Raw genomic sequence first — 230,686 nt, forward strand, 5'->3', positions numbered from 1 at the left:
CTTTTGATGTATACGACATCTACACGATGCATGATGGATCCGACAATAGGGCCAGCAATGAGTGCTGCAACGGGTATAGATAAGGTGAAAAGTCCCGCTTGAAGCGGTGACATGCCCTCCACAAGTTGAAGGCGTTGTGTGACCAGATATTGCACACCCATTTGCGCAAACAACCCGACCAGTGCGGTGATAAAGCCAGTGCTGAATCTTGGGATATTGAATAAGGACAGATCCAAAAGCGGGTTGGTGCTGTTATTTTGACGGCGAATAAAGATCATAAGGGACAGCAGACCTATTAATGCTGCGCTAATGGCTAATGTCAGAGATCCTTCTCGCCTTGTGAATTCCTTGATGGAATAGATGATTCCAACCATGGCGATCATGATCTGAAAGGAACTGGTGAAATCCCACTTTTTCGACGAATCACCTTGATGTTTAGGAATCATTTTTAAGGCGAAAACAAACGCAAGAATGGCAATGGGAAGATTAATCAAAAACACAGAACCCCACCAGAAGTGTTGAAGCAGTAGCCCGCCGACAATCGGACCCAGTCCCGCACCACCTGATGCAATAGAGCCCCAAATACCAATCGCGAGTGCAAGTTCTCGTTCATTTGTAAAGGTAACCCTGATGATCGACAATGTCGCTGGCATCATCATGGATGCGCCAACTGCAAGAAGAATTCTACTCATGACAAGTACAGCCGGTACTGGAGAAAAGGCAGCAGTAAGAGAAGCGACAGAAAATACGAGCAATCCCAGGGTGAATATTTTTTTATGACCAAGACGGTCCCCAAGCGTTCCCATTGCAGGCAGAAGCCCCGCCATGACGAGGGAGTAACCGTTCAGAATCCATAATTTTTCTGAGGCTGATGCACCTAAATCATGGGTTAAGCTAGGTAAAGCGGTGTACAGGATGGTCATGTCCATCACGATTAGTAATAGTGCACTTGATACGATAACAAGAATCATCCAACGTTTTAACTTTGACATATTTCCCTCCAACAATATAAATAGATAACTTGCATTTTTAAACCATAAACTATAGGGTAACCCTATAGTCAAATTAATTTTGAACTATAGATTCTAGCGGAGGCCTGGTACAATGTCGGGAAACCATACACAACAATTTACTACCAGTGAATTTGCAAAAATCTGCGGAGTCACTAAACATACTTTATTTCATTATGATGAGATTGGACTGTTAAAGCCGGAGTTTACGAATTCCAACGGTTACCGTTATTACGGTATTCAGCAAACCTATGTACTTGATGTAATCCATGTGCTGAAAAAGGCGGGAAGCTCTCTAGAGGAAATTAAGTCTTTTATTCAAAATCAAAATACGCCTTTATTAATCGAGCTTTTTGAACAGAAAATGAAGGAACTGGAGCTAGAACAACTCCGAATCAAACGTATGCAAAAGCTCTTGAATGGTGCCATTGTCATGACACAACAAGCTATGAGTGCTTCACAGGAAGGTCTGGCTTTTGAAGAATGCGAGAAAGAATATTTTATTGCCGTTCGACTGGAACGAGGAGATGGAGACAAGGAGTTTACCCGCAAGTTTGTCGAATATCGAAACCATTGTGAAGAGCGAATGATCGAATATGAGTTTCCGGTATGGACTGTAGTTTGTCAGGAGAGTTTTGAGACAGGACACTTCTATCCGGACTACTTTTGCAACCAAATAAAAGCACCGATTCCTGGCGAATCGATGTTAGTCAAGCCCAAAGGACTGTATGCTGTCATGAACCATCGAGGATCATATGAAAGCATGCCAAAAACGTATTTAATCATTAAAGAGCATATAGAACGAGAGGGATTTGAAATCTGTGGAAACGTGTATGCCATGGATCTGCTCAGTTATTTTGCGGAAAATAATCCGGATGAGTATATCATCAAGATATACGTAGAAGTGTGTAAGGTTGCTGAGACAAAATAAAGAATAGAAATCGATTTAATTCAGGAGGGTATTTTTTGAAATTAGTTAAAGCTTATGATATGGATTTGAACGAAGAATGGTCAACGCATCTTCAGGAATTGCTTATTGCCAGTTTTCCAGAGGTCTACCCGGAGGACCGTTTGTTTTTCAAGCAAATTCCACATGGCAGAATATTAGCATTCACCTCAGATAATCAACTGATTGGGCATGTAGGATTAGATTACAGAATGATGAATTTGAATGGAAAAGCAATAAGAGTTCTAGGGATCATTGATCTATGTGTTTCCACTTCACATCGCTCTCAAGGAATTGGTTCCTTTTTGCTAGCGGAAGTGGAGAAGCTGTCCAAAGGGCATATTGATTTTGTGCTATTATTTGCTGATCATGAGGACTTGTATAGCAAAAATGGGTTCAAAACGGTTAACAACACATGTAAGTGGTTGAAAATTGACCATGAAACTTTAACTACAATTGGAGTTGGAATTCAGAAGGTCGAAGGCTTGATGGTTAGAGAAGTCGGAACTATGCCATGGGGCGAAGGAGAACTCGATTTTTTAGGCTATTTGTATTGAGCACTATGAGCACTCACCCAAAAATTGAGCCCATAAAAAAGGTGATAGAGCCACGCAGTTTCGTGGCTTTTTTGTATTCCAAGAGAATTTGTTTATAAAATGAATTTGTTGAAAAATAACAAAGTGATAAATTTTATTTATCGAAATGAAATTGAATTTCATTCATGAACGTTTCATGAGTTCGTTTACATGCCATAGAAAATATTTTATAATTGTCATCGGAAGAACTATAACTAACTAAAAGTTATTAAGTGTTAAAATTAAATTAAATAGACGTTAAAACGTCAAGAGACATCATGAAAGAAGGCAATCAGTAAATGAACTCATTTTTTGTAGATTCCAATGGAAACTTGAAAACCTCTTTGAAAGGCAAGGATGTTCTGTCCAATCCCATGTTGAACAAGGGTACTGCCTTTAACGAAGAAGAAAGAAGAGAGCTTAACCTGAATGGCATCTTGCCACCGATGGTTTTAAATATTGAAGAACAAGTGAGTCGAGTATATCAGCAATTGCAGAATGAATCGGATAATTTGCGAAAAAGCATCATGCTTAGTGATTTGTTCAACCGTAATATTGTACTCTTTTACCGTTTAATGAAGGATCATCTTAGCGAAATGTTGCCGATTGTGTATACACCTACGGTCGGACAAGCTATTCAGGAATATAGCCATCAGTACCACAGACCAGGTGGTCTATATTTATCCATTAATGATATGGATGGGCTGGAGGAAGCTTTCCGCAACAGTGGTTTACATGCTGGAGATGTGGATTTGATTGTGGTGACCGACTCGGAAAGTATTCTGGGCATCGGAGACTGGGGCGTTGGCGGCATTAAAATTGCCATTGGTAAACTCGCGGTATATACAGCAGCCGTAGGCGTTGATCCAAGCCGTGTATTGCCTGTTGTGCTGGATGTGGGAACCAATAATCCCAAACTGCTGAATGATCCATTGTATGTGGGCAACCGTCATGAACGGATTCGCGGGGAAAAGTATGAGCAATTTATCGAAGCCTTTGTGAAAGAAACAACAAAGTGGTTTCCGGATATCCTGCTTCATTGGGAAGACCTGGGCAGCGTGAATGCCAGAAATATTATACAGAAATATGGGGAAGAACTCCTTACATTTAATGATGATATTCAGGGGACGGGTGCGGTTACACTTGCGGCGATTATGTCCGGGGTTCAAGTGACGGGTGTACCTCTTCGTGAGCATCGTGTTCTTGTATTTGGACCAGGAGCAGCTGGTATTGGTAACGCGGATCAGATTCGTGACGCTATGATGGAAGAAGGGCTTGAGCAAGAGGAAGCGGAGAGCCGTTTCTGGGCGTTCGATTACCGTGGAATCCTTACGGATGAAACGGAAGGTCTATTTGAATTCCAGAAACCATATGTACGTAAAGCTGCGGAAGTGAAAAATTGGGCTTTGAATGAGCAAGGGCAGGTTAGTTTGCTGGAAGCTGTGAAACAGATCAAACCAACGATCCTGATCGGCACTTCCGGTGTGACAGGTGCCTTTAATGAAAAAGTTATCAAAGAGATGGCGAAGCATGTGGAACGTCCAATCATTATGCCAATGTCCAATCCGACCTCGCTTGCCGAAGCAGCACCAAGAAGTTTGATTGAATGGACGGATGGCAAAGCACTGATTGCAACAGGCAGCCCCTTTGAACCTGTCATGTTTAATGACACATTGTATGAAATTGGTCAATCCAATAATGCTTTTGTGTTCCCTGGTTTGGGTCTAGGAGCGATTGTAGCGAAAGCATCGAAATTCACCAAAAACATGTTCACCGCAGCTGCAGTGGCCGTAGCTAATTCGGTAGACTCCTCTGCACCAGGTGCTCCACTTCTGCCCAGAGTGAAAGAGCTACATGCTGTTTCGTACAAAGTTGCAGTGGCGGTCGCCAAGGCGGCAGTGGAAGATGGCGTTGCGCGTGTAGAATTGAAAGACGTTGAAGAGGCTGTAAAAGCTGCCATGTGGCATCCGGTGTACAAACCGCTGTATGCGGCAGTTTAATAATTGAATACAGCGCGTGGTAACTATAAATTCTTGTGGGTCGATAAGGTGGATTTGGATTCAAAAAGGTGCACAACTTGATTTCTCGCCTTGACCCGTGGCTGTATTCCATGTTAAGTTTCTGATATTAAATTGTTGAGCTTTTAAAGGGGGATAGAGCGATGACTGAATTAGAGGTTGTAGATGTTTATGTGAACCTGTCAACGAACATGAACACTGACATGGTTCACAACATAACTAATCAGAATCCGGCACTTTATCCTCCTATGCATAGATTATCTTGGTGTTAATTTTTTGAACGCCAAGTCTCTTTATCATAGTCAGGTTGATGTAACGCAAAAAAGCACCGGTGAATGGGGCTTTTTTGCGTTTTTTCATTTGAGGATATTCTAATCACTCTGACACGAGGGATATGTCATTACGCAAGAACGGATTGAAATTCTGATTATGTTCAAATATAAAGTGAGGGACCATGTCGTGGTAAATTTCACGTCGGTTAACTTTTATATTTCACATAAAAAGGATGATCTTTATGTCTTTAATTAACGTTAGCAACCTAACCTTTGCCTATGATGGCAGTTACGATAATATATTTGAAAATGTGAGTTTTCAGCTGGACTCCGATTGGAAATTGGGCTTTACCGGAAGGAACGGCAGAGGCAAAACGACATTCCTCAATCTGCTGCTTGGTAAATATGAATACAGCGGAACTATTTCTGCGAATGTTAGCTTTGAGTACTTTCCTTTTCAGGTTCAGAATAAAGGAGCTATGACCCTCGATGTCATTGAAGAGGTCTATCCTGAATATTTACACTGGCAGCTTGTTCGAGAGCTTAACCTGTTAAAAGTTTCGGAAGATATTCTGTATCGGCCTTTTGATTCCTTGTCTAACGGAGAACAAACGAAGGTGATGCTGGCTGCCTTGTTCCTGAAGGATAATCGGTTTTTGCTCATCGATGAACCTACCAATCATCTCGACATTCATGCCAGAAAACTCGTCAGTAATTATCTTCGCAGCAAAAGTGGATTTATTCTGGTGTCACATGATCGATCTTTTTTGGATAACAGCGTAGACCACATCCTGTCCATCAATAAAAATAACATTGAGATTCAGAGAGGGAACTTCTCCGCTTGGTGGGAAAATAAACAAAGGCAAGATCAGTTTGAACTTGCAAGTAATGAAAAGTTAATAAAGGACATCAAACGTTTGTCCGATTCTGCCAAACGGACGGGTGGATGGTCGCATGAAGTGGAAAGAACCAAAAATGGTACGAGAAATTCCGGTTCAAAGGTGGATAAAGGCTATATTGGACACAAGGCTGCCAAAATGATGAAACGTTCCAAAAATATTGAGCAGAGGCATCAATCCGCCATCCAAGAAAAGTCCAAACTTCTGAAAAATATTGAGAGTGCAGAACGTCTACAGATTCATCAACTGGATTTTCACAAAAAAGAACTTGTTGAATTGGAACATGTGTCGATTGCATACGGATCCAATACGGTATGTAAGGACGTGAGTTTCACAGTTGAAAAAGGGGATCGTATTGCACTTTATGGTAAAAACGGATCGGGAAAATCAAGCATCCTTAAACTGATCTGTGATGAGGATATCCCTTATACAGGTCATTTTCGAAAGGATCCCCAGCTTAAGATCTCGTATGTGTCGCAAGACACGTCTGATCTCGGCGGCCAATTATCGGATTATGCTGTCACGCAGGGAATCGATGAAAGCCTGTTTAAATCGATACTAAGAAAGCTGGATTTTTCCAGGCTGCAATTGGAGAAGGATATCTCAACGTATAGCGCTGGCCAAAAAAAGAAGGTGCTGGTTGCTAAAAGTCTCAGTGAGCAAGCTCATTTGCACATTTGGGATGAACCCCTCAACTTTGTGGATGTCATCTCTCGTATGCAAATTGAAGACTTGCTGCTGGAGTACTCCCCAACCCTTCTGTTTGTAGAGCATGACAGTGAATTTTGCGCCAATATTGCAACAAGAATTATCGAGCTATAAGCAAAAGGGAAAGATAAAAGATATACATTCTAAGAGCCGCCGCTTGGCGGCTTTTAATCATTACATCTATCTTTGCAATACATAACCAATCATAGGTGATGCTTGTTACGTGTTCAGACATCGGAATTGTGAGCAACTATGCTATAATTTTATAGTCAAAGCCAATCAAATGATGGTTCATTGAATCAATTTATTGAATATATTCCCCAAGAGGTGTAAACCCGTTGAAAAAAGAAATGACATCGATGAAGCAAATGAGACTTAATTCCATTCTGGACGAAGCAACCAAACTGCTGATTGAAAAGCCCAACGCATCCATGAATGATATCGCAGAATCTGCGAAAATTGGTATTGCAACCCTGCATCGATACGTGGAGAGTCGCGAACAATTAATGGTTTATCTGGGCTTGCGTGCGATCGAGGTGGTCAGTGAGGCCATGCAAAACATTCATTTGGATGAGGAAAACTGTGAAACGTATATTCCGGAACTGATTGAAGTGCTCATTCCGTTAGGGGATAAAATATTTTTCCTTACTCATGACGCAGCTATACACTATAATCCTGAGATTGAGGGAGCAGATTTGAAGCTGAGAGAACCTATACTGCATGCGGTCAGCATGTTGCAGCAAAAGAATTACTTTCGTCAGGATGTCAATAAAAACTGGATTGTAGATGTGCTTTATTCTATCTTGTTTCTGACGTGGCAGCAGGTTGTAAGTGGTGACATTGCTCGTAAATCAGCAGCTTCGCTAGTTGTAGATACGTTCTATCACGGCTTTAGGGCCAGATAAGAACAACATATAATAAATGCAATATTACACCCCATTGTGGAGTCGGTCGTGTCATTGGATACGGACTCACTTTGGAGGTGTTTTTTTTGCGTGGAGAGCTATCAGCGATTCTCGAAAGGCGCATATTTTCTTTTGAGTACATATTCAAATTTTAACAGAGTTCAGAATTTAAGATTTCAAACTTACAAAAAATGATATAAATTTCTAGTAGATTCAAATCATTACCAAATTAAGACAGTGAATTTGCGACAAGGAGGTCGATAATCTGCACTGAACGCGATACCGTTTCAACTCGCTTTTGCACGCATTCCATCATATCCACAGGAGGGATTCCATGCTTTACACCATTATTGTGCCAGTTAACCAGGACTATAACATTTTGAACCTGTTCACGGACTCATTGTTACGGACCGTAAGCCCGTCCACTCAAATCATTTTTATCAACGATGGTTCCGGTTCTGCTGTCTTACAGCATTTGGAGAAACTGAAACAAGAGGTTAGAGAAGGTGTAACGATTGAAATTCTTCAGCATGATTTTCCACTTGGTTGTGCCGTATCAATCAATAGCGCGCTTCGGCGAGCAGAGGGAGATTATATTTTCTTCCTGGATTCCGATACGATCCTTCAACCAAACTGGCAATCCATGATGAAAGAGACGATGGACAGCGACATTACGATTGGTATGATTGGCGGTGTTCTGCTCTATCCGCAAACGGGAGGTGTGCAGCATTGTGGTATTGCATTTGCCGATACAATTGGTCGCCACTTATTTCTGAACGCTTCGCCTGAAGACATTCCGAAGGAGACATTTTCAGTTCAGCTTGTCGTATTCGCCATGTTCGGCATGAAGAGGGAAGTGTATGAAACGGTAGGCGAGCTGGATGAGAAGTTCTTTAACGGATATGAGGATTTTGATTATCAGATGCGAGCACGGGCAGCCGGATATGATACGGTCATTAATCCGAATATTCTCGCCTATCACTGGGAACGGAGCAGTGGCATTCATCGCAACTTCAACCGTAAAAACAATCTGGCACGTTTCTGGAAAAAGTGGGGAGGGGAAATTGAGGCCGATGTTTGGCCATTCGTATTCGGTCATCTGAAAGAACAGCTGGATACTCAGAGTGAATATAAGCATCTGCCGATCGTTGGTATTGATCTTGCAGAAGTTCGCAGTGACGCGGATACGTTCTGGACCAAGCTGGAGGAAGCTGACATTGCACCTGTTGCTGAGGTACGTGACTATTCCAACCGCTTTAACTCTAATGGAGCTATTTGGCTGCCGCAGGTTCTGGGCAAGGAGCTGATTCATAGCGAGAACCGATTGTTGTTTCTGGTGGATAATTTCGCCCGGTTGTTGGAAAACCGTTACTGGATCGAGATGAGACATGCTCATCGGGCTAAAGATCTGATTATTGATCTGTATGGCAATGTCATCACCATGGATCGCATATATGATGGCTGCTGGCCAGGCTCCAAAGTTCGCTAACTCACAAACCAAGTAAACAGGGAGGAACCAAAGGTGAAATCAAAAGAGAGCACGCTTGATCGTGCCGTAAGGTTTACACGGAATCTGGAGTGGTTGGAACATGTCGAAAAGGTTATTCCGAGCGGATGCAGTACGTTAGCGAAAGCACCAGAACGATTATTTCCGGGATATACACCCGTATGCTGCGCAGAGGCACGCAATTCCCGTTTTATAGATATCGATGGAAATGAATGGTTGGATTGTGAGATGGCCATGGGTACGGCGCCATGGGGACATGCGCGGCATGAAGTTCAACTGACCATCATCCATCAGCTGAAAAAAGGGACAAGTTATTCGATTCCTGCTGACATTGAACTTGAATGCGCTGAATTGATTTTGGAACGGTTTGAGGGCCGCTACCCCTCATTGCGATTCACCAAAAGTGGGGCCGATGCAGTCAGTGGAGCCGTACGTCTGGCTCGTGCTGGAAGTGGCAAAAGCAGGGTCATCGCGACGGCCTATCATGGGTGGCATGACTGGTCTGCCTATGGGTACTATGGCCGCGAAACGAAAGAACGAGGCATCCCCGTGGATATCGAACGCACAACAATCTGGATAGATAAGCCCTCACCAGAGCGTATCGAGGCCCAAATCCAATCCTCTCCCGAGGATATCGCCTGCATTGTTCTTTGTCCAAATGAATGGAAACGTGAGCCGTTGGCGCAAGTTGTATCCCTATGTCGGTCATTGGATATCATTGTCATATTTGATGAAGTCACCTCCGGTATTCGAATGGGCAAGCAAGCTACAGCTGGGGAGTATGATATCTGGCCGGATCTGCTCTGCATTTCCAAAGGCATGGCGAATGGACTGCCACTCGCAGCCGTAATGGGACCAGAACATCTGATGTCATTATCAGGACAGGTCAGATTCAGCAACGCCCATTCCAGCGAGACTACTGCACTCGCGGCAGCGATTGCATGTGAGAGATTGATGAAAAGCGCTAAAGTATGGCCTAGCTGGCGCGAGGCTACTATTCGGATTATGGATCTGATTGAAGCTGAACTCGTACTTCTTGGATTAACCGATCAATTGGTGCTGAAGGGTACCTATGCGAGTTTCTCCATTAGCTCTATTTCGGAGGAAAACTTTCATACCGATCCTTTCCGTGAGTTTATGGTCAAACGAATGGCCCACTTCGGAATATTCACCAAAGGGTACTTTATTTTCTCTGATGCTCATACCCGGGAAGAATTATTGTGGGTGGAAGAAGCTCTTTTGCAGACACTATCCGACTGGAAAGAAGTTCTGAAACAGGAACACTTTTCGAATTGAGATTTACGAAAACGTTTAAAATTTTATTCAAATTATATTAGTTGAACTATTCATTTACACGTGAACGGAGAGGACAGAATAAACCTGAAAAAGCGGAGCGGTCGCCTTTATACCCGGATTTCCCCCTTTAAAAAAAGGAATTAAAAAATCTGGGGATAACAGCGATTGGAAGCTTGTTCTGTCATCGGAGTGGATTGTGTAAAATCTTTATTTCAACTTATATAAAACATCGACTAGGAGGAATATTCAATGAAAGCACTCGTATATCAGGATCTTAAACAGGTGACTTACCAGGATATTGAGGAGCCAACCATACAAAAGCCAAACCAGGTAAAAATTAAAATCTATGGTTCAGGCATCTGCGGTACAGACCTGAATATTGTCAAAGGCAAAGTGCCGGCGAATAAAGGAACGATTATTGGTCATGAAGGTGTAGGTACAGTGATTGAGATTGGCGACGAAGTTCGCGGTTTCAAGGTAGGTGATCGGGTAGTGGTTGATCCCACGCAATCTTGCGGTACCTGCTCCTATTGCCGCGAAGGACTGTTCATCTACTGCGAGAATTTTGATGACTATCAAGTAGGGATGACGACACACGGAACCTTTGCTGAATATTTTGTTGGGGACGAAAAGTATATCTATGCCATCCCGGATTCCATGAGCTGGGAAACGGCCATGATGATCGAACCACTGGGATGTGTACTTCAGACGTTCATGAAAGCAGGGACTAAGCCAAGTGACTCTGTACTGGTCCTCGGTTCTGGTGCAATCGGTTCTCTGTGTCAGCTTGTGAGCAAACGATTGGCAAGGCTTACTGTAGGCACGGAAGTTGATCCATTCCGCAAAGAGTTCGCTTCAGAGATCGCGGATCATGTGTTCTATCCTCAGGAACTGACGCTCGATAAAGTATACGAGATCAATAATAACAAGAAGTTTGATATTGTAGTGGACGCGGTTGGTAACCAGCTTCATGTGGGATTTGAGATGATTGCCAAAGGCGGCAAGATCATTCCTATGGGTTATGACGACAGCTATGAGGTGACGTTCAAATCAACTGCCGTAATTAATGATGGTATTAGTATCATTGGTGCGGTAGCTAATCACTCGATGATCAGTACAGCATTGAAATTTGCACAAAGTATTCCGGAACTGGAGCAAATGGTTACCTCTACGGAACTGCTGAGTGATTATGAACAGGCATTCAATGGGACAATCGGGTATCATCTGCGTACCGGAGAGAAATTGCCCATGAATTCGGTTAAAACAGCTCTGATCTTGTAAGCATGTAGAATCAGCGGTTTTGCCGCTGCGAAAAGCAGGAATTCGCAGCGGTGAAACACCGCAGAAAAGGGGGAGATATCGATTGAAGCTGCTACAGGATTTGCCGAGAAATCCGCGGTACTCCATCTTACTTGAACCGGTATGGGCCATTCCGGGCACGATTGTTCTTTTTTATGCTCCCTTATATATGAAGGAAGCCGGACTTTCGGATATTGAAATTGGTTTGATCAATTCGGTGAATCTTTATTTTGCCTTTATATTTCAGTTATTTGCGGGTTCAATCACGAATAAGCTGGGTCGCAAGCGAACAACACTGATTTTTGATTTGATTGCCTGGAGTGTTCCCATGTTCATCTGGGCTTTCTCCCAGAACTTTTGGTTGTTTCTGATCGCTTACTTGCTGAATGCAACCTCCAAATTTGTGACGGTTTCCTTCAACTGTCTAATTATTGAGGATGTTGAGGAACACAAGCGATCCAAGGTATTCGCCATTCTCAACATGATCATTACTGGTGCTGGAGTACTGACACCGATCGCCGGGGTAGTGATTGCCGATTTTGGCATTGTGCCAACACTAGCCAGTATTTATTTTGTCGGTGGTATTCTCATGACCGTAATGTTCTTCATTCGCAACCGGTATACGGATGAGACCACAGTAGGGAAGGAACTTATGGGAATGCATAGCCAAACCCGGGTGATTCAGAGTCTAGCTTCCAGTCTGCGACTTTTCGGCAAATCGTTCTACAAACGGAGGCTTTTACCGATTATTCTCATCACGGTGCTTTCCAATTTGATCCTGCAGTTGAACTTTTTTCAGGTGATTTTTTTCAAGGAACAGTTAAAATTCAATGATCAGATTATTTCATTTATCCCGGTTGTCACTGCTGTAACCGTCATGCTCTTGTATTTAGTCATTATCCCGCGTCTGACACGGCGTTCAGAAGAAAAGTATGTCAGTTTCTCGATCATTTTAAGTACAGTGGGGGCTATACTTTTTCTGTTAATACCTGTGGGGAATATAGCCATGTTATTTCTGACTCTAATTGTACTGGCGGCAGGCAATTTCATCTTGCAAACGTATCGGGACTCACTGCTTATGAACCGATTGGGTACACATGAAAAAGCGGATATGTTCTCGGCAGTGCAGACCGTCATGACGTTAACAGCGATTCCATCAGGTTACCTGACAGGGCTGCTGTATCACTATAACCCCATGCTGTTATTCAGTGTCATTCTTGTACTTTATATCGTACTCATGGTCATCATGTTATTCCTCCCTGATCCCCAGAAACACTCCCAGGCAATCAGTACTTACAAAAATATGTAGGAGAAGGGGTTTTCTGTATATGAAACGAATATATAATACAGAAAATGAACCTGGGAGGCATAGAAATGACAAACGTATTTGCAACAGAAACAAGAAACCAAATGAACTGGATTAATGAGCCGAAGACCTGGTCTTATACCGATCAAGGAGTTCTAATTGTAGAAGCTCAGGCTGATACGGACTTTTTCCAGGATCCAGCGGGTAAACACATCCGTGCAACCGCGCCATTTCTTTCGATGCCGGTGCCTAACGATTTTGAAATGACGACCCAGCTAACCGTGGACATGAAACATCAGTATGATTCCGGATGTTTGATGGTGATGGTAGATGAGCGAAACTGGTGCAAGCTTTGTTTTGAGTATGATGGAAAAGCAGCTACCATTGTGTCGGTAGTAACGAAGGAAGGTTCATCCGATGATTGCAATTCGGTTGAAGTTCCCGTAACCAATCCTTATCTGCGCATACGCAAAGTGGAAGACTGCATTTCATTCTTTTATTCACCCGATGGGGTGGAGTGGAAATTAATTAGATATTTCGGCATGCCGATAGAGGGGGAGATTCGGGCTGGAGTTGTTGGACAGTCACCAGCCGGAACGGGATGCACCTGTCACTTTTTATCGATGAATGTTACCCGTCCGGATGTGACTGCACGCTTCTAAGCCCATCTCCCTGCCAATCGGTTGATCATTGGAGGGAGAAAAGCGGAATGGTAAAAGCTTTTATTTTGGATTTTGATGGACTGATTGTGGACACGGAGACACCTTGGTTCTATGCTTTTCGCGATATTTATAAAGAGCATGGACTTGAACTTGGGCTGGAGCTTTGGTCGAAAAATGTAGGGACATCGTTTGAAGAATTTCATCCTTTTCTATATCTGGAGCAAGCGCTGCAAAAACCGATCGATCACGATCATATCAAGCTGCTTTCTGAACAGAAATACGAAGCATACCTTGGACAGGCAGCAATTCTTCCAGGCGTGCATGAGTTGCTCCAGTCTGCCCGTAAAAAGGGAATTCAACTTGCCGTTGCTTCCAGCTCTACCCGGGATTGGGTTCATGGTTATTTACGTACACTCGGCATTTTCGAACTATTCGATGTTATTCATACAGCTGAGGACGTCAAGCGGGTCAAACCGGACCCGGAATTGTATCTGCTTGCCCTGGAGAGTCTCGGGATCGGAGCATCCGAAGCGGTTGTGTTTGAAGACTCGCCGAATGGACTGAAGGCAGCCAAAGCCGCGGGGATTCGCTGTGTCATTGTGCCTAACGAGGTAACGCGTAATCTGGAATTCTCGAAGTATGATCTGCGGTTAACCTCGCTGGCAGAGATCACGATGGAAATTCTTTAACCCTGGTATTGCTTGCGTAACTCAATAGGAGAGATTCCTTCATATTTTTTGAAAACGGATCCAAAATAACTGGCGCTGTTGAAACCGACAGCCCGAGCAATTTCGTGGGCCGTTATCCCAGCGTCATGGACGAGCATTTCCTTGGCTTTCAATAACCGATATCGTGTCAGATAATCAAGCGGAGTCATTTGGAATTCCTTTTTGAATATCCGATTTAAATGCTGTTCGGTGACGTCCATTTGCTGAGCCAACATGGAGAGCGAGATGTCCTGATCATAATTTTGCTTGATAAAAGTAACCAGTCCGCCCAGCTTTAATCGGGCATCCGAGCGTTCATAAGCGCCATAACGATCACCATCAATCGTTAACCTGACCAGAAGCATGTACAGCAATGCGGATACGTGCCAGATCTGATCCTTGTGCCGGGACTGTAGCGCCAACGTTATTTCATGCAACAGGATATGAAGCATTCCATCCGGCTTGAAGGCGCGCAGCTCCCCGATCTGCAAGGTATGCAGAAACCGGGGCAATAAATAGCCATTAAAGGACAGACAATCGAACAACAATGAATTACTCAGATTGTCGTAACGATATGTTACCTCCGGAAACATAATAAGAGCTATTCCTTCCCGAATTGAAAACTCATGATTTTGGGCTGCGATTTTCCCTGTTCCCCCGATACACTGCACAATACTGTAATCCCGTGAATGGCCGTTCCAATTCATTAATTCGTCTACGGTCAGCTGATTTTGACCTGTAATCATAAGCGGCATATCGGGATCCAGTGAATTCCCCATACTAGGTTTCGGCATCGTTGTGTTATTCCTCATTTCGTTAAAGGTCGTGTGCGTAAATGGCGTGGATACAGCGTTAAAAGAAACCTGATTTGAATTATATTACATAAATAACATTTTATCGAAAACCTTTTAGGAACACGTATCATAATGTCGATGCCTTGCCATTATCAGACCAAGCAGTATGCGTTATAATGGTTACAGTGATTTAGGAAAGGGATGCAGTCATGAAGAAAGTCATCGTCGTAGGCTCAGGAATTCTTGGGGCTTCCACAGCGTATCAATTGGCTAAACGGGGTGCGGAAGTTCTTCTTATAGACCGGAAAGATCGAGGGCAGGCTACGGATGCTGCTGCCGGGATCATCTGTCCCTGGTTATCTCAGCGCCGTAATCAGGATTGGTATCAGCTTGCCAAAGCGGGTGCACGTTTTTATCCCAGCTTGATTGAAGAACTCAAGAGTGAAGGGGAAACAGAAACGGGTTACGCTCAAGTGGGTGCTCTTAGTATTCATACGGATGTGGACAAAATCAACAAGATGCAGGAGAGGGCACACCTTCGTAAAGAAGATGCACCGGAGATTGCCGATATTACCCGTCTAGATGCAAAAGAAACTCATGAGCGTTTTCCTCTTCTGGAGGGGAGCTTTCAGTCCGTCTACATCAGTGGTGCTGCGCGTATCGATGGACGTGCACTTCGTGATGCCTTAATCCGATCGGCTCAACGAAATGGAGCGGTCCTGATTCATGGGGACGCGACACTTCAATATGAATCGGACCGAGTGACTGGAGTGGTTGTGGACGGTAAAGTCATATCGGCTGACGAGGTTATCGTGTGTGCCGGCGCTTGGGCTAATGAACTGTTGAAGCCCTTGGGCATTGATTTTAAGGTTCATTATCAGAAGGCGCAAATTATGCACTTACAGGTTCACGATCGAAAGGACACTGAGAACTGGCCTGTAGTCATGCCTCCTTCGGATCAATATCTGTTAGCCTTTGATCAACAGAAGATTGTGATCGGAGCGACTCACGAAAATGATATTGAAGGATACGATACAAGAGTAACCGCAGGCGGAATGCAGGAAATTTTGAATAAAGGATTGGAACTGGCTCCCGGTTTAGCTGATAGCACGTTTCAGGAAGTAAGAGTAGGATTTCGTCCATTTACACCAGGTTTTCTTCCGGTAATGGGTGCTGTTCCAGGTTGGAATGGCTTGATCGCAGCTAACGGGCTTGGAGCGTCTGGGCTAACGATGGGGCCTTTTATTGGCAGTCAACTGGCCAAATTGGCTTTGGGTATGGATTTGGATATCGATATTCAGCCATATGACCTTGGAAAAGCAATGGATGATCAGAATTGAGGTGAACTATGACGTATTCACAGCGCTTAACTCACGGCTACTCCTCAGACATCATCTATCTGGAGCATCAGATTGCCATCGCAGAGGAGGAATTGGCAAAAGCTGAGGAAAATCGGCGGGCATACGAATCGGATTTAGATCAGTTAAGAACGTCTCCCGGGTATCATTCAACTTCAGCAACGAACGTCTCTAATGAGGAAAAATGGGTCGATGAGTTAAACAAATTGCAAAGTATGATTAAAGATATCCGGACCCGACTTAAAGACTTGCAAGAAGATTTAGGGGAACTTGAAGATTAATAGGAATGGATTGACATTTGGAAAAACACATGTTGTAATAAGCCTGAGCTATTTGCAGGGGGACTGTTCGCAGTTGAGAAGGTTAAAACCTGACCCTTTGAACCTGTTAGTTAATACTGACGTAGGGAGCAAATAACATGTACTCATGTTATTTTGCCCTTGCCGAAAATAGGACAAGGGCTTTTTGGTCTGCATTTTGGAAGACAGAACGCGATAGCTGGATGTGAAGCGGGGACATTATAATTTTAATAAAAGGAGAAATGATCATGTCATTTTCAAGAACGTTAAAAGATAAGTCCAGAGCCGTATGGGAAGATGGATACAACCATCCTTTTTTACACGAAATGGGGAAAGGCACACTGGATCGGGAAGCGTTTAAGTTTTATCTTCTTCAGGACTATACATATCTGATTGAATATGCGAAGATTTTTGCCATGGGTGCGGTGAAGGCGACAGATGAAAAACTGATGACGAACTTTACGGTGATTCAACACGCTATTCTGTACGAAGAAATGGATTTGCATCGAAAGTATATGAATGAATTTGGGATTGCGCTGGATGAAAATCATGCTGTCAAACCCTCTCTATACAACAAGGCGTATACGTCGAATATGATGAGTGTTGCACAAACAGGTGGGGTTGCCGAAATCATCGCCGTCATTTTCCCTTGTGCGTGGACGTATTACGACTATGCTACAAGATTAAAAGAACAATATCGAGATTCATTAGAGGGCAATTTCTATCAGACCTGGATCGAAAATTATGCAAGTGATGACTTCCGCGACTCATTCGAATGGTTCTATGATACACTGGATGCATTATGTGAACATAAAACCGAGCTGGAGCTGGAGGCCTTAGAAGACATATTCAGAAGAAGTGTTGAATTTGAATATCTGTTCTGGGATATGTCGTATAAACGGCAACTCTCGTACTTCTGATGAATGCAATCTACTACAACCAGAGATAAGGATGAACATACAGATGGACAATCGTGAGGAACGTATCTATTTGCGATTTTTGAACGTGGAGGACGCGCCGACATTGCTGGATTTGCAGTTCCGTAACCGGGCTGTTTTCGAAGAGATATCGGCAAGTGAACGATCGGAGACGTTCTATACACTGGAGGGTCAAGTTGCACTTCTCGAAGGTTGGAACAAGGCCAGGGAAGAAGGGAAACGTTACTCTTTTGGAATCTTCCTGAACAATACACATGAGCTCATTGGAGAGATTTCTCTGTTCGAACTTGAACTGGATTCCATAGCCAAATGGATTGTTGGTTATGTGCTAGATCAAGTGCAGAATGGCAAGGGATACATGAGTGATGCCCTTCGGCTAGCACTGGATTTTGCTATGAATGAAGCGGGAATAAAACGAGTGGAGGCAGGTGCACTTCCCGACAATGCCGGATCAATTCGAGTGTTGCGTAAAGCGGGCTTCCAGGAAACAGACCGCCAGAATATTAAAATCAAGGGAAGTTGGAAGGAACATGTGATGTTTGCAGTGGATTTGCAGTAGATTGTTGAATACCGTAACGTGAACCACCTAAATCATCCAGGGGGAACTTATGAATAAACGGAAACAAATGTTATTGGACTCAGCACTTGTGCTCTTTGAGAAACATGGAGTAACCAACACCTCCATACAGATGATCCTAGACGAGTCAGGTGTGTCCAAAGGAACATTTTATAAATTCTTTGGTTCCAAAGATGATTGTATTCTTGCCATTCTGGAGCAGCGTGTACAGGAAGATATGATAATTCGCAAAGATTTGGAGAGCCAAAGCTATGCATCCGATTTTGACTTACTGGTAGATCAAATTATGGTGCCGATGATTTTGCCGGAAAAAAAGCTTGTTGTGGAGCTATTCTGGACAGGCTTCTACTCTGGAGAATGCAATCTAGAGAACTTGACTCGTATGCAGTTAAATTGGTTATCTGAACGACTGGTACAGGTATTTGGTGAAGAATTAAAACCCTTTGCTTATGAAGGAGCTATTTTTGGTTTTGGCATGATCCATCAAATCTCGAATATGTGGAGAAACTTCCATCTTGCCCAACCGAATTGGAACCATCTTGTGCCCAAAATCCTGAACTACATTGAAATTTTGCTTCGTTCCATGCTGGAAAGGCAAGAGCATATTGTTGATTTTCCAAGTCTGTTGGTGATCGCTCCTGATTCCAAAGAAATTGCGGTGGATAAAAACAATCTGATTGCTGGTCTTCAAAAATTCAGTCATTCTATTCTCCACTCGGAAGTATCTATTAAAGCGAAAGAACTGACCAAAGGACTGCTTGCTTTAGTCGAGCAGAAAGAGATCAATATTTCCATGTTGGAAGTAACGCTGCAGGCGTTTCAAACGGAATTTGAATCGTCTTCTATGAATTGCGAAGCTAGCAGAATTGTCAAAGACTGCGGCTTATATCTCGAACAAATCAGGCAGGTTCCGATGGAGAAAACGAAATAGAACACGTTAGCGCAGCGGTTCTCACTGAAGTGCAGAGGCTTCTGTTCATTTGTAATACACAAAAAAAGCGGCAGATTGGACGTAAAGCGTAGGGTCCTGATCTGCCGCTTTTTATATAAGATACATAGGCTCTACATGATGTAATTCATGTAAATGTTGTTCTTAATTTGTATTCATCGAGACTTTTTGTCTTACAGGCTGCTTGGAGTCTTCCTCCGTCGCTTGTTTGGTACGTTTAATGAAGAAGGAAAGCAGCAATCCGAGAACGGCAATGCCGATAATGACAACATAAGCATCATTAATTCCCTGGATCATGGATTCCATTCCCAACTGTTGCTGGGTTAAACCTTTGGCTGCACCCGTTGCCACCATGTCCTGTACATGTGCCGTTGTGCGACTAGTCATTACACTTACGAGCAATGAAGTACCCACAGCGCCAGCTACTTGTCTGACGGTGTTGGATATCGCTGTACCATGCGGCCCAAGTCTTGGAGGCAGTTGATTCAAACCTGCCGTTTGGATAGGCATCATGAGCAAGGCCATACCAATTCGGCGACCTGTTGACATTAAGACAAGGTAAGTATAACTTGTAGAATCGGTTAGATCGATGAAACCAATAGTGGTTACGATCGTGATAACCATCCCGATAATTGCCAGCCATTTTGCGCCAAACCGGTCAAACAATCTACCTGTTATTGGCATCAGGAAGCCCATGACAAGCGCCCCTGGAAGCAACAATAATCCGGACTCCAATGCCGTGTAACCCCGTGCATTTTGGAGGTATAAAGGAAGCAACATCATATCAGCATACATGATCATCGTGATCGCGATATTAATGACCGTGGTCAGTGAGAACATATTATACTTGAAAGCACGCAGATCGAGCAGCGGATTTGTAGACGCGAGCTGTCTCCATGTGAACAGTCCAAGAGCAATTACTCCTGCTGCAAGGCATATGATGACTTCTGCGCTTGACCATCCCAGACTTCCCGCCCGACTGAAACCATACAGCAATGCACCAAATCCAATTGTGGACAGCAACACGCTAAGTGTGTCGAACTTGAGTTTGATTCGTTCCGATACATTTTTAAGATATACAAACGCAAAACCAATAACAATAACGGTTAGTGGGATCATTCCGTAAAACATCGTTTGCCATGTGTAGTTCTCAAGAATATATCCAGCAAGGGTTGGCCCAATCGCTGGAGCGAAAATGATGGCAAAACCGACCATACCCATCGCTGCTCCCCTTTTCTCAGGAGAGAACAGGGTTAGAATGACATGCATCAACAATGGCATGATAATACCAGCACCAGCTGCTTGAACCATACGTCCTGTCAACAATGTACCGAAATTACTCGCAAGGGCAGATATAATCGTACCGATGAGGAAAATAAACATCGAAGCTTGAAATAATTGCCGTGTCGAAAAGCGTTGCATGAAATAGGCCGTGACAGGAATGAGTACACCATTCACCAGCATGTAGCCTGTCGTAAACCATTGGGCTGTTGCTGCTGAGATATTAAAATCCCCCATCAGCTCCGGAGTTGCCACGCTCATAACGGTTTGATTCAATGTGGCAAGAAATGCACCCAAAATCATAACAAACAGTATGGGGCCCTTTTTTACGTCATCTCTTTCTTTTAATCTAGCCTGACTCAATCCATTCCATCCTTTCAATCCACACGTGACTAAATTTACAACGTGTTGTATAGTTTACATTGTATTTATTGAATTATATACATATTCCCGGAGATTACAATTTACGATTTTGGGTATTTTCGTTGCTTATTTTACGAAAAAATAAAATATGTCGTCTAATTCGGAAATAAACGACTGATCATTTAAAATTGTAATTTTTAAAATTTGAGGAGTGATTTTGCATGAAGAACGAAAAAAAGTCTGCTACAGATCCTCGTATACTTCGTACAAGACAGTTGATTCGTGATGCTTTTGTAGATCTATTGCAGGAAATGGACATCGAGAAACTATCCGTCAATCGGATTGCAGAACGAGCGACGATCAACCGCGTGACCTTCTATCTGCATTATCGGGATATCACAGACATGATGGAGAAAATGGCGGATGAGATGATTGAGCACATTGAACGGATTGTGGACGAACATGCTCCTCAATTTGAAGATGCTGCCAAAGATGATGGTTGGCCAGTTCTAGTGAAATTGCTTGAACACTTTGCTGACCACTCCAAATTCTATCGCGTCGTTCTCGCGTCAAGAAGAACCCCCATTTTTACGGAGAGACTATTGAAATTGCTAACGAAACTTGTTTCAGCCAAGATCGAAAGTTTAGAGTTGGGAAGCACACTTGAACAAGCAGGTATTCATAAGGAGATCGCCATCTGGTACAGTTCCTCAGCCCTGATTGGGACCATTGTATCCTGGCTTCGCAATGATATGCCTTATGCACCGCATTTTCTAGCCAAACAGTTCTCTTTAATTCGTGCTTATTCTTACAATGACTTGATATAACAAAAAAACATCCAGCTAAAGTCAGAATCAACTTACGCAGATGTTTTTTAAGAATTTAACGGCCTACGCTCCTGTCGGAGTTCGTAATATCATATACAGCCCGATGAGTGCTGCCAGAGCACCAAAAATAATGCCAGACAGTCCATTGTAAAAGGTGGGATCTCCTTTGTATGAAAATGACATGATCGCAGTTTGTGTTAATGAAAGTGAGATCAATGATGAAGAGAAGTTCGTCAGTTTGATGGCTTCAATGACCGGTTCATTATTCCGTCTCGCCATAATGGCGCCCCCTAGAGAAACCGCGATTTCGGTAAAAGTGACTGCAGCTATGATGAAGGCGACATAGTGAGGATAATGTGTTCTACTGCCTGTAACAAATAATAACTTACTGCAATAAATGATGTACACCGCACTAGAAGCGAGCACAATATTGCCTATAAATCGGTATGCAGCGTATTGTTTTTTTAGGATTTCCTCCGGGCTGGAATCATCAAGATTCGAGTCCTCATGTGCTTTTGCTGCGTGATACTTGGCAACAGCAATGCCGATATTATAAAAAGCGTTAATGCATAAAAAGAAGGAGAGGGTAAAAATCCCTAAAAGTATTTTCCCAACTGCGATAAGGGCATTTAGTGGAATAGATAATTTTGCAAAGTAGATAATGCGATTATTTTTAACTTTAAAGACAGATTCTCCGCTATTCAATGGACGTATCCAATTCACTTTATCCCTCCCGAAAGAAACCCCGATGTGCAAACAATGAGTCTAGTGTTCAAGCATACCATAGTAAACCATATGGTCCACGTATTAGGTTTAGACATGTTCATGCTTACCTATCTGTAATCCTGTATTATAACCGTTAAGAACTTAATTTTCGTCATAAATGAACTATTAGTATAAAAATACACCTTAAAATATCCAAAATATGAATATAGTTCAAAAGTTTCATTCCAAATAATATACGGTTAGTATAAAATGGTTGTGCGCTGAACTGTCAATTCATGTGCCAACCAAAGGAGGAATGAAAAGGAAACGAAGAACTGGAGTGACGCCGTGGCATGATTATCAGAGACATGGAAGAAATCCCTCTTTGCACTGGATAAAAATAGTTTTAAGGCGGTGTTTGGATGTACAAAGAAGTGATTCGAGTTCACGATATAACCAATTTTCAGTCCAGATCGGAAGAGTTTTTTCCACTTCACTGGTTTCGGAAAATGTTGTCGGAAAAACCTGTTTACTATCATGAGGGTACGGATACCTGGAATGTATTCAGATATGACGATGTCAAGCAGGTACTAAGCAATCATGAATATTTTTCATCCGAAGGATCAAGAACAACCATTTCTGTTGGGGCGAAAAACAAGGAAGGCACACCGCCGGACAAAATGAATATTTCAAGCATAGATCCACCGCGTCATCAAAAAAGCCGTTCGTTGCTTTCTGCTGCTTTTACCCCCCGCAGTTTAAAAAACTGGGAGCCGCGTATTCGGAACATTGCCAAGCAACTGGTGGAGGATATCGAACTCAATACAACGGTTGACATCGTGCAAGCTCTGGCAGCACCATTGCCTTCCATGGTTATGGCTGATTTGCTGGGCATACCGCTGAAGGACAGCCACCGCTTCAAAAGCTGGGTAGATATTCTGTTTCAACCCGCCAATAGAGAAAATGCAGAGGAAATGGAACTGAAAAAGCAAGTCGCGGCACAGGAGTATTATCAGTTCCTTTATCCCATTGTCGTTCAGAAACGGTCTCAGCCTGGCGACGATATCATTACAGACCTGTTGAAAGTGGATGTGGACGGGGAGAAATTTTCCGACGATGAGGTTGTTCGAACCACGATGCTTTTGCTGGGGGCTGGTATCGAAACCACCAGTCACATGGTTTCCAGTACATTTTATTCTTTTCTCTATGATGACCCCAACTTGTATGTTCAATTACGGGAGAACCCTGAGTTGATCCCACTTGCGGTGGAAGAGATGCTTCGTTATCGCTTCCATAATGCCAAGCGACATCGGACCGTTAAGAAAGATAATAATCTCTTGGGTGTAGAATTGAAAAAAGGGGATGTCGTTATCAGCTGGATGAGTGCGGCGAATATGGATGAAACAATATTTGAAAATCCATTCGATTTGAACATTCACCGTCCCAATAACAAAAAACACCTTACCTTTGGGAATGGTCCGCATTTCTGTCTAGGTGCTCCACTGGCAAGAATGGAATTAAGCGTTGCTTTGACTGCATTTGTAGAAAAAGTACCCTTCATCGAATCAGTTGAGTCATTTGAGTTGGAAAACAACCTTACCGTCTCGGCTCCAGGCCAGTCCCTGACATACTTGCCTGTGAAGATTGTTCATTAAGAAGAAGATAACTATCATACAGTCCAAATAACAAAAGCCGTAGATTGGATGTGTACCAACATCTGATCTACGGCTTGTATATCGTTCAAGTTTTTTCTGAGATGTTTACATAACAGAGTAGAGAGGGTCATACAACAGTAACTATACAATATTATATGAGAAGAGAAGATCACATTAGAGGAGGTTGCGATGAAGACTCGAAGTGGTCTTCTTTGTGCATCATGTCTCTGTTTTCGTTAGGAAGGGAGAACTGCTGAGCTAAAAGCTGCTGTTCCTTGATGAGAAGATCAACTTTATGGTGCAGATGGTCCAATTGTTTGTTGTAGTGTTTGTACGTGTAGAATCCGATCACAGCCTTAATCGCGAAGAAAATAACAGCTGCCGTAATAATCAATATATAGTTAGAAGCAATATGCCTGATCCAGCTATTGAGTTCACTTATCACGTATAACACTTCCTTTCACAAGAAATGCAGATTACTTCTATTCATTGCCTTCGTTATAGGAAAGATTACGTGGAAAATGTTCTCAGATGTATTCCTTCGAAAGCAGGATGGAGCATAGCAACATTGTGTTTATTCCTGTTATTAAGTAGAATTATTTTAATTAATATTTTCCAAAGGAGAGCAAATACGTGCTGGAACTTAGCTTTAACGACCCGGAAAAACTGGTAACTGTAACCCACGCCTTGTCGACTCGTTCCCGGATTGACATTCTCCAGCTTCTTAATGCCAACAAATTAAACATAATCGAAATTGCCGAAGCACTTAACCTGCCCGTGTCAACGGTAGCCAACCATATTAAAGTGCTGGAGGCGGCCAATTTAATACATACGGAAATGCTCCCAGCCTCTCGTGGGGCCATGAAAGTTTGCAGCCGTAATTATGATGATATTCATATTGCCCTGGATCGAGTGAGTTCCTTTCCCACACGGGATACGAATGTCTATGAAGTTCAGATGCCGATAGGGCATTACAGCGACTGTGAAGTTGCGCCAACATGCGGCATGGCGAGCACGGAGGAGATGATTCTGAAGGAAGACGACCCGGCAAGCTTCTATCATCCTAAGCATATTGATGCTCAGATCATTTGGCTGGCAAAAGGTTATCTTGAATATTTGCTTCCAATGGATATTCCGCAAGGTGCAACGATTGAATCTTTGGAATTGTCCATGGAAATCTGTTCTGAAGTAGCAACGTATAACAATGATTGGCCCTCGGATATTTCTGTTTGGGTGAATGGCACTGAGATCGGGATGTGGACTAGTCCAGGAGATTTGGGCGACCGCCGAGGTAAACTGAATCCGGCATGGTGGTCAGATGGTTCCACACAATACGGCATTCTCAAAAAATGGCGTGTGGACGACAACATGACCATGCTAGACAAGGAGAAAATTTCGGATGTGTCCCTGTCAGATCTTCATCTTGAGGATAAACACAAGTTAAGATTACGCATTGGAATTCATCCGGATGCTAGGCATCAGGGAGGCATGAACCTGTTTGGCAATGAGTTCGGAGATCATGAACAGAACATTATTATGCAGGTAAGGTATACGATGAATGCAGGTGATAAGGATGCGAGATATGCCAAATAACGGTACTTCATTTATCGTGAGTATCGAGCGTTTTAAACCGAACTTGTTTCATCTGGAGCAACACGTTCCAATTACCTGGAGCTTATTCAGTCCACCCGATTATCTCAAATTGACGAAGGTAAACGGAAAATCATCTGGTCACCGGAGCCTGGCGGGCGTTATAGCTATCATTTGTGGGCACCAGAAATCCATTTTTTGAACGGAAAATGGTACATATACTATACGGCCAATGATGGGGGAGGGGACGATTCACGGCGGATTTGCGTGCTGGAGAATGAAAGCCCAAATCCCATGGATGGCGATTGGGTATGGAAGGGGCTCTGGACACTCCTGTCCCTGGTCTGGATGGTACCGTGCTGAAATTGAGTGCTCAATTCTATTTTCTGTACGCAGTCTACGGTCATTTTCCGGACTATGGGTCAGCGATCTATATTATGCGGATGTCTAATCCTTACACATTGACAGGTGACCATGTGCTGTTAACAGCTCCAACCTTTTCGTGGGAAAAGCAAGGCGGGATGGCGATTAATGAAGGCCCGGTTATGCTGCATCGAAATGGACGAGTCTTTCTGATTTTCTCGGCCAGCACAACCTGGACGGAAGATTATGCACTTGGCATGTTAACCATGAATGAAGAAGATGATCCAATGCTAGCTTCATCATGGACCAAATCCCCGCAGCCTGTTTTTTGGAAGAGTACGGAGAATGGTGTATATGCCACAGGGCACAACAGCTTTACTACATCACCGGATGGTCTGGAGGACTGGATCGTATTTCATGCTCTTCCGGCACCGGGTGCTGATACTGGTTTGCGGGCTACGCGCATTCAAAAATTTGAATGGAACAGGGATGGAACACCTGATTTTGGTGTGCCTTTCAGCGATGATCATGCGCTCCAAGTTCCATCGGGAGAGTAAGACATAAGACTTGAGAATAGGGGATAGGTATGCCTAAAGTTACAACTATTTTGTAATTAATAGCGAAGTAGATAAATGATTGGGTGAAAACGAATGCTTTCATTAGACAAAGAAAGTAATAATTATTTTGGCTTTAAACTGGATTTTTCCGCATTTTAACTATGTTTTAATGGTGTGACCTAGTGAATAATAGACTTTCCAATGCTGTTTGAATGAGATGTAAGCAAGAACACCAGATATATTTTGTTACAAGAAAATAAATTGAAAACGTTGACATCTAATTATTGTGTAATTATACTTTGATTCAAATACAGAACAAATATTGCACCATTGTTGTGTCCACCATTCCAATACTGATGGTATACCCTTTCCTGCAAAAGTACTTTGTAAAAGGAGTATATATCGGTTCAATCAAAGGCTAATAGGAGTGATTTACGTATGAATAAAGACAAGATGACATTGACACCACGACCGGAATATCCTCGTCCTCAGTGGGTACGTAACCATTGGATCAATCTGAACGGAACTTGGCAGTTCGAAATGGATCATGGAAAAAGTGGAAAAGAACGGGGTTATGAACAGTCCGAACATGACCTCTCTGGGACAATCACTGTTCCGTTCTGTCCAGAGAGTAAACTGTCCGGGGTGGGCTATACCGATTTTATGGCAGCAGTATGGTATAAACGCGAGTTCTCCATCCCGGATGCCTGGATGAATGGGCGCATTTTGCTTCATTTTGGCGCTGTTGATTACGAAGCCGAGATCTGGGTCAATGGAAAAGCCGTTGGTAAACATCGGGGAGGCTATTCGCCATTCCATTTTGATATCACATCCCATGTTTCGTCGGGAACGAATGTAGTCACGGTTTATGCGGAAGATGATGTGCGTTCAGGACTTCAGCCGCGAGGCAAACAGAGCGAACGCTTTCATTCACATGGCTGCGATTACACGCGGACGACCGGCATTTGGCAAACGGTGTGGCTGGAGCAAGTGCCAGAGGTGTATCTCTCCGACATGAAAGTCGCGGCTGATCCGGATAATGCATGCGTGCACCTTGAAGTGAAAATATGCGGTAACACTGCTGGAGGAGAGCTGGCTGCAACAGCCCACTTTGACGGCAAGAATGTTGGATCGGCAACGGCGGTTATTCATGGACCTGCTGTGAAGCTTACCGTCCCATTATCCGAAATCCACTTATGGGAGCCGGGGCATGCCCAATTGTATGATTTGGAGTTGAAGCTGCATGGGCAGGATCAGACCATCGATACGGTAGGCTCGTATTTCGGACTGCGGACGGTAAGGTTGGATGGTATGGCATTTCGTATTAATGAGAAGTCTGTTTTTCAGCGGCTTGTGCTGGATCAGGGCTTTTACCCGGATGGCATCTACACGGCACCTAGCGACGAAGATCTGCGCAAAGACATCGAGATTTCCATGGGGCTTGGCTTTAATGGAGCGAGATTGCACGAAAAGATGTTTGAGCCGCGTTTCCTGTATTGGGCTGATCAGCTGGGTTATCTGGTATGGGGAGAACATGCCAACTGGGGACAGGATATTACAACGACCGAAAGCCTTGCCCGGTTTTTGCCAGAATGGATGGAAGGTATGGAACGCGACTTTAATCATCCATCACTTATCGGTTGGTGTCCGTTCAACGAAACGTGGGATCGTGATGGAACCCGGCAGGATAATGATGTGCTACGCATTGTCTATGAGATGACCAAACGTATGGACCCGACACGTCCTGTCATTGATACCAGCGGTAACTATCATGTGGTGACGGATATCTTCGATTTGCATGACTATGATCAGAACCCGGAAACGTTCCGTGCCAGATATGAACCGATGAAAAGCGGTGGAGAAGTATTCAATACGTTTCCGGAGCGGCAGACGTATGAAGGGCAGCCCTATTTTATTAGCGAGTATGGCGGTATCTGGTGGAATCCGGATCAGCAAGATGAGAAAGCTTGGGGCTACGGGGACAGACCGCAATCCGAAGAAGCTTTCATTGCACGTTATGAGGGATTAACCAATGTCCTGCTGGACCATCCGAAAATGTTCGGGTTTTGTTATACCCAGCTATATGATGTGGAACAGGAAGTGAATGGACTGTACACCTATGACCGCCGTCCCAAATTCGACCCGGAAACGATTCGTCGCATTAATTCCCGCAAAGCTGCCATTGAAGATTGAACGTTGAAGGTCAGGTACACGCATGATTCATAATCCTATAGGGAGCGTGACTGTAGATGAAAATAATGAATTACAGGAACAAATTGTTGCTGGCCTTATGTGCATTTCTTATTTTTCCAATGGGACAGACGACGCATGCTGCGACCGTTCAGAATAACTTCTACAATGTCGTGATGCAGGATGGAGCTGATCCATGGGTCTACAAGCACACAGATGGATTCTATTATTTCACCAAAACAACAGGTGGTAACGTTACCATCTGGAAGTCAGCTCAATTAACAACCGTTGATGCGGCTCCAACCACAGTGGTGAATACTGGCTGTTGCGGCATCTGGGCTCCAGAGCTTCATTACATCAATGGTGCTTGGTACATCTATTATGCGAAGGATGATGGAGACAACGTTAATCACCGCATGTATGTTATGGAAAATACGTCAGCTGATCCTACACAGGGAACCTGGCAATACAAAGGACAGATTACGGATCCCACCAACAAGTGGGCTATCGATGGGACGGTATTGCAGGCGAACGGACAGCTCTACTTCATCTGGTCGGGCTGGGAAGGAGATACGAATGTAAGGCAGAATCTGTACATTGCCCATATGAGTAATCCCTGGACGATCGATTCAAATCGCGTGGAAATTGCACGACCAACCTATAAATGGGAAACCAATCATTCCCCGAATGTAAATGAAGGGCCGCAGGTGATCGTTCGAAACGGAGTTATCAGTCTAGTCTACTCTGCAAGTGGCAGTTGGACCAACGACTATTGTCTGGGGCTTATTACCGCTAACGCCTCAAGCAATTTGCTGAATCCGGCATCCTGGAACAAGCGCAGTCAGCCTATCTTCCAATCAGGGAACGGCTTGTATGGTCCCGGTCATCATTCCTTTACGAAATCGCCTGACGGGACTGAGGACTGGATCATGTACCACACAGCGAAATCCAATAATTCCGGATGGAATCGTGAGATTCGCTTACAGAAGTTCACCTGGAATGCCGACAATACCCCGAGCTTTGGTACACCGGTGAATCCCAACGCACCTATTGCTCTACCTTCGGGAGAAAAGTCAATCGTTCGATATGAAGGAGAAGAGGGAACCTTTGGTGGGATCGCTTATGCATCCCAGAGTCCTTCTGGTTCAGGCGGCATGAAAGCTGGTCATATCGATACGGCGGACAGCTATGTAGAATTTAACGTCAATGCAGCAGCTACAGGGCAATATATTCTCCTGGCAAGGACGGCGAATGGTACAGCAGGTGGAAATTGGTCTAACCTGCTGCTGAGTGTGAATGGAGGTACAGCCAGCCCATTCTACATTACGAACAAGGGATGGGAGAACTGGGGACTGTCTACAGCAAGAGTTCAGCTAAAGGCTGGTGTGAACAAAATTCGTTTCTCCAAAGGTGAAGGATACGGAGAACTGGACTTCTTTGATATCAAACCTGTAGATTAGAGAATGATAAATCCGATTCGAACCCTGCCGGTGTCCATTTGGACCTTGGCGGGGTTTTGTGATTTGAAATTGAAAACTTTCCGATTCCATTCATATTCAGTTCATAAAAGTACGATATTCTTCCCCTATAAACGATATGGGAGGAACCACAATTGACAAACATACAGCAAAGAACAACAGGTAATGAACTTGGAGATTGGGCCATTGAAGCAGAGGGGCTTGTAAAAATCTTTGGAGATAAGCGTGCAGTGGATGGTGTGAATCTAAACGTGAAGGCAGGTACAATCTACGGTGTACTGGGCCCGAATGGAGCAGGGAAAACAACAACAATTCGGATGCTGGGTACACTGCTTCGGTCCGATGGAGGATCAGCCAAAATATTTGGGCATGATGTGGTGAAGGAGTCACATATTGTACGCCAGCTGATTGGACTTACAGGACAATACGCATCGGTTGACGAGTCACTTAGTGCCAACGAAAATTTGATGATATTTTCACGGCTCCTGGGTCTAGGCCGCGCAGAATCGAAACGCAAGACCGCTGAGCTGCTCGAAGAATTCGGCTTGACGGAGGCGGCGAAACGTCCGATCAAAGGGTTCTCGGGAGGCATGCGCCGCCGTCTGGATCTGGCAGCAAGCCTTATTGCTCAGCCGCCGCTGATCTTTTTGGATGAACCGACAACTGGACTTGACCCACGGACACGTGCACAGATGTGGAATACGATTCGCCAATTGGTCAAGACTGGTTCAACAGTGCTTCTGACCACACAATATCTTGATGAAGCGGATCAACTGGCAGACCGCGTTGCCGTAATTGATCAGGGTCATGTTGTGGCCGAAGGTACGGTAGATGATTTGAAAGCTTCCGTTGGCACTGCCTCCCTTCAACTGCGCATCCAGGAACCGACACGGATTGAACACGCCCGTCAGATTGTGGAGCAGATCCTTCGGACAGATTCCAGCGTATCAGCGGAAGCAGGGAAGATTACTGCGCCGATGGCTAATGCGAATATTGCAGCAGATCTGCTGATTGCCTTTCGTTCCGCAGGCATTGATCTGGCAGAGATGAGTGTCCAGAAACCTACACTTGATGAAGTATTTCTTACCATTACGGGCCAAGATGCGAGTGGCAATACGTCTCATACGTCTCAAGAATCAAAAGCAGTGGAGGAGTTGCAAGTATGAACAGTACAATAGCGAAACAAAACCCAAGCCGTAAGCTGAGAAAATACACAAGCTTTGGGCAAACCGTCCGGAATTCCTTAACGATGGCTTATCGCGGGATCTTGAAGGTTAGACGAACACCAGAGCAATTATTCGATGTTACCCTACAGCCGATCATTTTCACATTGATGTTTACGTACATTTTTGGCGGTGCAGTCTCGGGAAACATTCAAGCTTATTTGTTGGTCATTATTCCGGGTATACTTGTGCAGACGGTAATTACAAGCTCAGTCGTTACTGGCGTGCAATTGCGTGAGGATATGGATAAAGGGGTATTCGACCGATTCAAATCATTGCCTATAGCACGTATTGCGCCATTGGCCGGAGCATTGCTGGCGGACACGATCCGATATACCATTGCAACAATCCTTACCTTTGCGATTGGATATCTATTGGGATATAGCCCTGCGGGTGGATTGGGTCATGTCGCCTTGGCAGGATTGCTGGTTATTGTGTGCGCTTGGGCGATCAGTTGGATTTTTGCTTTTCTCGGTGTTATTGCACGTACAGCGTCCAGTGTACAAGGGATTTCCATGCTCGTATTGTTTCCGCTCACCTTTGCTTCGAACGCTTTTGTTCCGGTAGATACGATGCCAAATTGGCTTCAGTGGATTGTTAATGTCAATCCGATATCCCATTTGGTCTCAGCTGTACGGGATTTGGCGAATCAAGGGACAATGGGCACAGATTTGGTGACTAGCCTTGCTGGAGCGGCAGTTATTGTAGCCATTTTTGCACCATTAACAGTACGGGCATATATGCGCAGAACGTAATTGGAAATCATAAAATTTTCTAAAAATGTGGAGTTATCAGGAAAGAGACGTTATGCCTTGTGGTATAAGGTCTTCTTCTTGACAGAATGTGGAGTATAAGGCAAGGTTGAAAAAAATGGAGGTGGTCACGTTGACAAGCATATTGGTCGTTGATGACGACCCGCATATCCGAGAGCTGGTAGGACATTTTTTACAGCAGGAGGGTTTGCATGTAATTGAGGCTGTTGACGGTTTGGATGCACTGCGATTACTAGCTGACCATAAGGTCGACCTCGTCGTTCTCGATATTATGATGCCAGGCATGGACGGATGGGAATTGTGCCGCCAGTTGCGGCAGCAGACGGATCTGCCGCTCCTGATGTTAACAGCCAAAGGAGAAACCTCGCAGATCATCAAAGGTTTTACCCTTGGGACGGATGATTATCTGGTGAAGCCTTTTGATCCGCTGGTGCTGGTTGCACGAGTAAAGGCTTTATTGAAACGATATCGGATTATGACTTCACAAGTGATCCTGCTTGGTGAACTGGTCCTGCGGGGGGATACGTTTGAGTGCAAGAAAGGCGATCAGGATATTGTGTTGCCACGTAAGGAATTTGAACTGCTTTTCACCCTTGCGAGTTACCCTGGCAAGACCTTTACACGTGATCAGTTAATCGAAAAGATCTGGGGTTATGATTACGAAGGGGACGAGAGGACAATTGATGTGCATATCAAGAGGCTTCGTGAACGGTTTCCGGAGGAAGAGCATGCTTTTGTCATTCGTACTATGCGAGGTTTAGGCTATCGCCTGGAGGTACGGCAATGAAGCAGGAGGCTGGATTTCTTCATATTGCCAGAAACGTCATTCTGGTATCTCTGGCCCTGTTTGCCTGCTGGACAGCAGCTTTCTACCTTACGAGATATGTGTATTCCTTTGTCCCATGGGAACCGCATGAATTGCTTGCTTTTCTGATTAATGCCATGCTTGGGTTCATTTTCTTCGGGATATGCATTTCAATCATCGGTCCGCTGGTTAAAGGCAGGCAGTATGAATTTTTTAATGAGATGATTCAGGCACTGAAAAGCATTTCCCGGGGGGATTTTCGTGTGAATCTGGATGCAGAATTTGCCAATAGAAACGGGAGACAGAGAAATCCCCATCCGTTTGTGCAGTTAGTTGAAAGCATCAATGACATGGCGGCAAATCTCAAAGTGATGGAAGATTTGCGTCAGGAATTCATCTCCAATGTATCACATGAGATCGGATCGCCGCTCACGTCAATCAGCGGGTTCGCCAGAGCGCTGAAAAATAAAGATATGGACCAGGAGAAACGGGAAAAGTATCTGACGATCATTGAGACGGAATGTGTTCGTTTGTCCAGACTGAGTGATAATTTGATGAAGCTCGCTGTTCTGGATTCATCCGAGCATGCATCACATAAAACATCTTACCGATTGGATCGGCAGTTGGTAACTCTGGTTCTGGCCTGCGAACCCCAATGGGATGACAAGAAAATAGATATGAACGTAGAGCTGGAAGAAGTTGAAATCTTGGCTGATGAGGACTTGATGATTCAGTTATGGATCAACCTGATTCATAATGCAATCAAGTTCACGCCAGAAGGCGGCAAAATTGATGTTTTCCTTACGCAAGGTGAAGGCAAGGTTAGTGTGCGTATTACTGACAATGGACCCGGCATCACCAAGCAGGATCAACTTCGTATATTTGAACGCTTCTACAAAGCAGATCAATCCCGTACACGTGCCTTGGGCGGCAGTGGGTTGGGTCTGTCCATCGTGCATAAAATTGCGGAGATGCATGGGGGTATTGTCTCCGTGTTCAGTGAACCAGGAGAAGGTGCGACATTTACTGTACAGCTACCTGTCCATTCAGAATAATAAAAAGGGTAATTGATGGACGTTGTCCTCAATTACCCTTTTTATTTCAATTAATTCGGCTGTTATTGTACAAAATAAGGTATATAATCGATAAGCTACAGGGTAGCCAATACATAAGGCCGTAAGGAGTGTGCAGTCTGCTGATATCCTCCACTCACCAACAACGTCTGATTGATGTGATGAATTCATTACCGGTACAACCAAAGTACTCCAAAGCAGAGCTGCTGATTAATGATCTGAAATTAAGCTCAGCGGGAGAGGTGGAGATGTTCTACTCTCCACATAATGAATATATCAATCCTTCTGCAAAAGTCATGCTTGTGGGCATCACACCAGGCTGGCAGCAAATGGAGATTGCATATAGAACGGCTATCCAGGCTTTGAAAGCACACAAATCATATGAGCAAGCCTGTAAAGAAGCCAAAATAGCAGCAAGAATGGCCGGCTCCATGCGTAGCAATTTGATTCAGATGCTCCAGGAAATAAGCTTGCATGAATATTTAAAAGTGCCCCATGTGCAAAGGCTGTTTGAAGCAGATTGTATATTGTTACATACAACTTCTCTGGTTCGATATCCGGTCTTGGTGAATAAGCAAAATTACAATGGACATCAGCCTTCTATTACTCAAAATAAATTTTTGTATCAAGCTGTACTTGAATCATTTCTGCCTGAAGTTGAACAGTTAAAGCATCCTCTTATTATTCCATTAGGAAAGTCGGTGGAGGCTGTACTCCATCAATTGCTAGATGAACATCGGTTAGTTGAAGGGAAAATTTTATGGGGGTTCCCTCATCCATCTGGTGCCAACGGCTCTCGTGTGAAACAGTTTCTTCATAACAAAGCGGGGATGCAGAGCATTCTGAGGGGATGGCGTGATTAAATTTCTTGCGTGTTTCTTGCTTTTTACAAATTCAATAATAGTATAATGATTACGACTACATGACATGGAAACAGGAAAAGAGGAAACAAATGCCTACAATACTAGTTGCTGACGATGATCCGAACATTCGTGAACTCGTCTGTTTATTTTTGAGAAATGACGGATTTGAAACGGCTGAAGCTGCGGATGGGAAGGAGGCACTGACCGTTTACGGCTCAACACATGTCGATCTTGTTGTGCTTGATATCATGATGCCTATCATGGATGGTTGGACGTTATGTAAGGAGCTACGAAGAGCCAATCCTGATCTTCCGTTGCTCATGCTGACGGCGAGAGGGGAGACCTGGGAGAAAGTGAAGGGATTCGAACTGGGAACCGATGATTATCTGACGAAACCGTTTGATCCGTTGGAGCTCACGGCTCGTGTTCGAGCATTACTGAAACGATACAAAATCGGCTCCACGCAGACGATCCATTTCGGCAACGTCATCCTGGATCGACAAACCTACAAGGTGACGAGCGGAACAGAGTCGCTTACGTTGCCGCTGAAGGAGTTCGAATTGCTCTATAAACTCGCTGGAACACCCGGACAAGTCTATACACGTGAGCAATTGATCGATCAGATCTGGGGCATTGATTACGCCGGTGATGATCGAACAGTAGACGTACATATTAAACGCCTGCGTGAACGATTCGCAACAACAGCCGATTTTCGGATCGAAACGGTGCGAGGTCTGGGGTACCGGCTTGAGGTTTACGAATGATTAGATCGTTATATATCCGTGTGGTCCTGACATTTCTGGTCTCCGTCATCGCCGGCACGGTCATTTCTTTTTTTGTGTCCACGATGATATTCGAAGATCAATTGAATGAAAATGCTCAAATTAACATACGTAACTTCGGCCAGGATATCGTGCAGATTTACAAGACCCTTCCATTAAGTGAAGCAGAATCGTACGTTAGTGGAATGAAGCTACTGAATTCATATCATATTCGAATTTACGATGCAACGGGTCAGTTCCAGTCGTATGGAAAGCTTAACGGACATAAATCGGCCACGGTGACGAAAGAGCAACTAAAGAAAGTGCTAGATGGAGGCGTAGTTCAGGACAATCCGAATGGTATTGCAACAGTTCTTTTAGGTTTGCCGGTGAAAACGGAAATGGGAGCGAAAGCCATGTTTTTTGAGACACTCACTCCCCCATCTTCATTGTTTGTCGTCCAATGGGCTTCGATCTTTGCAACCTGTTCATTGATTGCGGGAAGTATTATCATTCTGATTGCTTCCATATTTTTGGTTAGACCGATCAAAAAACTGACAAAAGCAACGAAGCGGATCGCTGCTGGAGATTTCAACGTCAAGTTGAATATTAAGCAAACCGGAGAACTGGGCACACTGGCGCGCAGTTTTGAAGAAATGATTCATGATTTGCAGCAGTTGGAGCAGATGCGCAGGGAATTTGTAACGAATGTGTCACACGAGGTTCAATCTCCGCTGACTTCGATATCCGGTTATGCTCAAGCACTGAAACAAGTAAATCTCTCAGAGCAAGAAAGAAGCCGATATCTTGAGATTATCATCGCTGAGGCGAAGCGGATGTCCAAAATGAGTGATAATCTGCTCAAGCTAAGTATGCTTGAATCGCAGTCGCAGCAACCACGACTTAGCACACTTAGCCTGGATGAACAGATCAGGCGGGTCATTGTAACTCTCCAGCCGCAATGGTCTGCTCGCAACATTCACTTTGAGCTCGATCTCCAAGCTGTTAAAGTATTGGCTGATCACGACCAGCTGAACCAGGTATGGACAAATATTCTCAGCAACGGTATTAAATTTTCCAAAGATGGCGGCGTAATTCACGTCAGCACCAAGCAGGATATCAAGATCGTGACTATTCGAATCTCCGACACAGGTATCGGTATCCCCCTTGAAGACCAGAAGCGCATATTCGAACGATTTTTCAAGTCGGATCGTTCTCACAGTCGCAAGTATGATGGCAGTGGTATGGGACTTGCTATCGTTAAACAGATTGTATCGCTTCATCAAGGGGACATACGAGTAGAAAGTGAACCTGGTCAAGGAACGACCTTTATTGTCACGTTGCCCATCACTCCACCAACGGAATAGTTAGGCTTATAGGATAAGGTGAATGTGTAGAATATTCATCCGATTGTCTAAACCATATTTTCAGGCCACGTTTCACATGCAAGCTCCCTCGCATGTGAAACGTGGTCTTATTTTGTTAGTTCATATTCCGTTCATATTGTCGTCATGATGAGGACATCTTTGTTGGTTAGTCTTGAATTAAAGGTTTGTTACAGCCATTAAACAGATGAGACAGGAGCAGATGAGTGTGACACAAGAAACCGAGAAGAAACAGTCGGGTCGATCCAAAACAAAGAAAGTATTAAACATTTTGCTTAAAGTATTTGGTGCAATCGTTATAGTCATCCTACTTTTCGTGGCCACCGTGTATAGCGTTAACAAAATCAGCAGTCATTCGGAGCAAAAAAGAATGGAAACGTATGGACAGCGTGTATCTGTAGATGGAAAACAGATGAATATCAGCATTCAAGGAAAAGGAGAAGAAACGATCGTCCTTTTACCAGGGTTTGGAACAGCATCACCCGCACTTGATTTTAAGCCACTTATTTCAGAACTATCCCCCTATTATAAAGTCGTCGTGGTTGAACCTTTTGGTTATGGATTGAGTGATCAGACCGAAAGGGAGCGCAGTACAGCAAATATCGTAAGTGAAATCCACGAAGCGCTGCAAAGTCTTCATATTGATCGGTATATTCTCATGGGTCATTCCATTTCCGGGATCTATAGCCTGGATTATGTGAACAAATATCCAAACGAAGTAAGTGCATTTGTCGGACTGGATAGCAGTGTTCCAACGCTTAGTGAACAAAAGATTGATTCGTCAGATACACAACCGATTAAATGGTTCCGTAACTTAGGTTTCGCGCGATTACAATTAAAACTGAGTGCTGACCCTTATGATGGACTGCCTTATGATGAGCAGACTAAAGAACAATTGAACATTTTGATCCGAAAAAATATGTATAATACCACTCAATTAAATGAGGCAGAGAGTATGTATTCCAACTTTAAAGCAGCTGAACAGCTAACGTTCCCTGTTAATCTGCCGGTTCTTTTCTTTGTTCAAAAGAATCATCCGGCAGCGGAGAATTGGATTCCTGAACACGAGAAGTTAATAAAGGATTCTGTACATGGTGAAGTGGTGCTGCTGGAAGCAAATCATTATCTGTATCGTTCCCATGCCAAAGAAATTGCGGAAAACTTTATGGGATTTATGAAGGAAATCCAATAATGTGTTCACGGAAATTTATCCGACAATGACGTCTCCGTAAATTTATTAATTTATTTGCTTGTTCATATTCAGTTCATATTGATGTCACGGGGAGTACATTTTCATTGGTTAAGATTTCATTAGCAGCAAAGAAGAAAGCCGAACTAACAGTTCAAGACAGGAGAAGATGAGAGTGACACAGCCAGAGGAAAAGAAAGCGAAGAATGGATCGAGGGCCAAGAAAGTACGGAATATTATACTTAAAATACTAGGAGCAATCGTAATCGCCATTATTTTGTTTCTAGGTATTGTTTATATCACGAATGTGATCAGTAGCAATTCCGAAGCGAAAAAGATTGAGCCTTATGGTCAGCACGTATCTGTAGACGGGAAAAATATGAATGTGCTCATTCAAGGTGAAGGCAAGGAAACGATTGTGCTTCTGCCTGGTTTTGGAACAGCAACACCAGCGCTTGATTTCAAGCTGCTTATTGATGAATTATCTCCATATTACAAAGTTGTTGCAGTTGAGCCTTTCGGTTACGGATTAAGTGATGGAACAGAAAAAGAAAGAACTACAGAAAATATCGTAAGTGAAGTTCATGAAGCTCTGCAGCAACTTGATATTCATCAGTACATGCTCATGGGTCACTCTATTGCAGGCATTTACGGCATTGATTATGTGAACAAATATCCGGATGAGGTAACTGCCTTCGTCGGTATTGACAGTAGTGTTTCCACCCAACCAAGTATTACAGATGCGAAGTTCCCATTAAAAACGTTTGCTCTTCTCAGAAATACAGGTCTCTTAAGATTAATGATGAAAGTGAGTGCAGACCCCTATGAGGGACTTGCATTTAATGGTCAGACGGTTGAGCAGATGAAAATGATCTCGAATAAAAACATGTATAATCCCACGTCATTAAACGAGATGGATCATATTTATTCCAATTTTAAAGGTGCTCAAGGTTTAACCTTCCCTACAGACCTTCCACTTCTTCTCTTTGTACAAGCAAATAATGAAGGTGTAGAAGGATGGATACCGCTGCATGAAGGGCAGATCAAAGATTCGGTACATGGGAAAGTAATCACAATGGATGGTTCACATTATTTACACCATACTCAATTCAAAAAAATTGCTGAAGACGTTAGAGCTTTTATGAACGAAGCAAAATAAATATGGTGTAAACGTACACGCTTTGACTTAACAGGTGTGTATGAACGAATATGAAAACCGTCCTGCGGGGCGGTTTTTCCATAGTTAGTAAATCCAATTCGGATGATGTCCGTGATGAAAGAGAGGATTCAAATGAGATTATTTGAAATACTTTTAGTTTTATCCTGTTTCGCTTTACTGGTAGATCTATTGTTTATTAAAAGAAGTGCCAAGAAAATAGGCTTGGGTTTGGGTATAGGAAGTAGCGTTATATTATTAGTTCAATTATTTGTTGAGGGATACAGATGGCAGTTGCTTTTGGTATATATCATGACGGCGCTATTCATACTCATCGTTTTATTCAGACATTCCGAAAAGATGGTGAATCTAAAAATAGGGAAGTTCTTGAAATATAGTTTATCTTCCCTAATCGTCATTCTGCTGGTTGTTTCTACTGCCTTGTCTGTATACCTACCTGTTTTTAATTTGCCGAAGCCGGATGGTCCAGAGAAAGTGGGTACTCAAACGTTTCATTTTACAGACCAGAATAGAGCTGAAGTCTTAACTGAAGATCAAAGCGACAAGAGGGAGTTAATGGTCCAATTCTGGTATCCTACTGAGAACATGAATAACAACAAGCGTGACACGCTGTTTCCAAATGATAAAGAAATGTTCAAAACGTATATTAAGAGCTTCTCTGCTTCTTTAAAACTGCCCGAATTTTTGCTCGACTACTTGAAGTATAGTCAAACCAACTCTTATGAAAATGTAGAAATATTACCTTCCACAAGTCCTTATCCCGTGGTACTGCTATCTCATGGTATGGGAACCAGTAGAGTTCTACAAGCATCACAGGCCGAGAATCTGGCCAGTCATGGTTTTATCGTGGTCACAATCGATCATACGTACAGCACCTTTGCTACCCTTTTTCCGGATGGCCGTGTAACGGGCTATACAACAAAAATGACAACCATAGATGACCGCAGTGAAGTTGGGGATATATGGACAAAAGACGTTGAGTTTGTTATCGATCAAATCGAAAAGCTAAATTCAGGTGTAATTGAAAGCCAATTTAAAGGGAAGATCGATTTAAATAACATAGGCGCGATGGGACATTCTTTTGGGGGTGCAACGGCGTTTAATGCAACGTATTTAGATCAACGAATCAAGGCCGGGGTTAATATGGATGGGTCACTGAATGAAGTAGAAGATAGAGATGATATAAACAAGCCGTTTATGTTTATCAGATCGGGAAATTTTGAAGACTGGTTAGCCAATTTTGAAAGTGATAGAAATTCGGATGACGAAGTAACTAAGTTTCTTTCAGATGAGCTGCACATTATGAAAACGGTTATCAATCAGGGGGGGAATGTGATTTATATAGAAGGAACCCAGCACTTCAATTTCACGGATCTTCAATTCTATTCGGAGCTGATTAAACTGTCCGGAATTACAGGAGACATCAATGGTAAAAGAGGGTCGAACATCGTAAATCAATATGTACTTGATTTCTTTAATAAGCAATTGAAAGGAACGGGCGGAACTCTAATTCAGGGGCCGAGCGACTTGTATCCAGAGGTGAAATTTGTAGATCCGAAAGAACTCTAATTTAAACTCAGGAGATGATGTGAATGGGACGACAAACGGGAAAACGAACTTCAATCACCGCCTTAACTCTGGTGTTAATGATGTTAGCTCCAATGTCAGTCATGGCCGCACCAGCTACGAGTAACAACAGCGATCTGACGTATGAACCAACCAGGAAAATAGTAGCGGAGAAAGCGAAGATCCTTACTGAGACGTACGGTACGACCAGTGTGCAATATGCATTAATCGATGCTGGAGAGATTGTGGTGTCCGGTCAAACGGGCAAGAACGATATCAATAACAAGGTGCCTCTTACTTCGAACACGATCTATGGCATTGGTTCAACCAGTAAAATGGTGCTTACAGCGGCTGTAATGAAGCTGGTTGACGAAGGCAAGATTGATTTGGATAAGCCTGTTGTGAACTATATCCCTGACTTTAAAATGAAAGATAATCGCTACAAACAAATCACACCACGCATGCTGTTAAATCATTCTTCCGGTCTGTTGGGCAGCTCCGGCAGCAATGCCACCTTGTACGGAGATAATGATACCTATTCACATGACACTTTTCTGGATCAATTGGCGACACAGACTCTAAAAGCCGATCCAGGAGAATACTCCGTATATTGTAACGATGGTTTTACATTAGCGGAGATTCTAGTCGAAAGAGTTAGTGGCATGGGCTTTACTGCTTTTATACACAAGTATATTACAGAGCCTCTGGACATGAATCATACCAAAACACCACAGGATGTGGTTGAGCCAGCAGAAATGGCGGGAATCTATTCTCCTTTATATGAAGGCCAGCTTCCACAAGAGAATTATAATATCATCGCTACTGGTGGCATTTACTCTACCGCTGAAGATCTTGTGAAATTTTCACAGATCTTCACGGGCGAGGTGGAAGGCATTCTTTCCAATAAGTCTGTAGAAGCTATGGCGCAAGAAGAATACAAAAGAGGCATGTGGCCGGAGGATAGCGATACGTCTATATCTTACGGGTTAGGATGGGATAGTGTGAATTTGTTCCCATTCAGTGAATACGGCATCAAAGCAGTAACGAAAGGTGGAGATACGATATCGTATCACTCATCATTAATCGTACTGCCGGAATACAATCTGGCTGCAGCCGTTACCTCTTCAGGTGGGACAAGTGCCAAAGATCAGTTCATTGCGAGTGAATTATTACTCAGTGCACTTGAGGAAAAGGGTATCATTACAGAACGGAAGCCAGAAAAGTCATTTGGGGTACCCGTGAAGGCAGATATACCTAAAGAGATATCCACGTATGCAGGTATGTATGGCGGCAATAATTCGGTTAAGAAGATCGAAATGAATCATGCTGGACAACTGACTGTATCCACACTCGCTGCTCCGAGTGATTCAGCTCAAAAGTATACTTATACATCAGATGGTACTTTTGTTAACGATGAAGGCACAGAAAAGTTGAAATTTGTTACGGAGAAGAACGGAAGTACGTATCTGTGGTCTCGATCATATATATCCTTACCGGGTCTTGGGCAGTTGGCTTTCTCAGAATATACAGCGGAGAAGCTAGAAGCCAATACATTACCCGAAGATGTAACAGCCGCTTGGCAGAAGCGTGAAGGTAAAAGATATTACGTGGTAAATCAGAAATATACATCAACGGTTTATCTCCATTCGTCACCAATTCTCCCGATTCATGCGGATAAAGAGACCCCAGGGTATATGTCTAATATTAAGATTATTGGAGCAAACGAAGCAGTCACTGCGCTGCAAATCCCTGGCATGGCTGGTCGTGATACAAAGGAAATCTATTTCTCTAAAAAGAACGGAGTGGAGTACATTACAGCCGTAGGTAGCGTATTCGCCAGTGAGGAAATTGTACAACCACTCTATTCGGGTAAACAATCCGCAACAACCATTCAAGCAGATGGATATGCCAAATGGTTTTCGGTACCAGCAACTGTGAAAGGAAAAGTTATGACGGTTAAGATGCCTGCAAATGGAGCCTTTGCAGTATATGACCAGACGGGTATTTGCATTAACCACACCGTGGTCAGCGGTAAGAATGAGGTTGTGTTACCAGAAAACGGCCGCATTGTATTTGCAGGCGACGTTGATTCCAAATTTGAAATTTCATTGAAATAGACGAAATCTTTATCCCCTTTAAGTAGACACTTAAAGGGGATATTTTTATGACGAAAAAAGGAAGGATCAGGGATCGTATATCATTATGTACTCAAATTTTTTTGCCTGTTCATACTCGGTTCATATAGATGTCACGAGCAGTACATTTATATTGGTTAAGCTTATTTTAGCACCAAAGCAAGATACTCTAATGAAGAGACTGACAGGAGAAGATGCGGATGATACAACAAGAGAAAATGAACGTGGTCAAGAGAACAGTCAAAAAACGAACCTCAATTGCAGCTTTAACTCTAGTGTTAACCATGTTAGCCCCACTATCAACAATGGCCGCACCGGCTACCACGAATAACAACAGCACCCTAAAGTATGAGACAACGAAGAAAACCGTGATTGAAAAAGCCAAATTGCTGACTGAGACTTACGGTACGACGAGTCTGCAATATGCGCTCATCGATGGTGGAGAGATTGTGGTGTCCGGTCAAACGGGCAAGAACGATATAAACGACAAGGTACGTCTTACTTCGAACACGATCTATGGTATTGGTTCAACCAGCAAAATGATGCTTGCAGCCGCTGTAATGAAGCTGGTTGACGAAGGCAAGATCGATTTGGATGTGCCGGTTGTGAACTATATCCCCGATTTTAAAATGAAAGATAACCGATACAAACAGATCACACCCCGTATGTTGCTGAATCATTCTTCCGGTCTACTGGGCAGCTCATTCAGCAATGCCACCTTGTACGGAGATAATGACACGTATTCACATGATACGTTTCTGGAGCAATTGGCAGGTCAAAACCTGAAAGCAGAACCCGGCGCATACTCAGTCTACAGCAACGATGGTTTTACGTTAGCCGAGATTCTGGTCGAAAGAGTTAGCGGCTTCGATTATACCGCATTCATACACAAGTTTTTCACGGAGCCTTTGGATATGAAACATACGAAAACACCACAGGATGTGGTTAACCCGGCAGAAATGGCGGCAATCTATTCCCCATTTTATGAGGGACAACTTCCAAAAGAGAATTATAATATCATTGCTACTGGAGGTCTGTATTCCACCGCTGAAGATCTAGTCAAATTTTCACAAATCTTCACGAGACAGGTCGAAGGCATTCTTTCCAGTAAGTCTGTAGAAGCTATGGCGCAAGAAGAGTATAAAAGAGGCATGTGGCCAGAGGATAGCGATACGCTTATGTCTTACGGGTTAGGTTGGGATAGTGTGAACTTGTTCCCATTCAACGAATACGGCATTAAGGCCGTTATGAAAGGTGGAGATACGTTATCTTATCAGTCCTCATTAGTGGTACTCCCGGAATACAACATGGCTGCAGCCGTTATCTCCTCAGGCGGGTCAAGCTTAACCAATCATTTCATTGCCAATGAATTATTACTCAGCGCACTTGAGGAAAAGGGCGTTATTAAAGAACGGAAGCCGGAAAAAACATTTGGCGTACCCGTGAAGGCCGATATGCCTAAGGAAATCTCCAAGTTTGCAGGTATGTATGGTGGCAATAATTCTGTTACGAAGATCAACATCAATACGGCTGGACAAATGACGGTATCTTCACTTACAGCTCCGAGTAATCCGGCTCAAGAATACACATATACAGCAGATGGTACTTTTGTTAACAACGAAGGTACAGATAAGTTGAAATTCGTTGTCGAGAAAAATGGGAATACCTACTTGTGGTCACGGTCTTATATAACCGTTCCAGGACTCGGACAGCTGGCTTTCTCAGAATATAATGCGGAGAAGCTGGAAGCCAATAAATTATCAAAGGAGATTAACGCCGCATGGGCAAAGCGCGATGGTAAAAAATATTATCTGGTGAATGAGAAATACACATCAATGGTCTATCTCAATGCTTCATCGATCCTGCCTATTCATATGAATAAAGAGAATCCAGGGTATATGTCCAATAATAAGATTATTGGAGCTAACGAAGCAGCCAATCCTTTGCAAATTCCGGGTACTGCCGGACGTGATACGATGGACATTCATTTCTCCCAAAAGAACGGAGGAGAGTATCTTACAGCTTCGGGTTATGTATACGCCAGTGAGGAACTTGTAAAACCCATCTATCCGGGTAAACAATCCGCAACAACCATTCAAGCAGATGGATATGCTAAATGGTTCTCTGTACCAGCGACTGCGAAAGGAAAAGTCATGACGGTGAAAATACCCGCAAATAGCGCCTTTGCCGTATACGACCAGACGGGAATTTGTATTAATTACACCGGGGTCAGCGGTAAGAATGAAGTTGTCTTACCAGAAAACGGTCGTATTGTATTTGCAGGTGAGGTTGGCTCCCGATTTGAAATTTCATTAAAGAAGTAAAATGAATGGAGTTTCAAATGGCTGTACAATAAACGAACTCAACAGGAGAGAACCATCATGATGAAAAAAATATTTATCATTTTGCTCAAAATATTCGGTGCCATAGTTATCGCTTTTGCATTATTTATTGCCACTGTTTTTATTGTAAATGTAATTAGCAACAAATCGGAGGAAGGGAAAATAAAAGCCTATGGTCAGTCCGTAGCGGTTGACGGGAAAAACATGAATGTGTTGATCAAAGGAAAAGGTGAAGAAACCGTGGTATTGCTTCCGGGGTACGGAACACCTGCCCCAGCTCTCGATTTTAAACCGCTCATCGATGAGTTATCCCCATTTTACAAAGTCGTTGTCATTGAGCCTTTCGGATATGGATTAAGTGACATAACTGAAAAAGAGCGTACCACGGAAAATATGGTTAGTGAAATTCATGAAGCGTTACAGCAGCTTAATATTCATCGTTACACGCTCATGGGTCACTCTATTTCAGGAATTTATGGACTGGACTATGTGAACAAATATGCAAACGAAGTAACTGCCTTCGTCGGGATTGAAAGCAGCGTTCCAACACAGGGAGGTAACGATGATCCATTTCCAACCGAAACGTACAAACTGCTTAAAAAATCAGGATTCTACCGATTGTTAATGAAACTGGCCCCTGATCAACTGATTGCACCCGATGTTGATGATGAAACCAGAGAACAGATTAGAATGCTCTCACTCAAAAATACGTTTAATCCGAATAATTTAAATGAAGGCGAAAATTTTGGTCCCAATTTCAAAGCTGCTGAAAACTTGAGCTTCCCTAGAGATCTGCCTGTCATTTTCTTTTTACAAGCGAATGATACCGAAACGGAAGGTTGGATACCTTTGCATGAAGAGCAAGTCAAAAATTCAGTACATGGTAAAGTGATGACATTCGAAGGTGGACATTATTTACACCATACCCGGTCCAAAGAAATAACCGAAAACTTCAGGAAGTTTATGAACGAAGTAAAATAAACTTAGAATAAACGTAGTACCTTTCAGAATTGATTTCAGAAAGAATGAAACGCCCGTTCCCCAGTAGAACACCGGGGAACGGGCGTATTTTCCATGCTCATTATTATTGATTTGTTAACGAAATTTCGAACCTTGAACCAGCTTCACCAGCAAATACAATCGTACCGTTTTCAGGTAAGGTAACTTCATTCTCGCCACTAACTACGGTATGATTCGTACTGATACCTGTCTGGTCATATACAGTGAAAGCGCCTTTCGAAGGCATCTTCACTGTCATCACTTTACCTGCGGCTGCTGCCGGTATCGAGTACCATGTCGCATAACCGTTTGTTTGAATCGTTGTCTTCGATTGTTTCCCTGAATAGAGTGGTCTCACAAGTTCTTGACTGACGTAGACCTTTCCTCCTGCTGAGACGTATTCCACGCCGTCTTTCTCAAAGAACTTATACTCCATCGTATCACGCCCAGCCAAGCCTGGAATTTGCAGTTGGTTCACAGCCGAATTTGCATCAATAATTTTATTGGTATACACATACCCTGGTGCTTCATCGAACATATGAATAGGGATAATCGGCGTTGCACTGTCATATACCGTTGAGGTGTATTTTTCATTCACCAGGTAATAAATGTTGCCTTCACGCTTCTGCCAAGCGGCTGTTACATCTTCGGGTAATGTATTGGTTTCGAGCTTTTCTGCCTTGTATTCCGAGGAGGCGATCTGTCCAAGCCCTGGCACAGACTGATACGAACGGGACCACAAGTATGTATTCCCGTTATCTCCTTGGGCGAATTTCAACTTTTCTGTACCTTGCTCGTTCACGAAAGAGCCATCTTCAGTATACGTATACTTTTGTTCGGTACTGTTCGGCGACAATAGCTGGGACATCGTCAGCTGTCCTTCATCATTCACTTCCAACTTCAATAACGAGCTGCCAACAGCCCCATAAATGCCAGCATACTGCGTTAGTTCCTTCGGCATGGTTGTTTTTACAGGGGCGCCAAATGATTTTTCCGGCTTCCGTCCTTCAATAATATCCTTTTCCTCAAGTGCGCTAAGCAACAGTTCGCTCGCAATCAATTGGTCGGTCGTGCTTGACCCACCTGAGGAAGTAACGGCTGCAGCCATATTGTATTCCGGAAGCACAATTAATGACGAATGATAGGCAATCGTATTCCCGCCTTTGGTAACTGCCTTGATGCCGTATTCGCTAAATGGGAACAAGTTCACACTATCCCAACCTAACCCGTACGAAATAGATGAATCGCTGTCCTCTGGCCACAGGCCACTTTTGTATTCTTCCTGCGTCATGGCTTCTGCTGACTCACTGGAAAGAATACCTGTGACCTCTCCCGTAAAGATTTGCGAAAATTTGACCAGGTCTTCTGCAGTAGAGTAAATGCCTCCAGAGCCAATCATATTCGTGTTCTCTAGTGGAAGTTGTTCCTTATTCAGCTGCGAATAAGTTACCGCCATTTGGTCAGGATCAACCAGATCCTGCGGTGTTTTGGTATGGCTCATACCCAAGGGTTCGGTGAAATTCTGTTGGATGAAATGGCTAAAGCTCATGCCACTAACCTTTTCGACCAGAATTTCAGCTAACGTAAAGCTATCGTTACTATACACCGAGTAGGCTCCCGGATCTGCCTTCAAATTTTGCTCGGCCAATTGATCCAAAAATGTATCATGTGCATAGGTATCATTGTCCCCATACAGTATGGCACTACCGCTTGAGGTTCCAAGAATCCCGGATGAATGATTCAGCAACATACGAGGTGTGATCTGTTTGTAACGGTTATCTTTCATATTAAAGTCAGGGATATAGTTCACAACCGGCACATCCAGATCGATCTTGTCTTCGTCAACCAGCTTCATCACAGCGCCTGTGAGCACCATTTTACTGGTTGAACCGATGCCGTACATTGTATTAGAAGAAAGGGGGATACGGCCCTCTGGGTCGTTTTTGCCTACCTGTCCGGAGATCACGATCTCTCCCTCATCCATGAGTGCGTACTGCACACTTGTTGTACCATATGTTTCGGTAAGGAGCTTGGCCTTCTCCATCACCGCTTTTTGGGTCATATCATACGTAAGGTTACTACTGTTACTGGTTGCCGGTGTGGCGAGAGCAGTCATTGGGGCTAACATGGTTAACACCAGGGTTACGGCGGCGAATGAAGTTCGTTTTTTCAGTGTCAATCTCATCTTCTCCTGTCTTATCTGTGGATTGGGGATCTCTGTGGTGGTACGTAAGCTAGTGTACTCTAGGACGGTGAACTGAATATGAATTGGCCCAGAATAAAATGGAAAAATACGGGTTGACAGAAAAATCCCTTGCGTATACAATCGTATACATAAACAATTCGTATACAAATGTATACGAAAATGGAGGTGCTTCACAAATGAGAGAAAGACATATAAATGTGAACGAACAACCTGATCGCCATGGAGAGCGGTCCAGACGCGGTCGTGGGGAAGATGAGCAACAAGGTGAACGTTCAAGACGTGGGAGAGGGCATGGAGAACATCACGGAAAACGGGGTAATGGGGCACAAACGTTTCGTCGTGGAAGAATTCTAGTCTTTTTGGAACAAATGCAGAATCGAAGAGCTACGTTGGCTAGACAGCTTGGTCAGGAGGAGTTCCGTAATATACATCAGATGATCAGTGGTGAGTTGAAAGCGATTGATCAGGTCATTGATGAATACATCCAACTTTTTGAATTACAAAATGAAGAAGAAAGCCCTAATCAGGATCTGGAGAGTGAATAAGAATGGTTCGTCGTTTTTTCTCGTATTATCGTCCTTACAAAAAACTGTTTTTAATTGATTTTGGTTGTGCCGTAATAGCTGGTTTACTAGAGCTGGCATTTCCACTTGCTGTAAGCAAGTTCATTAATGAGTTGCTGCCTGGTCAAGATTGGCCACTCATTATCCTCGCATGTATTGTATTGCTGTCGATCTATGCGCTGAATACCGTCTTGAATTATGTCGTGACCTACTGGGGACATATGCTTGGCATTAACATTGAGACCAACATGCGTTCGAAGATGTTTGCTCATTTGCAAAAGTTATCCTTCCGGTTTTTCGATAATCGTAAAACGGGTCATCTGATCGGTCATCTTACGAATGACCTTAACGATATTGGCGAGGTGGCTCACCATGGACCAGAGGATGTTTTCATCGCAGTGATGACATTAATCGGATCTTTCTGGCTCATGGCGAACATTAATTTAGAGCTTGCACTGATCACCTTTGTCATTATTCCTATCATGGCCTGGGTCATTATCGTGTTCGGTGGGCGTATGACGAAGACCTATCGGCGCCTCTTCGGCGATGTGGGGAATTTCAATTCCCGTATTGAAGACAACGTAGGCGGAATTCGTGTCGTTCAATCATTCGCTAACGAAGAGCATGAGAAAAAACTATTTTCCGTAGACAACGAGAACTTCCGTAAAACAAAGCTGCTTGCTTACAAAACGATGGCGAAGAGTATATCGGTCAGCTACATGATGATGCGTCTGGTTACTGTGTTCGTTATGATTAGCGGTGCCTGGTTCTTTATCGATGGCAGAATTGATATGGGTGATTTCATGGCATTCCTGTTGTTATCCAACATCTTCTTCCGTCCGATTGAGAAAATTAACGCCGTAATCGAAAGTTATCCTAAGGGCATTGCAGGATTCAAGCGTTATCTGGAAATCATTGATACTGAGCCGGAAATCGCCGATGCGAAAAATGCCGTTGAGCTAAAAAGCGTCCGTGGAGATATTCGCTTCGAAAATGTCTCATTCGGTTATGAGGAAAATCGACGTATTCTGAATAATATCAGTTTGTCCATCAATCCAGGGGAAACCGTTGCATTTGTGGGTCCTTCGGGTGCAGGTAAAACGACCATTTGCAGTCTGCTTCCACGATTCTATGAAGTAGAGGAAGGTCGGATCACCGTTGATGGAGTTGATATTCGTGAGGTTCAGCTGGAATCATTGCGCAGACATATCGGTATTGTTCAACAGGATGTATTTCTTTTCTCAGGCACAATTAAGGAAAATATCGCTTATGGCGATTTAACGGCTACAGACGAACAAATCTGGGATGCAGCCCGTCGTGCCTCTTTGGAAGAGTTGCTTCTTACTTTGCCAGAAGGGATTGATACGATCATTGGTGAACGTGGTGTCAAACTTTCCGGAGGTCAAAAACAGCGTTTGTCCATTGCTCGTATGTTCCTGAAAAATCCACCGATTCTCATCCTGGACGAAGCAACGTCCGCTCTGGATACCGAAACTGAAGCATTAATCCAGAAGTCCTTGGCGGAACTGTCAGTGGGTAGAACAACACTTGTTATTGCACACCGACTGACAACCATCAAGAATGCAGATCGCATCCTTGTAGTCAACGCGGATGGCATCGCTGAGCAGGGGAACCATGAGGAACTGGTCGCTGCCGGAGGCATATACAGCAGACTTCATCAGGTGCAATACAGCCATTCCTAATAGCCAAAAAACAAACCGTGCATTTGCTCGGTTTGTTTTTTTGTTTTTCAATAAAGTGGCATTCATTTGAACTATAAAGCTCATCGATATTATATTGTTGACAACGTCCACTAAACTGATTAATATAATGTTGACAATGTCCACTAAAAGGGAGGGTTTCACATCGACTCTCAGCAAATAAATGCAGATATGTTGACTGAAATGCGGCGTTTTAACCGTTTTTATACCAATATACTCGGTGTACTCGATAAGCATATCCTGGGAACGGGATACTCCTTCGCTGAAGCAAGGGTCATTATTGAAATTGGCATTCAAGGGGAGAGCATTGCGAACAATCTGGTGGATACACTGACCATTGATCGCAGCTACATGAGCCGAATTGTAAGTAAACTGACCAGAGAAGGGCTGCTGATGAAAGTGGATTCAGCTGCTGACAGCCGGGTTAGTTTGATTCGCCTGACTGAAAAAGGGCAGGAGCTTTACGGTGAGTTGAATGAACGTTCAGATCAGCAGATTGTGAAGTTAATGCAAGGTTTGGATGAGGAAGAGATCAGAGAAGTTTACGCTTCAATGATGAATATTCAGGATAAGTTGAACAAAAGAGCAGGAGAGACAAGACGATGATACGATTCGAATGTGATTACAACGAAGGCGCGCATGAGCGCATTTTGCAAAGACTGATTTCAACGAACATGGAACAAACGAGCGGTTACGGTAAAGATGCCCATTGTGATCGGGCGAGAAGCCTTATTCGACAAGCTTGTGAAAATGAAAAGGCAGATGTGCATTTTTTGGTTGGGGGTACACAGACCAATACAACGGTTATCGCCTCCATTTTGCGTCCGTACCAAGGCGTGATTGCAGCGACTTCGGGCCACATCGCGGTCCATGAGACGGGAGCGATTGAAGCCACAGGTCACAAAGTGATCACGGTACCGAGCGAAGATGGGAAGATCACGTCAGATCAGGTCAAAGCCGTCTATGATGCCCATTGGAATGATGCAGCACCTGAACATTGTGTCCAGCCCGGAATGGTTTACATATCCCAGCCTACTGAGAACGGTACAATGTACAGCAAGGCAGAGCTGCAAGCATTGTTTGATGTGAGCCGGCAGTGTGGTCTCCCGTTCTTTATTGATGGGGCACGTCTTGGGTATGCTCTTGCTTCCCGAAATTGTGATATGACTCTCGCTGATCTCGCCCGCCTATGTGATGTATTCTATATTGGCGGAACCAAGATCGGAGCATTGATGGGAGAAGCGGTAGTCATCCTGAATGACAAGCTTAAGCCAGATTTTCGTTATATGATCAAACAAAAAGGCGGCCTGCTTGCCAAAGGAAGATTGCTGGGCATTCAGTTTGAAACGCTGTTTGAAGATGGTCTGTATCTTGAAATTTCCCAGCATGCGGTGGACATGGCCATGTTGATTCATGATTCGCTTGTGGAGCAAGGTATTACTTTCCTATATGATTCACCAACCAATCAGCAATTTCCGATTCTGCCAGATGATCTGCTTCAGGATTTACGCAGCCGTTACTCGTTCACATTCTGGGAAAAGGTGTCCGATACACACAGCGTCGTTCGTTTTTGTACCAGTTGGGCAACCCAGCGGGAAAATGTGGACTCACTGATTCGTGATATTTCCCATGCTCTGAACAAATTGAAAGCTTGTGTGTAATCACTAATCCCTAAAGATAGTACATCGGCGGAGTAAAACGCCAAAGAAGAAGTCGCCATGTTAATGGCGACTTCTTTTTTTGTTTACTGCTAAATGTTCCATGAATGTACTTCTAAAATTGAATCACGACCATTTGATGACAGGACCACTCCGGTATCGTGTAGGTCACAAGGCCATTCACCTGACTGAATGAGAGACTAAGGTTCTGTGGCGCCAGATACACATCTTGTACTTGTTCGGCAGCCGCAACCGTCACCTCTGTATTGATAAGTGGAGGGATATCCTCGATAACTTCCACACCTTGTCCTCTACGTACTGGAGAGGCATACAGTAGATGATTCACCCAACGGTTCGAGTTCTTCTGAATCTGCAGCGTGGTAACCCCTTGGGCAGGTAGGTTGGTTATCAGCGACTTGTTGTTACTCAGTAAACGGTCCAACGCGTAACAGATGATTTCCTTGACAGCCAAACTCCCCTTCGTCGCATAATCTTCAAAAACATTCCACGCGATATAGATTCCATCCTGACCTTCAGCCATGCCAGTTCCCGATTCCTGCAGATCAGAAGGGGTATGCTGGTGAGAGCAGAACGTGAACAAGTCACGGTTAAAATATGAATTTTCCTTACTGCCAAGTACGATGCCGTCTGTCGTGGGCACTGTGTTCTGTCCTTCGGTGTACATGACGAAAGAGGCTGTACGCAGCGAAGGAAGCTCGAAATTCGGACGGAAATAGGAGGGACGGAATGGGGAAACATCCTGATATTCTACACCCAAATCGAATTCAAAGCCCGTACCATCCGGTGAGAGTCCGGAACGGCCAGTGGCGAGAATTTTGCCGCCCCCGGCAAGAAATGCTGTCAGTTTGGTTTTGATTGACTCTGTAATGCTAATGGCATCCGGCAAAATAACAACTTTATATTTGGATAGATCAGCCTGCAGATCTACTACATCGAAGAGATAGTGGCCTTCCAGCAAAACTCTTACAGCGCCGGTATCGTGGTGGTGCATGTGCTGGTTATGAGGATCGACTCCGGTTTCCCATAAGGCTGCCTCCACTGACAGCAATGCGATATCAGCCATAGCGGTAGTATCTCGACACCATTCTTCCTTCGCTTCTACCTCACGGTAAGCTTCCCCGATCAACGAATACGTGGCATGATCCATCTGACCGCCCGGATGCAGCTGATCTCCAATGGAGCAGCGTGCCCCGTTCGCAATGCTCAGTGCAGTTTCATAGCGCAGCGCGTTGGGGTGCTTGTATCCGCCGAATTCGCCCCAGGAGGTATGGAATTTTCCGGTCATGCCGAGGAAATCCATGCCCAATGTCTGCGCATAACGTGCAGAGAGCGGGAAGTGGTCGTACCCCCAGCCACCCGTTGGTAGCGATTCCAATTCCAAATGGGTATTCACATGAGCGAGATCCCGCCGCCCACGGTCGACGTGACTGCTGTTGTGGAACACTGGTAGTCCGGGTTTCACTGCATGCACAGTCTCATTCATTCGATTAGCATAACGAGCATACGTCTGTTCCCACAGTTTTTTCATATCTTGAATGTTTCGTGGATCGGAGCCCTGTGAGCGAATCTCGGCAACACAATATTGACAATAACATTCCCGAACACCAACGATATCGAGGAAGATGCCGTCCACATCATATTTCTTTACGACTTCCTCTACCTGTAGGGTGAGAACGTCAAGATAAGGGGTGTTCATGCAAAATTGATGATAGCCTGGCGTCATGAAGTCGGCTGTCCAACTGATCTGCTCCTGCTGATTGCGGATGAGCCATTGTGGATGTTTGCGGGCGAGTCGCTCATCCAGGCCAGCGGAGAGATAGACCGGAGTCTTCACACCTATCTCATGAGCAGCCTCAATCTGGGCACCCAGAAGATCGAAATTCAGATGTGGATGCATTTGATTGGCGGTAGTCGGATGATAGGCCCAGCCATGATGGCACTTGGAGAATATGGTGATGGAATCGACATGCCCGGTTTTGAGCATCCCCTGAAATTGCTGCTTCGAAAAATCACGGCCAATGCCTTCAATGGCTTCTGACGTATGAAAATCGAGATGAACCTGACGAAATTTCATGCTTGCTTCCCCCTAGTCATTAAATGATAAAATCATATTATATCTACCACTCTAATCGATCATCAGCTTCGATACAGCTGACAATCACGACTATATATAGCACATTATCTACATTTTGAACAAAGGAGGGATCTTATGTTTGTACTTGAACTTCAAGTTCCGCCGTTTCCGCTATTAGCAGCCATTGGGCACACCGAATGGCAGCCGGGGATGCAGCATGCCCAGCGTAGCTTTGATGTGTTCGATCTTATTATTTGCGCCAAAGGAGCGCTGTACATGGAGGAAGATGGCCTCCGTTACGAGATTGCGGAAGGTATGATGCTGGTTCTTGAACCTGGCAAAGACCACCGTGGCTATAGACCAACGGATGTGCAGACGGAAGTATACTGGATTCATTTCCAGCTTCCCTCTGTGCAAAAGATGATTTTGAAAGAAAAGACGACTTGGGAGCAGCCTTTGCTTCAACAAACAGACCAGGATATTGAGGCTCCCCCAGGAGTCATTGAAATTCCCAAATTCGCCGCGGTGGATCTACGTAACTTGGAGCCGATACTTAAAGAAATGCTTGAGCTGCACCATGTACTCACCCGTCAGCGTTCCTTCGAGCTTCATGTTCTGTTGGGCCAATTCCTGCTGCAATTACAGAAGGGAATGAGACAGAACAGCCCGCAGGCACGCTCCTATTTTCTAAGCGAGAAGGTGGCAACTTATCTTGGTCAACACCTTGAGCAGCCGTTTGATTCCGGACAGATGGAGCGTGATCTGCTTTATCATTTTGATTACCTGGCTCGCTGCCTGAAGCAGTATACGGGGATGAGCCCGCTGCAATACAGGCATCACCTGCAAATGGAGAAGGCCAAGCGGTTATTGGCACATTCGGAGCTTCCGCTGAAGCGTATCGGCGAGTTGTGTGGACTGCAGGACCATAACTATTTTACACGGTTATTCAAGCGTCAAACTTCCCTCACGCCTGGAGAGTACCGCAAGAAGCATCAGTTGTATTTCATGGAATAGACATGATCAAACAAAAAAACCGCCCGAAAGGGCGGTGGATGATGACGTATTCAATGTCCCAGAATTTCAAATGCTTAAGCTTTAAAGTCCTCGCTTCGTACAGGACTAGCATTCGATAAGGCCTGCCGAAGACTATCCGCTCCATGCTCCTGGTAACTGGGAGTCCCCGGCTGTTGGCGCCAGGATTCGTCCAATCCGCCGGCGTCTATGGCGTCAAATCCCAGCTCCTCGACAAGTTGAAGTACAATTTTCTTTGTATCAGGATCATCACCAGCTACAGGGAGAGCAAGTCGATCGGGTGAACCGGCAGGCAGTCCACGTTCAAGCAGATTTATAGCGGAAATCCCATTAAAGGCTTTGTTAACAGGATGTTTCAAGTATTGCTCAACCCATCGGCTTTCAGGTAAGCCACCTTCGATCTCGGCAATCAAGCCGTCACGCTGACGGGGGTAATAGTTCCCGGTGTCAATAATGGCAGCACCAGGTGCAATGTGGTCTAAGATACCATCAGGGAGATCCGGAATATTCTTTTGTGGAATCGTTACAATGACCAGCTCGGCTCCATGGGCGACTTCCGTTACTTCAAGTGGTTTTGCGCCTGTCTCTTCAGCCAGTTCCGTCAAGGTATGAGGACCACGTGAGTTAGCAATCGAGACATCATGACCAAGTTTGGTGAGACGACGGGTGAGATTACCACCGATATTTCCGGTTCCAATAATTGCGATTTTCATTTATTCCGACTTCCTTTCCCGATTTAATATGGTATGACATTTTTACTGTAACAGAGAACAATGAAGCTGTAAACAACTTCTTGACTGAACGTTACAAATTACCTATACTAAGATTTATTATTTCGTTGAGAAGGGAGGGAATGCAGTGACCAAAGGTGGAAGACCACGAGAATTTAAGGATACGGCTGTGATTGACGCAGCCATGGATGCCTTTTGGTTGAACGGATACGAAGGATGCTCTACTGAGGATCTATGTAAACAGACCGGTCTCGGGAAGGGCAGTTTATATAATGCGTTTGGCAGCAAACATGATTTATACGAAAAGGTACTCCAGCGTTATCATGAGGAAGGGATACGGGAGCAAAGCGAGATTTTACAGAGCTCCTTACCGTTGAAAGAAAGATTACGCGGCCTGCTGGAGTGGGGTATACAGGAGGATTTTTCGGAATCGGGGCGAAGAGGCTGTCTCCTAATTAATGCAGCAATGGAACGGGCACGGGTTGATCCTATGGTTGAGAAAGTGGTAACACGTCATATCGGATTTTTGGAGGATGCACTTTGTGATCTGATGGAGCAGGGTGCACAGACAGGAGAGATTACTTCAGGGAGACCAGCCAAAGAACTGGCAAGCCTGTTTCTAAGCAGCTATTACGGACTCCGCGTGCTTAACAGCTCTTCACAGAACCGTGATCTGGCAAAAAGTATTGTAGAAGGTACATTGGCAGCTATTTACTAGCCGGGTAATCCGGCACTTTTTTTTGCATTAGTTTTGTACCGATCATTACAATAGTGTGATTTTATAACTCATATGAAAAGGGGAATTGAAGATGCCATTGGCAATCTATGTGCTTAGCTTGGCTATTTTTTGCATGACTACCTCAGAATTTATGGTAGCTGGAATGATGAATACACTTGCGGGAGAGTTTGGAGTATCTGTCTCGCAAGTAGGATATTTGATTACAGCCTTTTCAGCGGGGATGGTCGTAGGAGGTCCCTTACTAACCGCTGCTCTGCTGAATATGCCTAGGAAAAAAGCGTTCATTATGCTAACCGGACTGTTTCTCGCTGGACAGTTGCTTGGCGCGATCGCAGGTAGCTATGAGGTTATGATGGCCTCACGCATCATAGCAGGTGTTGCTTCCTCAGCTGCTTTTGGCGTATCAATCTCGATCTCTGCTTCGCTCGTGGAGGAAAACCAGCGGGGACGGGCGGTGTCGATAATCTTCGGGGGTCTTATGATTGCTACGGTTCTGGGTACACCTGCTGCAACGTGGGTGGCCGATGCTTATGGCTGGCGTTTCAGTTTTTGGGCGGTCGCTATTCTTGTTCTACTGTCAGGAGTAACTGCATTGCGGTTGATCCCCGTATTATCCAGACCGGAGCCCACAAGTTTGCGTCATGAAATGAAATCTTTTCGCAATCGCAAGCTCTGGGCGGCTTACCTGACAAGTTTTCTTATTATAGGAGCCACATTTGCAGCATTCAGCTACTTTGCTCCAATTTTTACAGAGCTGACGGGCTTTTCAACGTCCGCGGTGCCACTATTGTTTGTTGTGTATGGAGCTGCTACGGTTGCTGGTAATCTCATTACTGGTCGACTGGCGGACCGATACACTATGCTGATTCTAACGATAGGGCTTGTTCTCTTGACGTTTGGTCTTCTGACATTCGCCATTGGCGTACATACAGCTGCCGTGGTTATTCCTGCCGTAATCATCATCGGGTTGGCCGGGGTTCCAATGAACCCGCCTATGGTCGCGCGAGTGATACGTACGGGAGGAAGTGGTCTGATGGTGAACACCGTTCACACCGCAATCGTCACCTTTGGTGTAGTGGTAGGGTCTTCTGTTGGAGGCTTGGCTATTAGTGCCGGTTATGGTCTGGTTGCACCGATCTGGGTCGGGGTTGTGTTGGCTTTGGTGGGTGTAATTTCACTGCTTCCGTATATGCGAGGAATCTTCAAAGTTAAGGTTGTAGATATGGATATAAAACATTAAAAAGTGTTTGATTGTGGGTAGTCTTTCAAAACATCGTGTTCAACAATACGAATAAAAGCAGCCCAGATACGATAAAGTACTGGACTGCTTCTATTTTTTTGAAATGTGCCCCGTGACATTTCTTCGTATTATTTATGATCCTAATGAATTATCCTAATAGATTATTCTTCTGAGATAAATCTTTTGCCAAGCAACCACATTACGCCGCTAATGATTAGAAAATATAAAGGCATCATCAGCAATGAGCCGTTATGCAGAGCACCCATTCCCCATGTCGTAAGACTTACCAGTAAGTAGTAGCCTAAGCTGAATATAGCACCTGCTGTGCCAATTACATCTTGAAAATGAACAAGCGCAAGACTTAGACAATTGGGCAGAGCAATACCTGCGCCAATCAACAGAACAAACATGGCAGTTAACATGCAGATGATCTGCAAAAGATTGGGCAGCATAGACAAGCTGCTTCCAAGGGTCAGGAGCAGAGCACCGCTGGTCATGACCAGACAACCCAGACGAATGATCTTTTCCGGTGTGTAAACGGTCAATAATCGTTTTGAGATCATTGCTCCGACCACTGAGGCCAAGGCCACAATAATGCCCAGAAAACCATAAACGCCAGGCGACAGATCAAAGTGTTCTATGAAGATGAAGGGAGCTTCGGCATAATAACTAAATAAAACTCCGTTAATACCTCCGATCAATACGCCAAACACCATTACGCGCGGCATAGCGAGCATCTTTTTAACAACCGGAAGTATAGTGACTTTGGATCGTAAAAGAACGTTCGTTGTCTCCGGCAGTTTAAGAAAAGCATATATGAACAACAAAACGCTCATTAGTACTAACGCCAAGAATACCCATCTGAAGCCAAGGGCCTGATCAATCCAACCACCAATAAGTGGCCCAACTGCCGGCGTAAATGCAATGACAGCAGAGATTTGGGCAAACATCGCATGTCTTCGATCTCCCGATACACTTTCTCGAAGCATGGTTTGGGTGATAATCGAGCCAGTTGCGGCACCGAAAGCCTGTACGAAACGGCCAATGAGAAGCAATTGAATCGATTCCGAATAAAAGCACATCAAGCTTCCGATCCCATATACGATGAGACCGCCCAGCATTGCAGGTCTACGACCAATCAAGTCGGACAGCCAGCCCCAGCAGAAGACGCCCAAGGCAAATCCTATAAAATAGATGCTTAATGTGAATTGTACGGAACTATTAGATACACCAAGTGCTGCTGCGATATCTGGCAGCGATGGAGTGTAGATGGTCTCACTGATTTGTGGAAAAGCGATAAGAACAATCATTAACAGCAAAGATGGTACTGCATATTTCTTCATTATATATTAGCCCTCCTACAAGCTTATACTCTGTTATGACAACAAGAATATGAGCCTAGCTAGGGAAAGGGGGGCATCATGATGGCGAGACGACTATAAATCATCATTTGTTGAATTACCTTTCATCATTATAAGAGTAGGAGGGTTTGACAATCATTGCTAATACTCGGCCTAGGTTAACATGCTTGATATGGCAAGTCAACCAGCTCTGGCTAATCGTACGATTAAGCGGTTTTGTCCCAAGCTCTGAACGTACTTGATTTGGAATTATGAAATTTAATGAAGCTAGCTATTCGCCAAATGGCGATATAGGATAAGGCGACTACATTATTCAGGAATCCAAGAGTTTTGGGATCAATCCCTGAGATGAACAAGAAGTCAAAAAATCGCATCGAGAAGATAACAATAATTAAAACATAAAGAGATACGTTTCTTTTATAATACATATTGCCATCCGATTTTCGCTCGAATTGCGTCACCAGAATTAATGGGATTGAAAGAATTGCACCTATAACAATTGAACTGATCATTCTGCCAGATGTAAGCACCAACGTAGGGTCGAACAATTCAAACAAAGAAGTAGAGATATAAAGGATCGGAATTAATAATTTCCGCCCAGATTCGTGCAATGGTTTCTTGCTGCCCTGGATAACGCCCCTCAAAATAAGTACGACAATTAATAATGAGATTGTTAAAGATATTGGATTCATGGTAAGCACCTCGTCTGTTTTTTGTGTAACCTAAGTATCGAGGATATTTAAAATTTATATCAGTGTACAAAGTAATTCGTTTAAGGTGACTTTTGTCATCTTCCCAAAACAAATAGGGCGACCTCTCCCCAATTGAATTCCGGGAAAAAGTCGCCGCTTCAAAAATCTTTTTTTATTGTCTATGTGACATGGCTATGACCTCGGAAGGCATCTGTCTGCTATTGAATGATCTGCTCATATCTCTCCTGAATCATCTATACGCTGTAAAATTACTAGACCAGCTCTTGCGATGGGCAGCTCGTGCAAACCGTCCTGAAGCTCAATTTGACGAAGTAGAACAACTTGACCGCAGCAATTTTTTACAGTTAGATCGTAACGACCCTGATGGTGGCAACGCACAACTACTTGTTCGTTATAAGTGCCGTTGGCTACAATGAATCGGTCATAGGTAGCGTCCATTGGGACAACAATATTAGCGTAAACAGCGACAATTTTCGTACCTGCTCTTTGAGCACTGACAAGTGGGTAAAGTAGCTCGGGTTGTTCCGGAACTAACTTACCTTTCAGCAGAATGTCACTGTTCTCCTTACAGAAGGAGAGCCAAAAGCGGATCATTCCAGTGTACGTTTCTCCAATCTCATCGAGACGAACAGAGATTTGAGGCACGGAGAAGAGAACGTTGATCAGCTGCATGGCTGCGCTTTCGACCGATTCTTTAGGGTTAAACATAATCATGTCGGAATGGACGGCTGTATTCCCCGACAATAGTCGCAGGTCGAGCGTACGGATGCGATTTTGGATAGAGTCGTTCGGGCAATCGTTGGCCCGGAACATGTTGCCGTATTTTCGCATTAACGGGCCGATGTACGTTTGGCGGAATTCGATGAGAATATCCGGCTTAATGGCTCTCAGTCGCTCCATAACATCGGAGAGCAGTCGGTCCACCGCTTCAGGCACTGATTCATGATCCCGTCCTTTCGCTGTTCCCTCCTTCTGATCTGGGCTCAGCCTGAAGCTATCCACGAAATCCAGCTTCAGACCGTCGATATCCCATCCGAATACGGCCTGTTCATAGGTATTGATCAGGTATTCCCGTACATCCGGATACCGGGGGTCCAGCACTCCCGCATTCAGCTTCTCATCTACCCGCAATAGTTTATTCTCGAACTTGCTCCATACCTTGCTGCGCTTCCCTACAAATGGCACGGAGTACCATAACATATATTTCATACCTAGCCGATGTACGGTATCCACATGAGCTTTCATGTCCGGAATCTTGCCCGCATAGACTTCCCAGTCTCCGGTATACGCATAACCCCGGTTGTTGTCGTCCGTCTGCCAGCCATCATCAACGATAATGGTGTCACAGCCAAGCTCCTTAGCAAGTCTGCATTGTTCCTCCAATTCGGCAGCGGTTAGTTTCTGATGATAGGAATACCACGTGGAGTACATGGGTCGGAGGGCCACATCAGGAACTGCGGCGGGTTCATAGCCTGGAAGGCCTTCCCACCACGTGGTTACATCTTCAAGCGCCTTATAGAAGGGGATATCCCTACGATCGATTCGAAGCGTTGCTTCGTAATGATCGAGTTTTGGCATCGCTTCTTCAAACAGGGTAACAGAGCACAGGAAGGTGGAATCCTCTTCATGAATACCGGCTTTTATCGACACGTTGTTCAATGCATCAGTAAAAGCGAAGGTCATTCGATTTCGCCCCTCTAGATTATATAGAGAGGCCACAGGCGCGAGAGAAGTGCTTTTGGACTGAAAACCATCACCCCAATCCACTTGAAGGGCTTTATTGCGGTCTGTTCCCGGATGCCATAAAGAGTGGATGTCTATGGCGGGAGTAGACCACTCGATGCGGCAAACTGGCGGCTGTTCTTTTTTCGCAGCAGTTAGCCGGATATGGACCAGAAAAAGGTTCTCCGTAATGGTTTCGACGTGGGTAAAGCTTTCAAACAAGGTGTTGTTGCCGTTAATAATTACAGTGGGACAATCGTAGTTGATTAAAGTTTTCATAATACCTCCTGCTTGTATAAATAGATATTGGACTAACGATACCTTGTTTAGAGTATAATGTTTACAAAAAGTTTAGTAAACAAATAAAATAAATATACGTAATGAGGGATGTGATTGGCGTTTTACACTAATAAAAATAGATGTAAGCGATGACAATAAGGTATTGTCAAACAAATTGATCTCTGATATATTGAAAACACGCATTAGTTCGCTAATGTTTAGTAAACAAAACACAATGTGATTGGCAAGTGGTTAGCAAAACTATAAAATGATCGTGAGGGGTGTTTCCCAAATATGAAGTGAAAAGGTGATCAGTAGTGCCAACAATTCGTGATATTGCAAGTCTGGCCGGTGTTTCTCCATCTACAGTTTCCCGTGTACTGAACGGGGATCCTTCTTTATCGGTATTGGAGGAAACAAGAAGAAAAATTCTTTCTGCTGCAGAACAGCTGCAATATAAAGTAACCCAGCGTCGTCATACCAATCAAGCGGCGCAGTTGAAAGATTATAAAATTGGGTTGGTGACCTTCTGTTCGGAGCAATTTGAGTCGGAGGACCCGTACTACCTGACTATAAGGTTGCAAATCGAAAAGGAATTCAATCAGCTGGGCCTTCACATTACTCGGACGATTCGCTGGGTGAACCATGATTCGTATGAAAGCCTGTCAGGGCTTGATGGCCTGATCGTGATTGGCAAGTTCGAATTTGATCCATACAATTTGTACTTCAGCCGAATACATAACATTGTTTTTGTCGACTATTCGCCGGATGAGGACCGCTTTGATTCCGTCGTTGTCGATTTTGACAAGGTAACTCGGATGGCTTTGGATCATCTTACCGGACTTGGCTATACAAAAATTGGCCTGATCAGCTCGCGTGATTTCATCAATCGTTTTGGTTCCAACTCTGGTATTGATTCAGTGGATCAACGGCAAAGCAGTTTTGAATCTTATATGAAGCAGAAAAATCTGTACCTGCCTGAGCATGTCCATATCGGTAATAATTTCTCCATGTCTACCGGGTATCAGCTCATGAAGGAAGTGATTGATAAGCAGGATTTACCGGAAGCTTTCCTGATTGGTTCCGACCCCATGGCGATAGCTGCTGGTAGGGCCTTAAAAGAAGCCGGGTTAAAGGTACCGAAAGATATCGCAATAGTCGGCATCGATGATATTGAAATGGCTTCTTACGCTAATCCACCGTTAACCACGGTGAAAATCTACACTGAACAAATGGGCCAGAGCGCGGTGAAAATGCTGCTAGAACGGATCGGTGGCAGAGAAGTACCGTTAAAGATCGTGATTCCGTCGAAGCTGGTTATTAGAAGCAGCTGTGGTGCGGAAATCAGATCCGTAGGGGACGTGGAAGATTGACCTTTATTTAAATATTCAATTCAATAGGGGGAAAAATGATGAAAAAATGGTCTTTGATTATTTTATCTCTGCTTGTTGTAATTGCATTGTCGGCGTGTTCCGGAAATGGAGGGAACTCGTCGAAAAGTCAGGGCGGGACGAAGGACAAGGGTAAAATAACATTTGCCTTCTGGGGAGCTCAGTCAGAAGCTGATGCGATCAAGCAAGCCATTGATAACTTCGAGTCAAATTACCCCGACATTCAGGTTGAGAGCCAGTGGATTCAGAAGGATTACCTCACCAAACTACAGACGATGATTGCTGGAGGTACGACTCCTGATGTCATGCTGATCTCAGGAGGGGATTTGCCTGGTTTTGCAAACGCTTTCCAAGAATTGAAATTGGATGAATCGCTTTTCAGTTCACCTTCCCTCGTCGATTCCATGAGTGTGGATGGCAAAACCTATGCAGCACCATTTATTATCAAGCCTAAAGTTATGGCGATTAACGTCGATCTTTTTGAGAAAAATAACATTCCGCTTCCAAGCAAGACTGAACCGATGACGGTTGAACAATTCAATGACATCGCAAAGAAACTCACATCTGGAGAAGGGGCAACAAAGATTTTTGGTTCAGAACCGCTGTGGCTCGGTAACTGGATTTATGCGTTCGGTGGTCAATTTTACAGCGATGATCTGAGTAAGTCGGCACTAGATTCACCAGAAGTCATAGCTGCTGCTGAGTATATTGTCTCTAGCAAACAAGCTGGCATCGTGCCGAACGATAGTGAGAAGCAGGGACAAAGCATGATGAACTGGTACCTGGGTGGAAGAATCGGCATGTTCACCGACTTTGGTCCTTGGTATTTGCCGCAAATGGCTGATGTGCAGAAATTCAAATGGGATATTGTTCCTTTCCCAGGGAACGGCGGTTCCAAAGAAGTTAATGGACTGGCTCTAAGCAAGGACAGCAAGAATGCTGAAGCTGCCGAAACGTTCATTAATCACCTTACACAAAACGAAGAGGTGCAAAAGATCATCGGAGGAAACAAGAATGCCTATGGGGTTCCAGTTATTTCCAGTGCAACAAGCGCGTTTGAAACGGTTTCCCCCGACAAGAACCTAAAAGCCTTTGTACTTGCCGCCGAGAAGCAGCATACACAAGAAGCCCAGAAGGGTACGAATGAAATCAACAACGAGATGAAGGCTATCGATGATACAACACCAATCGGAATTGGAAACAAGGATGTTAAGGAAGTATTCCCGCAGGTGGCAGAGAAGATAAACAAGATTTTACAACAAAACTAACGGGAGCAAACTATGAATGGAATAATAGAAGGGATCTACAGTTTCTATGAAGGAATAGGGGCACCAGCAGCATTGTTGCCTCTTCTCCCTTTTCTGACCGTTATCGTGCTAGTATTCGCTATTATTTATACTATTACCAGAGTTCTTGTGAAAAAGAGGATTATCCATACCAAAACGGCAAGTTTTTATTTGTTCGTCTCAGTCTGGATTATTGGCTTTCTGTTATTTACGGTAGGTCCGATGATTTTCTCATTCTATATCAGCTTCAACAAATGGGAGGTTGTTAGCGACCCGAAATGGATCGGTTTGGACAACTACCGCATGTTGTTCAAGGATACTATGTTTTATAAATCGCTGTCCGTGACCTTCTATTACACACTCGTAAGTGTACCCTTGCAGGTCATTCTCTCTTTAGCGATTGCCTTGCTGATGAATTTGAAGCTGCGCGGGATCTATTTTTTCCGTACCATCTATTATTTGCCAACGCTCGTGCAGGGTGTTGCACAAATGGTACTGTTTATCTGGATTTTTAACCCGAATGTCGGTCTGGTCAATTCATTATTGCGTTTGATTGGTATCGAAGGCCCTGGCTGGTTCTCCAGTCCAGATTGGTCAATGCCGGCAGTCATTATCATGAGTCTTTGGACGGTCGGTGGCAATATGATTATCTATCTGGCCGGTCTTTCGGATATTCCACAAAGCTTGTATGAGGCGGCTGAGATTGATGGAGCAACGGCAGCAAGAAAAGCCTGGCATGTGACGCTACCACAGATTTCACCGATATTATTTTTCAACACCGTTACAAGTATGATTGGGGCATTCCAGACCTTTACCCAAGGTTTCATGGTTAACGGCGGACCTGATAATTCGTTGTTATTTTATGCCTACTATTTATATCAAAATGCCTTTATGTGGTTCAAAATGGGTTACGGTTCGGCCCTGGCTTGGGTACTCTTTGTGATTATTCTCGTGTTCACTGCGCTCGTATTCCGCAGCAGTGCATTATGGGTTTATTACGAAACAGAGCAAACCGGAAGGAGGAAGCGTCGTGTCCATAAAAAAAGAGCGTAAATCTGCTCACAAAAAGGTGCATTGGCTGGCCTATATATTGCTGCTAATCGGAGCCGTTATGTTCCTGTATCCCTTTCTGTGGATGGTTTCTGCCTCGCTAAGGAGTCTGGAAGAGGTTGCAGTTTCAGGAATGAGTATATGGCCTGATAACTGGCGCTGGGATAATTATGCGAAGGCGCTTACCGCGTTCCCGTTTGGTCGTTATCTGGTCAATACTGTAATTACAACGGTGTTCCCGATCGTGGGTACGGTTCTTTCTTCATCTATTGTGGGCTATGCCTTTGCCCGCTTGAAGGTGAGGGGAAGCGGGATCTTGTTCGTACTAGTGCTGTCAACCATGCTGCTACCGGGCGAGGTTACGATGATTCCGCAATTCATTCTGTTCAAGAATCTGGGCATGCTGGATACGCTATACCCGCTGATCGTTCCGACCTTCTTTGGATCGGCGTTCTATATCTTTTTGCTACGTCAGTTCTATTCCCGGCTACCCGTCGCATTGGAGGAAGCAGCGATCATCGACGGTTGCGGTTACTTTAAAATTTGGTGGAAGATTTTCCTGCCGCTGTCCAAACCGGCTCTAATGGCGGTTGGCGTCATGGTCTTTATGGGCTCCTGGAACAACTTCATGGGACCGCTGATTTATATCAACAGCGACAAATGGAAGACACTCACGCTCGGTTTGGCGGGTTTTCAGGGTACTTATGCCACAGATACCAACTTGTTAATGGCAGCTGCTGTCGTAATCACTTTACCGTGTATTCTATTATTCTTCACCGCGCAAAAAGCGTTTATGGAAGGTCTGACCTTCTCAGGTTCCAAGGAAAGTTAAACCGAAAAAGGACAGGAGTGACTTTGACATGCCTTATGAGAGAGAGGTAGAATCCCAAGCTGGTGCAGTAACTTTTCAATCTTCCGATAAGGAGTTGAATGAAGGTTTTGTTTGGGCCAAACGGCAGGCGCTGGAATATGCCCACTTTGGTGAAGATCCCGTCGGGCTATGGTACGAAGCCGCTCTTCCAGCCAGAGAAGCATTTTGCATCCGTGATGTCATGCACCATAGCACCGGAGCTGCTGTTCTTGGGCTTCGTCTCCATACCAAGAACATGATCATGCAATTTGCCGAAAATATTGCCGAGTCACGTGACTGGTGTACCTACTGGGAGATCAATAAGGACAATGTTCCTGCCCCAGTCGATTATGAAAGTGATGAGGATTTTTGGTATAATCTCCCCGCGAATTTCGACATTATTGATGCCAGCTTACGTCAATACTTATGGACCGGCGATACTTATTATTTAAATAATAGTAAGTTACTGGATTTCTTTAGTTTGACTTTAAATGAATATACGAACACTTGGGATAAAGACGGAGATGGAGTATTGGAATATTATCCTGAATACGGACGCAGGGGCCTGGCTACCTTCAACGAGGCTGGACATCAGCCTTTGATAGGTGGTGATATGATTGCTGCTCAAATTGCCGGTTACCGTGCATTTGTCCATCTTGCCCGTCTCAGGGGCCAAACGGAGATAGCGGAAGTGTACGCCACCAAGGCGCAAGACCTGAAACAGCGTTATGAGCAGGAATGGTGGAACGAGGAGGAGAGGCGCTTCTTCGGCGCCAAGCTGCAAGATCATTCATTCCTAACAGGCTATAATGCAGAAGGGACATTTCTCCCTCTCTATTACGGGGCAGTCAGTGACCCGGAGAAACTTCTTAAAGCGCTTGAGGATGTCAAGATCCATCGTGTTGCTAACGTTGAAGGGAAGACTTACTTGCCGGATATTTTTTATCAGTACGGTCAAAATGAAGAAGCCTTTTTTGAACTGAAAGAGCTGGTAGATCCATCATTGGAGCGACGGGATTACCCGGAGGTATCTTATTGCGTAATAGGTTCCATCGCCGCAGGATTGATGGGAATTACGGGAAACGGTGCATCCGTAATTAGCACCTTGCCAAGACTTACGCATTCACTGGAATGGGCGGAAATGGGTAATATCCCTATCCTTGATCGGAACATTATGGTTAAACATACGGGAAATACAGAGAGTGAAGTGACGCTGTTATCTGGAAAACCTTTTGTCTGGAAGGCTGCTTTCCCTGTAAATACCGAGACGTTATACCACAACGGCATAGCTGTTGCTGCCGAGCAGGAAACAACCGAAGGTGGAGAACAGATCAGCTTTATTTCTGTAAAAGTGGCTGAAGATGAGATTCACCGTGTTTCCATTGCACAGGAAGGTTAAAATTCAAGATCTCTAGTCTTCCGATGGAAGACAATGATCAGTATGATGATGGGGTTTCTGTCTGCTGCATAAGCGGATAGAGCCCTTTTTTTGATGATTGCCTCAAAAGCCTTGTCAATACACAAAGAGTTGAATACCTTATGACATAACACAAAAGAGGAGGAGATTACATGAGTGAAGTAGGATATGGAAATGTTGGAGGTCTTGGTGGATACGGTGGTTTCACATCCATCGGCGCAATCCTTGTTCTGTTCATCTTGTTGGTCATCATCTCTAAAGCTTTCCTGGTTTAATTCCTTTAGCATAATAACAACTCTGCTGGCATTACGCTGGCAGGGTCTTTTTGTCATGATCACAATTTGAAAGCGTTTGACATATTGAATTATCAATCTATACTTATGGAGTTATGCATTCAACATAGAATGGATGAAGTTAAGGAGAATAGGTTGGAATGACACTTAAAAAAAGAATCTTTTTGCTGTTTTTTCTCAGTGCGTTTATTCCCTTCATTAGTATAGTTGCGATTTCCTATTACACCATTGATTCCATTTTTGCGAACAAGATCGATGATGGCATTCGGAGCAATTTACAGCAGGTGACTTCCTCACTGGAGAATTCGATCACCAACCTGAATCATGTTACTCAGCAATTATCCTACAGTGGTACATTAGGCAAAAAGTTGGATGAGGTGTTGAAGCCATCCTCCAATATATTTGAATTGATTGAAACTCGGGATGAACTAAAGAGCGAATTAAATGTCGTAACGTTTACCAACCCGAATATAGGTTTGACATTGTATTATTTTCAGAAGGATGGCTCCACACAGTTTGGGAATTTTCCCATAAAGGATCGTTTTGCACCCGAATCTTTGCCTGTACTCTCCAAAGCATATGGGATTACCTACTATGGTCCTCATGTCAGTATGAACCGGTTTGATGATCAGCTCGTCTTATCCGCCATGCGGAAGGTAAAATTACCCCAGAGGGACGATGTGTATATTTACGTTGAATCCGGTTTTCACCTTGCACAGGATATATTGGGTTACAATCAGTACAAAGGAGATTTATCCCACTTGATCCTCGATGGAGAGGGGAATATTGTGTATAGTGAGATTCCGGAAGCGATGAAAGTCGGGGAGAATTTCTCCAGCTTATCGAATGGTGCAGCATCCGACGGAATAGCTCGCGATTATCATTGGTTCAGACAGGGGTCCACTCAGAACTGGAGCGTTGTGTCGGTGATCTCGCAGGCTAAGTATCAACAGGAAAAAAACCAGTGGTTGCTTCAAATATTGCTGGTCGCTTTATTTTTCCTGGGCTTTACGGTATTTCTGGCTTGGCTGCTGTGGAAGATGGTTTATAAACCTCTCGGTCTGTTCCACTCGGAGATCAACGGCATGTCTCAAAATCCTCAAACAACTGGTAACCAGACCCGCACGCAGATTCCGGAATTTGATTTTCTGTTAGGCGAATTCTCGAATATGCAGCATCAAATCGGTGACCTCTTTAAAGAGGTGCAGCAGAAAGAGAAAATTCGTGCAGACCTTGAAGTAGAGAAGCTGCTGTACCAGATCAATCCTCATTTTTTGATGAATACGCTGGATACGGTCCACTGGCTGGCAGTAATGAATGGACAAGGGGAGATCGACAAGCTGGTGCAGTCCCTGAATAAGCTGTTGTATTACAATTTGGGTAAATTAGGACAGGTTTCCACGATGGAAGAGGAAATTGACGCGCTTAGACAGTACTTGATCCTGCAGCAAATTCGCTATGATTTTGAATTTGATGTGCGTATTTCGGCTGATGAACAAGTGCTTCAAATACCTGTACCTCGTTTTATTCTACAGCCACTGGTAGAAAATTCACTTTACCATGGACTGAGCGACGAAGGTTTTATTCAAATTGAAGTGACACGCAAAGAAACGCTGAACATTATGATTCAGGATAATGGAGCTGGCATGACGGAGGAAGCGATTGAAAGACTTCTGAACAATCGTGTAGCAGATCATCAAAAAGTAGGGATGGGCATCGGGCTCAATTATGTTCACCGCATGTTACAAGCACAATACGGGGATCAAGCTCAACTGGTGATTGAGAGTGAACTGGGAACTGGCACAAGCATATTACTTATACTTCCGATCAAAGGAGAAGATATCTCGGCATGATTAAGGTATTGATTGTGGATGATGATAAATTGGTGCGAAAAGGAATAAGCTCCGCAATGCCATGGAACGAGTTCGGCATGGAGGTTGTTGGAGAAGCAAGTAACGGGGCTAAGGCGCTGGATTTTCTGGAATCCAACTCGGTTGATCTGATGCTAACGGATCTTGCGATGCCCGTGATGTCAGGCATTGAACTGATGCGCGCTGCAAGGCAGCTATACCCGGAACTTCATATTGTCGTGCTTACTCTTCATCAGGATTTTGATTATATCCAGGAAGCGCTTCGGCTGGGAGCGATCGACTATATAGCCAAAGTTCAGCTTGAGAAGGAACAATTCGAACATGTACTGAATCGAATACATACCCGGATTGGTGAGCTCACGAATACAAGACGAAAGCTGCCGCAGCTAGGTGAAACTAACGTCCATTATCGTAAAGTGTATGCACTTGTTTCACTGGACCGAAAATCTGGTCAGATCTGGCCCATTGGACTCGAATCCGGTACAGATGAGCTCCAATTTGAAGTGGAACGGAACAGCTGGATGTGGGCGGTACCTCAGGGTGAAGAGGATCAGCTATTTGATAGATTGAAGGGATATTTGGATCAAGTTCCTCAAGGTGCGCTACTGGTGTTGTCTGATGTACAGGAACGGACATGGTCGCAAATTCAAAACTGGATTATAAACTATACAGAATCGTCCTTATTTTATGCGTATGAACCCCAAGATCCGGTTATTGCCGTTTCCATGAATGAAGAGGATAAAGCTCCAATAGAACCTCGGGATGAGGACATGGATCGTATTAAACGAAGTTGGTTTCTATCTCCGTGGACGCATAATGATAATTATTATAACCAGCTTGTTGAAGAGTTTAGATCTCTAAGGCTGCAAAAAGGGCAGCTGATGGGATTACTGTACTCCCTGGTCATGGAGTGGAACCATCTTTTCGCACAGACTACACTGGGCAGAATCTCAATGATCCATTCCTTTCAATCCTGGTACGAGGTGGAACAGTGGATCAAGCTGACCTCTGAGAGTATTCGAAAGGCGGATGAACAGGTTTCTTATTCTCAGGAAATGATAGATGGAGTGAAAAAAGCCGTGATGATTATGCAGAATGATCTGGATCAGGCATTTACAGCTTCAGGGCTGTCCCAGCAACTCAATATTAGCAGAAGCTATTTCAGCCAATGCTTCAAGGACATCATGGGAAAAACCTTTAATGATTATTCCCGATATATACGAATGGAGAAGTCTAAAGAGTATTTATTGAACACAAACAACACGATTTTCTGGATTGCAGAGCGGGTGGGTTATACGGATGAGAAATATTTCAGCCGAATCTTTCGCGAACTGACAGGCGTGCTGCCTAGTGAATATCGACAATTAGGCAGAGCGGACAAATAGTGTACGCTCCACACAACCGACTGACAATCCGGTGAAAGAAGGGAAAGCAATGATCAAGAAGATGGCTGTGTGTGTTGTTGTCGTCAGCTTGATTGCAGGGATCGTATTTTTCAGTATTTCATACTTTCGGGAATCGCCAATTGGTCCAACGACAACCGCTCCTGACACAGCTGCCACCGAGCCATTCGGTAAATATGAACATCCCGTTTCCATCCGGTTGGGATATGTGGTTGACCCCACAGGTACGGATCTCTCCGAAGGAGAGACATTAGAAAAGAATATGTGGAAAACGATGATTAAGCAAAACCTCAACATTGATGTTGAGGTCATGTGGCAGGTATCCAAGGAGAATTTTGGACAGAAAATTGATTTGGCTATTGCCAGCAATGATTTGCCAGATGCGATGATCGTTAATCAAGTTCAGTTGAATGAGATGGTCAAAGCGGGAGAAATTGAAGATCTGACCAAGGCATATGCAAGCAGCGCTTCACCTGAGATGAAGAAAATTATCGATAGCACCAATGGATTGGCTCTGGAACAAGTGACCTTTGAAGGGAAAATGATGGCTGTTCCATCTGTGACGGCGGAGGACTTCAGTATGCTCTGGATCAGGCAGGACTGGCTGGATCGTCTTGGATTAAAACCACCGAAAACAGTGGACGAATTGGAAGCTATCGCGAAGGCCTTTGTGGAGCAGGACCCGGATGGGAACGGAAAACGGGATACGATCGGGCTTGCCTCAAGCACAAGTCTGTTTAACGATTTCAACAACAGCGCTTTTGCTTTTGATCTAACGCCAATCTTCGCAGCTTATGGAGCTTTCCCCGGATATTGGCTCGAAAAAGATGGAAAACTTGTATACGGTTCGATTCTACCAGAGACAAGGAACGCTTTGATTAGGCTTCGCGATATGTATGCCAAAGGTCTGCTTGATCCAGATCTGGGCATTCGCAAAGAGCCAGAGGAAACCGTCATTAGCGGACAGGCGGGGATGTTCTTTCAAGGTTTCTTTGCAGGCTACTGGCCGCTCCCAAGCGCTTGGCTGAATGATCCCAAGGCGAACTGGCAGGCTTACGCGCTCCCACTGGATGCAAACGGAGCATTTCGTGTGAAGGTGGATAATCCCTCAAGTTCTTTCCTGGTGGTTCGCAAAGGGTACGCTCATCCCGAAGCGATCATCAAGATAAACAATCTGTACCTCCGTGATGAGTTCAAGTATGGTACGAGTTTTATGCTCAGCCGCAATTTCTTTGCTCCAGCAGATGAAGCACGATTTGAATCCAAAGCCGTGCAGGAGATTCTGGCCGGAACTAAAACCCCAGCTGATTTTAAGGACAAGTCCGAATATAAGCTGCTGGAAAATACAGTTTCGACGATAAAACAAACCAAGCTAAAGCCTTATGATCAACTTGGCATTTCGTATTGGGATCAGCACAACGAGAACTTTATGCGTGGTTATTCACTGCTCGTGGGTGGAAGAAACTTCTTTGATCCGAATATCCATAAAGTTCGAAGCCTTACCTACAAACGCACGCCAGCGGTGGAGAAATTATGGAGCAAATTGTCCAAGCTGGAACATGATACGTTTTTGAAAATTATTTTAGGCGCTGCACCGATCGATTCATTCGATCAATTCGTACAAGAGTGGAAAGAACAGGGAGGCGACCAAGTGACTGCTGAAGTGACTCCTCCACAGAATCAACGCTGAATTGCTAACATAGCTGCAAGAATCCCCACGTTTTTTACTTAATTCGATCATTCATAGCCGGTAGACTCCTGCTTAAGGAGTTTGCCGGTTTTTCTTTGTGCCACACTAGCTATGCTACCCTCACTTATTAACGAGGATAGACAAATGTAAGTCAGTAGGTGAGATAAATGTTCACAACCTCCATGTTGTTCGTTGATCCGAGTGAAAACTGTATACATTTCTCTATCCAAACTAGCGTTTAATCCCTATCTCGATTAAGCTTCTCCAAGTTTTATAATGAAAGCGCAAACAACATGATAGAGAAATAATCAGAACGAAGGGGAGTTGAATTTGATGAGAAATAATTGGTCAATAAAAAGCAAACTGTTGACGAAACGACTGGCAGTGCTGTCCATGTCCGCATTGATGGTTTCCGTCCTTGCAGCCTGTGGGGGATCTTCGAATCCGCCGACTGCTGAGGATGCAGGCCAATATGAGGTAACACCTGGAGATCCGTTCAGTGCTTATAAAGACGAAGTGACGGTAACGATGGGGCGTGTTACGACGGCGAACCCGAAATTACCGGCTGGTGATACATATGAGAACAATGCGTATACCCGTCTGGTTAAAGAATCGTTTAACGCACAAATTAAGGACCAATTTGAGGCTAATGGTGAAGATTACAGTCGTCAGGTCTCTCTTGCAATCGCTTCCGGGGAACTGCCCGATATGATGCGTGTCGATTCCAAGGATGAACTTAAAGAACTGGTTGATAATGATCTAATTGAAGATCTAACGGAAGTATACAAACAATATGCCACCGATAATATCAAGCAAATTTATGACTCCTACGATGGCCGTGCACTGGACAATGCCACGATTGATGGCCGACTGATGGGCCTTCCAGCGACCTCTCTGGACTCCGCACCAACTATGGTTTGGGTTCGTCAGGATTGGCTGGATGTGCTGGGAATCAAACTCGATGCTGACGGAGACGGTGCCATCAAGCTGGAAGATGTAGAGAAAACAGCAGAAGAGTTCCTGAAAAAAGATCCTGGGCAAACTGGGAAACCGGTGGGCATTCCTTTTGTAAACACCTTGAATACGACGGACTATAACGGTTCTGCCTATACCATGCTGGGTGTTGCTTCAACCGAAGGCGCGTATCCTCAATATTGGATGAAGGGTGAAGACGGCAGCATCGTTTACGGTTCGACTACAGAGGAAACCAAGCAGATGCTGGGCGTTATGGCCGACTGGTTCAAGAGAGGTATCATTGACCCGCAATTTGGAACCCGTACATTTGACGATATCACTGCACTGTACACCAATGGTCAGAGCGGAATTGCTTTTGGACCGTGGCACATTCCAGACTGGGGACTTAGCAGTGTGAAACAGATGGATAAACATGCAAAATTCACGGCTTACACGCTGGAGGATGCAGACGGTAAGGTAAACGTGGCACACGCCAATCCATCCGGTCAGTTTATCGTTGTGAGAAAAGGTTATGAACACCCGGAACTCGCGATTAAAATTATTAATCTGTTCTACGATAAATTGGCAAATGACAAAGATGTCGCAACTACCATGCCAGAGGCAGCTAAGTATTTGGAAAGCGGTGTAGACGGTTCAACCAGACCTTTTAATATTGAAGTCAACTCGGCAACATCCCTGTTGGATGATTACTCCGACGTTGTTCGTGGAATTAAAGGCGAGATCGGTTTGGATCAGGTCCGTACAACGGAATCGAAGAACAATATTGGCAGTATCCAAACGTACTTGAAAGACCAGGATACGGATGATGTAACAGCTTGGTCGAAATATCACTCACGTATGAACGGAGTGGGGCTGATCGATAAGTTGACACAAGAAGGCAAATTCAACTGGATGACGCCAGCGTTCTCCGGAACTACACCAAGCATGAAACAGACGTGGGCTAACCTGACCAAAATGGAACAGGAATCCTTCATCAAAATCATAACGGGTGCGGAACCGCTGGATTACTTCGAAACATTCGTCAGCAATTGGAAGAAACAAGGCGGAGACCAAGTGATCCAGGAGATCGAAGCTGAGACCACATCCCAAAAATAATTAAGCTAACACTGCTGATAGGCTGCGCTAAGCAGCCTTTCTTCAGGAAAGGGGTTCATCCATGAAGCAGGAAAAATATAAAGCAAGAAACCGCTTGGGCACGGGTGCCATGTATCATATGATGATGCTGCCAGGCATTTTATTTTTGCTGATATTCAGCTACATTCCAATGGTTGGTGTCATTACGGCGTTTCAGGATTACGTACCAGCCAAAGGTATGTTTGGCTCCGAGTTTGTTGGGCTCAAGCATTTTATTTATATGTTCAAGCTGCCGGACATCGGCCAAGTGATCAGTAATACGTTGGTGATTGCCATCGCCAAGATTCTACTTGGAACACTGATGGCCATCATTTTTTCCATTTTATTAAACGAAATCCGCTTTAAATTTGTTAAAAAATCTGTGCAGACCATTGTATATCTGCCTCACTTTTTGTCTTGGGTTGTTCTGGCCTCCGTGGTTGTTAACATGTTCAGCCTGGATGGAAGTGTAAATCAGATTTTAGCCTTTTTCGGCTTGGAAAATATTAATTTTCTCGGAAGCAACACCTGGTTCCAGCCGTTGATTATCGGGACGGACGTATGGAAGGAATTCGGTTATAGCTCCATCGTTTATTTGGCTGCAATTACCTCGATTGATCCCGGCCTATATGAAGCGTCAGGGATAGATGGAGCGAGCTGGTGGAGAAAAGTATGGCATATTACATTACCGGGTATGCTCCCTATTATCCTGCTCATGGGGGTTATGAGTCTCACCAATATTTTGAGCGCAGGCTTCGATCAAATCTACAATCTGTACAACCCGGTTGTCTATGAGTCGGGCGATATTCTGGATACCTATGTATACCGGATCGGTCTCGTTGGCAGACAGTATAGTTTCGGTACGGCTGTTGGGTTGTTCAAGTCAGTGATTGGTATTGTTCTATTATTGTCCGCCAATGAATTGGCCAAAAAATACACCGACAGAAAAATATTCTAAGGAGGCGAAACTTGTGTCTTATTCCGCAAGCCTGAAAGACCGAATGGGCCGGTTTGTCATCTACGCCATCGTTATATTGCTGGCTTTGATCTGCCTCCTTCCATTATGGAATATCGTTGCGATTTCATTCAGCAGCAGTGAGGCCGTATCGGCCAATGCCGTAGGTCTGTTACCCGTTAAGTTTACAACAGCCGCATATTCGAAAATTATTGAGGATGCGCAGTTCTGGCGATCCTTTGGCATTTCAGTTCTACGTGTGGCTCTATCTCTAGTGCTCAACATGATTCTTATTGTTTTGATGGCTTACCCGCTGTCCAAATCGAAAAGGGAGTTTAAGGGCAGAAATATATATATGAATATCATGATTTTTGCCATGCTATTCAGTGGGGGCATGATCCCTAGTTATCTGTTGATCAAAAACTTGGATATGCTCAATACCATTTGGGCGCTTGTACTGCCGGGTGCTGTCCCAATATTCAGTGTCATCCTTGTGATGAACTTCTTCGCCGCAGTACCAAAAGCGCTTGAAGAAGCGGCATTCATTGACGGGGCAAATGCATTGCAGGTCCTGTTCAAAGTGTATGTGCCCGTGTCTATTCCTGCGCTGGCGACCGTATCCCTGTTCAGTATCGTGGGCACGTGGAATGATTTCTTCAGTGGATTGATCTATATGACCAAAGTTAGCAATTATCCGCTAATGACCTATATTCAGTCTCTTAACGTGAATATCGCGGAGCTTCTTCAATCCGGCACGAACTCTGCTCAGCTCAGCAATCTAACTGAGATTTCGAACAAAAATCTAAATGCAGCCAAAATCGTAGTGGCTGTCATTCCGCTGCTTCTGATCTACCCGCTGCTGCAAAAATACTTTGTAACCGGAATTGTTGTGGGGTCGGTAAAAGAATAATAGTGCATGAAACGGAATTTAGATGAGCAGAATCTGGATCAAGAGAAAGGTGGTGCGTGATGGGAAATAAAAATTGGTGGAAAGAAATTGTCGTATATCAAATTTATCCTCGCAGCTTTCAAGATAGCAATGGTGATGGAATCGGGGATCTGAAAGGTATTTTATCCCGACTCGATTATTTGAAGGATCTTGGCATCGGTGCGATCTGGCTGTCACCAGTGTGCAAATCGCCGCAAGATGACAACGGGTATGACATTTCAGATTATCAGGATATCGATCCGATGTTTGGTTCGCTTGAGGATATGGAATTGCTGATTCAGGAGGCAGGCAAGCGGGACATCCGAATAATCATGGATCTGGTGCTTAACCACTCATCCGACGAGCACCCCTGGTTTAAGGAAGCGCGGAAAAGTAAGGATAATCCATACCACGATTATTATGTGTGGAGAGATGGTGTGGAAGGAACACCTCCCAACGATTTAGGTTCAACGTTTGGTGGATCAGCCTGGGAATGGGTTCCCGAGCTGGGACAGTATTACCTGCATCTTTTCTCTGTTAAACAACCGGATCTTAACTGGGAGAACCCCAAGGTACGGCAGGAGATATACGATATGATTCAATGGTGGATGGATAAAGGCGTGGGCGGGTTCCGTCTTGATGTTATCGATCTGATTGGCAAGCAGCCTGACCTCAAAATTACAGGCAATGGGCCAAATTTGCACCAATATATGCGTGAACTCAGTAAAGAGACATTCCAGAAGGGTGATCTGCTAACCGTCGGAGAAACCTGGGGAGCAACGCCCGAAAGTGCCAAGCTTTATAGCAACCCGGACGGCAGTGAACTATCCATGGTCTTCCAATTTGAACATATTAGCCTGGATGAGCAGGAGGGAAAAGGCAAGTGGGATCTCCAGCCGCTGGATCTGCTTCAATTAAAGAAAGTGTTGTCCAAATGGCAGACCGAGTTGAAGGGCGAAGCCTGGAACAGCTTGTTCTGGAATAATCATGATCTTCCGCGGATCGTGTCCCGTTGGGGAAATGACGGGGAATATCGTGTGCAGTCTGCCAAAATGCTGGCTACTCTTCTTCATGGCATGCAAGGTACGCCATATGTGTACCAGGGTGAAGAGTTAGGCATGACGAATGTACGTTACCCTATTGAAGAATACCGTGATATTGAGTTGCTGAATCTGTATAAGGAACGGGTCGAGAATGGGTATGCTGAGAAAGAAGTGATGGAATCCATTTATGCAAAAGGCCGTGATAACGCACGTACGCCGATGCAATGGGATGCTTCCGAAAATGCGGGTTTTACAGATGGAAAACCATGGATTTTGGTGAATCCGAACTACACGGAGATTAATGCGGAAGAATCTATCAATGATCCGCATTCCATTTACCATTACTATAAAACTCTGATTCAGCTGCGAAAAGAGCATGAAGTGATCATCTATGGGGATTATGAACTGTTGTATCCGGAAGACACGAACCTCTTCGCTTACACACGAACACTTGGTGATACCAAATTGCTAGTCCTGTGCAACTTCTATGGCAATACAGTTACGTTTGATATTCCTGAGGAGTTTGGAGAGGATAAAACATTATTAATTAGTAACTATGCGGACGTCCACTCAGAGAATGAACTGAGGCCTTATGAAGCAAGAATGTATCTGCTTGTGTAGTTAGAAAGAGGGTTGAAGGCGAATAGCCATCAACCCTCTTTTTTGACGAAAAGAAGCTTTTGCAAGAAAACGTCAAGCGCCATGGAATGTGAATGCTCGATGAGACGAATGATGGAGAAGCTGCGTTCCAGATGCAGTTGTCTGATTCGCAGTTCTTCAACTTCCCCGATTGCCAGCTCCTTATGAACAATCCATCTGGATACCATTGCAATTCCGAGTCCCGCAGCAACTGCTTCCTTCACACCCTGACTGCTAGTGAAGACATAAGACCGCTTAGGGCGAATCGTAGTCTGTTCCATAAAATGATCACTAAACGCGCGTGTTCCCGAACCCAACTCACGAAGAACCCAGACCTGATCCTGAAGCATATTCTGCTCTACCACAACGGAACCGGAGAGGGGGTGACCGGAAGGAGCTACTACGATCATCTCATCCTTCATGTAAGGGATAACGTCAAGGTCTGCCGAGGCTCGCGCTTCACCCTCCACAAATCCGATATCCAGCTGATTTCCCCTAACCGCAGACAGAATCTCCTGGGTATTGCCAATCGTAACCTGAATGTTGACCTGAGGATACTGTGATGCGAATTCTGCCAGCTTCTTAGGCAAAATATATTCACCGATGGTGAAGCTTGCCCCGATCTGAATGCTTCCAGTCACTTCATCCCGCAGCATCTGAATCTCCTGCCGGGCTTCATCGTAGCGGGACTGAATGACTTTGGCATGTCTGTAGAGGATTGCCCCCGCTTCAGTCAGGGACACTTGCTTTGGAGAACGATGCAGTAGCTTGGCTCCCAGCTCATTCTCCAAATTTTTGATATGCAGGCTCACCCCCGGTTGGGACAGGTTCAGCAGTTCTGCAGCCTTGGAGAAATGGCTTTGTTCTACAACGGTAACGAAGACTTTTAAGGCATCAGTTATCATTAGAATTCCTCATTTAAATAGTGTGTTTTTATAGTTATAAGCCTATTGAGCTCATTTTAGCATAAGATACCTAACAAATCATAAGTTTTTATAATGGTTAGGATCGCAGATTCATATTTCACTTCCTTCCTGTCTGCTTCTATAGTGAGGATATACTTTATCCAATAAGGAAGTGTGGAGCTATGATTTTACAGACACAATTGAAATTCGTCAAAAACATAAAAGGTCTTAGGAACAGGGGATTTCTGCAGGGGATCGGACTGACTTTACTGCTCTCGTTTATCGCCAAGCTGCTGGGTTATCTGCCGCTTTTAAATATCATGGGTCAACTCGTTATTGCAATTCTGCTTGGCATCTTGTACCGGGCGGTGCGTGGCGTTCCGCTGACCGCGCAATCAGGGATATCCTTTTCGGGAAAACGATTGCTGCGGTTTGGCATCATCCTGCTGGGTTTGAAGCTGAACCTTATGGATATTGTCCATGCAGGATACAAAGTCGTTGCGCTAGCGGCAATCAATGTTGTTGTCACGATTTTTGTTGTCTACGGACTGAGCAAGTGGTTAAAGATCGACAAACGAATAGGGCTGCTTACTGCTTGTGGAACAGCCATCTGCGGTGCAGCGGCAGTGGTCGCGATTGCGCCACAGATCAAGGCCAAAGATGAAGAAACGGCAGTAGGTGCGGCCACAGTGGCGATACTCGGCACAATTTTCACTTTAGCCTATACATTGCTATACCCGGTGTTGGGTTTAAGTGTGAATGGATATGGCCTATTCACAGGCGCTACACTGCATGAAGTGGCACACGTCATCGCTGGGGCTGCACCTGGAGGGCAAACAGCACTGGATATGGCAGTCATCGTGAAGCTAACTAGGGTCGCTATGTTGGTGCCCATTGCCCTGATCATTGGCTTGTGGAGTGGACGACAAGCGCGTGGGGGAGAGCAAAAATCATCTAAAGGAATCCGGTGGCGTGAATTGCCAGTACCCTGGTTCATTTTCGGTTTTCTGGCTATGAGTGGGTTAAACACGCTGGGTATTATTCCGCAAGAGATGATCTCGGGACTTCTGGTTCTGTCCTATATGTTGCTCGCGATGGCGATGGCTGGATTGGGGTTGGGTGTGGATATTTCAACCTTCCGTCGTCTGGGCAAGAAACCTTTTATGGCAGGATTTCTGGGCTCTATTGTGTTGTCCATTCTAGGCTTTATGCTCGTTTGTGGCTTTGGCCTGAACTAGGTCGTGTGTCCAAAATTAAGTATTCCACTGCATGAATTTAATAAAAAGCACGCATTGACCCTTAGTGGATCAATCCGTGCTTTTTGTTGTTTGAAAGAAGCTGGTCATCAGATCCAGAACAAACACGAAAGGATTAGTATAAATCCATCTCTTGAAAAAATATAAATATTTCCCTCTTTTGGTTCAAAAGTCCGAAATGCACATATGAAAGTCTGGATAACGATGTATTTTCTGTTCGCAAGCCTTAAGGCTGCTCGTAAACATCCAAAAAGGAACATCAGAAGTCCGAATACCGTCTCTAGGGGTCCGATAAGGAGAATTGGAAGCGGTTTATACTTAATCTATTCCAGAGATGACAAATCCAAGCAGAAAATCAAATCAGTTTATCCAAGAAACTCCTCAAGTTAAGTAGCGACCACGCAATACTGTCGTGTAACCATGTTGTTGTATGAGTTTTCTATTTTTTTGTTTTGTACTTTGATAAGGGGGTGATGATCGGCGCAGCGAAAGAATTAGGCAGATCAACCGTCCATTTTCTTTGAAAATCCATTTTGCTAATAACCTGAGGAGGAATTGAATTTGCGCAACAAGTACATTGTGTGGTCACTCGTATTAACGATGCTGATCTCGAACGTATTCCTGACTGTCGGATTTCCATCTCCTGTATCAGCAGCCGAAAGACCGGATCTGGCACAGGGCAAACAGGTTACCGCGAGCGGGTACAACCAAACATACAGCCCGACCAATGTGATTGACAATAACCAAGCAACTTATTGGGAAAGTACCAATAGTGAGTTCCCCCAATGGATTCAAGTGGATCTTGACGCCAACACCAACATTGACCAAATTGTATTGAAGATTCCGACAGTGTGGGAAAAGAGAACCCAAACGATAACCGTGCAAGGCAGCACGAACGGTTCATCGTTCACAGATATCGTAGGTTCTGCGGATTATGTATTTAATCCATCAGTTGGGGAGAACTCGGTGACCATCGATTTTCCTGCTGTCGAGACAAGGTACGTTCGCTTAAGCGTAACGGGCAATTCCGAGTGGCCGGCAGCTCAACTGTCGACATTTGAAATTTACGGCCCAGGCAGTGAGGGACCAACGCTACCTGGCCCCGATCCTGTGGATCCCCCAATCATCCCTACAGAGGGAAGCAACATCGCCATCGGCAAGTCGATGACTGCATCGTCCAGCACTTTATCCTTCGTAGCTGCAAATGCTAACGATAACAATATCAATTCTTACTGGGAAGGGGGCAGCAATCCAAGCTCACTGACGTTGGATCTCGGCTCCAATCATAAGATTACATCCATTGTACTTAAACTGAACCCGGATCCGGTCTGGAGCACCCGAACACAGACCATTCAAGTGCTTGGACATAACCAGGATACAACCACCTTCAGCAATCTGGTTTCCGCCCAATCATATACATTCAACCCGGCTTCCGGTAACACGGTGACCATTCCCGTTACAGCAACGGTTAAACGTCTGCAACTGAACATTACCACGAACTCGGGCGCTCCTGCCGGGCAAATTGCTGAATTTCAGGTATTCGGTACACCTGCACCCAATCCTGATCTGACGATTACAGGTATGTCCTGGTCTCCATCGTCTCCAGTGGAGAACAATGCCATCACCCTTAATGCCATCGTCAAAAACATTGGTTCTGCCGCTTCTCCAGCTTCTAGCGTCAACTTCTATCTAAACAATGAACTGGCGGGTTCCTCACCTGTAGCTACTTTGCAAGCAGGGGCTTCGACTACGGTCTCGCTTAATGCTGGCAATAAATCAGCTGCATCATATACGCTCAGTGCCAAGGTAGATGAGAATAACCAGATTATCGAAGAGAATGAAGGAAACAACAGTTACACACACACCTCTTCTTTGGTGGTTGCACCGATTACAAGTTCTGATCTGGTAGGCACGGTCTCTTGGAGTCCTGGAACCCCTACAGCAAACAGTACAGTAACATTTACAGTTAATCTGAAAAATCAAGGCAACATGGCCTCCGCAGGTGGTGCACACGGAGTTACAGTGGTTCTCAAGAACGCTGCCGGAGCAACGCTTCAGACGTATAGTGGTTCCTATACCGGTACATTAGCACCTGGAGCTTCGGTCAATGTCAATGTAGGTACCTGGACTGCTGCAACTGGTAACTACAATGTGACAACTACCGTAGCAGTGGACAATAATGAAGCTCCGGTCAAACAAACGAATAACGTCGTTACAACAGGTTTGAACGTATATTCAGCCCGTGGTGCAAGCATGCCTTATACCCGGTATGATACGGATGATGCTACGCGGGGTGGCAGTGCCACACTGAAATCCGCACCGACCTTTGATCAGGCTCTGACGGCTTCGGAAGCCTCTGGCCAGCGCTATATCGCTCTTCCTTCCAACGGTTCCTATGCACAATGGACGGTTAGACAAGGGGAGGGAGGCGCAGGTGTAACCATGCGATTCACGATGCCGGATTCCACAGATGGCATGGGTCTTAACGGCGCACTTGACGTCTATGTTAACGGGACCAAGGCCAAAACGGTTCCTTTGACCTCCTACTACAATTGGCAGTACTTCTCCAGTGATCATCCGGGGGATACACCAAGTGCAGGACGTCCGTTGTTCCGTTTTGATGAAGTGCACTGGAAACTGGATACACCTCTAAAAGCTGGAGACACCATTCGTATTCAGAAAAACAATGGAGATAACCTGGAATACGGTGTGGATTTCCTCGAAATCGAACCCGTTCAAGCGGTAATCCCGCGCCCGGCTAACTCCGTCTCTGTAACCGATTTCGGTGCGATTGCAAATGATGGAAAAGATGACCTTGCCGCATTCGAAGCGGCGGTCCAATCCGCGGTATCTACAGGCAAGACTCTATATATCCCTGAGGGCACGTTCCATCTGGGCAATATGTGGAAAATTGGTACGCCGACAAATATGATTAACAACCTTACCATTGTAGGTGCAGGTATCTGGCATACGAACATTCAGTTTACGAACCCTAATGCAGCTTCAGGCGGGATTTCTTTCCGTGTGCAGGGCAAGCTGGATTTCAGCAATATTTATATGAATTCCATGCTGCGTTCGCGCTATAACGAGAATGCAGTTTACAAAGGATTTATGGACAATTTCGGTAAAAATTCAAAGGTTAGCAACGTATGGGTTGAGCACTTTGAATGTGGTTTCTGGGTAGGGGATTACGCCCACACACCTGCAATCATTGCCGATGGCCTAGTGATCGAGAACAGTCGTATTCGGAATAACCTTGCTGACGGTGTCAACTTTGCCCAAGGCACGAGCAATTCGACTGTACGGAACAGCAGTGTCCGCAACAATGGTGATGATGGTCTTGCCGTATGGACCAGCAACGTGAATGGTGCTCCTGCTGGTGTGAACAATACATTCTCGTTCAACACGATTGAGAATAACTGGCGCGCAGCAGGCATTGCATTTTTTGGTGGCAGCGGACATAAGGCAACCAACAACCTGATTGTTGATACGGTTGGTGGTTCGGCGATCCGGATGAACACTGTTTTCCCTGGATACCATTTCCAAAATAACACAGGTATTCTGTTCTCCGATACAACGATCATTAACAGTGGCACAAGTAAAGATCTGTACAATGGTGAACGCGGAGCTATTGATCTGGAAGCTTCCAATGATTCCATCAAGAACGTAACGTTTACCAATATTGACATCCTCAATACGCAGCGCAGTGCTGTTCAATTCGGGTACGGCGGCGGTTTCCAGAACATTGTGTTTAATAACATCAACATTAATGGTACTGGTCTGGACGGCATTGAGACATCTAGGTTCACAACCCCGCATAAAGGTGCAGCAATTTACACCTATACGGGTAACGGTTCTGCCACCTTCAATAATCTGACAACAAGCAACATTGCCAACCCTAATGTGAATCAGATTCAAAATGGCTTTAATTTGATCATTCAATAAAATTTATATCAAACAAAAGCAGGGAGCTCAACGAGCTTCCTGCTTTTTTGTGTGAAGCAGGAGTAGGTACGGGTGAACATTGATCCGGATCTGAAATATCGAAAAATAGCCGCGCAAGTAAGTTTTTAACATGCCCCATATTTGCTTCTGTAGTGACTTAATGTGACAAGAGGCCAAATATATGTATAGCTGTGATAATGGGAATAAAAATTCCCGGGCAGACCAGCTCCTGTTGGATAAGTGGTTCTCCAATCGTTCTCATGTATTGATGCAATAAGCCTTAGAATGCCTTTATTTATTTCGGGTGTGGGTTTGGGTTGGACTGCAATTAGTGCGTCAAGTGCCCAAGCGGTCTGAGAAGGGGTGCTTTCCCCTAATGGCACATAGTGCAGGAGTCGGTCACTCTGGCAGGATTCTCCCCAGCCACCGTCAGAGTTCTGGATGCTTAAGAGCCATTTGGCTCCTTTTTGCACGGTATCATGGCTTGCAGGTAGCCCAACTGCCGTAAGACCGGTTAATGCTGCCCAGGTACCATAGATATAACATACGCCCCATCTTCCGTACCATGAGCCATCTTTCTCCTGGTTTCGAATGAGCCATTTCGTTCCACGATTGATCCATTCATGCTTGGTGTCAAGCCCGGCAAAGTTACCGAGGTACTCCAAGGTACGTCCCGTCAGGTCAGCTTCGGAAGGGTCTGTAGCCGCAGATTTGGCACCGTCGATGGCAAGCCAGGTGAGCATCTCCTTGTTTGTATTTTTTTCGAATGCCGGCCAGCCGCCATCTTTATTTTGCATGGACAGAACCCAATTCAGTCCGCGATTCCAGGATTCCTGAAACGTTGGAAGAGTAGTGGACAAGCTTCGGATAGCCCGTAAAGCTGCTGTTGTATCATCCACGTCTGGATTGATTGTATTCGACTCCGAAAATCCCCATCCTCCAGGGGCTGTATTCGGATTATGGATGCTCCAGTCGGCTGTTTTATCTTGCTGACGGGAGAGCAAATAGGAGGCCGCGAGCTGAATAGACTTATGGTCATCGGTGACAGAAGCCTCCTGCAATACGTAGGTGATTAATGCCGTATCCCATACGGCAGATGGGGAGTTTTGAATCGTTGTTTTACCTCCTGAAGAACGGCACTGCATTGCCGTGAGTCCGGTTATGGCTTTTGTAATCAGAGGGTGCTGCTTATCGTATTTTAGGGCCAATAGGGCAAAGATCATGAGAATTGTACTACTGGCGTAGCTGTATAATGTGCCATCAGATTCAACCCGCTCTATCATGAACTGTTCCGCCTTCATTCGTGCAGTGTCGTGGATGTGGCGTGGGTTACCGAGCAGTCGGCTTCTCCCGCTTAGAATGTCGTCCTGCATTTCCTGATATCCCTGAACAGTTGGCTCATTTTCCACATTTCGTAAGTCGGTCAGATCAGACAGATCGGGGGCATGGGGGGCTGTAAGAGCGAAACGTAAGTCTGCCATAATGAGCATGGGAGTGAGGTGAACTCTGGAATATCCGGAAAATTCAAAATAGTTGATGGGAAAATAGGTAGGGAACATCAGTATCTCCAGGGGGATCATAGAGATGGATAAAGGCCATTTCATTTGTCCAGTAGCGGCAAGTATCGCTTTGGTCAAAATGCTGGTAACTTTCCCGATACCTCCTTTGGACTGAATATACTGTTTGGCCCGCTGGATTGGCTCGTCCGTACTCTGTCTGTACCCGGAGTATAGCAGGGCGTAGTAGGCTTCAACTGATGCGGATAAATTTCCACCCTCTTCATCGGCGTACAATCTCCAGCATCCATCGTGTTGCTGTTCGTTAAGGATACGGTCATGTAACTCCCGGATCAGCACTTCATTTGGGACTTCCAATATCCGAAAGAGAATGATGACATAAGCATCAATTACCGTCCCGTTCTCAAAACAGAAATGCCAGGAACCGTCTTGTCGCTGCTGTTGAAGCAAGGAAGTCGTCATCCGACTTATTTCATCATCAATTGTGTTCAGTACATGGCTCATTTCGCGGATACCTCCAGAGTACGTCATTTATGTATTATATGATGGCAGACTGGGGGAAATGAGGAGCAGAATGACCGTAGAATCCAGTCCATTTCAGGGTTTTCTACAATTTTAAATAAAAAAATAAAATTTAGTGTTGAAATTTTTTCCAATAAAGTGTATAAATATCTTTGTTAACGCTTACAAGATTTTGATCTATATCTTTCTCCGATACCCTTCAAAAAGGAGGTGTAAGTACTACGACATGCAATAACTGAAAAACAGACTTTATGCTTTTGAAAATGAAATCGATTTCATTTTGTAGTATTCAATATTTGGCAGTCCAAATTATAATAAATCAAAGGAGATATGTTGATGAAGATATGGAAAAAGAGTGCGTTAGTGTTGCTGTCCACTTTCCTGGTAACGGTAGGTTCATATGGTTCATATATGCCCAAGACTGCGCATGCCGCGGGTGAACAGGTGGAGGTATGGATTTCAACTTCAGACCCCAATTCCGAACCTGCAGTGGGACTTAGAACAGATGCGAGACTCACCAAGATTGCATCCAAAAACTTCAGCAGCAACTCAGGCAATGCCGATGTTACCATTACGGTAAATGAGAACAAAACGTATCAGCAAATGGATGGTTTTGGAGTGTCGTTAACGGATGCTTCCGCATGGCTCATGAACTACAAGCTAGATAACAGTAAGCGCGCGGAAGTGATGGAGAGGTTGTTTGGCACCACAGGTATTGGGCTTAGTTTATTGAGACAGCCGATCGGAAGTTCTGATTTTGCCTGGGCCGCCTACACTTATGCCGATACGCCAAATGATACTTCACTCAACCAATTTACGATCGACCGGGACAAGGCTTACATACTGCCCATGGTCAAAGCGGCAATCGCTAAGAATCCTAATATCAAAGTAATGGGTTCCCCATGGAGTGCGCCTGCCTGGATGAAATATTCCAACAATCTGAATGGCGGCAAACTGAAAGCAGAACATTACGGAACATATGCGAACTATTTCAAAAAATACATTGAAGCCTACCAGGCTGAAGGTGTACCCATCTATGCTGTTACGTTGCAAAACGAGCCAATGTACGAGCCATCCCATTATCCTTCGATGGGGATGAATGCACAGGATCAGACAGGCTTTATCGGCGATTATCTTGGACCAACACTCCGCAATGCCGGAATCAACACCAAGATTATTGCATTCGACCATAACTTTCTGGACTGGAACTTCCCGAACCAAGTCATTACGAATCTGAAGAACGCAGGCAAGGGTAGCTACGTATCCGGCAGCGCATTCCACCATTATGACAGTGGGGACGGATCAACAATGACCTCCATGCATAACAGTCACCCGGACAAGGAAATCTGGTTCACAGAAGGTGGTTTCGGCAACTGGAATGATCCGCAGAATGGTACGTCTTCAGGTTTCGATAATATGATGAACGAGTTCATTAATATTACGAGAAACTGGTCCAAATCAATCATTCTCTGGAATGCTGCCCTGGATCAAAAAGACGGTCCAGCATTGCTTTCACCGAACAACACGAACAAAGGCATGATTACAATCCGCAACTCGGACAACCGTAATGATGCTCCTGAGAATAATGTGACATATCACAAACAATATTATTTATTGGGTCACTTTAGTAAATTTGTAGTACCCAATGCATATCGCATTGACAGCAACACCGGATCTGAAGTCAAAAATGTGGCTTTCCGCAATCCGGACGGTTCCAAAGTGGTAGTTGCCTACAACTCTTCCAGTTCGTCGAAAAATGTGAAGATCCAATGGGGCAGCCAAAGCTTCGTTGTCACTATTCCAGGCAAGTCCGCTATGACGTATAAATGGAATGGAAATGTTTCTTAAGGGGTAGCAAGAATTCATATTCCTGCTCCCAGCAAACTAGGGGCCGCGATCAGTCGCGGCTCTTTTATTTGCTTTTATTTAAAGATCATCCACGGTATACATTTGTTGTGGTTTTTACGTATTCAAGGATTTTACAATTTTAATATTATGATTTTTTAGTTTAACTGTCCTCTTACATTGGGTTGATATACTAGCCTGAGCTTTTATATGGGAGAGGGGTTAGACAACTTGAAAGACATCAATCAACGCTGGGTAGCGACGATTCTTGTGGCAGTAATGGTAATCCAATCATTCTGGACATTTGCAGGAATCGGACAGGCTGCTGCATCAGAAAACCTTAATACCAGCAATTTAGCAAAAAACGTGGTGATCAGCCATTTTTATGGAGGCAAGAAAGACGACGTACTCGACGTGTACGGCAACGACTTTGTAGAACTATATAATCCGACAGCAGAACCTGTTTGGCTGAACGACTGGTCCATACAATTTGCGGATACCCAAAAAAAAAATTGGAAAGCAGCTCAGCTAGGTACAACGACTGCCCAGATTCCGGCATTTGGTTATTATCTGATTGCGCTTGGCAGCAATGGTAATGTCGGGGAGCAGCTTCCACAGCCAGATGCGACTGAAGCTTCATTCAAATTAGGCAACAACAGCGGAAAGCTGGTTTTGTTAAATACGACACAACTGTTGACTGCTAATGATCCAACGGCAGATGTTTTACAGGAACATGTAATTGATTTTGTTGGATATAGTGCTGACGCTTATTGGGGAAGTCCGGCGCCGGAAGCGGGCAAGCAGAGCACCATGCAGCGTTTGGTATATGATCCGCTGAATCCAGAGAATAGCACGACTGCAGCTGCGTTTCCGAATCGTGGAAACAACTGGGACACTCGGAATAACGGAAATGACTTTGAGAAGGTAAAAGGGGCGAAGGCTCGCAATTCAAGCACAACTTCCGCCTATGTCATTCTGGAAAGTAATCAAAGGTTAGAGATGCAATCGGCTTCGAGCGTAGATCCTGTACATAACAAGATTACGTTAAATGCATTTGGAGGCTTGGTTAAGCAGGGACCATGGTCATCCGATGACTTCAGTGTACTAGGCCTCCCGGCAGGATTCACTGCTGAAGCCAATGCGAACGGTGATCAGATCGAAGTGACCATATCTGGAGACGGTACTGGGAATGTAGCTTCAGACAGCATTCTGACATTTGAGATTCATCCTGGTGCGTGGGATCAAGCACACAGACCAGTCTCATCCTCAACTGTGCATCAAGGAAGCAATACCGTAACTTTGGCTCAATTCACGCCATCCAATAAGATTGTAGCAACATTGGACTCCTCATCGTCCAACATTCGTATGAGCAGTGCGAAGGACTTGAATACCACGATCCAACTCAATCTTAGTGCCGGCGTTCCCGTGGATGGGGTATTGGACTCGAATGCTTACACTGTGACGGGCCTTCCTGAGGGAGACTGGAGCATCAAGGCTGAGGGCCGAAGCAGTGATCGTACAATTACGCTATCCATTTCGGGTACATCCAATTCTGCTGTCATGAACTCCGTCATGCTGAATGTGACGTTAATGGCTAATGCTGTGCAGGATCCGGACTGGCTGGCTTCGGAAGTGATCAGCGTCCCGCTGCTTCGGTACAGTCAACCGCTTCTTGCTGATGAGAATCGCAAACGTGTCGTTGAAGACAGCATCATAGCGGACAATACAGGTTTTAATGACCCTGCCACCAAAGAATATAAATATGGAAGTGACGCCATGGGAGCGAATGAATATACATTCCTGCGTGGTACACATTCCTTATTCAAGGCTGATCTGGCAGCGGGTATTATTCCTTCTCCGAGTTTGGTCATTCCAGGCTGGAATGAGAAGGACGTCCTTACTTACACGCAAGGCGACGCCCATATTCAGAATGTGGGGACTTTTAACGATAGTACTAATCAAATGGTGTTCAGCTTAAACGATGTGGATTCTTCCGGCATCGGCAGCTTTTATGACGACCTGATTCGCTTTGTTACAAGTATTTATGTAGTCAAATACGAAAAAGACAGCTCTGCGATTACCACTCTGCAGGACGCCGATTTCCGGGATGTATCTCGTACCTTTCTAAATACCTATAAGGATACTCTGATAGAGATTAATAGCGAGATAAACCCTAAAAACACCAAGTTGACCAAAAGCAATGTAACGGCTTATACGAAAGAGGTCATGGACAAAGTCTCCAAAGTGTCTTATGAGGAGGCATTGCAAAAATTGCTCGGCAAGCGGGCACTTGATGGAAAATTAAACATTGCCGGCAACTCCGATAAGTTTGAATCCGCGACAGATGCAGAGAAATCTTCCCTGCAAGCCGCTTGGGAAGCATACAAATTACAAGTCAGAAGCAATTACCCGAACCTGAGTGATGATGAATTCGATGCCTATTTTAAGATAAAGGATATTGTACGCCGTATTCATCAGGGAATTGGCAGCATTGGGGTTGAACGCTACAATGTGTTAATCGAAGGAGCAAGTGAGGCCAATACGGATGATATTCTGCTCGACGTGAAAGAGCAGACTCGGGACGCCAATGTATCGAAAGATGCTTATCTTAAAACTTCAGTCGATCCCGATTCTTATCTGGGTGTACTTGAAGCAATGAATCGCTCGTATCTGATTAAGGAAGTATCACCTTTTAAAGGGGATTACACAGATAAGCCATTCAAGAACAAGGAAGAGCTGGAGCAGTATTTGGTCGATGCGGCCAAGGCTTACGCTTATGCAAGCTCGCGCTTGGACAAGGTATCCGATGAGTTGAACTATCGTTTTGAGGAACGTTTTGTATCGAATATCGTACCCATCTGGGATGATTTGCAGAACTTTATTCTTAATGCAGCGGAGGATTACTCCCACCAGGTCGCAGCGGATTTTGCGCTTGTAAAGGAAGATATGCGAACCGGGAAGCTGATTGACGTTTCCACATTGGATGATTTATCTGTTGATCAAGGCTCTTTAACTCCAGCATTCAATCCTACAATCACGGCGTATACTCTGAATGTTGAACAAGCAACAGACTCCATCAGCATTAAGGCAAAGGCTACGGATAGCCAGGCTACCTTGTTTGCCAAAGGTGAACCTTATGTAAACGGAATAAATCAATCTTTCGGTTTGTCTGTTGGAAAAAATGTAATTCCAATTACGGTGCAAGCACGTAATGGATCAAGCAAGACTTACAGTATAACTGTCGTCAGAGCCGGAGAATCCACCTCCGTTTCACCAACGCCTTCGAATCCTTCAAATCCTTCAACTTCAACTGGAGGAACGAATGGGGATCAAACGGGTACTACTGCCAACAGTGGAACGATTACTGTGAATGGTGGATTGTTGAGCCTGGGCGGGGTCAAAATCAATGTGCCAGCTGGAGCGACGGATAGCAGCATCGTCATTTCCGTAAATAAAGTAAGCCAAACGGCGAATCTGTTCACCGATTCCACATTGAAACTGCTCGGGGATGTCTATGAGATTACTGCAAACAAGAGCGGGAATTTCAGCAAACCGGTAACTGTTACCTTGCCATTCGACAAGAACAAGGTGGACTTTGACAAATCAATAGTGGGATTGTATTGGTTCAACGAGCAAGCCCAAAAGTGGGTTTTACTCGATAATTTGAAAGTGGATCAAATGAATGGAACGGTATCGGGAACCATTCATCATTTTACCAAGTTTGCTGTTCTGGTATCCGATAAGACCGTAACGCCAACTCCAGAAGGAACCAAGAAGTTCACGGATCTCGTAGGACATTGGGCTTCCGGCAGTATTATGGATTTGGTTGAACTTGGTGTTATCCAGGGTTACCCGGACAACAGCTTCAGACCGGATAAAAAAATTACCAGAGCCGAATTTGTTACTCTTATCATTAAGGCTTTACATCTGCAAGGCTCTGCTGACAAAGGATTTGCGGATACTACGACGCATTGGGCGCAAGACGCAATTTCCACTGCGGCAGGTCTGGGCATTGTGAATGGATATAGTGATAACACCTTTGGTCCAGACGAATTGGTGACCCGCGAGCAAATTGCGACAATGGTCGTTCGTGCAGCGCAGATCGCAGATTCAGATAGTAATATCAACTTCTCCGATGGCGCTGAAATATCTGGTTGGGCACGTTCAGCACTTGCTGCGGCCATTACTAATGGGCTCGTTAACGGCTATCCAGACGGAACATTGAAACCAAAAGGGAATACAACTCGCGCAGAAGCTACTACACTCATCGAAAGAACTATTCAATTCACAAAATAATTCACAAAATAAATTCAAAATTACAGAAAGGCTGCTCTCCAGCAAGTTTAACTTGTTGGGAAGCAGCCTTTCTGTATTCTTTGTACCTTTTTGTATCTGGTTCATTCGTTTTATTACAACGATATCCCATTTTCGATAATGACACGATTGAGTTTGGTATTTACCGGATTGGAAATCGTATCACCCACAGGACATTTACTTTCTAGAAATTGTACAAATGATTCAACTTTTTCTTCAGATGAGCTGGTTTTAATATAGAAGGTGTATCGAATATCAGAATAACCGGGACGTACATCAGATCGGTTAAAAAATCCGTCAAGATCCAGATCACCTTCAACTTCAACTCTGAAATCATCAAGGACTACATCGAATTTGGAAGCATAGACCCGGGCCACAATGGATTGACATGCGCCAAGGGAGGCAAGTAAAGCTTCTACAGGATTCATTCCCGTGTCCGTACCACCGAGATTTGTTGGCTCATCGATGATCAGTTCGAATTGTCTTGCTTTGGTGATCACTTTAACCCCATCTTGTAGATGGGCAGTAGCTTTGAAAGTCTGAACATTAGCCATCCGATACCTCTCCTTTATAAAACATTGTATGTAACTTGGTTTAGTAAGGATTATAGTTCCATATATCACAAGCTGTCAATATAAGGATGGGAATAGATTTAGATATTCATTCTTTAAATTAAGAAATGGATAGCTTATTGGCTATCCATTTCTCTAACAGTTCAATTTCTCAGCCGATGTACTTATTCACTCATAACATGATCATATTTTTCCTTCAAACGTTTGATATCTGCCCTCGGCGGTGCGCCGAACATACGGGAGTACTCCCGGCTGAATTGGGACGCACTCTCGTAACCAACCCGGAAGGCTACATCCGCAGCATCAGCTGACTCAGCCATGAGGAGTCGACGTGCTTCCTGAAGCCTAAGCTGCTTCTGAAACTGAAGTGGGCTCATGGCGGTAATTTCTTTGAAATGTCGATGGAATGAGGACACACTCATGTTGGCTGTCTCTGCAAGATCTTCGATTCGAAATGGTTGCTCCCAATGTCGAACAATATGCTCAATGGCTTCCCGAATCCGGTAGCTGCTGCTGCCTTCCATTGCAATTTGGGCGAGTTCAGTTCCATAAGGTCCCTGCAAAAGCCGATACAGTATTTCTCGCGTATAGAGTGGGGCAAGGAACGGGATTTCTCCCGGCGTATCCAGTAGCCGAATCAATCGAAGTACAGCATCTTGAATGGAGGGCTCCATCTGTCCAACAAACAGCGCGCGTCTGGCGTTTTCTTTAGAGGTGACCTTAATATTACAATCATTCAGTACTTCAAGAATCTGGTTCTGTGTAAACTCAAGCTTCAGACTTAAGTATGGCGTATCAGTGGATGCTTTTATAATCTGACCAATCACTGGAAGGTTCATGGAAGCAATTAGATAATCGGATGGTCCGTATTCGAATCTTTCCTGTGCCAGCAAGATTTCTTTCAAGCCTTGAACGATCACACAAAAGGAAGGCTTGTAAACCCGGTAAGCAGGCTCACTTATGCTGGAATGCTGATAGACATACAGGGAAGGGATTGCCGTTTCCTTAGAGCTGTTATGAAAGGAGTGACGTTTGATTAGTTCGGTGAGTTCCTGTTTCTGCTGCAATGCGTTATCGGACATACATATCCTCCTTGCGAGTTGTTCTTGCTTCATTATAAGACTTAACGACTTTAGACAAAAGTGGGCCTGAGAGAATCAGGCAATCAATTAAGACAAATGATATACCGCTTCGCTCCTTCAGTTCGTCATAATAATATTAGGCTTGCAGAATTAAGCAAGGGGACGCAATAAGGCAATCAGACAGCATAGCTGAAGTACCTCTACAAAAATAGCAACTATATCCTGAACAAAAGGAGGTATGGGAATGAGTCATGTATTAGTTTTGGGTGCAAACGGTCAAATCGCCCGTGAAGCGATAGACTTGTTTCTCAAGGAAACCGATGTCAGGCTAACACTCTATTTGCGAAAATCCAGCAGGCTTGGAAATATCGATTCGAATCGTGCGCGTGTGATCGACGGTGACGTGATGGATCAAGTCAAATTGAAAGATGCCATGAACGGCGTGGATGTTGTCTATGTCAATCTTGCAGGTGACTTGGAACAGTATGCCAGAACTATCGTGGAAACGATGAAATCTGTAGGAGTGAAACGTCTGATTTTTATCAGTTCCATGGGGATCTACGATGAAGTACCCGGACAGAAGTACAGCAGTATATTGGACCCTTATCGTAAAGCAGCTTCCATCGTTGAAGCTTCAGATCTAGACTATACAATCTTACGGCCAGCGTGGTTTACCAGATCAAACGAGATTGATTATGAAATAACCCAGAAAGGCGAGCCATTCAAAGGAAGGGAAGTATCCTGCAAAAGCGTGGCCGCTCTGGTGGTTAAGCTGGCAGAGTCACCAGAACTGGAAATACGTCGCAGTCTTGGTGTGAGTAAACCCCATTAATTCAGTGTACTCCTAAATGGAGATAATAAATTCATGTACGTTAGTTCACATTCACATCATTTGAATGAAGAAAGGAAGTTATATGATGCAAAAACGGACACTGGGAAATAGCGGCTTGGAAGTTTCGGCAATTGGGCTTGGCTGTATGGGAATGAGTTACGGGTATGGTCCAGCTTCGGATAAAACGGAGATGATCGCGGTCATACGGGAAGCTGTTGAGCGCGGTGTAACTTTCTTTGATACCGCTGAAGTCTATGGTCCATATATCAATGAAGAACTCGTCGGCGAAGCACTTTCCCCTGTACGCGATCAGGTTGTCATAGCGACAAAGTTCGGATTTGACATTCAAGGTGGCAAACAGAGCGGGATGAATAGCCGTCCTGAGCAGATCAGGAAAGTTGCCGAAGAGTCTCTTAAACGACTTAAGATCGATGCAATTGATTTGTTTTACCAGCACCGTGTTGATCCGGATGTACCGATTGAAGAGGTTGCCGGAGCCGTGCAGGATCTGATTCGAGAAGGTAAAGTGAAGCATTGGGGGCTGTCAGAAGCCGGCGTGAACACGATTCGACGTGCGCATGCCGTTCAGCCGGTCGCTGCTGTTCAGAGCGAATATTCCTTATGGTGGAGACGTCCGGAAGAAGAACTGATTCCAGCGCTTGAGGAGCTCGGTATTGGTTTTGTCCCTTTTAGTCCTTTGGGTAAAGGATATCTCACGGGAAGTTTTAATGCGAAAACAACGTTTGATCAGGGGGATTTGCGTAATATTCTGCCACGCTTTACGCCACAGGCGCTCGAGGCCAATCAAATGCTGGTTGATCTGTTGAAAGAGAAGGCGGAGAAGATCCAAGCCACCCCTGCACAGATCGCACTTGCTTGGCTGCTGGCCCAAAAACAGTGGATTGTACCGATCCCGGGAACACGCAAGTCAAGTCGTCTCAAAGAAAATATGGATGCGGCGGACATTAAACTTACAAACGAAGATGTACAGAGCATTAATGATGCAGCTGCAAAAATCACCCTGATGGGTTCTAGATATACGGAAGAATTGGAGAGAAGAACAGGTCTTTGATCCATTTTAGTATGCCAGAGAGATGGGTGGAAAGGTTGAGTAAACGCTTATCGAACCAAGTGAAGCAAATTGTAATCGAGAGATTGGAGTCCCAGATCAAATGGGAAGAAAATCCGATTTTCAAAGAAATGTATCTCAGTTATTGGATAAAATTAACTTCATAAAGGAGGGTTTGATTATGGAATATGTAAAACTGGGTCGTACCGGACTGGACGTTTCGAGATTATGTCTTGGTTGCATGAGTTATGGAGTCCCTGAACGCGGAATCGCTCCATGGTCGTTGAATGAGGGAGAGAGTCGTCCTTTTATCCAAAAAGCGCTGGACTTGGGTATTAACTTCTTTGATACAGCCAATGTCTATTCGGATGGTACAAGCGAAGAAATCGTGGGTCGTGCATTGAAGGATTTTGCTCGTCGTGATGAGGTTGTTATTGCAACAAAGGTTTACTTCCGCATGAAGCCGGGGCCAAACGGTGCAGGTTTGTCGAGAAAAGCCATTATGAATGAGATTGATAACAGCTTGAAGCGCCTAGGCACCGATTATGTGGATCTGTATCAGATCCATCGATGGGACAGCAGTACTCCAATTGAAGAAACGATGGAGGCCCTTCATGATGTCGTTAAGGCGGGGAAAGTCCGATATATAGGAGCTTCTTCCATGTACGCCTGGCAGTTTATGAAGGCTCAGCATACGGCGGAACGCAACGGCTGGACCCCGTTTGTCTCCATGCAGAATCTGTTGAATCTGATGTACCGGGAAGAAGAGCGGGAAATGCTGCCTCTCTGTCGTGAAGAGGGAGTGGGTGTAATTCCATGGAGTCCTCTTGCCAAAGGGCGTCTTACTCGGGATTGGGATGAGAAGACAGCCCGTTCATCGAACGACGAAGCAGGAGACCGACTTGCTGCGGGAATGGTTGATGCCGATCGTAAAATAGTGGAGACTGTCGCTGGTATTGCGAACAAACGAGGTGTTTCCAGAGCAACCGTTGCACTGGCATGGGTATTGCAAAAAGAAGGTGTTACCGCACCAATTGTGGGTGCAACGAAAGAACATCACTTGGAGGATGCCGTTGCAGCCTTGTCCGTCAAGCTAGGTGCCCAGGAGGTTGCAAGCTTGGAGGAATACTACGTACCACACAAAATATACGGCATGTAAGTTCCTTCTAGCCTAGTAGCGAAAAAGGGTTGCCAATCAAAAAGAATTGTGTATAATTGGAGTCACATCAAAATATTCAAATGTTTTCTAGGGTTCCGCGACAGTTATGTCGGTCTGGTCCGAGAGAAAACTCACAGCCTATTGGTTGTGTCACGGAGGGACAAAAGCCTGGGAGATGAACTGCTTAATGCAGTTTGTTTCCTGGGCTTTTTTATTTTGGCTTCATGTAACTAATAATACACGTAGCAAAAATTGATAAGGAGTGTGTAGAAATGAACAAAACCTGGTTGTCCGTCGTTATTGCAGCTTTATTTGAAGTCGGTTGGGTCATTGGATTGAAACATGCCAGTGGTTTTCTGGAGTGGGGGGCTACACTGATCGCTATTATTGTCAGTTTCACCTTGATGATCGCGGCTTCCCGCTCACTTGATGTAGGGACTGTATATGCGGTATTCGTTGGACTGGGTACAGCAGGGACTGTACTGGCAGAGATTATATTGTTTGATGCGGCCATTCAATCTGGGAAAATGCTGCTCATTGGGGTTCTTTTATTGGGCGTAATCGGTCTTAAAATGCTCAGCAAAGGAAAAACAAAGGAGGTACATGAATCATGAACTGGGTATATCTTATTTTGGCAGGTGTCTTTGAAATGATTGGGGTTCTGATGATTAATAAATTGCACAAAGATCGTAACCTGATGTCTATCATACTGCTGGTCGCGGGATTTGGACTAAGCTTTCTGTTCCTATCGCTGGCGATGAAGACTCTTCCGATGGGGACGGCATACGCTGTATGGACGGGAATCGGCGCTTCCGGGGGAGCTATTCTCGGCATGATATTTTATGGAGAACCTCGAAATGCATTAAGGATTCTGTTTATTGCCATGGTGCTTGGATCAGCAGTAGGGTTGAAACTGGTGAGTTAATGGATATTCGGGACTTGATTTTCAAAATATAATATACAGAAGTGCTTTTTAATGTTATCCTTATGTGTTACGTTTTGAAATGAGATATACGTCAAATGAATATTTGTTGCGTAAATTAAGGAGACCTAATGACATTTAAAGACTTGAATATTATACCCGCAATTTTGGAAGGCTTGAACAAAGCAAACTATACTGCCCCTACACCTATACAGGAACAGGCGATTCCAGCCGTATTGGCAGGCAGAGATTTGCTTGGCTGTGCGCAAACAGGTACAGGCAAGACGGCAGCATTTTCTGTGCCTATCATTCAGTTATTAAGCGAAAAGTCGAATGGACCCAAAGCCGCACGTCATATTCGCTCATTGATTTTAACACCAACAAGAGAACTTGCGATTCAGATTTCAGATAATATTAAGGCATATAGCCGTTTTACCGATATTCGTTGTGCAGCAATCGTGGGAGGCGTTTCACAAAAAGTCCAGGAGCGTGCCCTCAATCAAGGTGCAGATATTATTATTGCAACGCCCGGTAGACTGATTGACTTGGTTAATCAAAAGCGTATTGACCTGAAACATGTGCAAATACTGGTTCTTGATGAAGCAGACCGTATGCTGGATATGGGCTTCATTCATGATGTTAAACGGATTATCGCCAAGATGCCGAGCAAGAAACAGACGTTGTTCTTCTCAGCTACAATGCCTCCGGAAATTACAAAAATGGTAAAAACGCTGCTTGTTGATCCGGTAAAAGTAGAAATTACGCCCGTATCCTCCACAGTGGATCGAATTGAACAGTCTGTGTATTTATTGGAAAATGGCAAAAAACAGAGTCTGTTGAATCATATCTTGCAGGATAAATCTATTGTTTCGGCACTGGTATTCACTCGTACCAAGCGTGGAGCTGACCGTGTAACTCGCGATTTGTCCAAAGTGAATATTACGGCGCAGGCCATTCATGGCAACAAATCTCAAAATGAGCGTCAAAGAGCTCTAAATAATTTCAAAAGCGGAGTTACACGAGTGCTGGTGGCGACGGATATAGCGGCAAGGGGCATTGATGTTGAAGAGCTGTCACATGTAATCAACTTCAACCTTCCTAATATTCCAGAAACGTATGTCCACCGAATTGGCCGTACAGGCAGAGCAGGGCATAGCGGAATGGCCATTTCCTTTTGTGAGAAGGAAGAGCTTCCGTTCCTGAAGGATATTGAGAAAGTAATCAAGAAGACCATTCCTGAAGTGAAAAATCATCCTTATCCGATGACAAGTGTGCCTACTTTTGTAAAATCGAATCAAACATCAAAGTCTGCTCCCCATAAATCTGCAGCTGATAAACCAGCGAAGTCAAAAGCGAATCCGGCTCGCAAACCTAAATCCGAGTGGTTTAAAAAGAGCGGTAAAGCTAATCACAGTAAGCCAAACGGTAGTAAACCAAACGGTAGTAAGCCAAATAGCGGTAAACCAAACCATAATAGTACAAGTCACAGTAAACCAAAGAGCAGCAAAGTGAATAAAGCACTTTAAAATAACGAGTAAATTGCCTTCTCCATTTCGTGGAGGAGGTTTTTTTTATAATCACAAAATGGATACGATATTGATAATCATTTTCAATAAGAATAGAATAATAGAGTGGAAGTTAAAAAAATGCCCAAAGGCCATTGTATAAATGCAGTGACTTGAGGCATCAGGAGGCGTATTTCATGTTCATTCAAACTCGCGTTATGGTAGTCGAAAAGGGCCATAGTCATAAACTGGTGGAACGTTTCAGTGGCCCTAGCCCTGTAGAAGAAATGCCGGGACTGATTGATTTCAGTGTAATGGTTAATAAAAAGAGTAAAGAACACGAAGAAGTAATGGTGTTAATTCGTTGGGAATCAGAAGAAGCATGGAAGAATTGGGAGAAGAGTGATGTGCATATTAAAGGTCATCGGGAGAAAAGAGGACAGGAGAAACCCGAGTATCTGATTAGCACTACGGTAAATATGTACGAAGTGCAGAAAGTGAAGACAGCTAGAGTATCGAATGCATAATTCGAATGATGAAAACCGATCTCATGAATTATTTCATGAGATCGGTTTTTTTTGTTTGTATGTCCATAGAAGCTTTGTCGCATCATTTCTATTTAGAGGTTCATTATAAATACTATAATACGGAGTTAAGAACGCAAGTTGACAGGTTTTAAACATTGAAGTTATTATAGATATCTAAGATCTATAAAGGAGGTTGAGCCATGTCTGGTGAACCATTTAAAAACAAGCACAATTCAGTACCCTACATTTATTCAATGGATTTCTTATCTAATCTGGGAGTGGATATCCTGTCCTTATTGCAGCCGCAAACTGGGGAGCGTATTCTGGATATCGGTAGTGGCAACGGAGATTTGACAGCCAAGATCGCAGCTGCCGGAGCGATACCGACAGGTATCGATCTATCGGAGAGAATGGTGACACTTGCCCAACAGAAGTACCCTGACCTGAATGTTCAAGTGAAAGACGCTTCTAAATATCGTACAGATGAACCCTTTGACGCTGTATTCTCACATGCAGCTTTACATTGGATCAATAACCCTGCGGCAACAACCCGATCCATCTGGTTGGCCCTGCGCGAAGGTGGCCGATTCGTAGCTGAATTTGCCGGAAGCGGAAATATCGCCATCTTGATCACTGCGATGAAGCAGGCTCTGGAGGAGCATGGTTATACGTGGGCAGGACGGAATCCCTGGTATCATCCCACTCTTGGTGAATACGCCAACCTGCTGGAGCAGAACGGTTTCCGCGTCACATTCGCTCAGCATTTTGACAAGCCTGCTCCGCTCAAAGGAGAAGAAGGACTTCGGAATTGGCTAAACAGTTTCGCTGATTATTTCTTTAAGGACGTTTCCTCCGCAGACCTGGAATCAATTTATCAAGCCATCTTGACTGAGGTTAAGCCCCATTTGGAGCGGGAAGGTCAATGGTTTCTCGACACAACCCGATTACGTATCGTAGCGATTAAGGAAGCTGTCTGAGAAGATAATTCCTGTTCTACTGAAAGAATAGTTGAAATGAAATGCTTGATATTTACATGCAAACGTACATTCGGTATCATTAGATTGGGTAGGGAAAGTTGTTGTCTTCTGCGTAAAGGAGAGATACGGAATTGAAGAATAAGATTATAGAGTACTGTTTGAAGAAAAAAGGTGCAACGAAGGATTATCCCTTCGGAGCTGATCCTGTTGCTATGAAAATTGCAGGCAAAATGTTTGCGCTTATTTTTGAGGACAAGGCGGATAACGTTCGCTTGAACTTAAAATGTGATCCGATCATTGCGGAAAACCTCAGAGAGCAGCATGAAGCTGTTCAACCGGGGTATCATATGAACAAAAAGCATTGGAATACTATTGTTCTAGATGGTTCCTTGTCGGAGCAGGATATCTTTGTCATGATTGACCATTCATACGATTTGGTTGTCAAAACGCTGTCCAAGAGTCTTTTGGAATCCATATCGTAATTAGGCCACATGCAATAACAATTCAGACAGCAGATGTTCGGCGCCAATTGCAGAAAAATCAGCTTTTTCCAAAAGTAATAGCGGTAGTCTCAGGATGTTAACTTCATATCCTGAGACTACTGCTATTTTAGTTACGTGCACATTGCACGTTACCCCAAATTCATTTTGATTAGTTCTCCTAATTGTTCAGACATGACCTCGGGTGGATGGGGCATTTCGTTCTTGATCCACCACTCAACGACCCCTACATAAGACATGACCACATATTGGAGAAGGATATCCTCACTTAATCCGGACTTTCTTGCCTGAGATAAGTGTACTTCCTCTTTAAAATCCTCATTAAGAAACTCAACCAAGCGGTTGCGGAATTGTACCGCTCCCTTACTGGCCATCATCGTCGAGAAGAACAAGTAATTCTTTTCCAAATAGGTAAACCAGGGAACGATGGATTCTTTCCATTCCAGGTCGGCAACCGAATGACAAATTTCACTTAATTCTTGGATATGCCCGTCAATGAGCTTGTCCAACAGATCATACTTATCTACGTAATGAAGATAAATGGTACCTCTGCTAACGTCTGCCCTATCGGAAATATCCTGTAGAGTAATATCATCGAAATTTTTTTCTGACATCAATTCAATCACTGCTGCTTTGATGGCTTCTTGTGATTTTCGAATTCTTCGATCCACTTTGGTCATGTGATTCTCACCAAACTTTCTAAAGATAATAAACAAATTTATGTTTAATGTTCACTAATTAACGAAACGCGTCCAATTAACAATGGTAACCTTACTCATTCTGTTTATAATTATTAACAGATGTTCATTAATATATCAATATTTGTTTTTGTACAAGATCAGATCGCATCATAGATATCATAACAACAGTTGGGGGGATGAATGATGCAACGTTTATGGACAAAGTCATTTATTCTAATGACGCTGGGTTTGCTTTTTTTATTTACTGCATTTTATATGCTGTATCCCACACTGCCGCTCTTCATTAAAGAGATGGGTGGCAATGAAAAACAGGTGGGCTTGGCCATGGGAGCTTTAATGTTGTCGTCCGTCGTCCTTCGTCCTTTTGTCGGTGGGCTACTGGATCGGTTTGGCAGACGTCCGTTTATGATCGGGGGGTTGCTTTTATTTATATTGGCGTTGTACATGTACAACTGGGTTGGTGGAATTATCATGCTGATTGGACTTCGTATCGTGCATGGAATGAGCTGGGCTGTATCCACAACGTCCATGATGACAGCTGTGACTGACATGATTCCCTCCGCTCGGCGCGGGGAAGGTATGGGGTGGTTTAGCACCTCCATGACGCTGGCAATGGCGGTTGGCCCCATGATTGGTTTGGGGATTATGCAAGGCACATCATATCAGACGATGTTTCTCTTTGCTGTTGGTTTGTCCGTCGTGGCCCTGCTTTTGACGCTGGGAGCTAAAATGCCATTTCAACCACATACGGACAGAAAGAAAATCCAAATCTTCGAAAAATCAGTTTTGCCTGTGATGGCGCCAATCTTTTTTCTTTTCATTGCATATGGGGGAATTACTACATTTGTACCCTTGTTTGCGGAGCAGATCAAAGTCAATTCTGGCACATTCTTTCTGGTTTATGCTGCTACACTTGCGCTATCCCGGCCCATTGCGGGAAAGCTGTCCGATAAGAAAGGAGAGACAGCAGTCATTCTCCCGGCGCTTATCATTACGATCATTGCTTTGATTGTGCTTAGCTTTGCAACCAATTTTCTTGGCGTGCTCGCTTCTGCAGTTCTATACGGGATCGGCTTCGGTTCCGCTCAGCCAGCTCTTCAGGCCATAACGCTTCGCCTCGCTCCCGAGGACCGGAAAGGGACGGCCAATGCTTTCTTTTCAACGGCGACTGATCTCGGTATCGGACTGGGTGCCATGGCCCTGGGTCTGGTATCCGAATACATGAGCTATCACATATTGTTTCTGGTTAGTGCTTTGTCGGTCCTGGTTTCTTTTCTGCTTTTCATGATCTACGTAAGACGGTTGTTGAAAATCAAGCAGACGTTGCCTGCCAAAACGAGTGATTCCGTTTCACTGTAGTTGAATGGTAGTGTGTTAAATCAGATTTGTAGTATAATTTGTGCAGTTAAGAGCAGCAATTATTTCATGATGCGGAGGCTTACTGCATGTTTATTAGAGAGATACAGGAAAAAGATAATCAAGAAGTAGAGTCTTTAATTCGAAGTTGTTTGATCGAATTCGGGGCCAATAAGTCAGGAACAGCGTGGGCTGACCCGAATCTGGGCGATTTTTATCATCTTTATCAGCGCGAGGGCTCCAGGTATTGGGTGGTTGAGCATAACTCCACCGTTGTAGCTGGCTGCGGTATCGGACCCGTGGAGGGATTTTCACATATTTGTGAATTGCAGAAGATGTATGCCTTAAAAGAAGCACGAGGCACCGGAATCTCATATGAATTGCTTCAGATTTCCCTTGATTTTGCCAAAGAACACTATGAACAATGTTATCTTGAGACGCTTAACAACATGGTCGCAGCCAACAAGTTCTATATCAAGAACGGTTTTATTTCATTAGATGAACCGTTAAATGCAACAGAGCATTTCGCTTGTGATGCATGGTATATCAAAACATTATAATATTCACACCTCACGATGCACCAAAAGCCTAGTTCTAGCGGCAGATTGCCGACGTTGAATAGGCTTTTTTTGCATTTTATATATCCATATACGTTAAAGAAACGTCAAACAGAGCTGCTCCACAATGCGGTCGGGAGAGTTGCCGCGCACGTTTTTTTGAAACAGATATGAATCATTACTCATGGCGGTCAGGAGCATGTCCGTTTTGAACAAGCTGATGGCCTGCGATTCGCCATTCCCTGTTGCCATCTCTTCGAATAATCCGAATAGCTGTTGATGCAATTGCTCATAAAGAGGACTTGAGGTTCTGGACTCTGATCCTTGATATACCTCATTCTCGATACCCGAGAGCAGCTCCGCATTTTTTTCTCTAAACTGGATAAACAACGTCAGCAGACCCCGCAATCGCTCAGATGGTGGATGCTCTGCATTCTCCTGCAAGTATATTTCTACTTCCTCGAAGAACAGCGTTGCGTTATCTTTGATCAAGTCCATACATAACTCACTTTTATTGCGGTATCGGCGGTATAAGGTACCCGCTCCAATCTGCGCTTCGGAAGCGATCTGATTCATGCTGACCCGCTCCACGCCGTGCAGCTCGAATAATTTGCTAGCTACATCCAAGATACGTTGGCGATTCTCGGCAGCATCCCGGCGCTCCGAACGAGAGGTTGTATTGGTTTTATCCACTATCTGTCACTTCCTATCCTTAGACGTCCAAAATTTGACAAGGGGAGAACCCTCCGTTTAATATCAAGAAGAGATTAAGCGGAGAGTTCTCCCTTTAATCTTAATCAAAATGAGAGGGATGTGCAACCCATGGAGAGTCATCATAACCAAGCTGCACTTCTGGTCATGGATATGCAGAACATCATTGTTTCGCATTATGCGAAGCACGAGGATGCACTGCTCCCATTTCAGAAAGCGATAGAAGCAGCTCGCAGACATAACGTACCTGTGATTTTTGTGAAGGTTGGTCATCGCCAGGATTCCCCTCCAATCAGTGAGCGTAACAAATTGTTTGGAAAAAAGTCGAGCCGTGGTGGAGAGAACGCAGCCAATCCGGCAATGAAAGTGGCAATGGACTTTCACGAATCGGTACAGCCACTCCCAGGAGAGCTCATTGTGGACAAGTTCCGCGTCAGTGGATTCTCGGGAAGCAACCTGGAGAGCCTTCTTCAATCCCATGGCATTAATACACTTATTCTTAGCGGTATCGCAACAAGCGGAGTAGTGCTGTCTACCTTATGTGAGGCAGCGGATAAGGATTATGCGTTGACTGTACTTTCTGATGCATGTCTGGATAGGGACCCGGAAGTTCATCGAGTTCTCGTAGAGAGTGTATTCCCCCAACAAGCTGATGTGCTGGCTGTAGATGATTGGATAAATGCATTAATGTAAACCAATAAAATGGTCGAAGCGAAAGGATGGTTATGATGAGTGAGCCAGATCTTAATGTTTCACAAAAAGCAGCGCTGAGCCTGTTTAGTGGAGATAGTGGTAAAGACCCGTTTTCACTGATCAAGCAGTTGCGTGACACAGGCCCTGTTATTCCAGTATCTTTGCCAATGGGGGGTACAGATCGCGGGCAGTGGTTGGTCACACGAATGGAAGAAGCGTCACAAGTACTCAAAGATCATGCCCACTTCACGGTAGACCCACTCTCCATCGACGGAAATGAGAATATCCTGAAAGCCTATGTGGAAAACATAGATCCAGATGCTCCTCCAACGTTCTTTACCGGAAAATCCATGCTCTCTGTAGATGATCCTGATCATCGGAGATTACGTCGACTGGTCTCCAAAGCCTTTACCCCAAAATACATGGAAAGTCTTCGCCCACGTGTGCAGCAGATCGCTGATGAATTACTGGATCAGGTTCAAGCTCAGGGCGAGATGGATTTGGTCAAGGACTACGCCTATCCCTTACCGATTCATGTGATATCCGATATGCTGGGAGTACCTAAAGCGGATCGCCCGCAGATCCAGACTTGGTCCTCCGCGATTGCACACGGTCTGGGTCTCGGAGTGCGCGAACCGGGAGTGGAGGAGCATCTCAAAGCTTTCGGTGACTATACAGCACAACTGGTAGCTGAGAAACGCAAACATCCTGCAGATGATTTGATCAGCCAATTGATTGCTATAGAAGAAGAGGGCGATCGACTTAGTGAACCGGAACTGCTATCCATGATTACGTTATTGATCTTTGCTGGCCATGAGACGACATCCAATCTGATTGCTACGGGTGCAATGATGTTGTTGGATCATCCTGAACAATTGGAGAAGCTCAAGGCTGATCTTAGTCTGGCACCTTCTGCTGTAGAGGAATTACTGCGTTTTAACGGGCCTGCAACCATTGCCGGACCTCGTTTTGCAACTCAGGATTTAGAGCTGGCAGGGCAACAGATCAAAAAGGGAGATATGGTCATCCCCGTGCTGAAATCAGCCAATCGGGATGAACATCAATTTGAACAGTCAGAGGATCTGGATGTTGCCCGTCATATTAATCGTCATTTGGCTTTTGGCCATGGCATTCATTCCTGCTTGGGAGCTCCACTCGCTCGAGTGGAGGGGGATATCGCCTTTACAACCTTGTTAAAACGCATGCCTAATCTGCGACTTAATATTCCTCGGGAAAACATTGAGTGGCATTTAGCGTTAAGTTCACAGAGCTTGGCTGCCTTGCCTGTCGCATTTTAGCAGCAAGAGTAGAGCTAAGCCTGTATTGGCAAGAAAAAAATATGTACTCCAAAAAATCCGCCATGTTTGGCGGATTTCTTGTGTTAAGCTATTAGTTTCATTACGATTAGGTAAAATCAACAATTTCAGTATCTGTTTGCAGGATCTGATTGGGGAAAACACGAAATAAATTCCTCACATCATCTCGATCTTGTTGCTATAAGTTTTTTCATCGAAGGAGGTAAATGATGAAAACATTTTCCAAGATAAGCATTGGCATCGTACTACTGATCTATGCCGCGCTCATCAGTATCTGTATTTATCAAGGAAACTTAAGTATGACAACGTTAGTGTGGATAACGGCCATTTCTGCGGGGATTATTGGCATTTTAGTTGGTTTACCGATATGGTTTGCGCACATTAACCGGAAATTGTATGAAAAACTAAGAAGAATGATGAAGTAAAAAGCAATTTGATACAAAATAAATGATTTGTTACAATATTATCGACTGAATTAAACTTTACGTTTAAATTTCTTGTTTCATAAATACATAAGAGGTGGTGAACGAATGCTTGAGCTGAGTTTTGATAATCCAGATGAGCTGGTCACGGTCACGCATGCGTTATCGACTCGATCCAGAGTGGATATTCTCCGACTACTGATCTCCCAAAACCTGAATATCGTTGAAATCGCGGAAGCTCTCAAACTTCCCGTATCCACGGTAGCTAGCAACATCAAGGTTTTGGAAGCAGCAAGGTTGATTAATACAGAACTGCTGCCTGCTTCTCGCGGGGCGATGAAAGTATGCAGCCGCAATTACGATGATATTCATATTGCTCTTAATCAGGAGAAAGCAATTCCCAAAGGCGACATCCAGGTTTACGAAGTCGATATGCCTATCGGTCATTATAGTGATTGTGAAGTGTCACCCACTTGCGGTATGGCGAATGGCGAGGGCATGATCATTCGAGAGGATGAACCTGCAAGCTTTTATCATCCGAAGCATGTCGGAGCGCAGATTATGTGGTTTCGTAAGGGATATGTCGAATATTTAATGCCACTGGAGATTCCGGCTGAAGCGGTCATCGAATCGCTGGAACTGTCCATGGAGATATGTTCTGAAGCACCAAACTATGATCATAATTGGCCTTCCGATATCTCCGTATGGATTAACGGTGTGGAAATTGGCATGTGGACATGTCCTGGTGACTTTGGAGATCGGCGCGGCAAGCTCAACCCGGCATGGTGGTTTGAATGGTCAACACAGTATGGTTTATTAAAGACATTGCGGGTGGACAAAAATAAGACGACGCTGGATATGGAGAAAATTTCAGCAGTTGATCTGGCTCAGCTTAACCTTCAAAACAGCCATAAGTTAAGGGTGCGAATAGGTATTAAACCGGATGCAGTTCATCAAGGAGGCGTAAATCTCTTTGGGCGACAATTTGGAGATTATGACCAAAATATTAAGATGACTGTACATTATGCCATTCATTAGAATGAGATGAGGAAGATAGGCCTTGGTTGCAGATATTATGTAACTAAGGTCTTTTTTTATTTAATAATTACATTAAATATGTTTGAAAGCGTTGACAAGAGATAAACTCCCTTATATAATCCCCTATAGATACAGTAATAATGTAATAAAACAATTATATCGTTTGTATCTACAAATTAGAGTAAAGGGGATACTCGCATGAAAAAGAAGATCGGCAGGTTAGCACTGACATTATTGCTCTCATTCTCAACCGTTTTAAGTGCATGTAGCGGAGGCAGTAATGAGGCGGGTGAGAGTGGCTCTGGTGATGGAAAAGTGACATTGTCCTTCTGGACATTGTTTGATGGTGGTGATGGCGCAAACATGCAGACATTGGTCGATGAATTTAACAAAACCCATCCGGACATTGAAGTGAAGAATACCAAATTGGCCTGGGGCGAGTATTATACGAAGCTCGTAACTGCTGTGGGTAACGGCAATGGACCCGATATTGGGATTTCCCATTCCTCCAGACTGCCCGATCTGATCAATCAGGGGGTTGTCACAGAGCTTGATACTCCGGCTACGGATGCAGGTGTGGACTGGAGCACTTATAACCAGAATCTCTTGGATGCGGTTACTGTAGAAGGTCAACATTATGCAGTCCCCATTGACACGCATCCCTTTATCATGTTCTACAACAAAAAATTGCTAAAAGATGCAGGCTTGCTTGGTGAAGACGGAAAACCGATTCTGGAGCAATCGGCTGACGGGTTTGTGAGTTTCCTTCAAACTTTAAAGGAGAAGTTGCCTGCCAAAACGACCCCGTTTGCATTGTCCAATAATAATGATGACCCTTACCGCCTGTGGTGGTCGCTGTACTCCCAGTTGGGTGGTAACGACGTGGTGTCGGACGATCTGAAGTCCGCAGCCATTGATAAAGAGAAAGGCATCAAAGCCGCTGACTACATCCAGAAGCTTTATACCGAAGGTTATATCAAGAAAAATGATCCGGACTTCTATAAAAATTTTCAAAGTGGAACAGCCGCTATTATCATGACAGGGGTTTGGACGACAGGAACGTGGGAATCCACCAAAGGACTTGAGTTTGGAGCTATGCCAATTCCGAAATTCTACGACCAGGAAGCAACATGGGGAGATTCCCATACTATTGTTTTACCACTGACTAAGGATGAGGACCCAGCTAAGCGCAAAGCGGCGATGGTTTTTGCCGACTGGGTTGCTGACAATGGTCAGGTCTGGGCGAAAGCCGGACATATTCCATCCAAGCCATCCGTGCTGGAGAAACAGGAATTCAAGGATCTGCCATACCGCAGTGATTATTCCGAAGTGGCAAGTGTAGTTAAATTCAGCAAACATTCCACCAAAAATGCACAAATCCGCGATGAAGCTGCCTTTAAATTTCTGAATGAAGTATGGATGAACAAAATGACGCCAGCAGATGCAATGAACAACATGGAGACAGCCATTCAGAAAATAGTGAGCGAATAGAAGGAAGACGGGTCACGCAAGCCTGCGTAATCACCATCTCTAGACAAGAAATCGCCGGCTTGCGTGCCAATCAAAGGGGAGACGCATATGAAGATCAAAAAAATGAGAGCGGATATGCAAGCGTTGGTATTTCTGCTTCCATTCTTAATTATTTATGGTTTATTTACGATCTGGCCCATGATTAAAGGTGTGGAGATGACCTTCTACAAATGGACGCTGATCAAGAAAATGGATTTTGTTGGCCTGGATAACTTCCGAAAAGTTTTTCAGGACAGAGAGGTTTGGGAAGCGATCTGGCATTCAACCTTCTTTGTTTTCTTGAGTACACCGACCATGATTATACTCGCGATTCTGCTGGCTTTGATTGCCAACCGAAAATCGTCTTTACAAAAGTTCTACCGCATCATCTTCTTTATACCAAGCGTACTCTCCGTTGCCGTCGCAGCTTATCTGGGTTTATTCGTATTTCAGCCTTATACGGGATTCGTCAATTCCGTCCTGCATCTTGTTAGGTTATTGCCTCAAAATTCCGAAATATTCTGGTTGACGGAAACGGGGCTCGCCTGGGTCGTTATTACCGTAATTACCTTGTGGTGGACAGTCGGATTTAACTTTATTTTGTATCTTTCCGCCATGCAGGAAATACCGGATGAAATTTATGAAGCAGCAAGGCTGGATGGTGCAAGTGATACACAAATATTTTGGAGGATTACTCTTCCTTATCTGAAGCCACTGACCAAAACCATTACCATGTTGCAAATTATCGCTTCCTACAAGGTCTTTATGCAGATTTATGTCATTACAGGCGGGGGACCGCTGGATCAGACACGTCCGATTATCCAGTTAATCTATCAGACCGGATTCAAGAACAACAACCTGGGCTATGCCGCAACGATGTCCTACATTTTATTCGTGATCCTGCTGGTGCTGTCGGCGCTGCAGTACTGGATGACTAACCGGAAAGGGGCGGAATACTGATGAAATGGTTATATCGCACAGGTTCTGCGTTGATGGCGGTTATGTTTGCGGCCCCACTTGTGTGGATGCTGATGGTCTCCATCAAAGAAGAAGGCATGAAGATTATTACGGTCCTGGACTGGTTTAAACCGCCATACTCACTTGCCGTCTATAACGAAATTCTGACAACGACAAAGCTATCACAGTGGGTGGTTAACAGTTTGTTCGTCGCTGTAGTTGTAACAGTACTAACTGTGATTTTCGCGGCGATGGCTGGATTTGCTCTGTCCAAAGTACCGTTTCGTTTCCGTACATTTGTTTTTTTCTTCATTCTTGGCGGGCTGCTGATTCCGGGTGAAGCCACCATTATTCCACTTTATCAGGTAGCCAAGGATTTGCATTTGCTGAACTCATACAGTGGATTGATTATTCCTGCTTTGGCTTCACCTGTAGCTGTCATCGTGCTCAAAAGCTTCTTCGATGGGGTTCCGAATGATCTGCTGGAGAGTGTGCAAATTGACGGTGGAGGCTTTTGGCGAATCTTTACCAGCATCATGCTGCCTTTGACTCGTCCGGCCATGGCATCGATGGCGATTCTGACATTTATCGGTTCGTGGAACAATTTCCTTTGGCCATTCCTTTCCATAACCGATGATAATCTGTTTACGCTGCCAATGGGTATCCCAACGCTAATGGGTCAGTATTCAGAAGATTACGTTAAACCAATGGTTATCAATGCAGTGGCTTCTGTTCCCATCATTATATTGTTTATCATTTTTGAGAAACAGATTGTTAAAGGCATCAGCATGTCCGGTATTAAGGGTTAACACTTTTTCAGGCCTATGAGCCAAATACAGAGGAGATCGGAGAGAACAAGATGACAACTAAATTTTACAACAAGGATTATCCAAGGCCGCAATTTGTACGCAATGAGTGGTTGGATTTGAATGGAGAATGGGATTTTAGTTTTGATGACAATCAGGTGGGTGAAAGCGAGCAGTGGTACGACCAGAATCAGTTTCCGGAAGGGACGAAAATCAAGGTTCCCTTCACGTATGAGACCCCAGCGAGCGGTATCGGAATCGAGACATTTCATCCTCTGGTCTGGTACCGCAGAAGTGTTCAGATTCCCCAGGAAGCAAAAGGGAAACGGAGCATTCTGCATTTTCAGGGAGTGGATTATCACGCAAAATGTTGGGTGAACGGAACGGTTGTTGGTGAACATGAAGGAGGGTACGCAGCGTTTTCATTCGACATTACCCCTTATGTCACTTACGGTTCGGAGAATAACATTGTGCTTGAAGTAGAAGACAGTCAGAGCGCGATGCAGCCTCGGGGGAAACAACGCTGGGTGGATGACAATTTTGAATGTTTTTATGTGCAAAGTACCGGGATATGGAAAAGTGTCTGGCTGGAGCATGTGAGTGAAGCAAGGGTTGAAGCAGTTAAGATGACACCGGATATCGATCGTCATATGATTCGTGTGGACTTTCAATTGAATGGGATTGAAGGCAAGAACAACTTGCGTTTGGAGACACGGATTGAGCTGAAGGGTCAGCATGTGCAAACTATTAGCCTATCTCCAGACAGACCCTGGATGACCGTGGAAGCTAGTGTCAAACATGAAGCAGGCGGTCCGTGGAAACAGTCGTTATGGTCACCGGGCTCACCGAACCTGTACGATATCGAGTTTGTGATGTATGAAGATGAGAAAGAAATTGATCGGGTTCATTCCTATTTTGGTATGCGTAAAATATCGATTGAAAATGGGCAGATTCTACTGAACAATGCTCCGTTGTACCAAAGAATGATTCTGGATCAGGGCTATTGGACAGAGAGCCATTTGACCCCACCTTCAGTGGAAGCGCTGATTGAGGATATCGATAAAATTGCCGAGATGGGATATAACGGAATCCGTAAACATATGAAACTGGAAGATCCACGCTTTTTGTATTGGTGTGATGTAAAAGGCATGTTGGTCTGGTCTGAGATGGCAGCAACCTTCGAGTTTAATGATGAGGCAGTGAGCCGATTCACCAAAGAATGGCTTGAAATTGTACCTCAGCAATACAATCATCCCAGCATCATTACCTGGGTGCCATTTAATGAATCGTGGGGAATACCGACGATTGGTCACGAGGTAAGGCAGCAGCAATTCACGCAATCCATTTACCATCTCACCAAAGCCATTGATCCGTATCGTCCGGTCATTACCAACGACGGATGGGAGCATACGGTATCGGATATTTTGACAATCCATGATTATGTGGAGACGGGAGAAGCCTTTCTGGAACGGTATCAGGATAAGGACTTGATCGTAAATAACAAGATTGCTTCCAATCGATGGAAGTTTGCATTTGCTGAAGGTTACCACTATAAAGGACAACCCATTATCATCAGTGAATTCGGCGGTATTGCTTTCCAATCGGATAAAGGCTGGGGTTATGGCAATCAGGTGGACTCGGTTGAAGCCTTTATTGAACGTTTCCGTTCCATCACCGAAGCGATCAAAGCCATTCCCTATATCTCGGGCTATTGTTATACACAGGTCACCGATGTGCAGCAGGAGATTAATGGTCTGTTGACGGAAGACCGTAAACCGAAAGTGCCACTGGAAGTGATCCGTAAAATTAATCTGGGGTGACAGGAGAGCTGAACATCATGCTGCGACAGGATTATCCAAGGCCACAATTTGTACGTAAAGATTGGCTGAGTTTGAATGGGGAATGGGAATTTGAATTCGATGATGGTAACAAGGGACGTTCGGAAAAATGGAGTGAGGGCAAGCAAGCATTCAGCCGCCGAATCCAAGTGCCATTTGCTTTTCAAAGTCAACTTAGTGGCATTGCAGATCAGGAATTCCACGATAATGTATGGTACAAACGAACCTTTGACATTCCGGAGAGCTTCACTGGCAAACGTCTGCTGCTGCACTTCGGAGCCGTGGATTATGAAGCCTCTGTCTGGGTCAATGGACAGCTTGTGGTACGGCATGAAGGGGGACACACCCCTTTTCATGCCGACATTACGGATGCTCTGCTGGAAGGAAACAATACGCTGACCGTACAAGCGATAGATTATAGCAGGGATGTAACATTACCGCGCGGGAAGCAGTTCTGGCAGGAGCAATCTGCCCAAATTTTCTATACCCGAACAACTGGAATATGGCAATCGGTGTGGCTCGAAGCTGTCGCACCCGTTCATCTGCAGAAGGTGCGCCTGACTCCCGATGTTGATCGCAACGAGATCGAAGTTACTGCTCATCTTCAGAGGGAGCAAACAGAACCAAGGGATTGGCACGCACAGGATGTCAGGCTCCGTGTACAAATTGCCTATCAAGGAGAGCAGCTGTCTGAGGATGAATATCGGATTAGCGGCAGGACAGAGACCCGTACCATCGGGCTCCACACCTTTAACGAGCATGGCCTTGGCAGGCTGTGGTCACCAGAGCAGCCCAATCTGTATGACATTCATTTCACTGTATTGGTGGATGGTGTGCCTGTCGATGAGGTAGATAGCTATTTCGGCATGCGCAAAATCTCTATTGAACAAGGTAAGCTGTTTCTGAATAACCGACCTTATTATATGAAGCTTGTTCTGGATCAAGGGTATTTCCCGGATGGAAATCTGACTCCACCGAGTGACGAGGCCATCCGGCGTGATGTGGAATTAACGAAGGAACTGGGGTTTAACGGCGCCAGAAAACACCAGAAGATTGAAGATCCGAGATATCTGTACTGGTGTGATAAGCTGGGACTGCTGGTGTGGGGAGAGATGGCGAATGCGTACGATTTCTCGGATCAATACGTCGCCCAGATAACAAGGGAATGGCAGGAGGCACTGGAAAGGGACTACAACCATCCATGTGTTGTGGTCTGGGTACCTCTTAATGAAAGCTGGGGTGTTCCGAACATCCTGACCAGCAAGGAACAGCAGTATCATGCCTTGTCGATGTATTATTTGACCAAGTCACTGGATTCTACCCGTCCGGTCATTTCCAATGATGGCTGGGAGATGGTTCAGACCGACTTGTATAACATCCATGATTATGAATGGAGAAGAGAGGTTCTGGAGGAACGCTACCGCACTCGTGAAAATGCGGTAAAAGCCCTTCCGGGCAGTCGAAAGCTTAGCGTGGGTAACTATCGTTATGAAGGACAGCCCGTTTTAATTACCGAATTCGGTGGAATCGGGTATAAGAAAAGTGACTGGGAAGGCTGGGGTTACTCCGGAGCGGAAAATGACGAAGATTTTGCACAGCGATTGCATGCCGTAGTACAGCCACTATTGGATTCTCCAGTAGTAGAAGGATTTTGTTACACCCAGCTGACGGACGTGGAACAGGAAATTAACGGTCTGCTGACGTATGACCGACAGCCCAAGATGCCGATGGAACAGATTCGGGCAATTATTGAAGGACATTATCCATCGTCGGCCGGCGAATAAGGAGGGGAATACGTGTTGAATACAAAGGAGACAAGTAGATCCTGGGAAGGCGATTTTCAAGGGGAAAAGGCCATTTACCTTCGCTTTGGTTCCAGTGAGGCTGTTATGCTGCCGGAGATCGGTGGTAATCTTGTCGCTTATCGTGATCTTGAGCGGGGGCTTCGCTTCCTTCATGAACCGTCATCAGAAGAGATGGATTCATTCAAGGCAAGACCCATGATTCACGGGATCCCCGTTCTGTTTCCGCCAAATCGCTATGAGGACGGGCGGTTTGCCTGGAACGGGCAGACGCTTCAGTTTCCGGTCAATGAGGAAACCACAGGCAATCATTTGCATGGATTTTTGTATAATAGGCCCTGGGTTGTGGATGAGTATGGACATACCGAGAATGAAAGCCATGTCTCGGTGTCCATAACTGTTGATGAAACTCATCCGATATACGTATGCTTTCCTTTTCAATTCAGTATTACATTACGTTACTCGCTGAGCAGTGATGGACTCATGCAGCATGTCCGCATTCGCAATCATGGAAGCTCGAGTATGCCGTGCCTGATCGCTTTTCATACCTCAATTAACGCTCCCTTTAATCCGGGAGGATCGGCTCGTGATTACAAGCTCAAGTTGACCATTGGAGACAGATGGGAATTGAATCAACGTATGCTGCCAACGACCTGTTTTCAGCCCTTGATTCAGGAGGAAGAGCAGATGCGTGACTCCGGGGTATATCCGTTCTTTGCAGAAATGGATAATCACTACACTGCTGTACCGCAAAACGGGAGAAACCGGATGGAGCTTCAGGATACGAAGGATGGAATGACATTGGTTTACGATGTGGGAACTTCATATAAACAATGGATGATCTGGAACAATAATGCGGAAGAAGGTTTTTTCTGTCCCGAACCGCAGATCAATCTTGTGAATGCACCAAATCTGGATATGCAGGCCGAGGAAGCTGGATTATTTAGTCTGCATCCGGGAGAAATCTGGGAGGAAACGAGCAGATTGTATCTGCGTCATTCGTAAAAATAAAGATGAAGGGGAGCAGCCAGGACAGCTAATGCTGTGATCGCTGCTCCTTTTAAAAACCAATGAATGCAGTGAATTCAGTCTGTCGTCGCCACACTGAATTTAAAATAAGATAATGCCTGCTGCTCCAGCCACACTGAGAATCAGAAGGGGATGAAGCTTGTACTTGAGCAGGAGAAACAAACAAACTCCGCTAATAAGTAGTGTCGCGATCCATACCCAGCTTATACCTGCCTCTTCAGTTGGATATCCAAAATGAATGGCAGCATAGATAATGAGTCCCGTCGTTACAGGGCGCAAGCCATATAAAGAGGACTTTACCCATGAGTTGTCGTGCACCCGATAAAATAAGGCGGAGAGTAGCACAATTACGACGAGTGAAGGCAAAATCATACCTGCAGTAGAGACAGCGGCTCCGATATAACCTGCCGTCCGATAGCCAATCAACGTTGCGGCATTGGTTGCAATCGAGCCGGGCGCCATACCGGCCAGTGCTACGGTTTGTTGGAATTCAGCGCTTGTGAGCCATCCTTTTTCCGTTACCTCGTGTTGAATGATCGGAATAACGGCGTAACCGCCACCAAATGAAACGAGGCCTACACGTATAAACATCATGAACAGGTCCCAGTACATCTCAATCGCTCCGATTCGTCTTACTTAAATGTAATATTCCAGTTCCGGATAGCTGCCTGTTACAGACTTCTTCTCCATTTTCACTTGAAGGCCCAGTCGTTTTTTGATCCGAATCACGGCCATGCCGCATATCAATCCCGAAATAATAAGATAGAGGGGATGGATTCCTGCAAACAACAGCACGGCTACGGTCACAATGGCAGCTATTGCTGTTGTTGTATCTAAGATAGAATATCTGGCCGTCCGATAAGCTGCCATGCTAATTAATGCAATAATGCCACCGTTCATTCCTTTTAAAGCAGCTTCAACTTTGGGTTGGTTACGAAATAGGATGGCGAACACGCTGATCAGGATCACAATCAAAAACGTGGGACATGTCACGCCGATGACGGCAGATACAGCTCCCGCAATTCCTGCCTGGCGATGTCCGATCATCGCAGCGGCATTGACGCCAACTCCTCCGGGAGCCGAGCCGGCAAGCGATATAAGCTCACCGATCTCGTCCTCTTGCATCCATTTTTTCTTGTTCACCACTTCGCGTTCAATAATTGGCAGCATCGCATATCCGCCTCCAAAGGTGGAAGGACCGATGCAAAAGAAAGTCCAAAAAAGCTGGATCAGTAACATAAATTGTTCGTTCAGGTTCTTAATGCTACCCTTATCCTTTCCATCACGCATGATGAATTCGAGGCATCGGCATGGACTCCTTGCCAAGCTCAGCCCAGATATATTTGAGCAGAAGCTCAGACTTGAGCTCGGTGTACTCAGGTTCATTCCACAAGTTAAAACGTTCATCAGGATCCTGTTCAAGATCGAAAAGTTCACCATAGGTCTGATTGTAATAGACGGTGATTTTATACCGCTGTTCGACATATGTTTTTTGATGAATCGTCGTGGGTTCGTGTCGAAATTCGCAGAGAGCATGATTACGAACGGCTTCCTTGGCGCCCATCCACACTTTCTTCTGATCGATGCCCGTCATGGCATGCGGAATTGCAATGTTGCAAAGAGACAAGAAGGTAGGAGCCAGATCGACCAGCGATTGTATGGCATTTGATTTTTTCGCAGCAGGCACCTCACCAGGATATCTTACGATAAATGGGATTTTGATAAGATCTTCGTAATGGAATCCACCCTTGGCCTGAAGACCATGCTGTCCAAAGAAATGACCATGATCGGTTGTGAAAACGACGATCGTATCGTCTGCAATACCCAACTCATCCAGCTTATCGAGAATTTTGCCAATATATTTATCCATCATGCTGATCATTCCGTAATACACGCCGACCAGTTTTTTCTTGTCATACTTCGTTAGCCGGGATTTGTCGCCATATTCATAATAATGATGCGAACGGTAACCGTGAATGCCGAAACCGGTTTCAACCAGATGCTCAAAATTCGGATTCTCCTCCTGGGTCAGTTGAAAATGTGGTGGGTTACGATCATGCTCTCCAGGTGTTATAGAGGGAATCGTCAGATCATCGGGGTCATACATGGAATCCCAAGGTTCCGGTACCAGATATTCCGGATGCGGGTCGAAAAAGCTGGCCCACAGAAAAAATGGATCATCATCATGGGTGTATTGCTCCAAAAGTGAATTGGTTCGTTCGGCGATCCAGGTGTTGTAGTGATATTTCTCAGGGATGGGCCACGTATACGTTACGGAAGGGTCCATCGTCCCAGTTGGGGGAAGGAAGTAATCCCTCCAGTTCGTACATCCCTGTTCTTCCAGCCAGAGCGCGTAATGCTGACCGACATGCGCTTCATTCGTATGATTACGTGTTAACTCTACATGGTCAAAGCCGTAAAATGGACCGTGGAAATGTCTCCAGTACTCCAAATCCTGCAGGATGGGATACGCTTCAGACGACGGGTATTCCTCTGTAGATTTTAAAGGCTGAAAATGTGCTTTACCTACTAGGGCAGTGCGGTAACCTGCCTCCTGGAAACTTTCCCCGACGGTATGACGATCTTCAAGCAGTTTTGTGCCTAACGTCCAGGCTCCATGCTGACTGGGGTACATGCCTGTAATAATAGAAGCACGGCTAGGGGTGCAGGTAGGGTTTGGGCAATAAGCCCGATCAAACGTTGTTCCTTGCCGGGCAAGCCGGTCCAGATTGGGCGTGGAAATCTCAGACTGAAAAGCCCCGATTGTGTTCCAGTGCTGCTGGTCACTAGTGATTAGCAAAATGTTAGGTGTTCTCGACAAGTGTAATCGCCTCCTAGTAAGATGATATTGAAAAAAACGAGTTATCAAAATAGCCCGGTGTTATATTTTTATTGTCATTTTGTTATGATCGAACAAAATAGGAGAAGGAGGGAACTCTCTACGATGCAGGAATATGAGTATGAGTATGCAGAATTCATCTACTATAAGCCAGGATATTTGGATAAAGAGGAACACATCTGGCCAGTGCGAGCAGGGCGAAGTATAGCCAAATCCAATTACCGGGTTGGCCCCAAACGTATCGAGTGTTACAGTCTTCATTTTGTGCGTGAAGGTATGATTAGGCTTGAGTTTGATGGCAAGCGAGTGGACCTGCAGAAGAATGATCTGTTTTGTCTGTTTCCCGGCAGAACCTATTACTATCACATGCTTGCCTCGGAATCTCCATTGCAAATGAACTGGCTAGCATTGGATGGGCCTAAAGTCAAACCTTTATTGGAGCTGGCCGGCTTGACTCCGGAAAGTCCGTTTGGCAAACAGATGTGTTCTCCACAGGTCCAGGAAACGTCGGAACGTCTGATTCATGCATTAGCATGTGTGGAACGGTGGAAGCCAGCAGTATCGCTGGAGTTGCATGGGTTGGTATATGGATTGTTAGCCAGTATTGTTCCAGACACCAACTATGCACAGCCTACAGAATTGGCTGGCTGGATTCATGAATGCATGGATTACATGGAATTGCATGCAACAGAGGGCATTTCCGTGCAGCAGGTTGCCGACTTTGCAGGGGTTCATCGTTCATATTTCTCCAACATGTTCACCACTCAGGTTGGACTGCCTCCGTTAAAATTCATGCAGAGAATACGAATGGATAAGGCCAAACAGCTTCTAAAGGATACGGATGCTACTGTTACGGAAATTGCTTTGTCGCTGGGTTATCCGAATTTATATTCATTTACCAGAGCATTCAAAATCTATTATAAAGTACCTCCAATCATGATGCGGAGAACCTCAAGCTGATCCTGAATATACCGATGTCCAGTATGGAGAACGCTTACTTTTTTTAATGGATCATGAAAAAGGAGACTCCCACAATGAAGCTCTCTACATTGCAGAGATGGATTTCACCGAAACGCAGCATTCAAGGGAAAATTTTTATCGCTTTTATTGTCGTTACGCTAGTATCCATTATTTTGATTACGGTCATTGTTTATATGAGCATGCGTGAGACGATTACGCAAAATGCCATTACGTCGGTTTCGGACAGCATAAGGCAGGCAGATGAATCATTGAATATAATGCTGGAAGAGATCGATCGGCTGAATACGGTCGTGGTGACTAACAAAAACACGGTCATTGACACTTTGCTCAGTCCGAATGAAGAGATCAGCTATGAGTGGTTTCAGGAGCAGAAGCGGATGGATGAATTTCTATCGTCGCTGATCGATTATAAAGCTTACATTTCACGGATAGCCGTTGTGGGCCTGAGCGGGAAAGTTTTTTTCTCAGGTGGACCTTGGCTGGACAGGACCATCTTGGGTACCCCAATGATGAATTACATGCTGCAAAATGGATCAAAGCACGCATATTTCAAGCAGACAGGGGTGTCAAATGCCGTCACCATCGGTCGGGAAATCCGTTATAACCGTGCGACTATTGGGTTTGTCATGGTGGATCTTAATTATGAGTTTATCCAGAAAACATATGACGTGAGACCAACTACAGATAGCATGATCTATGTACTCGATAAGGGAAATCAATTCATCTATGAAACCCGAACTGATTCACCTCTTACTCCATCTTATCAGCAAATTAAGGAGATCAATCAGCAATTTAAAACGGATGGTGAAGCAGTCAGGCGGTACATTGATGGAAAAGAATTTATCGTTGTTTGCCGTCAATCCGACTATACTGGGTGGAGTACTATTTCTTTGGTTCCGATGGATTCTCTGCTGACCGAATCGGTGAAGCTGCGCAACCTGCTGGCAGAGGTGTCCATTATTGTGTTTGTCGTTGTTCTGATCGTTTCTCTTCAAGTCTCTTCCCGAATTACCCTGAATATCCGGAAACTAAAATCACTAATGATGTTGGTTAAGGATGGGAACCTGACACTTCCCAAAAATGAGATTAACAGTGAAGATGAGACAGGACAACTGTACCATGTCTTTAACGGCATGGTGGAAGAATTGAAAGATCTGCTCGAAGGAATCCGCGTCAGCGAGAAAGAAAAGCGGGAAGCTGAGCTAACTGCGCTCCAAGCACAAATCCATCCTCATTTTTTATACAATTCGCTCAATACGATCAAGTATCTGGCCAGGATGAACGGAGTGCCAAACATTGAAGCGGTCTCGGGATCGTTGATTGAGCTCATGCGAAGTGTCCTCGGTAATTCAAGCGAATTCCTTACGGTTCGTGAAGAATTGGCATATGTTGAGCACTACATCTCCATCATGAAGTACAGATATATGAAGCCAATTCGGATGATTACCGAAATTGAAGATGACGAATTGCTGGATTGTCGGGTGTTGAAGCTGATGCTGCAGCCCATGGTTGAAAATGCAATTATTCATGGAATCGGACCACTCGAACAGGATGGATTTATATTGATACGGGTGTATGAAGAAGGAAACAATCTCCATATTGATGTGGTGGACAACGGAAAGGGGATCACGGAGGAGCAGCGGGAGTATTTACTGAAAGGTACGGGTACAAACGGAGAAACCTCACGTTTTAGTGGAATGGGTGTACGTAATGTACACGAACGAATCGTTCGCACGTACGGCGACTCGTATGGCGTCCATTTGTGCAGTGAACCCGGGGTGTACACTAAAGCTGAAATTCGGCTCCCCAAACTGGAGAAAAGTGTGGAAAATAACAAACGAGAGGTGATATAAGCCATGTTTCAGGTGCTACTCGTCGATGATGAACCGTTAGTACGCCATAATCTATGGACCTTATTGGACTGGGCTGACTATGGATTTGAATTATGCGGTCAGGCGCATAATGGGTTAATTGCTTTAACGATGATTGAGCAGTCGCCACCGCATATTGTCATTATTGATGTAGATATGCCAGAAATGAGCGGTGTAGAGCTCAATCGGACAATCAAGGAACGTTTTCCAGGGGTTAAGACGATTATGCTTAGCAGCTATGACGATTATGATTATGTGCGGGATTGCCTGAACAATGGCTCCATTGATTATTTGCTTAAGCATCGATTGGACGAGTCAACACTACTCAACATCCTGAATAAAGCCGTATCGGAAATGCAGCAGGAGAATCGGTTGCGGGAGAAACAGGTCGCCGAGAGCATCATAGCCGAGAAAGTGAGTCCCGAGGATATGCGCGATTATTTGTTGTATTTGCTCAAAAGACAGACGAAGACAACGTACGGGTTTGAAGACGTTTCCCAGAAAGACAATCTATATCCGCATGCGTCCAGATATGCAACAGCAGCTTTACAGATTGTTCCGTTCCTGTTGCTGACAGAGTCTTACAGTGACGTGCAGACCAATGGCCTGGTTCAGCAGGTCGTCGATATGATGCAGCAGAGCCTGGGTGATATCCATGAGCGGACAGCGGTGTACGTTGAGGAAGGGCGATTTGTTATCGTGTTTTCTTTCAGAGAACGAAGCGAGCACATCATGCAGCGTGAGGTAGACGGACAACTGCGGAAGATTCAGCATGCATTGGAACTGTTCCTGAATTTACAAAGTGTAACCGCAGTAGGACCTATATGCACCAGTCTGTCACAGCTGGCATCCAGTTACTGTTCAGCCGAATACGAACTCGATGGATCTTCGTCTGTGAAAACGTTCAGTAGTCATACCCTCCAAAATGAAACTCCATGTTCGGACAAGCGTTCACATGAAAAAGATCAGAGTCAGCGAGTTTCACTGACCATTGAGGAGCAGAAGCAGCTTCTGTTATCCATAGAAAGGTTTGATAAGCAAGGCGTGCATCAATTGATTTCCTCCATTTTTGCTTCGATAGACTACCTGCCTATCCATTCACATACGGTTCAGATGGTTGTCAGCGAGCTCATGCAAACGGGTGATAAAGCATGGAGGACCTGCTTGCCTTCTACAGATCCAGCGGTAGCTAATCTGCCTTCAAGAAGCGAGCTTGGGCGCATGAAAACGATAAGAGAACTGGAGCAAGGCCTGCAGTCCTTTTTCTCCAGCCTGTTTCATTTGTTGAATCAACATCGTGTAATCGGGTCCTATTCTCGCCATGTCACGCAGACGATCCAATTCATTCTGGAGAGGTATTCCGGTTATGTCACATTGGAGCTTGCGGCAAGCGTAATCGGCCTGAATGCCTCCTACTTAAGCAGAATATTCAAGGAGGAGACGCAGCGGACTTTTTCAGAATATGTGAATCAGGTTCGAATTGATGCAGGGTGCAAGCTGTTGGACAGCGGCCGATACTCGATTAAAGAAATAAGCATGCAAGTGGGATTTACGACACACAACTACTTTTTCAAAGTATTCAAAGAAATAACGGGTTTAACACCACAAGCGTATTTGAGCAATCCAGGAAAAAGGAAGAACGAAACGAAACTCCCGACTTTGCACATGGGAAACTAGGCAGATAAGAGCAGAACTCTAAACTCGTAAAATATGTGGAGTAAAGGGTCATATTATTGTAATTACCTTCCATGCCCGGTGAATTATAATGAGCACACACCAACCGTGAACGCTTACAAATTACGTTGGTGATAAAGAATTGTGGGGGGCACAACTTTATGCGCAAACGCTGGGGAAGAAATATGATCATGATGATGATCGCTTCCAGTTTGATGCTGGCTGGATGCAATTCCGGTGGAACCAATAACGAAGCTTCACCAGAGGTTTCGAAGAACGACGTTCATACGACCGGGTTTCCGATTGTGGACGAACCGGTGAATCTCAAGATGTTTACCCGAATTGCACCCGTAAATGGCCCTTTCAAGGAGATGCCGGTTTTCCAGGATTACGAGAAATTAAGCCATGTGAAGGTGGAATTCATTGAAGCGCAGACAGATGGTTTTCAGGAGAAAAAAAACCTGTTGTTCGCTTCGAATGAACTGCCGGATGCCCTGTTCCGTTCAGGTATTTCCCCACTTGAAGCCATCCGCTATGGCTCTGCCGGCCAATTGATCCCACTAGAAGGTCTTATCGATGAATATGCTCCGAATTTGAAGAAATTAATGGAACAATATCCCGAAATTCGCTCGGGTATTACTACACCAGAGGGCCACATTTATACGATTCCGGGTATTGTTACGCTAAGTGCGGCGCGTACGGATAAGAAATGGATCAATCAGATGTGGCTGGACAAGCTGAATCTGAAAGTGCCGGAGACCACCGGAGAACTGTACAATGTGTTGCTTGCCTTCCGTGATGGTGATCCGAATGGAAACGGCAAACAGGATGAACTTCCGATGACAGCCCGTGTAGGATTGGCTGTGGTTAACGCGATGAGCGGATCATTCGGATTGGATTCACAGCTTGGCTATAACATCAATATTGAAAACGACAAAGTAAGTATCTGGATGGGCAGTGACCAGAATAAAGAAATGCTGATGTACTTAAACAAGTTGTATAAGGAAAAGCTGCTGGACCAGGAAATATTTTCACACACAGAAGCGCAATACCTGGCCAAGCAGGGATCGGGAAATACAGGTTTCTTCTTTGACCAGACAAACAATAACTTCTTGTCGATCAAAGACCAATATACCGGTATCGCCCCACTGGAAGGTCCGCAAGGTGACCGATTGCAAAGTCAGGCTCTACCAATCGCCAGAGATTTTGGAGCCTTTGCAATTACATCCGTCAATAAATATCCGGAAGTCACAATGCGTTGGATTGATTATTTCTACAGTGACGAGGGTTCTACCCTGCTCCGATTCGGAAGAGAAGGCGAGCATTACGAGATGAAGGACGGTATTCCTTACTATAAAGAGGACTTCTTGAAAGAAATCAGTAACCAGGCCAAAATTACGCCTTATGCCGGCGGAGGCGCGCCACATCTGATCAGTGAACAGGTGGCTTCCTTTATCAATCCACCTCAGGTGCAGGAGGCGCAGCAAAAGCTCGATCCGTTTATGCCAAAAGTCCGCTATGCAGCTCCGATGTTTGATGAGCAAACTGCCCAGGAAGTCAATATTCTTCGAAATGATATTGATAAATATTACGAAGAACAGAGTACAAAATTTATTGTGGGTGCAATCGGTTTTGACAAGTGGGAGCAATTCCAGACCACGCTCAAAAAGATGAGAGTTGAGGAACTGGAGAAGTTGTATCAGGATGCCTTTGACAAGATGCAGAAATAATGCTGAAACATCATGGATGAGGAGCAATTGCCTATGAAAAGCGTCAAAACCGATACAACGATGACGATGCCACGAAGCCATCCAAAAAAGAGTTCAGGCGTGTTAAGGCAAATGGGTAAAAGATTGGACCTGTACCTTATGCTGCTTCTGCCAGTCACTTGGTATGTGGTATTCCATTATGCCCCGTTGTATGGACTGCAAATTGCGTTCAAAAACTTCAATCCGGCTAAAGGGATTCTTGGCAGCAGCTGGGAAGGCTTTGGCCACTTCGAACGATTCTTTGATTCCTATTATTTCTGGAGACTTCTATGGAATACATTATCAATTAACTTGTTCTCCTTATTAATTGCTTTTCCGATTCCGATTCTGCTAGCACTAATTATTAACGAAATTCGCAATAAAACCTTCAGCAAGTGGCTGCAAAATATTACGTATATTCCCCACTTTATTTCAGTGGTCGTTATCGTTGGCATACTGAATGTGTTTCTCTCGCCTCATACGGGTCCAGTCAATCTGTTGATCGAGGCTTTCGGAGGTACACCGATCCGTTTTCTTGAGGAAGCAGGTTGGTTTAAAACCATTTTTATCAGTTCGAATATATGGCAGAACATGGGCTGGCAATCCATCATCTATATTGCAGCTTTGAGCGGAGTGAATCCGCATCTGTATGAAGCTGCCAAGATGGACGGAGCATCAAGGCTGCGGCGCATTTGGCATATTTCGCTGCCCGGCATCGCTCCAGTCGTCATCATTTTGCTCATATTGGATATCGGTCATTTCATGAACATCGGGTTTGAGAAAATTTTGTTGATGCAAAACAATCTCAATCTGGAATCGAGCGACGTCATTTCCACGTTTGTCTATACGACAGGTATTCTCAAGGGAGAATACAGTTATACAGCTGCTATCGGGCTTTTTAATTCAATCATTAATCTGCTGTTACTTTTACTGGTCAATCGGATTGCGCGCAAGACGTCTGAGACGAGCTTATGGTAAAGGAGGGCAAGATCCCATGTCCAAGCAGGCGACAATACAAACCAGTTCCAATGAACGGATTTTCGATGTAATCATCTACATCATAGCCTCAATCATTATCATCGCTGTGTTGTACCCACTGATTTTTATCGTGAGTGCTTCGTTCAGTGATCCCACAAAAGTATTAAACGGAGAAGTCTGGTTACTACCCAAAGGACTGACGTTGGATGCTTACACGAATATTCTACACAACGAGAAGATTTGGCTGGGGTACCGTAATACGATATTTTATACGGTCGTGGGCACTGTGATTAACATTATCATGACCGTATTGGCCGCATATCCTCTTTCCAGACCTGACCTTCCTGGACGTAATGTAATCATGGTTTTCATCACGCTAACAATGTTCTTCAGTGGCGGATTAATTCCAACGTATCTATTGGTCAAAAATCTGGGCATGGTGGATACGATGTGGGCTCTGATCATTCCCGGCGCAATCGCCACGTACAATCTGATCGTGATGAGAACATATTTTCAGTCAAGTATTCCTTGGGAGCTGCAAGAAGCTGCCCATATGGATGGGTGCTCCAATTGGCGGTTGCTTGTGAGCATTATCCTGCCCCTGTCCAAGCCGATTCTGGCCGTAATGGTGCTGTTCTATGCCGTAGGCCACTGGAATTCGTTTTTTAACGCGCTCATCTATATTCGTAACGAAAATCTGCATCCACTTCAGTTGGTACTGCGCGAAATTCTGCTGATCAGCCAATCCGATGCCGTAGATGGTAGCCTTGGATTGGAGGACAAAATCCTGCTCGCGGAGAGCATCAAATATGCGGTAATTATCGTCTCCAGTTTACCTGTACTGTTGATGTATCCTTTTGTGCAGCGCCATTTTGTTAAAGGGGTCATGATTGGATCGATTAAAGGTTAATCCAGATCAACCACAATGATGGAGGACTTATGTTGAAATCAAACGCCAAAATTAGTATAGATTATAGTCGCGTAAGCGAGCACACGGTCAACCCTTATTTGTTTGGGCATTTTGTGGAAGACATCCGGGACCATATGGAAGCGATGCTTGCCTTTCCATTGAAGGATATGGACTTTGAAAGCGAGGCTGAATTAAGGACTTCTGTATCAGGAAGCTGGTACGCTTATACCAACGGGAGAAATACGCAATATGCGATGGAAGCTCCAGCCCCCAGACATTCGGGCCGCGCTCAGCGTATTCGTATCTATAGTGATGATGAAGCATACTCGGGGATTGCACAAAAATCCGCCTTGAAAGGCCCCATGGATTACACCGTACGTGTAGTTGCGCGTGCCTCCATTGAACTCCAGTATTTGATGGTGGAGGCGGTCGATAGACGTACGGAAGAAGTGCTCGGTCAGTTGAAAATCGAATTGCACAGCCATAACTGGCAGGATTATGAAGGACAGATGACGATCCTACGTGCTTGTACTGATGCAGAAATTCGGGTGTATGTTCCGGAGGAGCATCCTAGATGGATCGACCATGTCTCCACGGGAATGCTCTGGCTGGACCATGTGTCTTTATTACCTGTGGATCATATTGCCCTGGTAAAACGCGAAATAGTAGAGATGACCAGAGCTCTAAACGCAGGCATGATGAGACTCGCAGGGAACTACATTAGTGCCTATCACTGGGAGCATGGCATCGGGCCGGTTCTGGAGAGACCAGTCATGTACAACGAGGCATGGGGAGGCTGGACCAGCAAGTATTTTGGAACGGATGAATTTATCCGCTTTTGCCACGAACTGCAAGTAGAACCTTTGATTTGTGTGAACGATGGATCGGGTACACCTGAAGAGGCCGCCCAATGGATTGAATATTGTAATGGAAGCGTAGATACCCCAATGGGAGCCCTTCGGGCGAAGAATGGATCGCCGGAACCATATCATGTCAAGTATTGGGAGATTGGCAACGAGGTGTGGGGGCAATGGCAGGTGGGTGCCTGCTCAGCGGAGCAATTTGCGGAGAGGACTGTACAGTTTGCCAAAAGAATGAAGGAAACAGATGCTTCCATTGTGTTGCTGGCTTGTGGACATTATGAACAGGGTTGGAATAAAAGCTTGCTTGCTCTGGCAGGGGAGCATATCGATTATCTAACGTTACATTTGTATCATGGTTACGGTCCCTTTGGCATGAATCGGGATACGCCGGCTGAGGATCGATATAAAGCAATGGCCAGTTACCCCGAGTGGACCCGGCACTATATACGTCAGACAATGGAGGCTATCCATTCCGACATCAAACATCAGCATGTGAAGCTGGCCATCACCGAATATAACACGATGTATTATCCAAACACTGTGCGAAAAGGACTGCCAGACGAGCATACCCTTGGAGCAGCCGTGGCGAATGCCGCCAATCTGAATGAAATGATTCGTTGCAGCGATAGCGTACACATCGGCAGTTTCTCTGATCTGGTCAACGGTTGGCTCGGGGGATGCATCCGTGTCGGTGATTTCTATGCCGATCAATATCGGGGCAAGCAGGCTGGATGGAGTGGACACCCGCTCACGATCTATGGAACACCAACCTATGAAGTATTAAAGCTTTACGCGAATCGGGATATACGTCATATCCTACACGTAGAAGCTGAATGTGGGACATTCTCGGTGACTTCAAACCAAAAAACGCCTGTAGAGCTGGACGCACTCCCCGATCTGGATGTTGTAGCCGGAACGAATGGTGATCGGAGCAGGATCACTTTGTTTATTGTGAACCGAAGCTTAGAAGAGGTAAGGGTTGAGCTGGATTTACGATCTTTCGACGCGAGCGAAGAGGGGACCTTATATGAGATTACCAGCGATTCGTACAATAACATTAACTCCGTCTTTCAACCTGATCATATCAAGTGCACAGAACGGAGTGTTTTGACCGAGAATTGGCAGCATGGTTACGTATTACGTCCTTCATCCATCTATGTGATGGAGTTTGGAAAGGCAGACTAATTGAATTGAAATCCTGGGTGTAGACAAATAGGGTTTCAGAACCTATACCTAAGTTCTGAAACCCTATTCCTGTTCTAGACTGTGTCTCGTGAACACCTAACAATCTATTACTTAGCTGATGAAAGCAAGCAGGCATTTTAAATCGTTACTTGCGTTCGCTTATACAATACAGGTATTGCCGCTGCTATAAGGATCACACCCATAATGGCGGGTGCAGCATGACCAAGTGATACATAGATTTGACCTCCAATAATAGGACCAATCATTCTTGCTAAAGCCTGAATAGATTGGCTACCTCCTTGAATCCTGCCTTGTTCACTAGAATCGACAGATTTGGAGAGCATACCATTGAAGGAAGGCCCAAAGATCGAATCACCAAAACCAAAGATAAACATACCAACGATAAACAGTGGATAGAATGAGAACAAAGTAGACAGTGCAATGAGACTGTAGCCTATAATCTCTGAAACCATTCCAAGAATGGCTATCTGTTTATCACTCAGTCTTTTCAAAAGCTTAGGCATGATGAGACCTTGTGAGATGATATCCTGGACACCCATAATCGAGAACATAAGTCCGATGATTGCAGGCTTCCAATTGAAAGTATCCATTGAAAATTGTGAGAAAACGGCCTGTAAAGATCCGTTGGGTATCCAAAGTAAGAAGGCTGAGATCAGTAATCTGTTTAAGTTTTTCATGGAAAGCAGGTTCGCAAGTTGTATGAAAGGATTAAGTCTCACCAAAGTAATTTCTTTCAGTCTATTTTTCTTGTCAAGACTCTCAGGCATAAAAAAGAATCCATATATAACATTCACCAAAGTTATGATTGCTCCAAAATACATGGGGGCAGAATAATCAATCTTGGCGAGCAATCCGCCTACAGTGGGGCCAATGACGGTGCCTACACCTACAACCGCACTCACCCATCCAAAGTATTTGGTTCTCTGTTCGGGTGGGATGATGTCCGCAAAATACGCAAAAATGGTGCCTATACTTCCGCCTGTTATACCTTCAATTATACGCCCCGCAAAGAGTATCCATAGAGCTCCACCAATGCCAAAAACAAAGTATCCGATTGCGGAACCCAAAAGGCATACCAGGAGCAATGGACGACGACCATATTTGTCGCTCAGAGCTCCAAGTACGGGGGAAGCAAAAAATACGCAAAAGGCATAAACAGAGGTCAGCAGCGTAACAACGATAGCTTGTTGTCCTGGACTGCTTATATAAGGCTGTACTAAGAATGGGACGACTGGTGCAATGATACTGAATCCTATTCCGCAAAGGAACACAGAGATCAGACCAAATAATAATGCGTGTCTGTCTATGGTTTGTTCGGTGTTCTGTGTATGTTGTGATCGGGATTTAAACATTCAATTCTCTCCTCAAATATTGTGGTTTTATTTCCTTGGAAACATTAATATCGTACAACCACTTTGTTTCCTTGTCAACAAAATAATAACAACAAAAAAGCAGCCTGTCCTCAAATAGAGTCCGGCTGCTTTTAGTTTAATTTCAATTATTCAGATTTATTCTGACTTCAGATCTGTACCCAGCTTCTTTATTTCTGCATCCAGATGTCGGTTATACTTGTCCACGAATTGAAGCATACTGTCGAATTGATCATCGGTTACCTGTTCAAATACCGCTTTATCTCGCTCGTGAAACTCGTTGTGCAGGTCCTCATGGATTTGATAAATGACTTTCCCTTGCTCCGTAAGCCTAAAATAGATTTCTTTTTTGTTATCCGACTTCTGATAGCTTTCGATCAGGCTTTTTTCCATGAGCTTCTTCGTTAATTTACTTATCGCACCGCGAGTCATATAAAAAGCCTCCGCAAGTTTTGTCACATTGGAATCTGCATTCTTTTCAATATATTCGACGCAATGTACCTCAGAAGGCTTATAACCCTTAAGACTTTCTTCCATCTTATCTTTATTAAGCCAAACCAGCTTATTATATAAGTCCCTGAAACCCAATAGGACCTGTTCTTCTTTGTTCATGACCTATCCTCCCACCCGTTGGTGCATTACCATATTATATTCAATTTTGGTTTCCAGTTCAAAAATATTAACATAATTTATTTGATAATGGATCAATTTCAATCCGCTATTAAGGTCAATAGAGGCGCGGAAAATCAAGGTGACTACCTGAATAAACTTTTTTCTTAACGACATACTACTTCAGAAGAGGTGGTAAATTTTGCAGCGAATCCATGAACAAGATCTTCACGAGTTAGAGAAGCAACTCTATGATCGTTTCGAAAAGAGCACGGATTTCAGTAATAAAGACGTGCTTATCGCTAATCAGAAATTCAGAGCATACTTCGTGAAAACGCTAGTTGATCTTCCAATAACGTTGTCCACAATAAATCAAGCGGCAAGTGGTAATGAGAACGAAACTTTTCTGAAAATGTTCAGTCCTTTTGAAGAAGAAGCATCCATGTCATTGGACGAACTATGCAACAATCTCCTGCATGGAAAACTGGTGTTGTTCAGCACAAAAGGATTAGCAGCAGTCATTGAACCGGAACATCCTGGAATTTCACGATCCGTAAGCTCGCCAGAGAGCGAGAATCCCCTTCAATCCGCGTTCGATGCTTTTACAGAAGATATTGATAAAAATATAGGTTTGCTGCGAAAAAAAATGATATCCGACCAGTTGGTAATTGAAAGCAGAGAGACTGGGACCCAGTCGACCAAGAAAATTGCCATGGTGTATTTGGAGGGAGTAGCCCAAACCAAAGTTATTGCGGCAATTCGGGACAAATTGGAACAAAATAAGGACAAGGAACTGACTACGGTAAGGGACCTGCTTAGTATACTGGGGCATCCGAAATTCTCCATAACACCAACGTATATCTCTTCGGAGTTACCTGGGGAGATGGTACAGAATCTGATGAATGGTAAAGTGGTTATACTGCTTGACCAATATTCGTTTGCATTTGCTTTTCCTGCGATTATAACGGATTTGTGGTCAACAACGTTGGACGTCAACTATCCGTATCTATTCCAGGTGTTTTTGCGAACCATTCGAGCGATTGGTGCACTTTTGGCTATCACACTTCCAGGTCTATACATTGTGCTTAATTCGGTAAACCCCGAACTGTTGCGAATTCAGTTAGCCATCACGGTTGCCAAGAGCAGGGAAGGAGTTCCTTATCCTTCATTAATCGAAATGCTTTTAGTTATGCTGCTTTTGGAGATGATTATCGAAGCTACCATTCGACTACCAAAGAATATCGGACCCACTATTACTATGATTGGCGGTATTCTGTTGGGACAAGCCATTGTTCAGGCCAAACTCGTCAGCAATCTATTAATTATTATTCTGGTTGCCTCAGCAATTGCCAACTTTGTATTGGCAGGCTACATGAATACAACGGGTATACGAATGTACAAATACGTTGTCATGCTTATCAGTTCCTTTTTTGGCATATGGGGTCTTGAGGCAGCGATGATTTGGATTATATTGTATTTTTCCTCGTTGAGTACTTGCTCCGTTCCTTACTTAAGTTTAAGTGTGAAAGGAAAGGCCCCGGATGAATAAAGCTCAGATTCTAACCATGTTTGTTCTGCTTCACCTCGCTTCAATCTTTGCCATCTTCCCAGAACGGATTATTTCTGCAACTTCAAAAGGACACTGGGAAGCCATAACGATCCTCTTTTTGGCAGAGTTACTGATTCTATGGATGTACTTAAAAGCGTTATCGCAATTTCCAGGAAAAACAGTGGTGGACATCTGTAATGAATCACTAGGCAAATGGGTAACTAGACTGATCGTTCTGCCGATGTTGATCTTCCTATATATCGAGCTTCTATTACTTATGTATTTTCAGTCTGTCGAAATCAAAGCTGTATTACTACAGAGAACACCGCCAGCAGCTACATCCGCTCTCTTTATCGTTCTGTGTTTCTATGCTGTTTGGAAGGGACTTGAGGTAATGATCCGGGCCAGCATCGGATTGTGTATTCTCTTGATGCCATTCATTTTTTTCTCCATGATGATCAGCATCCAGAATTTCAGAATCAGCTATATTTTTCCGATTTGGGATAGTGGAATGTCGTTTTTCTCCAATTCGGATTTCTATGTATGTACGGTCATTTCAGCCGGTTTTTTATTCCTTGGCATGATTCCCTCCAAACAGCGGCTTAGTTTTGGCAAAGCAGCTGCAGCGGTTGGTATCATTTTTGTATTTGCTTTGGGATCCGTATATGTTCCGCTTCTTGTATTCGGACAGGAAACAGTAATCCATCTGCAATATCCCATGCTCATGGCCTCGGATACCATTGATCTGGAGTGGGTTGTATTTGACTGGCTTCCAAGCTTCTACGTGGTAGCCTCCAGTGCGCTGGGTGTTCTAAAGGTTTCCGTTTTACTCTGGATTCTGGTGTCCCTATTGAATCAGTTATTTATGCCGAAAATCAATCGATTATGGGTTCTTTCCGTGGTGTGCTTCACCTTGTACGTGTTCAGTCTCATGATACCGGATGTCAACGCATTGAATTCTTACCTGTACGTGAATTCTTTCTTTTGCCTTTATAGCGTGATCGGTTTTCCCATCATTGTATTCCTCGCCGCGCAATGGCAGCGAAAGAAGGTGAGTACGTGAACAAGCGTACCTTTAAGACTCTGATTGTAGCCCTGTCTATGATGATGTTATTTTCGGGATGTTGGGATACCAAGGATATTAACAAACAATATCTGCCTGTTGTCATGGGCGTGGGGAAAGGGAAAACGGAAAAATACAGGATCATTCTCCAGATACCCGATGCATCAGGCAAAACTCAAATTCTTGATAAAGAATCGAAATCCATCAGCAAAGCGATCGATTTGATACGTACGGATTCGGAAAAAAGCATCGAATTGGTACATCTGAGGTTGTTGCTAATCGACAGAGAGGTTGCAGAACAAGGGATAGATAACATCATCAATTTTGCTGTGAGAGCGAATGATATTTCGATCAAGGGTCTGGTAGGGGTCATTGACGGTGATTTTGAGAAGACGATGTATCATCAAATCTCGCCAACACCTGAAATTTCTTCCTACGACTTCTTTAGCCAGGACGCCGGGTGGACGCCCAATCAATCCATCGTTCGAATATGGGAAGCCTATCAAAACCAAAATTCATATACGGAAGACATGGCTATCCCAATGCTCAAAAACGGTGATCGAACCTTATTCACTTTTAAAGGCACGGCCGTGATGCGGGATGACCGCATGGTAGGAACGCTGAATCAGGAAGAGACACTTTTGTTTAATTTATTTAAAGGGAAATATTCAGGGGGAACCATTGAAGTGGCTCAGAATACAAGTGTTCTTATTCAAGACACCAAAATCAAACACAAGACCTCCTGGTCGGAGAACGGCCCTTCCATCCTGACGGATATTCTTCTCAATGTGGTGATTACGGAAAGCCCTGAAGGTAAGGGTAACGCAGTGATTGAGAAGGAAATGAAGGAACAGATAAGCCAACAATTTAATGAAACGATAAAGAAGGTTCAATCCTTTAAATCGGATGTACTGGGTGTGGGCATGATATTCAGACCCCAACTGTCGGAGGGGAAATTAAAGGAATGGAAAACCAAGTGGTTTCCGAAGTTGGAGCAAAAGATTAATGTTCGTGTTAACGTTCTGAACGAAATTTATTTTAAAGAAAATGCCAACGATAATGAGAGTCAGGGGAAAATGTTAAAAAAATAGTTTAGCATTGTTAACTCCGTTTTAAGTGAGGGAAATGCTATATCGTTATGGAGTCGCCCAGGTGGCGACTTTTTTTATAATATCAGAAAGGGTCAGCATGGCGTTTTATTTATGAAAGATTCAGTTCCAATATCTTATTTACTTGCTCTTCCATTCCCGTAAAAAACAATATGGCTAAGGAGCAATGAAATTAAGCATTCTGAGATTGGATAACTCCTCGTAAAATAACATATCGCAGCTCTTACGATTATTAGGGCGGGTTAAGGGGATAACTGTTAATTGGAGAAAATCATTCACAATATATAGCTGTAAAGGAGCGGGATCATGTCCTTCTTTAGAACACTATCCGTACGGGCAAAGGAAGACGAATTGATGGATGATTTCTCCATGGGGGGAGAAGAATTGAGCGAAGCGCTCAAACATTTGAGACGGCTAAACAAAATATTTGCTGCTCCCGCTCCAACCCGTGCAGGGGTGGAGAAGTTATGGAAAGCGATTGGCCGACCAACTAAGCTGACCCTTCTGGATGTGGGAGCAGGTTCAGGCGATGTAAACCAGAAGTTATTGCGCTGGGCGGACCAGAAGGGCGTTAAGCTTGAGATTACTCTGGTTGATCTGACAGAGGAGGCATGTGAGGAAGCGAGAAACCTTTTCCGGAATGAACCGAGAATCAAGGTTCGACGTGCCGATGTCAGGGAATTACCGGATGCCTCAGCAGACATCGTGACTGGCTCGCAATTTGTCCATCATTTTGAAGGAAAGCAACTCGTGGAGATGGTCTCGCATATGCTGCGTGCCTCCAAATATGGCGTTGTCATTAACGATATCCATCGGCATCCCATATCTTATGCGGCTGTCTGGGTAACCACTCGAATAATCTCACGCAATCGGTATATTCGTCATGATGGACCGCTGTCTGTTGCAAAAGGCTTCACGGGAAGGGATTGGCGAGAATTGAAACAGCAGTTGAACCATGACACGCTGACCTATGAATGGAAACCATTGTTCCGCTATTCTGTCGTGATACCCCATCATGGGACGTTATCATAACATCATTACATCAATAGGCAGTTATCTTAAATGGACAATGAAAGGCGGGTGTTCTTACGTGTCTACATCAATGGATGCCATAGTCATCGGAGCGGGAATTGCTGGCAGTACCTGTGCGTTGCAGCTTGCCAGGCAAGGGCATCGGACACTACTGCTGGATCGGCAAGAATTTCCACGTCACAAAACATGCGGTGAATTTATGTCGCCTGAGACAACGGAGATGCTGGATTATTTGGGGATTAACCTTAGTGAACAAAAGATAAAGCCGAGTACCTTGGACCATGCCAAGATTATTATGCCTCAGGGCGGGGAGATCGTGGCACCTTTGCCAGGATTGGCCTATGGCATTAGCAGATATGAGCTGGATCGGATTTTACACGAGCAGGCCACAGCTGCAGGCGTTGAGATCGTTACGAGGGCAACGATAACCAACATTCAGCAGTTAGATGATTATAGTTATGAAGTCGAAGCCAAACAAGGAAATGAGCGGATTCATTATAGTGCAAAAACCGTTATCGGAGCCCATGGCTCGAAGAAGCTGAGGGGGATGACCTCGCCAGCAGAGCTGCGGGATAAAACAGCATATGTTGGTGTCAAATCGCACTATCGGGGGATCACCATCCCGCAACGGGTAGAGTTATATTTTTGCAAGGGAGGGTATGTCGGCATTTCACCGATTGAGGAGGGTATCGCAAATGTAGCTGCATTGCTGACACTTGATACGGTGCGGGGAAGCGGCAAGTCTGTAGAGGATATTTTGCAGTCTGCTTCCTTGACTAACGAAAGATTGGCAGCGAGGCTAGCCGAGGGAAGACCAGTTCAAGGAACACAGGTCTCGATTGCACCACTCCATCTATCCAATGTTCCTGAACCGTGGTCCCAATATCCTCATATTGGGGATGCCATGCTGATGATCCCTCCTTTGTGTGGTGACGGGATGTCTATTGCGCTTCGTTCCTCATTGCTGTGTGCTGAATGGACTGACAGGTATCTTCAAAGGAAGATCAGCTTTGCGCAGTGGCAGCACGAGTATTCGAAGGAAGCCAATCTTGATTTCTCCCGACTGCTCCGGCGTGCACGACGGATTCAAAAGCTGGCTTTTGCCAAAACGAATAAATTCTATCCTGGTTTGGCCCGCATGGTCCCTGGTCTGGCGACTTATCTGGTGAAGGCAACACGGTTATCGGAAATTAATCTTGTCCACCGATCATAGATGGCAGCAAAGTGACATCCATAAAGTGAAATCCGTAGGAGTATGGGGCGGCTTATGTCAGCCTCTTTTTGTTGTTTCTCTGCCAATTTTGTCGAGACCGTTTAGAAATCTGCCAAATACTCGTATAATAGAATCTAATTGTAGTTATAGAGACAAGAGTCTGATTTGAATTCGGGAGGCATTATTTTAAGATGAACTATTCATTTTCCAACCGGATTGCTGCATTACAGCCATCCATCATTCGCGAGATTCTGAAGGCTTCTTCGGGTCAAAATGTAATTCCGTTCTCTGCGGGAAATCCCGCTCCGGAGACTTTCCCTATTGAGGCCATTCGCACATTCACCCAATCAATTCTGGAACAGGACCCGGTAACAGCACTGCAATACGGAATTACCGAAGGTTATGCCCCACTGCGGGATACATTGACTACACATCTGAAGACAGGCTTTGACACAGGCAAAGCATCGGATGAACTGTTCATCGTGTCTGGAGCACAACAAGGAATTGAACTCGCATGTAAAGTATTCTGTAATGAAGGGGATACGATTATCTGTGAGAGCCCAAGCTTTATCGGTTCACTGAACTCTTTCCGGGCTTCAGGAGCAAACCTGGTCGGCGTTCCGATGGAGACGGACGGTATGGATATCGGGAAGCTGGAACATGCCCTGCAAACCGAGCAGAATGTAAAGCTGATCTATGTCATTCCGAGCTTCCAAAACCCTACAGGTTTTACCACCAGCCTGGAGAAACGCAAGGCGATCTATGATCTTGCCAAGAAGTATGGAGTCATGATTCTGGAAGATAATCCATACGGAGAACTTCGGTTTAGCGGAGAAGATGTAGCGACGATTAAGTCGATGGATGATGAAGGTCTGGTTATTTACGTAGGCTCTTTCTCCAAGATTCTGTCCGCTGGCTTGCGTGTTGGTTATGTTCTGGCTCCTTCCGAGGTTGTTCAGAAGATGGTTGTTGCCAAACAGGGAGAGGATGTACATACAGCCATGCTGCCACAGATTCTGGCACACAAGTTCATGACTGAGTATAACTATGCAGAGCATATCAGCAGTATCCGTGCGATTTATCGCAGGAAGTCTGCCTTGATGATTGACAAGCTGCAGGAGCATATGGGTGAGTCCATTACCTTTACTCAACCGGATGGAGGGCTGTTCCTCTGGTGTGATTTGCCGGCTCATATCCCGATGCTGGATTATGCCAAAACAGCTGCTGCGGAAGGTGTAGCGGTTGTTCCGGGCACTGCTTTTCTCGTCGACGAGAACGAACCCTGCAATGCGATCAGACTTAATTTCTCAACACCTTCCGATGAGCAAATTGTGAAGGGCATCGAAATTCTGGGACAGGTTCTGCACAAATTCTAATTGGAGGCATATTTTTATGAATCAACGTTTTCGGATCACTCGATCCATGCAAGAAAATAACGAGGAGCAATCCATCTCCTTGGAAGAATGCAAACAGTATTTTGCATCCAAACCCGACTTTACGTACTCACCTGTTCTTACCGTCCAGGGACCGGAGAGCGTCATGTCCATCGATGGGGATTTCTTCATGTGGGCGTATGAAAACCTGCAGATTCCATTTCGTCTGTATATGGGAGATCTGTATGTTGCCATTGTCAATGAAGCTGTTGTTCCGCAAATGATCAAGGTTGCTACGGATTTGCGAGCCGATGTGGTTGAAGGGTAAGCAGAGGCTTGGAATGAAATGCATCCGTCCAATTGTAACCATATAAGTGTCGGGAAAGTCGCCAATCTGGCGACTTTTTTGCTCTGAATCTATTCGTCAGTTTGCTTATTGAAATATTCAATCGATGGGGAATTGACGCTAAGGACCTGTTCGTGATAATTTATATAAATCACAAAATCCAATAAATCCAATGAGGGAAAGGGGTTTTACGCAATGTCGTCAATCGTGCTTGCAGCTGCCGAAGATATACGAAGCGAGGATTCGGAACTTTTAATCAAGGAGCTGAGCGAAGAACTGGGATTGTTATATGGCGGCGATGGTACAGCGGGATTTCAGCCGTCCGATGTGGAGACACCACGAGCAGCCTTTATTGTCGCGCGTTTGGATGGATATCCGGTAGGCTGCGGAGCTATCAGACCCCTTGATGATACATCCGTGGAGGTCAAGCGCATGTATACACGTTCGGATTTCCGTCGCAAGGGTGTGGCCCAGGCCATTCTCGCCGAAGCAGAGCGTCTAGCGCTAGAATTCGGCTACACCAATCTGAAGCTGCAAACTGGCCCCAAACAGCCTGAGGCGGCTGCCCTTTATGAAAGAGTTGGGTACTATCGGATACCGATTTTTCACGGGGACTGGGATCGAGTGCTTGCTTATCAAAAAGATCTGGTACTCAGTGAAACTCACAGAAATGAACATTCTTCCTCATTGAACGCATAGATATCATTTATAAAAAAACGAACCGAAATCTCTTGTCAGCATCCAGAGATTTCGGTTCGTTTTTTTGGTGTGTGAAAAGCTAATGGATTCAAGAATAACGGAATTCCTTTACTCTTTTATAACAGAGGCATTGACAGCGCCTTCCATCTGATTATTGTAGGTACGGAATAAACCAAGGCGCCAGAAGGCAGCTCCTTTGAGATCATACCGCTTGGCAAGACCCAGTTTATCATCTATGGAAGATGAGGTTTCACTATTTAAGCTGATACCGAGCAAAAGCTTTTGTTTGGAAACACCAGCATCTAACGCAAGCTGGATGGCCTGATCCACAAGACTGTTCGGCTCGGGAACCTGCGCTTTGGTGCCGACCGGATTATATTGATAAGCCATAATGATGATGTCGTCTGCCAATGAAGCGAGCGTTTTGTAATCATAACCTTTATATGCACTATTTAATGGAGGTACGGCCAAAGATAGAGCGATGTCTTTAGGCAAGGAATCTTTCAATTGCTTGACGTAATTGTTCAGCAGCTTCTGCTGCTCTACAGCATCCAACTTAAAACCTAGTCCTTCAAAATCAAGAACAACCCCTCCGAAGCCATTCTCAGCTATGGCAGCAGTTATGCCCTCAATGGACTTCTTGCGCATACTGCTGTCACTCAACACCTTGGTCAGTTCTCCGTTTCCATCCAAAGAATAAACCATAAGATACGGTTTAATACTCTGATTCGCTGCATCAGAAACGATGGATTGAGGTGTAACGTCACCGGCAGCAGCAGGAATTTGATACTCATCACCCTGAAGCGTAAATTGACCTTCGCGATCGATGCGACTCCAGCCAAAAGCGATCGAGTTCATGGATGACACCAAATCGATTTCCTTATAGGATTGCAGCGCATAGAAGGCTCTCAAATGCATTTCACGTTGAGGTGAAACAAGAGAAACGGTACGAGTTGACTGGTTCCAGCCTACATTAACACCGAACTGACTACTGAACGAACTGAGTGGAATAAGCACACGACCTTCCCGCTGAACAGGTGGCGCTGCGAGCTTTACTTTTTCTCCATTAACGGTTGCTGTAGTGCTTCCCACTTGAAGCAGGACTTCCGTCGCCTGACCTTTTACATTTCCAATCGCTTTCACGGTTTGCGTTTTACTGTTCCATGTAATGCTAATTCCCAGGGCTTCGCCAACTGTCCGGAAAGGGACATAGGTGACACCTTTATCAATCAGAGGGGCAGCATCGAATTTCAGAGGAACATCATCCAGCAAGACCGAAATGGCTGGTGCGGCGTAGGCATCATTAAGGTTTGGAGTGGTTCCGAGCAAGGATATGGCAAGAATAGTGGCAGCAGCAGTTTTTCCTATTCGTGTATGAAACATGTTTTTTGTATTCCTCCAACTCATCAAATATAGTAGAATTGCATCTTATCTGAATCATGATCTAGTATAAAATAGTATAGCAAAATTTTCATAGAGTTCCAATTACAAGATATGATGGACTTTTGCAGAGTAATAATTAAACCAAGCGATATTAATTTTAGTCAGAAGCAGGAGGAGAATGCGATTGGACTTTCGTGAAAAATTGGAGCGTTATGCAGCACTTGTGGTCAACGTTGGTGTTCATGTTCAGAAGGGACAAACGCTTGTCATAACTGCGCCATTATCGGCTGCACCGTTTGTTCGACTAGTTGTAAAACATGCTTATGAGGCCGGCGCTCATGATGTCTATATCGAGTGGAACGACGATGAGATTACGCGTTTAAAATATGAACTTGCACCTGATTCGGTGTTCCACGAATACCCGGCGTTCCGGGCAGCCGGTTGGGAGAATTTTGCCGAAAAAAATGCAGCTTTCCTGACGATCACGGCACCCAATCCCGATCTTCTGCATGGAATAGATCCACAGCGGATCATGAATTTGAATGCAGCCAAAGGTAAGGTATTAGCCAAATTTCGCAGCTACGGCATGTCCAACAAGGTCAGTTGGTCTATAGTTACGGTTCCATCAATGGCTTGGGCTGCCAAGGTGTTTCCTCATGTTGTCGAGGAGCATTTGATTGATACGATGTGGGAAGCTATCTTTAACGTTACGCGGATTAATTCGGCTGATCCCGTTGAGGCATGGAAGACACATCTTGAGCTGCTTAGAAACAAGACGGATCAGCTTAATCGTAAAAAGTATCGAGCACTGCGATACCGTGGACCTGGTACGGATCTGCGGATAGAATTGTCGCCTAAACATATCTGGGTTAGTGATGCAGATAACATTAATGAAAAGGGTGTTTCATTTTTGGCAAACATTCCGTCAGAAGAAGTATGGACTGCCCCGTTAAAGCAGGGGGTGAACGGCACGGTTCGCAGTACTAAGCCGCTAAGTTATGAAGGATATCTAATCGATGATTTCTCCTTGACGTTTGAAAATGGGAAAATTATTAATATTCAAGCAGCGCAAGGGCATGAGGTGCTAAAAAGATTAATAAGCATCGACGAAGGGGCGGCCTATCTGGGCGAGATTGCGCTGGTGCCCCATCATTCTCCTATTTCGGAATCAGGGCTCGTTTTTTATAACTCTCTTTTTGACGAAAATGCATCCAACCATCTCGCGATCGGTAATGCTTATCCTTTCTGTCTTGAGGGAGGGAACGAGATGACTGAAGCGGAAAAAGCGGCAAACGGTGTGAACTCAAGCCTCATTCATGTCGATTTTATGATTGGATCAGCTACTATGGATATTGATGGAGAACTTGCAAATGGGGACTTGGAACCTGTGTTTCGTAACGGTAACTGGGCCTAGAATTAATAATCATAGATCAATAATTGGTAATAAAACGGAGGAGGATTCAAATGTCACCCAGAAACATTTTGAAGGACCAACAAATGAGAAAGGAACGCATTGAGCATATCTTAAATTCAGCCTTACAAACCATGGCTAAACGTGGGATTGATTCAACCAATATTAAAGATATCGCCAAGGAAGCAAAACTTAGCGTAGGCAATATTTATACCTACTTTACATCGAAGGACGAAATTTTCAGTGAGGTTCTGCGTCGAGGACAAACGATGTATGGGAGGACAATTGCACAGATAGCAGACATGGATATAGATCCTCGTGAAAAACTATTCGAGATTAGCAAAGGGTGGTTATCAAACGAGAGTAATTGGGCCTTCACCATCATGCTCCAAAGTATACGAACGAATCAGGCGGTCAGCACCGAAATAAAACAAGCTGCAACTCAGAGATTTACCGACAATCTGGAACCTTTGGCAGAGATTTTTCGCCAAGGACAGGAGAGAGGCGGCATCATACATGGAGATACTCGACAACTTGCATTTTATTTTGTAAGTCTGATTCAAGGTCTGACCTTGCAGCTCGCTCCAGGTTATGAAATACAAGTAGATATTGACCCGGAAAAAATTGTTCGTCTTTTTATGATACCAGAGAAGGAGGGTTTAACAAGCGATCTGTTCAAGAAAAACAATGATTTAAGTTACATAAATAAAAAAATGTTTGACAGGTAAGAATTGGTATTGATAATATATCGTATAACAAAACGAACCGAAATTCACTTTGTTGATTTGCAAACACTGAGATTTACACTGCACCGCTCTATATGCTGTGGGAATGGGTAAATCTCTTTTTTCGGCCTCAAAACCAAGTAAACATGTAAGTATTATTTATTAAATGCGAAAGGGTGTCTTTAATGTCTGGGGATATGCTTATGATCAGTGACCTGAACAAAACGTTTGTCGCCCCTGTAGGCGAAATCATTGCGTTAAACAACATTCAGCTCAACGTTCGAAAAGGTGAATTAGTAACCATCATTGGTCCAAGCGGATGCGGGAAAAGCACGTTGCTTAAAATTGTGGCTGGCTTAGATACGCAGTATACGGGGACCGTCTTGCTTAACGGTAAACCAATTGTCGGCCCCAGCATAGAGAAAGGATTCATTTTTCAGGAGCCCCGGCTATTCCCGTGGTTAACGGTGGAAAAAAACATTGCAGCCAATCTCTCTCTTAGAGATGTGAATGTCCGCCGAAAGGTAGAGGAACTAATTGATCTGGTCCGCTTAAAAGGATTTGAAAAATCATATCCTCGCGAATTATCAGGTGGTATGGCTCAGCGCGTCGCCATTGCGAGAGCTTTGCTGCGTAATCCGGACGTATTGTTGCTGGATGAGCCGTTCGGAGCGCTCGACGCTTTTACTCGGTCTCATTTGCAGGAAGTGCTGCTTGATATTTGGCAACGTAATGGAACAACAATGCTGTTTGTAACCCACGATCTCGATGAAGCCGTCTTCCTAGGGGAACGCGTCGTCATTATGAATCCGCATCCAGGTCATATTCGGAGTATTCTTTCGATTGATTTACCTTTTCTCCGAAAAAGATCAGGTAGTGCATTTCAGGAGATGCGAAGACTGGTATTAAATGAGTTCGAAAAAGTGGATGAGCCTTTATATGACGTAGGCGGCGGTATATAGCGTTATCCATAGACGAAGAAGGAAGTACAGCATATTAAAGGGAGAGTGGATTATATGAAAAAATCATATCTGGTTCTTGTTATGGTACTCACGTTGTCTTTATTGACAATGGCTTGTGCATCCAAGAGTTCAAATGAAAATGCAAGTGGTTCAGGTACGAGCCAAAATGTAACTGTCAAAATTGGGATTCAGGGAAGCGGTGGCTTATTCGGTAAAGCACGCGAAGAAAAATGGTTTGAACAAGAATTTGAAAAAACAGGTGCCAAAGTGGAATGGATTGAGTTTCAGAGTGGGCCGCCTATGACAGAGGCGATTGCTTCCAATAAGCTGGATATCGCCAGCCTGGGGAACATGCCTATTATCGCAGCACAAGCTGCGAATATTCCTTTTAAAATCGTATCGCAAGTTCTGGACGGAAAAAATAACGTTGCGATTATTGTACCTGCCGGTAGTACCGCCCAGTCACTTAGTGACCTGAAAGGCAAGAAGATTGCCGTGACAAAAGGAAGCAATGCATATAACTTTTTATACCGTGGTTTGGAGAAGTCCGGTCTGACGGATAAAGATTTTGAAATCATTCAGTTACAGCCTGATGAGACACAGTCTGCGTTTGAAACCGGCAGTGTAGATGCCTGGGCGACATGGGACCCTTACATTACACTCAATACCTTAACTGGAAAAGGAAAAGTGCTATCCGACGGAGAGCAGCTTGGCGTATTGTCCCCTTCGTTTACGATCGCGGGAACTGGTTTTGCAGAGGAGCATCCAGAGCTTGTGACTCTGTACTTGAAGGTAGTTAATAAAGCATTGAAGTGGGAAAGCGAGCATGAAACCGAAGCGATCGACAGATATGCAGCTGAACGTAGTGTTCCTGCCAGTGTTATCAGTGGGACATTCGAACGTTCCCGCATGATTAACACACCAGTTAATGAAAATATTGTAGAAGAAATGCAGCAAACAGCGGATTTCCAATATAAAGTGAAGAACATTCGGAATCAGGTTGTTGTTAAAGCAATAACGGACAATCAATATATCGACGCAGCTCTCAAGGATCCACTGAAATAAACATAATGACCCCTATAGAAGAGAGGCGTTCACTACATGCAAATGCGTGCGGAAAAGGCGGTTATCCCGCCTTTAATTCAAAAGAAAAACTCGGTTAAGCGGCGAAAACTTTACTTAAGAGCTAGCAATATAGTACTAGGGCTTATCTTTCCGGTGTGTCTGTTAATCGCGTGGGAGGTAGCCGGGACTATGGGATATTTGAACCCCGTTCTGCTTCCAACGCCAAGCAGTATATGGAAAGAGCTCGTCAGCATGACGGAGACAGGTGAACTTGTAAGGCATTCGGGCATATCGACGTGGAGAGCTCTGCTTGGTTTTCTGATCGGAGGCGGTCTTGGTCTAACAATGGGCTTGTGGGTCGGGTTTTCTTACAAGACAGAGCGACTGCTGGACCCTTCCTTTCAAATGCTGCGGACGCTGCCTCACTTGGCCATTGCTCCCTTGTTTATTTTGTGGTTCGGTTTCGGTGAAACTTCAAAATTGCTGCTGATCGCTAAAGGTGCTTTCTTTCCGCTGTATGTTAATACTTTTCTGGGTATCCGATCCGTTGACAGTAAGCTTTTTGATGTAGGACAGGTGCTGCAATTCAGCAAATGGCAGATGATCACGAAGTTAATTCTTCCAGCATCTCTGCCGAATATCTTTCTGGGTATCCGATTATCCGTCAGTGTCGCCTGGTTGGGTCTGGTCGTTGCCGAATTGATGGGTTCCAGTGCAGGCTTGGGATACCTGATCAATGATGCTAGATCGTTCTCACTCACCACCGTAGTGTTTGTGGGAATCATTGTTTTTGCTTTCGTGGGCAAACTGTCAGATTCCATCATTAAACTTCTGGAAGCGAGAGCACTACGGTGGCAAGACGGTTTTAAAGGAGAAGAAGCAAAATGAGCAAGCTGGAGATTGGTAAACAAACCGAACGAGCAGGAGACTGGCTGAGCAAAATTCCGGGTCGTCTTCACGGGTGGATTATTCCGTTGGCTATTCTCCTCATCTGGGAATTGGCCTCTGCCCTTCAGCTGGTTTCAGCGACCATGCTACCCGCTCCTTCCAAGATTGCAGAGCAGTTCATCCGTCTAATCTTGAACGGCGAGTTGCTGGAACATCTCGGGATCAGCTCCTATCGAGCGGGCCTGGGATTTCTGCTTGGAACAGCTGCCGGGCTCATGCTCGGCCTATCCACAGGGCTTGGGAAATTGGCGGAGCGCACACTTGACCCTTCATTACAGATGCTGCGGATGATCCCGCTTCTTTCCCTCATTCCATTATTTATTTTATGGTTTGGTGTAGGAGAGTTTTCAAAAATTCTAATGATCTCGCTAGGTGCGTTTTTTCCTGTATATGTGAATACATTTCTCGGTATACGAAACGTTGATATGAAGCTGATTGAAGTCTCCCGGATTTACGAGTATTCAAGATGGGAGTTACTCGGCAAACTCATTATTCCTGCGGCACTTCCCAATATTCTGCTTGGAGTTAGACTGTCTCTGGGCGCGGCGTGGCTAGTCCTTGTTGTGGCTGAAATGATGGGAACCAGCGCAGGTGTCGGCTACATGATACAGGATGCTCGTGCTTACTCGCAAACGGATATTGTATTTGTTGGTATTGTAGTCTTTGCGGTTGTAGGAAAGCTCTCGGATTCGACTGTCCGGCTCCTTGAAAACAGATGGCTTCGCTGGCGAGATACGTTCAAGGGGTAATCCGATAATTGAAACAAGAAGGGGAGATTTATATGGGGACGAGACAAGAGCAACTTCATCTAGGAGCATTCATTTATTATACAGGTCATCATCACTATGGCTGGCGGCGCTCGGATTCAGGAGCTGAACAGATTTTTGATTATAAGTTTTACAGGTCCATCGCACAGACGGCTGAACGAGGCAAGTTTGATATGATGTTTCTGGCTGATCTTCTCTACGTGATGGGCGCTGATCAATCGGCTGCAGGGATGCTGGACCCGCTAACGCTCCTGTCGGCCTTGGCTACGGATACAGCAAAGCTGGGTTTGACCGCCACCGTGTCGACTACCTATAACGAGCCATATAACGTAGCTCGAAAATTTGCCACATTGGACCATATCAGTGAAGGACGCGCAGGATGGAACATCGTGACATCCCAATTGGATGTTGAAGCAAATAACTATGGAAGAACAGAACATCCCGAGCATGGGCTTCGATATAAAATGGCCCGGGAATTTGTCGAAGTAGCCACCCTGCTCTGGGATAGCTGGGAAGATCAATCCTTAATTGTGGATCGGCAGGCTGGACTATTTGCGGACCCGTCTAAACTAAAGGAAGTTTCATATAAAGGGCAGTGGTACTCTACCCAAGGTACAATCAATGTTCCTCGTTCCCCGCAAGGATATCCTGTACTCATCCAAGCCGGATCATCCGAACCGGGACAGGATTTTGCAGCCAACTATGGTGAAGTGATTTTCACGGCCCAACAGTCTCTGAATGCTGCGAAAGAGTTCTATAATAACGTCAAATCCAAACTCGCTCTATATGGACGCGAACAAGGCAGCATGAAAATAATGCCTGGTTTATCACCGATTTTGGGTAAGACGGAGCAGGAAGCTCAGCGGAAATATCAAGAACTACAGGAGTTAATCCCTCCGGCGGCTGCAGTTGGTATGTTATCCGGAATGCTTAAGTTTGACCTTTCGGAGTATCCTGTTGAAGGCCAGTTGCCTGATATTCCAGATCCCGTAGAAGCTTCCAATGGCATGAAAAGCCGGGTACAGCTGATTATGGACATGGCTCGAAAAGATAAGTTATCCATTCTTGAGCTGGGTCGGAGGCTGATAGGGGCAAGAGGGCATATGCAGTTTGTTGGGACCTATGAACAACTGGCTGATTTGATGCAACAATGGTTTGAAGAATATGGTTGCGACGGATTTAACATCATGCCACCCGTTTTGCCGGGAGATTTGAATGAATTTGTGGATTATGTGGTTCCGATTCTTCAAGCGCGGGGGCTCTTCCGTATGGATTATACGGGCAGCACGCTTCGTGATCATCTTGGGCTGGATCGCCCGGGTATAAGTCATTTTCAAAAAGAGAAGACGTTAGATAAGACCTCCATAACAATATGAGCATTCCCGTTTTAGTCTGATTTTCAATTACTGGTCTTCCTAAAGAAGAAAGGGAAAAGAAGTCGCCTATTGGCGGCTTTTTTCGTTTGGGACGATATAAGTTCTTGTTCCCAGATAAAAAAATTCAAAAAATTCATCTTCTTTAAAACTATTTTCGACTCTCAGCTGTCTAACATGCGAAACAACATACAAAGTAAGCTTTATTAAAAATGCGGCAATAATCAAAATATACAGTCGCAATGGGGGTGGACAAACTGAGCAAGGAAAGTACAGCGCTAACTGAACAGCAGTTCAGTGATCGTCTGGAGGCATGTAAAGAAAAGCTTTATCGCTTCGCGTTCTCTTATGTGAAAAATGAACAGGAAGCATTGGAAATTATATCTGAAGCCTCTTATAAAGGTTTTCTATCTTATGAAAAAGTGAAAAGTCCTGATTATTTTGAAACCTGGATGACCCGGATCGTCATCAACTGCTCTCTGGATCACATCAGACGAAAGAAGAAATACACGTATATGGAAGACAGTACAATACCGTTTGCAGCCGAAGAGAGTTCCATGGGGCTTGAAGAACAATGGGATTTATACGAAGCACTTGATCATCTGCATCCCGAAGATAGGGCATTCATCGTTTTGAAATTTTTCCAGGATCAGCGATTCAAGGATATGGCGGAGGTATTGTCCCTGCCGGAAAGCACGGTGAAGACCAGGTTCTATAAGATCTTAAACAAACTCAAAAAACATCTGACCAAGGAAGAGGTTGATTTTACATGACAGGAAAAGAACGATATGAACAGATCAATATTCCATCCGGCCTTTCCGGAGTTATTCAGCAAGCCCGTCAGCGCGCACGAAACCAAAAGCGAAGAAAAATGATGATCTGGCGTAGCTCCTCCCTGGTTGCTGCCTGTGCTGCGGTGATGATAACAGCTAACGTTCCAGGTGTAGCCAAGGCATTATCCGATGTACCTGTTATAGGTTCTGTCGTCAAAATTTTGCAAGTTGGTGGTGGCGGGGAGCGCACAGATGGGGTTTCGGTTACAACGACCAAAGAATCGGATACACTAAACATTCATTTTCAGATCGATGGTGAACAGATCACCTCTGCTCCATCGTATACTGTGGATCACAAAGAAGGGCCGAATCGTCTGATCTTCACCTTCAATGGGGTACGTCATCTGGATTATGACAAGTTGGAGAAGGATATTAAAGCACTTAAGAATGTAAAAGATGTCTATCAAAATATCATTTTGGATGATTCTGCGATTGGCTTTGTGGTTGAACTGAAGGATGATGTGGATTATTCCGTGTCAGAGTATCAGCAGCCTGGCTATATTCAGTTGAAGCTTTTTTCCGACGGGAAGACAACGCAATCGCATGAGCTTTTCTTTGTCCGTAGCGAAGACATGGAGCAGGGTGAATCACTGGCCATGTTGGCTGAACAATATTCAGCCGATGGCAGCAGCGTTGTGCAGACCAAAAATGGAAAATTCACCGTCGTTATGGGTGCCTTCGATAACCGTGCAGATGCAGAGAAACACCTGAAAGAATTTACTGACCGGGAGGACTACAGTGAACCACTGCATGTCGACAGTTGGATGAGTAATGAAAATCCGCAATAATGAAAGTGGCCTGCCTTAACGCAGGCTTCTTCTTGTAGACTTTATTATTGAAGTTCATTTCCGTTATCTTTTACGAGTCGCCCTTTTGGCGACTTTTTTTGTTGTAACTATGAGAAGTGTAAATCTGTAATCTTACATCGTTGTCAGTTTTGTGTAAGTTTGATCGATAGGAGCTGAAGTGGCCTTAATATACACTTAAATCAATTCAACGCACGACATTCACACCTTTAGGAGGCCAAACAATGAAAAGTGTATATGCGGATCTACTGAAAATAGGAAGTAAAAACAAGTCATCTATTCAGTTGAGGAGATCCCTCGGATGTACCGAGATACTTGGGCTGAAATAGATTTAACGCAAATTCGCGAGAATATCATAGAGATCCGCAAATTTCTACCCCGTTCGACCAAATTAATGGCCGTTGTTAAAGCAAATGCATACGGGCATGGAGATATCGAGACAGCCAAAGAAGCAGTAGAGGCAGGCGCGGATTATTTAGCGTGTGCCTTCATTGAAGAAGCCATCCGCATTAGAAATGCCGGCTTACAACAACCGATTCTTATTTTGACTCCGATTCGTCCCGAACTTGTACCTCTGGCTCTTGAACATGATTTGATGCTTACCGTTACACAGGCGTCATGGTTTCATGAGATGAGAAAATACAAGCCTATCCATACCCCACATAAGTTATCTGTGCATGTGAAAATGGATACTGGACTTGGGCGGATAGGTATACGCACGCAAGAAGAGTGGCTTGAAATGGTTCCTTGGCTCAGAGCACCAGATGTAGTAGTCGACGGGTTCTATACCCACTTCGCGACTGCAGGTGAGGCAGACAACCGTTATCTACAGCTTCAGATTCAACGCTTTCTGGAAATGAAAGAATGGAGCAGTATATCACGGATTCCGATCAATCATTATCACTGTGCGGGAAGTGTAGCAGCACTTCGATTCCCGGAATTGTGCATGGATATGGCTCGAATAGGAGCTGCAATCTATGGCTTTTATCCTGAAAAACTAGTACCTAACATCCAACTAAAGCCGGCATTCAGTATGCACAGTAGATTATTGCAAATGAAAAAATTAAAAGAAGGCGAATATGTGGGGTACAACAATGCTTATCAAACAGACTCAGATCAATGGATCGGAACAGTACCTATCGGCTATGCCGATGGATGGTCGCAGAGAATGCAAAATTCGGAGGTTTTGGTGGAAGGGGTTCGCGCAAAAATTATAGGGAAAATCTCCATGGATCAATTGATGGTCAAGCTTCCGATGTATTTTCCGGAAGGATCAAAGGTGACCTTCGTTGGCTATTCAGGCGACCAAGAAATTCAGATTCAGGAACTGGCCAATCATATCGGTGGTGTCTCTCAAGAAATAACGAGTTCCATCACGGACAGAGTGTTACGAATTTATAAAGAAGGTGGGGGAGTTCATCATGAAATCACGGGAAGTCGTACAAAAACTTATTGAAATCAGCGTAAGTAACGAAGAACGGTTTCAAGGACACTTAGTGTTAATCAATGATCAAAACCCAATCAGAAGGCAAGTACAAGTCCACCAACTAGAGTCATTGGATTCATTGCCTTCAATAAAGAAGTTAAATAAGGAGATGCTTCTGGAGATGCAGTGTTTCAATCAATTTCATGCTCTGCTTAAAGCTTGTGGGGGGACGGATGATATTGTCGCTGTCAGCGCATATCGAACAAAAGAAGATCAAGTCCAGATCTATCAAGATTGTTTGATTGAACAGGGTTCGGAATATACTTCCAAATACGTAGCCTTGCCTGACCATAGTGAACACCAAACGGGGTTGGCTATCGATGTGGGTAAATTGAAATCGAATATCGATTTTATTGCTCCTTCCTTTCCGGATACGGGCATTTACAAGTCCTTCAGACAACATGCCATACAATTCGGTTTTATCCTTCGATATAAACAAGAAAAAGAATCAATCACGCGTATTGCTTATGAGCCATGGCATTTTAGATATGTAGGATATCCCCATTCCAAAATCATGGAAGAGAACAATCTATGTTTAGAGGAGTATATCGATTTTGTACAGCAGTATCGGTACCCTGGAAAGCAGCTTACGATTAAAGAAAAGGACATGACAATCCAGATATATTACGTTCCCGCGGATAAAGGGACATCTAGCCATATCCCGATCTTGAGTTGTGATTCTTATCGGATATCAGGAACGAATCGTGAAGGATTCATTGTTACGACATTCTCTAAAAATTAAGTTATAGCAATAAGGATGATTTAGACATATCACATTTTAGGAGGATTTTACGATGCAGAAGAAGTCGATTGCGGTATTGTTTGGCGGATGTTCAGGTGAGTATAACGTATCTTTGAGCTCAGCCGCTTCAGTGATTGAAAATTTGGATACCGAAAAATATAATCTTGTATTAATTGGAATTACACAGCAAGGCTCTTGGCTCCGATATAGTGGAACGGTTGAGGATATTCGCAATGATCGGTGGCATTTGCATCCGAGTTGTATCCCATCCTTTTTCTCGCCGAGTAGAGAAGTCAGAGGACTCATTGAGCTTGTGCATACGGAATATCATGTAACACCGATTGATGTTGTGTTTCCAGTACTTCACGGCAAATACGGTGAGGATGGAACTCTACAAGGATTATTGGAACTGTCGGGTATACCGTTTGTTGGATGTGGCATGTTATCCTCTGCGTTATGTATGGACAAGGAACTGGCTCATAAACTGGTGCAGGCAGCAGGCATAGATACGCCGTGTTCCCTTACAATACATAGGAGTGAACGGATGGAAGAAGTGTTATCAGAAGCAGAAGCACTGGGCTTCCCACTCTTTGTTAAGCCGGCTAGATCAGGATCGTCATTAGGCATATCGAAGGTGAACAATAGGCAAGAGTTGATTACCGGAATTGAACACGCCTTCATACACGACAGCAAAGTAGTCATTGAGCAAAATATTAACGGTTTTGAAGTGGGTTGTGCTGTATTGGGCAATTCTGATCCCATCATCGGTATGATTGATGAGATTGAACTACAGGGGCACTTTTTTGACTTCTCGGAAAAGTACTCCTTGATCAGTTCGAAGATTCACTTGCCAGCCCGCATTGATGAAGACACTGCAACGAAGGTTAAGGAGAGCGCTCTGACTATTTATAAAACGCTTGGATGCAGAGGTTTTGCCCGAGTAGATATGTTCCTGACCGCTGATGGAAGAATTGTGTTCAATGAAGTCAACACGATACCTGGTTTCACATCGAATTCCCGCTATCCCAACATGCTCCAAGCTAGTGGCATGACTTATGCAAATATTCTTAACCAGCTCATCGAGCTCGCCATTGATGAGAACTGAGAGCGTGGCTTAACTCGATGAGGAAAATCAAAAAAAGATCGGATTCAACAGCGGGGGAAAGACATCGACGGTTTACAGTGTAGTGAAGAGTAGAATGATTGTTATGATCCCTTTTATGGATGAAAAGCCATGTGAAAGAACTTGGGATTAGAGAAGATCAGCTCATGGTAGGCGGAGAAAGCGCTGGAGGAGGACTTACCGCCACACTTACTCTTTACGCCAGGGATAAAGGAAAAGTGAACATTGCATTTTCAAATGCCGCCAGCATCCTATGATCGATGACAGAATCCGCTAAGGTCAATAATGCCCCCATTTGGAACTCTGCTTATAATGATATTAAAAGGCGGACATTCCATAACATAGGAATGTCCGCCTTTTATAAAAGAATTTTTGAATTATTTATCTATTCAACTTAAACCGTTGTTGCAACGTGCTTTTCACGAGCAATCTTGGTTGCATCAACCATGTTGCGCAAGGAAGCAACGGTTTCTTCGAGTCCACGAGTTTTGAGACCGCAATCCGGATTAATCCAGAACAATTTAGGGTCCAATACACGCAAGGCGCGTTCAATCATGCTCGTCATTTCATCCACACTTGGAACACGTGGGCTATGGATATCGTATACGCCAAGTCCAATGCCCAGTTTATAAGTGTTCAACTCAAAGCTGTGAATCAGTTCACCGTGACTGCGGGATGTCTCGATCGAAATAACATCGGCATCCATCGCTTCGATGGAATCGATCATGTCATGGAATTCGCAATAGCACATATGTGTGTGAATTTGAGTCGTGTCTTGAACCGTGCAAGTGGAAATACGGAAAGCTTTGACAGCCCAAGCCAGATAATCGGCTTGCTCGTTTTCCTTCAACGGCAGTCCTTCGCGAACCGCAGGCTCGTCGACCTGGATCATGCCAATACCTGCTTGCTCCAACGCTTCGACTTCTTGTCTCAGTGCATACGCCAATTGATATGCGATATGCTCGCGCGGGATGTCTTCACGCACAAATGACCAGTTCATGATAGTGATCGGTCCAGTAAGCATACCTTTTACAGGACGTTGTGTCTGGGACTGTGCATATTTGGTTTCTTCAACGGTCATTTCTCCAGTAAATGCAACGTCTCCGAAAATAATTGGTGGTTTGACGCAACGGGAACCGTATGATTGTACCCAGCCAAATTGTGTGAAGGCAAACCCAGCAAGTTTTTCGCCAAAGAACTCTACCATGTCGGTACGCTCAAACTCACCATGTACGAGAACATCGATCTCGATCTCTTCCTGAATTTTGATCCAGATATCAATCTGATCCCGGATGAACGCAGCATACTGCTCATTGTTCAACTCACCCTTACGCCACAATTGACGTGCTTTACGCACTTCTGCGGATTGTGGGAAGCTGCCGATAGTCGTTGTCGGGAAAAGTGGCAATTTCCATTTGTCTTGCTGCGCGATATGACGCTCGGCAAACGGTCGGGAACGTTCCGGCTGTTGAACGCTGAGTGTTGCCACGGCTTCTTGAACAGCAACACGATTGCGCTCTTCGGATTGCTGGAGAGCCTGGATCGTTCGATCGGAATTTTCAATTTCAGCGATGATTTCAGCGTTTCTTGAAGACAATGCTTTCGTCAACAGAACGATCTCGTCCAACTTTTCATCTGCAAATGCCAGAGCATTTTTCAGTTCGGATGTGAGTTTAGTTTCACGCTCTGTCGTTACCGGAACATGAAGCAAGCTGCATGAGGATTGCACGATTAAACGTTCAGGTGTTACGAGTTCAGCCAGTTCATCCAACAGCTTCAGTTTTCCTGGCAAAGAGGCTTTCCAGATCCCGCGGCCGTCAATAACCCCAGCACCCAAAACTTTATCCGCTGGGAAACCTGATGCTTTAATGGATTGAATGTTACCGGTAGCGCCGTGAACAAAATCAAGTCCGATACCTTGAACCGGTAGGGCAACAATGTTGCTATAGTTCTCTACGGATTCAAAGTAGGTTTGCAGCATAATGTTCAGACCTGGTACAGCAGCTGCAAATGTCTCATAAATTTTGTTCAGCAGCTCTAGGTCAGCGTCACTTGTTTTGGTAACGAGGATTGGCTCGTCAATCTGTACCCACTGAACTCCTTCATTTGCAAGCTCTTGAAGCACTTGTACATAGAGCGGAAGCAAGCGGTCCAGCCAAGCGTTTGTTTCGGACTTATCGTATCCTTTGGATAGTTTCAGGAAGGTTAACGGTCCAACAAGAACCGGTTTACCTTCAATACCGAGCTTCTCTTTAGCTTCGCGATAAGCAATAAGTGGTTTATTTTCCGTAAGGGCAGGGGAAGCACCGTCCAGTTCAGGTACGATATAGTGATAGTTCGTGTTAAACCATTTTGTCATTTCACTTGCTGCTGCATCTTTTGTTCCCCGAGCAATTCCGTAATAGACGGACAAAGGTACAGTGCCACCGTCATATGCAAACCGTTTTGGAACAATGCCGAACATAACGGCAGTATCCAGAATGTGATCATAGTAACTGAAGTCATTAACAGGAATAAAATCGATACCTTTTTCTTGCTGCTTGCGCAGGTGATCTAACCGAATCTCCTGCAATTTTGCTTGAAAATCTGTTTCTTCGAGCTTACCTGACCAGAATGCCTCCAAGGCTTTCTTCCATTCCCGATCCGCACCAATTCGTGGATATCCCAATACACTGCTTTTTGCCATGACGTAAAACTCCTCTACAATATGTTACCAAAAAGTTATCACATATCCGGAGTTATAATGTAATTCCATTAAGTTATATCTAGCTATAGCCTATGGCTATACCCGCAGGGTCGAGAACACCGCTGTTGGATTCAAACTGGGTTAATCGATCGTTTTAGTATATAATGACGTTTGATTCAGGAAGGGAGAGGTATTCGATGATACGTGGAATAGAGGCATTCACAGGTTCAAGGCATTTCCGATTGAATGAGGTTGCTGAGGGTGTATTTGCTGCGATTGCAGTTCCCGGTACAGGTTCATTGGGCAATGCCACAATCGTTGATTTAGGCGATGCAACGCTAGTTGTGGACACATTCACGACGGTGCAGGCAGCAGAGGATTTGCAGACAGCGGCTGAGTACCTCACGGGAAGAAAGGCTTCTTATGTAATTAACACACATTGGCATAGTGACCACACATGTGGCAATCAAGTATTTGTCCCTGCAGCTCAGATTATTTCCACATCGATTACTCGCGAAATTATGGATACTTTTGTTAGGAACAGAATAACGCAGCAGTTGGCAAAACCAGAAGCGATATATGATGCTATAGACGAACTTGATGAAAAAATACAACGAGAGACAAACGAAAAGTTAAGGCAGGAAATGCAATGGGATAATGCCAGTGATCGTGAATATATGAAGATGCTCCCCGATCTAGTATATTCATTACCAAACTTAACGTTTGATCAGCACATGACTATTCACGGCAGTAAGCGCAGTGTTGAACTTATTACTTTTGGCGGAGGTCATACCCAGAGCGATGCCCTGGTCTTTATTCCGAAAGACAGAATTGCCATAATGGGGGATCTGGTGTTATCTAAACATCATCCGGTTCTCATGTATGCCAATCCTCAGCAATGGCTGGATATTTTGAACAAAGTCGAACAGCTGGATATAGAAATCATCGTACCGGGACATGGAGAAGTGTGCTCATTAAATGCATTGCATGAAGTCAAAGCCTACATAACGGATCTATTGGAAATCGTGACCGACGCTGCTCAAAGAAACGAAAACTTGGACGAAATCACTGTACCATCAGCCTATCAGGACTGGTTCTTTACTACGTATTTCAAGTCCAATGTGCAAAGCATCTATGAATGGATCGAGAAAAGTGGTAAAAGTAGAACCGATCAAAGGCAGCCAAACGATTGAATGTCATGCTCGTTCAACATTTCTATTTATCTCGGAGAATTCGTAAAGTTGATAGACTCATAATAGGGGCTTCTTAACAAATGTTGAGAAGCTTTTTTGTTTGTCCGACCGTTTTTTTAAGCTCGATTAGAAGGGACAGCTATACTTGATGCATAATAATGATAACTAGATCATGATTGAACTGGAAAATGTGGAAAGGGTGATTCAATGGGTGTACCTACTTTTCTTGAAACAGGTCATATGACAGAGGGTCTTCCAATCCGGGTGATTCATACCGAGAATCAGTTTAATTTTGCCGCCCACTGGCATGAAGAGGTGGAAATGGTAGTGGTGGATGGAATGAACGGAAGAATAGGCGTGAACAACCATGTGTATGAGCTGAAACAAGGAGATGTGTTGCTTATCAAACCTGGAGATGTTCACTGTTTTTTGCCGGGAACCAATAATCTAACCATTATCCAGTTTCGATTGGAGTTGCTGACGGGAAGTTTCATAACGGATAACGAAGCACAGAATCTACGAGAGCTTTTCAATAAAACGGTGGTCATCCCGTCAAACATCAGTAACGAAAAAAATCTGGGGAAGTATATAGATGCTTTAGCGAATGAAGAGAAAGATCAACAGGCAGGGTATCGCTGGTTAATGGTTGCCAGATTATATGACCTTATTGTTCATATGCTGCGCACAAATGCACCGATTACAGATAAATTGACTTCAGGATGGCCATGTTCCTCTTCCAAAAAATTTGAATTTCTTGAATCGGTCTGTGAATACCTGGAAGAGCACTATGCAGAACCCATTAAACTCGATCAGGTCGCGGAGCACATTAAATTCAGCAAGTTTCACGTATGTAAACTGTTTAAAGAGATCAAAGGAATCACATTGATGGAATACCTGAATCATTTTCGAATCATCAAATCGGAATGGGCATTATTGTTTCGTGAAGAATCCATTCTGGATATTGCCATTGGTCATGGGTTCAACAATGTGAACTCATATAACCGTCTTTTTAAAAAATATAATGACTGCACTCCTTCTGAATTTCGTAAGAAGCACCGTACAAATATCACAACATATGAAGGATAATTCACAATATTTGAAGAGAAAGCCTTCTCCAAAATCCATATACTCTAATAAATTGTAAGCGTTTCCTTTTTGAAGGAGGGGGCCCATGAAGAAGTTTAAGCTTAAATATATCTCCATGATTGCACTCGTAAGCGCAGTGATAATGGTGTCTGGCTGCCAACCAAGTGGAGCCAACCAGTCCAAGCAGGAGGAGATCACCGTCTGGAGTTTTACGGATGAAGCAGGTTATGCGATTGAGAAATTCGAGGAGAAATATCCGGACATTAAGGTGAACTTTGTCAATATTCCGGGCAATTTCTACATCACCAAGCTTAAGTCTGCACTACAGACAACGTCCAAGGCTCCAGATGTGTTTATGATCGAGAATGCAAATATAAGAGAGCTGATTGATGTGCCGTACCTGGAGAATTTATCGGAGGCACCGTATAACGCCAATGAACTAATTACAGAGCAATATGCTTTTGTGCAAGCTAATGAGAAGGATAGCGAAGGAAATGTTAGAGCGATCGGTTATCAGGGAACGCCTGGAGGCATTTATTATCGGAGAGATCTGGCCAAAGAATATCTAGGAACGGACGATCCGGAGAAGGTAGCGCCGCAAATTGATACATGGGAGAAGATATTCGAGATTGGAGAGAGGGTAGAGCAGAAAAGTGGAAATAAAGTTCATGCCCTTGCCAACTGGAATGCAATATCTAATTCATATGATGGTATCCCATGGGTTAAGGATGGGAAGTTAGTCATCGATCCCACCTATATGAAGGTGCTTGACCTTGTTCGTGAAGCACGTCAGCGGCATGTGCTTGCAGAGTTGGATGATGGTAGTGCCGGATATGCGGCTTCAATGCAAAAAGGTCAGGTGATGTTCTATCCAGGAGCAACCTGGGCCTTGCAATACACCTTTAAGGCGAACGCTCCGGATACCGAAGGATTGTGGGGTCTCGCGCCGGGGCCATCCGCTTTTAGTGCCGGAGGAACTTATATTGCGATGTATAGCAAAAGTGAAAAAAAGGATCTAGCCTGGAAGTTTATTGAGTTTTACAACTTTGATCATGATTTTCTGTCTGGGCTTGCGAAGGAACAGGACTATTTTACAAGCAATATGGTCGTGAATGATCAACTTGCAGGCTCCGTATCTTCAGCGTATTTGGGCGGACAGAAGCATTTTGAGTTTTTCTCAGAAGCAGCGAAGCAGGTTCCTGTATATGAGCGAACCAAATATGACTCAATCATTAACAATGATATCTTCAAAAATGTACTCCAGTTGTATCTCAATAACGACATTCAGACCAAAGAAGAAGCCGTAAAACGAATCAATCGTGATGTCAAATTGAGATTTCCGGAGCTGGAAGTGGATTAGCTTAGAAGTAAGCAAATGCCTTTTAATCATCCGATGACTGGGGGTACAAAACATGTTTGCCAAGTCAATCCGCAAAGACCATTACGGATACTATTTCATTGCTCCGTTTTTCATTCTTTTCGCCATTTTTGGGCTATACCCTATTCTGTATTCTCTCTATATCAGCTTCACCAACTTTGATGGGATTACCACGCCGGACTTCGTCGGAATGGGTAACTATATTGCGGTTCTGCAAGATCCTTTGTTCTACAAGACGTTATTTAATACCCTTTTTATCTGGGGTGTCTCTGTAGTCCCACAACTAACCGTTTCGCTGGTACTCGCCTTTATTCTCAACGACAAGTTACTTAAGGGAAGAGATATTTTCAGAGCGGTCTATTTCTTTCCCAATATCGTTACGGCAGCATCATTGGGTCTACTTGTGAGTCTGATCTTTGATTGGCAATCCGGCGGTTTGAATCATTTTCTGGTTCAAGTTGGACTCATCGATGATCCGATTAACTGGAAAAATGATCCTTGGTTTATGCGACTGATTGTTTCATCCATTCTGTTCTTTCAATACTTTGGTTACTCCATGGTCATCTATCTGGCAGGGCTTCAGGGTATTGATCCGTCACTGCAGGAAGCCGCTCAAATGGATGGGGCGAAAAAGAAACATATTTTCATTCATATCATCGTTCCAATGCTGCGCCCAATCATTCTGTTTCAGATGATTACGTCCATTATTGGGGGTATTCAGATTTTCGATCAGCCGTTTACACTGACGAATGGATCGGGTGGTCCGGATCGTGCCGCCATGACGAGTATTATGTATCTATATAATGTGGCATTTCAAAGTACACGTTTTGGTTATGGGGCGGCCATTGCATTCTGTCTGTTCATCATTATTATCCTGCTATCGGTCGTATCCTTCATGATGACGAAGCGCAAGAGCCGTGCATAGGGAGGGGTAAATGAAATGCCAACCGTCAAACGAGTCGAACAACAAAAAGTTACTCTACAGCAATACGATACTGTGAGGCGTCTGACACTGGGCAAAGTCATTATTTATCTGTGTTTGATTAGCCTAGCCGTGCTCTGTATCATTCCATTTTATCTCATGCTCATCTATTCCACACATAACAATGCAACGATTGCATCGACATTTACGTTTCTGCCCGGCCCCTTCTTGCTGGATAATTATACGAACATGGCTTCCAAAATCAATATCTGGCGCGGGTTTGCCAACAGCTTTTTCATTGCCGGAACGTCTACGGTGTTATCCTTGTATATTGGTTCCCTAACGGCATATGGCTTCGCCAAGTTCAAATTCAAAGGACGTAACTGGCTATTCTTATTCTTGCTTGCAACCATGATGGTGCCTGGGCAGCTTGCACTGATCGGGATGTATCGTCTGTTCAGTACGTTAGGTTTGCTGGACAGCTATGCAGCGATCATTTTGCCGGCAGCGGCGAATGCATTTAATGTATTTTTTATCAAACAATTTATGGAGAGCAGCATTCCAGACGAGATTATTGAATCTGCACGTGTAGATGGTGCAGGGGAGTTCCGCACGTTCAATCAGATTGTCTTGCCCATTCTGGGCCCAGCCATATCGGCGCTTGGCATATTCACCTTTATCGGTTCGTGGAATAATTTTCTCACGCCGCTGGTCCTGTTTTTCTCGCTGGATAAATATCCGCTTCCGGTACTCGTTGCACTGGTACAAGGATATTATGGAATGGATTACGGACTGTTATATTTGGGTGTTGCGATCTCGATCTTGCCTATTATCATTGTTTTTGCGATATTCTCCAGACAAATTATAGGCAGTGTTGCCTTGGGTGCGGTTAAAGGATAACATGTGTACGGAAATAGTCGCCTTCTTGGCGGCTTTTTTGTTGTTTACAAGTTATGCCTATGCAAAAGTGGCGGAATACCATTTTGAAAGCCTTTCCAAAAATCTATGATATACTACGATATGACTGGCATACCATGGAAAAAAGATATTCCAACTTATCGTTTTCTTCACTTTCACTTGCAAAGGAGATGTCATGATGTTTAATGTTCTTGTTGTTGACGATGAGAGCGTTCAAAGAGAAGGCATTAAGGATTTGATCTCTCACTACGGCTTTCCCTTTCAAGTATTGGAAGCTGAGAACGGGATGAGCGCAGAGCGAATTCTGGTTCAGAACGCGATTGATATCCTTATCACCGACGTCAAAATGCCGCTTATGGACGGACTGGAGCTTAGCAAACAAGCCAGGAAAACGCAGCAGAACATAAAGATTGTCATCTGCAGCGGTTATGATGAATTCGAATATGCCCGCAGTGCGATTCGGCTAGGTGTAGTTAATTATTTGCTCAAGCCACTGGTCAGGGAAGAGTTCTTACAGGTGATGGAAGATATTACGCATATCCGTGCTTATGGCGGAGGTCCCGAACCGGAATCAGTGGAATCGAAGGTCATTCAACAGGTGAAGGATTATGTGAAGGATAACCATCAGAGAGATATTTCATTGTCCGAGGCAGCCCACGATGTTTATCTATCTCCAGGGTATTTGAGCATTTTGTTTAAAAAAGAGACCGGGGAAAACTTCTCGAAATATTTGACCGATTACCGTTTGCGGCGTGCAAGCCATCTGCTGGCTCATTCGAATATGAAAATCAATGATATTGCAGGGGCCGTTGGCATAGACAATCATTCTTATTTTGCCAAGCTGTTCAGAAACAGATTCGGTGTCAGTCCGTTACAGTTCAGAGAGTGCGGGGTGCTTCATGATCGGATGGATCAAGAGCAAATTCAATGATATCAAGTTCCGAAACAAGCTGCTGCTGTCGCATTTGGTGATCGCACTCATTCCGATTCTTCTGCTGGGGTTGCTCTCCTTCATTCAATCTTACCGAATTCAAATGAAGGAGTTGCGGAGTGAAGCAGAAGCGAGTCTGGAACAGGTGTCTAACATTATGGATTATAAGATTAATCGGTACAACACGTTAAGTGAGTTCATGGTGCTGAATCGGGATTTATCGCAAATATTTACGAAAGACTACGAAGAAAATTATTATAATATGTACCTGGATTTCCGGGATATCCTGGAGCCGTTGATCTCGAACATCCGGCTGATGGATGATGATATTGAAGACATTACCTTTTATACGTCCGGGGAGTTATTGGGAATCCGCAATAATATTTTGCCAATTGGGGATCTCAAGAGCAAGTCCTGGTATGACGGATTTCGAGGCAGACGCTGGATTGTGGATGGGGAGAAGCTTTATCTCGTTCAGGAATTGATCAGCAATCCGAAAGACAGCAATTTTATGGTGATCTCCATTCAGCATGATAGCATCTTTGCAGACCTGGACAATCTGTCGGAACATGTAGCCGTTTATATTGAGGATGCGAAGCAGCATGTGATCTTTCAGGAAAACCATGAGCATGTTGCTGCGGCCGCAGGTTTGAAAGTTGAGGAGTCTGGCGATCTGAGTCTTAGCCGCTCACTCGCCAACAACGGCTGGACCATTCACTATAATCTGCTGAATACCAATGCGTACGCCAATGCAATGAGTATTTTTCAAATTACGCTGTTTGTCATCATCCTCAGCCTGATTATTACCTTCTTGCTCATTTATGTTATTTCTAATAACTTTACGCAAAGAATTATCCATATCAAGAACAAGGTGGACAAGGTTGAGCGGAACAATCTGGATGTGATTATCCGAAGTTCATCCAGAGATGAATTTGGTGAGCTGACTAACGGTATTGGTAAAATGCTGACAAGGATCAACAGCCTGATCTCCCAGGTGTATCACGCCGAAATTGCCAAGAAGGAAAGTGAATATAACAAGTTGATTAGTCAGATCAACCCTCACTTCCTGTATAATACACTTTCATTTATACGCTGGAGGGCTGAGAAAAGGGCGGATATAGAAACGAGTTATATGGTATCTGCATTAGCCCGTTTCTATAGGACAACACTTAACCAGGGGAAGAATATGGCCACCATTGCGGCTGAGGTGCAGCATATTAAGGCATATTTGGATTTGCAGCTCATCATGAACGATGGTCGATTTGATGTGGATTATCATATCGATGGCGATGTACTACATACAGAGGTGATTCATTTTATTTTGCAGCCAATTGTGGAGAATGCCATCAAGCATGGTTTTGTGGAGGCAGTTGCGTCCGATTGTCAAATTCACATAGCGGTTAGCCGGGTGGAAGAGGGGATTAAATTAACCGTTCGTGATAACGGTGTTGGCATGACGCCTATACAGACAGCAGGTTTGTTAACAGGAGAGAACGGCGGGTGTGGTGTCCGAAACGTTAATGACCGAATCAAGCTGTATTATGGTGTGGATTACGGGCTTGTTATTCATAGTGAACCAGGCAACGGAACGGAAGTGTCAATCGTACTTCCTGCCACATGATTGCGTGTAACTATATTAAAAACATAGCGCTAGTACTGAAGCGGTTGCTGTTGCGACCGCTTATTTGTTACTGTTTATAAAATTTAAACACAGAGAAATAAAGTAAAGTGGAGGTCATAAAAAAAGTGTTACATATCCGAAAAATGTGGCATATACGCCAATTTTGAAAACGCATACAATTTGGTTATCAAAAGCAAATCAGATAAAGGGGATGACAGGATGAAGAAGCGTACTAAGATGGCTACGCTGCTGATTGGAAGCATGATGATGGCTGTAATCAGTGGCTGTACAGGGGGCAATAACGAGAGTGCACAACCGCAAATTTCACAACAGGACTATGAACCTTATGGTAAATATGAGACACCCGTGGAATTTACGATTGGCCGAAATACCAATCATGTGAACAATCTGCCTGCCGGCGATACTATTGAAAACAATCTGGCTACACGCTATGTAGAAGACCGGGTGAACGTCAAGGCCAAGGTAGCTTGGGAAACAGATGATATGGATCAGAAGCTATCACTCTCGATGACGACAGGTGACCTCCCGGATGTAATGCTTGTCAGCCGCGAAATATTTAATCAACTGGTGGATAACGATCTCATTGCCGACATGACAGAGGTTTACGAGAAGACAGCATCCGAGGGTGTTAAAAATATTTATGGTTCCTACGGAGATTTGCTACTGAATCAGGTAAAGGTGGACGGAAAAATCATGGGTCTGCCTATGACGAATATCGGAAACCAGCACCAATTGCTGTGGGTCCGGAAGGACTGGGTGGATAAAGTAGGCGCGAAGCTCCCGGAATCCGTTGAGGATGTATGGAATCTCGCAAGAACGTTTGTGGAGAAGGACGTTTCGGGAACAGGCAAGACGGTAGGCATGGTCATGGATTCCAATGCGATGAATTTTACGCCGATCTTTGCTGCACACGGTGCCTTTCCGATGAACTGGATTCAGAAAGACGGTCAGGTTGAATATGGATCTGTTCAACCCGAAGTGAAGCAAGCGCTGACAGAGCTGAGCGCCATGTATAAAGAAGGTTTGATTGATAAACAGTTTGCTGTCCGGTCGAACGAAGAGAAGGAAGCCCTAGTTATCAACGGACAGGCAGGAATGGTATTTAATCCATGGTGGATTGGCTACACCAACTACAAGGATTCCATTAAGCAAGATCCTGAAGCAGTCTGGGTTGCCGTATCCGCACCAGTAGATGAGAATGGCAAGTTCAAGACGATCCGGCAAGATCCGGTGGGCGGCGGCATCGTCGTTGTGAAGAAGGACTTTGCGCATCCTGAAGCGATCATGAAATCAGTTAATTTAACAACGGATTTTCTGTACTCCTTAACGGAAGACGCAATCAATTACAAGAAAGAGCATCCCGACGAGTTGCTGACCGATGCAAGCCGCTGGAACAATGATCCTACCCAGATTCCGATGCAAGTCGATTATGATGATGTACTCAAGCGTTATTACGATGATCTGATCAAAGCAGATGAGGCAGGTGATGCTTCTGCTGTTCAGGAAGACCGAGTCGTTTCTTTCAAGGCCTATCAGGCATTCAAAGAGAAAGGAAATGCGATTGATGCAAATACCTACGGTGAATACCTCTCCCGGATCGAAGGGCAGCGTGAGGCGAACAATCCGAACCTGGAAGTGATCCCCGCAGGCTTTTATGGAACAACTGAGACGATGAAGCTGAAGTGGGCGAATCTGCAGAAGCTAGAAGAGGAAACCATGCTCAAGATCATTATGGGGGAAGCGCCTGTAGATGAATTCGATAAGTTTGTCGACACTTGGAAACGTACGGGTGGCGATGAGATTACAGAAGAAGTTAACGAGATGAGTAAAAGATGACGATTGCGTGAGCTTAGGTGCGGAAGCCTGATCGTGGACTTTCGCACGGGCTTTCGCCGATAAATCCTGTCCAATTAGGCACATGATGGAGGTGGAAAGGACGATGGCTCAAATGGAAACAACCGTTAGTGAAGAGCGGGAAGTGCGTTACGGGAGGAAAAAGAAACGTAAAACTTTTGATGAAATGACCTATCATTTTATGCTGCTGCCTGGCATGATCATGCTGTTCATTTTCTCAATTGTACCGATGTTCGGGGTTGTGATGGCATTCCAAAAGTTCATTCCTGCCAAAGGAATATTCGGGTCCAAATGGGCAGGGCTATCCAATTTCACGTATATGTTTCAACTCCCGGACGCGAAGCAGATTTTCATTAATACATTGGTCATCGCAGTTGGAAAGATTGCTCTAGGGTTGATTGTACCTATCGTATTCGCTCTGCTGTTAAATGAGGTGCGTCTGAAGGTATTCAAGAGTACGATTCAAACCATCGTCTATTTGCCGCATTTTATGTCCTGGGTGGTTCTGGGCACGATGCTGACCATGATCTTTTCCTTCGATGGCATGGTGAACAACTTCCTTGAGTTTCTAGGCTTGGAGCGAATTATGTTCTTGGCGAGCAATGACTGGTTCAGGCCGCTGCTCATTGTGACGGACACGTGGAAGGAATTTGGCTACGGGACGATAGTCTATCTAGCTGCATTAACGGCAATTAATCCTGCATTGTACGAATCTGCCGCAATGGACGGCGCAAGTCGCTGGAAACAGACGCTGAATATCACGCTGCCGGGTATGTTCCCGACGATTATCCTGCTGGGTACGCTGAGTCTTGGTAATGTACTGAATGCGGGTTTTGATCAGGTGTTTAACCTGTATAATCCGCTGGTATATGAAACGGGCGATATTATTGATACTTTTGTGTACCGTATGGGTCTGATCAACATGCAATATTCATTTGCAACAGCGATTGGACTGATGAAATCGGTGATCAGCTTTGTTCTGATTGTGATTTCCTACAGACTGGCTTCGAGGTATGCGGGGTACAGAATTTTCTAGGAGGGTTAGCATGATTCAATCCAAATCGCTCGGCTCCAGGCTATCCCGCCTGTTGATTATGTTTGCGTTAATTCTGATTACGTTCATGTCCTTGGCGCCGATTGTCAATACCATTATGATGTCTGTCAGCAGTAGTACGGCTGTTAATGCAGGTCGGGTCTATTTTTTTCCAGTGGAGCTGAATTTCTCATCGTATGGCCAGATTCTGAATGATACGAAGTTTTGGAAGGCCTTTGTCATCTCGGTCGAGCGGGTGGTGCTTGGAGGAGCAATCAATATGTTTTTGACCATTCTCATGGCCTATCCGTTGTCACGAAGCGTCACACAATTCAGATCGAGAAACACATATATGTGGATTATTGTGTTTACAATGCTGTTCAGCGGCGGAATCGTACCCTGGTATATGGTCATCAGCAAGTTGGGGTTGATCAACAGCATTTGGGCGCTAGTTTTGCCGGGGGCAGTTCCTGTCTTTAATGTAATTCTCCTCATGAACTTCTTCAAGGGAATTCCAAAGGAACTGGAAGAGGCCGCATTCATTGACGGTGCCAGTCCGCTTAAAATTTTGCTCAAAATCTTCATCCCCATTTCCATGCCGAGTCTGGCAACCATCATGCTGTTTGTCATTGTCGGGCACTGGAACAATTTCTTTGACGGGATCATTCTGATTAACGACAGCTCCAAAATCCCGCTCCAGACCTATCTGCAGCAGCTCAGCCTCACACGGGATCAGATGCAGAATCTTTCAGTCGAACAGCTGCAGCAGTTCAATAAAATCTCCAATACAACGTTGAATTCTGCCAAAATTCTGGTATCCATGATTCCCATTCTGCTGATTTATCCTTTTCTGCAACGTTATCTAATCCACGGAATCGTACTCGGAGCCGTAAAAGAATAGTTCTGATTATCAGCATCATTAGCCGTCTGTCTGAGAAATGTGGAAGGGGGTGAAGGCACGCAACGTCGTCAGGTACAGGAATGTTCTGAGCTGGAGCAAGGGATTGACACAGCTTTACGAGTGAACTGTTAGTTAAACGTCGACTGGAGAAGGGAAGGGATCTGATGAACAAAAGGAAAATGGTGAGCCTCACGCTGGTACTCAGCATTATACTGGTTACCACCATGGGGGCAACAAGTGGTGGCAAGAATCGCTATGCCGATCAGGCGCAGTGGGCGCAAGAGAAGCTGCATGAATACTACTGGAATGATGTATCAAAAATGATGAATAATGCTTATCCATCAACACCAGAAGGTGAACAGGCCTTGAATTACTGGTGGAAGGCTCATGCGGTTGATGCATTGGTGGACGGATATGAACGTACAGGAGACAAAGCGTACACTGAACGTGCGGAAGAACTCGTTCGTAGTATCATTGCTCGCAACGGTTCACTTCACAATGAATTTTACGATGATATGGAATGGCTTGCTCTTGCTGGACTTCGTCTGTATGATGCAACAGGCAGCGAAGAGATGAAGGGATACGTATTGGATTTGTGGGATGATATCAAGACCGCCTGGTGGGAAGATGAGCTTGGCGGTATGGCTTGGAAAAAGGATCAGCGATATAACCGAAATGCATGCTCCAGTGGGCCTGCCGCCATCTTGGCTGCAAGGCTGTATGAACGTTTTGGCGATGAGCGGGATCTGGAATGGGCCAAAAAAATATATGATTGGGAGAAACAATATCTGGTAAATCCGCAAACGGGCCTGGTAGCGGATGGTTTGGTGCTGAAGGAGGATGGCACACTGGATGTGAATGAAGCATGGATATTCACGTACAATCAAGGCACGTTTATCGGAGCGGGTGTTGAACTCTACCGGATAACAGGGAAGAAGACGTATTTGAAAGATGCCGAGAAAACGGCAGCAGGTTCTCTGAAGACCTTAACGGATGAGAAGACGGGAATATTTAAAGAGGACGGCGACGGGGACGGTGCGTTGTTCAAAGGCATACTGATCCGCTACATGGTTGAGTTGTATGAAGTCGGGCATAACAAGAGCCTTAAAAAGGCGGTTTATCGCAATGCCGATGCCTTACTGAAAGGTAGCCGGGACAATGGATTATTCGGTCAAGCTTGGGGGAAAGCAGCCCAGAACCCACTCGACCTTACCGCTCAGCTAAGCGGCGTATTTCTGCTGGAAGGAGCGGCTAAACTGGAAGCAGGCAAAGCGGATAAACCAGGTAAACCGGATAAACCAGTGAAGAAGTAGGCATTTGAGTGGATGATAGGTTAATAGGATAGTTATGATTAGAGGTCAGCGCCTGCATGATTTTTTCCAAAAGAAAGATCATGCGGTGCTGTTATGTTCCGGTGTCACTGTTAAACGGTAGATCAGCGGTGAGGTTTCATTCGAAAAAAGCATCGTACCCAATTACTCAGGGTACGATGCTTTTATGTGTCTGCAGATTCATTGTAAGTATGGTTATTACTTGCTAGGGGGTAAGTGGTAGTTTTCTCGGATTAAGGAGAAATAGTCATCAGCACGGACAACCTTGAATTCTGTTCCGAGTTCTTCGGTGATTGCCAGTGCATCGGATGGAGTCGTGCTCCATGCAAGCAATCCAAGGGAAACGAACAATGGGGACTTACCATCCCAATTCGCTTTCGCTTCATTCAGCACTTGTAATCCGTCCTGCACCGTACTTATTCCACGAATTGTGGATACGGGTAGGCTATCGTTAACGATTTCCACACCATAGTTGTCTTCATAGCTGATGAATAAGCCGGGCGCATGATAATCCTGTGCATAAGCCTTGGCTTTAAAAGGCGTGAGAGGTACATTCTCGCTGTCTATACGATTCAACACATAAGGAATGGTCATGCCGGTCTTTTTCATATATTTTTCGGTTTGCTGCAAAAATTGCCGGAAGCTTGAGTCGGGCCATGCCTCTGGATAGAAGTATCCTGCACCGGACGGTCCTGCGATCAGCAGGTCATTTGGGGTCGCAGTGTTTACATAATAATTCAATATTGCTGGTGCACCTTCGTAGAGAAGCGGACTTGAAGTCCAGTTAATCGGAACCTTACCTCTGGCCGGATCATCCCACATCACACGCATGCGATGCTGGTTATACTGAAAATTATCGCCTTCCGTAAAGGTATACGTTACATAGATTTTGTTCTCCAGCGCAGGTCGCGGAGATTTTTTCACCGGGGTGAGATTCGGTTTTGTCCCCGAGAAAACAGTCAGGTTGCTGAACCAATCGGCTGCGAGAACATAGACGCCATATCGAGATGCGATCTCAACGGAGCTGAACTCACCTTCGACATCATTGCTAAACCAGCCAAGGTAGGGAGTTCCGGGTTTTACATCAGACATGATCTTCTCGAAGAGTGCTTTTTGCTCAGGTATATTGGAATCCAGCCAGAATACCATCGCTTTATTAGCGACTGCATAATCCCTTAAATATGCATAAGGCTCCCGTTGCTCAGCGGAGAGAGGGCGGATATTACCCGCGGATACTTTATACTGATTCCACATGTCCACTTCAGCCGTCAGGTTCTGAGTACCTACAGGAGGACTGAATTCATACACAAAATAATTGCCATTATCGGCGAAACGGTGGCCGCCTTCTCCTTCAGCAACCTTGGAATTTTGTCTATCATACAGGAATTGTTCTTCTTCCGGTGTTCCTGCAATGAAGTTAGCGATCTCTTTTCCATCCGCCTTGACCGTAACCTCATGTACAGCCGGTCCCCAGCCATCTTGAGTAAAGGCGTCATCAAATCGGAGATATATTGAAGATTTTCCCAAGAGTGTAGAAAGATCCAGGGAATACGTATTACGGTTGCTTGCATCTCGAATCTGTTGTTTTTCCTCCGTTATCGTAACAAAGGATTCAGGCATCCCGGAAGGGATGCGAATCGCTGTATCCGGATCAAGTCCAATTAACATTTGGTGGTTCGTTTTCTTCCACAGATTCTCATATTGCCAGGTATAGGCATCTATCCTACTATTGAATTTACCACGCAGGTCATCCACAATCTTCAATTTGTAAGGGGCTTTGGACAATTTGACTGCTAACTCGGGACTGGCAACCACAGCATTTTTCAATCCTGCGAGCGTGGTTGCTACGTTGATTGTATCAGGTACTTGGGGATCATATACAACCATGCCTTTGACTTCGTTGCGATAAGCAGAGAACACTTCCCAATAATCCTGATGAAGCGTGTAAGGCACCTTGATATCCTTAAGCCAGGTCAATTTACCTTCTTCCTGGGACTCAATCAGATAGATTCGGGGTTGTTCTCTGTTAACGATTCCCTGTAATGTTCCCAGCAACAATTTGATGTCACCTGGCGCATCATAGATGTCGGCTGCATCCAAATGTTTAGGCTTTTTGAAACTTGGCAGTTCACGGTGTTTGGACCCATCAGGTTTGGCAGTCTGTACATCCGTTTTCGAAGCTGAAGCAGCGCCGGCGGTTAATGAAAAAGCGCATATGAGAGCTAAACAGAGCATCGTGAATCTACGAGCCATGGCGAATTCACTCCTTGTTATAGTCAAGAATTAGAGCTGTGCCTTCGTAATACCCACCCTCCTTTTTTGGTCAAAAGCCAATCCACACATCTCTATCCAACACATATTAAATATATTCATATATAATTTTACAAGGGGTTCGACAAAACTTCCCATTATTCCTGGAAATCAGGCATATTAAATGCGATGATATCAAGGAGATGTTCTTTGCAACTGCAGATAAGCTCAGCTTGTTTATTGCACTTGCAGGTGAAAGGATATATTATATATCTCAAATATTATGAATGAATTGGTGATGTGATCAAAATGAGTACAAATGATCGAATTCCACTGTATCAACAAATCCAGGACTATATCAGACATGTCATAACTCAAGAAAATATGAAACCCGGTGATCGCATACCGACAGAGAAGGAACTGATGGATCAGTTTCAGGTCAGTAAAATTACAGTTGCCAATGCCTTGACCGGATTAGCAAATGAAAAGTTAATTGCCCGTGTGCCGGGGAAAGGCAGTTTTGTAGCTGAAGAAGCAGATAGTGCTTCTATGACCTCAACGCAAGCGAACACAATGAAAGGTAGAGAGGGGACACTGTCTACAGGAATGATTGGCATCATTGTGCCCTCCATCCATGATTATTTTGCCATCCGGCTCGTTGAGGGAATTGAGCAAGCCTTGCGTGACGAAGGATATCGCAGCATGATCATGTTTACGCATGGCAAGGTGGATAAAGAGAAGGATGTCATCAAGGAAATGAAGGCGCTTGGGGCAGAAGGTCTATTAATCTTTCCTGTGGATGAAGAGAACTACAACGAGGAGATCCTCGGCATGAAGCTCTCGGGTTTTCCTTTTGTACTGATGGACCGTTATTTGCCAGGGGTCGAGACACATTATATTGCGGCAGATGGCAGACGGGGCACAAGGCTAGCTGTGGAGCATCTATGGGAGCTGGGGCACCGGGATATCGCTATTTGCTCGGATTCTCCCCTTCAGACAGTTACGGTTCAGGAGCGGATTGAAGGTTATATTGAGGCTTTAAAAGGCAAAGGCGCGTTAATCAATCCCGCTCATATGATCACCGATTTCCAACCGCTAACTGAACTTAAGGAAGCGGAGGCCCACCCTTTGTATAGATATATCCAAAACCGGATGGTCACAGCCTATGTTTCGCTTAACGGCAGGTTAGGTGTGCAAATCTATCAAATGGCCAAACAAGCCGGGCTTCGAGTGCCTGAAGATGTATCGATTGTAAGCTTCGATGATCCCACCTCAATCGTGGAGGAATTCAGTATATTTACCCATGTTAAGCAATTTGAGCGGGATATGGGGTATCGGGCAGCTGCTAAATTACTTGAAGTATTACGTGGTCATGGGGAAGCGAAAAGTTATAGCAAAATGCTGATTGAACCCGAACTGGTCGTACGTCAAACCACCGGAACGGTTCCTCAAGCTTAATTTTCACAAGAAAAGAAAACCTTTTCCGGAGAGAAGCGGAGAAGGTTTTTTTTATGTTTGTATAAAAAACATATTGAATATATTCATATCATATATTATAGTCTAGAAAATGATGGATAGTCATACATTGCAACCCAAATCAAATACGAGCTTGGGGAGGTTAAGAAAATGGCACGAGATCGAAAGGAAGAGCGTACCGGATTTCAAGAATCTGCTGCTTACCATCCGGATTATGATCTGCAGACTGACTTTGTGATGGTTTACGGGATTGATGAGTCGATGCAGGAACGCATTCTGAAGTGGAAAGAAAAAGGATATGTGGTTCATTTGATGACTGGAGTTGCTTGGGGGACCTATAACAGCTATCTGGATGGCGAGGTCGATGGGGCAGTACATTGGGATGAAGCTCAAATGGACCGGGAAGGCAACATGATTCTTCATGGGAGCGAACCAGTTATTCCATACATGGTGCCTACCATTTCCTTTGGTCATTACATAGCGGATCGAATACGTATTGCCGTTGACGCCGGTGTGGAAGCCATCCATCTGGAGGAACCTGAATTCTGGGTAAATGGAGGCTATTCGGAAGCTTTTAAACGGGAATGGCAGTTGTATTACAAAGAGCCTTGGATTCCGCCACACGCTTCACCTGATGCACAATTTCGAGCTTCCAAATTAAAGGCATATTTATATACACGTGTCCTGGACCGATTATGTGCCGAGATGAAGGACTACGCGTTAAAACGTTATGATCGTGTTCTTCGCTTTTATGTTCCGACCCATAGTCTGATTAATTACACACAGTGGCGTATTGTCAGTCCACAATCTCAACTCTTAGAGCTGCCCTCCATCGATGGGTATATTGCACAGATCTGGACCGGGACATCCCGAACCCCCAATGTGTATGAAGGGTTGCGTAAGGAACGTACGTTTGAAACCGCTTACCTCGAATACGGCGTCATGCAGGAACTGGTTCGTGGGACCGACAGACGAATGTGGTTCCTGCATGATCCGATCGAAGATAACCCGAATTACACCTGGGCTGATTACCGCCAGAACTATTTAAAAACGGTGGTTGCCTCACTGCTGCATCCCGGGGTCGCTCATTATGAAGTCGCACCTTGGCCTCGACGCATCTTTCAAGGCACTTATCCATCCGAGGATGGCACTGGTAAGGAGCAAATTCCGTCAGACTATGCCACAACTTTGCTTCAGGTCATGCACACCCTTGGTAACATGAATCAGGATGTGATTGAAACAGCAGAGGAGCCATTACAAGTTGGCGTTTTTATTGCAGACTCAGCGATGTTTCAACGAATGAAGCCAGACCCTAATGCACCTCATGCCGGTAAATATGATGGAACAGATCCTGAAGGATTCCAGGAGGATGGCGATACAGAACTGCTAGATTTCTCTCCTTTTTACGGTCTGACACTGCCGTTATTGAAACATGGTATTCCTGTCCGTCCACTTCAACTGGATAATGTAAGGCGGTATCCGGGTTACTTGGCAACTTATCGTGTACTCATACTGAGCTATGAATTTATCAAACCGGAATATCCGGACATTCATTATGCCCTTGCACAGTGGATACAGGATGGTGGAGCGTTAATCTATGTAGGCGATGACAGCGACCCGTATCACGACATTCGTGCGTGGTGGAATCATGACCGCAAGCAAGGTCAGTCAGGTCAGTCGTATAACTCCCCTCGATCACATTTGTTTGAACAGCTAGGTCTAAAAGATAAGAGGCAAGGTGTCAATAAGGTAGGAAAAGGGGTAGTTTGCTGGCTGAAAGAACATCCGACTGACTTCACTTTATCCAAGGCAGGGGCTGATCGGCTGCGCCATTCTGTCAAAGAAACAATGGAAGCTGTCCACGGACCAGAACTACAGTGGGAATCGAAGCCTTATTTCAAAATTAGACGAGGTCCCTATCTAATCGTATCGGTTCTCGATGAATCGGTCAGCGAAGAGGCAGTAGTCATTCCAGGTCCAATTGTGGATTTGTTTGATTCAAAGCTCTCAGTGCTGAGTCAGTTGACCCTAAATCCGGGAGAGCAAGCCTTGCTCTATGATATTGAAGCGGGTCGTCCAACGGCTGGAGAAGTATCCGTCATTGCTGCTTCTTCCCGAATAGAAGGTCTATCCCAGTCGAACACAGGTTTTCGATTCATTGCAAGAGGACCTGCCAACATGAAGGCAACCGCAAGGTTGTACTGCAAGGGTAAACCATTATCTGCCGAGTATGTGGTTCGAGAGCAGATGGCCCCAGTGGTGTGGGAATGGGACCCGGATTCAAAGACAGTGCTTCTTCAGTACGAACATGGCAATGAGAACAATGCAGAGGTTCATGTCCGCTGGACTTCCTGAATTCACAATACAACCTGATTGATGTAACAGAGAGGAGTATACTAGCATGCCCTACGAACCGATAAGGCCAGAACGGTTAAAACAGATGTTAAACAAACTTCGGGAAGCCATATATGAGCCGATTGCCGAATTGGAAGTGACGGCTTGGGTTACACCAGAGCCCGTACCTTACGAGGAACGGATGACCGGCACGAAAGTGAGACTCAAGCAAGGAGAACAATGGGGGGAGTTATGGGACTGTGCCTGGTTCCGTTTTGCAGGTAATCTTCCGGCAGTCACAGGTAACCAAACGACGGTCCTCTTGCTGGATGTCAATGGAGAGCTGTGTCTGGTTGACCATGAAGGATCACCTATCCAAGGGTTGACGACGATTAACTCCGAATTTGATTTTTCATTAGGTCTCCCTGGCAAACGAGTCGTGCAGCTCAATGAGACGTCTGTGAATGGCCAGGAAGTTGAAGTGTGGGCAGATGCAGGCAATAACGATCTGTTCGGCAAGTATCGGGGAGGAACATTGAAAGAAGCACTCATCGCCTTCTGCAGGGGAGATATTCGGGATCTCTATTACGATACCGAGGTGCTCTTGGAGACCGCAGAGCAGCTCCATGAAGGTTCCGCCCGGAAGGAGAGAATCTATCAGACGCTCTATGATATTTCAGTACAGTTGATCGATTTCTCGAAAGAGAATGTCGAGCAAGCGAAAAAACGAGTAAATGAACAGTTAACCCTGCAGGGGGGCGATCCGATCTTAACTCTAAGCGCTGTGGGTCATGCTCATATTGATTTGGCCTGGTTATGGCCGATCCGTGAAACGATCCGTAAAGGAGCTAGAACGTTCTCAACCGTGCTTCGCATGATGGAGCGTTATCCCGATTATGTGTTCGGAGCGAGCCAACCGCAGCTGTACGATTGGATGAAGCAGCATTATCCCAAGCTCTATGACCAGATCAAGGAACGTGTACGTGAAGGCAGATGGGAACCGCAAGGCGCCATGTGGGTAGAATCGGATACCAATGTGCCTGGTGGTGAATCACTCGTACGCCAGATTTTGTATGGCAAGCGTTATTTCCAGCAGGAATTTGGTCTGGAAATGAAATCGCTCTGGATGCCTGATGTATTCGGCTACTCGGCAAGTTTGCCCCAGATATTAAAGAAATCCGGTGTGGATTACATGATGACCCAGAAGCTCTCCTGGAGTGAGTATAACCGGCATCCTCATCATTCCTTTCTGTGGGAGGGAATTGATGGTTCAGCTGTATTAACACATATGCCGCCAGAGGATACTTACAACAGTCCTGCAGCTCCGCGTTCGATCATCAAAGCCGAACAGGGGTATTTGGATAAAAATGTATCAAACCATGCGCTAATGCTCTTTGGTATAGGAGACGGAGGCGGAGGGCCTGGCGAAGAGCATTTGGAGCGGCTGACACGGGAGAAAAACCTGCTTGGCTTGTCCCCAGTTATACAGGAACCATCTTGGAAATTTTTCGAACGACTTAATGAAGAACGTGAACGGTTCCAGACATGGCGCGGTGAGCTTTACCTGGAGAAGCATCAAGGAACACTGACTAGTCAGGCGCGAAGCAAGCGGTATAACCGGAAGATGGAGAAAGCACTGCGCGAATTGGAGTTCGCCTCAGTACTTGTGGCTTCACAGCTAGGCAGGTCTTATCCGTCCGAGTCACTGGAAACGATATGGAAGGAAGTCCTCCTGTATCAGTTCCATGATATCCTTCCCGGCTCTTCCATCAAGCGTGTGTACGATGAGTCACTCATACGATATGAAGAACTTTTAGATCAGACAGAAAATATGATCAACGAAACCTACAGCCATATGGCAGACCAGATCTCTCCAAATATCGAATCCTCATCCAGCTCCTCCGTGGTGATATTCAATTCATTGCCTTGGGAGCGTCAGGAATGGATTCACACGAATGGAAGCTGGCGCAAGGTTCAGGTTCCATCCATGGGATACACAGTGGTATCAGATCATGTGGACCAGGGCGCTATAGCTGAGATCGCATCATGTGCCCAGTTAGTTCCGGGAATACAAGAGTCGGAATTTCACGTTTCCGCTGAAGAACGCTGTGTGGAGAACGACACATTCATCGTGAAGTTTGATCGGAATGGAGCCATTATTTCCATCCGGGACAAGGCTGAAGCGCGTGAAGTCATTCCGCAAGGTCATCTCGGAAATGCACTTCGTGTGTATCACGATGAAGGAGATGCTTGGGATTTCAGTCATGACTATTCCGCACATACAGGTATGCCATTAACGCTTCAAGACATTCGCGAGCTTCGTGAGGGTCCAAAAGTCGGGCTGGTCTTCAAATATAACTATGGAGAATCCACTCTGATCCAGACCGTGGTTCTGACAGAAGGCAGCAGACGGATTGATTTCGAGACTACCGTGAATTGGAGAGAGAACGGGAAAATGCTTCGAACTTCATTCCCGGTGAATATCCGTACAGATCAGGTTCACTGTGAGATCCAATTTGGCAGTTTGACCAGACCAACTCATCGGAATACCATGTGGGACTTCGCCAAGGATGAGATATGTGCTCATCAGTGGATTGATTTATCGGAGCCGGATTATGGAGTCGCATTGCTTAATGATTGTAAATATGGTCATAGAACCATCGATAATGTGCTTGGTCTGAATTTGCTGCGCAGCAGCTCGTATCCTGATCCGGAAGCGGATCGAGCGGAGCATACGTTCACCTACTCGTTATATCCGCATCAAGGCAACCATGTTCAGGCTGAGATCTATCGAAGAGGTAATGAACTGAACATTCCGCTTCGTACAGTTTCCTTATCATCTGTATCTGCGAAGCAGAAAGGTAAGCTCCCGTACTCCAAAGCATTTCTTCAGCCGGATCATCCACACATCATGGTGGAATCCGTCAAAAAAGCTGAGGATGGAGACGACATCATCGTCCGTCTATATGAAACTTCGGGAACACATGCCACCACGGCATTACGTCTTGGATTCCATATAGCAGAAGCCTGGACGACTGATCTTATGGAAAATATCATTTCACCCGTTTCATATGAAGGAGCATCCGAGATGGCTTTATCCTTCACGCCATTTGAAATCATCACGTTACGATTGAAGTTAGGACAGTTATAGCTGGGATGGTTGACCGTCCATCATGAGAAAGGAGAGGTTGGAATGTGATCAAGACACGAGTGAGCAACAATCGATTGATGAAACGAATCTGGCAGCATAAACTCTTTTATTTGTTTATGCTGCCCGGAATCGTCTGGTTTTTCCTGTTCTCCTATGTACCGTTATATGGAATTCAGGTTGCTTTTAGGGATTACAATTTCGTTGGCGGATTCACCGGAAGTCCATGGGCAGGCCTTAAGTACTTTCAACAGTTCTTCAATTACTATCAATCCGGTGACATCATCCGTAACACGATCATCATCAGTCTCATGAAACTGCTAATTGGCTTTCCGATGCCAATCATTCTTGCACTCCTCTTAAATGAAGTCAGAATGATTAAATTCAAAAAGACGGTTCAGACCCTTTCCTACTTACCTTATTTCGTATCCTGGATCGTTGTGGTTACGCTGATGCAACGACTCCTAACGCCATATGGGGGACCAGTCAATGACTTATTAGGTTCATTTGGAGCCGAGTCGATCCAGTTCCTAAACAATCCAACATGGTTCTATCAGATGATCGTCGGTTCAGACATTTGGAAGAATATCGGTTGGAATTCCATCATCTTTATGGCCGCGATTGCGGGTATTGATCAGCAGCTTTACGAAGCTGCCAAAATGGATGGTGCGGGACGCTTCAGACAGATGTGGCATGTATCGCTTCCAGGTATCCGCAATGTAGCTATCATATTATTCATACTCGCTGTGGGCAGTCTGATGAGCGCAGGTTATGAACAACTGCTTCTCCTGAATGGACCGGCAACCGCAAGTCTTGGCAGTGTACTGGACGTGCATGCCATTAACTCCGGGATTCGAGAAGGACGTCTCAGTTACGCTGCAGCTGTAGGACTATTCCAAAGTGTTATCGCACTCATTCTGGTTGTAACCGTTAATCGCATCGCCCGCAAAGTCAGTGATGTATCCCTGTTCTAAGGAGGTGACCTTATGGAACGAAAATGGTCCTTATTCTCGGTACTTAATTATATTTTTCTTGCTTTGGTTGGATTCTCGATGATTTACCCGTTTATATATATCTTGGCTTATTCACTGAACGACGGTAAGGATTCGATGCAAGGCGCGATTTATTTTCTTCCTCGCCAATTTACGTTGGATAACTATGCTCAGGTATTCGATAACGCACGGATCTGGAAGGCATATCAAATTACGATTATGCGCACCGTGCTGGGTACTTTTCTCCACGTTGTATTGTGTACACTCATGGCCTATGCACTTTCCAAAAAAACATTGCCAGGTCGCTCCTTTTTCACCTTTTACATCTTTTTACCTACGATTTTCAGCGCAGGATTCATCCCTTTCTTCATTACGCTCCAAAAACTGCATCTGATTAATAGTTTCTGGGTATACGTTTTGCCCTTGTTGTTCAACTTCATGCACATCATCATTATTCGGACATTTCTGCAAGGCATACCGGAGGAACTGGAGGAATCGGCCCGAATTGATGGGTATGGTGATTTTCAAATCTTCGTACGTATCATTCTGCCTCTTTCCGGGCCGGTACTTGCAACGATCTCGCTGTTCATTGGGGTAGCCCACTGGAATGACTGGTTCTCTGGCGCCTACTACGTATCTAACAAAGATTTGATACCGGTGCAGACCCTACTGCAAGAAATGCTGACAGAAGCAGAGGCATTATCCAATTCGATGCAGCGTGCAGCACAACAGGGTGGTCAGACGGTTGGTGGAGTCGGTGGAGCAGGAGCAACACCTGAATCACTTCGAATGGCATTGCTTGTCATTACGGTTTTCCCGATCTTATGTATATATCCGTTTCTACAACGATATTTCGTGAAGGGGGTTATGATTGGTTCGGTTAAAGGGTAGATCATCCTGACCTGAATTTGCTAGAGCTTTACCGAGATCATTTATTCAAGGAGGCGATTGGTTTGAACAGGATTTGGTCGAAAGGCGTATCCATCTTGCTCGTGTCCATCATGGTTGGAGGTTTGCTGAGCGGTTGCACGAATTCATCAGGGAACGGGGAAGGCGCAGAAGGCGAGAACGGAAATAAACTCAAAATCTTGCACAATTGGAATGGCTCAGGCGGATCGGATAATGGGATAACCCCTGTCGAGGAAGTCATCAAAGAGAAAACTGGCGTCACATTAGAGTGGGAATATACGAAAGGCAGCGAGACGGAGAAAGTAAACCAGATTTTTGCCACACAGGATTTGCCGGATATCTACACCGGACCTGCATGGGGCGGCGAGCTGGACGGGATCATAAAGGCTGCCAAAGAAGGACAGCTGGTAGATATATCCGATAAATTGGGGGATTACCCAAACCTGGCGAAATCCATTGCGAAAGAGAATGTGCCGCCAGCATTGTATGAAAAAGCGATAGATGCGTATGACGGCAAGAAATATTTACTTTTACAAAATCAGCCCGCAACGAACGAAGACGGCATGGATTGGCTGTATGGCTTCTATGTTCGCAAAGACATCGCTGAGAAAGTCGGCGTGGATCCTCAGTCTGTCGTGACGAAGGAAGACTTCTATAACTTCCTCCAAAAAATCAAAGATGCCAACCTGAAGGAGAGCGGTCAGCCCGTGTTTCCACTGGGAGGCTTTAGTAACGGATGGTCCGTAGGCATCGGAAACACGATGTTCTATTCGGGAGCAGGTTATGTAGACAAAGGTGACGGAACGGTAGAACATAACTTTTTCACCAAAGGATACGAAGAATACACGCTGTTCTATCGTAAACTGGTTGAGGAAGGACTTATGGACCCCGAAGCCTTTACTCAGACGGATCCTATTGCCAAAGAAAAAATTAATCAAGGACGCATTGCTATCCTTGCCGCACATTATCCGGCCATTTTGGACGCCTCCAAAGAATATGTTACTTCACATCCTGGAAGCGATTACATCCCAATCGGACCATTGGAGCGGGCAGATGTTGATCCGAGCAGGCCTGTTGATCTTGGCATTCAAGGCAACAACGTAACGGCTATCACCAGTAGCTGCAAGGGCGCGTGTGTAGATGCAGCGCTCAAGTTTCTCGATTACATGGCTTCTGACGAAGGCTTCATGCTGGCCCGGTACGGAGTTCAAGGGGTTCATTGGGATATGAAGGATGGTAAACCTTTACCGAATAAAGAATGGTTCGATAAGTTTACAGCAGATCAATCCGGTAAAGTTCGCAAAAACGAGGGCATTTCCATTGGGCTGGAATCGATCACGGGGCTTGACCGGATCAATTCGGCAGCAGGTGGCGACATCTGGGCAGACCAGGAAAGACTCGATGCCATGGAAAATGCCCGGAAAATCCTGCGTCCAAACGGCATTCAGGTAATTACAGCCTACAACCCGGGCGATGTGATCACCAAATCACCAGAATGGGAAATGTTGAAGCCTTCCATGGACCGGATGGGAGATGCCTGGAAGGAGGCCATTTTCGCAAAATCGGATGAAGCGGCCCTTAGCATTATCAACGACCTCAGGGAACAGCTTCGGAAGACCGGTTACGACCAAGCGATGCAGTTCACCAATGAGAATCTGAAAGGGAAAGATATCGTAACTGTTCAAATGCCGAACTGATGCTGAAGGGTTAAATTACCGATTATTACGGAAATCAAATAGGCTTTGCAGCGCCTTGGTTAACAAGGCGAGCGAAGCCTTTCCCTTTTGGATCAAGAAGCACAGTTTTCGTTGGAAAAATGAATTGAAGGAGATGTAATAAATGACGACGTTTAGACCACCTTCCGTACCTTTGATCACGGTAGACCCTTATTTTAGCGTATGGTCTGCTGCTGACCATCTCTATGATGATCACACCAGGCACTGGACGAACAAAACTCAAGGTATGGTTGGCATGATTATCATTGACGGCAAAATCAGAAGGTTTATGGGGAAAGTAGGCGTTCGCGAAGCTTCAACCGTTGAGGAGCCTGACGTGCTCAATCAGACGAATCTAACCGTTGAACCGGTGACTACCCGTTACACCTTTGAAGGAGAAGGCATCGCACTTGAGGTTCATTTTACCACACCCCTATTGCTCGATGATCTTGAACTGTTATCCAGACCTGTGACGTATGTTACGTTCCATGTTCGAGCGATAGATGGTCAAGGCCATCAAGTGAAAATCTATTTTGATGTGACAGGTGAATGGTGTGTACATACTCCTGATCAGCAAGTCACCTGGGAGTCTCATGTAATTAATGAACAGTTACACGCCATGTCTATAGGAACGGTGGAACAACCTATATTAAAACGTGCCGGAGATGATACGAGAATAGACTGGGGTTATATGTATCTGGTGGTTCAGCGATCTCATCAATCTCAATCGGTCATCCATGCGGTATCCAAGCGTGAGGAGTATGCCCGGTCAGGTCTTTTTAAGACAGGAGATGATTCTATCCAGCCAAAGTCCATATCTGGCGATATGGCTATTATGGCAACTGAAATGGATTTGGGTCTTATCCATGAAGAGCCAGCATCCCGCTACCTGATGCTCGCCTATGATGATATTCATGCGATTGAATATTTTCACAAACCGCTGAATGCGTATTGGAAGAAAAATGGTATGACATTTGAGGAGATGCTGGTAAAAGCAGCGGATCAATATGAAGAGGTAGTACAACGATGCGACCGCTTTAATCGGGAACTCTTAACGGAGAGTCAGGCTACAGGTGGGAACCAATATAGAGACATTCTGGCATTGACCTATCGGCAAGCGATTGCTGCACATAAACTGGTTGCTGATGAAGCAGGAGAAGTATTATTTTTCTCCAAAGAGAATTTTAGTAACGGCTGTATCGCGACGGTGGATGTGAGCTACCCCTCGATTCCGTTGTTTCTGAGGTATAACATCGAATTGGTCAAAGGTATGATGCGTCCAATCTATAAGTATGCCGAAAGTACGGATTGGACGTTTGATTTTGCTCCACATGACGTGGGGACATACCCTCAAGCTAACGGCCAGGTTTACGGAGAGAACAAACTTGAATACCAGATGCCTATCGAGGAATGTGGCAATATGCTCCTGATGGCAGCAACGGTAGGCAAATATGAGAAGAACGCGGAATTTGCACGTGAGCACTGGGGACTTCTCACAACTTGGGCTTCATATTTGCTGCAACATGGACTGGATCCTGACAATCAACTGTGCACGGACGACTTTGCCGGACATCTGGCGCACAATGCGAACTTATCGATTAAAGCGATATTGGGCATTGCCGCCTATGCGTATATGTGTGATGAACTTGGTTTGCCGGATGGTGCCATTTATCGTGAAGCGGCTGCAAAAATGGCAAAGGAGTGGTCCTCCATGGCGACAGCAGGTGATCACTACAAGCTGACTTTTGACAGCTCGGATGAGTCATGGAGCATGAAATACAATCTGGTGTGGGATCGTTTGTTGGACCTCAACCTTTTCCCAAAAGAAGTGGCTGCTAAAGAGTTGGCGTATTATCAGCTAAAACAGAATCGATATGGCCTACCGCTGGATAGCCGTGAGACATACACCAAGTCCGATTGGCTCGTATGGTGTGCCTCCATGAGCGAAACGCAGCTTCAGTTCGAACAGATGATTTCACCTCTGTGGGACTTTATGAATGAAACATCGAGCCGTGTACCAGTTACAGATTGGTATGACACCATCACCGGAAAGCAGTTAAATTTTCAAAATCGGTCGGTTGTCGGTGGATTTTTCATTCCTTTGCTGAGAAAGACATCTGTATCAAAATCATGATGAGATCAGGTGATGAATTGGAGTTGAAAATCACGGATATTCATAAATTACAACAGCAGTTCAAAAATCCTGAGGCGACGTATCGTCCACAGCCCTTTTGGTTTCTGAACCACAGTTTTAGCAAGCCAGAGCTAGAAAACCAAATTCAATCCATGGTTGAAGCGGGGGTTGGCGGTGTTGTATTGCATGCACGTCACGGGATGCAGGCCTCGTACCTGTCAGAAGAGTTCATGGATACGCTGGATTTCTGCACAAAAGAGTGCCAGAAGCGTGATATGGTTGTCTGGCTGTATGATGAGGACAATTGGCCGAGCGGAACACTGGGAGGTAAACTGACCAGGCAGTATCCCGAATATCGGATGAGATACTTGAGGGTTGAGGAACGAAGATATTTACACGATGCACAGCAGGAAATGTTATCTCTCGATTTTGCCACCTACTCTAACAATGAACTCATCGCAATTCTCGCTTATCGTGCCATCCAGCAAGAAGGGGAATGGCTGATATATGATCAACCTGAGGATATTACAGAGTTATACGGACAGGAATGGAAGCCTGATAACGACGAGGATTATATTATACTTGCCTGCTGGTCCTGTGAAATTGCTGAAGGGATCACGTTTGCAAAAGGGTATTATCTGGACACGTTGAACCCGGAAGCCGTGCAGGCTTTCATTCAGTCGGCATACGAGCCGTTTCAGCAATTACAGCCTCATTTCGGAGTGACCATTCAAGGTGTATTCACGGATGAACCTGGGCTCATGATCCACGACGGTTTTTTTGGAGTCGAAGCCATCCGAACGTCGGTTCAGGATGTGAATGCAACTCTGCCCGGAATCGTATTCGCTTGGACACATGGGATGGTGGAGCGGTATGAGCAGGAGAACGGATATGATCTGATTCCAAGATTAGGCGCGTTGTTATATGGTATGGCCGATGGCAGCAGGTCTGCGAGGCAGGACTATTATGATACGATTACCCGTTGGTATGTGGAAGGTTATCATGAAGCTATTCGTTCGTGGTGTGAATCACACAGCTTGCTGTACATCGGCCATACGCTGGAAGAACCCGTCTGGGGGCAGGCTCGGTCGCAGGGTAATCAAACCCGTGTATTGCAGCAGTTCCATTATGCGGGTGTGGACTACCTAACACATGGAATCGGTACAAAGGAGAATCCACATCGTATCGTATCCGTAAAGACGGCCGCGTCTGTCGCACAGTTGGATGGGAAAAAAAGAGTTATTTGTGAGTCATTTGGTGCAAGCGGTCATGCCTATGCCATGCGACAAAGGCGGCTTGATGCCAATTTCATGGCATTTTTGGGTGTTAATTTATTTATCCCGCATGCATTTTACTATTCATTTGCAGGGTATCGGAAAACGGATTTTCCACCTACGGAATTCAAGCATGCACCGCATTGGCCACATTATCGGACTTTTGCCGATTATCTTGGTCGGTTGAGTGTACTGGGTTCTTCCACGAAGCGGACACCTGAAGTACTTCTGTTATCACCGATCCACACGGTATATGAGCATATGTTCTTATCCGGTGAATCGAACCAGCATCCAGCTGCGGATCAACTGTTTTCATTATTGTCAGACCGCATGCTGCGCAGCTCTATTGATTACGATTATGTGGATGAGTGTCAGCTCAGGGAGGCGAAGATTACTCATGCTGGAGGATATCAGTTTAACGGAGTACTAAACGAATATTCGATTTTGATTTTGCCGGAAATTACGGTCATGTCTGTAGATATCGCAAAACAGCTTGTGACCTTTGTAAACCGTGGTGGAACGCTTATAGCGGTTGGGGCAATTCCTTGTGATAGTAAGCGACAGCGCCAAGATCCGGAATTACGGAAGTATATGAACGAACTATATGGCTCCGATCCTCAGCCAGGGGAATTACAAGCGATTGGCAAAGGGTACAGCCTATTCTATTCCATGAAAAACACAGCTCATAACGACACACTTATGAACTTTTGTGTTCAGTTAAGAGAGTTAACGACATCATCACCAGCCATTGCCTGGAAACAGATCGAGGGGCAAGCTGAGGATCTCATTAGCGTTGAACGCAAAATTGAAGATCATGTGCACACATGGCTGATGAACTGGTCGGAGCAGCCCGTGACCATTCAACTCCATCAGAAACCTGTGAAAGACCACATAGAAGAACAGATGGAAGAATGGAACTTGGAAAACGGGGATATAAACCCGTTGAGTCAAGATGCTGTTCTAACATTTGTACCGGGAGAGCTTCGGGTTCTATCCGTTAGACCGGATCATGTACCTGATCCGCTTCACACTGAAGATTCGACGCATCCCAAACCGCAAGAGCCTATAAATCATAAAGTGCAACATACCACCGATGTGTTGGTACTAGGTGATCCTTGGCAGTTTCAGACCGTCGAACCCAATGTGCTTGTGTTAGATCAGTGGAAGGTCACATTGAATGACCGTCAGTCCAGAATGAATGCAACGATGCCAGGCCAAGTCAACACGTACCGGACAACATTTGTCGTAACAGAAGAATGGATCGAGCTTGTGAAATCACAGCGAGATGCAGTCTATTTAAACGAACCTGGAAATGAGCAGATCTTCACGATCGAGCTAATCCTTGACGATATCGAGCAAAAAATCCCATCCCATATTGGTTTCCTCCAACGCAGACGTAATGTTGAAATCTTTATTAATGGAATACGGATGGAAGCACTCCAGCCTTCACTGTGGCAAGATACTCATTACGCTGGTGTGGATATTACCGAACATCTGGTGAAAGGCGAGAATGAGCTTGAAGTTCTCACGGTTTCATTGCTGGAACCTATGCCAGCCATTTCATTTCCTGCTTATCTGGTTGGTTCATTTGCTATACAAAATCAGACTACATTAACCATTGAACCTGAACAAATGACTGGGGTTTGGAATGTTGAAGGTTATCCTTTCTATTCGGGAGCAGGAGTGTACTCACAGCAAGTGAATTTGTCTGGTATCAGCTTGAATACGGCCAATGAAATTTGGCTGGAAGCGGAAGACATTAGAGAGACGGCTTGCCTGTACGTGAATGGGGAGCAGGTTGGCATCCGGTTATGGCCACCCTATCATTGGAACGTCACGTCTTACATGCTGCCAGGTAATAATGTAATCGACATTCATGTGGCTAATACACTGGAGAATCTATACGGAAAGTCTTCACTACCTTCGGGCATGAATGGGCAGGTAAAACTTGTAACTAAAATATTAAAATAATGCACGATTCAGGTTTAGGGTTTGGATTCGTCGGGGAAGAATATGAACACATTAAAGTCGCCAAATTGGCGGCTTTTTTTGCATTGAAACAAAAAGACTGAGCTTTACTTCGCTAGAAATAATTATATTTGAACCGAGTTATTCATCAAATGATAAGACCTCACACGTAATGAAAGCGATTTAAAATTGTATTGAAGAAAACCATTTTCATAATTATTATGTAAATGAAAATAGTTTTAGAGAGGTGGATATCACTGTGAAGCAATATTTTGAGAAGGCTCAGAAGTTTGGTAAATCGTTTATGCTTCCTATTGCTGTTTTACCAGCGGCGGGTCTATTACTGGGGATTGGAGGGGCTTTGTCCAACGCCAATACGATTAACTCGTACCCATTTTTGCAGATCACATGGTTGCAGCAAGTGTTTACGGTGATGAGCAGTGCAGGAAGTATTGTGTTTGATAATTTGGCATTAATCTTTGCTATTGGTGTGGCTGTTGGACTCGCTAGAGCGGACAAAGGTACAGCAGGATTGGCAGCTGGACTTGCCTATCTGGTCATGAATGCATCGATCAATGCGATGCTGGTCAATTCGGGTAAACTTGCCGCGGATCATTTGGCTAGTGCTGGTCAAGGTATGGTACTTGGAATCCAAACCTTGCAAACTGGTGTACTCGGAGGGATTGTTGTCGGGTTGGTTACCGCATGGCTTCATAATCGGTACAACAAAATAGAACTTCCTCAATTCTTAGGGTTCTTTGGAGGTTCACGTTTCATTCCTATCGTTTCATCTTTTGCGGCCATCTTTATTGGTATTGCTTTGTTCTTGATCTGGCCAACCATCCAGCTCGGCATAACGCAGCTTGGAGGTTTGGTCGATAGAACTGGGTATATCGGAACACTGTTATACGGATTTATTTTACGGATGCTGGGTCCACTTGGGTTGCACCACATCTTTTATCTGCCTTTCTGGCAGACGGGAGTTGGAGGAACAATGGAGGTTGCGGGAAAAGTTTACGAAGGAACACAGAATATTTTCTTTGCTCAACTGGGAGACCCTGCAACCGAGAAGTTTTTCTCGGGTACATCCCGATTTATGTCAGGACGTTTTATCACGATGATGTTTGGTTTGCTCGGTGCGGCACTCGCTATTTATCATACGGCCAAGCCTGAACGTAAAAAAGTAGTTGGCGGATTGATGTTGTCTGCGGCACTCACTTCGTTCTTGACAGGAATTACGGAGCCTTTGGAATTCTCATTCCTGTTTGTTGCTCCAATCCTGTATGTCATTCACGCCGTATTTGATGGATTGGCATTTATGCTTTCACATATTTTTGAGATTACAATCGGTCAGACTTTTTCAGGTGGATTAATCGACTTTATCTTATTCGGGATACTTCAGGGTAATGCCAAAACGAACTGGATTATCGTTCCCATCATCGGTGTGGTCTGGTTCTTCCTTTATTACTTCACCTTCCGAATCTTAATCGTGAAGCTCAATTTAAAAACTTCGGGACGTGAGGAAGAGGTAATATCAGAGCCAGACGCCAAAACGCAAAGTCAGCAGTCTATTACACCCGCATCAACGAAAGGTGAAGAACGCTCCATCGCTATTCTGAATGGACTTGGCGGTGCAGACAATATTAACGAATTGGATTGCTGTGCAACACGGCTTCGTGTATCCGTGAAGGATATCGAGAAGGTTCAAAAGGATGCGCTTACAGCTACGGGAGCCAAAGGGGTAGTACTTGTCGGTAACGGAGTGCAGGTTATTTATGGCCCTCAGGTTACCGTAATCAAAAATGAAATCGAAGAAATTATGGAAACGGAGTAATTGCAATGAATGTAGATAAATTAGATAACTTAGGTTTACAAGGTGGTCTCGTTGTATCATGTCAGGCTTTGGAGCACGAGCCACTTCATAGTTCGCTGATTATGGGACGCATGGCAGTCGCGGCAAAAGAGGGGGGAGCGATCGGTATTCGTGCGAATACTGCTGTAGATGTGAAAGAGATCAAAGAACAGGTTGATCTTCCCGTCATAGGTATTGTGAAAAGAAACTACGGAACCAATCCCGTATTTATTACACCAACGATCTTGGAAGTGGATGAACTTGCCGAGGTCCATGCAGAGATTGTTGCGGTTGATGCCACTTTGCGTGCACGGCCGGACGGTAAATCACTGGATGAATTCGTACATGAAATTCGCACCAAACATCCTCAACTTCTATTAATGGGGGATATTGCAACGAAAGAGGAAGCCGTTAATGCAGAACGACTTGGTTTTGACCTGATCTCCTCTACATTGGTCGGATATACAGAGGAGACAGCAGGAATTAAACTGTATGATAATCAATTTGCAGCCTTGAAAGAAATTCTAACTAGCGTACAAACGCCTGTTGTTGCGGAAGGGAATATCATGACCCCGGAGATGGCAGCAACGTGTCTGGAAGCTGGAGTCTATTGTGTCGTTGTTGGTGGAGCCATTACGCGTCCTCAACAAATTACGGAGCGTTTTGTCTCTGAAATTGCCAAATTGAAAAAAACTTCTCCTTCTGTCCTATAAAAAAGAGAAGTTAACAAACAGCCAACGAATCAAGTTGGCTGTTTGGTTATTCAGCAGAATATAGAGCTTTTAACGTTTGCTGCCGCGCACTAAGTAAATGTTCATCCTCAAGTAATAGCAGTGAAATCACATCCAGGATGTAAATAATGGCCAACTGGCTGTTGATGAAGTTCACATCTCCGGTTCGCCCGATATCCGGTGTGAAAATGCACAAATCCGAGATTTCGGAGAGGGGGGTATGATCAAAATTAGTAATTCCAACAACTTTGCTTCCTCTTTTTTTGGCAGCATTTAATGCATCACTGACTTCTAAGGTTCGTCCTGAATTGGATAAACCAATAACCAGATCATCTTCCCCCAAAAGAGAAGCACTCATGATCATCATGTGTGAATCCGTCACCGCATCAATGACGATATCCATCCGCATTAGTCTGTATTTGAACTCCAGAGCAGATAAACCTGAACTTCCCAAACCATACACATAGATTCTGCGAGCTTTTTTTATGTACTGGACCACTTGTTCGATTCTGTCTGTATCCAGCATTTCTGCGGTTGCGTTGATGATATCATTGTGGATCTGCTGTGTTCTTATAAAGAAATCCGTTTGATTGCGGGGTTGATCCACTTCACGGTTAAGTCGAATTTTAAAATCTACAAAGGTAGAACAACCTACTTTTTTACAAAATCGAGTAATGGTTGACATGGAAGCATTGGTGTAAGCAGCCAAATCCCTAATATTAATATTATTAATGGATGATTTATTACGCATCACATAATCAGCTATTTCCTTTTCTTTCGCTGAAAAACGTTGATATTCAAGCTGCAGCATGTCAATGACACTGGATGACATTATGATTCCCCTTTCCCAGAACATGTTAACTTTTGTATAGTCTATCCTCATTAGTCTACTTCCTAAAAGCCAATTCATCAAACCTTTAAAAATAGTCTGTATATTTTGATCCAAATAGGAGGAAAACCATATTAATTATTATGTTAACTAAAAACATTGTCCATATTATAAGTCAAATAAATGTAAGAGTTTACATAAGTTTTACTTCCCGCTAACCGGATGCTGATCTTCCCTTGTTATGCTAGGCCTGTTTGGATTTACATAAGCCAACCAATCATACATACAAAGGAGAGAATTATGATCAGTCACCTCTACAAAAAGATGTTATCCATCCTGTTATCGATTGCTTTGATATTCGGATGGCTTGCGGGATTTGGGGGAGTTAATTCAGCCCAAGCCGCATCATTGTCTGAGCCTGAGATGCTGTTAGAGCGTAATGCCAATTGGCATTATTTCGATCAGGGTCAGGATCTACAAGCGGAATGGCGCGCTTCATACGATGATTCGTCCTGGAATTTAGGACAGGCTCCATTTGGTTACAAAGACAACGGTAATGGCGTAAGCACTTCCTATTTTGGATCACTCAAAACGGAAGTCAGCTACGGTCTGGACAAAAAAAATAAACCCCGCACAACCTATTTCCGGACAAACCTAACCGTTAACAAAGATCAAATTGACGGTTACGGGCAAATTCTTGGCACATTCGGTATTGATGACGGTGCAGTGATCTATGTGAATGGTGTGGAAGTCATTCGTTTTGGCATGCCGGATGGAGAGATTGTGTACTCTACTCAAGCAACCTCAAATAAGGACTTGCCGGTTATGTATGAGAATATCGACCTCACTGCGCCGATGAAAGCCAATTTACGTGATGGCTCAAACGAAATTGCGGTCGAAGTACATCAACAGAGCGACAGCAGCTCTGACCTGTATTTTGACATGGAGCTTAAAGCCTTGGCTAATGCGCCATCGCTGGATATCAGCAAAGTAACGGTTACCTTCTATGGAGATGCAACAAGTAGCAAAGGCTTCACTTGGTATACGCCTCTTGCATCTGCACAGAGCACTGTTCAAGTGGTGCCGAACCAAAGAGGCGTTGTCGACTTCAGTCTGGCCCAGAGTTTCAATGGGCATGCAACCATAGCTTCCAACTCCCCGGGAGAAATGGTGCATAAGGCGGAAGCGACAGGCCTTTCCCCTGACACTTCTTATTCTTTCCGTGTTGGTGATCAGGATCTGGGCCTATGGAGTGAGGTTGGAACGTTCAAAACGGCTCCGGTTGATGGAGCATTTACCTTTATTGACCTGACGGATACACAAGCGAAGGAAGAGGATGAGGCGATCCTGTCCGGCTCTACTCTGTCCAAAGCACTCGCGACTGTTCCAAATGCTGAATTTGTCGTCCATAACGGAGACGTTGTGGAGAATGGCACTTCAGAGCAAGAATGGAATTGGCTGCTTGGTCATTCGCAAGCCAGTCTTATGAACACGACCATTGCACCATCTGCTGGCAATCATGAGAATAAAAATTATGCGTTCTACGAGCATTTTAATGTGAAGCAGCCAGACGGTGCTGCAACGGTAACAGGCGCATATTATTCGTATAATTACAGCAAAGCTCATTTTATCGTATTGAACTCCAACGAGGATTCATCGGACTACGCCAACTTCTCGAATGAGCAAGTCGCATGGATGAAGCAGGATGTAGCGGAAGCAAAAGCCGCAGGAGCCAAGTGGATTATCGTTAATATTCATAAAGGCCCGTATACGACATCGAATCACGCCACGGATAGCGACATTATTGGTGCAAACGGGGAACGAAAAAAAATCGCCCCGCTCATGAACGAACTGGGGATTGATCTGGTCCTTCAGGGACATGACCATATCTATGCACGGACGAAGCCGATCAAGAGCGATGGTACCGCTGAAGATGTGTCCAAAATAACGGAGACCTTCAATGGACAGAGTATCGAATACGCGGTCCAACCGGATGGAACCATTTATATGATTCCTGCTACCGCCGGGGCCAAAGTATACTTCAAAAACGTAAAACCAGAACTTGGTGAAGCGTACTTCAGCTTGTTCGAGCGTGCGGAAGAAAACCACTCACGGCAATATGGCGACACCACGAGCGCAGCCAGAGGGCAGGTTCAGAACTTCGTTTCATTGACTATTGACGGAGACAAGCTGTCCGCCGTAACGTATGAGATTGACCAAAATAAGAATGCAGAACCATTTGTCGTGGACACGTTCGGGATTATCAAGGAATCGGATACAGTTCCTGTTCCAGAACAGGTAAACAAGGTAACGGTAACGTTCCATGGAGATCCTACCAAGAGCAAGGGGTTCACGTGGTACACTTCCGATCAAGTAACGAATAGCGACCTTCAGGTTGTAGAGAAAACAGCGGCAACACCTGATTTCACGCAAGCCAAATCGGTTCAAGGGCGCTCTGCAAAAGCTGCGAATGCTCCTACAGAACTGATGCACAAAGCAGAAGTGACAGATCTGAAAGCTAATACAACTTATTATTTCCGTGTAGGGGATGCTTCCCAGCAAGTATGGAGCGAGACAGGTACCTTCCGTACAGCACCGGAGAAAGGCAAATTCACTTTCATTGATCTGGCGGATACACAAGCGAAGGAAGAGGATGAGGCAATTCTATCCTCTGAGACATTGGCCAAAGCATTGGCTACAGTACCGGATGCACAATTTGTCGTTCATAACGGGGATATCGTGGATACTGGTGTGAAAGAGGAACAGTGGAACTGGCTGCTAGGGCATTCGCAAGAAAGCCTCTTAAATACAACCATCGTTCCGTCCGCAGGGAACCATGAGGACAAGAATTATGCGTTTATCGATCATTTCAACATCCAGTCACCGGTGAATTCCGCTACGGAGACGGGAGCTTACTATTCTTATAATTACAGCAATGCGCATTTTGTTGTGTTGAACTCCAATGAGGATTCGGATGAGTATGACAACTTCTCATTAGAGCAAGTCGAGTGGCTGAAGAAAGATGTTCAGGCTGCCAAGAAGAATGGATCCCAGTGGATAATCGTTAACATTCACAAAGGGCCGTACACGACGTCAAATCACGCAACGGATTCGGACATCATGGGAGCAAACGGTGTACGTACCAAGATTGCACCGATCATGGCGGAGCTTGGCATCGATTTTGTACTCCAGGGACATGATCACATCTATGCCCGCACAAAACCGATTGATCAGCAGGGGAAAGCGCGTCAGCCTGAAATGATCACGGAGATGCAAAATGGACAGAAAATCGAGTACTCTGTGAATCCGGATGGCACAATCTATTTGATCCCGGCAACAGCTGGTCCAAAAGTGTATTACAAAAATCCGAGCACAAGTCTCGGTGATGCTTATTACAATCTTTTTGAACTGGCAGAGGAGAATCATGCAGCCAAATATGGTCCTGATCCGAATGACAACCGTCGACCAATGCGCAGTCAGGTACAGAATTTTGTGGGCATTACGATTGACGGCAGCAAACTGACAGCTGTAACGTATGAAATTGACCAAAATCAAAATGGAGCAGCGCCGTTCATTGTTGATCAATTCGGTATCGTGAAGAAGACGGAACCATCGAATCCGGGACCAGGAACGTCCAATCCGGGAACATCGAATCCCGGCTCCGGTTCAGGTTCAGGTAATGGTTCCGGCAGCAGTAATGGTTCTTCAGGAACCGGTGGCGATACAACAACCGGAAATGGTTCGAACAGCGGTAGTGGTAGCGGAACTGATTCCGGCAACAAACCGGATACTGGATCTGGCAATAACGGAAACGGAGGCACTGCGCCAGCCTTGAAAGATACAGCCGGACACTGGGCAAAATCAGCAATTGATAAAGCCGTGACGGCTGGATTCGTCAATGGTTATGGTGATCAGACCTTCCGTCCGAATCAGAAAGTCACACGTGCCGAGTTCATTACGATGCTGGGCCGTGCCTTGAATCTGAATACCGTAAGCGAGACTATTCACTATACGGATGATAACAAGATTCCTTCATGGGCGAAGCCTTATATTACAGCAGCTGCATCCGCTGGCATTGTCAATGGTTACGAGAATGGCTCGTTCGGTCCTAGCAAGACGCTGAGCCGGGCGGAGATGGTAACTATGATTGCACGCGCTGGCGGAATTCAAACGAATTCCAATGCGAAACTGGATTTCAAAGATGCAAAGGATGTCCCAGCATGGGCCGTATCCTATGTAGCTTCTGCCGTGGAAGCAGGTCTGGTGGGCGGTGTAGGTGGCAATCGATTTGCTCCGATGCAGACAGCTACCCGTGCTGAAGCAGTTACACTTATTGTTGGGCTTCTTGAACAATCGAAATAACGCTAAACCTAATTTCAAGAAACCAATGCGGAATGTTCCCGCATTGGTTTCTTGTTTTATTCTGGAGACCGGGAAATATTAGAGACATTGCAAAAGAATCAGAGTCCCTGTACAGTGGATGAATCATTAAGCAACAAAGACTCCAAGAAGGAGGGTATCTATGAAGTCCCACACCTTTGAGCGTATTAAATTCCCGGCAGGGTTTTGGACAGGCTTGCATCAATTAGGGATTGCCGCCCACGATGTAGCTCGTAAAGCACAACTGCCGCTCACGATTATAACTGAACCAGCTGTTACGACCGCTCAATATTTTGCGATCTGGCAGGCATATTCCGATCTCGTCGGTGACACTGCCGAAGGAATCATCAAACTTGCAACCGTCTTTGAAACAGGGAAATACCCGCCGAGTGTCTTAGCGACCTACCACGCACGTGACTACCGTGATGCACTACAACGAATGGCTCGCTACAAACAACTTTGTCCCCCTGAAAGCTTGCGTATTACTGAGGAGGGCGATGATTGTTCAATTGAACTGGAATGGTCTAACGAACAACCAGGTCCGTCATTGCTGGTTGGAGTCACACTGGCATTTCTCCTCGAACTTGGGCGCCGGGGAACAGGTCAACCTTTGACTGCGCGGCTTGTCGAATTTTCGCATACCATGGGTGATGTTCGTACCCTTGAGACTTATTTTGGCTGCCCAATCCGGATTGGTGCAACATGTAACCGGCTTACCTTACATCGTAAAGATTTGGACCGTCCGTTTCTTTCATACAACGAAGAGTTACTGGAGATCCTTACTCCCGCCCTGGACCGATCGCTGAATGAACAGCAGGGCAGTCGTTCTATTACAGACATGGTCAAATGGATTATGAAACGCAGTCTCACAGGAGGTCGCCCCGACATTCAGGTCGTTGCCAAGGAATTGGGTATGAGCGATCGGACCTTGCAGCGCCGGCTTACAGAAGAGAATACAAGTTTCAAGCATCTATTGACGCAAGCAAGACATGAGCAGGCACGAGCCTACTTGGCAGACCCTACACTGGACATTAAAGAAGTAGCTTTCTTAATTGGATATGAAGACCAGAACTCATTCTACCGTGCCTTTCGTTCATGGGAAGGGGATACGCCAACGAATTGGCGTACGGAATATTTAGGAACGAATTCGCTATCCGAAGGATCGCCAGAATCATCAACTCTTCATTAAATGAATGCTTTATATCATTTGGCGTGTGATGCAAGAACTTTGGCGCAACACGCTAGTTACTCGGCTATGTAGACAAGGTAATATAAATCCTATCCGGAGCACAAGACTGTTTATAACATGACAACGATTCAGCTTGCCGCTACAAGAAAATATAAGGAGTAGTTGATATGGATATGGGTTTATACGGTAAAACAGCTTTGGTTACAGGATCGACGAAAGGGATAGGGAAAGCCATTGCCATTGAACTTGCCAAAGAAGGGGTTAATGTGCTCATCAATGGACGAAATGATGCAGAGGTTGAGCGCGCAGTTCATGAAATAAAGACCGAGTTTCCCGCTACCTCACCTCAAAAAGCTACAGCTGATCTGGTGGACATTGGTCAAAGAGAAGCCTTATTTGAAAAATACCCCCAAATTGATATCCTAGTGAACAATATGGGAATTTATGAAATGATGCAATATGAAGATATCAGCGATGAGGTTTGGGAGAAATACTTCCGTACGAATGTTCTCGCTGCAAATGCTTTGTCCAAATTTTACATGCCTAAAATGTTGCAAAATGATTATGGCCGCATGATCTTTATTGCGAGTGAAGAAGCCATCATGCCTTCAGGACAAATGCCTCAGTATTGTATGACCAAATCCATGTTATTATCGTTGTCCAAAAGTTTATCGAAATTAACGGTAGGAACAGAAGTTACCGTCAATACAATCATGCCAGGACCCACCCTCTCTGAAAATGTGCAACAAATCATAGAGAGCATCTACCCTGATGAATCGATGACTTTTTTAGAAAAAGAGAAGGATTTTATGCGCAAAAACCTGCCTCAATCCGAAATTCAACGATTTATCAAGCCTGTTGAGATAGGCAGATTGGCCACATTTGTGTGCAGTCCGTATGCATCGGCATTCAAAGGTTCTCCAATCCGTATGGATGGGGGAATGGTGCCAACCATCTTCTAAACTTTGTTTTTCACTATACAACTGAACGTAAAGAACCTTGAGGGAAGCCCAAGGTTCTTTTTTTTGTTTCCATATATCTATAAGCTTAATGGATCAAATCCGATTCGTTTTCTGATACACTGATTGATTTTATAACAAGCTCACTGAAAGCTTTAACGGCTGGAGATAGCCATTTTTTCTTTTTAATCAGCATATGGGAGTAAAGGGGGTCAAACTGTTCGGAATGACTCACAATCTTAAGTTTTCCTCGTTCCACGTCCTCTTTAACTGTCATGTAAGGTAAAAAAGAAAAGCCGAGTCCACTCATAACGGTTTGTTTGATGGCTTCAATACTCCATAACTCCATCGTTTGAAACGGAGGAATATCATGTTTTACAAGATGTTTTTCAAACATGGTTCGATAACTGCATCCTTCTTCGTTGGTGATAAAAAAGGTGGGGTTGTTCTCCAGTTTATACGCATCAAAATGTTCCGGGCCGTCATTGCTGGAAACCAGTACTATTTTTTCCTCGATTAGCTGGTAATGAATGCATTTTTCCGGATGCAGCTCTGGGTACACCATCAAAGCTACATCTACACGCCCACTTATCAAATCAACCTGGTTTTGCTCACATGTACCGTTGGTAAGGATGAATTGAACTTGAGGATATTTCGATGAATACTCTTTGATGATCGGACTTAATCTGGAAATTGTTAAAGACTCTGGTGCAGCTACCCTTAATATACCTTTAACTTCCTGTTCGCTTCTTATGCTTTTAATCTGATCATGAGTTGCCAGCAAATCTTCTGCCAGCGGTATTAATTCCCTCCCCAGATGTGTAAGCTTCAATTGTCTTTTTTCGTATGTGAAAAGCTCCCCGCCAATCTCTTCTTCGAGGGACTGTATATGAGCCGTGATCGTGGATTGTGTGTAGCCCAATTGGGATGCGGCCCCGGTATAGCTTCCAACCTCGACAATCGTCTGAAATGTGACAAGATGTCTAATTTCCATCCAAGTTCTCCTTAGCTTGAGACATGTATCGATAAAAATGATAATGCTTTTAATAATTTCGATTTTATTAAGGGTTTAATTCATCATACAATAAAGTCCTTCAGATCGTAAATGATTTCATTGGGGGGTACAGCTTGAATATTGTAGCATTTCTAACGTATGTGATCGTTACCTCCATAACACCTGGACCAAGCAACATCTTGATGATGAATGAGGCACGGAAATTTGGCTTTATTGGATCATGGAGATTTAATGGTGGTATTTTAGCGGGGTTTGGCTTATTGGGGATCATAAGCGGCGTATTTACAACAAGCCTATATCACTGGTTGCCAGTTGTAGGGCCGTATTTTAAATGGGCTGGTGCAGCATATATGCTTTATCTGGTGTGGCTTATGATTGGGAATAAAAGCTCGGAAAAGGATTCGAGGGATGTGCAATCGTCATTTTTATCCGGTGTTATGCTCCAACTTATCAATGTCAAAAGTATATTGTTTTTTCTAACGGTGATGAGTGCTTTCATTTTGCCTTCTTCACCTTCTGGCGGGAGTCTTGTTATTTATTTGAGTTTATCGATCCTTCTGGGATGGTTGTCGTTACTTGTATGGTCGGGGTTTGGCTCCATGTTCAAAACCTTTCTAACTGTCCATGACAGGTCATTTCGATTGCTGATGTGTCTGTTGTTGACATACTCAGCGATACGTATTTTTATTTAACTCAAAACGTAGGAGGATAATTGAAATGAAACCATTCAAGATCGCTATTCCAGAGCAACAATTACATGATTTATCTAACAGATTGAAACAGGTTCGATGGCCCTCTCGATTCTCTGAAGAACCATGGGCTTTGGGGACAGATCATTCCTTTTTGAAGCGATTAGTGGATTACTGGAGTTCGGAGTATAACTGGCGCGAGCAAGAAGCAAGACTGAATCGTTTCCCGCAATATATTGAGAACGTGGATGGTTTCGATATACATTTTGTTCATGTTCGAGGTGAAGGAGTTTCATCACGGCCGATGCTACTGACTCATGGTTGGCCAGGATCATTCGTAGAAATGTTAGAACTGATTCCTTATCTAACAACCCCATCATTATATGGTGGACAGGCTGAAGACGCATTTGATGTGATTATTCCTTCTTTGCCGGGATTCGCATTTTCGAGTAAACCCACTCAGCCTGGGGTAGGTTCCAAATATGTAGCTACACTTTGGGCGAAACTGATGGATCGTCTGGGTTATGAAAGGTATTTTGTACAGGGAGGGGATATTGGAGCAGGAGTCTCAACGTGGTTAGCCTTCATCTACCCTGAGCGGGTGAGAGGACTTCATCTTAATTATATTCCTGGAAGCTACAGGCCACCACTTACTCAGAATACACCTTCGATGAGCAAAGAAGAGCGCACATACCTTGACTCCGTAGCGGAATGGTCGGAACGAGAAGGCGCTTATAGCGCCCTTCATAGAACCAAGCCGGAAACTTTGGCTTTTGCACTGAGTGATTCCCCGGCAGGTCTTGCCAGCTGGATGCTAGAAAAATTTCGGGGGTGGAGTGACTGTAAAGGAAATATTGAGAGTTCCTTTTCACTTGATCATATCCTCACGAATATCTCGATATACTGGTTTACCAATACGATTGCATCTTCCATGCGAATCTATACTGAAGGTGGCAAAATGCCACTGCATTTCACGGAAGGCCAGCGCATTACTGTTCCAACAGGGGTTTCCGTATTTCCCAAGGAGTTGCCGATGCCTCCACAAAGCTGGGTAGAGCGTGTGTATCATGTTACGTACTGGGAGGAGGCGGATAAAGGGGGGCATTTCGCTGCGATGGAACAGCCAAAGTTATTAGCTGAACATCTTCATCGTTTTATTCATTCCATTAATTAATTTCTCATACAATCCTTTTCTGGACTTTAACGGGAACAAAACGTAACCATTCAGAAAGTCGCCTGTTGGCGGCTTTTTATATAGTTATGCAAGTTTGTTTATGCAAGTTTGTTTGGTTACGAATGATATTCTCTAACCGTATATATGCAGTTTCTTCCTCCAGCCAAAATATACTCTCCACGTTCAATATGAACTTGATCCCCCAGAACCGTTTTGAATAAATGCAATTCATTCTTACATAAGCCGGTACATACTGCTGCAGCTTCACAGATGGGACAATGCTTCTCTATAAATAAGAGGCTACCATCGCCTTGATCCTTAACCTCGGCCATATAGCCTTCATTTGTTCGAATTTCAGCCAGTTTCTCCAGCCTTTCCTTCACGCCGGATGCATCACCAATGTACTGAAGATATTGTTCTTGCATATTTTTATTCCGAACACTGAGCAGCTTGTCCAGTCCTTCATTTCCGAAAGCTTCTTTCATGGAATTGATCAGACTGACGGATAACTCCGAATATCCACTAGGGAAAAAACGATCAGCAGCGGGGGTTAATCTCCATAGCTTGGTTGGTCGACCCATGGGACGAGCCTCTTCTTCGAAAGTAACCAATCCTTCTTCTTTCAGTGCATTTAAATGCTGCCTGATAGCCATTCCAGATAACGCAAATTGGGAGGAGAGTGCCACAACATCCATTCCACCTTGCTGTTTAAGCAGGTTAATGATTGCTTTTCGGGTACTGGTTGAGGCATCCTTTTTCGTTTGATCCCGGCTCATGGTGAACCTCCTTTTTAAGCAACTGAATCTTCATTATTTCATACATTTTAAACAAATACATTGACAAAGTCAAAGGCGAACTGTAGTTTAAACTTTGTAAAGTAAAATGTTTACTAAGTATCCGGATACGGTGTATACATAAAATTCTCTTGGAGGTCCCATATCATGTCGTCCCATTCTCAAAGTATTTTCAGTCCGCGTTATTTTGCATTATCCATAGGAATTATATTGTCAGTGATGGCTGTTGGATTTGAAGGTTTGTCGGTAACGACAATTGCTCCTTCCATTGCTGGAGACCTGAACGGTCTTAACCTGTTCGGCTGGATATTCAGTACATATTTGCTTGCACAGATTATAGGCACCTTGGTTGTTGGTCGGATTATTGATAGAAGGGGACCTGCAGTACCATTTACGCTCGCACTTCTATTGTTTATTGTCGGGCTGGTCGCAGCCGCAACTGCAGGAGATATGTACACCATGATCGCGTCACGGGCCATGCAGGGTTTGGGTGCTGGAGCTATGATGACTTGCGTGTACACGGCCATTTCCTTAAGTTATCCGGATGAATTACGCGCCAAAATACTGGGAGCATTCGGTACAGCCTACGTTCTTCCGTCCATGCTTGGTCCATACATTGCAGGCCTTATTGCAGATCAGTGGTCATGGCGCTTTGTGTTCTGGGGGATTCTACCAATCTTGTTGATTTCAGCACTCCTTAGCTTACCTGCATTTACGAAATTAAAATCACAGCCTGACCAAGGGGCGAATGGATCTGCCGCAACTTGGATGGCACTGCTATTAACGATAGGTACGGGGACTTTATTAGTGGGACTTGGCAAGCTTCCGTCAATTATTGGATTTGTTATTGTCCTTATCGGGGGAGTACTGATGGTATACCCACTGCGCAAACTGCTGCCGGAGGGAACCCTTGCTTTGCGAAGAGGTATGCCCGCTATACTCGCTACGCGTGGATTGTTCTTCGCTGCTTATACCAGTACACAAAATTTCTTGGTATTGGCTTTAATTGAGGTCAAAGGCATTACACCTTCTCAGGCTGGTTTAATTGTAGCAAGCGCTGCACTGAGCTGGTGTGTCATTGCTTATTTGCAAGGTCGTTGGGACTCGGCAGATCAGGGTCGTGGACGTCATAGACGAATTATTACTGGTGTTCTCCTGCTTGCCATCGGAATTACCATCGTATTTTGGGTTCCTGTTGTGACCGTTACCGTAGCGGTTATAGGCCAGATCATAGCTGGGATAGGCATTGGATTAGCACATCCGATTAGCGGTGTTGTTGCGTTTTCTCAAACAGGAGAGGAAGGCGTTGGAAAAACATCGGCAAATCTGCAATTTGCAGATTCGTTTACACCGGGCGTAGTCATCGGGATCGGTGGTTCCATCCTGGTGGTGTGTCAAGCTGGCGGGATGTCATTGCAATCAGGATTAATCGTAACGATGGGCTTTCATCTGTTGTTGATTGTCTTGAGTTTGATTGCCAGTACTCGGATTGCACCAGTAACAGACCAAATAAGAACGGGACTGCAATCATTGGGTGTGAAAAACAAATAAACGGGGGTAAGCCAAGGAAGGTGTGATGGTACGATGTTGACTTCGGATACCGAGAAACTTTTCACAGCCTATCGTATTATTGGGACGAAATGGACGATCCATATCCTATGTACTCTTTCGCAAGGTCCTAAGAAATTCAGCGAGATTTACGAAAATGTGCCTTCCATCTCAGAAGCGATCCTATCCAAACGATTAAAAGGTCTTCAGGATGATCAGTTGGTGAAGAGAAAAGTTCGAACACATCCCATACAGATCATGTATGAACTTACACCCAAAGGGGCCGCTCTAGCTGCTTTCATACCCTGTTTGATGGAATGGTTTACTACAAATATGAATTAACGCAATGGAATATCCTGCGATTGCCATCATTTTTTCCGGAGGTTTTCTGAATGAACCATGTGTTAATCCTATCAGATACGCATCACATTGTTAAAAGTTTAAGTTTGTTGATTCAAACCGAGCCGTCGTTACATGTACTGGAGGCTACTCGTGATGTGATCGGCAACATGGATCAACTTCCGGATAATTCTGTGATTATCGTAGATATGAATGTGGACAATATTGAGCTGCTAATAGAACAATTTCCCGAGAAATATCGAGTGATATTGTATAGCGGATCGCTGGAACTTATGGATATTCCTATCCATCTGCAATCAACAGGTTGTCGTTATTTTAATGCATATACGAGTCCTGAAGAAATCATTAAGATTTTAATGGGCTGCGTTTGAAAAGCAACAGCTTAGCCAAAAAAATACGCTCCAAGGAGGTATAACAATGATTCAGGTCAGTGAAGCAGCAGCAGAAAAAATCGTTGAAATCCTGGCAAGTGCGGATACCCAGAATTCTTTCCTTCGGGTCGGGGTGGATGAGGGGGGATGCAGTGGTTTATCCTATAACCTTATCGTAGACGAACAGCAAGAAGAAGGGGATATTTTATTAGATAAAGGTGTGTTTCGTATATTGGTTCACACCAATTCGGTCCCATATATTGAAGGACTTGAGATTGATTACGAAGAAAGTGGAATGTTAGGGGGATTCACCATGAATAATCCTAATGCAAAAGTTTCATGTGGATGCGGGGCCAGCTTCCGAATGGCGAATTACCGTGGTGAGGTCAAAAAATGTGATTAATTGTCAGGATGACGGAATATTTTCAACCAATATCTCATATTAAACATACAATGAAGGAGCTTTCTATTGGCCGATCGTGCAATCATGTCTTTTCAACTCAGGGAGAGAATGTCATGAATATTTTTGAAAATCACATACCTTTGGAAAAATTGAAATGGAATGAGCCATTAAAAGACCACACGTATATCAAACTGGGTGGTAAAGCAGACATACTTATCCATCCTACAACGAAAGAAGAAATTGTTAACGTGATTAACATTGCAAAAACACATCAAATACCTCTGACGGTCATTGGAAAAGGATCAAATGTCATTATCAAAGATCAGGGCGTGCGTGGAATAACGCTCTCTCTGAGCGAATTTGATCAGATTAAAGTCTATGGTGACAAGATTGTAGCGCAGAGCGGTTCCAACATTATTGATGTGTCACGTACAGCTTTGGATAACAGCTTAACAGGTCTGGAGTTTGCATGTGGGATACCCGGAAGTACAGGTGGCGCTTTATATATGAATGCAGGAGCTTATGGTGGTCAGATGGATGAGGTCGTTGAACGAGCGCTAGTGGTTACTAAACATGGAGAGTTGCTTAACATGGTCCGAGATGACATGCAGCTTGGTTATCGAAACAGTATCTTCCGAACGGATCACTACATCATACTTGAAGTGGAATTTAAGCTTAAACCAGGGAACAAGGATAACATCTCGAGTACCATGCAGGATTTAACGTTTAAAAGGGAATCCAAACAACCGCTTGAATTTCCCTCTTGCGGAAGTGTATTCAAACGTCCAGAGGGACATTATGTTGGAAAACTCATTCAAGAATGTAACTTACAAGGCACTCGCATTGGGGGAGCGGAAATTTCCAAGAAGCATGCTGGTTTTATCATTAATGCAGATGACGCCACTGCTGAGGATTATTTGGAATTAATCAAATTAATTAAAAAAACAGTACGTGATCAATTTAATATTGAATTGGAGACGGAAGTCATTATTTTGGGAGAGTAGGCTGCAATGAACAGTGAGCTAAGTGTTGTCATCTATATTCTGGTTCTCCTTAGTTCACATGAAAATGAGAAGCTAACCAGTACTCAGATCTCTGAAAGGATTCGGGTGAACCCGGCGAGGATACGCCGAGTCCTTAGCTCGATCAAAAAAGTAGGATACGTTAAGGCAAAAGAAGGTATAGACGGTGGTTATGTTTTGTCCAAAGACCCGCATGAGATAACCTTAAAAGATGTGTACACCCTGGTATCTTCCAAACCGCTTCAGATCCCCAAACCACCCATGATGACAAAAGGGAATTTAACAGCAGAGGTAGATATTCAGCTCGTAAACATTTTCATAGAAAGTGAACAACAGTTAATGCAGCAGTTAGAAAAAATCACCCTAGGCAGTATGCTTCATGTGATGAAGGAATGTGCGTTGGGAAACGTGGAATCGTTTGATGATGAAGAAGAAATCATTGGAGGTTAATGTTGTGAAATTAATCGGATTGTCCGGGTCACTGATTGGATCAAAGACACCAGTAGGTGTGGATGCTGTACTCCAATTCGTAAAAAATAATCATCCAGAAATTGAAGTTGAACTCATAGATTTAAGAGATTATAAAGGAATCGAATTTTGCGATGGTCGCAAGTTGGAGGATTACAATGAAGACACCCAGTCGGTGGTTCAAAAATTGATAGATGCTGACTTTTACGTAATCGGCACACCAATATATCAATCCTCTCTGACAGGCGTACTGAAAAATGTATTCGACCTTCTGCCTGTGCAGAGCATTTACAATAAAGTGATGGGTTTTCTAGCAACCGGTGGCACCTATCAACATTATTTGGTAGTGGAAAATCAATTAAAACCGATTGCCGGCTTTTTCCGCTCTTATGTCGCCCCAAGCTATGTATATCTGAATAGTGATCATTTTGATGCTGAGAATAACATTAAAGATGCTGAAGCACTAAGTCGTCTGGAAAAGTTGGCTGAGGAGCTGGTCTTCATGCAGACTCAATTAAAAGCTTGATCCCGCTGAAATAAGCAAGGATTTAAATTTATGTTTCAATGAAGAACAAAGGTAGCCGGTCAGTATGATCGGCTGCCTTTGTTTGTTTTTCATCTTCATAAAACAGAATTCATACTAAAGAGGTGAAATAGCCAAAAATAATTTTTTCTCATGCGTGGCTTTTTTGCTTCCTCCGGTGTCTAATTAAATGTAAATCAAGAGGAGGTTCCCCACCATGTCAGGAGCTCATGACACGAAACCTGTTTATCCGGATGAACAGGACAGCATCGCCATCTTTGAGAACACGTATGAGCAATATCGTCAACGAATCAGCAAATACTTCTCACTGAAATTGAATCCGTTGGTTGCAGATGATTTGACCCAACAGGTATTTTTGAAAGCAGTCGAAAATATTCACAGCTTTAAAGGAAGCTCTAATTTATTCACCTGGATCTTTAAGATTGCTCAGAACACGGTGAAGAACGAATATCGCAGGTTATCGCGACAAAAAGAATCTCCTTATGATTTTACAGATTATGAATCGCAATCCATCTCTCTTGAATTTACGAAACATGTTGATATTCGAATTGATATTGGCTCCGCGTTACAAAAGCTGGATGAGATTGATCAGGAAATTATTGCATTACGCTTTTTCGTTGACTGCACCTTGCCCGAAATATCCAAGATTGTTGGACGACGGGAAAGTGCAGTAAAGAACAGACTGTACCGGGCTTTGGAGAAATTAAGAAAAGAACTGAAAGAGTGGGGGGATATTGCCATCATGTCTATTCAAGACCTGATTTCCATTGTAAATAAAGGTGAAAACCATGATACGAATGATCGTACGACGAAAGTGCATCAAGATTTGTTCGATGAACTCAATAATAGTGTTGAACGAGTGTCGACCAAATATAAACATCATCCATCACAAAAGGTAGTTATTGAAATTTATCCTGATCTGCCAACATTCCATCAAGCCGTCGGCGAAACAGATGCCCCCAATTGGTTTATGGGCACATATGAAGGGCGTACTCTGAAGATTGTCTCTCCATTGAATCCGGGACCGGAGCATACGTATCAATCCATTCTGAAAGGCACAGTCCACTTGTTCGCCATGTGGCTAATCAGCGACATTAATCCTGCAGCTCCCAAATGGATAAGACAGGGTATTGGTGGATATGAAGCTAAACAGATGTCCCAAGATTTCATTAAAGGTTCAACGAAAGATACCATTCGAAACCAGTCGATTCCAACTTTTGATGAATTAAATAACGATACGTGGGATTTTGAAACGATGAAAGGTTTTCAGTTCTCTTATATGATGGTGGAATTTGTGGTTGAGCGATACGGGATAGAGGCATTAAACAAACTGATTCGCAATCCTCTAGATTTCAAAGGGATCTTTCAATGTAGTGAGACTGAACTGTATGAGCAATGGATGAAGTATATAGAAATATAATAGAAATACAACCTTATACTTTTGTTTATAGGCTCGGTGATGAACCGGGCTTTTTTGTATTAGCAAAGGTTTGGAGCATTGATGTAGGTGAATTCGTTATATTTGACTTAGAGGGCACTCTAAGCTGTAAACTTGAAGAAGACACATCTGGAAGGAGATTATTTTGATGAACCAGGATAATAAGCCAAAAACCTCACAACATAAAATCGGTTCCGGATTCAACCATCGCACGACAGCTGAGGAAGTGTTGAATAACACGGATTTATCCGGGAAACTTGCTATCGTTACAGGTGGATATTCCGGATTGGGACTGGAGACCACACGTGCACTCGTTCGTGCTGGAGCCAAGGTTGTTGTAACCGCACGTCGGCCAGCCATCGCCAAAGAGGCTCTTGCAGGACTAGCTGGTGTAGAGATCGATGAAATGGACCTCGCAGATCTCACCAGTGTCCGTGCTTTTGCCGATCGTTTTCTGGCAAGCAACCAGAGTATCGACATGTTGATCCTTAATGCGGGGATTATGGCTTGTCCAGAGACTCGCGTAGGGCCGGGCTGGGAAGCACAATTTGCTACGAACCATCTTGGACATTTCACACTAACTAACTTATTATGGCCGGCACTCGTAAGTCAGGAAGGAGCACGGGTTGTATCTGTTGCATCAACAGGACATCATTTCTCACCAATTCGCTGGGACGATATGCAATTTGAGAACGGCTATGAAAAGTTTCCTGCTTACGGACAGTCCAAAACAGCAACCATTCTGTTTAGCGTTGAACTGGATAGACGTGGTGCAGATCAGGGAGTGCGTGCGTTCTCTGTACATCCGGGTGGAATTCTGACGCCGCTGCAACGACATATGCCGAAAGAGGAAATGATCGCATTGGGCTGGATTGATGAGTCTGGTCAAGTTGCCAATCCAAACTTTAAAACGCCAGAGCAAGGGGCAGCAACGCAAGTATGGGCAGCGACATCTCCGCAACTTGAGGGAAAAGGTGGCGTGTATTGCGAGGATTGTGACATCAGTGAGCCAGCTCCTGCGGATGGAGCCTTCTTTGGAGTCAAGGACTATGCTATCGATCCTGAGCAAGCCCGTCGTCTATGGGAAGTTTCCGCCCAGTTGACTCAAACGGATTTACCAATCTCTTAAGATCTGTTTTCTGTTCACGAGGAAAGTCGCCTGAAATGGCGGCTTTTTTTTGTGTTGGAAAGGCCCTTCGTGAACAGCATCCTGTGCAAAAGATGTTTTAAAATGAAGTTCAAGGTTGAAATTTAATCATTTCAAAGAAGAAACGTAAAACGCATCGAATCCTTAGACTCGATGCGTTTATTTTATATTGAAGTCACAGGTTTATTTTTTAGTATAAGATCCTAATTGTTTCTGTGAAAAAGGATGAACAGAGTTTTTGTTTCTCAGCCACATATTGCCTTTAACAATTAAAACATAGACAGCTACAACAAAATAAATGGTGCTCCACATCCAATTTGCTGGTGTTAACATATTCTGTTCATAGGCACTTTTAATGTACCAGATTCCAATTGGCAAATGCAGAAATATCGCTGAAAATAATCCGGGATTATATATACTTTTTGCCTTTATATTGGCGAAGATGCCATGCCAGATAATCTGAAAAAAACCCATTAATACAGGTGCCAGACCCAGCCATACAATGGAAGGGAAGAATACAGGCGGTAAATAAAACACATAGGCGATAATCAGATTAATAATCATGGCTGACTGCTGATTTAACGGGTATCTCTCAGGTGTCTTACTTTGGAACAGAGCTTTATTAAACAATCCTGCAAAGTAACCCGGCCATCGATATTCTTCAAATTGGTGCAGGAGTATGGCAATAAAGCTTAACCATAAAATGCTGTTAATGCGCGGAAGTGTTCCCCAATCCAAGATGAGATAAATACATACAAGGAATGCAATGATCAATCCAAAGTCCTGCCAATGTTTTCTTAACATGTTCAACTGAATCGCCTCCATCAATGTTGTTTAATGAAAGTATCTTTCAAAGAGCAGGTCAATTTGTGCATCGATAGAAGCAATCTTCACAGAAGCTCCTTTTTCCAGAATAGGACTCATAAGTGCCGGGAGAAAAAGCGCCCCGAAAATTTGCGTCATCATTGTGGTCAGTCGTTCCGGTTGTTGCTCTCCGGTTATCTCTTTTAATGTATTTTGAACTTTAGGGAACCCCAATAGATTTAAAAATGAACCGTATTCCTGTTGAGATGAGAAATCTGCTGAACCCATAAGAATAATTCTGGATAACAATTCGGGATATTCACGGATGACTTGTAAATAATCCATTAAGAATTGCTTTAATCGATCTCGGGCGGGGATGGATAATTCATCGAGTATAACAAAGGTATGCTGAAAGCTGCTCAGAATCATTTTAATAGATTCACTGATCAGATTTTCTTTGGAGCCGAAGTAATAATTAACCAGGGATACATTTGTGCCAGAGGCTTCGGCAATTTTTCGAATGGTGATGCCTTCAAATCCACTTTGTTTGGTGAACTCCAGTGTGGCTTGCATAATCTTTTCTTTTGTTTCACTTTTCTTGTCTGGTTCCATATGTAAAACCTCCAATAAAGTTATTTAAACAATGTTTAAAACAGTGTTTAAATTTATATTAGCACGATTTCCTAATATTGCAAGTCATACATTTGGATTATTGACCATTAACTAAGAAACATCATAGCGAAGGCTTTCGTTAAGGCATGTTCATTTTTTCGTGGGTGTTCTATTATGAAATGCGAAAAGGTTGATGTAACAAAAATATCTCTAAACAAAAAGCGCTATACCTGTGGTATGTTTTACGTACGTATACTGCTTTAATGTGAGAGGAGATTGTATGCCACAAGTGAAAAGAGTAATTCGGAACAAGTGGTTTCTATGGATAACGGGTGTTGTCGGTATTTTGATCGCTGCATTTTGCGTACTATCCTTCTTCCTCGTAAATTCGGTATCGGCTACTTTTGAAGCCGGAAGTGTTGAAGAAAAATATGCGCTGCCCGGCACGTACGAGGTAGATACGCTGGAGATCAAGGACAAACAAGGCGAGAAGCTCTACAGGGTTTATTCTCCGCAATCAACGGATGTCTTGCACCCGGTCATCGCTTGGGGCAACGGAACGGGGGCATTACCTGACAATTATGATCAGTTGTTAAGACACCTGGCCGGTTGGGGATTTATTGTCATCGATACATACAGTCAAACCACAGGTACAGGAAAAGAAATTATGGCTGCGATAGAATATATGCTTAGTGAAAATGAAGAGACGGTCAGCCCGTTCTATCACAGGATTCAAAAAGATCAGGTCGGTGCGGCAGGGCATTCGCAGGGATCAACAGGTGTGATTAACGCTCATACGAATTTTGAGAACGGGGATCTCATCAAAACGGTTGTATCGATTGCTCTGCCTGATCTGAAATATTGTGATCCAGAGGATGTGTACGATACATCAGCGCTGAAGGTACCATTTTTTGTTATAGGGGGAACCCGAGATTTCATCATTTCCCCGTCAGATTCCAACAAATTGGCGTTGGAGAATACCAATCCGGATCTTCCGGTCTTAATGGCCATGGCTAAAGGAGCTGCACATACAGCGATAGAGCAGGATGGAGGACAGCATAGAGGTTATTTGACAGCTTGGATGAGATATCAATTGATGAATGATTTGGAGGCAAGAATGGCCTTTGTTGGAAAGCATGCTGAAATAGGAACGAATAAACATTGGAAGGATGTTACTTCCGCAAATTTACAATAGTCATAGTTCACATAAATCGAAGGACCCTTCTCAAATGGAAGGGTCCTTCTTCGTAATTACGTTGAACTCTCAATAGATTACTATAAATATAAACGTTTTCAGTAGTGGTATCCTGTTAAATACCAAGTAACGGTAGCTATGATTTCGCCTTTGCTGTTGACTGTCTGGGAATAAGCATCGTGGGTAACTTAACCTGAAGATACTCACTGCTTGGATTCTCCACTTGTTTCAGGATAACTCTGCCCGCTTCTCGTCCGAGTTCAAGTTCCTGCTGAACAACAGCCGTGGGCGGGATGGTACAGAACTCCGGAAATTCGACATCATCGAAGAACACAACGGATAAATCTTCCGGTACAGAGATCCCCATCTGCATCGCCGCTTGAATAACATGAGGGCTGAAATTGGAAGACAGAAGGGCCGTCATCTGTGGATTTGCCTGTAAAAACTTCTGAATCATCATGATAACCTCTTCATCGCTGTCACTCATGGCCAGACGTGTCATCTGTATACTGCGATCAATCAGAATATGACGGTCCTCCAAGGCTTTCTCATACCCATGCAATCTGTCCTCAATACTTGATGTCCCCTCTGCAAGAGTGGAAATAAAGCCAATTCGACTGTGCCCAAGCTCATGAAGATGCTTAACTGCCTGAATAGCTGCCTCATGGTTGTCTGAGCTGATGGAGTTGGTCTCCACCCCTTTTAGATTGCGGTCCAAAAGGACTAGGGGGAAGCGATTTAGCGTAAGCGCAAGAATCTCATTGTTATAGTGTTCACCCTCAACGGGATAGATAATTAGTCCTCTAACGCCTGCCTGTTTCATTTCCTGAATTTTGAGAATCTCCGTCTCTTGTGAATCATTCGTCTTGGCAAATAACAATTGATAGCCATTCTCTGAAAGGGTGTCCTCAATTCCGCTCAGCAGATTGGCGGTGAAGCGATTGTCGAGACGGGGGAGAAGGAACCCGATCGTTGGTGCTATGAGCTGCTCTTTTACCGCTGATGTGATGTTATGAATCTCCTCGGGGCTGTGATCGTTAACAAAGGTGCCTTTGCCTTGAAGTCGGTAGACAACTCCTTTATCGACCAAAGCAGTGAGGGCATTTTTCACTGTGATACGGCTCACACTGAATTGCTCAGCCAGTTCATTTTCGGAAGGAATTCGGCTGCCTGGTTTCCAATTTCCGCTTCGAATCTGGTCAATGATATATGTTTCGATTTTCTTGTACATTGGCTTGAAGGTTCTAACCATCGCATTTTATCTCCATTCACTATTAGTTCGTTCTAAATATATTATATTAATACAACATATACAAGTGCTAAAAATCAATAACAAGTGAGTAAGACAAGAAGATTGAAATTACGAACAAATATAATAAAAAAACCTTATGAATAAACAATTTATTAGGAATACACTATGTTAAGTTGTATCTAAAAATAAACATTTACAAGTAAAAGTATGTTGTTTATATTGTTTTTAAAGTTTGTTGGATAAAGCGTTTCCAACGAGCCTTCACAATCTTATCTATGCTTCGAATTTTTTATCAAGTGTTCTTTAATTTATAAAGGGGGTGCAGCGGTTTTTAACGCCAATTTGTTGTCGTGGAATATTCATTAAGCCAGAAACGATCCAAAATTAAAGATAAGGGTGGTTGCGGGATGAAAAAAAGAGCAGGCATGATCGTTACTTTGTTAACTGTTTTTTCACTCATTGTAAGCGCTTGCGGTGGTGCGCAGTCCGGGGGGACGGAACCCAAAGCGAGTAAAGAGCTGACGATGTGGACGTGGAAGGTTGCTTACACGCCAGGGATTGAAGCAGCTGCGAAATTGTATGAAGAGAAAACAGGAATCAAAGTCAAACTCGAGACCTTTACACCAGATGATACGTATCGCCAAAAATTCCAGGCGGCAGCCAACTCCAAAAATTTGCCGGATATCGTGAACTGGTGGGCAACGGCAGGGGATTCCATAGAGAACTCGGTGCTCGAGCTGTCTGGTGAAGTGAGTGATGATCTGTTGAACAGCTACTACAGTGCTGCAATGGACCCGATCATCGTTACACAGAGTCAGGTTGACTCTTGGAAAGAAGATAAGAATGCCACTACAATTCAAAAGTCACTGAAGACTGGCCAGTTCTACGGACTGCCGCTTGATATCGGAGGATTCTTTACTTTCTATGGTAACAAGAAGCTGATCGAAGAAGCAGGGTTGACAGCCGAAGCGCCCAAAACGTGGGAAGAATTCGTCACCATGATGGAGACTGTCAAAGAGAAAACAGGTACTCCTGGGCTTGTGTTTGGTGCAAAGCTGCCTGATCTGTGGGAAAACTGGGCCGGTTCGGCACTGTCCATCATGCTGAACGAACCTCAAGGTTATATTGATCTGCTCGAAAGAAAGTCCAAACTAAGCGACCCTTCAAATCTGCCGGTAGTAAAAGCGATGGAGACATTGGCAAACAAAGATCTGCTTATGCCGGGAATTTTGTCAACGGATATTGATGGAGCAGACCAGGCGTTTGCTGCTGGCAAAGCCGCTTTCGATCTCGGTGGTTCCTTCACAATGTCTACGTTACTGGCTATGGGAATGAGTCCTGACGATATTTTCACCTTCCCGGTACCTCCGCTTGAAGGATCTAAAATTAACAGCTGGACGACTGATCCATTCACGTTAACGATGTTGTCAGTAAATAAAGATTCGCAGAACAAGGCTGAAGCGCTCGATTTCATTAAATTCCTCACCGGTGATCCGGATGCTGCTGTTGCTTTTGCTAATGCGGCGTATACAGTACCTGCGCTGAATCTGGGCGATCGTGCAAATGATCTGGACCCGAACCTGAAATCAATTTCAGATGCATTCGCTGCCGAACCTGGTCCTTACAGTCAAGCCTCACCAGCAATCAATACGTATCGTGGCAAGCACAAAGAGTGGGAAGTGTATGCCCAGTCCATGCAATCCATGATCGAGAAAAAGATGACTGCTGAACAAGTCGCCAAGAAGTTCGACGACACCATGGAAAGTCTGAAAGCGAGCGGGAACTAGAACACCAAAGCAATTGGCAAGCCCCGTAAGGGGCTGTCGATTGCCAAATTGAGAGCAAAAGGTGATTGATCATGATAAAAAGTCGAAATAAGTGGATGCCGTATCTCTTTTTACTACCTGGTGTGCTTTTGTTTCTAGCCATCGGCGTGTATTCGGTCGGATTCTCGATCATGCTCAGTTTTTATAACTGGTCCGGGATCGATTTTTCCACCGCAAGGTTTGAAGGTCTGGCGAATTTTCGTCAGTTCCTGCTCGGTGATGATCCGATTGTAACCCGAAATTTCTATAATGCCGTTCTGCACAATCTGATTATTGCCGTTTCACAGGTTGTGGTCGTCGTCCCAATCGCACTTGTGCTGGCATTTGTGCTGCAAAATACGAAGGCAGCAACGTGGTACCGGACGATTTATTTTCTGCCGATGATCGCATCTGGCGTAGCTATCTTTTATGTATGGAAAGGTTTGTTTGAACCTAGTGGAGCATTCAACTCACTCTTCTTATGGATGGGCTTGGATTTCCTTGCTGTACCTGGTGGAATGCTGGGGAGTTCGTCTACTTCTTTACTCGGTATTATTTTGACATCAATCTGGGGTGGTCTGCCTGGAACGCTGATTCTGTACTACGCTGGTCTGACTTCCATTGATCCGACACTATATGAAGCAGCAAGTGTGGATGGTGCCAAGAAAACAACCATGATATTGAAAATTACCTGGCCGTTACTGAAGCCAATCACGCTTATTGCCGTCATTCAGATGGTGAACGGAGCCTTTCAGGCCTTTGAGAATGTGTTCATCATGACAGGCGGCGGACCGGCTGGCAGTTCGGAGGTTATTGGTACGCTCGTGTACCGTACAGCTTTTCTAAACAATGATTATGGTCTGGCCAGCGCTATCGGCTGGGTATCATTTCTGATTACAGGTGCCATTGCCATATTCAGTATTCGCTCATTCAAGGCAGACATCTAAAAGGAGGAGCACATGGTCAAATATATTAAGCATATCATTCTAATCTTGTACGGATTGACCTGCCTGTATCCTTTTGTCTGGATGATCGGCACTTCGCTGAAGACATCACAGGATGCACTAGCCAATCCACAGAGTCCGTTTCCACAAGCTGCACCGATGTGGTCCACATTTGGTGACGTATGGAACAAATTGAATTTCTATCAGTTTTTCATCAACAGCGTGATCGTAAGTGCAGTCGTGATTATAGGCGTTATTCTCATCTATACCATGATGGCCTATTCGTTTGCCAAATTTGTCTATCGGGGCAAAAAATTCATCTATTACACGTTTATTGCCTTGCTACTCGTTCCAGGTGTAACCACATTGATTCCGCTATATATTAACATGACCAATCTGGGGCTGCAAAACACGTATATTGGCATGATTCTGCCCATGATTAATGGTGCTGCACCCTTCGCCATTTTCCTATTCACCAGTTACTTCCGCACAATCTCACATGAGTTATACGAGAGCGCCGTACTGGATGGATGTAACAATTTCAAAATCTACTACAGAATCTATCTGCCATTAGCGTTGCCAGCTATCGGAACCATTGCGATTCTGAACTTTATCGGAAGCTGGAACAATATTTTGTGGCCGATGATTATCGTGGATAGCCGGGATATGTTTACGTTACCGATGGGACTCATGTATCTGGATTCATCTTCATTCAAGAAATGGAATGAACTCATGGCAGGGGCTTTGATTACGGTCATTCCAATCCTGCTTGCCTTCCCGTTCATGCAGAAGATGTATGTCAAGGGCATGACGGTAGGTTCAGTAAAAATGTAAATACACAACAACTAAATCATACAAGATTGGAATGAAATGAATGACTACAAAAACCGCGCATATTGTCGCACATTCTCACTGGGACAGGGAGTGGTATCTATCCTTTGAGAAGCACCGAATGTTGCTCGTTCAGCTCATGGAGGATTTAATCGAGACGTTTGAAAATGACTCGGAATTTACCAATTTCCATCTGGATGGGCAGTTTATTGTACTGGAAGATTACCTGGAAATCATGCCGCATAGGTCGAACCAGGTCCGCAAGTTAATTGAAGAGGGCAAGCTGATTGTCGGTCCATGGTACATCCTTCAAGATGAATTCCTCGTCAGCAGTGAAGCCAATGCACGTAACCTGTTAATTGGGATTCAAGCCTCAGAACAAATGGGAGGATATGCGAAAATCGGATATTTCCCGGATTCCTTCGGCAATATGGGTCAGGCACCACAGCTCATTAGCCAGGCAGGCATTGAGGTAGCTGTATATGGACGTGGAGTGAAGCCAGTTGGATTCAATAACGAAATTCAGTCTGGCAATGAACATACCTCCAAATACTCGGAGATGTATTGGGAATCTCCCGATGGTACTCGTGTACTGGCGATCCTGTTCGCCAATTGGTACAACAATGGCATGGAAATTCCGGTGGAACCAGAGAAGGCGAAAGTTTACTGGGCCGAAAAACTGGCTGCAGCAGAAGAGTTTGCTTCAAGTTCGGAACTCCTGTTCATGAACGGATGTGATCATCAGCCGCTTCAGAAAGATCTGACACAAGCGTTAAAGACGGCTACCGAGATTATGCCAGATGTGGCGTTTCGTCACTCCAGCTTTCCCGAATACATTCAGGCTCTGCAAAAAGCGAAACCCCAATCATTGGACGTCATTCGCGGTGAACTTCGAAGCCAATGGACCGACGGCTGGATCACACTTGTAAATACGGCTTCAGCAAGGGTATATATCAAACAGCAAAATGTAATAAGTCAGACGTTACTGGAGAAAGTGGCTGAGCCGCTGGCAGTCATGGCCTCTCTGTCCACAGGCATTTATCCACGGCATGAGCTGTTATATGCCTGGAAGACGTTACTGAAGAATCATCCTCATGACAGCATCTGTGGGTGCAGTGTTGACGAGGTCCATAGGGAAATGATGACCCGATTTGCCAAATCGCAAGAAGTGGCTGAAGCCATATCAGTTCAGAGTGCTCGTACAATAGCCGAATCCGTGGATACATCTGGCTTTGACGCAGATTGTGCGTTGCCTTTTGTAGTGTTTAACACTTCGGGACATCGACGATCCAATGTGATTGTAACTAGGATGGACATTGAGAGACGTTACTTTGACCACCGGCCTCCGCATGAAAAGTATCAGGAGTTTAAGCGTGAATATGAAGCCTTTGACTCGAACGATTGGGTTGTATTGGACGCGGAAGGCAAGCAAGTGGAAGCCGTAATCACACCCATTGGACCGACATTTGGATATGATTTGCCGGATGATCGATTCCGTCAACCTTACTGGGCATATCAAGTGGATGTAGAGCTTCATGTCCAGAACATCCCTGGTTTTGGATATCATAGTTTTGCTCTTGTGCCTAAGAGTGTTTCTGGAGAGAATGCGCTTAGCGAACTGACTACCACTGAACTTGTTACAGAAGAGCAAGTGATGGAGAACGATTATGTGCGGATCGAGATTGCGGGGGATGGATCGTTTAGCATGTTGGATAAAGTGAACGGTCGTAATTATACAGGGCTTGGCATTTATGAGGATACGGGGGATATCGGAAATGAGTATATGTACAGACAACCGGATCAGGAAGCTCCGTTGACTACGCAGGGACTGCCTGCCCAGATTAAGCTGGTACATCATACACCACTGAAAGCCGTCTATGAGATCGTGCATAACTGGAAGCTTCCGGTAGGCGCAGATGAACTGCTGGATGAAGAGATCCGCTCCATGGTTCCATTTCGTTACCGGAAATCCCGGCGGCTTGATGAAACTAGAGAAGTGAGGATTCGTACAGAGCTAAGCCTTGAAAAAACGGGTCGTTCGGTTGGCATTAAAAGTTATATCGATAACACGGTTCAGGATCATCGAATTCGCATGTTGTTCCAAACGGGACTCGAAGCAAGTCATGTTACCGTTGACTCTATTTACGAACTGGCAAAGCGCCCGATACAGCCGGAAGCGGAATGGAGAAATCCCAGCAATGCGCAGCATCAAAATGCATTTGTCAGTATCAGCAATGGTCGTGAAGGGCTAACGATTGCGAATAAAGGTCTTAATGAGTACGAAGTATTGGCTAATCAGAATACCATTGCTGTGACCCTGCTGCGTGGGGTACGCGAGCTTGGGGATTGGGGAGTATTTGCAACGCCTGAAGCCCAATGTCTCGGACAGCACATTATGGAAATGGAGCTCATTTCACATGATTTGGATGTTATTGAGTCCGAGGCTTATGTGCAGGCGTACCAGTTCCCGGTTCCCTGGACCGTTCAACAGACAGGGGTACATGGTGGAACGTCACCCGCTACCCACGAGTTTTTGCAATGGGAGGGTGATCATCTCGCTTTTAGTGCGCTTAAACGTGGCGAGGCAAATGATGACATGCTGTTCAGGGTGTTCAATGTATCATCGGAGACGACTTCACTGAAGGTAACGCCTTCGTTTGAGGCTAAGGAAGTGTACGAAAGTACAATTGTTGAACATCAAGGTGAAGCCATGAAGGTAGCGGATGAGGGAAGTTATGCTTTGAATGTGGGACCGGCAAAAATTCAGACGATCGGCATTCAACCCACAATACGTTTGATATAAACAATTCAGTCTTGGAGTTCTCTCCACTGCTGCGGATTGAAAACGGATGCATCATGTTCCACATACGACAACCCTGTTTTCGTGCAGCTTGATTACATGATCAAGTTAATGGGAGGTACGATTGTGAACAAACGATTATGGTTAGGTGCCAGGTGTACCATTTCAGTTATGTTGACTATTGTCATGTTATGTTCAGGGCTATACATCACACCAGCGACCACACACGCGGCAGCAGAGGGGGGAGATATTACTGAACAGGGAGACGTCCATCTAAATGATGTGTCACCTGACTCAGTAAGTATTACGTTGGGGGAAACTCCTGTGCAGCAGGGCATAACGGCTCGTCCCGGCGATGGACCTTCAGCAGGGCTTCAAGTGGGGATATCTGACGGCAAAGAGTATTGGAAAACCAATCAGACGGTGAATCCAACAAATCCGGCCGATAACATCCTGTATTTTTACTTTAATGTTGCGGATGAATATTTATTTGAAAATACCGATCAGGACGTGTTCGTCACTGTTGAATATTACGATAGCAATAGCGGAGCGATGTCTCTGCAATACGATTCGAAGCAATCCAATTTCAAGGATGCTCCTTTGTTCCGGTATGAAAATACGGGAACCTGGAAGACACATACTTTCAAGCTCAGTGATGCCAATTTCGGTAACCGCACCCATGATGCGGATTTCCGAATCGGGGTTAGCGGTGCAGGGGCACCAGCCAACAATCCGGAACTTCATCTGGCGAAAGTAACTGTCCATAAGCAGCCTCAGCAACAGGGAGGTACTCAGGCGAAGGTTTATGATACGGAATTCCCTACATCAGATATCGTCATTGCAGATCGGAGCGTAACCGATTATGGAGCAATAGGGGACGGTGTCTCGGACGATACTCAAGCTTTCAAAGAAGCGCTGGCAATAGCCGGAAATCAAGGTGGCGGAGTTGTGTTCGTACCATCCGGAACCTATAAATTAACCGGAGAGCTGGTTATTCCAACAGGCGTTACACTTCGCGGAGATTGGGGGAATCCCGAAGAGCATGGCGGGTTAGTCAAAGGTACAATCCTTGCTGTATATGGCGGCAAAGGTCAAGCTAACGGGAACAGCTTCATAAAGATGGAGCCTTCCAGTGGGGTAACACATTTGTCTATCTGGTATCCCGAACAGATTATAAATAACCCGGTGGCTTATCCATGGACGATGGAACAGCTTCCAGGTGACAGTGCCACGGTGAAAAATGTAACTCTCGTCAATGCATACCAGGGGATCAAGATTGGCCCGGAATGGAACGAACTTCATTATGTGAAGGATGTATACGGCACCACACTGAAAACCGGTATCTTTCTGGATTTCACAACAGACATTGGGAGACTGGAAGAGCTTCACCTGTCCCCGAATATATGGGCGAACTCTGGTTTGCCAGGAGCACCTGAGCAATCTCAATTGCGTGAATATATGATACAGCAATCAGAAGGTATCGTAATGGGGCGCTCGGACTGGGAGTATATGTCTAATATTCATATCTCGGGTTATAAGACAGGCATACGAATCACGACAAGAACAGGAAGCCTTGAAACAGCCAATGCACAGCTGTACAAGATTCAGATCGACGACTGCAACGTAGCGCTGAAGATTGAAGGCGTCAATGATTATGGATTGCTGGTGACAGATAGCCAATTCGAAGCGAGTGCTGGTCCGAATCCTGTTGCCATTTATGCAACGGAAGGTTTTCACTCCATTGCTCAGTTTAACAGCGTAACGGTGGGCGGGGAGCCCAAACATGCGGTTGTGAATGAAGGGCGTGGAACGTTGTCCTTTGAGAGCAGTTCTTTCGAGAATTGGGGTGAAGGAAGCGGAGATTATGCCATAGTTGCGAAGAGTGGTTCGCTTATACTGGGCAGTTCTACCTTCGCCAAGCCGGATCGGCACCTACTTCTTCAGAGAGATGTGGCAACAATCAATGCCATACATTCCGGACACGAAGGCAACCTTGCAGTGAACGATGAAAGTACCTCGGCGGAACTGAACATCCATCAGGAAGAAAATTTGGTGTTGGAAACGATACCTAATGTTCCTTCAGTAGATATTGCTGTGCAGCCCAAGCCGGGTACTCGCGAATTGTTTAACGTAGTGAGCCAGCCCTATTTGGCTGATAACACAGGGAATACGGATTCATCCCAAGCCATCCAACAGGCATTGAATGATGCCGAAGCAGCAGGTGGAGGAACGGTCTATATGCCGGCTGGTATTTACCGGGTTGAGCAGGCTCTTGTGGTCCCGACTGCCGTAGAACTGCGGGGTAATTATGATGTACCTCATCATACGATTGGGAATGGAACCGTTATTTTTACGAACTATGGAGAAAACGACCCGGATGCCGATGCCTTCATTCAGCTGAAGCAAGCAGCTGGATTACGCGGATTATCTGTCTATTACGATCAACAAACATGGTCTGATGCAAATCCGGTGAAGCCTTATGCCTGGACTGTGCAAGGTCAAGGGAAAAACGTATACCTGATCGATACAACCTTGGTTAACCCTTATCAGGCTGTCGACTTCGGCACCCATGATACAAGTGGTCATTATATCGATTATGTAGCGGGATCTCCGCTCAAGGAAGGCATATATCTTGGTGGCGGGTCAGACGGAGGATACATGCGGAATGTGCAGTTCAATCCGCATTATTATGGTCGGAACAATTATCCAAATCATCCATCGAATGATGAAGAATTTAATCAAATTTGGAATTATCAAAAAGAGAATCTGGACGCCTTCCGTATAGGGGATGTTACCAATCAGGTTATTTTTAATACATTTGTATACGGATCAAAGTACGGTATTCATTTTGAAGAACAGAATGGAAGAGGGCCCGAGGCTATCGTTATTGGTCATGGCACGGATGGCAGTAAAAAGGGAGCCGTATTACAACATGCGGGAACAGCTGGTCTTTCGTTTATCAATACAGAGCTTGTTTCCATGAGTACAACAGACAAGGTATACGTGGAGGTTGGGCCAGACTTTGGTTCCAAAGCGGTGTTCTTCAATACGTCCATGTGGGGAGACACAACAAGATCTTTTGATATTCACGGAGGAGATATCCGCATACAGCAGGGAAACTTCACAAACGTTGGTGAAATCGGCATTAATGCAATCGGTGGTGATATTACCCTCTACAATTCCTATTTTCAACAGCCACGTACGAATCATGTGGTTGCAGGTCCAAACGTAGAGAAGATGGTGATATCCAACAACCTGTTTAATGGCGGTTTTCAGATTGAGAATGAAGCCCCTCCTGGAAAAGTGACGGGTACCAATCTGTTTCCTTTGGCACTCAAACTGAACCAGCTTGGGTATGATCCATCCAGACCAGGTGATCCCGGAAGCACGCTGACTTTGACTAATGTTGCAGGTGAGGCTTTGCTTAAAGGGGAGATCGAACTGATTGAACCGAGTGTGTATCAGGCGATGTTTAAGCCAGTACGATTTGAGGGGCTGGGCATTGGGAAAAGCAAGGATGTGGCGCTTCCCTATATATCAAGTGACTTGCTCAAATTCAGAGTAACGCTTGAAAACGGATTCCGTTATGAGACTTCAGTCAAACTGTCACAATCCTTTGCGGCACAAAAAGATGCTGTTGGAACGCTGCCATTCATTGAGGTTTCCAGTCCGGAGCATTACAACAGTGTCGGTGGAAGCTGGGGAGGTCCGAATGACCTCAGCATTCAAGCTAAAGCAAGTTGGGATGCGGAAAATTTGGTTCTCAAGGTGGACGTCAAAGACGATATTCACCATCAATCCAATACCAATGGCGATATATGGCAAGGAGACAGTTTACAGCTCGGTATTGACCTTGGTAAAGAGGATGGTGCGGCCAGCAAACAGGTGAATGAGCTTGGTTTTGCACTGAATCAGGAAGGTGTCATCACGAAATGGAGATGGCGAGCTCCGGAAGGGGTTGCACCAGGATTATTGGAATCCGCATCAGCAAACATTACCCGGGACGAGACGACTCATATTACTCATTATCAAATTACGCTGCCTTTTGCAGCACTTCATCAGGAAGGATATTCATTCCAACCTGACAAACCTATCGGTTTTGCATTGCTTGTCAACGAAAACGATGGCGAAGGACGATCAGGCTTTATGGAATTTAATGGAGGGATCGGTACAAGTAAAGATGCACGATTATTCGGAAACTTGTACCTGCTTACGGGTGATTATGTGACATTGTTGGAGCAATCGGCCGAGGCGAGTGTTCGTACTGCGGAGCAAAAGAAAGATGTTACCTCTATAGATACAGCAGCCAACTTCGTCACTCTGCTACCAGGCGGCACGTTAAAGTCCTCATTACTCGTGAGACTCGCTGTTCTTACATCAGGTTCCAATCCGAATCCCGGGGGACCCAATCCACAGCCAGGCTCGGGTTCTGGTTCGCAGCCAGGTGCTGGAGGGGGCCCTACGACTGGAGGGAAGAATGAACCAACACCCGCCGCTCCTGGTGCTACAATGCAGCTTCAGCCCAAGCTGGATAAGGCTGCTGCATTGGCAACAGCCGAGCTCACCAACAAGATGATGGAGGATGCATTCAACCGCATCACCCCTGATCAGGACAGGAAAAAGAAGCTGATTGTAGACATCGAATCTGTAGATGGTGCTGAAGGGTATGCTCTGACACTTCCATCCAGCTTTTTGCAGGAAGTACCATCTACCCATTGGTTGGAGATTCGAACAGCATGGGGAGTGCTGCTGGTTCCGAGCAATTTGCTGGCCAATACCAAAGGAACGATTGGAGAGCGTATTAACTTGGTATTAAGTAAGGCTAATCGAAGCACTTGGAGTGCCAAGATGAAATCAGACTTAGGAGAGCGGCCGGCGATTTCATTATCTGTGATATCGGATGGAAAATCCGTTGCATGGCAAAATTCCATTACGCCAATCACAGTAAGTTTACCCTATCAGCCTAATGTAACTGAACTGCTGGACCCGGAAAAACTCGCAGTACAACGTATCGCGGATGACGGGCAAATGATCTCCATTCCAAATGGGAAGTTCAATAAAAAATCGGAACAAATGATTTTCAAGACACGACAAAACGGAGTTTATACAATCACTCAGGATAATCGAACATTCCAGGATATACAGCAGCTATCATGGGCCCGCCATGCCATCGAAGTCCTAGTGTCCAAAGGGGTTATTCGTGGAATGACAAAGGCAGAATATCAGCCTCAATCCATGATCCGCCGAGCGGATTTCGTAACTCTGCTTACCAATGCCTTAGAATTACAACCAGATCAGGGAACCAAGGTGGAACGCTTCGCGGATGTACCTGAGCATGTTTATTACGAACAGTCCGTGAATACCGCAAGAACGCTGGGCATCATTCAAGGGGCAGGCGCGGATCGATTCTCGCCAGCGTCTCCAATTACCCGGGAAGAAGCAGCGGTTATGATCTACCGAGCTATGCAAGTTATCGGGATGCAGCCTCCTCCTGAAGGTGAATCCGGTCTGAATGACTATAAAGATACTCATTTGATTAAGGCATATGCCCGCGATGCCATTGATTCATTAACCAAATCAACAATAATGGAAGGAAGCAATGGCAGCTTCCATCCGGAAGATACAATGACACGTGCTGAGACCGCAGTGCTGCTGTATCGTTTATACAACCGTTTGCCTTAAATCTTCCGATAGGATTGAAATGGAGCAGATGAGGAGAGTGAACACATGGCTAAAATTACACGGATAGAATGCATACGTACAAGGCACGACGGAAGCTGGACCATTGTGAAGATTTCAACGGATCAGGATGGTCTTTACGGATTGGGTTCTGCTTCCGATCTTTATAATCCCGAAGCGGTGGTACAGGTCATCGAGCAACTGCTGGCACCATTACTCATAGGGAGGGATGCATCCCAGATTGAAGATTTGTGGCATCTCATGCATATGAGCGGATATTGGAGAAATGGGGCAATACTTCATACGGCCATTGGTGGAATTGACATGGCCCTGTGGGATATCAAGGGCAAGGAAGCGAATCTACCGGTATATCAATTGTTAGGAGGGGCCTGCCGTTCGGCAGTTCCCTGTTACGGCCATGCCGGTGGTGCTGATATCAGCGAGCTGAAAGAGGATGTATCTCGTTTTATGGAAGAAGGATACACGGTCATTCGAGTGCAGATGGGAGGTTACGGTGGCGGGGGATTTGTCAGCGGCAAGGACGCGAATTTGCCGCGCGAGCCCTGGAGCAGCGGTCCTGTATTCGATGAACATGCGTATCTGCATGCGATCCCTGACATGTTCGAGAAGTTGCGCCTGGAATTTGGTAATGGGATTCAGTTTACCCATGATGTGCATGAGCATTTGTCCCCCATTCATGCCATTCAGCTGTCGAAGCGGCTGGAACCTTATCATCTTTTCTTTCTGGAAGATGCACTTGCTCCGGAACAGATCGGTTGGTATCGACAGCTGCGTCAACAGAGTGCTACGCCGCAGGCCGTGGGAGAATTATTTGTTAATCCTCAGGAGTGGACTGGTCTGATTCAAGAGAAGTTGATCGATTTTATCAGAGTTCGGGTATCGAAAGCAGGCGGAATCAGCGCTTGTCGCAAGATCGCTGCGCTTGGCGAAGCCTACGGAGTACGAACAGCCTGGCAGGAGGGTGGGGAGAATGATCCTGTTAACCAGGCGGCTGCTGTCCATCTGGATATGGCCCTGTGGAACTTTGGTATCCAGGAAATCAATCATTTTAAACCTCATGAGTTGCAGGCATTCCCGGGACATATCGTCAGAGAGGGCGGATATCTATATCCTTCCAACAAACCGGGACTGGGCATTGAACTGGATGAAGTGAAGGCCAGATCATTACTAAGTGACTCATGGGATCACAACAAATATCATCGGCCGTATCCTCTAGACCGCAAAGCGGATGGGACATTGGTGCGACCCTAACGAAGTGACAAGAACAGACAGGAGAGATATAGGAATGAAGACGATTGCAGTTACAGGCGGAGGCGGAAAGCTGGGTTCACAGGTTATTGAGAAGCTGCAATTACAAGGTCATGATGTCGTATCGCTGGATAAACACCTGTCTGACCGGGTGCGTTGCAGACAGATTATTGTCGATCTGAACGATTATGGTCAAGTCGTGGGAGCACTTGCCGGAGTGGATGCGATCATCCATCTGGCCGCAATTCCTGCGCCGCTTCACTACCCTCACAGCTACATTTTCGCTAATAATACACTTTCCGGATACCATGTGCTGGAAGCAGCCTCTTTGCTTGGTATAAAAAAGGTGATCATGGGCTCCAGTGAATCATCCTACGGATTTGCCTGGGCCAACAAACCCTTCGCTCCCGATTATTTCCCGGTGGATGAACAGCATCCGCAACAGCCGCAGGAATGTTACGGCCTGTCCAAGATCGTTAATGAGGTCACTGCAGAGATGTTTCATCGGAGAAGTGGGATACAGGTGATTTCCCTCCGTTTTTCAATGATTGTCGGACCAGGAGAGTACAGACATTTGGCTATTGCGAAGGCGGAAACGTTCAAGCACATATTGTGGAGCTACATTGATATCAGGGATGCCGTGGATGCTTGTTTGGCTGCTCTGCACGCCGATTATAATGGGGCTGTTCACGTTAATGTTACCGCTAATGATACGTTAAGTGATCGGCAAACGACAGAATTGCTCGCCACCTTTTATCCTAATGTAAAAGATCTACGGACACCTTTCTCTAGTCGAGAAGCCATTGTTAGTAATGGAATGGTGAAAGAGCTTCTGTCCTGGGGCCCGAAGCATTCGTGGGCGGATGAAGAACAGGAGTAGCTTATGCGCAACTAAAATGAATAGGGGGATAATATGCTAAATTTCATGCAAAAAAACAAGAAGGTTTTGGCTTTTGCAAGTGCGGCATTATTGATTCTTACGTTGTGTTTGTCTATTTCACCTTCCATCGTATCGGCAGCTTCCGCGTTTAATCAAACGCAGGCTTCCAGTTATAACAGTCAATCCGGAGTCCAACTGGAAAGTTCCAGCGAGGGTGGGCAAAATGTCGCATTTATCGACAACGGCGATTACATTGTATTCAACAATGTGGATTTTGGCAGCGGTGCCAATTCAATCGACGTGAGAGTAGCCAGTAATAACAGTGGCGGTACGATTGAGGTCCGTCTGGATAGCCTAAACGGGACACTCGCGGGAACTGTTGCTGTTCCAGCTACGGGCGGGTGGCAATCCTGGCAAACGAAGTCCGGGTCAATCAGTGGTGCCACTGGTGTACACACAGTCTATCTTAAATTCACGGGCGGAACCGGCAATTTATTCAATCTACTCTGGTTCAAGTTCAGTGCTTCCGCCGCAGGCAGCGGAGGCGATGTCGTAGGCAAGCTGTATGCCGGGTATCAAGGCTGGTTCAACGCAGCCGGAGACGGTTCACCGAACGGGGGCTGGGTGCACTGGTCCAAAAATAGCAGTGCGCCATCAGCAAATGGCAACGTGAATTTCGAGTTGTATCCAGACCTTCGCGAATATTCCAAGCTGTATCAGACAAGTTTGGCGAACCTCGGTAATGGTTCTCCTGCCAAATTGTTCTCCTCTTACGATCAGGAGACGGTCAACAAACATTTTGAGTGGATGCAAACCTACAATATCGATGGTGCAGCATTGCAACGGTTCGGCGCAGATGAGAGTGACACACCTAACAACTGGAAAAGCAACCGGGACAGCGTAGCCGTCAAGGTTAAAAATGCCGCGGAATCTTATAATCGCAAGTTCTATGTCATGTATGACATTACGGGAATGAATGCGAGCAATTGGGTACAGGCAGTCAAGCATGACTGGACGACCAATGTTGTGAACAACATGCACCTGCCATCATCTTCGGCCTATGCGAAGCAGAATGGCAAAATGGTTGTCTGCATCTGGGGTATTGGCTTCACGGATCGGCCGGGTACGGCAGCAGAGGCGGCCGATTTGATCGGTTGGTTCAAAAACCAGGGGATCTATGTCATCGGTGGCGTGCCTACGTATTGGAGAACGGGAAATAACGACTCTCGATCTGATTTTATGAACGTCTACAAATCGTTGGATATGATCTCGCCTTGGTCCGTTGCCCGCTTCGGCAATATTCAGCAAGCGGACAGCTTCAAAACCAATCAGCTTCAACCTGATCTGGCTTTCACACAGCAAAATGGAATTGACTATCAGCCAGTGATCTGGCCGGGTTCGGCTTGGTCGAACATGACTGGTGGCCCAAGAAACGAGAATCCGCGTCTGCATGGAGACTTTATGTGGAGGCAGGCCTACAATCTGAAGAGCATCGGTATCAATACCGGATATATCGCGATGTTTGACGAGTACGATGAAGGTACGGCTATTGCCAAGATGGCAGAGAACAGCTCCATGATTCCAACCAATCAATATTTTCTAACGCTGGATGCCGACGGTGTTGCCGTATCTTCAGACTTTTATCTCCGACTTGCAGGGGATATCAATCGCATGTTCAAAAATCAGATTCCAGTGACGGCAAACCATCCAACAAGTCATCAATAGAGCCCAAATGGCATGATTTTAACAAGTTCGTATACATTCAGGAGGATTAAAAATGACTACTAATGATATTGGCTTCGAAACCACACGCCAAAAGACGACATCCATGAATCCAGCAATCACATCTATATATACAGCAGATCCTTCGGCCCATGTATGGAACGACGGTAAAATTTACATTTACGCATCTCATGATATGGACCCAGCCAGAGGTTGCGATCTCATGGACAGATATCATGTTTTTTCCTCGGAGGATATGGTTCACTGGTTGGACGAAGGGGAAATACTCCGTTCAGACGACGTTTCCTGGGGCAGACCGGAGGGCGGCTTCATGTGGGCGCCTGACTGTGCATACAAGAATGGGACCTATTACTTCTATTATCCGCATCCAAGTGATTCGAACTGGAATGATTCCTGGAAGATCGGGGTTGCCACCAGTAGCTATCCAGCGCATGGCTTTACGGATCAAGGGTATATCAAGGGGCTTGGCGGGTTTGCACTGATTGACCCGTGTGTAATTGTAGACGATGACAATAGCGCCTATATCTACTATGGTGGCGGCAGTGTCTGTCTGGGAGGCAAGCTCAATGAAGATATGATGTCACTGGAGAACGGCATGACAGAAATGCAAGGACTTGAGGATTTTCATGAAGCGGCCTGGGTGTTCAAAAGAAACAATCTTTATTATCTTACCTATGCGGACAATCTGGAAGACAACAACCGTATGAGATACGCAACAAGCGAGAATCCGCTTGGCCCATGGACGTACCGAGGCATTTTTCTGGAGCCGACTGGCTGTTCCACGACCCATGGCTCTGTAGTAGAATTCAAAGGGCAATGGTATCTTTTTTATCACAATCAAGCGATCTCTGGAGAAGGTACGCTGCGTAGCGTATGTATCGACTATCTGGAGTTCGATGAAGATGGTTCCATCAGACCTGTGGTTCAGACAAGGGAAGGTGTACCGTCCGTTGGTCCAGCCCCGGTTCCTGCACGGCAACAGAAAGTTTATGCAGGTGCAGCTTGTCAGGTTTTTGGTGGAGCTGAAATCAGGACATTGCAATCCGGTCAAACCGTGGTCGGGAATCTTCAATCCTCAGAAGCGTACGCCTTGTTTAAGAATATAGATGGAGGCGAAGGCGGAAGAGCATCGATTGAACTTCATTATGCGACTGGTGAACGACTAGCCAAATTGCATCTGACGATTAATGACCAGGACTATTCTTTGCTGAATGCGCTATCCACTGGCGGTTTGCAGGAGTTCGGCGGAATCACCAATATCACCGTTCCTTTGGAGCCGGGTAATGTTAACACAATCCAAATTTCAGGTGGACATGGTGAGATCAATCTTTTAAGCCTCACCGTTACCCCGTTG

General features: G+C 44.7%; 186 protein-coding genes, 1 pseudogene and 2 riboswitches (2 of these 189 running past the window's edge). Of the genes and pseudogenes, 156 read left to right on the forward strand and 31 right to left on the reverse strand.

What is annotated here, in order from left to right; genetic code table 11:
* A protein-coding gene (locus tag HP548_RS20830; protein WP_175382704.1) for an MFS transporter crosses the window boundary here: on the reverse strand, positions 1–992 show its 5' portion. Its footprint begins 514 nt before the window's first position; only the first 992 of its 1,506 coding nucleotides appear in the window; the start codon lies at positions 990–992; its stop codon lies off the left edge, out of view.
* A gap of 112 nt (positions 993–1,104) precedes the next feature.
* Between HP548_RS20830 and HP548_RS20835 the strand changes: the two genes are divergently transcribed.
* From HP548_RS20835 to HP548_RS20885, 11 genes are all read left to right on the forward strand, one after another.
* Positions 1,105–1,941 (forward strand): MerR family transcriptional regulator, encoded by an 837-nt coding sequence (locus HP548_RS20835; protein WP_076288371.1) that lies wholly within the window; start codon positions 1,105–1,107, stop codon positions 1,939–1,941.
* A 35-nt stretch (positions 1,942–1,976) separates the two neighbouring features.
* Positions 1,977–2,513 carry a GNAT family N-acetyltransferase gene (locus tag HP548_RS20840; RefSeq protein WP_175382705.1) on the forward strand — a complete coding sequence of 179 codons (537 nt, stop codon included), beginning with the start codon at positions 1,977–1,979 and terminating at the stop codon, positions 2,511–2,513.
* Positions 2,514–2,830: 317 nt separating this feature from the next.
* The gene (locus tag HP548_RS20845; protein ID WP_175382706.1) at positions 2,831–4,531 is read left to right on the forward strand and encodes an NAD-dependent malic enzyme; all 1,701 of its coding nucleotides are present in this window, start codon (positions 2,831–2,833) and stop codon (positions 4,529–4,531) included.
* A 532-nt stretch (positions 4,532–5,063) separates the two neighbouring features.
* The gene (locus HP548_RS20850; RefSeq protein WP_175382707.1) at positions 5,064–6,542 is read left to right on the forward strand and encodes an Lsa family ABC-F type ribosomal protection protein; all 1,479 of its coding nucleotides are present in this window, start codon (positions 5,064–5,066) and stop codon (positions 6,540–6,542) included.
* A 224-nt stretch (positions 6,543–6,766) separates the two neighbouring features.
* Entirely contained in the window at positions 6,767–7,333 is a 567-nt protein-coding gene (locus HP548_RS20855) for a TetR/AcrR family transcriptional regulator (protein WP_099854388.1), read from the forward strand.
* A 334-nt stretch (positions 7,334–7,667) separates the two neighbouring features.
* The gene (locus HP548_RS20860; RefSeq protein WP_175382708.1) at positions 7,668–8,822 is read left to right on the forward strand and encodes a glycosyltransferase family 2 protein; all 1,155 of its coding nucleotides are present in this window, start codon (positions 7,668–7,670) and stop codon (positions 8,820–8,822) included.
* A gap of 33 nt (positions 8,823–8,855) precedes the next feature.
* A complete protein-coding gene (locus HP548_RS20865) occupies positions 8,856–10,136 on the forward strand; it encodes an aminotransferase class III-fold pyridoxal phosphate-dependent enzyme (protein WP_076288377.1) in 1,281 nt (426 codons plus the stop codon).
* 249 nt (positions 10,137–10,385) lie between these two features.
* Complete coding sequence (locus HP548_RS20870) at positions 10,386–11,417, forward strand: zinc-dependent alcohol dehydrogenase (RefSeq protein WP_175382709.1); 1,032 nt, start codon at positions 10,386–10,388, stop codon at positions 11,415–11,417.
* Between the two features lie 82 nt (positions 11,418–11,499).
* A complete protein-coding gene (locus tag HP548_RS20875) occupies positions 11,500–12,744 on the forward strand; it encodes an MFS transporter (protein ID WP_083678822.1) in 1,245 nt (414 codons plus the stop codon).
* 65 nt (positions 12,745–12,809) lie between these two features.
* Positions 12,810–13,403, forward strand: a complete 594-nt coding sequence (locus tag HP548_RS20880) for a DUF1349 domain-containing protein (protein ID WP_175382710.1) — start codon at positions 12,810–12,812, stop codon at positions 13,401–13,403.
* A 47-nt stretch (positions 13,404–13,450) separates the two neighbouring features.
* On the forward strand, positions 13,451–14,092 hold the full coding sequence (locus HP548_RS20885) for an HAD family hydrolase (protein ID WP_175382711.1): 642 nt from the start codon (positions 13,451–13,453) through the stop codon (positions 14,090–14,092).
* Here the strand turns inward: HP548_RS20885 and HP548_RS20890 are convergent.
* Entirely contained in the window at positions 14,089–14,904 is an 816-nt protein-coding gene (locus HP548_RS20890) for an AraC family transcriptional regulator (RefSeq protein WP_076288381.1), read from the reverse strand. The genes HP548_RS20885 and HP548_RS20890 overlap by 4 nt on opposite strands.
* Before the next feature lie 209 nt (positions 14,905–15,113).
* On the opposite strand from HP548_RS20890, the gene HP548_RS20895 reads away from it, so the two are divergent.
* The 5 genes from HP548_RS20895 to HP548_RS20915 all read left to right on the forward strand — a co-directional run bounded on the left by HP548_RS20895 (position 15,114) and on the right by HP548_RS20915 (position 19,007).
* The gene (locus tag HP548_RS20895; protein ID WP_175382712.1) at positions 15,114–16,244 is read left to right on the forward strand and encodes an NAD(P)/FAD-dependent oxidoreductase; all 1,131 of its coding nucleotides are present in this window, start codon (positions 15,114–15,116) and stop codon (positions 16,242–16,244) included.
* A gap of 8 nt (positions 16,245–16,252) precedes the next feature.
* Positions 16,253–16,543, forward strand: coding sequence for a hypothetical protein (locus tag HP548_RS20900; protein WP_175382713.1), 291 nt, complete (start codon positions 16,253–16,255; stop codon positions 16,541–16,543).
* 46 nt (positions 16,544–16,589) lie between these two features.
* Positions 16,590–16,688, forward strand: a riboswitch (TPP riboswitch).
* Between the two features lie 121 nt (positions 16,689–16,809).
* Positions 16,810–17,481 carry a thiaminase II gene (gene tenA / locus HP548_RS20905; RefSeq protein ID WP_175382714.1) on the forward strand — a complete coding sequence of 224 codons (672 nt, stop codon included), beginning with the start codon at positions 16,810–16,812 and terminating at the stop codon, positions 17,479–17,481.
* 43 nt (positions 17,482–17,524) lie between these two features.
* Positions 17,525–18,058, forward strand: a complete 534-nt coding sequence (locus HP548_RS20910; protein WP_076288385.1) for a GNAT family N-acetyltransferase — start codon at positions 17,525–17,527, stop codon at positions 18,056–18,058.
* 49 nt (positions 18,059–18,107) lie between these two features.
* Positions 18,108–19,007 carry a TetR/AcrR family transcriptional regulator gene (locus HP548_RS20915; protein ID WP_175382715.1) on the forward strand — a complete coding sequence of 300 codons (900 nt, stop codon included), beginning with the start codon at positions 18,108–18,110 and terminating at the stop codon, positions 19,005–19,007.
* A gap of 162 nt (positions 19,008–19,169) precedes the next feature.
* On the opposite strand, the gene HP548_RS20920 is transcribed toward HP548_RS20915, so the two are convergent.
* Positions 19,170–20,609 (reverse strand): DHA2 family efflux MFS transporter permease subunit, encoded by a 1,440-nt coding sequence (locus HP548_RS20920; protein ID WP_099854619.1) that lies wholly within the window; start codon positions 20,607–20,609, stop codon positions 19,170–19,172.
* Positions 20,610–20,890: 281 nt separating this feature from the next.
* Here HP548_RS20920 and HP548_RS20925 point away from each other — a divergent pair, with 281 nt between their 5' ends.
* The gene (locus HP548_RS20925) at positions 20,891–21,496 is read left to right on the forward strand and encodes a TetR/AcrR family transcriptional regulator (protein ID WP_099854365.1); all 606 of its coding nucleotides are present in this window, start codon (positions 20,891–20,893) and stop codon (positions 21,494–21,496) included.
* A 63-nt stretch (positions 21,497–21,559) separates the two neighbouring features.
* Here the strand turns inward: HP548_RS20925 and HP548_RS20930 are convergent, their stop codons facing one another.
* Positions 21,560–22,219, reverse strand: a complete 660-nt coding sequence (locus HP548_RS20930) for a hypothetical protein (protein ID WP_099854363.1) — start codon at positions 22,217–22,219, stop codon at positions 21,560–21,562.
* 404 nt (positions 22,220–22,623) lie between these two features.
* Between HP548_RS20930 and HP548_RS20935 the strand changes: the two genes are divergently transcribed.
* A complete protein-coding gene (locus HP548_RS20935; protein WP_099854361.1) occupies positions 22,624–23,856 on the forward strand; it encodes a cytochrome P450 in 1,233 nt (410 codons plus the stop codon).
* Between the two features lie 169 nt (positions 23,857–24,025).
* On the opposite strand, the gene HP548_RS20940 is transcribed toward HP548_RS20935, so the two are convergent.
* Positions 24,026–24,301 (reverse strand): hypothetical protein, encoded by a 276-nt coding sequence (locus HP548_RS20940; RefSeq protein WP_099854359.1) that lies wholly within the window; start codon positions 24,299–24,301, stop codon positions 24,026–24,028.
* 188 nt (positions 24,302–24,489) lie between these two features.
* Here HP548_RS20940 and HP548_RS20945 point away from each other — a divergent pair, with 188 nt between their 5' ends.
* The 20 genes and pseudogenes from HP548_RS20945 to HP548_RS21025 all read left to right on the forward strand — a co-directional run bounded on the left by HP548_RS20945 (position 24,490) and on the right by HP548_RS21025 (position 46,307).
* The gene (locus HP548_RS20945) at positions 24,490–25,449 is read left to right on the forward strand and encodes an ArsR family transcriptional regulator (protein WP_175382716.1); all 960 of its coding nucleotides are present in this window, start codon (positions 24,490–24,492) and stop codon (positions 25,447–25,449) included.
* Positions 25,439–25,648, forward strand: coding sequence for a hypothetical protein (locus HP548_RS33950; RefSeq protein WP_343054899.1), 210 nt, complete (start codon positions 25,439–25,441; stop codon positions 25,646–25,648). The genes HP548_RS20945 and HP548_RS33950 overlap by 11 nt, the downstream gene beginning before the upstream one ends.
* Positions 25,558–25,809 (forward strand): family 43 glycosylhydrolase, encoded by a 252-nt coding sequence (locus HP548_RS33955; protein ID WP_343054919.1) that lies wholly within the window; start codon positions 25,558–25,560, stop codon positions 25,807–25,809. The genes HP548_RS33950 and HP548_RS33955 overlap by 91 nt, the downstream gene beginning before the upstream one ends.
* Positions 25,758–26,366: a family 43 glycosylhydrolase gene (locus HP548_RS20950; RefSeq protein ID WP_343054900.1), complete on the forward strand. Its 609-nt coding sequence runs from the start codon at positions 25,758–25,760 to the stop codon at positions 26,364–26,366. The genes HP548_RS33955 and HP548_RS20950 overlap by 52 nt, the downstream gene beginning before the upstream one ends.
* A 317-nt stretch (positions 26,367–26,683) precedes the next feature.
* Positions 26,684–26,788, forward strand: a pseudogene (locus HP548_RS33435) (carbohydrate ABC transporter permease); the annotation flags it as partial.
* A gap of 16 nt (positions 26,789–26,804) precedes the next feature.
* Positions 26,805–28,559 carry a glycoside hydrolase family 2 protein gene (locus HP548_RS20955; protein ID WP_281364901.1) on the forward strand — a complete coding sequence of 585 codons (1,755 nt, stop codon included), beginning with the start codon at positions 26,805–26,807 and terminating at the stop codon, positions 28,557–28,559.
* A 56-nt stretch (positions 28,560–28,615) separates the two neighbouring features.
* A complete protein-coding gene (locus HP548_RS20960; protein ID WP_175382717.1) occupies positions 28,616–30,016 on the forward strand; it encodes a family 43 glycosylhydrolase in 1,401 nt (466 codons plus the stop codon).
* Between the two features lie 161 nt (positions 30,017–30,177).
* Positions 30,178–31,200, forward strand: a complete 1,023-nt coding sequence (locus HP548_RS20965; RefSeq protein WP_076288872.1) for an ATP-binding cassette domain-containing protein — start codon at positions 30,178–30,180, stop codon at positions 31,198–31,200.
* A complete protein-coding gene (locus HP548_RS20970) occupies positions 31,197–32,012 on the forward strand; it encodes an ABC transporter permease (protein ID WP_076288394.1) in 816 nt (271 codons plus the stop codon). Before HP548_RS20965 ends, HP548_RS20970 begins: the two co-directional genes overlap by 4 nt.
* A gap of 130 nt (positions 32,013–32,142) precedes the next feature.
* Positions 32,143–32,817: a response regulator transcription factor gene (locus HP548_RS20975; protein WP_099854353.1), complete on the forward strand. Its 675-nt coding sequence runs from the start codon at positions 32,143–32,145 to the stop codon at positions 32,815–32,817.
* On the forward strand, positions 32,814–33,890 hold the full coding sequence (locus HP548_RS20980) for a sensor histidine kinase (RefSeq protein ID WP_175382718.1): 1,077 nt from the start codon (positions 32,814–32,816) through the stop codon (positions 33,888–33,890). The genes HP548_RS20975 and HP548_RS20980 overlap by 4 nt, the downstream gene beginning before the upstream one ends.
* 128 nt (positions 33,891–34,018) lie before the next feature.
* The gene (locus HP548_RS20985) at positions 34,019–34,771 is read left to right on the forward strand and encodes a hypothetical protein (protein ID WP_343054901.1); all 753 of its coding nucleotides are present in this window, start codon (positions 34,019–34,021) and stop codon (positions 34,769–34,771) included.
* An 89-nt stretch (positions 34,772–34,860) separates the two neighbouring features.
* Positions 34,861–35,535, forward strand: a complete 675-nt coding sequence (locus HP548_RS20990) for a response regulator transcription factor (RefSeq protein WP_175382719.1) — start codon at positions 34,861–34,863, stop codon at positions 35,533–35,535.
* Positions 35,532–36,899: a sensor histidine kinase gene (locus HP548_RS20995; protein ID WP_175382720.1), complete on the forward strand. Its 1,368-nt coding sequence runs from the start codon at positions 35,532–35,534 to the stop codon at positions 36,897–36,899. The genes HP548_RS20990 and HP548_RS20995 overlap by 4 nt, the downstream gene beginning before the upstream one ends.
* 220 nt (positions 36,900–37,119) lie before the next feature.
* Positions 37,120–38,109 carry an alpha/beta hydrolase gene (locus HP548_RS21000; protein WP_175382721.1) on the forward strand — a complete coding sequence of 330 codons (990 nt, stop codon included), beginning with the start codon at positions 37,120–37,122 and terminating at the stop codon, positions 38,107–38,109.
* A gap of 172 nt (positions 38,110–38,281) precedes the next feature.
* Positions 38,282–39,265 (forward strand): alpha/beta hydrolase, encoded by a 984-nt coding sequence (locus tag HP548_RS21005; protein ID WP_099854347.1) that lies wholly within the window; start codon positions 38,282–38,284, stop codon positions 39,263–39,265.
* Positions 39,266–39,397: 132 nt separating this feature from the next.
* The gene (locus tag HP548_RS21010; protein WP_175382722.1) at positions 39,398–40,852 is read left to right on the forward strand and encodes an alpha/beta hydrolase family protein; all 1,455 of its coding nucleotides are present in this window, start codon (positions 39,398–39,400) and stop codon (positions 40,850–40,852) included.
* 23 nt (positions 40,853–40,875) lie between these two features.
* Positions 40,876–42,966, forward strand: coding sequence for a serine hydrolase domain-containing protein (locus tag HP548_RS21015; protein WP_175382723.1), 2,091 nt, complete (start codon positions 40,876–40,878; stop codon positions 42,964–42,966).
* Positions 42,967–43,184: 218 nt separating this feature from the next.
* Entirely contained in the window at positions 43,185–45,308 is a 2,124-nt protein-coding gene (locus tag HP548_RS21020) for a serine hydrolase domain-containing protein (protein ID WP_175382724.1), read from the forward strand.
* A 57-nt stretch (positions 45,309–45,365) separates the two neighbouring features.
* On the forward strand, positions 45,366–46,307 hold the full coding sequence (locus HP548_RS21025) for an alpha/beta hydrolase (RefSeq protein WP_175382725.1): 942 nt from the start codon (positions 45,366–45,368) through the stop codon (positions 46,305–46,307).
* A 103-nt stretch (positions 46,308–46,410) separates the two neighbouring features.
* Here HP548_RS21025 and HP548_RS21030 read toward each other — a convergent pair whose 3' ends face one another.
* Positions 46,411–48,510 (reverse strand): serine hydrolase domain-containing protein, encoded by a 2,100-nt coding sequence (locus tag HP548_RS21030; RefSeq protein WP_175382726.1) that lies wholly within the window; start codon positions 48,508–48,510, stop codon positions 46,411–46,413.
* A 197-nt stretch (positions 48,511–48,707) separates the two neighbouring features.
* Here HP548_RS21030 and HP548_RS21035 point away from each other — a divergent pair, with 197 nt between their 5' ends.
* From HP548_RS21035 to HP548_RS21050, 4 genes are all read left to right on the forward strand, one after another.
* Positions 48,708–49,076 carry a hypothetical protein gene (locus HP548_RS21035; protein ID WP_099854339.1) on the forward strand — a complete coding sequence of 123 codons (369 nt, stop codon included), beginning with the start codon at positions 48,708–48,710 and terminating at the stop codon, positions 49,074–49,076.
* Between the two features lie 2 nt (positions 49,077–49,078).
* Positions 49,079–50,797 (forward strand): ABC transporter ATP-binding protein, encoded by a 1,719-nt coding sequence (locus HP548_RS21040; protein ID WP_076288403.1) that lies wholly within the window; start codon positions 49,079–49,081, stop codon positions 50,795–50,797.
* 189 nt (positions 50,798–50,986) lie between these two features.
* The gene (locus HP548_RS21045; protein WP_231952523.1) at positions 50,987–51,421 is read left to right on the forward strand and encodes a MarR family winged helix-turn-helix transcriptional regulator; all 435 of its coding nucleotides are present in this window, start codon (positions 50,987–50,989) and stop codon (positions 51,419–51,421) included.
* Complete coding sequence (locus HP548_RS21050) at positions 51,418–52,476, forward strand: threonine aldolase family protein (RefSeq protein WP_175382727.1); 1,059 nt, start codon at positions 51,418–51,420, stop codon at positions 52,474–52,476. Before HP548_RS21045 ends, HP548_RS21050 begins: the two co-directional genes overlap by 4 nt.
* Positions 52,477–52,588: 112 nt before the next feature.
* On the opposite strand, the gene HP548_RS21055 is transcribed toward HP548_RS21050, so the two are convergent.
* A complete protein-coding gene (locus tag HP548_RS21055) occupies positions 52,589–54,568 on the reverse strand; it encodes an alpha-amylase family protein (RefSeq protein WP_175382728.1) in 1,980 nt (659 codons plus the stop codon).
* Between the two features lie 135 nt (positions 54,569–54,703).
* Between HP548_RS21055 and HP548_RS21060 the strand changes: the two genes are divergently transcribed.
* Positions 54,704–55,582 carry a helix-turn-helix domain-containing protein gene (locus tag HP548_RS21060; protein ID WP_175382729.1) on the forward strand — a complete coding sequence of 293 codons (879 nt, stop codon included), beginning with the start codon at positions 54,704–54,706 and terminating at the stop codon, positions 55,580–55,582.
* 74 nt (positions 55,583–55,656) lie between these two features.
* Here the strand turns inward: HP548_RS21060 and HP548_RS21065 are convergent, their stop codons facing one another.
* Positions 55,657–56,313: an NADPH-dependent F420 reductase gene (locus tag HP548_RS21065; RefSeq protein WP_099854330.1), complete on the reverse strand. Its 657-nt coding sequence runs from the start codon at positions 56,311–56,313 to the stop codon at positions 55,657–55,659.
* Positions 56,314–56,458: 145 nt separating this feature from the next.
* Here HP548_RS21065 and HP548_RS21070 point away from each other — a divergent pair, with 145 nt between their 5' ends.
* Together HP548_RS21070 and HP548_RS21075 are read left to right on the forward strand one after the other, a co-directional pair.
* Positions 56,459–57,049 carry a TetR family transcriptional regulator gene (locus tag HP548_RS21070; protein WP_175382730.1) on the forward strand — a complete coding sequence of 197 codons (591 nt, stop codon included), beginning with the start codon at positions 56,459–56,461 and terminating at the stop codon, positions 57,047–57,049.
* A gap of 91 nt (positions 57,050–57,140) precedes the next feature.
* Positions 57,141–58,310, forward strand: a complete 1,170-nt coding sequence (locus HP548_RS21075) for an MFS transporter (protein WP_076288409.1) — start codon at positions 57,141–57,143, stop codon at positions 58,308–58,310.
* Positions 58,311–58,471: 161 nt separating this feature from the next.
* On the opposite strand, the gene HP548_RS21080 is transcribed toward HP548_RS21075, so the two are convergent.
* The 3 genes from HP548_RS21080 to HP548_RS21090 form a co-directional block, all read right to left on the reverse strand.
* Positions 58,472–59,653, reverse strand: a complete 1,182-nt coding sequence (locus tag HP548_RS21080; RefSeq protein ID WP_175382731.1) for a multidrug effflux MFS transporter — start codon at positions 59,651–59,653, stop codon at positions 58,472–58,474.
* Positions 59,654–59,877: 224 nt separating this feature from the next.
* Positions 59,878–60,363, reverse strand: a complete 486-nt coding sequence (locus tag HP548_RS34140) for a CcdC protein domain-containing protein (RefSeq protein WP_175382732.1) — start codon at positions 60,361–60,363, stop codon at positions 59,878–59,880.
* A 234-nt stretch (positions 60,364–60,597) separates the two neighbouring features.
* Entirely contained in the window at positions 60,598–62,385 is a 1,788-nt protein-coding gene (locus HP548_RS21090) for a glycoside hydrolase family 36 protein (RefSeq protein WP_175382733.1), read from the reverse strand.
* Positions 62,386–62,702: 317 nt separating this feature from the next.
* On the opposite strand from HP548_RS21090, the gene HP548_RS21095 reads away from it, so the two are divergent.
* From HP548_RS21095 to HP548_RS21155, 13 genes are all read left to right on the forward strand, one after another.
* Positions 62,703–63,758 carry a LacI family DNA-binding transcriptional regulator gene (locus tag HP548_RS21095; RefSeq protein WP_175382734.1) on the forward strand — a complete coding sequence of 352 codons (1,056 nt, stop codon included), beginning with the start codon at positions 62,703–62,705 and terminating at the stop codon, positions 63,756–63,758.
* Between the two features lie 38 nt (positions 63,759–63,796).
* Positions 63,797–65,044, forward strand: coding sequence for a sugar ABC transporter substrate-binding protein (locus tag HP548_RS21100; RefSeq protein WP_175382735.1), 1,248 nt, complete (start codon positions 63,797–63,799; stop codon positions 65,042–65,044).
* Positions 65,045–65,056: 12 nt separating this feature from the next.
* The gene (locus HP548_RS21105; RefSeq protein WP_175382736.1) at positions 65,057–66,115 is read left to right on the forward strand and encodes a carbohydrate ABC transporter permease; all 1,059 of its coding nucleotides are present in this window, start codon (positions 65,057–65,059) and stop codon (positions 66,113–66,115) included.
* Positions 66,093–66,944: an ABC transporter permease subunit gene (locus tag HP548_RS21110; protein WP_175382737.1), complete on the forward strand. Its 852-nt coding sequence runs from the start codon at positions 66,093–66,095 to the stop codon at positions 66,942–66,944. The genes HP548_RS21105 and HP548_RS21110 overlap by 23 nt, the downstream gene beginning before the upstream one ends.
* 28 nt (positions 66,945–66,972) lie before the next feature.
* Positions 66,973–68,361 carry an MGH1-like glycoside hydrolase domain-containing protein gene (locus tag HP548_RS21115; RefSeq protein ID WP_175382738.1) on the forward strand — a complete coding sequence of 463 codons (1,389 nt, stop codon included), beginning with the start codon at positions 66,973–66,975 and terminating at the stop codon, positions 68,359–68,361.
* Positions 68,362–68,531: 170 nt separating this feature from the next.
* Positions 68,532–68,654, forward strand: coding sequence for a sporulation protein YjcZ (locus tag HP548_RS21120; RefSeq protein ID WP_079697598.1), 123 nt, complete (start codon positions 68,532–68,534; stop codon positions 68,652–68,654).
* 158 nt (positions 68,655–68,812) lie between these two features.
* A complete protein-coding gene (locus tag HP548_RS21125; RefSeq protein WP_175382739.1) occupies positions 68,813–70,525 on the forward strand; it encodes a sensor histidine kinase in 1,713 nt (570 codons plus the stop codon).
* Positions 70,522–71,928, forward strand: coding sequence for a response regulator transcription factor (locus HP548_RS21130; RefSeq protein ID WP_076288427.1), 1,407 nt, complete (start codon positions 70,522–70,524; stop codon positions 71,926–71,928). Before HP548_RS21125 ends, HP548_RS21130 begins: the two co-directional genes overlap by 4 nt.
* 49 nt (positions 71,929–71,977) lie before the next feature.
* A complete protein-coding gene (locus tag HP548_RS21135; RefSeq protein ID WP_246318148.1) occupies positions 71,978–73,636 on the forward strand; it encodes an extracellular solute-binding protein in 1,659 nt (552 codons plus the stop codon).
* 333 nt (positions 73,637–73,969) lie between these two features.
* Entirely contained in the window at positions 73,970–75,706 is a 1,737-nt protein-coding gene (locus HP548_RS21140; RefSeq protein WP_175382740.1) for an extracellular solute-binding protein, read from the forward strand.
* Between the two features lie 61 nt (positions 75,707–75,767).
* Positions 75,768–76,682: an ABC transporter permease gene (locus HP548_RS21145; protein WP_175382741.1), complete on the forward strand. Its 915-nt coding sequence runs from the start codon at positions 75,768–75,770 to the stop codon at positions 76,680–76,682.
* A 13-nt stretch (positions 76,683–76,695) separates the two neighbouring features.
* Positions 76,696–77,589: a carbohydrate ABC transporter permease gene (locus HP548_RS21150; RefSeq protein ID WP_083678829.1), complete on the forward strand. Its 894-nt coding sequence runs from the start codon at positions 76,696–76,698 to the stop codon at positions 77,587–77,589.
* Between the two features lie 59 nt (positions 77,590–77,648).
* Positions 77,649–79,271, forward strand: coding sequence for a glycoside hydrolase family 13 protein (locus tag HP548_RS21155; protein WP_175382742.1), 1,623 nt, complete (start codon positions 77,649–77,651; stop codon positions 79,269–79,271).
* Between the two features lie 29 nt (positions 79,272–79,300).
* Here the strand turns inward: HP548_RS21155 and HP548_RS21160 are convergent, their stop codons facing one another.
* The gene (locus HP548_RS21160; RefSeq protein ID WP_076288431.1) at positions 79,301–80,194 is read right to left on the reverse strand and encodes a LysR substrate-binding domain-containing protein; all 894 of its coding nucleotides are present in this window, start codon (positions 80,192–80,194) and stop codon (positions 79,301–79,303) included.
* A 182-nt stretch (positions 80,195–80,376) separates the two neighbouring features.
* Here HP548_RS21160 and HP548_RS21165 point away from each other — a divergent pair, with 182 nt between their 5' ends.
* Together HP548_RS21165 and HP548_RS21170 are read left to right on the forward strand one after the other, a co-directional pair.
* Entirely contained in the window at positions 80,377–81,432 is a 1,056-nt protein-coding gene (locus HP548_RS21165) for a YeiH family protein (protein ID WP_175382743.1), read from the forward strand.
* 579 nt (positions 81,433–82,011) lie between these two features.
* Positions 82,012–85,395 carry a discoidin domain-containing protein gene (locus HP548_RS21170; RefSeq protein WP_175382744.1) on the forward strand — a complete coding sequence of 1,128 codons (3,384 nt, stop codon included), beginning with the start codon at positions 82,012–82,014 and terminating at the stop codon, positions 85,393–85,395.
* A gap of 125 nt (positions 85,396–85,520) precedes the next feature.
* On the opposite strand, the gene shc is transcribed toward HP548_RS21170, so the two are convergent.
* Positions 85,521–87,416, reverse strand: coding sequence for a squalene--hopene cyclase (shc, locus tag HP548_RS21175; RefSeq protein WP_175382745.1), 1,896 nt, complete (start codon positions 87,414–87,416; stop codon positions 85,521–85,523).
* A gap of 354 nt (positions 87,417–87,770) precedes the next feature.
* On the opposite strand from shc, the gene HP548_RS21180 reads away from it, so the two are divergent.
* Positions 87,771–89,282: a glycoside hydrolase family 30 protein gene (locus HP548_RS21180; RefSeq protein WP_175382746.1), complete on the forward strand. Its 1,512-nt coding sequence runs from the start codon at positions 87,771–87,773 to the stop codon at positions 89,280–89,282.
* Between the two features lie 228 nt (positions 89,283–89,510).
* Complete coding sequence (locus HP548_RS21185; protein ID WP_175382747.1) at positions 89,511–93,575, forward strand: S-layer homology domain-containing protein; 4,065 nt, start codon at positions 89,511–89,513, stop codon at positions 93,573–93,575.
* 113 nt (positions 93,576–93,688) lie between these two features.
* Here the strand turns inward: HP548_RS21185 and HP548_RS21190 are convergent, their stop codons facing one another.
* Positions 93,689–94,147, reverse strand: a complete 459-nt coding sequence (locus tag HP548_RS21190) for an OsmC family protein (RefSeq protein ID WP_163754719.1) — start codon at positions 94,145–94,147, stop codon at positions 93,689–93,691.
* Positions 94,148–94,329: 182 nt separating this feature from the next.
* A complete protein-coding gene (locus HP548_RS21195; RefSeq protein ID WP_175382748.1) occupies positions 94,330–95,247 on the reverse strand; it encodes an AraC family transcriptional regulator in 918 nt (305 codons plus the stop codon).
* A gap of 244 nt (positions 95,248–95,491) precedes the next feature.
* On the opposite strand from HP548_RS21195, the gene HP548_RS21200 reads away from it, so the two are divergent.
* The 9 genes from HP548_RS21200 (at position 95,492) to HP548_RS21240 (ending at position 102,720) form a co-directional block, all read left to right on the forward strand.
* Complete coding sequence (locus tag HP548_RS21200) at positions 95,492–96,079, forward strand: NAD(P)H-binding protein (protein WP_175382749.1); 588 nt, start codon at positions 95,492–95,494, stop codon at positions 96,077–96,079.
* Between the two features lie 85 nt (positions 96,080–96,164).
* On the forward strand, positions 96,165–97,151 hold the full coding sequence (locus tag HP548_RS21205; protein ID WP_175382750.1) for an aldo/keto reductase: 987 nt from the start codon (positions 96,165–96,167) through the stop codon (positions 97,149–97,151).
* Between the two features lie 178 nt (positions 97,152–97,329).
* The gene (locus tag HP548_RS21210; protein WP_175382751.1) at positions 97,330–98,307 is read left to right on the forward strand and encodes an aldo/keto reductase; all 978 of its coding nucleotides are present in this window, start codon (positions 97,330–97,332) and stop codon (positions 98,305–98,307) included.
* A 76-nt stretch (positions 98,308–98,383) separates the two neighbouring features.
* Positions 98,384–98,484, forward strand: a riboswitch (guanidine-I (ykkC/yxkD leader).
* A 95-nt stretch (positions 98,485–98,579) separates the two neighbouring features.
* Positions 98,580–98,921 carry a DMT family transporter gene (locus tag HP548_RS21215; protein WP_063565132.1) on the forward strand — a complete coding sequence of 114 codons (342 nt, stop codon included), beginning with the start codon at positions 98,580–98,582 and terminating at the stop codon, positions 98,919–98,921.
* A complete protein-coding gene (locus HP548_RS21220) occupies positions 98,918–99,232 on the forward strand; it encodes a DMT family transporter (RefSeq protein ID WP_113054889.1) in 315 nt (104 codons plus the stop codon). The genes HP548_RS21215 and HP548_RS21220 overlap by 4 nt, the downstream gene beginning before the upstream one ends.
* 128 nt (positions 99,233–99,360) lie before the next feature.
* Positions 99,361–100,755 carry a DEAD/DEAH box helicase gene (locus tag HP548_RS21225; protein ID WP_175382752.1) on the forward strand — a complete coding sequence of 465 codons (1,395 nt, stop codon included), beginning with the start codon at positions 99,361–99,363 and terminating at the stop codon, positions 100,753–100,755.
* 176 nt (positions 100,756–100,931) lie between these two features.
* The gene (locus tag HP548_RS21230; RefSeq protein ID WP_175382753.1) at positions 100,932–101,261 is read left to right on the forward strand and encodes an antibiotic biosynthesis monooxygenase; all 330 of its coding nucleotides are present in this window, start codon (positions 100,932–100,934) and stop codon (positions 101,259–101,261) included.
* Positions 101,262–101,461: 200 nt separating this feature from the next.
* Entirely contained in the window at positions 101,462–102,238 is a 777-nt protein-coding gene (locus HP548_RS21235; RefSeq protein ID WP_175382754.1) for a class I SAM-dependent methyltransferase, read from the forward strand.
* A gap of 131 nt (positions 102,239–102,369) precedes the next feature.
* Positions 102,370–102,720 carry an MmcQ/YjbR family DNA-binding protein gene (locus HP548_RS21240; RefSeq protein ID WP_076288445.1) on the forward strand — a complete coding sequence of 117 codons (351 nt, stop codon included), beginning with the start codon at positions 102,370–102,372 and terminating at the stop codon, positions 102,718–102,720.
* Between the two features lie 149 nt (positions 102,721–102,869).
* On the opposite strand, the gene HP548_RS21245 is transcribed toward HP548_RS21240, so the two are convergent.
* Positions 102,870–103,418, reverse strand: a complete 549-nt coding sequence (locus HP548_RS21245) for a TetR/AcrR family transcriptional regulator (protein ID WP_076288446.1) — start codon at positions 103,416–103,418, stop codon at positions 102,870–102,872.
* 204 nt (positions 103,419–103,622) lie between these two features.
* On the opposite strand from HP548_RS21245, the gene HP548_RS21250 reads away from it, so the two are divergent.
* Together HP548_RS21250 and HP548_RS21255 are read left to right on the forward strand one after the other, a co-directional pair.
* Entirely contained in the window at positions 103,623–104,798 is a 1,176-nt protein-coding gene (locus tag HP548_RS21250; protein ID WP_175382755.1) for an MFS transporter, read from the forward strand.
* Positions 104,799–104,884: 86 nt separating this feature from the next.
* A complete protein-coding gene (locus tag HP548_RS21255; RefSeq protein ID WP_175382756.1) occupies positions 104,885–105,355 on the forward strand; it encodes a GNAT family N-acetyltransferase in 471 nt (156 codons plus the stop codon).
* Positions 105,356–105,448: 93 nt separating this feature from the next.
* On the opposite strand, the gene HP548_RS21260 is transcribed toward HP548_RS21255, so the two are convergent.
* Positions 105,449–106,045, reverse strand: a complete 597-nt coding sequence (locus tag HP548_RS21260) for a TetR/AcrR family transcriptional regulator (protein WP_343054903.1) — start codon at positions 106,043–106,045, stop codon at positions 105,449–105,451.
* Positions 106,046–106,174: 129 nt separating this feature from the next.
* On the opposite strand from HP548_RS21260, the gene HP548_RS21265 reads away from it, so the two are divergent.
* From HP548_RS21265 to HP548_RS21310, 10 genes are all read left to right on the forward strand, one after another.
* Positions 106,175–106,756 carry a cysteine hydrolase family protein gene (locus HP548_RS21265; protein WP_175382757.1) on the forward strand — a complete coding sequence of 194 codons (582 nt, stop codon included), beginning with the start codon at positions 106,175–106,177 and terminating at the stop codon, positions 106,754–106,756.
* A gap of 35 nt (positions 106,757–106,791) precedes the next feature.
* A complete protein-coding gene (locus HP548_RS21270) occupies positions 106,792–108,054 on the forward strand; it encodes a cytochrome P450 family protein (RefSeq protein WP_099854265.1) in 1,263 nt (420 codons plus the stop codon).
* Positions 108,055–108,281: 227 nt separating this feature from the next.
* Positions 108,282–108,497 carry a hypothetical protein gene (locus tag HP548_RS21275; protein WP_076288451.1) on the forward strand — a complete coding sequence of 72 codons (216 nt, stop codon included), beginning with the start codon at positions 108,282–108,284 and terminating at the stop codon, positions 108,495–108,497.
* A 105-nt stretch (positions 108,498–108,602) separates the two neighbouring features.
* Positions 108,603–109,532, forward strand: a complete 930-nt coding sequence (locus tag HP548_RS21280) for an ArsR/SmtB family transcription factor (protein ID WP_175382758.1) — start codon at positions 108,603–108,605, stop codon at positions 109,530–109,532.
* 198 nt (positions 109,533–109,730) lie between these two features.
* Positions 109,731–111,023: an ABC transporter substrate-binding protein gene (locus HP548_RS21285; RefSeq protein WP_099854261.1), complete on the forward strand. Its 1,293-nt coding sequence runs from the start codon at positions 109,731–109,733 to the stop codon at positions 111,021–111,023.
* 87 nt (positions 111,024–111,110) lie between these two features.
* Positions 111,111–112,001: a carbohydrate ABC transporter permease gene (locus HP548_RS21290; protein ID WP_076288454.1), complete on the forward strand. Its 891-nt coding sequence runs from the start codon at positions 111,111–111,113 to the stop codon at positions 111,999–112,001.
* Positions 112,001–112,807 (forward strand): carbohydrate ABC transporter permease, encoded by an 807-nt coding sequence (locus HP548_RS21295; RefSeq protein ID WP_062318999.1) that lies wholly within the window; start codon positions 112,001–112,003, stop codon positions 112,805–112,807. The genes HP548_RS21290 and HP548_RS21295 overlap by 1 nt, the downstream gene beginning before the upstream one ends.
* Positions 112,808–112,857: 50 nt before the next feature.
* On the forward strand, positions 112,858–114,624 hold the full coding sequence (locus HP548_RS21300) for a glycoside hydrolase family 2 protein (RefSeq protein WP_175382759.1): 1,767 nt from the start codon (positions 112,858–112,860) through the stop codon (positions 114,622–114,624).
* A gap of 17 nt (positions 114,625–114,641) precedes the next feature.
* On the forward strand, positions 114,642–116,426 hold the full coding sequence (locus tag HP548_RS21305) for a glycoside hydrolase family 2 protein (RefSeq protein WP_175382760.1): 1,785 nt from the start codon (positions 114,642–114,644) through the stop codon (positions 116,424–116,426).
* Positions 116,427–116,438: 12 nt separating this feature from the next.
* Positions 116,439–117,449 (forward strand): aldose 1-epimerase, encoded by a 1,011-nt coding sequence (locus tag HP548_RS21310; RefSeq protein WP_343054904.1) that lies wholly within the window; start codon positions 116,439–116,441, stop codon positions 117,447–117,449.
* A gap of 105 nt (positions 117,450–117,554) precedes the next feature.
* Here HP548_RS21310 and HP548_RS21315 read toward each other — a convergent pair whose 3' ends face one another.
* From HP548_RS21315 to HP548_RS21325, 3 genes are read right to left on the reverse strand one after another with little or no spacing between them, the layout of a single operon-like run.
* Complete coding sequence (locus HP548_RS21315) at positions 117,555–118,085, reverse strand: chromate transporter (RefSeq protein WP_175382761.1); 531 nt, start codon at positions 118,083–118,085, stop codon at positions 117,555–117,557.
* Between the two features lie 24 nt (positions 118,086–118,109).
* Complete coding sequence (locus HP548_RS21320) at positions 118,110–118,763, reverse strand: chromate transporter (RefSeq protein ID WP_076288458.1); 654 nt, start codon at positions 118,761–118,763, stop codon at positions 118,110–118,112.
* Positions 118,756–120,294 carry a sulfatase family protein gene (locus HP548_RS21325; protein WP_175382762.1) on the reverse strand — a complete coding sequence of 513 codons (1,539 nt, stop codon included), beginning with the start codon at positions 120,292–120,294 and terminating at the stop codon, positions 118,756–118,758. The genes HP548_RS21320 and HP548_RS21325 overlap by 8 nt, the downstream gene beginning before the upstream one ends.
* A 123-nt stretch (positions 120,295–120,417) precedes the next feature.
* Here HP548_RS21325 and HP548_RS21330 point away from each other — a divergent pair, with 123 nt between their 5' ends.
* The 7 genes from HP548_RS21330 (at position 120,418) to HP548_RS21360 (ending at position 130,522) form a co-directional block, all read left to right on the forward strand.
* Positions 120,418–121,272, forward strand: coding sequence for an AraC family transcriptional regulator (locus tag HP548_RS21330; RefSeq protein WP_076288460.1), 855 nt, complete (start codon positions 120,418–120,420; stop codon positions 121,270–121,272).
* 74 nt (positions 121,273–121,346) lie between these two features.
* Entirely contained in the window at positions 121,347–123,146 is a 1,800-nt protein-coding gene (locus HP548_RS21335; RefSeq protein WP_175382763.1) for a sensor histidine kinase, read from the forward strand.
* Positions 123,147–123,149: 3 nt separating this feature from the next.
* Positions 123,150–124,841 carry a response regulator gene (locus tag HP548_RS21340; RefSeq protein WP_175382764.1) on the forward strand — a complete coding sequence of 564 codons (1,692 nt, stop codon included), beginning with the start codon at positions 123,150–123,152 and terminating at the stop codon, positions 124,839–124,841.
* A gap of 158 nt (positions 124,842–124,999) precedes the next feature.
* Positions 125,000–126,568, forward strand: a complete 1,569-nt coding sequence (locus HP548_RS21345) for a type 2 periplasmic-binding domain-containing protein (protein ID WP_175382765.1) — start codon at positions 125,000–125,002, stop codon at positions 126,566–126,568.
* A gap of 33 nt (positions 126,569–126,601) precedes the next feature.
* On the forward strand, positions 126,602–127,564 hold the full coding sequence (locus tag HP548_RS21350) for an ABC transporter permease (RefSeq protein ID WP_076288463.1): 963 nt from the start codon (positions 126,602–126,604) through the stop codon (positions 127,562–127,564).
* Positions 127,565–127,580: 16 nt separating this feature from the next.
* Entirely contained in the window at positions 127,581–128,474 is an 894-nt protein-coding gene (locus HP548_RS21355; RefSeq protein WP_076288464.1) for a carbohydrate ABC transporter permease, read from the forward strand.
* Between the two features lie 32 nt (positions 128,475–128,506).
* Positions 128,507–130,522 carry an alpha-L-arabinofuranosidase C-terminal domain-containing protein gene (locus tag HP548_RS21360; RefSeq protein ID WP_175382971.1) on the forward strand — a complete coding sequence of 672 codons (2,016 nt, stop codon included), beginning with the start codon at positions 128,507–128,509 and terminating at the stop codon, positions 130,520–130,522.
* A gap of 137 nt (positions 130,523–130,659) precedes the next feature.
* Here the strand turns inward: HP548_RS21360 and HP548_RS21365 are convergent, their stop codons facing one another.
* Together HP548_RS21365 and HP548_RS21370 are read right to left on the reverse strand one after the other, a co-directional pair.
* Positions 130,660–131,895 carry an MFS transporter gene (locus HP548_RS21365; protein ID WP_076288465.1) on the reverse strand — a complete coding sequence of 412 codons (1,236 nt, stop codon included), beginning with the start codon at positions 131,893–131,895 and terminating at the stop codon, positions 130,660–130,662.
* Positions 131,896–132,051: 156 nt separating this feature from the next.
* Entirely contained in the window at positions 132,052–132,525 is a 474-nt protein-coding gene (locus tag HP548_RS21370; protein ID WP_175382766.1) for a MarR family transcriptional regulator, read from the reverse strand.
* A 199-nt stretch (positions 132,526–132,724) separates the two neighbouring features.
* Here HP548_RS21370 and HP548_RS21375 point away from each other — a divergent pair, with 199 nt between their 5' ends.
* From HP548_RS21375 to HP548_RS21410, 8 genes are all read left to right on the forward strand, one after another.
* The gene (locus tag HP548_RS21375) at positions 132,725–134,071 is read left to right on the forward strand and encodes a spore germination protein (protein WP_175382767.1); all 1,347 of its coding nucleotides are present in this window, start codon (positions 132,725–132,727) and stop codon (positions 134,069–134,071) included.
* Entirely contained in the window at positions 134,064–135,134 is a 1,071-nt protein-coding gene (locus HP548_RS21380; protein WP_099854238.1) for a GerAB/ArcD/ProY family transporter, read from the forward strand. Before HP548_RS21375 ends, HP548_RS21380 begins: the two co-directional genes overlap by 8 nt.
* Positions 135,107–136,225: a Ger(x)C family spore germination protein gene (locus tag HP548_RS21385; RefSeq protein WP_175382768.1), complete on the forward strand. Its 1,119-nt coding sequence runs from the start codon at positions 135,107–135,109 to the stop codon at positions 136,223–136,225. The genes HP548_RS21380 and HP548_RS21385 overlap by 28 nt, the downstream gene beginning before the upstream one ends.
* A gap of 324 nt (positions 136,226–136,549) precedes the next feature.
* Positions 136,550–137,275: an SAM-dependent methyltransferase gene (locus tag HP548_RS21390; RefSeq protein WP_175382769.1), complete on the forward strand. Its 726-nt coding sequence runs from the start codon at positions 136,550–136,552 to the stop codon at positions 137,273–137,275.
* Positions 137,276–137,333: 58 nt separating this feature from the next.
* Entirely contained in the window at positions 137,334–138,488 is a 1,155-nt protein-coding gene (locus HP548_RS21395) for an NAD(P)/FAD-dependent oxidoreductase (RefSeq protein ID WP_326065602.1), read from the forward strand.
* Positions 138,489–138,679: 191 nt separating this feature from the next.
* Positions 138,680–139,864 (forward strand): aminotransferase-like domain-containing protein, encoded by a 1,185-nt coding sequence (locus HP548_RS21400; RefSeq protein ID WP_076288472.1) that lies wholly within the window; start codon positions 138,680–138,682, stop codon positions 139,862–139,864.
* A gap of 16 nt (positions 139,865–139,880) precedes the next feature.
* Positions 139,881–140,189: a hypothetical protein gene (locus HP548_RS21405; RefSeq protein ID WP_175382770.1), complete on the forward strand. Its 309-nt coding sequence runs from the start codon at positions 139,881–139,883 to the stop codon at positions 140,187–140,189.
* A 213-nt stretch (positions 140,190–140,402) separates the two neighbouring features.
* Positions 140,403–140,906, forward strand: coding sequence for a GNAT family N-acetyltransferase (locus HP548_RS21410; RefSeq protein WP_076288474.1), 504 nt, complete (start codon positions 140,403–140,405; stop codon positions 140,904–140,906).
* A 108-nt stretch (positions 140,907–141,014) separates the two neighbouring features.
* Here the strand turns inward: HP548_RS21410 and HP548_RS21415 are convergent, their stop codons facing one another.
* On the reverse strand, positions 141,015–142,289 hold the full coding sequence (locus HP548_RS21415; protein ID WP_076288475.1) for a stalk domain-containing protein: 1,275 nt from the start codon (positions 142,287–142,289) through the stop codon (positions 141,015–141,017).
* Positions 142,290–142,473: 184 nt separating this feature from the next.
* On the opposite strand from HP548_RS21415, the gene HP548_RS21420 reads away from it, so the two are divergent.
* The 13 genes from HP548_RS21420 to HP548_RS21480 all read left to right on the forward strand — a co-directional run bounded on the left by HP548_RS21420 (position 142,474) and on the right by HP548_RS21480 (position 154,787).
* On the forward strand, positions 142,474–143,703 hold the full coding sequence (locus HP548_RS21420) for an aminopeptidase (RefSeq protein WP_409347668.1): 1,230 nt from the start codon (positions 142,474–142,476) through the stop codon (positions 143,701–143,703).
* 50 nt (positions 143,704–143,753) lie between these two features.
* Positions 143,754–144,428 (forward strand): TetR/AcrR family transcriptional regulator, encoded by a 675-nt coding sequence (locus HP548_RS21425; RefSeq protein WP_076288477.1) that lies wholly within the window; start codon positions 143,754–143,756, stop codon positions 144,426–144,428.
* Positions 144,429–144,610: 182 nt separating this feature from the next.
* Complete coding sequence (locus HP548_RS21430) at positions 144,611–145,387, forward strand: ABC transporter ATP-binding protein (protein ID WP_175382772.1); 777 nt, start codon at positions 144,611–144,613, stop codon at positions 145,385–145,387.
* A 54-nt stretch (positions 145,388–145,441) separates the two neighbouring features.
* Complete coding sequence (locus tag HP548_RS21435) at positions 145,442–146,452, forward strand: aliphatic sulfonate ABC transporter substrate-binding protein (RefSeq protein ID WP_175382773.1); 1,011 nt, start codon at positions 145,442–145,444, stop codon at positions 146,450–146,452.
* Between the two features lie 42 nt (positions 146,453–146,494).
* Entirely contained in the window at positions 146,495–147,340 is an 846-nt protein-coding gene (locus HP548_RS21440; protein ID WP_175382973.1) for an ABC transporter permease, read from the forward strand.
* On the forward strand, positions 147,337–148,149 hold the full coding sequence (locus HP548_RS21445) for an ABC transporter permease (protein WP_175382774.1): 813 nt from the start codon (positions 147,337–147,339) through the stop codon (positions 148,147–148,149). Before HP548_RS21440 ends, HP548_RS21445 begins: the two co-directional genes overlap by 4 nt.
* 32 nt (positions 148,150–148,181) lie before the next feature.
* Complete coding sequence (locus tag HP548_RS21450) at positions 148,182–149,543, forward strand: LLM class flavin-dependent oxidoreductase (RefSeq protein ID WP_175382775.1); 1,362 nt, start codon at positions 148,182–148,184, stop codon at positions 149,541–149,543.
* 239 nt (positions 149,544–149,782) lie between these two features.
* On the forward strand, positions 149,783–150,313 hold the full coding sequence (locus HP548_RS21455) for a sigma-70 family RNA polymerase sigma factor (RefSeq protein ID WP_175382776.1): 531 nt from the start codon (positions 149,783–149,785) through the stop codon (positions 150,311–150,313).
* Positions 150,310–151,161, forward strand: coding sequence for a hypothetical protein (locus HP548_RS21460; protein ID WP_175382777.1), 852 nt, complete (start codon positions 150,310–150,312; stop codon positions 151,159–151,161). The genes HP548_RS21455 and HP548_RS21460 overlap by 4 nt, the downstream gene beginning before the upstream one ends.
* 319 nt (positions 151,162–151,480) lie before the next feature.
* Positions 151,481–152,635, forward strand: coding sequence for an alanine racemase (gene alr / locus HP548_RS21465; protein WP_175382778.1), 1,155 nt, complete (start codon positions 151,481–151,483; stop codon positions 152,633–152,635).
* On the forward strand, positions 152,601–153,407 hold the full coding sequence (locus tag HP548_RS21470; RefSeq protein ID WP_175382779.1) for a D-alanyl-D-alanine carboxypeptidase family protein: 807 nt from the start codon (positions 152,601–152,603) through the stop codon (positions 153,405–153,407). The genes alr and HP548_RS21470 overlap by 35 nt, the downstream gene beginning before the upstream one ends.
* Before the next feature lie 52 nt (positions 153,408–153,459).
* Positions 153,460–154,512, forward strand: coding sequence for a D-alanine--D-serine ligase VanG (vanG, locus tag HP548_RS21475; protein ID WP_099854217.1), 1,053 nt, complete (start codon positions 153,460–153,462; stop codon positions 154,510–154,512).
* Between the two features lie 119 nt (positions 154,513–154,631).
* Complete coding sequence (locus tag HP548_RS21480) at positions 154,632–154,787, forward strand: alpha/beta hydrolase (RefSeq protein WP_099854216.1); 156 nt, start codon at positions 154,632–154,634, stop codon at positions 154,785–154,787.
* A 137-nt stretch (positions 154,788–154,924) separates the two neighbouring features.
* Here the strand turns inward: HP548_RS21480 and metE are convergent, their stop codons facing one another.
* Positions 154,925–157,216: a 5-methyltetrahydropteroyltriglutamate--homocysteine S-methyltransferase gene (metE, locus tag HP548_RS21485; protein ID WP_175382780.1), complete on the reverse strand. Its 2,292-nt coding sequence runs from the start codon at positions 157,214–157,216 to the stop codon at positions 154,925–154,927.
* Positions 157,217–157,413: 197 nt separating this feature from the next.
* Between metE and HP548_RS21490 the strand changes: the two genes are divergently transcribed.
* From HP548_RS21490 to HP548_RS21540, 11 genes are all read left to right on the forward strand, one after another.
* On the forward strand, positions 157,414–158,409 hold the full coding sequence (locus HP548_RS21490; RefSeq protein WP_175382781.1) for an MBL fold metallo-hydrolase: 996 nt from the start codon (positions 157,414–157,416) through the stop codon (positions 158,407–158,409).
* Between the two features lie 207 nt (positions 158,410–158,616).
* Complete coding sequence (locus tag HP548_RS21495; protein ID WP_175382782.1) at positions 158,617–159,495, forward strand: AraC family transcriptional regulator; 879 nt, start codon at positions 158,617–158,619, stop codon at positions 159,493–159,495.
* Positions 159,496–159,580: 85 nt separating this feature from the next.
* Positions 159,581–160,855, forward strand: a complete 1,275-nt coding sequence (locus tag HP548_RS21500; protein WP_246318149.1) for an ABC transporter substrate-binding protein — start codon at positions 159,581–159,583, stop codon at positions 160,853–160,855.
* Positions 160,856–160,907: 52 nt separating this feature from the next.
* On the forward strand, positions 160,908–161,798 hold the full coding sequence (locus HP548_RS21505; protein WP_175382783.1) for a carbohydrate ABC transporter permease: 891 nt from the start codon (positions 160,908–160,910) through the stop codon (positions 161,796–161,798).
* A gap of 15 nt (positions 161,799–161,813) precedes the next feature.
* Positions 161,814–162,695 (forward strand): carbohydrate ABC transporter permease, encoded by an 882-nt coding sequence (locus HP548_RS21510; protein ID WP_175382784.1) that lies wholly within the window; start codon positions 161,814–161,816, stop codon positions 162,693–162,695.
* Between the two features lie 196 nt (positions 162,696–162,891).
* Positions 162,892–163,644 (forward strand): response regulator transcription factor, encoded by a 753-nt coding sequence (locus HP548_RS21515; RefSeq protein ID WP_246318150.1) that lies wholly within the window; start codon positions 162,892–162,894, stop codon positions 163,642–163,644.
* The gene (locus HP548_RS21520; RefSeq protein ID WP_175382785.1) at positions 163,613–165,265 is read left to right on the forward strand and encodes a sensor histidine kinase; all 1,653 of its coding nucleotides are present in this window, start codon (positions 163,613–163,615) and stop codon (positions 165,263–165,265) included. Before HP548_RS21515 ends, HP548_RS21520 begins: the two co-directional genes overlap by 32 nt.
* A gap of 219 nt (positions 165,266–165,484) precedes the next feature.
* The gene (locus HP548_RS21525) at positions 165,485–167,122 is read left to right on the forward strand and encodes an extracellular solute-binding protein (RefSeq protein WP_175382786.1); all 1,638 of its coding nucleotides are present in this window, start codon (positions 165,485–165,487) and stop codon (positions 167,120–167,122) included.
* Positions 167,123–167,225: 103 nt separating this feature from the next.
* Positions 167,226–168,176, forward strand: coding sequence for an ABC transporter permease (locus HP548_RS21530; protein WP_217504772.1), 951 nt, complete (start codon positions 167,226–167,228; stop codon positions 168,174–168,176).
* 10 nt (positions 168,177–168,186) lie between these two features.
* The gene (locus HP548_RS21535) at positions 168,187–169,074 is read left to right on the forward strand and encodes a carbohydrate ABC transporter permease (RefSeq protein ID WP_099854208.1); all 888 of its coding nucleotides are present in this window, start codon (positions 168,187–168,189) and stop codon (positions 169,072–169,074) included.
* 164 nt (positions 169,075–169,238) lie between these two features.
* Positions 169,239–170,387, forward strand: a complete 1,149-nt coding sequence (locus tag HP548_RS21540; protein ID WP_099854205.1) for a glycoside hydrolase family 76 protein — start codon at positions 169,239–169,241, stop codon at positions 170,385–170,387.
* 216 nt (positions 170,388–170,603) lie between these two features.
* On the opposite strand, the gene HP548_RS21545 is transcribed toward HP548_RS21540, so the two are convergent.
* Complete coding sequence (locus HP548_RS21545; RefSeq protein WP_175382787.1) at positions 170,604–172,658, reverse strand: GxGYxYP domain-containing protein; 2,055 nt, start codon at positions 172,656–172,658, stop codon at positions 170,604–170,606.
* A 306-nt stretch (positions 172,659–172,964) separates the two neighbouring features.
* Here HP548_RS21545 and HP548_RS21550 point away from each other — a divergent pair, with 306 nt between their 5' ends.
* From HP548_RS21550 to HP548_RS21595, 10 genes are all read left to right on the forward strand, one after another.
* Positions 172,965–174,113 (forward strand): GntR family transcriptional regulator, encoded by a 1,149-nt coding sequence (locus HP548_RS21550; RefSeq protein ID WP_076288496.1) that lies wholly within the window; start codon positions 172,965–172,967, stop codon positions 174,111–174,113.
* 168 nt (positions 174,114–174,281) lie between these two features.
* Positions 174,282–176,486 carry a hypothetical protein gene (locus tag HP548_RS21555; RefSeq protein WP_175382788.1) on the forward strand — a complete coding sequence of 735 codons (2,205 nt, stop codon included), beginning with the start codon at positions 174,282–174,284 and terminating at the stop codon, positions 176,484–176,486.
* Between the two features lie 46 nt (positions 176,487–176,532).
* A complete protein-coding gene (locus HP548_RS21560) occupies positions 176,533–179,616 on the forward strand; it encodes an alpha-mannosidase (RefSeq protein WP_175382789.1) in 3,084 nt (1,027 codons plus the stop codon).
* 44 nt (positions 179,617–179,660) lie between these two features.
* Positions 179,661–180,587, forward strand: a complete 927-nt coding sequence (locus HP548_RS21565) for an ABC transporter permease (protein WP_082935088.1) — start codon at positions 179,661–179,663, stop codon at positions 180,585–180,587.
* 12 nt (positions 180,588–180,599) lie between these two features.
* Positions 180,600–181,496: a carbohydrate ABC transporter permease gene (locus HP548_RS21570; RefSeq protein WP_063565068.1), complete on the forward strand. Its 897-nt coding sequence runs from the start codon at positions 180,600–180,602 to the stop codon at positions 181,494–181,496.
* 62 nt (positions 181,497–181,558) lie between these two features.
* Complete coding sequence (locus HP548_RS21575) at positions 181,559–183,211, forward strand: extracellular solute-binding protein (RefSeq protein WP_175382790.1); 1,653 nt, start codon at positions 181,559–181,561, stop codon at positions 183,209–183,211.
* 142 nt (positions 183,212–183,353) lie between these two features.
* Positions 183,354–185,363 (forward strand): glutaminase family protein, encoded by a 2,010-nt coding sequence (locus tag HP548_RS21580; protein WP_175382791.1) that lies wholly within the window; start codon positions 183,354–183,356, stop codon positions 185,361–185,363.
* Entirely contained in the window at positions 185,363–188,608 is a 3,246-nt protein-coding gene (locus HP548_RS21585) for a glycosyl hydrolase (RefSeq protein ID WP_246318151.1), read from the forward strand. Before HP548_RS21580 ends, HP548_RS21585 begins: the two co-directional genes overlap by 1 nt.
* A gap of 256 nt (positions 188,609–188,864) precedes the next feature.
* Complete coding sequence (gene ptsG, locus HP548_RS21590; RefSeq protein ID WP_175382793.1) at positions 188,865–190,439, forward strand: glucose-specific PTS transporter subunit IIBC; 1,575 nt, start codon at positions 188,865–188,867, stop codon at positions 190,437–190,439.
* A 5-nt stretch (positions 190,440–190,444) separates the two neighbouring features.
* A complete protein-coding gene (locus HP548_RS21595; RefSeq protein ID WP_175382794.1) occupies positions 190,445–191,170 on the forward strand; it encodes an N-acetylmannosamine-6-phosphate 2-epimerase in 726 nt (241 codons plus the stop codon).
* Positions 191,171–191,216: 46 nt separating this feature from the next.
* Here the strand turns inward: HP548_RS21595 and HP548_RS21600 are convergent, their stop codons facing one another.
* Positions 191,217–191,999 (reverse strand): MurR/RpiR family transcriptional regulator, encoded by a 783-nt coding sequence (locus tag HP548_RS21600; RefSeq protein ID WP_175382795.1) that lies wholly within the window; start codon positions 191,997–191,999, stop codon positions 191,217–191,219.
* A gap of 318 nt (positions 192,000–192,317) precedes the next feature.
* Between HP548_RS21600 and HP548_RS21605 the strand changes: the two genes are divergently transcribed.
* The 3 genes from HP548_RS21605 (at position 192,318) to HP548_RS21615 (ending at position 198,548) form a co-directional block, all read left to right on the forward strand.
* Positions 192,318–196,379: an S-layer homology domain-containing protein gene (locus HP548_RS21605; protein WP_175382796.1), complete on the forward strand. Its 4,062-nt coding sequence runs from the start codon at positions 192,318–192,320 to the stop codon at positions 196,377–196,379.
* 160 nt (positions 196,380–196,539) lie between these two features.
* Positions 196,540–197,586, forward strand: a complete 1,047-nt coding sequence (locus tag HP548_RS21610; RefSeq protein WP_076288504.1) for an AraC family transcriptional regulator — start codon at positions 196,540–196,542, stop codon at positions 197,584–197,586.
* A gap of 167 nt (positions 197,587–197,753) precedes the next feature.
* Positions 197,754–198,548, forward strand: a complete 795-nt coding sequence (locus HP548_RS21615; protein ID WP_076288505.1) for an SDR family NAD(P)-dependent oxidoreductase — start codon at positions 197,754–197,756, stop codon at positions 198,546–198,548.
* A gap of 85 nt (positions 198,549–198,633) precedes the next feature.
* Here HP548_RS21615 and HP548_RS21620 read toward each other — a convergent pair whose 3' ends face one another.
* On the reverse strand, positions 198,634–199,539 hold the full coding sequence (locus tag HP548_RS21620; RefSeq protein WP_076288506.1) for a LysR family transcriptional regulator: 906 nt from the start codon (positions 199,537–199,539) through the stop codon (positions 198,634–198,636).
* Positions 199,540–199,673: 134 nt separating this feature from the next.
* Here HP548_RS21620 and HP548_RS21625 point away from each other — a divergent pair, with 134 nt between their 5' ends.
* Complete coding sequence (locus HP548_RS21625; protein ID WP_175382797.1) at positions 199,674–200,252, forward strand: LysE family translocator; 579 nt, start codon at positions 199,674–199,676, stop codon at positions 200,250–200,252.
* A gap of 25 nt (positions 200,253–200,277) precedes the next feature.
* The gene (locus tag HP548_RS21630) at positions 200,278–201,423 is read left to right on the forward strand and encodes an epoxide hydrolase family protein (RefSeq protein WP_217504773.1); all 1,146 of its coding nucleotides are present in this window, start codon (positions 200,278–200,280) and stop codon (positions 201,421–201,423) included.
* Positions 201,424–201,539: 116 nt separating this feature from the next.
* On the opposite strand, the gene HP548_RS21635 is transcribed toward HP548_RS21630, so the two are convergent.
* Positions 201,540–202,199, reverse strand: coding sequence for a helix-turn-helix transcriptional regulator (locus HP548_RS21635; protein ID WP_072732814.1), 660 nt, complete (start codon positions 202,197–202,199; stop codon positions 201,540–201,542).
* A gap of 165 nt (positions 202,200–202,364) precedes the next feature.
* Here HP548_RS21635 and HP548_RS21640 point away from each other — a divergent pair, with 165 nt between their 5' ends.
* From HP548_RS21640 to HP548_RS21680, 9 genes are all read left to right on the forward strand, one after another.
* Positions 202,365–203,768: an MFS transporter gene (locus HP548_RS21640; protein ID WP_175382798.1), complete on the forward strand. Its 1,404-nt coding sequence runs from the start codon at positions 202,365–202,367 to the stop codon at positions 203,766–203,768.
* A gap of 33 nt (positions 203,769–203,801) precedes the next feature.
* On the forward strand, positions 203,802–204,107 hold the full coding sequence (locus HP548_RS21645; RefSeq protein ID WP_076288510.1) for a winged helix-turn-helix transcriptional regulator: 306 nt from the start codon (positions 203,802–203,804) through the stop codon (positions 204,105–204,107).
* 50 nt (positions 204,108–204,157) lie between these two features.
* A complete protein-coding gene (locus tag HP548_RS21650) occupies positions 204,158–204,496 on the forward strand; it encodes a hypothetical protein (protein WP_076288511.1) in 339 nt (112 codons plus the stop codon).
* 46 nt (positions 204,497–204,542) lie between these two features.
* Positions 204,543–204,899 (forward strand): HesB/IscA family protein, encoded by a 357-nt coding sequence (locus HP548_RS21655; protein WP_099854170.1) that lies wholly within the window; start codon positions 204,543–204,545, stop codon positions 204,897–204,899.
* Between the two features lie 113 nt (positions 204,900–205,012).
* Complete coding sequence (murB, locus tag HP548_RS21660) at positions 205,013–205,903, forward strand: UDP-N-acetylmuramate dehydrogenase (RefSeq protein ID WP_099854168.1); 891 nt, start codon at positions 205,013–205,015, stop codon at positions 205,901–205,903.
* A 6-nt stretch (positions 205,904–205,909) separates the two neighbouring features.
* Complete coding sequence (locus HP548_RS21665; RefSeq protein ID WP_175382799.1) at positions 205,910–206,371, forward strand: Rrf2 family transcriptional regulator; 462 nt, start codon at positions 205,910–205,912, stop codon at positions 206,369–206,371.
* Positions 206,372–206,375: 4 nt separating this feature from the next.
* Positions 206,376–206,915, forward strand: coding sequence for an NADPH-dependent FMN reductase (locus HP548_RS21670; protein ID WP_175382800.1), 540 nt, complete (start codon positions 206,376–206,378; stop codon positions 206,913–206,915).
* A gap of 214 nt (positions 206,916–207,129) precedes the next feature.
* Complete coding sequence (locus HP548_RS21675; RefSeq protein WP_175382801.1) at positions 207,130–208,353, forward strand: RNA polymerase sigma factor; 1,224 nt, start codon at positions 207,130–207,132, stop codon at positions 208,351–208,353.
* Between the two features lie 166 nt (positions 208,354–208,519).
* On the forward strand, positions 208,520–209,500 hold the full coding sequence (locus tag HP548_RS21680) for an SDR family NAD(P)-dependent oxidoreductase (protein WP_175382802.1): 981 nt from the start codon (positions 208,520–208,522) through the stop codon (positions 209,498–209,500).
* 201 nt (positions 209,501–209,701) lie between these two features.
* Here the strand turns inward: HP548_RS21680 and HP548_RS21685 are convergent, their stop codons facing one another.
* On the reverse strand, positions 209,702–210,328 hold the full coding sequence (locus HP548_RS21685; RefSeq protein WP_175382803.1) for an HXXEE domain-containing protein: 627 nt from the start codon (positions 210,326–210,328) through the stop codon (positions 209,702–209,704).
* A 24-nt stretch (positions 210,329–210,352) separates the two neighbouring features.
* Positions 210,353–210,934 (reverse strand): TetR/AcrR family transcriptional regulator, encoded by a 582-nt coding sequence (locus HP548_RS21690; protein ID WP_099854156.1) that lies wholly within the window; start codon positions 210,932–210,934, stop codon positions 210,353–210,355.
* A gap of 280 nt (positions 210,935–211,214) precedes the next feature.
* On the opposite strand from HP548_RS21690, the gene HP548_RS21695 reads away from it, so the two are divergent.
* A complete protein-coding gene (locus tag HP548_RS21695; protein ID WP_175382804.1) occupies positions 211,215–212,129 on the forward strand; it encodes a poly(ethylene terephthalate) hydrolase family protein in 915 nt (304 codons plus the stop codon).
* Positions 212,130–212,265: 136 nt separating this feature from the next.
* Here the strand turns inward: HP548_RS21695 and HP548_RS21700 are convergent, their stop codons facing one another.
* Positions 212,266–213,360, reverse strand: coding sequence for a GntR family transcriptional regulator (locus HP548_RS21700; RefSeq protein WP_175382805.1), 1,095 nt, complete (start codon positions 213,358–213,360; stop codon positions 212,266–212,268).
* A gap of 428 nt (positions 213,361–213,788) precedes the next feature.
* On the opposite strand from HP548_RS21700, the gene HP548_RS21705 reads away from it, so the two are divergent.
* The 9 genes from HP548_RS21705 to HP548_RS21745 form a co-directional block, all read left to right on the forward strand.
* Positions 213,789–215,168 (forward strand): ABC transporter substrate-binding protein, encoded by a 1,380-nt coding sequence (locus HP548_RS21705; protein WP_175382806.1) that lies wholly within the window; start codon positions 213,789–213,791, stop codon positions 215,166–215,168.
* A 71-nt stretch (positions 215,169–215,239) separates the two neighbouring features.
* On the forward strand, positions 215,240–216,133 hold the full coding sequence (locus HP548_RS21710; RefSeq protein ID WP_024631712.1) for a carbohydrate ABC transporter permease: 894 nt from the start codon (positions 215,240–215,242) through the stop codon (positions 216,131–216,133).
* 12 nt (positions 216,134–216,145) lie between these two features.
* Entirely contained in the window at positions 216,146–216,964 is an 819-nt protein-coding gene (locus tag HP548_RS21715; protein ID WP_024631711.1) for a carbohydrate ABC transporter permease, read from the forward strand.
* A 40-nt stretch (positions 216,965–217,004) separates the two neighbouring features.
* A complete protein-coding gene (locus tag HP548_RS21720) occupies positions 217,005–219,764 on the forward strand; it encodes an alpha-mannosidase (RefSeq protein ID WP_175382807.1) in 2,760 nt (919 codons plus the stop codon).
* 123 nt (positions 219,765–219,887) lie between these two features.
* Positions 219,888–225,443 (forward strand): glycosyl hydrolase family 28-related protein, encoded by a 5,556-nt coding sequence (locus HP548_RS21725; RefSeq protein WP_175382808.1) that lies wholly within the window; start codon positions 219,888–219,890, stop codon positions 225,441–225,443.
* A 45-nt stretch (positions 225,444–225,488) separates the two neighbouring features.
* Positions 225,489–226,712: an enolase C-terminal domain-like protein gene (locus HP548_RS21730; protein WP_175382809.1), complete on the forward strand. Its 1,224-nt coding sequence runs from the start codon at positions 225,489–225,491 to the stop codon at positions 226,710–226,712.
* A gap of 34 nt (positions 226,713–226,746) precedes the next feature.
* On the forward strand, positions 226,747–227,589 hold the full coding sequence (locus HP548_RS21735) for an NAD-dependent epimerase/dehydratase family protein (RefSeq protein ID WP_175382810.1): 843 nt from the start codon (positions 226,747–226,749) through the stop codon (positions 227,587–227,589).
* Between the two features lie 45 nt (positions 227,590–227,634).
* Positions 227,635–229,314 (forward strand): carbohydrate-binding protein, encoded by a 1,680-nt coding sequence (locus HP548_RS21740; RefSeq protein ID WP_240342932.1) that lies wholly within the window; start codon positions 227,635–227,637, stop codon positions 229,312–229,314.
* A gap of 52 nt (positions 229,315–229,366) precedes the next feature.
* Positions 229,367–230,686 carry the 5' portion of a family 43 glycosylhydrolase gene (locus HP548_RS21745; protein WP_175382811.1) on the forward strand. Its footprint extends 9 nt past the window's final position, so only the first 1,320 of its 1,329 coding nucleotides appear in the window; it begins with the start codon at positions 229,367–229,369; its stop codon lies beyond the right edge, outside the window.

The organism is Paenibacillus taichungensis (genome assembly GCF_013359905.1).
Lineage (GTDB): Bacteria > Bacillota > Bacilli > Paenibacillales > Paenibacillaceae > Paenibacillus > Paenibacillus taichungensis.

Coding starts and splice junctions, on each gene's coding strand:
- HP548_RS21135 (WP_246318148.1), top strand. CDS start 71,978: ATGATCAAGAAGATGGCTGTGTGTGTTGTTGTCGTCAGCTTGATTGCA.
- HP548_RS21035 (WP_099854339.1), top strand. CDS start 48,708: ATGAGAGAAAGACATATAAATGTGAACGAACAACCTGATCGCCATGGA.
- HP548_RS21645 (WP_076288510.1), top strand. CDS start 203,802: ATGTTGACTTCGGATACCGAGAAACTTTTCACAGCCTATCGTATTATT.
- HP548_RS21295 (WP_062318999.1), top strand. CDS start 112,001: ATGAAATGGTTATATCGCACAGGTTCTGCGTTGATGGCGGTTATGTTT.
- HP548_RS21015 (WP_175382723.1), top strand. CDS start 40,876: ATGGGACGACAAACGGGAAAACGAACTTCAATCACCGCCTTAACTCTG.
- HP548_RS33950 (WP_343054899.1), top strand. CDS start 25,439: ATGCCAAATAACGGTACTTCATTTATCGTGAGTATCGAGCGTTTTAAA.
- HP548_RS20910 (WP_076288385.1), top strand. CDS start 17,525: ATGGACAATCGTGAGGAACGTATCTATTTGCGATTTTTGAACGTGGAG.
- HP548_RS21220 (WP_113054889.1), top strand. CDS start 98,918: ATGAACTGGGTATATCTTATTTTGGCAGGTGTCTTTGAAATGATTGGG.
- HP548_RS21050 (WP_175382727.1), top strand. CDS start 51,418: ATGATACGATTCGAATGTGATTACAACGAAGGCGCGCATGAGCGCATT.
- HP548_RS21425 (WP_076288477.1), top strand. CDS start 143,754: ATGTCACCCAGAAACATTTTGAAGGACCAACAAATGAGAAAGGAACGC.
- HP548_RS21640 (WP_175382798.1), top strand. CDS start 202,365: ATGTCGTCCCATTCTCAAAGTATTTTCAGTCCGCGTTATTTTGCATTA.
- HP548_RS21635 (WP_072732814.1), bottom strand. CDS start 202,199: ATGAGCCGGGATCAAACGAAAAAGGATGCCTCAACCAGTACCCGAAAA.
- HP548_RS21165 (WP_175382743.1), top strand. CDS start 80,377: ATGATTTTACAGACACAATTGAAATTCGTCAAAAACATAAAAGGTCTT.
- HP548_RS21235 (WP_175382754.1), top strand. CDS start 101,462: ATGTCTGGTGAACCATTTAAAAACAAGCACAATTCAGTACCCTACATT.
- HP548_RS21535 (WP_099854208.1), top strand. CDS start 168,187: ATGATTCAATCCAAATCGCTCGGCTCCAGGCTATCCCGCCTGTTGATT.
- HP548_RS21255 (WP_175382756.1), top strand. CDS start 104,885: ATGTTTATTAGAGAGATACAGGAAAAAGATAATCAAGAAGTAGAGTCT.
- HP548_RS21650 (WP_076288511.1), top strand. CDS start 204,158: ATGAACCATGTGTTAATCCTATCAGATACGCATCACATTGTTAAAAGT.
- HP548_RS21470 (WP_175382779.1), top strand. CDS start 152,601: ATGAAATCACGGGAAGTCGTACAAAAACTTATTGAAATCAGCGTAAGT.
- HP548_RS21540 (WP_099854205.1), top strand. CDS start 169,239: ATGAACAAAAGGAAAATGGTGAGCCTCACGCTGGTACTCAGCATTATA.
- HP548_RS21510 (WP_175382784.1), top strand. CDS start 161,814: ATGCCAACCGTCAAACGAGTCGAACAACAAAAAGTTACTCTACAGCAA.
- HP548_RS21040 (WP_076288403.1), top strand. CDS start 49,079: ATGGTTCGTCGTTTTTTCTCGTATTATCGTCCTTACAAAAAACTGTTT.
- HP548_RS21460 (WP_175382777.1), top strand. CDS start 150,310: ATGACAGGAAAAGAACGATATGAACAGATCAATATTCCATCCGGCCTT.
- HP548_RS21385 (WP_175382768.1), top strand. CDS start 135,107: ATGGCAGCGAAAGAAGGTGAGTACGTGAACAAGCGTACCTTTAAGACT.
- HP548_RS21595 (WP_175382794.1), top strand. CDS start 190,445: ATGAATGTAGATAAATTAGATAACTTAGGTTTACAAGGTGGTCTCGTT.
- HP548_RS21410 (WP_076288474.1), top strand. CDS start 140,403: ATGTCGTCAATCGTGCTTGCAGCTGCCGAAGATATACGAAGCGAGGAT.
- HP548_RS21435 (WP_175382773.1), top strand. CDS start 145,442: ATGAAAAAATCATATCTGGTTCTTGTTATGGTACTCACGTTGTCTTTA.
- HP548_RS21555 (WP_175382788.1), top strand. CDS start 174,282: ATGGCACGAGATCGAAAGGAAGAGCGTACCGGATTTCAAGAATCTGCT.
- HP548_RS20850 (WP_175382707.1), top strand. CDS start 5,064: ATGTCTTTAATTAACGTTAGCAACCTAACCTTTGCCTATGATGGCAGT.
- HP548_RS21300 (WP_175382759.1), top strand. CDS start 112,858: ATGACAACTAAATTTTACAACAAGGATTATCCAAGGCCGCAATTTGTA.
- HP548_RS21585 (WP_246318151.1), top strand. CDS start 185,363: ATGAGATCAGGTGATGAATTGGAGTTGAAAATCACGGATATTCATAAA.
- HP548_RS21225 (WP_175382752.1), top strand. CDS start 99,361: ATGACATTTAAAGACTTGAATATTATACCCGCAATTTTGGAAGGCTTG.
- HP548_RS21605 (WP_175382796.1), top strand. CDS start 192,318: ATGATCAGTCACCTCTACAAAAAGATGTTATCCATCCTGTTATCGATT.
- HP548_RS21505 (WP_175382783.1), top strand. CDS start 160,908: ATGTTTGCCAAGTCAATCCGCAAAGACCATTACGGATACTATTTCATT.
- HP548_RS21665 (WP_175382799.1), top strand. CDS start 205,910: ATGAACAGTGAGCTAAGTGTTGTCATCTATATTCTGGTTCTCCTTAGT.
- HP548_RS21180 (WP_175382746.1), top strand. CDS start 87,771: ATGAAGATATGGAAAAAGAGTGCGTTAGTGTTGCTGTCCACTTTCCTG.
- HP548_RS21525 (WP_175382786.1), top strand. CDS start 165,485: ATGAAGAAGCGTACTAAGATGGCTACGCTGCTGATTGGAAGCATGATG.
- HP548_RS21730 (WP_175382809.1), top strand. CDS start 225,489: ATGGCTAAAATTACACGGATAGAATGCATACGTACAAGGCACGACGGA.
- HP548_RS21365 (WP_076288465.1), bottom strand. CDS start 131,895: ATGTTTAAATCCCGATCACAACATACACAGAACACCGAACAAACCATA.
- HP548_RS21445 (WP_175382774.1), top strand. CDS start 147,337: ATGAGCAAGCTGGAGATTGGTAAACAAACCGAACGAGCAGGAGACTGG.
- HP548_RS21615 (WP_076288505.1), top strand. CDS start 197,754: ATGGATATGGGTTTATACGGTAAAACAGCTTTGGTTACAGGATCGACG.
- HP548_RS20845 (WP_175382706.1), top strand. CDS start 2,831: ATGAACTCATTTTTTGTAGATTCCAATGGAAACTTGAAAACCTCTTTG.
- HP548_RS21490 (WP_175382781.1), top strand. CDS start 157,414: ATGATACGTGGAATAGAGGCATTCACAGGTTCAAGGCATTTCCGATTG.
- HP548_RS21380 (WP_099854238.1), top strand. CDS start 134,064: ATGAATAAAGCTCAGATTCTAACCATGTTTGTTCTGCTTCACCTCGCT.
- HP548_RS21570 (WP_063565068.1), top strand. CDS start 180,600: ATGGAACGAAAATGGTCCTTATTCTCGGTACTTAATTATATTTTTCTT.
- HP548_RS21455 (WP_175382776.1), top strand. CDS start 149,783: ATGGGGGTGGACAAACTGAGCAAGGAAAGTACAGCGCTAACTGAACAG.
- HP548_RS21265 (WP_175382757.1), top strand. CDS start 106,175: ATGGAGAGTCATCATAACCAAGCTGCACTTCTGGTCATGGATATGCAG.
- HP548_RS21090 (WP_175382733.1), bottom strand. CDS start 62,385: ATGAAAACTTTAATCAACTACGATTGTCCCACTGTAATTATTAACGGC.
- HP548_RS20895 (WP_175382712.1), top strand. CDS start 15,114: ATGAAGAAAGTCATCGTCGTAGGCTCAGGAATTCTTGGGGCTTCCACA.
- HP548_RS20860 (WP_175382708.1), top strand. CDS start 7,668: ATGCTTTACACCATTATTGTGCCAGTTAACCAGGACTATAACATTTTG.
- HP548_RS21610 (WP_076288504.1), top strand. CDS start 196,540: ATGAAGTCCCACACCTTTGAGCGTATTAAATTCCCGGCAGGGTTTTGG.
- HP548_RS21145 (WP_175382741.1), top strand. CDS start 75,768: ATGAAGCAGGAAAAATATAAAGCAAGAAACCGCTTGGGCACGGGTGCC.
- HP548_RS20900 (WP_175382713.1), top strand. CDS start 16,253: ATGACGTATTCACAGCGCTTAACTCACGGCTACTCCTCAGACATCATC.
- HP548_RS21430 (WP_175382772.1), top strand. CDS start 144,611: ATGTCTGGGGATATGCTTATGATCAGTGACCTGAACAAAACGTTTGTC.
- HP548_RS21580 (WP_175382791.1), top strand. CDS start 183,354: ATGACGACGTTTAGACCACCTTCCGTACCTTTGATCACGGTAGACCCT.
- HP548_RS21695 (WP_175382804.1), top strand. CDS start 211,215: ATGCCACAAGTGAAAAGAGTAATTCGGAACAAGTGGTTTCTATGGATA.
- HP548_RS34140 (WP_175382732.1), bottom strand. CDS start 60,363: ATGAATCCAATATCTTTAACAATCTCATTATTAATTGTCGTACTTATT.
- HP548_RS21125 (WP_175382739.1), top strand. CDS start 68,813: ATGACACTTAAAAAAAGAATCTTTTTGCTGTTTTTTCTCAGTGCGTTT.
- HP548_RS21335 (WP_175382763.1), top strand. CDS start 121,347: ATGAAGCTCTCTACATTGCAGAGATGGATTTCACCGAAACGCAGCATT.
- HP548_RS20980 (WP_175382718.1), top strand. CDS start 32,814: ATGAAGCAGGAGGCTGGATTTCTTCATATTGCCAGAAACGTCATTCTG.
- HP548_RS21205 (WP_175382750.1), top strand. CDS start 96,165: ATGCAAAAACGGACACTGGGAAATAGCGGCTTGGAAGTTTCGGCAATT.
- HP548_RS20890 (WP_076288381.1), bottom strand. CDS start 14,904: ATGCCGAAACCTAGTATGGGGAATTCACTGGATCCCGATATGCCGCTT.
- HP548_RS20880 (WP_175382710.1), top strand. CDS start 12,810: ATGACAAACGTATTTGCAACAGAAACAAGAAACCAAATGAACTGGATT.
- HP548_RS21710 (WP_024631712.1), top strand. CDS start 215,240: ATGATAAAAAGTCGAAATAAGTGGATGCCGTATCTCTTTTTACTACCT.
- HP548_RS21740 (WP_240342932.1), top strand. CDS start 227,635: ATGCAAAAAAACAAGAAGGTTTTGGCTTTTGCAAGTGCGGCATTATTG.
- HP548_RS21415 (WP_076288475.1), bottom strand. CDS start 142,289: ATGTTTCATACACGAATAGGAAAAACTGCTGCTGCCACTATTCTTGCC.
- HP548_RS21245 (WP_076288446.1), bottom strand. CDS start 103,418: ATGACCAAAGTGGATCGAAGAATTCGAAAATCACAAGAAGCCATCAAA.
- HP548_RS20835 (WP_076288371.1), top strand. CDS start 1,105: ATGTCGGGAAACCATACACAACAATTTACTACCAGTGAATTTGCAAAA.
- HP548_RS21195 (WP_175382748.1), bottom strand. CDS start 95,247: ATGTCCGATAACGCATTGCAGCAGAAACAGGAACTCACCGAACTAATC.
- HP548_RS21055 (WP_175382728.1), bottom strand. CDS start 54,568: ATGAAATTTCGTCAGGTTCATCTCGATTTTCATACGTCAGAAGCCATT.
- HP548_RS21010 (WP_175382722.1), top strand. CDS start 39,398: ATGAGATTATTTGAAATACTTTTAGTTTTATCCTGTTTCGCTTTACTG.
- HP548_RS20955 (WP_281364901.1), top strand. CDS start 26,805: ATGAATAAAGACAAGATGACATTGACACCACGACCGGAATATCCTCGT.
- HP548_RS21345 (WP_175382765.1), top strand. CDS start 125,000: ATGCGCAAACGCTGGGGAAGAAATATGATCATGATGATGATCGCTTCC.
- HP548_RS20870 (WP_175382709.1), top strand. CDS start 10,386: ATGAAAGCACTCGTATATCAGGATCTTAAACAGGTGACTTACCAGGAT.
- HP548_RS21210 (WP_175382751.1), top strand. CDS start 97,330: ATGGAATATGTAAAACTGGGTCGTACCGGACTGGACGTTTCGAGATTA.
- HP548_RS21315 (WP_175382761.1), bottom strand. CDS start 118,085: ATGTACTGGGACCTGTTCATGATGTTTATACGTGTAGGCCTCGTTTCA.
- HP548_RS20935 (WP_099854361.1), top strand. CDS start 22,624: ATGTACAAAGAAGTGATTCGAGTTCACGATATAACCAATTTTCAGTCC.
- HP548_RS21280 (WP_175382758.1), top strand. CDS start 108,603: ATGCTTGAGCTGAGTTTTGATAATCCAGATGAGCTGGTCACGGTCACG.
- HP548_RS20885 (WP_175382711.1), top strand. CDS start 13,451: ATGGTAAAAGCTTTTATTTTGGATTTTGATGGACTGATTGTGGACACG.
- HP548_RS21275 (WP_076288451.1), top strand. CDS start 108,282: ATGAAAACATTTTCCAAGATAAGCATTGGCATCGTACTACTGATCTAT.
- shc (WP_175382745.1), bottom strand. CDS start 87,416: ATGAGCCATGTACTGAACACAATTGATGATGAAATAAGTCGGATGACG.
- HP548_RS21405 (WP_175382770.1), top strand. CDS start 139,881: ATGAATCAACGTTTTCGGATCACTCGATCCATGCAAGAAAATAACGAG.
- HP548_RS21120 (WP_079697598.1), top strand. CDS start 68,532: ATGAGTGAAGTAGGATATGGAAATGTTGGAGGTCTTGGTGGATACGGT.
- HP548_RS21100 (WP_175382735.1), top strand. CDS start 63,797: ATGAAAAAATGGTCTTTGATTATTTTATCTCTGCTTGTTGTAATTGCA.
- HP548_RS21350 (WP_076288463.1), top strand. CDS start 126,602: ATGAAAAGCGTCAAAACCGATACAACGATGACGATGCCACGAAGCCAT.
- HP548_RS21230 (WP_175382753.1), top strand. CDS start 100,932: ATGTTCATTCAAACTCGCGTTATGGTAGTCGAAAAGGGCCATAGTCAT.
- HP548_RS20925 (WP_099854365.1), top strand. CDS start 20,891: ATGAAGAACGAAAAAAAGTCTGCTACAGATCCTCGTATACTTCGTACA.
- HP548_RS21215 (WP_063565132.1), top strand. CDS start 98,580: ATGAACAAAACCTGGTTGTCCGTCGTTATTGCAGCTTTATTTGAAGTC.
- HP548_RS21270 (WP_099854265.1), top strand. CDS start 106,792: ATGAGTGAGCCAGATCTTAATGTTTCACAAAAAGCAGCGCTGAGCCTG.
- HP548_RS21550 (WP_076288496.1), top strand. CDS start 172,965: ATGAGTACAAATGATCGAATTCCACTGTATCAACAAATCCAGGACTAT.
- HP548_RS21290 (WP_076288454.1), top strand. CDS start 111,111: ATGAAGATCAAAAAAATGAGAGCGGATATGCAAGCGTTGGTATTTCTG.
- HP548_RS21690 (WP_099854156.1), bottom strand. CDS start 210,934: ATGGAACCAGACAAGAAAAGTGAAACAAAAGAAAAGATTATGCAAGCC.
- murB (WP_099854168.1), top strand. CDS start 205,013: ATGAATATTTTTGAAAATCACATACCTTTGGAAAAATTGAAATGGAAT.
- HP548_RS21680 (WP_175382802.1), top strand. CDS start 208,520: ATGAACCAGGATAATAAGCCAAAAACCTCACAACATAAAATCGGTTCC.
- HP548_RS21030 (WP_175382726.1), bottom strand. CDS start 48,510: ATGAGATTGACACTGAAAAAACGAACTTCATTCGCCGCCGTAACCCTG.
- HP548_RS21020 (WP_175382724.1), top strand. CDS start 43,185: ATGATACAACAAGAGAAAATGAACGTGGTCAAGAGAACAGTCAAAAAA.
- HP548_RS21080 (WP_175382731.1), bottom strand. CDS start 59,653: ATGAAGAAATATGCAGTACCATCTTTGCTGTTAATGATTGTTCTTATC.
- HP548_RS20950 (WP_343054900.1), top strand. CDS start 25,758: ATGGAAGGGGCTCTGGACACTCCTGTCCCTGGTCTGGATGGTACCGTG.
- HP548_RS20960 (WP_175382717.1), top strand. CDS start 28,616: ATGAAAATAATGAATTACAGGAACAAATTGTTGCTGGCCTTATGTGCA.
- HP548_RS21075 (WP_076288409.1), top strand. CDS start 57,141: ATGCCATTGGCAATCTATGTGCTTAGCTTGGCTATTTTTTGCATGACT.
- HP548_RS21480 (WP_099854216.1), top strand. CDS start 154,632: ATGAAAAGCCATGTGAAAGAACTTGGGATTAGAGAAGATCAGCTCATG.
- alr (WP_175382778.1), top strand. CDS start 151,481: ATGTACCGAGATACTTGGGCTGAAATAGATTTAACGCAAATTCGCGAG.
- vanG (WP_099854217.1), top strand. CDS start 153,460: ATGCAGAAGAAGTCGATTGCGGTATTGTTTGGCGGATGTTCAGGTGAG.
- HP548_RS21340 (WP_175382764.1), top strand. CDS start 123,150: ATGTTTCAGGTGCTACTCGTCGATGATGAACCGTTAGTACGCCATAAT.
- HP548_RS21620 (WP_076288506.1), bottom strand. CDS start 199,539: ATGGAAATTAGACATCTTGTCACATTTCAGACGATTGTCGAGGTTGGA.
- HP548_RS21250 (WP_175382755.1), top strand. CDS start 103,623: ATGCAACGTTTATGGACAAAGTCATTTATTCTAATGACGCTGGGTTTG.
- HP548_RS21140 (WP_175382740.1), top strand. CDS start 73,970: ATGAGAAATAATTGGTCAATAAAAAGCAAACTGTTGACGAAACGACTG.
- HP548_RS21450 (WP_175382775.1), top strand. CDS start 148,182: ATGGGGACGAGACAAGAGCAACTTCATCTAGGAGCATTCATTTATTAT.
- HP548_RS20990 (WP_175382719.1), top strand. CDS start 34,861: ATGCCTACAATACTAGTTGCTGACGATGATCCGAACATTCGTGAACTC.
- HP548_RS21065 (WP_099854330.1), bottom strand. CDS start 56,313: ATGAAAATCGCAATTATTGGAACCGGAAATATCGGTGGTAATCTCACC.
- HP548_RS21720 (WP_175382807.1), top strand. CDS start 217,005: ATGACTACAAAAACCGCGCATATTGTCGCACATTCTCACTGGGACAGG.
- HP548_RS21155 (WP_175382742.1), top strand. CDS start 77,649: ATGGGAAATAAAAATTGGTGGAAAGAAATTGTCGTATATCAAATTTAT.
- HP548_RS21045 (WP_231952523.1), top strand. CDS start 50,987: ATGTTGACTGAAATGCGGCGTTTTAACCGTTTTTATACCAATATACTC.
- HP548_RS21025 (WP_175382725.1), top strand. CDS start 45,366: ATGATGAAAAAAATATTTATCATTTTGCTCAAAATATTCGGTGCCATA.
- HP548_RS20915 (WP_175382715.1), top strand. CDS start 18,108: ATGAATAAACGGAAACAAATGTTATTGGACTCAGCACTTGTGCTCTTT.
- HP548_RS21330 (WP_076288460.1), top strand. CDS start 120,418: ATGCAGGAATATGAGTATGAGTATGCAGAATTCATCTACTATAAGCCA.
- HP548_RS21305 (WP_175382760.1), top strand. CDS start 114,642: ATGCTGCGACAGGATTATCCAAGGCCACAATTTGTACGTAAAGATTGG.
- HP548_RS21705 (WP_175382806.1), top strand. CDS start 213,789: ATGAAAAAAAGAGCAGGCATGATCGTTACTTTGTTAACTGTTTTTTCA.
- HP548_RS21115 (WP_175382738.1), top strand. CDS start 66,973: ATGCCTTATGAGAGAGAGGTAGAATCCCAAGCTGGTGCAGTAACTTTT.
- HP548_RS21530 (WP_217504772.1), top strand. CDS start 167,226: ATGGCTCAAATGGAAACAACCGTTAGTGAAGAGCGGGAAGTGCGTTAC.
- HP548_RS21520 (WP_175382785.1), top strand. CDS start 163,613: ATGATCGGATGGATCAAGAGCAAATTCAATGATATCAAGTTCCGAAAC.
- HP548_RS20995 (WP_175382720.1), top strand. CDS start 35,532: ATGATTAGATCGTTATATATCCGTGTGGTCCTGACATTTCTGGTCTCC.
- HP548_RS21500 (WP_246318149.1), top strand. CDS start 159,581: ATGAAGAAGTTTAAGCTTAAATATATCTCCATGATTGCACTCGTAAGC.
- HP548_RS21160 (WP_076288431.1), bottom strand. CDS start 80,194: ATGATAACTGATGCCTTAAAAGTCTTCGTTACCGTTGTAGAACAAAGC.
- HP548_RS20920 (WP_099854619.1), bottom strand. CDS start 20,609: ATGATTTTGGGTGCATTTCTTGCCACATTGAATCAAACCGTTATGAGC.
- HP548_RS21560 (WP_175382789.1), top strand. CDS start 176,533: ATGCCCTACGAACCGATAAGGCCAGAACGGTTAAAACAGATGTTAAAC.
- metE (WP_175382780.1), bottom strand. CDS start 157,216: ATGGCAAAAAGCAGTGTATTGGGATATCCACGAATTGGTGCGGATCGG.
- HP548_RS21130 (WP_076288427.1), top strand. CDS start 70,522: ATGATTAAGGTATTGATTGTGGATGATGATAAATTGGTGCGAAAAGGA.
- HP548_RS21495 (WP_175382782.1), top strand. CDS start 158,617: ATGGGTGTACCTACTTTTCTTGAAACAGGTCATATGACAGAGGGTCTT.
- HP548_RS21390 (WP_175382769.1), top strand. CDS start 136,550: ATGTCCTTCTTTAGAACACTATCCGTACGGGCAAAGGAAGACGAATTG.
- HP548_RS21600 (WP_175382795.1), bottom strand. CDS start 191,999: ATGCTGCAGCTTGAATATCAACGTTTTTCAGCGAAAGAAAAGGAAATA.
- HP548_RS21655 (WP_099854170.1), top strand. CDS start 204,543: ATGATTCAGGTCAGTGAAGCAGCAGCAGAAAAAATCGTTGAAATCCTG.
- HP548_RS21545 (WP_175382787.1), bottom strand. CDS start 172,658: ATGGCTCGTAGATTCACGATGCTCTGTTTAGCTCTCATATGCGCTTTT.
- HP548_RS21105 (WP_175382736.1), top strand. CDS start 65,057: ATGAATGGAATAATAGAAGGGATCTACAGTTTCTATGAAGGAATAGGG.
- HP548_RS21715 (WP_024631711.1), top strand. CDS start 216,146: ATGGTCAAATATATTAAGCATATCATTCTAATCTTGTACGGATTGACC.
- HP548_RS21060 (WP_175382729.1), top strand. CDS start 54,704: ATGTTTGTACTTGAACTTCAAGTTCCGCCGTTTCCGCTATTAGCAGCC.
- HP548_RS21440 (WP_175382973.1), top strand. CDS start 146,495: ATGCGTGCGGAAAAGGCGGTTATCCCGCCTTTAATTCAAAAGAAAAAC.
- HP548_RS21320 (WP_076288458.1), bottom strand. CDS start 118,763: ATGCGTGATGGAAAGGATAAGGGTAGCATTAAGAACCTGAACGAACAA.
- HP548_RS21735 (WP_175382810.1), top strand. CDS start 226,747: ATGAAGACGATTGCAGTTACAGGCGGAGGCGGAAAGCTGGGTTCACAG.
- HP548_RS20970 (WP_076288394.1), top strand. CDS start 31,197: ATGAACAGTACAATAGCGAAACAAAACCCAAGCCGTAAGCTGAGAAAA.
- HP548_RS21000 (WP_175382721.1), top strand. CDS start 37,120: ATGAGTGTGACACAAGAAACCGAGAAGAAACAGTCGGGTCGATCCAAA.
- HP548_RS21200 (WP_175382749.1), top strand. CDS start 95,492: ATGAGTCATGTATTAGTTTTGGGTGCAAACGGTCAAATCGCCCGTGAA.
- tenA (WP_175382714.1), top strand. CDS start 16,810: ATGTCATTTTCAAGAACGTTAAAAGATAAGTCCAGAGCCGTATGGGAA.
- HP548_RS21675 (WP_175382801.1), top strand. CDS start 207,130: ATGTCAGGAGCTCATGACACGAAACCTGTTTATCCGGATGAACAGGAC.
- HP548_RS21630 (WP_217504773.1), top strand. CDS start 200,278: ATGAAACCATTCAAGATCGCTATTCCAGAGCAACAATTACATGATTTA.
- HP548_RS21400 (WP_076288472.1), top strand. CDS start 138,680: ATGAACTATTCATTTTCCAACCGGATTGCTGCATTACAGCCATCCATC.
- HP548_RS21515 (WP_246318150.1), top strand. CDS start 162,892: ATGTTTAATGTTCTTGTTGTTGACGATGAGAGCGTTCAAAGAGAAGGC.
- HP548_RS21370 (WP_175382766.1), bottom strand. CDS start 132,525: ATGAACAAAGAAGAACAGGTCCTATTGGGTTTCAGGGACTTATATAAT.
- HP548_RS21285 (WP_099854261.1), top strand. CDS start 109,731: ATGAAAAAGAAGATCGGCAGGTTAGCACTGACATTATTGCTCTCATTC.
- HP548_RS21190 (WP_163754719.1), bottom strand. CDS start 94,147: ATGGCTAATGTTCAGACTTTCAAAGCTACTGCCCATCTACAAGATGGG.
- HP548_RS21700 (WP_175382805.1), bottom strand. CDS start 213,360: ATGTACAAGAAAATCGAAACATATATCATTGACCAGATTCGAAGCGGA.
- HP548_RS21355 (WP_076288464.1), top strand. CDS start 127,581: ATGTCCAAGCAGGCGACAATACAAACCAGTTCCAATGAACGGATTTTC.